Raw genomic sequence first — 225,635 nt, 5'->3', positions numbered from 1 at the left:
TGGGCGCGCAGGCTGCGGATGCGCGACAGCTCGGCGTGCGGGTCGCGCTGGGTCTGGCTGATCAGCGCCATGTAGCCGCGCTTCTCCGTCTCGCGCAGCACGCCTCTGGCGATCTCGCCGAAGTACGGGTCGCCGACGTCGTGGACGATCAGGCCGACGATGGCCGCCTGCCCGCCCGCCAGAGCGCGGGCGTGGCTGTTGGGCACGTAGCCGACCTGGGCGGCGACCGCCTTGACGTGGGCGGCGAGGGTGGCGCTGACCCCCGTGCTGTCGTTCAGCGCCCTGGAGGCGGTGGCGAGGGAGACACCGGCGGCCTCGGCGACGTCGATGAGCCGCGGTGGGGAAGGATGGTCGGACATGCGAGCGCAACCCCCTTGTCGCACCGCTGAAACGGTGCAATCGTGACGCGAAAGCGCTTCCGAAAGCGCTCCCTCTCCACCAAGCACCCGAAGACCGCCGAACGCAAGAAGTCCGAAGCCGAAGTCTCGGAGAGCGTCACTGCCGGCGAAGGGCCGGGACGTGCTCCGTCCAGCAAGGTGACAGGAAGTCCCCGGAGGTCCCTCGAGGTCCCTGGAGGTCGCGAACAATGGTCAGTTTCCGGAACAGTGTGGCAGCGCTGGCGCTCACCAGCTTGGCGATCTCGGCCTGCGGCGGCGCCGCCCAGGAGGCGGCCGCGCCCTCCGCCACCGCCGCAGGCCCCGTGAAGATAGGCATCTCCCTGCCCCTGACAGGCGACTTCTCCGAGCCGGGCAAGGGCATCCAGGAGGGCTACCAGGTCTGGGCCGACATGGTCAACGCCAAGGGCGGGCTGCTCGGCAGGAAGGTCGAGCTGATCTTCCGCGACGACGCCTCCGACCCGAACAAGGTCAGCTCCGACTACGAGTCGCTCATCTCCCAGGACAAGGTGAACCTGGTCTTCGGTCCGTTCTCCTCGCGCCTGGTCATCCCCGCCGCGCAGGTGGCCGAGTCGTACGACATGCTCTTCGTCGAACCGGCGGGCGCCGCGAAGGAGGTCTTCGAGCAGGGCTTCGAGCGACTGTTCTACGCCGCCCCCGCCATCGCGAGCGATCACTACAACTACCTGGCCGAGTACCTGCTCGCGCTGCCCGCCGACAAGAGGCCCAGGACCGCCGCCTACGCCAGCCTCGACGACCCGTTCGCCATGGGCACCGCCTACGGCCTGCGCGACAAGCTCGCCGCGGGCGGGATCAAGACCGTGGTCGACGAGGTCTACCCGCCGGAGACGACCGACTTCGCCCCCATCGCCGCCAAGATCGCGGCGGCGAAACCCGATCTCGTCGTCGGCGGCACCCAGTTCGAGGACTCCGTGGGCCTGGTGCGCGCCCTGCAGGAGCTCGGCTCGCAGCCCAGGATGGCGGCCTTCTCCACGGGGCCGACGCTGGCGGAGTTCCCCGCGGCGGTGAAGGGCGCGGCCGAGCACATCGTCTCCCCCGTGGGCTGGGCGGTCTCCTCCGGCTTCCCCGGCAACGACGCCTTCGTCAAGCGCTACAAGGAGATGTTCAAGAGCGACGCCAACGAGGACGCGGCCAACGGCTTCACCGTCGGCCAGATCGTGGAGGCGGCGGTCAACGCGGTCAAGTGCGTCGAGCAGACGGAGGAGTGCCAGACCAAGCTGGCCGACCACATCCGCCAGGGCAGCTTCGAGACCATCGTCGGCCCGCTCTCCTTCGACGACCAGGGCAGGCCCGAGCAGGCGCACATGATCCAGCAGTACGTCGACGGCAAGGTCGAGATCGTCCTGCCCGAGGGGTCCAAGGCGCAGACCGCCGAGCTCGTCTACCCGAAGAAGGAATGGTGACCCTCCTCCTGCAGGGGCTGGCCCTGGGCGTGCTGACCGGCGGCCTGTACGCGCTGCTCGCCTCGGGCCTGTCGCTGTACTTCGGCGTGATGCGGGTGGTCATGGTGGCCCACCCGGCGTTCCTGTTCCTGGCCGCCTACCTGACCTACACCCTGCACACCGCCTTCGGCCTCGACCCGCTGCTGGCGCTGCCGGTGACGGTGCCGCTGTTCTTCGCGCTCGGGGTGGCCGTGCAGCGCCTGCTCGTGGCCAGGCTGGCGCCGGAGAACCTGGCGATGATGTCGGTGCTGCTCACCTTCGGGCTCGCGCTGGTCATCGAGGGGTTGCTCGGCACGGTCTACACGGGCTCCTACAAGTCGGTCAGCATGGACTACGCCACCAGGTCGCTGACGCTGGGCGCGGTGCGGCTGCCGTACGACAGGATCGTGGCCTTCGCGGTGGCCGCGCTGACGCTGGCGGCGCTGTTCGCGATCCTGCTGAAGAGCAGGTTCGGGCGCGCGCTGCGCGCCACCATCCAGCACAGGGAGGCCGCGCGGCTGGTCGGCATCAGGACCGAGCGGGTCACGGGGTACGGCTTCGGCGTCGGCCTGGCCACGGCGGCGGTGGGCGGCTCGGTGCTGGCGCTGATCACGCCCTTCTTCCCCGCGGCCCACTGGGCGTGGATCGGCAAGCTCATGGCGATCATCGTGGTCGGCGGCCTGGGCAGCGTGCTCGGCGCGGCACTGGCCGCGGTGATGCTGGGAGTGATCGAGAGCCTGGTGCTGGTCACCGTCGACGCGACATGGGCGACGATGATGTTCTACGTCTTCCTCTTCCTGACCCTCATCGCCCGCCCGCAGGGGTTCTTCGGAGGACGGCTTGCGCAACGCTTCTAGGTACGCGCTTCTGGCGGCAGGGGTGGTCCTCGCGCTGGCCTACCCGTGGATCGTGCCCAACCTCTACCTGCTGTACGCGGGCGTGCTGACGCTGATGTACGCAGCGACCGCCACCTCGTGGAACATCCTCGGCGGCTTCACCGGCTACGTCTCGCTCGGCCACTCGGCCTTCTTCGGCCTCGGCGCGTACGGCACAGGCCTGCTCATGACCCGCGCTGGCTGGTCGTGGATCCCCTCGTTGATCGGCTCGGCGCTCGTCGTCGCGCTGTTCGCCGCGCTGGTCGGCGTGGCGGCCGTCAGGGTGCGCGGCGCCTCGTTCGTGATCGTGTCGATCGCGCTGGTGTCGATGATGAACCTGCTGGTGCAGGGCTGGCGCTCGCTCACCGGCGGCTCGACGGGCCTGCGCGTCCCCTCGCCCTTCCCCGACCTCAACAGGGGTCAGAGTCACTTCGCCTTCTTCTACCTGTTCCTGGCCCTGCTCGCGCTGGTGATGCTGACCTGGTGGTTCATCTCCAGGTCCCGCTACGGCGCGGGACTGCGCGCGATCAGGGAGGACGAGGACAAGGCCGAGTCGCTCGGCGTGCCCACCGCCGCCTTCAAGGTCACGGCCTACGCGCTGTCGGCGCTGTTCGTGGCGCTGGCAGGAGGCCTCTACGCGCTGTGGTTCCGCAGCCTCGACCCGATCTTCGTCTTCTCGATCCTCATCGGCTCCTACATGGTTCTGATGAGCCTGCTCGGCGGGGTGCGCCACCTGTTCGGCCCGCTGCTCGGCGCGCTCATCGTGGCGCCCGCGGGGGAGTACTTCCTGGTCGCGCTCGGCGAGACGCAGGTCCACCTGGCGGCGGCGGGGCTGCTGCTGGTGCTGGTCGTGCTCTTCATGCCCGAGGGCATCATCCCCGCCGCAGCCAGGCTCGTCAGCAGACCCCAGCAGGCCTCGATCAGGGAGGAGGCGGCCGGATGAGCTCGCTCAGGACCACGGGGCTGACCAAGTCGTTCGGCGGCGTCAGGGCCGTCGACGACGTCACCGTGGAGATCGCCGAAGGCAGGATCAACGGGCTGATCGGGCCCAACGGCTCGGGCAAGACCACCTTCTTCAACCTCGTCACCGGCCTGATCAGGCCCGACGAGGGAAGGGTGCTCTACCGCGACCGCGACATCACCCGCTACGCGCCGCACCGCATCGCGCACGTGGGGCTGGGCCGTACCTTCCAGCTGTGCAGGGTCTTCCCCCGCATGACGGTGATGGAGAACATGCTGGTGGCGGTGCGCCGTACGCGCCTGCGCGAGCTGCTGGCGGGCACCCACGCCACGGGCGAGGTCGAGCGGGCCCGCCACTGGCTGACCCGCATGGGCATCGAGCACCTCGAACGCGCCGAGGCCCGCAACCTCTCCTACGGCCAGCAGAAGCTGCTCGAACTGGCCGCCGTCTTCATGGGCGACCCCGACCTGGTCCTGCTGGACGAGCCCGCGGGCGGCGTGAACCCCGCGCTGATCGAGCGGATCGTCACCCTGGTGCGCGACCTCAACGCCGAGGGCCGCACCTTCCTGGTCGTCGAGCACAACATGGACATGGTGATGGGCATGTGCGACCACGTGATCGTCTTCGACAGGGGAGCGCCGATCGCCGAGGGCCCGCCCTCGGCGGTGCGCGCCGACCCTCGCGTGCTGGAGGCCTACCTCGGTGTCTGAGATCGTGCTGGCTCTGAACGACCTCGAGGCGGGATACGGCAGGGCCGCCCTCGTCCTGCGGGGACTGTCGGTCACCGTCGAGGCGGGGCAGGTCGTCTGCCTGGTCGGGCCCAACGGCGCGGGCAAGTCCACCGTGCTCAGGGTCGCCAGCGGCCTGCTGGCCCCACGCTCGGGCACCGTGGTGCTGTCGGGCGAGGACGTCACGGGCCTGGCCCCCCAGGACCTGCTGACCAGGGGCCTGGCCCACGTGCTGCAGGGACACAGCGTCTTCCGCGAGATGACCGTCGCCGAGAACGTCCTGCTCGGCGGCTTCACCGTGCGCGACGGCGCGCTGCTGGCCAGGCGCGCCGAGCGGGTCAAGGAGCTGTTCCCCGTCGTCGGCGAGCGGTGGGGGAGCATCGCGGGGCTGCTGTCGGGCGGCCAGCAGAAGCAGGTCGAGTTCGCCCGCGCGCTCATGCTGGAGCCGAGGGTGGTGCTGCTCGACGAGCCGTCCATGGGGCTCGACCCCAGGACCACCCAGACCGTCTTCGACCAGATCGACCTCATGCGCCGCACCGGCGTCGCCGTCCTGCTCGTGGAGCAGAACGCGCGCAGGGCCCTGGAGACGGCCGACGTCGGCTGCGTGCTCGACCTCGGCACCGTCCACATCTCAGGGCCCGCTCGCGACCTACTGACCGATCCCCGTCTGGGCGCCCTGTACCTGGGCGGCGCCGCCAGGGGCTGAGATCCGCTTCCTGAACACCCAGTACGTCCAGCCCTGGTAGCCCAGCACGAACGGCAGGATGGCCAGGCCGATCCAGGTCAGGACGTTGAGCGTGTAGGGGCCCGACGCGGCCTGCTCCAGGGTCAGGCCGGGCATCGGCGCGCCCGCCAGCGTCCCGAACAGCGCGGCCGAGGCCAGCGCGATCGCCCCCGCGGTGGCGGCGAAGGCCCAGCCCTCCCTGCGCCGCCAGATCAGCGAGCCGCCCGCCGCCAGCAGCGCCATCGCACTGCCCGCGGCGATCCACACGGCGCCGGAGCCCTCGCGCGGAATGGACGACAGCGCCACGATCCCCAGGGGGATGACCGCGACGAGCGTGCCCATGGCGGCCGCGCGGGCGCGCCGCCGTACCACGCCCTCGGTCCTGAGCGCGAGGAAGACCGCGCCGTGCAGGAGGCAGACCGCCAGCGAGAACGCGCCGCCCACCAGGGCCGCCACCCCGCTGTCGAGCAGCACGTCGGCGAAGACGGCGCCCCACAGGAAGGCGGGAAGCGCGCTGCCCGCCGCGATGCCGACGTCGGCCCATGCCCTGTCGGAGGAGTGCTCCAGCTTGCCGCGCCACTCGAGGGCCACGCCGCGCACGATCAGCCCGGCCAGCACCAGCGTGAGCGGCAGGTAGAAGGAGCTGAGGAAGCCGGCGTACCAGGCGGGGAAGGCGGCGAACATCGCGCCCACCGCGGTGATCAGCCAGACCTCGTTGCCGTCCCACACCGGGCCGATGGTCTGCAGGACCTGCTTGCGCTGGCCCTCGTTCCTGCCGAGGAAGGGCGACAGCATGCCGACCCCGAAGTCGAAGCCCTCTAGGACGAAGTAGCCGGTCCAGAGAAAGGCGATGATGACGAACCACAGATCGATCACTGCGTTCTCCTCAGTACATCAGCGACGGTTCGCGGACCGGCTCGGCGGCCGGCGTCGGTGGCAGCTCGGGGCCCTTCCTGACGCTCCTGACCAGCAGGACGACCTCGGCCACTGCGAGCACGCCGTACAGGAGGGTGAACAGGGTCAGCGAGGTGGCCACCTCGGCCAGCGAGACCCCCGGCGAGACGCTGGAGGCGGTCAGCAGCTCGCCCGCCACCGTCCACGGCTGGCGTCCGATCTCGCTGAGCAGCCAGCCGCCGATCACCGCGAGCAGCGGCAGCGGAAGGGCCAGCACGAGGGCCTTGGCGTACCAGGGGGGCACCTGCCTGCGCCTGCGGGTCAGCCAGAGGCCCAGCACCGACAGGCCCACCGTCGACAGGCCGAAGCCGAGCATCACCCGGTAGGACCAGAAGACGACCTCCTGGTTGGGCCGGTAGTCGCCGGGGCCGAACTTCTCCTCCAGCCTGCGCTGGATGTCCTCGCTGCCCTGGACGGTGGCCTCGAAGTCGTTGGTGGACAGGAAGCTCAGCAGCTTGGGGATCTCGATGCCGGGCAGCACGTGGAACGGCGCGCCCTTGGTGTCGTGCGTGAGGCCCTCGGCGGCGGCCAGCTTCATCGGCTGCTGCTCGTACATCAGCTTGGCCGACATGTCTCCGCTGCCCGCGACGACGGCCCCCGCGATCGCCGTCATGACCAGGGCGCCGCGCAGCGGGCTCCTGAAGGTGGTGTCGCCCTTGAGCAGCCGGTGGCCGCTGACCGCCAGCACGAACCCGCCCGCCACGATGAAGCTGGCCGCGATCACGTGCGGCACCTGTGCCAGCGCGGTGGAGTTGGTCAGCACCGCCCAGAGGTCGGTCATCCTGGCCCTGCCGTCCACGACCTCGTAGCCCACCGGGTGCTTCATCCAGGCGTTGGCGGCCAGGATGAAGTAGGCCGACAGGTTCGAGCCGATCACCGCCGCCCAGATGGTGGCCAGGTGGACCCTCTTCGGCAGCTTGTCCCAGCCGAAGATCCACAGGCCCAGGAACGTCGACTCCATGAAGAAGGCGAGCAGCGCCTCCAGCGCCAGCGGGGCGCCGAAGACGTCGCCCACGAACACGGAGTACTCGCTCCAGTTCATGCCGAACTGGAACTCCTGCACGATGCCCGTCACCACGCCCATCGCGAAGTTGATCAGAAAGAGTTTCCCGAAGAACTTCGTCAGCCGCAGGTAGTGCTCCTTGCCCGTGCGGTGCCAGGCGGTCTGCAGCCCGGCCACGAAGACGCCGAGACCGATCGTCAGCGGTACGAAGAGGAAGTGGTACACGGTGGTCACACCGAACTGCCACCGTGCAAGGTCTAGTGCTTCCATGATCCCCTCACGGGCTTGGAGCTCTACAGCTTGTAGTTCTACTAAAAGTAGTACTACGAGTTGTAGAGCAATGCGACGAGGAGGGGCTGCGATCTTCGTCACAGGCAAGCTCAAGGGGTGCGAGGCCGCACACCTCGCACCCCTTGAGGGTCCCCCGGTCACCCCCCGGGCTTCCGGCCCTGTCGTCCCCCCGGAGACAACGATGGCGGGCAGGGGACTTCGCGCGCGTCACCCGCGCGGCGGATTCCTCGCTACTTCGCCCGGTGGAGGGCCGCCTTCAGATAGGCGTCGAGGTTGCCGAGCTCGTAGCCTCGGCGCTTGATCTTGTCGACCAGGATCCTGAAGTCCCTGGCGAGGTTGGGCCTGAAGTGCAGCAGCAGGATGTCGCCGGGGCGCAGCTTCTTGTCGGGCACCTGGTAGGCGATCTTGCCGCCCGGCTGGACGGTCGCCGTCCACAGCAGCAGCGCCTGGAGACCGCAGGCCTTGGCGGCGCGCCGGGTGTCGGCGTTGTAGTTGCCGAAGGGCGGCCTGAACAGCGTGGGCCGCACCCCGACCTGCTTGGCGATCAGCCTGGAGGTGCCGCACAGCTCCGCCTTCTGCGCCTCGTAGCCGAGCGTGCGCAGGTTGGGATGGGTCAGCGTGTGGTTCTCGATCGGCACGCCCGCGTCGCGCAGCAGGCGGACGTAGCCCCACTTGCCCCTGCCGACGAAGCGGCCCTGACCGCCCGCGGGGTCCGGCGCGCCGAGCGCCTCCACGGCGTCGCGCATGACGAAGGCGGTGATCGGGATGCGCTGCTCGCGCACCTGGCGGACGAAGCCGGGGTCCTGCTCCCAGCCGTCGTCGATGGTCAGGAACACCACTTTGCGCCTGGTGGGAATGGAGCTGATCACCGGCGGCAGTGAGCCGCTCGACGGGATCCTGCCCACCTCGCCGGCTCTCGGCATCGCGCCGGGCGGGCCAAGCTCCTGGGCGGGGGGCTGCGGCTGCTGCGAGGCGGCCGGTGACGAGGCCGAGCCCGGCGCCTTGGCCTGCTCCGTCGCGCAGGCGGCCAGCAACGCCGCCGCCGTGATACCCGCGCCCGTGCGCGCCAGGCGCGTTCCCCCGAATCGCCCCGTGACCATGAAAGCCCATCCTGCCATGACCAAGGTCGCATTCTCGGCGTGAGTTGACATGAGGAGGGGGCCGGGCGCTGCCTAGAGTGGCCATGTGAAGGTCGCAGGCAGTGCGGTGCTCGGCATCGACAGAGATCGTGTGTGGGACGCGCTCCAGGACCCGGCGGTGCTGGTGCGCACCATCCCGGGCTGCGAGCGCCTGGAGGAGACGGGGCCCGGCACCTACCGGATGACGGTCAGCGCGGGCGTCGCCTCCATCAAGGGCGTCTACCAGGGGGAGGTGGCCCTCTCCGAGCCGCTGCCGCCCGAGCGCTTCGTGCTCAGGGCGCGAGGTCAGGGCGCGCCAGGCACGGTCGAGGCGACCGTGGAGGTACGGCTGGCCGACGTGGACGGCGGCACCAGGATCGACTACGACGCCGAGGCGGTGGTCGGCGGGATGATCGGCGGGGTGGGGCAGCGGATGCTCGGCTCGGTCGCCAAGCGCACGGCGGGCGACTTCTTCTCCGCCGTGGAGAGCCACCTGATCTCGCCGCCCGCGGACGCGACTGCGGCCAGGAGCGGCTCGGCCGCCCCGCCGGGCGTCGCGCTGCCGTCCGGTACGACCGTGCCCGCTCTCGCCGCGCAGGCGACGGCGCCAGGCCCGGGGGGCGGGCAGGTCTTCGAGCGGCCGTCCCAGGACAGGCAGCACACCCAGACCCGCCCGTGGGTCATGCTCGCCGCCTTCGGCATGGGCGCGGGCATCGCCCTCGGCAGCGCCGCGATCGGCTGGGTGCTCGGCAGGGCGGGCCGCCGCTGACGCCTGGCGGACCCTGGCGGGACATGCGAGCTAGCGGCTCTCGATCGTCACCTCGCGCACGGTGGGCCAGGCGCGCTCGAGCTCCCTGGCCAGCGCGGTGGTGAGCTCGGCGACGTCGGCGGCGGCCGTCGCGTGCATCGCCTCGGCCACGATCAGGACCGAGTCCGTCGTGTCCCTGACGGCCGAGTAGCCGCTCTGCCTGTTCGTCCAGCGGCGCGCGTGCGCCCGGCCCTCGGCGTCGGCGAAGATCACCTCGCCGGGGTCGGGCCGTTCCACCTCGCCGCCGAAGGTCAGGTAGGTCTCCTCGCCGCCGGCGTGGCGCACCTCCAGGCCGCGGGCGACATGGGCGAGGTCGAAGACGGCCACAGGGACGGCGTAGGCCAGCGAGACCGCGTTGCACAGGTCGATCAGCGGGTGGATGCGCGGCAGCGACCCCTCCTTCCTGAAGCGCCGCAGCAGCGACTCCGACGCGCACCTGTACTGGGTCGGCTTCAGCCCCATCTTCGAGAAGGCGCGCCGCCAGGCCTGGATCTCGGGCAGGTCCGCCTCGGTGCCCGCCGCCAGCCGCTCCTTCGCCACGACGGTGAAAGGCTCCAGGTCCGGAGCGGCGTCGGGGGTGATGCCCTGCGCGAAGACCACTCCGGCCGCCAACTCGGGGAAGGCGGACCTGATCTGCGGCGAATGGTGGAAGTCCATGAGGCGGCTCCTGAAGATCGGTGAAGGCGAGTCGGACGCCGAGGGCCAGGCCGTCACCCTCGGCGTCGGAGGAAGGCGAAGCTCTCCTGTCCACCCTCTCGCCACAATGGCCTGATGAACAGGTCCAAAGTGGAGCCGTTCGAGAGGTCCAATGCTACGGATTCCGCCTTCCTTCAGCTGAACCCGCGATGACGTCGGGGGCCGCTCGCAGGGCCGCTCCGAGATGTTCGCCGCTGTCGCGGTTGCGCAGGCTAGCAGACGCCGTCGAGGTCGGCGCCCGGCAGTCGGAGGCGGCGCGGGCGGGAGTCGGCGGCGACCTACCCAGGCGAAGGTGAGCTCGGCGACGTCGGGCGGTGCCCCTAGATGATCTCGAGGTTGGCCATCATGGCCATGTCCTCGTGTTCGGCGTTGTGGCAGTGGAACAGGTAACGGCCGCGGTAGCCGTCGAAGCGGGTGATGATCTCCACCCCCTCGCCCGGCCGCAGGGAGACGGTGTCCTTCAGGCCCACGTCGTGGGGCAGCGGCGGGCGGCCGCTGCGCGAGAGCACCCGGAAGCCGACCAGGTGCAGGTGGACGGGATGGTGGACGTCGGCGACCATTCGCCATATCTCGACGTCGCCGAGGTGGGTGGTGACGTCGGCGCGGGCGGGGTCGAACGGCAGCCCGCTGATCAGCCAGCCGTGGCCGCCGTGCATCTGCCCGACGCGGAAGGCGAACTCGCGCACCCTGACCGCGTCCGACCGGCGCCAGGCCGGCAGGTCGGTGGAGAGCGCCAGCGGGATGCGGCTGCCGTCGGAGGCCCTGCGCGCGATGCGGAAGGCCATCACCTCGCGGGTACGGCCGGAGCCCAGCCGGTTGACCATCCTGACCAGGCCGCCGACGGGGACGCCCGAGAAGTCGATGATCACGTCGTAGCGTTCGGCGGGCGCGACCGGCAGGAGCCGGTGGGTGACCGGCGCGGCGAGCAGTCCCTGGTCGGCGCCGATCTGGACGAGATCGAGCCGGCGTCCCTCGTCGCTGACCGCTTCGAGTTCGTAGTGCCGGGCGTTGGAGGCGTTGAGGATGCGCAGCCGGTAGCGGGCCGCGTCCACCTCGTGCACCGGCCACGGCGCGCCGTTGACCAGGATCACATCTCCGAGGACTCCGGCGAGATAGGGCTCGTGAACGCCCGGCCGCTCTCGCAGGGTGGGGTCGAGGGAGGGGTAGTCGAGGCCGCCGTCGGCGGCGAACGCCCGATCGGCGATCATCAGCGGCAGTTCGCGCGGCCCCGCGGGCAGGCCGAGATCGTCCTCGGCGTCGTCGCGCACGATCTGCAGCCCGGCAAGGCCCCGCCAGATCGCGGGGGCGGTGAAGTCCATCCGGTGGTCGTGGTACCACAGCAGCGCCGGCCGCTGGTCCAGCGGGAAGGTGTAGTCCCGCGTCAGCTTGGTCACCACGGCCCGCGGATCGTGCATGCCATGCGCGCCTTGCGCGGAGCCGTGCCCGGTGTGCGGGGCGGCCTCCTGCCAGCCGTCGGGCAGGACAAGGTCGGTCGGGTAGCCGTCGGAGGCCGCAGGGGTCCTACCGCCGTGCAGGTGCACGACGGTCGGCACGGGCAGCTCGTTGCGATGCGTCACGGTGACCGGCCGGCCGCGGCGCGACTCGATCGTCGGCCCTGGGAAGGCGCCCTCATACGTCCACAGCGGCGTCCTGACGCCGGGCAGGATCTCCGCGCTCGCTTCGCGCTGGGTGATCTCGTAACGGTCGGTGCCGCCCGAGGTGCTGACCGGCTTCAGCACGGCGGGGATCGGCAGCGGCACCTGGAAGGGCGGCGGCAGCGGTACGGCGCTGCGCAGCTGGGCACCCGTGGTCGGCGGCCGGCGGGCCAGCGCGGCCGAGGCCGACATCCCGGTGGCCGCCATCAGCCCGAGCGCCCCGCCGATACCCAGCATCCGCCGCCGGCTCATGCCGCGGCCCTCATCGCGCTCGCGCATCGCGGGCCTCCCGCCGAAGGAGGGGTTGGCGCCAGACGGCGATGAACTGCACGACGAGCGCGGCGACGGTCATCACGCCCAGCGGGATGTGCAGCCACAGGGCGCCGTCCAGCCCGGCGAAGTACTGCACCGTCTCGGCCGCCACCACCGCCATCGTGACCAGGAACGGCCAGGCCCTGCGCAGCCGTACCCACACCATGATCGCCGCGATCACCTGCAGATAGCCGACGGACGTGACCACGTCGGCGCCGATCGCGTGCCAGAGCAGGCTGTCGTAGTCGCCGGTCAGATACACCCCGGCGAACACCGGCTGGCCGACGATCGCCACCATGTGCGCGCTGACGACGGCGCGCAGAGCCCACCCCGTGGGTGTCGTCAGCTGTGCGGCATCGATGACCATGAAGGGTCCTCCTGCCGTGTTTCTCGATTCACCAACACACCGCGACACTATGACTCAGCAGTTATCTTGTCGAAGATCAATATTGCTATGCTGTCATGTGTCGGGAGGCATGATGGATCTGAACACGCTCCGGCAGTTCGTGGTGGTGGCGCGACTGGAGCACCTCAGCCGCGCCGCTGAGGAGCTTCGCGTCGCCCAGCCGTCGCTGAGCCGTACCATCGCCCGGCTGGAGGCCGAGCTGGGCACGCCGCTGTTCGATCGGAGCGGCCGGCTCCGGCTGAACGACGCGGGCAAGCTCTTTCTCGATTACGTCGAACGCTCCCTCGGGGAGCTCGACGCGGGACGGCGGGCTGTCGCCGAGGCCGTCAGCGAAGGCGTGGGCACCGTGCGGCTGGCATCGGAGACCTTCCTCACCCTCACAGGGCCGCTGGCGGCCTACAAACGCGCTCATCCCGACATCGAGATCGAACTCCGCTGGATGCCGGCCGAGGACATGGCCCGCCACCTGCGCGCCCAGGAGGTCGACCTGTGTGTCGCCTCCCAGCCCATCTCCGCGGAGGGCCTGGCGGCGGTCCAGCTGCTCGATGACGCGGTCGGGGTGGCCACGCCGCTCGGCCATCCGCTGGCGGGCCGTCCCTCCGTGAGCATCGACGAACTCGCCGGCCAGCCCTTCGTCAGCGCCCGCAAGGGGCATTGGCAGCGCAGGCTGCTCGATCGGCTCTTCGCCGCACGAGACCTCACACCGAAGATCGTCTGCGAGGTCGACGAGCCCAGCGCCATCGCCGACCTGATCAGCGCGGGGCTGGGCATCGGCCTGGTCCCCGCCTTCGCCCGGCGTAGCTCCACGCGGCCCACCGGCGCCTGGATCGCCGTCGACAGCCCCGACTGCCGTCGCACGGTCACCCTCTACTGGGGGGCCGACAGCCACCTGTCGACCGCCGCCCGGCTGATGCGCGCCACGATCACCGGGTGGAACTGGACCACCGGCCAACCGCAGGAGAAGCGCGGTTGATGAGCTCATGGGGCGGGCTCCGCGCTTGAGACGTCGGCCATCGCGGGCGGGTGGTGCGCGTCGGCCTGCCGTCCACGGGCGGAGCTTGTCCGCCCAGACGCCTGCCCGCCTGTCCGCGTGCTCGCCCCTAGGCAGGCAACCAATTGGTTGCCTATTCTGAGGGTGTGGACGCGGTGTTCAAGGCCCTGGCTGACGCGAGCCGTAGGCGGCTGCTCGACCGGCTCAACGCGCGCAACGGCCAGACCCTGCTGGAGCTGACCGAAGGGCTCGGCATGAGCAGGCAGGCGGTCAGCAAGCACCTGGCGGTGCTGGAGGCCGCCAACCTCGTCTCGGCCGTACGGCACGGCAGGGAGAAGCTGCACTACCTCAACCCGGTGCCGATCCACGACATCGCCGACCGCTGGATCGGCCGCTACGAGCGGGGACGGCTGTCCGTGCTCGCCCACCTGAAGCAATCACTGGAGGCAACGCCCATGAGCAAGCCCGAGTTCGTCTACGTGACCTACATCCAGACCACCCCGGACAAGCTCTACCAGGCGCTCACCGACCCCGAGCTCATCAAGATCTACATGGGCGGCACGGGCCCCGAGTCGACCTGGGAGGTCGGCTCGCCGGTACGCTGGAAGTCCTTCCCCGACGGGGAGTTCGAGGAGCTGGGCCAGCGGGTCCTGGAGGCCGAGCCCGGCAAGCGGCTCTCCTTCTCCTGGCACACGCTGCAGCCCATGCACCGCGAGCTGTTCGACTCCGACGAGGCGTTCGCCGAGGCGCTCAAGGAGCGCTCGAGGGTGACCTTCGAGATCGAGCCCGCCGAGGTCGCGGTGCTGGGCGTCAAGCTGACGATCATCCATGACCTCTTCGACAGCCCCGACAGCAAGATGCTGGAGGGCACCAGCGGCGGCTGGATCATGATCCTCTCGGCGCTGAAGACCTTCCTCGAGGGCGGCAAGCTCGTCGCCGACCAGTGACGCGCGCAGACCTCCAATCCGCCTGAGACGTCAACCCGCTGAGGTTCGCTGTCGCGTCAAGGGCCACCCGGGCGTATCTCCCGACCGCACGCATCCTGCGGCCGGCTCCCGCGGGAGCCTCCTTCGGGAGGTCGTCAGGTCAGGCGCGCTCCGCCCGCCACAGCCGCTCGCCGTCGTCGAACCGGTCGGTGGGTGAGAGCCCGGCCTTGGCGGCGACGGTTGCGGAGGCGGCGTGGTCGGGATGGATGTGGGCCACGACCTGCTCGACCCCCCTGTCGAACAGCCAGGCCACCAGGGCGGTGGCGGCCTGGGAGGCATAGCCCCTGCGCTGCCACGCGAGACCGATCACCCAGGCGATCTCGGCCCTGCGGCCCTGCTCGGTGATCGTCGCCTGCACGTAGCCGACCGCCCGCCCGTCGCGACCGCGGCGGACGATCCAGTTGCGCCACTCCTCCAGGCCGTCGGGGGAGCGGCCCGCGACCTGCCTGGTGTAGCGGGCGCGCAGGCCCTCCAGCGTGGGGGCCGAGCCGCCGGTGAAGGTGTAGAGCCGCTCGCCGCTCAGAACGTCCACCATCTCGTCGGCGTCGGCCACGGTCAGCGGGGTGAGGGAGATCCGGTCTTCGCTCATGCCTCCATCATGCTGCCGTGATCGCCTTGTCCGCCGGGCGTCCGCCTCCGGGCTCGTGATAGATGCCTCCGGGCTCGTGATAGATAGGGGGACATGGGCAGACGGGCCGGGCGGCGCAGGCAGGACGTCCTCGAGAGGGCCGCGCGGGTCATCGCCGAGCGCGGCGCGGAGGCGACCAGGTTCGCCGACGTCGCCGAGGCGTCGGGAGTGCCGATCAGCACGCTGCAGTACTACTTCGGCAACCGCGAGGACCTCCTCGTCGCCGCCTTCCGCCACTCCGCCGCCACCGACCTTGCCGTGGTCAGGCAGGGACTGCGGGGCACGCCGTGGGAGCGGCTGCTGCACATCGCCCACCACGTCGCGGGCGAGGAGGGCGGCGGCTGGCGGGTGTGGGTCGAGTCGTGGCGGTGGGCGCTGCGCGACGCGGAGTGGCGGGGGGAGTTCCTGCGCGACTACGCCGCATGGCGCGCCCTGCTCGCCGAGGTGATCGGCGAGGGGATCGCCGACGGGAGTTTCGACGCGGACGGCGACCCCGACCGCCTGGCCAGCCAGGCCCTCGCCCTCCTCGACGGGCTCGGCATGCCGCTGGCACTGGCCGACCCCGCGTTGAAGAACCCCGACGTCCTCACCGACGCCCTGCGCAGGCTCCTGTCCGCACGCTGAGGCGGCAGGGGCGCTCCGCCGCCTCTCGCCGTCAGGGGCAGCCGGGACCGTTCGACGGGTTGGCGCAGAAGTCCACGCCGGTTCCGCCGTTGTTGGTGTTGACGCCGCTGCCGCCGTTCAGGAAGTCGGAGCCGCCGCTCCCGCGCAGGGTGTCGTCGCCGACTCCGCCGGACAGCCCGTCGCTGCCCGATTCTCCGTCGAGGGTGTCGTCGCCGTCGCCGCCTGACAGGGCGTCGTCACCGCTTCCGCCGCACAGCAGGTCGTCGCCGCCCAGGCCGTTGATGACATCGTCGCCGCCCAGGCCGAAGATCACGTCGTTGCCTGGCGTGCCCTCCAGGATCTCGGAGAAGTCGGTACCCGACAGGGTGGGGGTGGCGGTGTCGCACGTCAGCGGCGCCGTCAGGGCCCGAGCCTCGACGTCGTAGCCCCGCACCACGGCTCCCGCGGGCGCCGCGCTCGCGCCCATGGCCACCATCACCGTGGCCGTCGCGAGGACGGCCGCCCTCCTCGCGACGCGACGGCTCCCCGTCACCGATGGCTCCACGATCTGCCCCTTCGTGTCTGGTCACGCGTACGAACGCAGATCTCCCCGAGGTCGTATCTCAATGACCCCAAAGGTTCTCTCTGATCTCACCAACACCGGCGGTGCCACGGGGACATGCGCCTCGCCAGCCGTGTGATCTGCGCAAACGCGTCCTAGGCTGGGAAAGATGACACACAGGCGAAGGCGCGCGGGCTGGGCGGCCACGGGCGCGGCGGCGCTGCTGCTCACCGCGTGCGGCGTGGGCGACGGGCTGATGACGGCAGGCCGGCCCGGAGCGCGGTACGCGGAGACGACTCCCACGCCGGCGCTGTCCGCCGCCCCTCCGGCGCAGGCCCCGCCCTCGCTGACCAGAGCCCGGATCGACGGGGCCGTCGCCGCGCTCGACGGCGTCATCCGCGACGCGATGACAAGGACGGGCGTGCCGGGCCTGTCGGTCGCCGTCGTGCACAACGACCGCACGCTGTATCTGAAGGGGTACGGCGTGCGGCGCGTCGGCGACCCGCGACCCGTCGGCCCCGACACGGTCTTCCAGCTCGCCTCGGTCTCCAAGCCCCTGGCCTCGACCGTGGTCGCGGGGGTCGTGGGCGCCAAGACCGTCACATGGGACGACCCCGTGGCCGAGCACGACCCCGCCTTCGCGCTCAAGGACCCGTGGGTGAGCGGGCACGTCACCCTTGCCGACCTGTTCGCCCACCGCAGCGGACTGCCCGACCACGCCGGCGACCTGCTCGAAGATCTCGGGTACGGCAGGCCGTACATCCTGCGGCACCTGCGCCACGAGCCGCTGACGCCGTTCCGCGCGAGCTACGCCTACACCAACTTCGGCCTCACGGCGGCGGCCGAGGCGGTGGCGAAGGCCCGCGGCGTCACGTGGGAGGAGCTGTCGGCCCAGATGCTGTACCGGCCCCTGGGCATGAAGTCCACCAGCTCGCTCTTCTCCGCCTACGCCAAGGCGCCCGACAGGGCGGTCCTCCACGTCAAGGCGGACGGTCGCTGGGAGGCCAGGTACACCCGCGACCCCCAGGCGCAGTCCCCCGCGGGCGGCGCGAGCTCCACGGCCCGCGACATGGTCGCGTGGATGCGGCTGCAACTCGCCGACGGGAGCTTCGGCGGCAGGACCGTCATCGACCCGGTCGCCCTCTCACAGACGCACCTGCCGAGGATCGTCTCCATCTCACCCCGCGCCCCGTTCGGCGAGGCCGGTTTCTACGGGCTCGGCTGGAACGTCAACTACGACGCGCTCGGGCGGCTGCGGCTCAACCACTCGGGCGGGTTCGACGAGGGCGCGGCCACCACGGTGACGCTGCTGCCGAACGAAGGGCTCGGCATCGTGGTCCTCACCAACGGCGAACCCGTGGGCGTGCCCGAGACCGTGGCCGAGGCCTTCTTCGACATCGCCCAGCACGGCAGGCAGACCGTCGACTGGCTCCCCCTCGTCGGCAAGGTGTTCGCGGCCATGGAGCAGGAGGGGCGATCGAAGATCGACTACTCCAGGCCTCCCTCGGACGGCAGGCGGGCGCACCCCGCCGACGCCTACACAGGAACCTACGACAACCCCTACTACGGGCCGATGCGGGTCACCTCGACCCAGGGCGGGGGACTGGTGATGCGGCTGGGCCCCAAGGACATGGCCTTCCCGCTGCGCCACTACGACGGAGACACGTTCAGCTACGTCACGCGGGGGGAGAACGCGGTGGGGCTGTCCGGTGTGCGGTTCACGGTGCGGGAGGAGGAGCGGGCGTCGGCGGTGACCGTCGAGCACCTCAACGAGAACAGCCTCGGCACCTTCATCCGCCCCCGCTGAGAAGACCGGTCCTCGTCCTGCGGCCTCACGGAAGGCGGAGTTCGGCGAAGACGGCGCGGTGGTCGGTGCGGGGGACGTCGCGCACCTCCACCCTGGCCACCCCCACCCGCCGGTCGGCCAGCACGTGGTCGATGGTGATCAACGGAGGCAGCAGCCGCCCGTGCGGCCACGTCGGCGTCAGCCCCTTGCCCACCGCCTCGGCGGCGTCGATGTACCCCCTGCCGAGCAGGTCCCGCATCGCCCTGTGGTCGAGGCTGGCGTTGAAGTCCCCCGCCAGCACGCGCACCACGTCGGGCGAGGGCGCGGGCAGCGCCGCCAGCGACACGTACCATTCGGCCGCCATCGACCCCAGCGGCGGATTCGGGTGAACGGCCACCACCTGCGCCTTGACGCCCGAGGGCAGCGTCACCGTGGCCGCGGGCATGTTGTGGCCGATCGGCGTGAACAGCCCCTTCAGCTCCGTCAGCGGATGCTTGGCGAACAGGCCGCTGCCCGCCGCGCCCCGCTCCGCCTGCAGGACCCTGTGCGGCATGAGGGTGTCCAGTCCCGCCTCGTCGAGGCGCCTGACGGTCTCGGGCCCCAGCTCGAGCGCGCTGAACACGTCAGGCTCGAACTCCTTCACCAGGGAGACCACCGCCTGCGCGTCCGCCCTGGAGAACAGGTTGATCGACAGGACCTTCAGCGCGGGCCCCCGTACGGTCAGCGGCTCGGCGAAGGCGCGTGGCAGCACGGTCGCGGCCAGCGCCACGCACGCGGCCAGCGCCAGCACGGCGGCGGGCCTCCTGCGGACGGCCAGGACCACGGTCGTGACCACCCCGGCCACCAGCGCGTACGGCGTGAGCGTCATCAACTGGGTCGGGAACGATCCATGTTCGAGGCCGAAGACCCTGACGCAGGCCCAGGCGGCGAACGCGGCCGCCGGCAGCCACGACCTCCACCGCCTGCGCTTGCTGCGCGGCGCGGGCCCGGTCGCCCGCGTGACCTTCTCGGCGGCGATGCTCACACGACCCCCTCGCTACGGCTTGTCCCGCCACAGCTTCGGGGACGGAAATGAGAGGCGGATGAACCGCCGCCCCCGAGGGAAGAACGAGTCCCATGCACATCGATCTCTCGGGCAGGACCGCCCTGGTCACCGGCTCGACCCAGGGCATCGGGGCGGCGATCGCCACGGGCCTGGCCAGGTCGGGCGCGCACGTCGCGGTCAACGGCAGGAGCAGGTCCTCCGTCGAGGCGGCCGCCGACAAGCTACGCGGCGAGGTGGACGGCGCGCGCGTGACCTCCGTCGCCGCGGACCTGTCGACGGAGGAGGGCGCCGCCAGGGTCGTGGATCTGCTGCCCGAGGTGGACATCCTGGTCAACAACCTCGGCATCTTCGGGGCCAGGCCCGCGCTGGAGATCACCGACGAGGAGTGGCGCAGGTACTTCGAGGTGAACGTCCTGGCCGCCGTCAGGCTCACCCGTGCCTACCTGCCGGGCATGACGGCCAGGTCGTGGGGGCGCGTGCAGTACATCGCCAGCGACTCGGCCGTGGTCACGCCCGCCGAGATGATCCATTACGGCGTGTCGAAGACCGCCCTGCTGGCGGTGTCCCGAGGGTTCGCCAAGGAGGCGGCGGGCACGGGTGTCACCGTCAACTCCGTGATCGCCGGACCGACCCACACGGGCGGGGTGGAGGACTTCGTCTACGAGCTGGTCGACAGGGAGCTGCCGTGGGAGGAGGCGCAGCGCGAGTTCATGCGCAGGCACCGCCCCCAGTCGCTGCTGCAGCGGCTGATCGAGCCGGAGGAGATCGCGAACATGGTGGTCTACCTCAGCTCGCCGTACGCGTCGGCGACCACGGGCGGCGCCCTGCGCGTCGACGGCGGCTACGTGGACGCCATCCTGCCCTGAAGGGCATGGGTCCTCCCTCGCGTCGTGGCCTGCTGTGATCATGGTGGAGGATGGGCCTGTGACATGGATCGCCCCGGAGATCGAGCGTGTCGGCGGGTCGAAGACCGGCGACGAGCGGGCCCTGCTGCAGGGCATGCTCGACTGGTATCGCGTGACGCTGCTGCAGAAGTGCGCGGGGCTGACGGGCGAGCAGCTCGCCACGGCCACCGTGCCGCCGTCCAACCTGACCCTGCTCGGGATGGTGCGCCACATGACGAAGGTCGAGCGCACCTGGTTCCGCCGCCGCTTCTCAGGCGAGGCCGTGGAGATGGCCTACTCCACCCCCGAGTGGAAGGACGCCGACTTCGAGGATCTCGACCCGGCCAACGCCGCGGGCGACCACGCCCGCCTGACCGAGGAGTGGAAGCTCGCCGACGCCGCCGTGGCGCGGGCGTCACTCGACGACACCTTCGTCCACGATGACGGCGAGGAGATCTCCCTGAGGTTGATCTACGTCCATCTGATCGCCGAGTACGCACGCCACAGCGGCCACGCCGACCTCGTCCGTGAACGCCTCGACGGCGTCACGGGGGCCTGACCTCTCCAGGCCGCGACCGCCGGCGGCCCGGGCCGCGGCCGTGCGAGAAGGTCATGGCGGCGGCCATCCGAGACCGCCGGCCTGATCACACGCCCGGCGGGCCCCCTTTCGCCCTCGTCGGCAGGGCACCGGCGAGGGCTTCTCGAGAGCTGCCAGGCGATGTATCCCAGCACCAAGGCGGCGATCACCGGGCCCATGTACAGCAGGGGGTAGACGACGGTCGAGTACGAGCGCGCCCGGAGCACGGTGACCACGGCTCCGGCGAAGTACAGCACCAGGCCGATCCCGGCCAAGAGGCCGACGACCGGCACGAACAGGCCGACTAGCAGGCCCACAGCCCCTGCGGCCTTGGCTGCCCAGGTCCACCACGAGCGGAGGACGCCGTAGTCCCTCAGCGGTTTCACGACCCACTCGGCGCGGCGAAGGAGGGAAAAGGCGGAGAAACCCACCCAGAGGGCGGCCAGGACGGTGACGATGGTGGTGGTGGACATGGGGACTCTCCCTAGCTGGGCACCAGCCGGCCACGGCTACCTGCGCGGCCCGTCGCCGCAGGCCGACGTCACGATCGACGCGCGTCGCACGCTGCGTAACCCCCATCCACGTCGCGGCCATGGTGCAGATGACCGGCCTCGACCCCGAGGTCATACTCAGCCGAGTCCGCCGCCTGGGCGCGATATGTCCGCAGGACGACGGCCATGAGCACGAGGCCGGCGCAGACGCTCAGAGCATGCTCCATCACGGCGACCACCGGATACTCCGACGTCGCGAAGTCGCCGGGCCGGACGACGGCCCAGAGAAGCTTCCAGCACCCCCAGGCGAACAGCGAACCCGACGCGAGGAACACCAGCGCCATCGGAACCCGCAGTGGCAACCGGGAAGGCCGGGCTGCGATGAGAGACCAGCCGCACCCGGCGCCGAGGAGCGCCCACGCCCCCCAGTTGCCGCGCATCAGCAGGCTGTCCAGAGCCTCGCGGCCGATGTGCGCGGGGTCCAGTCCCAGCCTCCCGCCCAGTGCCCAATACCCCCAGAGCAGCCCCAGCCCGGCGCTCATCATCAGCCCGATCAGGAGGAACAACCGTGCCCGCAGGCTGGTGCCGGGGAGCTCGCCAAGTCTCCCCAGGAAGGCTTGCGGCCAGCGTTCTCGCAGATAGATCGGCAGAGCGACGGCCAGGCCCACCGCCATCCCCGTGAATCCAACGCCGATGCCGATCGTCTCCCATCCCGGCATCGCCGCGTCATCGCCGGCCTGGGCGCCGTCCGCGCCGAGCAGGGCGCTCACGATCCCGTACGGGATCATCGGAACCAGGAATCCCGCGCCCACCCATGCGAAGAAGAGCAGCGGCGGGCCAGGGATCAGCCGACCCCACCGCTGAGCTAGAGCCAGTCCCAGTGCCACTCCGACCAACGACATCACCACAGTGATCGCGTTGAGCGTCACCCACTCCGTGGTATCCATGCCGCTCTGCGCGGGCACGATACCGAGTAGGGCGGCAGCGACCAAGGCGACCTTGACGATGAGGTACAGGGACAAGGTCGAGGCGGCGCCGTACCCCGCGACTTTCCTGACGGCGCTCCACCGTGGATGGACAGGCATCTGGATTCTCATAAGGGTCACGAGTGTTCCGGCGTGGACCGAGTCCCCACCTCCCCCTGAGGAGCCATAACCCTCCCCCGTCATGGGGAGACGACTCCTTCGCTGTCACAGACGGTGACACTCTCAACGCGCCCGCGATCTCGGTGACAGAGCGTGCAGTCGTCGGAGTCGCGCAGGACCGGTCCGCATCCTCCTCGACATCTAACGGAGCCACGCTCTGTCACCACGATCATCAAGAGTGAGCCGGAGCCAGCTCTTGGCGGCGGCTCGCGACAGCTTCGTCGCGCTCAACAATCCTTATCCCCGGAGACCCGGAGACCCGCGTACCACGCGCACGAGCGCTGCAGAGCCCATGACTCTGTATGTGCAGCTGCCGAACGACACTCGCAAGCTGGAGCACCTCAGCGCTTTGCCGGGCAGTGAGGTCTTGCCCGGTCCGCCACGTGGCCTTGACGACGTTTCCCACGACAAGGCGCTCATCTGCGTGCTGGAAGTCCATGATCCTGGGCGGACACGTCCTGCGGGCGCGCACCCCGGACGGCATCGAGCAGGAGGTCTGGGCCCTGCTCACCGCCTACCCGGTCCTGCGGACCGCGATGACCGACGTCACCGACAGCGTCCCGGGCGCCGACCCGGACCGGGCAGGCTTCCTCACCGCCCTGGCCGCCGCCCGAGATCAGCTCGTCCTGACCGCCGGCGTGGCCAGAGCCCGACAACCGGGCGCGCAACAGTCAGCGAGGCCAGCGTCACCGACTAGGTCAGCCTCAGCCGATGGCCAGAGGCGTCAACGTACGACATGGCACGACAGGGCATGCATCCTGGACATATCTCTAAGATCATTCGCATCGTTACACGAATCTGGGCCGCTGTCGGCCAATACAGCTTCGGGCGCACAGCCATCGTCGTCGTCGCGCTCTACCTTGCCGTCGCGGCCGTCGCCGCGGTGCTCGCCGCCGTGTCCGGCGACCTGTCGGCGCTGTCGGTGGCCGCGACAGCCACCACCTGGGCCCTCCGTTACGCGCGGGGCGACTGGCTGGGGCCTGTGCTCACCGGGATCTGCGGGCTCAACGCGTGGATGCTGTGGCAGGTACTGCGCGGTCCCGCGCTGCCGCGCACCGAAGGGTTGGCGCGCAGTGTGGTCTGGTTGCGGCGCCTGCTGTATGCGGGCGTCGCCGGCGATTTGGTGGGCTGGGAACTCGTCGAAGAGCTGTCCGGCACTGCGGCGAACGTCGCGAGCCTGCTCCTGTGGGCCACCACGGTGATCCTGCTGACGCGGGTCGTCTGCGGGGTCTCGGCGTGGTTCCGGTTGATCGCCCTCGCGCTCGGCCTGACCGGCGCGCTGGCCCCGGCGCTGCTGCTGTTCCTCAGCGATCCCGACCACCAGACGATCAGCCTGCTGGGACTGGCGAGCCTCGGCTGGACGGTGATGATCCTCATCGGGCAGCGCCGCGACGGGCGATGGAGCAACGCCACGATCACCATCGGCAGGATCGCCCTCGTCGTCCCACTGGCCCTGCCCGCGCTCGGCCTCGCCGTCCAGAGCGAGTGGCTGCTGACGGAAGGCCCGGAACTCGTGGTGAACGCGCTCGGCATGTTGACCACGGTGTGGCTGGCGCGCACCGCGCATGAGCTCGCCAGGCCCGCCAGCAGGCCGGCCGCGGAAACCGCCACCCGGCCCGCCGCCGGCCACAGGCCGCTGCTATCCGTCGCCGTCGCGCTCGCGCTGCCGCTCGTCGTGGTCGGCGCCGAGGAAGGCGCCCAGCTCAGCTTCACCGGCGCCGACGAGGACTGCCTCGAGCAGATCGGCTCCTACGCCGATACCCGGCCGCGAGACCGGCAGCAGGCGTTCCTGTGCCTGGCCCGGGACGACACCCCCACCGGGACGGCGATGTTCTCCGAGGACCTGCCGGACCAGCGCATCCTGGCCCACGGCAGAAAACTGTGCGCGGTGCCCGGCGCCGAGGAGCGCCAGGCGCTGCTGCGGCGGGCAGGCGGGCAGGCGAGCACGGGCGAACTCAGCGATGCCCTGGAGTTCCTGTGTCCCGACGTCATCGCCCGGCAGCGGGCTGAGGAGGCACGCGAACAGGCCCGTCAGGAGCGCGAGCGGAAGCGGGAGCTGGCCACGTGGGAGGCCGAGATGAACGCCCGATGCACCGACCCCTGGCCGAAACCGCGGGCCAGGCGACAGGGCACGGCCGCGTACCTGCTCTTCGAAGGGGGTGGCTACGCCGTCTACGACGACCGCGACAGCACCGAAGGCCCGGGCGGCGACATCTTCAAGGCCATCGACGACGGGTTCATCGACGCCGCCGGCAGCAGCGCCGCCATCACGACCGACGGCGAGAACGAGCCGATGTGCATCACGGTCAAGGCGTTCGGCGCCGCCCCGCCGCTGCGGCTCAAGGGCTGGGACCGGGTGGTCGAGGTGGGCGTCGTCAGCCGCAGCGGCCGCCTGGTCGTCCCGCCCTACCCCGAAGGGGGCGACAGCGGAGCGATCCGGCCGCTGCCCAACCTGGCCGTCGACGGCCCCGGCCGCTACCGGATGCGCGTCTACGCCCGCACGTTCGAGTGGGACGAGAACGACCCCGACGCACCCATCGAGGAGCACCTGATCGTCATCTACCCCGGCAGTTCCACGAAAACGATCGTCCACCGCCCGTGGCGGTGACCGCTTCGGGGCTGGGTCCGCGTTCGGAAGAACACCGCTGTAGCAGACGGCGACCGGCTCATGGTGGGAGCAGGTCCGACAGCGTCGAGCTCGGCGGGACTCATCGGTAGGAAGGCTCTCGACGAGGACCGGGAAGACCGGGTTTCACTGACATCAACCGGGCGCATGGCCACTGACAACAACCGGCTCTGGCTCACTCTCGATGTTCTCAGTGACAGAGCGTGGAGTTGGCATGTGCAGCGGCCCGCTCACCAGGCCGGGGTGATCGCCTCATCGCGCTTGTCTGTGCTGACGCCGTCGTGCTCGATGGGTGGCTCTTCGGTTGGGCAGGTGGTGCCCGGCTTGGGCAGCGTCAGGTCGGTCAGGTAGGCAGTGGCGTGCCGGATCGGACATTTCTTGCCCGACAGGTAAGTGACGTGTCCGGGCCCGTCGTAGGCGACGGTCACCGATCCCGGGATCATGCTGGTGAAGCTCTCGGTCAGGGGGTGGCCGCCCCATGTGGTGCCGACCCCCAGCAGGGGCGGCAGGTCGCGGGTGGGCAGTGGGCGGGCCGGGTTGGCCACCGGCAGCGGCCAGCCCGTGCATCCCAGCAAGCTGATCTCCGCTCCTGCGTACTCGGGTGCGATCTTGCGTGCTTTCCGGCGGAAGTCCTCAAGCTGGGCGTAGCTGGTGTACCCGCGCTCATCTCCGCAGCTCATCGCCAGTGCGCCGGGCGTCGCCGAGTACCGTGCGGTGAACAGCGCCGCGTCGGCGAAACCCGACCCGTCTCCGCGCCGGGCCTTGTCGACGGAGGTCGCGAAGGCCGACCAGTCGGCGTTCTGCGGCCCCGGATCGCGGGGGACCAGGGCTCCCAGCAGCCAGCCGGTCAGCTTCCCTGCGCCGTATTGCGGCGAGGTGACCGGAATCGGATGGCGATCGGCCGCCCGCAGAAGCCTGCGCCATACCGCCTCGGCGTCTTGGCCGTGCAGCGCGCAGTCGGGGGTGCCCGCGCACCACTCGGCGAACCTGGTGATCATCCGTTGCGAGACGGGCAGGAGTTGCAGATGGTGAGCGGGCCAGCCCTTGGTCTGATTGCCCACACTGTCGACGTACATGGCCCGGATGCGCTGCGGGAACAGCCGGGCGTACGCGGCCGCCGCCACCCCGCCGAGAGAGTGGGCCGTGAAGCTCAGCCGCTCCTCACCCAGCGCCTGGCGGATCGCCTCCACGTCACGGGCGATCGACAGGGCGTCCAGGTGCGCAAACAGCCCCGTCGCGTCGGCCCGTTGACACGTGGTCAACGCCTTGGCCATCGCCGCGGCCTGCGCGGTGTACTGCTTCTTGCTGCGCGGGTCGCGCAGAATCGCTCCCGGCTGCTTGCATGCCTCGGGCATCCGCGTGATCCACACGGTGGTTCGGGTGTTGAAACCGACGAGATCGAACCTGCGTCGTAGCTCGGTGAGGTTCGCCGCGCTCCGGCTCAGGTCCTCGATCCCGTAACCGCCCGAAATGCCCAGGACACTGCCGAGCCGGCCTGCCGGCTCGGTGGCCGGCAGCCGGGCCAGATCCAGTGTGATCTTCCGCCCGCCCGGTTGTGCCCAGTCCACGGGCACCTCGATCGCGGCACACTGCAGGCCCGCGGGCGTGCCCGCGCCCTCGCACGCTTGCCACGTCAGCCCCCGGTCGTCGCCAGCGGCCGGCGCCGCCGGCGATATCGCCGGCAGCGCCGCCACCACGGCGATGACCAGCCGCCCGCTCCTCGCGTACAGGCCGCCGTGGCGCTTGCCCAGCCTTATTGCGCGAATCGTGATCATGATCCCAGCATGACGGCACGGACAATCTCTCTCCTCCTACCCGGGGACCGTTTCCCACCGAGGCGATCTGGGATCCTGGTCCTACTCTCTGTGGTGGACCAGGGGCCGCTCCGTAGGAGACTGTTACGGTGACAGAGCCTGGCGTTGTCAGGAGTAGAGGAGCACGCGGGCCCGTAGAAGGTCGAAGTTTGCGCGACCGAACATCTGCCTCTTCAGGGATTTGATCTTGTTAACGGTGCCTTCGACGGCGCCGCTGCTGTGGGGCAGGGTGAGCCCCGCTTGTACGGCGTCGTGGTCGCGGCGGAGCCCGGTGGCGAAGGCGTCCAGGTGGGGTGATGCTCCGGCTTCGGCTGCGGTGATCCAGTCGTCGATCAGGTGGCCGTTGCGGTTGGTCATCATGGTGGCGAAGCTGCGGACGTGCCTGGTGGTGTCGGCAAGCCCGGGACAGCGGTCCAGGATGTGCTCCAGCCGGGCCTGGTCGTCGGGGTCCAGGCGGTCGGGGCGAGTCATGATCCAGCCGGTGACGTGGCGGGGCTTGGGCGGCGGACAGGTCTCTTGCCGGACGTTGCGGTCCGCGCAGGGGCTTGAGCCAGCCCTGAACGGCGCGGGGGCTGCCGGTGAAGCCTTGGGCCTTGATCTCTGCGTGGAGTTGGAGGGCGTTGGTGCAGCCCTGGTTCCACCGATCCGTCAGATAGGGCTTGAACTCATCCAGTTTGCTGGCACGGGCAGGGTCGGGGCCGGTAGCTCTTCCACGCTGGTGGCGTTGGCGTACTTGCGGGCGGTGCGGAAGGCCAGGCCGAGTTCGCGGCTGATGGTGTTCAGGGACGCGCCGCCGGGCCTCAACGCCTGCACCTGTGCGTAGAGTTCGCGGGTCCGTGCCACCATCGGCCGCTCGTTGCCGTAGGAGCCCAAGGTTTTGGGACGCTCGACGGGCTTGGCCTCATCGCTGCAGGACTCGCTCTCGATCGCGGTGTCCGGTTCGTGCAGGCGTGAGCGGTGGGCGCGGACTGTCTTCTCCACCGCCTGGGCTGGGCGCATGCCGCCCGGTCAGTCCCTCGACCTGCTCGGCGAAGATCACCCGCTCGCAGGCGGACCCGCCGCAGAAGAACCGGCGCACCTCCAGCTCGATCGTCAATGGTCGCCCGCACACCGCCAGGTCCCGCAAGGTCCGCCGGTAGCGGCTGTGCACCCGAGCCGACGGCACCCCGCACTTCACGCGTGCCGGAGAGATTCGGCGTGGGTGGCCTGGCCCCGAAGAGGGGGTAGGCGGAGGAGTGGACACCCCGGCCGGCCGCGCGTTGTTGAGCGAAAAACGAATGTCAGTGAGACGCGGCTGAATGTCAGGCGCACGCGGGTTGACCGATCTCGTGCTCTCCTGGAGGCTTACGCCCCTCACCTCTTGTGGTCGGCCGGCTAGTCGCGGGGTTCTTCCAGCAGACGTGCTGCCTGTGCGGTCCGCTGGTACAACACGTAGCGCCCCTCTCTGACCTTGGTGACGAGGCGTGCGCGGTGCAGTGCGTTGAGGTGGTAGGAGACGGTGCCCGGGCTGTATCCGATCCGGGTGGCGAGTTCTGCGGTCGACCGGGCGGTTTCGAGGTCCGCCAGCAGGGCTGCTCGGGCGTTGCCGACCACTTGCGCGATCCCTCTGGAGCCGCGGTCCCGGCCGGCTCCGACTCGCTGGGCGGGGTAGTAGAGGACGAACTGCCCGGGGACATCGACCTGGATGATGACGTGGGGCCAGTTGAGCACGCTGGGGGCGAGGACCAGGTCCCGGCCGGTGACATCGATTTCGCCATCCCACCACTTGGCGAGGGTAACCGCGTTGCCGGCCCAATCGATGTCGGGGTGGAGTGCTCCGAGCGTTCGGCCGACGCCATGGGTGGCGATGGCCGTCGCGCGATGGGCGATGTCCTGATCCAGGATGGAGCGCAGTTCGGGCCAGCCGTCGGAGAGGGTATCCCGCCAGAACCGGGCGAGCCCGTTGGCGAGACGTCGCTGCATCCGCCCCGACTCCGCGATCCGGCGGGTCGTGGCCCGTAGTGGCCTGCTCCAGTGGGTCCGGGTGTGGGTGAAGACCTGGGTTTCGAGGTCGTCCTGCGCTGTGGCCTCGATCTGCGCGATCTGCTCGTCGAGCAGGTGACGACGCTGCGCGTCCGTCCCTGGCTGCGGGGTGAGCAGGTCGGGCGTGTAGGTGTCGCCGTTCTGCGGCAACAGGTCGGCGAGCAGGGCGACGTCCGGGTGGGCAAGAGACGCGCGGGCGAGTGGTCCGGGATCTCCGAACACCGGGTGCCGTCTCGACGCGGCGGTGAGCTTCAGCCACGCCATGGACTCCGACGCCGGAGAGGGCGACAACCGTGTCCTGGACACCGTGTCGGCGTCTACACGCAGCGCGAGCACCGTCCCGACGCTAGCAGTCGTCGCGGTGGATTTGAACTGGCTCGAATGCTTTGCGGCACAAGGTCCACGCGGGGTTGAGTGGTGTCGCCGAACAACGGCGGCAACGTTCACTGCCCGATCTGAGGCGGTCGCCTCCGCACCGACGGTGATACGTGGCTTGCGCACCCGTTTACTCGAAGAACCTGGGAGTGGTTGTCATGGTGAGGCTAAAGAAGGCGAAGAGCCGCACGAGGAAGGTCGGCGCAGTCGTGGCCGCGGTGGCGTCGGTTACCGGGATGGTCTTCGCGGCGGCGCCCGCCACCGCCGTCGCCTACCCCACCAGCACCTTTTCGATCCAGGTCGGGGCGAGCTACTACAAAGGCACGGTCACCTGGTACAACCGATCGGTCGGCGTCACCGGAGCATTCAAGGCAGTCGGGTGCCGGCGGGTGTACGCGGACACCCGGATAGCCAACTCCGGGCGGCGGCTGGACTGGCAGAGTTCCAGCACCTGGTGCGACGAATCTGGGCCCGCGACCCTTCCCGTCAACGCGGACGTCGCCGGCGGGGCCACCAAGGTCAATGTCTGGATGACCACCGGAAACCCCAACGAAGGCCTCGAACACTTCTCCTGCTATCGCGACTTCAGCACTTGCTTCGGTCCCTATGTGGGACTGCCGCAATAACCGCGACGATCAGACGGATATAGCTGACCTGCGGTGATGGACGGTTGCGGCACCGTCCGGCCTGAGCCTGCGACCCGCGCAGGGGCGCCGAATCCGCTTGCCCGCCGCATCGCGTGGTCCTTAGGTTAAGCCGGGCAGGGCGCACAGCAGGTCTAGTCCATGGTGCGGTGCGGGCGTTCGATCTTGCCTTTGCGGTGAGCCTGGCGGACGGGCAGCCGGTGCAGGTGGACGCACAGGGCGGCCATCGCGTCGTAGACGGCGGCGGCGAACTCCAGGCCGCGGGTCGATGCGTTTCTGGGCGGGCACGGGCCCAACGGGCTGCGTGCGAGGTCGTAGACCAGTCCCATGTGCAGGGCGGTCAGCACGGTGCCGGCGTGCGGGGTCAAAGACAGCGCCCAGCCGAGAATGGCCCGGGTGCTGTCGTCGACGACGGTGGTCAGCCAGGGCCGTACCGCTGGGCCGCGCGGCGCCAGCACCACGACGGGCAGTTGCTTGTGGTCGCTCTCCCAGGTGTGGTTGCGCGTGGAGGGTGGCCGGGTGAGATATACCGATGCCCGGCGACGCCCTTCCTCGCCGCTGGTCCAGGCCGCGCGCTCGGCCGGGGTGAGCTGGCGGGCGGAGGCCTCTTGCAGGGTGCGCAGGGCCAGCGGCTGGGCACCGTTCCAGCCTCGCGCAGGAAGTTGGGCACCGCCACCGCGGTGGCCACCTCCGGCGAGGCGTCGGTGGCTGCGGTGGTGCTGGCCGCAGTGCGAGCTCGGTGCACGGCGGTGATGTTGCCGCGAACGTAGGTGAAGAGCTCCCGGTCGGCCGCCAACAGCTCATAGGGGCGGCGGCCGGGCACGCCGGGCTGTTGGTGGGCGTTCGCGTCCAGTCAACGCCACACGGTGCGTTCGGTCACGCCCAGCCCGGACGCGGCCAGGCGCACGCAAGCCGAGGTCAGTGCCGCCATCGAGCTCAGTGACCCATGGCTCTACCAAAAGGGCCAGCATCGTGTATCCGCCAGCTTGATCAGGGCGTTCGCGAGACGATCGTGCAAGGGCTGAAACTACTCGATCTCATCACGGGCCAGGCTGAGCTGGACGTTTCGTCCAAGTCGAACGAGATCACGGCGTTCATGCCGCTCCTGGACCAAATCCCCCAGCGCCGACATGATGCATACCCAGCGTGAACATGCCCGGTATCTGCACCAGGGAGGCGCCTACTTCGTTCTGCCCGTGGGCGGCAACCAGCCCGGCCTGTTCGACCAGCTCGACGCCCTCGACTGGCGGCGGACACCGATCAGCTGGATCACCTACGACCGAGGCCACGGACGGCAGGAGATCCTCACCATCCAAGTCCGCCCTGCCCCGACCGGGACCAGGTTTCCCCACGTTCAAAGAGGTCTACCTGATCGAACGCCACGTCCTCGATCTGGCAGGGAAACCCCTGTCAGCCCAGGCCGTTCTCGGCGTCACCAGCCTGTCCGCCCGCCAAGCCGACCCGATGCGCCTCGCCTCACTCATCCGCGGCGAGTGGTCGATCGAGAACCGTGACCACCACGTCAGAGACGTCACCCTGGGTGAAGACCGATGCCGAGTCCGGACCGGCTCCCTCCCCTCGATCCTGGCCGTCATGCGCAGCCATGCCATCGGCACACTACGGCTGCTCGGCTTCGCCAACATCGCTGATGGAACACGCTGGGTCCGCGACGACTTCCACCACCCACTGATCGCCCTCGGTCTCACCAACTGATCATGCGCTTGGCCTTGGTGGGGAGGGTTAGTTGGGGCTCAGTGTCGCGAAGCTCTCGATGCCGGCGGTCTTGAGGACCTCCGTTTGTACGTCGGGGCATTCCTGCTGGAGCTGGGTGTCGATCTGGATACCGCTGGGCACGGCACCACGCTTCTCGTACCAGGAATAGAGATTGACGGTCAGGTTCGCCATGGCGCCCACTTCGGATCCGATCGACTTCAGGTTCGGCAACTGGCCGCGGAGGTAGTCGCACAGATCCTTGGCCGCCACCGCAGCCGAGGCATCAGCCGGGGTTCCTGCAGTTCCGGCCGTTCTCGTGGGCGTAGGGGTGCCGGTTCCGGCGCAGGCAGTCAGGAGTGCCGCGCAGCACAAGGCCGCTGCTGTAGAGAGCCGTACGCCGCTGACCCTCGCCACGGTGTGATCGCCCTGATTCTGCCGAGGGGGTGCACTACTGCCCATGAACGGCCATCGCACCGGTGATGTGGATGATCTCCAGATGTTGCACGGTGGGTTCGCCTTCGGGGCGGTCGCCGCCGAACGCGGCATCGACCGCAGGGTGGATGCGTTCGTCGAAGGCCCGTGCACACGCCTCCTCGGACTCCCAGACATCGATATAGCGCAGTCCGCCGTCGGGGCGGCGGACGCACAGATGCAGCAGGGAGCCGGCCAGTGGTTCGGGGCCGAGCTCGTCGATGATGCGCTTGTAGAGATCAGCATCGATCGGCACCTCCTGGATGTAGGCGTAGACCACGTGCGCTCCAAATTCGTCCGTATGACTATCGGATCAATATTGGTAAGCTTCAGTGCGATGAGCGAAGAAGTCAAGGCCCCAGGCGCCGGTAAGCGCCCCTACGACGGAACCCGCCGCCGCTTGAAGGCAGAGGCCACCCGTAGAGCGGTGCTCGAGGCAGCGCGCGAGTTGTTCGTCCAGCAGGGGTACACCGCAACGACCATCGCGGACATAGCGACTCGAGCCGGGGTGGCCTCAGACACCGTCTATGCTGCGGTCGGCCGCAAACCTGTGCTCCTGCGCGAACTGGTCGAGACCTCACTGTCAGGCTCCGACCATGCCGTCCCCGCCGAGCAGCGCGACTACGTCCAACAGATACGGGCCGCGCCAGAGGCTTACGAAAAGCTGACGACCTACGCCAGGGCGGTCACACAGATCCAGCAGCGCCTCGCACCGGTATTTCTGGCCCTCAGGGACGCCGCGACCACCGATCACGACTGCGCCGCTCTGTGGGTGGAGATCTCCGAGCGCCGCGCCCGCAACATGCGCGACCTGGCCGCCGACCTCCGGACCACCGGACAACTACGAGCAGACCTGTCCGATGACGAGGTCGCCGACATCATCTGGAGCATGAACGCAGCCGAGTATTACGTGCTCCTGGTCCACCAGCGGGGCTGGGAACCCACCAGATTCACCCAATGGCTCACCGACGCATGGTCCCGCACCCTCCTGACCCCTCCCTCGTGAACTCCGAGCAGTCCTCCCTCCCGAGCGCGGCGATGGCCAAGACAGCAGCGGGCACGCCAGAATCCACCGACAACGAGGCTCCAGCGAACGATGATCCTAGACAATCAACCGTTCTATGGGGCCTTGGTGCACGTCAGAGCACAGACACGCACCTCGTGACCACTCCGAGACCCATCCTCGCCGTCTCACCGGCTGAGAATGCGCTCAGCCCTGGGTCACGCCCCGCGCCGCTCTCGAGCACGACGGGCGGCTACCTTCGGCGCGACATAGGCGGTTGGGTAGGAACGTTCCGCGCCATCACGAAGCGTGATCGTCTCAATGTCTCGCCTCATCAGCTTTGCCTCTCTACGTGTGCAGGCGCGCGAGGCACGAAGACGAGACGATCACACACAGTGAAAGGCAAGGATGCAGGGCCGAGGCTGGCAGCGGCAGTCCCGGCCCTGCTCATGGCCTGAGCGGTTAGAGGCGGGTGACCGTCGGGGAGCCGGAGCAGGCGGGGCAGGAGGCGGGCGGTACCGGCGTCCCAGTACACCCATTCGACGTCGCCGCCCTTGGAGCGCAGCGGTGCGCGCCGGTTCTCCAGGTCCAGGTCCTCAACGTTGAGGGAGAGGATCTCGGCGGCGCTGGCGGCGGTCTCGTACAGCAGCCGATAAAGCGTCTTCTCCCGAAGCGGGAGGTCGCGCCGCGACAGCAGCCGATCGATCGTGGTCTTGGAGACGGCCTTGGTGCGGTCGACGTTCTCCCGGCGGCGTTCGCGTCGGCCGGGACGGACGGGGCCACCCAGTTCTTCTTCGCCTGGCACCAGGTGGGCCAAGACGAGACCGCGGCCCGGTTGCGGTTCCACGTCGCTGGCGCGCACCCGCCCCACAAGAGGGTGAGCGCGTCGCCGATCTCGGCGTCGGCGACGTCGGCCTGGCATCGGTGCCGTGGCCCGCTCCGGCTCACCGCCGAGGAGGAGGACCGCGCGAGCCGCGAGCCGCCCTCCCCGCTCGCCCCGCCCAGCGGCTGCCGCTTCCGCACCCGCTGCCCCCACGCCGACGCCCGCTGCTCGGACGAGGAACCCCGGATGCGGTTGCTGACCCCGGACCACTGGATCGCCTGCCACCACCCGCACACCTCCGGGAACGTCACTCCAGCCGGGCCGCGGCCTCCAGTGGCCCGGACGAACGGAGGAAGCGCAGGTCCTCCATGACCAGGGCGACATCGGTGGCGCCGCCGCGGCGGAGGGCCGGGGCCAGCGCGTCCAGGTCGGACCAGCGGGACGGGCGGAGGTGGACGCGGTAGCCGTCTCCGGCGGGCTCCAGGGTGAGGGCTTCGCCGATGGCGAGCCTGCTCTCCGGGAGGTGGGCCGCGGTCGCTCCGGCGGCTCGTTCCAGGGCGGTGACCGAGGTGACCCCGGCGGCGATGGGCAGGGTCGTGTCCGGGCTGGTGACGTGTTCGTGCAGGTCACACAAGCGGGCGGCGGCGGTTGTACGGGCGGGGTGGTCCTTGGGCAGGCGGTCGGCCAGGAGCCTCGCAGCGCGGGCGATGTGACCCAGAGGCGGTACGGACGGACGCTCGCCGAGCAGGGCGATCAGCGCCTCCAGGGCATCCTCGGCGCCGGAGGCGAGGGTGACCCACTGCTCGGTGGTGAGCGGGGTGAGCCGCGGGTGGCGTTCCGTCCAGTACGCGACCGCCCGGTCCAGGTCGGGGCCCGTACGCCAGAGGTCGGCGGGGTCGTCGGGCATGAGCAGCTCGACGACTTCGACGGCCTCGTCGGTGGTGGTGAGCGCCTCCAGGGAGAGCGCGGCGATGCGCAGTTCGATCTCGGTCAGGTCGAGTTCGCGGGCGCGGGCGGCGTCGCCTTTGCGGAAGGCGGCGACGCGGCCCCGCGCCCAGCCGTCCGGCCAGGAGAGCGTGCGGGCCGAGGTGGACAGCAGGATCAGGCACTGGGCCGGTGACAGGCCGGTGGCCTCGGCGAACGCCCGTACGGTCGCCTCCCGGTCCACGGGCGGCGGGCCGTTCTCGGCGATCAGGTCGAGCGCCCGCCGGAGCCGGTTCGGGTCGCCCCAGCCGCGGCAGGTCCGCAGCTCGACGGCGCGGTTGCGGGTGAACAGGAGCGGGTCGGGGCCGTCCGGGGTGTAGAGGAGCGCCGTGACCGCGTACCCGTGCCCCACCTGCTCGTAATCGGCGACGGCGGCGGCCATGACGGGGCCGCGGCCCGAGCGGATCTGCCCGAGGTCGTACTCCGGGCGCAGCCGGGCGACGTGCCAGGTACCGTCGGTACGGAGAAGTTCGGGGACGGCGGCCAGTTCCAGAAGTTGCGCGCGCCCGCCGCCGTTGCCCCACGCAGCCTCCAGGACGGCGGCGCCGAGGCGGCCCAGCGTGTTCTCGACCTCCTTGACGGCGGGGGCGTTGAATATCGCGATCTCCTTGTCGTACGGCACATCGACGGCGGCACGGGTGAAGTGGACGATCCTCTCGTACGCGGACTCAGGCCCCGGATCGTCCGGCTCGGGGGACTTCTCGGACTGGACGGCGGGTGCCGCGGAGGCCGGCGCCGGGCGCAGGTGGGGCGGCGGGGTCAGCGCCAGGCGTTCCAGCAGGGCGAACGCGCGCTCGCGGCATTCGACGGCCGTCCACACCAGGAACGTGACGCCCTTCCAGAGTGACTCGTCGGTGATCTCCGGCAGGAGCAGGTGGAGCCGTCCCGCCAGCTCGTCGCGGGCGGCGTCCTTCTCCGGGTACCCGCTCTCGGGGTCCAGCACCCGCATGAGGTCGGCGGCGAGCGCGGCGTCCGCGACGTCGATCAGGGCCTGCGCCTTCTTCTCGTCGACGGCGCGCAGCGCCCTGGATCCTTCGGGGTCGCGCGGCCGCATCGCCGACCACCAGCCGGGAGGCGCGACCAGGCGGGTCCCGGACGCGTAGCGGTGGTGCTCGACCGTGCTGATGTTCTCGGCACCATCGTGCTCGGGCACCCTGCCCCAGCCGCGGACGTAGCGGCCGATGGTACGCCCGGCCGGGTCCCGCAGCTCGATGATCCGGCCCTGGCCGCGCCACACGGTGGCCTCGGCGCCACCGGGGAAGGCGACCCGTTCGCCGTCGGCCGGTACGACGCGGCGGGCGGCGGGGTGCGCGCTGCCGTGCGGGCAGTGCGGGCCGCCGTGGTCCAGTACGGTCACCCGGCCGTTCACGGCGATCAGGCAGCGGTCGTAGAGGTCGCGCGCCTCGGTCCGTTCGTGGGACCGGCTGGAGACGTACTCGTACGTGCCGAAGCCGTGGGACGGGCCGACTCCATCCGGTGTGACGACGGAGGCGCGGAACTTGTGCTCCCAGAGCCGGCCTGACTCGATCAGGAGCAGGTCGGTGCCGCTCTCTTCCAGGTAGTCGGTGATGGTGTTGACGTGGCCGGGGACGAAGGCGGGCAACTCCAGTTCGTCGAGGACGCCGCCGCTCAGCGTGGTGGCGAGGGCGCGGGCCGGGTCCGTCCCGGTCGCGATCGTCCGGACGCTGTCCAGGAGGGGGCCGGGGACTCCGGCGATGGTGAACCGTTCGGCGTCGCACAGGGCGGCGTGCGCGTCAGGAAGCCCTTGACTTGGGACCCGCTCGGCATGCTCGGCCAGGATGGCGGCGACAATCTGCGCCGTTCCCGGTGTCGCGGTCAGGGCCCGTACGGTCTCGGGGGCGGTCTGCTTCGGGACGGCGGGCTCGGTGACGTTGAGCTGGTTGGTCACGTTGCCCACGATCGCGTCGCGCAGCAGCGGAGCCCAGTCCGGGTCGGCGGCAACGGCGGCCAGGTCGGTGCCCGCTCCGGAGGCGAGCCGGTCGTACAGCTTGAACGTGTGCAGCAGCCGGGGCCGCGCGAGCGGGACGCCGCGGTTCAGGAGGAGATCGAGGAGCGGGAGGTCGGCGGCGGTCTCCTCCCAGCGGTTGACCTCGTCCTCGTCCACTCCCAGTACCGCCTCATGGTCGTCGCAGGTGAGGCCCTCCGCGCGCAGCCGCGTACCGGCGTCGTGCAGGAGGTCGCCGAGACCGGCGACGGGGAGTGCGAGCCCCGCGTACAGCTTCAGGAAGCGGCCGAGCCAGCCCTTCGCCGCCGCCCCCGCCAGCCCGGGGAATGTGGTGAACGGGTCGGTCAGGCCCGCGCCCGCGAGATTGCCGAGGAGGAGCGACACTGCCGCGCTCTTCGCCTTGGGGGTGTCCTTGGCGGGCAGCGGCAGGATGCCGAGGAGCGCGCGGCCGATGCCCGCGTCCGCCCGTGCCATCGGGCCGAGCAACGGAAGGACGAACTTCCACAGGGCCTGCGGTGCCGACTCCATGCAGCCGCTCTCCAGCAAGGCCCGTACGGCGCGTTCGTCCTCGGGCCCGCCGAGCGCGTGCCCGGCGGCCTTCGCCAGCGCCGCCCAGCCGTCGGCCAGGGCCAGCGCGCCGTCCGCGCCGTCCGGGACTTCCTCGCACCACTCGGTGAGCAGGCTGCGGTGCCAGCGGTGCGCGCCGGGGGCGGGATGGCGGGCGGCGAGCCGCTTGCCGTGCTTCTTGAGCGTGGCCGTTCCGGCGGCGTCCGGTCCCGCGGCGAGGTGCGCCGCGACGAGCGCGGCCTCGTCGACCCGCAGCGCGTGCGCGTCCTCGGCGGCGCGGGCCTTCTCGAAGAAGGCGGCGGCGAAGCGGGCGCTGCCCGCGGCGGCCAGGATCCGCGCGCACTCCTCGTAGAACGGCGGCAGCAGCTCGGGCGCGTGCGTCTCCAGGTCGTCGCCGGTACGGGTGAGCGTGGTGCGCGCGAGGCCGGGCTTGCGGGCGGCCAGGCCGCGGGCGGCCCGCAGGTCGGTGTGCGCGGCCAGGATGCGGGCGCGGTGCGCCGGGTACCGGTGCAGGGCGGACGCGAGGAAGCCGGGCGGGCCCGCGTGCACGGTGCCGACGCCGGTCTCAGCCACCGGGTCCAGGTCGTACAGCGACTTCTCGGCCTTGTCGCCGTCGACGGCCGCGCGCCGGACGAGTTCGACGACCGGCTCGTCCAGGCCGGAGTGCTCGTAGCGGACGGCGACGCACGTGTCCTCGTCGGAGCCGGCGGGCGTGCCCGGCAGCACCGCCCCGGCGCGCAGCAGCACGTCGCGCGTCGGGCCTGTGATGCCGGAGGACACCACGGTGCCGGGCTCGCCTTGGTGGGCGTCGCAGTAGTGGGAGTACGCCTCGGCTGCCTCCACCACCGGCTCCGTCTCGTCCACGGTGCGGTCCGCGTACAGAGCCATGAGAATGCGGACGCCCTCGGACCAGGCGATGTCGCCGATCTCCCTGCCGCCCGCGGTGAAGCTCAGCCACGCCATGTAGGCCGGGTTCATCGGCCCGCTCCAGGCCAGGTCGATCTCGATGCCGAGCGGCTCGGGCGCGTGCACGGTGAACCGCGCCCCGTCCCCCTTGATGCGCCCGCCCAGCTCGTGCACGCGGCGCTCGAACGCGGTGCCGCTCTCGTACCGGGCGTCCATGTATCCGCAGGTGTCGACCACGCCGAACGTACGGTCCATGCTCGCGGGACGCGTCCACACCTCGCGGCGTATCTGCTCAACGACCTGCGTGAGGTTCCGTCCCCGCCAGATGGGCAGCTCGTCGCCGAGCAGCAGCGGGTGCGGGATCGCGAAGGCGTCCGCGCCCGTCCACGCGCCCTCGCGCAGGAGCGCGCAGCGGCCGAGGTCGGGCGTGCCGTCGACGATCGGGGCGATGACCAGGTCGGTGAGCGTCTCGCGCCACACCGGGTCGTCCCACACGGCCGCGAACACCGCGGCCGGGACGGGCAGCGACCGCACCATCCAGGACTCGACCCGGTCGTGCACCGCCCGCGCGTGCTCGCCGAGCCGGTCGCAGAGGGCGGCGAGCCGTACCGCGGTCGGATCCTTCCTGACGTTGGCGGGCACCTTGGCCAGCACGCGGCCCGCGGCCGTCCGGCAGGCGAGCACCGGCCGCCGCGTCCCCTCGACGGTGAGCTCGTGGCCCGTTGCGATCCCGATCCATCCCATGGCACGCCATTCTTGATCATCCCTAGGACATTCGGCGGGAAACGGATGATTTGCCCGCAGTGACGGGGGCAGCCGGTAGGGCGGGGGAAATATCGATCTTGTCTTTGTCATCGCGGGCGCCGGCGCGCTGCTCGCGGCGGCCATCCCCAGCGTTCGGCCGGAGTGCAGCGGACATGGACCGCGCCGAGGTCGGACTTCGGAAACTGACAACGACTTTCGGGACGGTAGTTCCTGGGAAACGCGCTTCCTGTGACCTTTACCGGTCGGTGGCCGGGATTCTTCGACGTTATCCGGCAGGTGTGCTGATCCCTGGATCTTCCTCGTGGGCCTGCTTACGCGAGAGGCTGATGCGGCGGCGGTGGACATCGATTTCGAGGATCTTCACGCGGACCTCGTCGCCGACCTGGACGACTTGCTCGGGGGCTTCAATGTGTCGGTCGGCCAGCTCCCTGTTGTGCACCAGTCCCTCGAAGCCGGCCGTGGACGACGCCCATCAGGTTCACCCCGGGGATCCATTCCCAGGCGTCGAGCGTGCTCTCCCAGCTCGGCCTGCTGCCGGTGCGGACGCCCGCGTTGTTGCACAGCACGTCTACGGCGCCGTACTTCTTGAGCGTGGACTCGGCGAGCGAGGTGACGTCCTCCGCTTTCGACACGTCGGTCACGACGGCGTGGACGTCCGCGCCGCTCTCGCGCAGCTCGGCTGTCGTGGCATGGAGCGCGGCCTCCTCCACGTCGCTCAGCACCACGCGCGCATGCCCGCGTCGGCGAACGTCTCGGCCATGCCGCGGCCGACATCGCTCGCCGCGCCGGTGATGACGGCGACCTTGTTCTCCAGGTCGTGCATGTTCCCTCCCCATCGCGCAGGGTCAGGGCCACAGATTAGGGAGTGGCCGCGCGACATCGGCCTGCGGGCCGATGTTTTCCGGCTCCCGCTCGGTTACTGTGAAAATGGCGGAGGACTGATGCGGCAGAAATCGACGCGAGCATGGGCCGACGCGGCACGGGCCGCCCCTCTCCTCGTCTGCGGCGCCATCGCCGGCCCGCTGTTCGTCGTCGTCTTCCTCATCACGGGCGCCACCCGCGCCGGCTACGACCCGTTGCGCCACCCGGTCAGCTCGCTCGCCCTGGGCGACCTCGGCTGGACGCAGGTGGCCACCTTCGTCGTCGCGGGAGTTTTGACGGTGGCCTTCGCCGTCGGGCTCCGGCGCGCGCTCCGGCCCTTCGGCGGGTCGACCTGGGGCCCCGTGCTCGTCGGGATCTGGGGGGCGGGGCTGATCGGCGCGGGCGTCTTCGCCACCGACCCCATCAGCGGATATCCGCCGGGCACACCCGACAGGCTCACCAAGTACGGCAGCGCGCACGCCGCCCTGCATGACGTCGTCTCGATGCTCGCCTTCGTAGCCCTGGTGGCGGCCTGCTTCGTCTTCGCCAGGCGGTTCGCAGGCTGGGGGAGTCCGCTCTGGGCCGCCTACTCCGCGGTGACCGGCATCGTGTTCACAGGGGCGTTCGTGCTCTCCGGCATGGGTTTCGAGCAGACCGAGGGGCTGGTGAACGTGGCCGGGCTGTTCCAGCGCATCTCGATCACCGCGGGCTGGTGCTGGCTGAGCCTGCTCGCCCTCCATCTGCTGCGCGGGCGGGAGATCGGGGACCGGGCAGGCGGGTGACGGCGCGGGGTCCCCGGCACGTTTCCGCCGCCCGAGGAAAGACGGCGGAATCTTCCGGCCATGGACCGCCATGGATCGACGGGACCGCCCGGCCTCCTGCGGGCGACGGGGTAGGCGAGCAGGCATGGAACGTCGCGTGTTCGGCCGTCTGGTCCTCCTCGCGTACCGGCCTGCCGCGATCGGCTCGGCAGCGGCGCGATGTTCCGGCGGCTGAGCGCCTGCGGCCGATGGGCGTGGCGGCACGCGCTCTTCGCGGGGGTGCTGGCGGCCGCGGCCACCCTGCGGATCGTCGCCGCCGCGGGGTATCCCTCGATGCTGTGGACCGGCGACTCGGTCGTGTACGTGCGCGCGGCGCTGACGCTGACGCCTGCGGCGCACCACCCCGGCGGGTATCCGATCCTGCTGTGGCTGCTGCGCCCGCTGCACGGGTTCACCGCCGTGGTGGCCGCCCAGGCCGTCATGGGCCTGTTCACCGGGGTGATGGTGTACGCGCTGGTATGGCGGGCGGCGCGCGCCAGATGGCCGCACCGGCCCTGGCTGCCCCAGGCGCTGGGCTGCGCCACCTCGATCCCGGTGCTGCTCGACGGCGACCGCCTGCAGTTGGAGCACCTGCTGGTCTCCGATGAGCTGTTCGCCTTCCTGGTGATGTCGGCGGTGACCGTCCTGCTGTGGCGAAGCCCCGTGCCCCCATGGTCGGCGGGGGCGGCAGCACTGCTGGCGGGATGCGCGGCGGTGACCAGGATCGTCGGCCTCCCACTGATCCTTGTCATCGCGACGGGCCTCGTCGTGACGGGTCTGAACGGCGCAGGCGCCGGCGGCGGCGCTTCGCGACGACGGGCGTCGGGCCTGACCGTCATCGTGGCGGTGGGGGCGTTCCTGGTACCGGTCACCGCGTACATGGCGTGGTTCCACAGCCACTACGGCGAGTGGGGCTTCAACCGGCACAGCGCGGTCTGGCTGTACGGGCGGACCGCCGCCTTCGCCGACTGCGCACGCATCAAACCCGGCCCCGACCTGGCCGTCCTGTGCCCCAAGAGGCCGCCGAGCGACCCCCGGATCGCCTCGCCGGTCTACGCGGCCATGTTCTCCGAGGAGTCACCGTTCCGCCGGATCGGCGGGATCTACGGGCCGCGCTCCAACGACCTGGCCCGCCGCTTCCTCTGGGCGGCGATCAAGGCCCAGCCTGTCGACTACCTGGGGGTGGTGGCCCGCGACACGCTGCGCGCCTTCGCGCCAGGCCAGCCTCCGTACCCCACCACCTGGACGGAGGCCAAGTACCACTTCCCGAAGAGCGCCCGCACGGCGCTCAACACCGCTGCCGCGGTGCGCCAGACCGAGCTCGCCGCGGCCTACGGCGGCGCCACCGGCGTCACCCGCGTGGTTCAGCCCTACGCCCGGTGGGTCCGCGCCTACCAGGCCCGCCTGTCGCTGCCAGGCCCGGCGCTGGCCGTCCTGATGCTCATCCCCGTGATCGGCTTCGCAGCGAGGCGGCGGCAGCGCCGGCGACACGGGACGGAAGCGGGCGCGCGGGGGCGGGGCGGCGAGGTCCTGACGGCCTGGCTCATGGCAGGGGCCCTGCTGGTGATCCCGGCCGCATCCGCCGACTACGACCCCCGCTACGTCCTGCCCGCGATCCCGCCGGCCTGCCTGGCCGCCGCCCTGACCCTCATCCCCCGCACCCCCGCTCCCGAGCACTCAGGGGCGGACGTGATTCCGGGCTGACCGCAAGACCGTCGCGCGGACCTCCCTCTCGCTCCCCGGGGGCCGCCTGCGCAGGCCTCTGGCCCAGCGCTGCGCGGCCGGCGTCCCAGGGCCACCCTCGACGGCCTGCCCGACTGGGTGGACTGAGAACGGCTTCGGACCGGCGTGATCCTCTCGGACGCCATGCTGCCCGATCCTCCACCCTGGCCAGGCGGACGTTCAGCCGGACGCATCCGGCTGGTGACGCCCTTGCATCAGCCAATCGGCGAGGTGATCGCTCAGTGCATGCAGCGCGGCCATCGCCGCCTTCACCGGCTCCTCCCTGGGAGGATCATCGCCCTCAGCCAACTCCAGTGCCCGTCTCAGATCGCCGATCTCCTGGGAGAAGGCGTTGCCTGTCTTCCGGCCGAAGGAGAACATGGCGATCTCGGTCTTCAGCGCGTTGACCGTCCAATCCCTGCCCTCTGTCATACGCGGCAGTGCGACGCCGCTGTCGAGAGCCTTGGTCAGCTGAATGTCTATGTCGGCCAAGAGGAGAAAGAACTCGATGGCGCTTGTCCGGGCTTCGATCTCGAGCGCGGCTTGTCTCTCGTGCCGCCTTGTCGCTGTGACGACGGCCCATGCGGTCAGCGCCGCCACGACGCCGCCGATGACCGCCGAGAGCGCGCCCTGTAACAGGTTCCCCCACCAGCCTTGCATGCGCCACTCCCTCAGATCCTGTGACGATGGGCGCCGGAACCCATTAACCATGGCGGCGCTTTCGAGATCAACCGGCAGGGTCGAACGAGCATCTCCACTCGGGTGGGCTACGCGTCGCGGCGCTGCATCAGCACGGCGCCCGCGAGCACCGCGGCGGCCACCCAGGCGAGGTAGACCGCGAACCCGCTCCACGGCCCCAACGAGCCGTTGCCCTGGCCGGACACGACCAGCAGGCCGGCGTTCGTGGTGAAGTACGCGGCCACGGTCGCGCCCCACTCTCCAGGAAGCTGGTTCGCCATCGTGGGCAGCACCAGGATCAGCGCGATGGCCGACACGATCGCGCCCGGCGTGTGCCTGATCAGCGTGCCCAGTCCCAGTCCGAACAGCCCGCACGCGGTCAGGTAGAGACCGGACCCGAGCGAGGCGCGCGCCACCTCGCCCACCTCGATCGACGGCGGCTGGGAGATCGCCACGCCGACGCCGATCGCCCCGGCCGACGCGACCGTGCAGACGACCAGCGAGACTGCGACGAACAGCACGATCTTGCCGGTCAGCAGGCTCATGCGCCTGGGCACGGCCATGATCGAGGTACGGATGCCCCCTGTGCGGTACTCGCTGGAGATCGCCAGAACACCCAGGGTGGCCATGGACAGCGAGGCGAGCAACGTACCGGTCAGGCCCATGATGATCGCATGCTCGCCCGGGACAGGCCCGCCGGCCGCGCCCCTGGCGGAGGCGTTGGCGAGGGCGGAGAAGCCCAGCATCAGCACGGCGGTGACGGCCAGGGTCCATACCGTCGAACGGACTGAGCGGATCTTGGTCCATTCGGACCGGAAAATGTCGATCATGATGTGAACTCCAGACTGTTCTTGGTGAGCTCCATGTAGGCCGCCTCCAGCGAGGGCTGCACGAACGTCAGCTCCTCCAGCGGGATGCCGGCGCGCGCGGTGATCGTGCCGATCTCGAGCGTGCTCATCGCGGTCACCCGCAGGTGGTCGCCGTTCGGCTCACCCACCCTGATCAGCTCGGCCACCTCGGCCAGCCGGGGCGAGCGCACCCGCACGTACCCCTGCGAGCTGCGCCCGATGAACTCCTCCACGCTCGTGTCGGCGATGAGCCTGCCTCTGCCGATCACGATCAGGTGGTCGGCGGTCTGGGCCATCTCGCTCATGAGGTGGCTGGAGACGAACACCGTCCGCCCCTCGGCCGCGAGCCTGCGCATGAGCCTGCGGATCCACAGGATGCCGTCGGGGTCGAGGCCGTTGACCGGCTCGTCGAAGATCAGAATCTCGGGGTCGCCGAGCAGCGCCGCGGCGATGCCGAGCCGCTGCGACATGCCCAGCGAGAAGCCGCCGACCCGCCGCCTGGCCACCTCCCGCAGGCCCACGGTCTCCAGCACCTCGTTCACCCTGCTCGCGGGGAGGCCGTTGCTCTGGGCGACGGCCAGCAGGTGGTTGCGCGCGCTGCGCCCACCGTGCACGGCCTTGGCGTCCAGCAGCGCGCCGACCTTGCGCAGCGGGTGCCGCAGCTCGTGGTACGGGCGCCCGTCCACGAGCGCGGTGCCGCCGGACGGCCGGTCGAGCCCGAGGATCATGCGCATGGTCGTGGACTTGCCGGACCCGTTGGGGCCGAGGAAGCCGGTCACCCGGCCAGGCTCGACGGCGAAGGACAGGTCCGCCACCGCGGTGGTGCCGGCGTAGCGTTTGTGCAGGTTCACTGCGCGAATCGCGGTCATGATCCCAGCGTGCCGTCGCGGGCGGCCGGTCTCTTCCTGCCTCGGAACCATCCCCGCAGAGTCGATCCAGGACCCTGCTCCTACTCTCCGGGACGGAGCCGGCCGCGCGGGCGAGCGCAAGAAGGGTGCCCGGTGGCGGTCCTGGCCGGAGAGCCACGCGCCGGCGCGTGCCGATCCCGGTTCGGCGTCATCCGACCAGGTGGACGCCACCGGCGCGGCGCGGCGTGGTGCCCCCTGCGGGGCAGGGGGCACACTGGGAGTGAGGATCCCGTCGCGGAAGGTTCACCTATGGACAGCCAAGCCAACGGGAAGCCGGCCGGTGTCCTGGACAACCCCGTCGCCGGAATGGCCCCGTGGATCATCTTCTCCGTGCTCGTCGGGCCCGGCCGGTTCGAGCTGTCCGTGGTGCTCGCGCTGGCCGTGTCCGTCCTTCTCATCGTGGCCAACCGGATCGTCCGGCAGGGCGGTGCCCCGAAGCTGCTCGAGGTCGCGGAGGTGGTCTTCTTCGCCGCCCTGGCGGCTGTGGGCCTGGTCGCGACCGCGGGCACCCGCCGCTGGCTGGAGACGTACGCGGGTGAGGTGTCGAACATCGCGCTGGTCCTCATCGCCTTCGGTTCCATGGCGGTGCGGATGCCCTTCACCCTCCAGTACGCCCGCGAGCAGGTCGACCGCGCGTACTGGCACTCGCCGGCCTTCCTGCGCACCAACTACGTGATCACCGGCGTCTGGGGGCTGGCGTTCCTGGTCGCGGCGGTCGCCGGCGCCTACGGGGATCTCGTCCTTCGCGACCCTGACAACCTCTGGACCGGCTGGATCATCCAGATCGCCGCGATCGTCGCCGCCGTGCGTTTCACGGCGTGGTACCCCGGCGTCGTGCGGGCCCGCGTCCGGCGGGAGGGGGATACCGGCCAAAGCGCCTGAACCGCGGGCGGGTGCGCGTTCATGCCGGGTAGGCGTGTGTCTCTGTGGCCTTGACCGACGCCCAGACCTGCTGACCCGGGGCGAGGTCGAGGTCGGCGACGGCGGCAGGGGTGATGTCGGCGAAGGCGGCGATCAGGCCGTCGAGGTGGACGCGGACGTTGTCGCCGTGCCGTTCGATGCCCTCGATCGTGGCCTGCCACAGGTTGCGCGGGCTGCCGTCAGGACGGGAGCGGTAGAGGGCGACGGCGGCGGGCGGGAAGGCGACGAACGCCGGCCCTTCAAGATGCTCGGACGTGCTGAACAGCAGCTCGCCCACCGTGACCCGCGCTCCGTCGGCCATGCCGCGGTAGAGGTTGAGCCCGACCAGGCGGGCGACGTAGTCGGTGCGGGGGCGGCGGGCCACCTCGGCTGGGGCGCCCTGCTGGACGACGGCGCCGTGCTCGACGACCACGAGCCGGTCGGCGAGCACCATGGCGTCCAGCGGGTCGTGGGTGACCAGCACGGTGGCTCCGTCGAAGTCGGCGAGGTGGCGGCGCAGCTGGGAGCGGATCTCCAGCCGGGTGTGGGCGTCGAGCGCGGCCAGGGGCTCGTCCAGCAGCAGCAGCCGGGGGTGTACGGCCAGCGCGCGGGCCAGGGCGACGCGCTGGGCCTGGCCGCCGGACAGCCGGCGGGGCTTGGCGGCGGCGTGCTCGGCCAGCCCGACGCGCTCCAGCAGGGCGGCGGCGGTGCGGCGGGCCTCGGCCTTGGAGGCGCCGTGGCAGCGTGGCCCGAAGGCCACGTTGTCGAGCGCGGACAGGTGGGGGAAGAGCAGGTAGTCCTGGAAGACCATGCCGATCGGACGCCGCTCGGCGGCGGTGGTGTGCAGCGGCTCGCCGTCGAGGGTGATCCGGCTGCCGCCGGACAGGGCGGTGAGCCCGGCCAGGGCGCGCAGCGCCGTGGTCTTGCCCGCGCCGTTCGGACCGAGCAGCGCGACCACCTCGCCAGGGGCGGCCTCCAGGGTGACGTCGAGGACGAACGAGGGCCGGGTGACGACCAGCCTGGCACGCAGACCGTCGTGTGTCATGGCGTGTTCACCCACCGGTCGCGAAGGCTGGCCAGGATGATCACCGAGACGGCGAGCAGGACGAGGCTGAGCACGATGGCGGCCTCAGGCTCGGTCTCCAGCGCCAGGTAGACGGCCAGCGGCATGGTCTGGGTGGTGCCGGGGAAGTTGCCGGCGAAGGTGATGGTGGCGCCGAACTCGCCGAGCGCCCGCGCCCAGCACAGCACCGCCCCCGCCACGACGCCCGGCATGATCAGCGGCAGCGTGACCCGGCGGAACACGGTCCAGCGTGAAGCGCCGAGCGTGGCGGCGGCCTCCTCGAAGCGCTGGTCGGCGCCGCGCAGCGCGCCCTCGACGCTGATCACCAGGAACGGCATCGCCACGAACGCCTCGGCGACGACCACGCCCGCGGTGGTGAACGGCAGCGTGAGACCGAAGGTGGACTCCAGCCACTGCCCGAGCAGCCCCCGCCGTCCCAGCAGCAGCAGCAGCGCCACGCCGCCGACCACCGGCGGCAGCACCAGCGGGACGGTGACCAGCGCCCGCACCAACCGCCGCCCGGGGAAGGACACCCTGGCGAGCAGCCAGGCCAGCGGCACCCCGAGCAGCAGGCACACCGCAGTGGCGATGCTGGCGGTCACCAGCGACAACCGCAGCGCCTGCAGCACCTGCGGCTCGGCCAGCCGCTCCAGCAGCGTCGGCCAAGGGGCCCTCACCAGCAGCCCGGCGAGCGGCAGCACCAGGAAGGCCAGCCCGAGCACGGCGGGTACCAGCAGCATCCAGGGCAGGCGGCCGGCGACCCGGCGGGGCGAGTCCCGGCGGCCTGCGGGCCCGCCGCGCGAGGCCGCGCGGTCGGGGCTGGGCGAGGGCGAGGAGGTCATGGGCGTCAGGGGGTCTCGAAGCCGGCCTTGGTCAGCACGTCCTTGCCCTGTCGTGACAGCACCAGGTCGACGAACTGCCGGGCCAGATCACCGGCGGGCGCCTCGGTCAGCGTCGCGATCGGGTAGTCGTTGATCGCCTTGTCCGCCTCGGGGAAGGCGATCCCCTTCACCTTGCCCGCCGCGGCGATCACGTCGGTCCTGTAGACCAGCGCCGCGTCCACCTCACCCAGCTCGACCTTGGTGAGGGTGGCCTTGACGTCCTGCTCCAGGGTGACCGGGGTGACCTTCAGCCCGGCCGCGTCCAGCGCCTTGACCGCCGCCGCGCCGCACGGCACCTGCTGGGCGCACAGCGCGACCTTCACGTTGGCGTCGGCGAGGTCTTCGAGCTCGTCCACCTCGGCCGGGTTGTCCGCGGGGACGGCGATCTGCAGCTTGTTGCGCACGAAGGTGGCCGGCGCGCCGGCCAGTGAGGCGTCGGTGACGGTCTTCATGGTGGCCGGGCTGGCCGCGGCGAACACGTCGGCGGGCGCGCCCTGGACGATCTGCTGGGCCAGCGTCGCGCTGGAGCCGAAGTTGAACCGCACCGACGTGCCCGGATGGGCGGCCTCGAAGGCCTTGCCGAGCTCGGTGAAGGTGCCGGTCAGCGACGCCGCGGCGAAGACCGTCACCTCCTTGGCGCCGCCACCGGCCGACGCCGAGCCCGAGGCGGTGGACGCGGACGGCTGGCCGGAGCCGCACCCGGACAGGACGGCGATCGCGAGCGCGGCGGGAAGGGCGAGGGCCCAACGGGACAGACGCCTGGACACCAAGGGGGCTCCCAACTAGCTGCCGGTCACGCGTTCGTGGTCGGGGATCTCGACGACGACGTTGGTGGACTTGATGACGGCGACGGCCACGACGCCGATCTCCAGGCCGAGTTCGTCGGCGGCCTGCCGGCTCATCAGCGACACCACCCGGTACGGCCCCGCAGCGATCTCCACCTGCGCCATCACCGCGTCTTTGATCACCTCGGTCACGATCCCGCGCAAGCGGTTACGCGCCGAGGAGCGCCCGCCGTCGCCTGCCGTCCCGACCTGGGCGCGAGCGAAGGCGGCCAGGTCGGCGCCGTTGACCTGCCGGTGGCCGTGCTCGTCCCGCTCGGCCGCCAGCCGGCCCGCATCCACCCAGCGGCGGACGGTGTCGGAGCTGACCCCGAGCAGCGCGGCGGCCTCGCTGATCCGAAACGTCGTCACAAGCTCACCCTACCTGCCGCGCATGCGAGCCTGAATACCCGGCTGTCATCGCAACCGCTGGGTGATCGACGGTTCCGCCATGGCATCCACGAGGCCAGGCCTCCGGCGGCCCCGGTGGTGGCCGGATGCGTCAGGGGCGGGAGACGGCCGGTTGCTGCTGGGTGATGCAGTGGATGCCGCCGCCGCCCGCGAAGATCTCCCTGGCGTCCACCAGTTCGACCGTCCGCGACGGGAAGAGCTTGGCGAACAGCGCGGCCGCCTCGGCGTCGCGCGGGTCGTCGAAGGCGCACAGCACGACCGCGTCGTTGGCCAGGTAGTGGTTGATGTAGGAGTAGTCGACGGGCTCGCCGTCCACCTCGGTGACCGTGGGCGCGGGCACCTCGACGACCTCCAGCGCCCGTCCCCTCGCGTCGGTGTACGAGCGCAGCAGGGCGATGTTCTCCCTGCACACCTCGTGGTCGGGGTGGGAGGGGTCGGGCTGGCTGTGCGCGACGACCAGGCCGGGGCGGACGAAGGAGGCGAAGACGTCGATGTGGCCGCGCGTGCCGTACAGGCCGTAGTCGGCGGTGAGCCCGCGCGGCATCCACAGGCACTTCTCCGCGCCGATGAAGGCCCGCAGCTCGGCCTCCACCCGCTCGCGCGTCCATCCGGGGTTGCGGAACGGGTCGAGCTGGACGGTCTCGGTCAGCAGCACCGTCCCCTCGCCGTCCACGTGGATGCCGCCGCCCTCGTTGACCATCGCCGAGCTGTACGGCGCCGCCCCGGCCAGCTCCGAGACGAGCGTGCCCACCCTGGAGTCGTTCTCCCAGCGGGCGAAGCTCTGCTGGCCCCAGCCGTTGAAGACCCAGTTCGCCGTGGCGAGGCCGCCCCTGCCGTCCACCAGGAAGGTGGGCCCGCTGTCGCGCAGCCACGCGTCGTCGAGCGGACGCTCGACCACGGTGACGCCGGGGTCGAGGTAGCAGCGGGCGTCGGCGCTCTCACCGGTGTTGGCGATCATCACGACCGGCTCGTACGTGGCGATCGTGTTGGCCACCTGGCCCCACGTCCTGCGCGCGGCCTCGAGGTCGGTGAAGGTCGGGTTCGGGGTGGGGAAGGCCATCCAGGTGCGGGCGTGCGGCTCCCACTCGGCCGGCATGCGGAAACCGTGGTCTGCGGGTGTCAAGAGGGCTCCTAGCGGGAACCGCGAAGCGCGGGTGTCGTGAAGGTCGGCGGGTCAGAGGAAGTACAGGCGGCTGAGGGGCACCGAGGAGACGGGCTCGGCGCCGATCGGCCGGTCGTCGAGCGTCACCTGGCCCGTGCGCGGGTCCACCCGCACCTGGCCGAGACGGTCGTTGCGCACGAGCGAGGCAGGGCCGATCCCGCGGGTGCCGCGCACGGGCACCTGGCGGCGCCTGGTCGGCAGGGCCTGCGAGACCCGGCTCACGAAGGCGACCGACAGCTCGGCGGGGGTGGCGCCGTGACCGCCGAACTGCGGGCCGTACACCAGGGGCTGGCAGGCGTCGGTGGAGGCGTTCGGGTCGCCGGTGACGCCCCAGGCGGGAAAGCCCGCCTTGAGCACCAGCCACGGCTTGGCGCCGAAGGAGGAGGGCTCCCACAGCACGATGTCGGCCAGCTTGCCGACCTCGATCGAGCCGACCTCGTGCGAGAGGCCGTGCGCGATCGCCGGGTTGATGGTCAGCTTGGCGATGTAGCGCAGCACGCGCTCGTTGTCGGGCCCCTCCGTGGCGAAGCGCGAGGCGAGCTGGAAGGTGCGTCTGAAGGTCTCGCCCGCCCTGCCCATGCCCTGCGCGTCGGAGGAGGTGATGCCGATGACGCCCAGGTCGTGCAGTACGTTCTCGGCGCCCATCGTGCCCGCCCTGATCCGGTCGCGGGCGATCACCTGGTCGCTGGGCAGGTCGGGCTTGAGCCCGTGCGCCGCGACGATCATGTCGTAGTGCTCGCCGAGCGCGTCGCGGCCGAAGGGCAGCGTCGGGTTGGTGGAGGAGCCGATGACGTTGGCGACGCCCGCCATGCGCAGCACGTTCGGGACGTGGCCTCCGCCGCACCCCTCGATGTGGAAGGCGTGGATGGTCCTGCCCTCCAGGACGGCGAGCGTGTCCTCCACCGACAGGCACTCGTTGAGCCCGTCGGTGTGCAGGGCCACCTGGACGTCGTGCTCCTCGGCCACCCGCAGCGCGGTGTCCAGCGCCGTGGTGTGCGCACCCATGTCCTCGTGCACCTTGAACCCGCACGCGCCGCCCTCGACCAGCGCCTCCACCAGCGGATCGGCCACCGACGACGAGCCGCGCGCCAGGAAGCCGATGTTGACGGGCCAGGCGTCGAAGGCGGCGAAGGCGTTGCGCAGCGCCCAGGGGGAGTTCACGCCCACGCCCCACACGGGCCCGAACTCCTGCCCGATGATCGTGGTGACCCCCGAGGCGAGCGACGCCTCCATGATGCGCGGCGACATCAGGTGGACGTGCGTGTCGATCGCGCCCGCCGTGGCGATCAGCCCCTCGCCGGAGACGATCGTGGTGCCGGTGCCGACCACCACGTCCACGCCGTCGAGGGTGTCGGGGTTGCCGGCGCGGCCGATCGCGTGGACGCGCCCCTCGCGCACCCCGATCGACACCTTCCTGACGCCGAGCATCGCGTCGATCACCAGCACGTTGCTGATCACCAGGTCGCAGGTCTCGCGGATGGAGGCGGCCTTCAGGTGCAGCCCGTCACGGGCGGTCTTGGCGAACCCGGCGAGGAACTCCTCGCCCGGCTGCTGCGAGTCGTGCTCCACCTGGACGACCAGGCCGGTGTCGCCGAGCCGTACCAGGTCGCCCTGGCGAGGTCCGTGCACCCCGATGTAGTCGTGCACCCTAAGCCCCCTCGTATCCGCAGGCGCGCGCTCTGCGCAGCGCCTCTTCCTTCGCGCCCGGCGCGTCCAGCGGCCCGTCCACCAGCCCGGCGAAGCCGATCACCGTACGGCCGCCGCCGATCGGCGCCAGCTCGACCTCCACCGTGGCCCCCGGGTCGAAGCGCACCGTGGCCCCCGCGGGGATGTTGAGCCGCATGCCGTAGGCCTCCTCGCGGGCGAAGCGCAGGCGCGGGTTGGCCTCGAAGAAGTGGAAGTGGGAGGTGACCGAGACCGGGACCTGCGCGGTGTTGAGCACCTGCACCCGCGCGGAGGCGGGCGGCTGCATCCAGTCTCCCGCGGACACGACGGCGCCAGGCGCGGCCTCGCCCATGGAGCCGCCGCCGAACGGGTCGGTCACCACCGCGAGCCTGCTGCCGTCGTCGAACACCGCCTCGACCGTCACCTGGGTCACGATGTCGGCCACCCCCGGCAGCACGTCCTGCGGCCCGAGCACCTCGCGGCCCGCCGCGATGGCCTCGGCCAGCCTCGCCCCGTCTCTGGCCGCCTCGCACACCGCGTCGGCGATGAGCGCGGTGGCCTCGGGCACGTTCAGGCGCAGCCCGCGCGCCCGTCTGGCGCGGGCCAGCTCGGCGGCGGTGAAGAGCAGGAGTCTGTCCTGCTCGGTCGGTGTCAAGCGCATGGGTGACCTCCTCAACGGCACCAGTGGAACATCCGCAGGTGGGAACCGCTGACGCGGGTGACCGTATCGTCATACAGGTTCTCCGTACAAGCTGTCGAGAAAGGATCTACGGGCGTAGCGTGGCTGTATGCGCGAGGCACATGCTGAAGACGCGAGGACCGAGGCCAGACGAGTTATCAACAATCTGCTCGGCGAGCAGCGGCCGACGGCCGCCACGCTGATCGCCGACGCGCGCGCCACGCTGGGCGACGAGCGCGCCTCCCAGTGCCTGGAGCTGGCTCTGGGCGCCTCACTGACCAGGAGATCGGCGGAGCTGTCGTCCATCGCCGCGCTCGTGGTCGGGGTGCGGGAGCTGGGCGAGGGCTGGTGGGAGAGCGAACGGGGAGGCAAGCTGCCCGCCCCCATGGAGGTGCTGCGCACCTCGACGGCGGTCGACCCGTGGACCGATCTGACCCTGCTGGAGATGCTGGCGGCGTGGATCGCCGACGACGCGGCCGACGCGTTGTGGGGGCCCGCCGTCGCGGAGGTCGACCTCAACTCCTGGCAGGCGGAGGACCGCATCGAACTGCCCGGCACCGCACAGCCCGGCCAGCGCCTGGTCGTCCACTTCGACGCGGGAGGAAGGCTCGACGCGCTGGTGACCAGGCGTCCCGACGACGATCTCGGCTCCAACCTCGACTTCTCCTCCCTGCGCTACTCCAAGCCCGCCGAGGCGCAGTGGAGCTGGGGAGTGGCGGCGGGGCTAGGCCCCCACCGGCTGCCGGGAGAGGACCCCGACCCCTATGCCAGGACGGTGCCTGGCGACGCGGTGCGCATCCTGAGGGAGTGGGCGCTGCGACACGGCGCGACGCCGGAACAGCTGGGCGAGTCGTGGTCGGATGTCGGCGACGTGGTGGCCGCCATCGAACGGGTCGACTGGATGTGGCGCAGCGGGGAGTGGTTCGGCTGGTGGCGGGGCGCCTCGGCGCTCGTTGACGATTCGGGCTACCTGCCCCACCGCTTGGAAGAACTCGCGGCTGGTTGAGTGTTACAGCACGTCATGAAGGTAGAGATTTTCTCGGACGTGGTCTGTCCTTGGTGTTATATGGGGCACAAGCGCTTCGCCAGGGCGGCCGCGCGTCACACGGGCGAGGTGGAGGTCACCTACCGCCCGTTCGAGCTCAACCCCACGGCCACGGCCGAGGGCGAGCCGCTGCTGGAGGCGCTGCGGCGCAAGTTCGGCGGCGACGTCGCGCAGATGACCTCCAGGGTCGCGGCCGTGGGAGCCGAGGAGGGGCTGGAGCTCCACTTCGACAGGGCGGTCAGCGCGAACTCCTTCGAGGCCCACCGGCTGATCGAGCTGGCCTCCCGCCAGGGGCTGGGCGCCCCGATGACCGAGCGCCTGTTCGCCGCCCACTTCACCGACGGGCTCAACATCGCCGACGCCGAGGTGCTGGCCAAGCTGGCCGCCGAGGTCGGGGTGAGCGACACGGGCGAGGCGGGCGACGAGGTCCGCGAGCAGCTCGGCAGGGCTCGCGAGCTCGGCATCACCGGCGTGCCGTTCTTCCTGTTCGAGGGGGAGTTCGGCGTCTCGGGCGCGCAGCCGGAGGAGACCTTCCTTGCCGCGCTCGAGGAGGTCGCCGAGCGCACCGGCCGGCGTGCCGCGCCGCGGGCGCGCTGATCCTCAGGCGGAGGCGGTCAGGCTCTCCTGCGTCCTGGCCGCCCCGCCCCCGCCAGGCATCGCCCCGTCGGCCGGCGGCGCCGCTCCGTCGGTCGGCGGCGCCGCCGCGCCCTCGGCGGGCGCCGCTTGGTCCGCGGCAGGCATCGCCAGCTGGCCGCTGCGGTGGTGGCGGCGGCAGAGCACCTGGTAGCGGACGGGCGAGGCGTCGGTGTCGCCGATCACGACCTGCTCGCCGCTGCGCGCCATCGCGCCCCCGACGACGCGGGCGTTCAGCAGCCCGGGCCGCCCGCACCAGCACAGCACCTCGACCTGCAGCCTGCACACCTCGTCCGCCAGCTCGAACAGGCGCTGCGCGGCGGGGAACATCCGCGACCTGAAGTCGGAGGCCAGGCCGAAGGCGTAGACGTCCACCCCGTGCCCGTCGACCAGGTCGGCCAGCTGCTCGATCTGCTCCATGGTGTAGAAGCACGCCTCGTCGCAGATGAGGTAGTCGATCCTGTCGTGGCCCCGCACCAGCTCCACCAGGTCGAGGGAGTCGTCCACCTCGATGGCGTCGAGCCCGAGCCCTATCCTGCTGGTGACCTTCGGTCCTCCCGACCTGTCGTGCTTGGTCAGCACCAGCCCGCGCCTGCCCTGCCGTCCGTGGTTGTAGTTCATCTGGAGCGCCAGCGTGGACTTACCGCAGTCCATGGGGCCGAAGTAGAACTTCAGCACGGCGTCGCGGGCGGCGGCTGGCACGGCAGAGAGCGCGGACAATTCGGTCACAGGCCGCTAGCTTACTGGGCATCACCTATGGTCCCATCGCTATCAGGAGGCAACTGTGGCCACGGACAACCCCGCGGCGCTCGACGCGTTGATGACCCCCGACGACCTGACCGCCGCCCAGGCCGACGCCGCACGCTGGCGCTACGGCTTCTTCGTGGTCCTGACCGGCATCATCGTGATCCTCGTCGCGTTCGGGGCCGCGGTGTTCGCCACCAAGGAGTTCGCGACCATGTTCGCGGGGGTGTGCGGCGTGATCGGCACCATCATCGGCGCCTACTTCGGCATCCAGGCCGGCCAGTCGGGCAAGGCACGCGTGGAGATGGAGCTGACCAGGGCCCACGAGCTGGCCGTACGGCTGGCCGCCTACGTCGGCACCGAGCACGCCCCGAAGGTGATCGACGACGTGCTCGGCAGCAGGAGACGATGAAGAAACGCCGGTTGTTCGGCAGGTTTCGCTGATCCCCGCAGGCAGGTCCACGGGTAGAGACTGAACCCATGCGTATCGGAGTGGACACCGGCGGCACGTTCACCGACGTGGTGGCGGTCGACGAGCGGACCGGCGAGATCTTCACCACCAAGACCCCCTCGACGCCCGCCAACCCGGCCGACGGGTTCATGGCGGGCCTCGGGAAGGTCGGCGCCGCGAAGGCGGGAGCGGAGGTCACCGGGCTGGTGCACGGCACCACGGTGGCCACCAACCAGCTGCTCGAGGACAGGATCGAGGACCTCGGGTTCGTGACCACCGAGGGGTTCGAGTTCATCCTGGAGATCGCCAGGCAGAGCGTGCCCGACGGCTACGGCAACTCCTACTTCTGGGTGAAGCCGCCCAGGATCGTGCCCGTGCACAGGGTGAAGACGGTCGGCGGACGCCTCGACCACCTCGGCGCCGAGGTCAGGCCCTTCGACGAGGAGGAGGCGGCGCGGGTCGCGCGGTGGTTCAGGGAGCGGGGGATCACCGCGATCGGGGTGTGCTTCCTGCACTCCTACGCCAATCCCGAGCACGAGGAGCGCATGAGGCGGGTGCTCGAGAGAGAGCACCCTGAGGCCGTGGTCTCGCTCTCGAGCGACGTGCTGAGGGAGTACAGGGAGTACGAGCGCTCGGTCACGACGCTGGTCGACGCGGCGGTCAAGCCGACGATGCGGCGCTACATCGCCAACCTGTCCGAGCGGCTGCGCATGCCGTACTCGGTGATGAAGTCGAACGGCGGCATCCTCAGCGCCGCCGAGGTGGTGCACCAGCCGATCACCACGGTGCTGTCGGGACCGGCGGCAGGGGCGCTGGGGGCGGCGCTGATCGCCTCCACCGCGGGGCACCCCTCGGTCATCACGCTGGACGGCGGCGGCACCTCCACGGACGTGGCGGTGGTCGTGGACGGCGAGCCCTCGCTCACCACCGAGGGGTCGATCGGCCGCTACCCCTGCAAGATCCCGATGATCGACATCGTGACCGTGGGCGCGGGAGGCGGCTCGATCGCGTGGATCTCGCCCGAGGGCACGCTGAAGGTCGGTCCCAGGTCGGCGGGCGCCGATCCCGGGCCACTGTGTTACGGCAAGGGCGGCGGGGACGTCACTGTCACCGACGCGCACGTCTTCCTCGGCAGGATCCCTCCGCACCTGCTCGGCGGGGAGATCCCGCTGGACAGGCAGGCGGCCAGGGAGGGCGTCGAGGCGCTGGCGGCCAAGCTCGGCCTCACCCCCGAGCGCACCGCGACGGGGATCCTGGAGATCAGCGCGTTCAACCAGTGCAACGCGATCAGGCAGATCACCGTCAAACGCGGCCTGGACGTGCGCGACTTCCCGCTGGTGACCTTCGGAGGCTCGGGGCCGCTGCTGGCCTGCCGCCTCATCGACATCCTGGGGCTGCCCGCGGTGATCGTGCCGCCCGACCCGGGCAACGTGTCGGCGTTCGGCCTGCTCACCGTGGACGTCAAGAACGATTACGTCCGCACCCATGTCACGAAAAATCCGGACCTGGGGGTGCTGGCGGGGATCTTCGCCGAGCTGGAGGGGCAGGCGGTCGCCGCGCTCGAGCGCGAAGGCTTCACCTCGCCCGTCTGCCGGCGAAGCGCCGACCTGCGCTACTACGGCCAGGCCTACGAGGTGCGCGTCGCGGCGCCGCCAGGCCCGCTCGGCGAGGAGTGGCGCGCCGAGGTGCTCGCCCGCTTCCACGAGGAGCACGAGCGGCTCTACGGCTACGCCTACCGCGACGATCCCCGCCACGCGGTGGAGTGGGTCAACCTGAGGGTGTCGGGCATCGGCCCCATCACCCGGCCCGCCATCCCCGAGCGCCCGGGACGCGCCGAAGCGGCCCTCACCGCGCAGGGCGGGCGGCCCGTCTGCTTCGACGAGCGCGAGGGCTGGGCCGAGCGCCCCGTCCACCAGCGCGCCGACCTGCGCTGGGGCGACGTGGTCAGCGGCCCTGCCGTGATCGAGGAGTACGGCTCCACCCTGCCGCTGCACCCCGGCTTCACCGCCGAGTGCGACTCGCACGGCAACCTGGTCATCCGCGGGCACGGCGCGAGCGAACCAGGCACGAGCACGACCGAGAAGGGACAGAGCCGGTGACCGCCGTCGACCCGATCCTCGTCGAGATCGTCGAAGGGACGCTCGCCTCCGTGGAGAAGGAGGTCGAGACCGCGATCGCCCGCACCGCCCGCTCCCCGATGATCCGCGACGCCCACGACTTCCGCGCGGGCATCCACGACATCAGGCTGCGCAAGCTGACAGGCCGCTCCTACTCCGCCCTGGTCCAGCCGGTCGTGCGCGACTTCCCGCCGGAGACGATGAACCCCGGCGACGTCTTCTTCCACAACGACGTCTATCTCTCCGAGGGTGGCATCGGCCACCTGCCCGACCTCTGCGTCACCGTGCCCGTCTTCCACCGGGGCGAGGTGGTGGCCTTCGTGCAGGCCTTCGGCCACCACGACGACATCGGAGGGTCGGTGCCGGGCAGCATGCCCTCCCACGCCCGCTCGGTCTTCGAGGAGGGCCTGATGGTCCCCCCGATCAGGCTGTGGGAGCGCGGCGTGCCCAACGAGGCCGCCCTGCGCATCATGACGCGCAACTCCCGCATGCCCGACTCGCTCGCCGGTGACCTCGACGCCGAGTGCTCGGCCTGCCTGATGGGGGCGCGCCGCCTGGCCGAGCTCTTCGACCGCTACGGCAGGGCCGAGGTCGAGCGGTGCTTCGACGCCATCATCGACAAGACCACCGAGACCTTCCGCAGGGAGCTGCTGTCGAAGATCCCCGAGGGCACCTACGTCTGGGAGGACTACGCCGAGCACGACGGTGTGGACGAGCCGCGCCTGCACGCCCAGCGCATCACGCTCACCCGCGTGGAGGACAGGCTCGTCATCGACTTCACCGGCACCTCGCCGCAGGCCAAGGGCCCCATCAACCACGCGGGGGACTACGCCGACGGGGTGTTCCTGAAGAAGTGGCTGGCCCCGATCCTGCGCAACCTGGCCGACACGCCCGAGCGGATGGCCGAGCTGGACGTCAACGAGGGCGTGGTCCCGCTCATCGAGATGCGCTTCCCCGAGAAGGGGACGCTGCTGACGCCGATCTTCCCCGCGCCCACCAACGCCAGGACCTTCGTCATCCTGCGGCTGCTCGGGGTGCTGGCGGGGGTGCTGGCCAAGGCGACGAACGGGCGGATGCCCGCCGACCAGGAGACCATCCGCTACACCGGCGTGTACGGCGAGGACGGCGGCGGCGTGCCGTACCTCATGAGAGAGGTCCTGGGCGGCGGCTCGGGCGGCCGGTGGTACGCCGACGGGGAGGACACGATCCACGTGGTGCCCGACTCCCGCAACATCCCCGTGGAGTTCGCCGAGGCGCGCTGGCCCTTCAGGGTGGAGCGGCTCGGGCTCGCGGTCGACTCGGGGGGTCCTGGGCTGTTCAGGGGCGGGCTCGGCTACGACAAGCACATCAGGATGCTCGGGGACGCCTCGTACATGTCGATCGCCGACCGGTCGATCCTGTCGTGCTGGGGGGTCAACGGGGGCAGGGCCGGGCGTCCCTTCACGGTGTCGGTGGCGGGGCAGGAGATGGAGGGGCTGGTCGACGACCATCCGGTGCGGGCGGGCGAGGTCATCCGCATCCGCACCACGGGAGGCGGCGGCTGGGGCTCGCCGTACGAGCGCGATCCGGAGAGGGTGGCCGCCGACGTGCGCGACGGGAAGGTCTCGGTCGAGGGCGCCAGGACCGACTACGGGGTGGTCTTCGAGGAGGGCGCAGGGCCGGAGGGGTTCAGGGTGGACGTGCCCGCCACGGCCGAGCTGCGCGCCAGGCTGGCCGAGGAGCCCGTCAGCTTCTTCGACAGGGGACCCGGCTATCCGAGGCTCGCCGACGGCAGGACCCACGCCGAGGTGGACGAGCGGTAGCCGCGGGGAGCCGGGGAGACTGGCTCGCCTCGGACGGGGGCGAGGGTGTCATGATGGCGCACATTCCGGATTTGGAGGACGCTGTGCGCATTGCCTTGGCCGGGTTGGCCACCAGTCACCCCTACACCGACGCCCGAACCCTGGCCCGCCACGCCGAGCTCCTCGTATGGGAGCAGGACGCCGAGAGGCTGCGGCGCTTCACCGACGAGCATCCGGGGGCGAAGGTCGCGGCCGGCCTGGCCGAGCTGCTCGCGACCGAGCCCGACGGCGTCGTGCTCACCGTGCCGAACCCCCAGGCGCCCGACGCCCTGCGCGCGGTGCTGGAGACGGGCGCCCCGGTGTTCATGAACAAGCCCGCCGCCGCGACCAGGGCCCAGCTCGACGCCCTCGACCGGCTGGAGATCACCGATCGGGTGCTGTCCAGCTCCGTGCTGAGGTTCGCGCCCGCCTTCACCGCCGCGCGGATCGACCCCGCCGAGGTGCTGTCCGTGCGCGCCACCGTCAGGCACGACGTCGGGCTCTGGGCCACCGGCTACAACCCGTGGCAGGACACGCCTGGCGAGGGCGGCGGCACCATGGTCACGATGGGCATCCACGGGGTGGAGCTGCTCGTGGCGCTGCTCGGCCCCGCCGTACGGCTGGCGGGCGCGGCCGGCTCGGTCCGCCACTACGAGGGCCTGCGCTCGGAGGACACCGGCGTCATGGCGCTGCGGTGGGACAGCGGAGTCACGGGCACGGTCGAGATCATCGGCGTCTCGGACTCCGAGGCGTACACCGTCACCGTGCACACCCGGCAGGGCTCGCGCGACATCGTCATCGACAGCGGCGACGACGTCCTCAAGGGCCTGGGCTACGAGGGGACGGTCGAGGCCTTCCTCGCCATGGTCGGCGGGGCACCGAGCCCCGTGCCGTGGGCCCAGACCAGGGCGATTCTGGGCGTTCTGGTGGATGCCCGCGAGGCCGTTCCGGCTCGATAAAAACGGCGCCCCATTGACAGGAAAACACTCGCGAAGTTACGGTCTGGACCGTAAATGAGAGGAGTTCGGGGTGCGGACGGTAGCAGAGCTCGAGGAACGGCTGGCGAGACCCAGCGACGGTCTCGTCGACGACCTGGCCAGGCTCGACGGCGACATCATGATCCTTGGTGCGGGAGGGAAGCTCGGACCGAGCCTGGTCAGGCTCGCCCTCAACGCGACGAAGGGGAGCAGGCGGGTCGTGGCCGTCTCCAGGTTCTCCGAGCCTGGCCTGGCCGAGGACCTCACGCGTGAGGGCGCCACGGTCGTCAGCGCCGACGTGGCCGACGAGCAGGCCCTGCGCCACCTGCCCGACGTGGAGAACGTGGTCTTCCTGGTCGGCGCCAAGTTCGGCACCCAGGGCGCCGAGCACGCCACCTGGTTCACCAACTCCTACCTGCCGGGACGGGTCGCCGACCGGTTCAGGGACAGCAGGATCGCGGCGCTGTCGACCGGCAACGTCTACCCGCTCGTCCCCGTGACGAGCGGCGGCGCGACCGAGGAGACCCCTGCCGACCCCGTGGGCGAGTACGCGATGAGCTGCCTGGGCAGGGAGCGGGTGATGTCGCACTTCAGCGAGAAGTACGGCACCCGCCTGGCCCTCATCAGGCTCAACTACGCCGTCGAGATGCGCTACGGCGTGCTGGTCGACCTGGCGCAGAAGGTCCACGCCGGCGAGCCCATCGACGTGTCGACGGGCATGGCCAACGTGGTCTGGCAGGGGTACGCCAACGAGGTCACGCTCCGCGCGCTGCTGCACGCGCAGGCTCCGCCGTTCACGCTCAACCTGACAGGACCCGAGCTGATCTCGGTACGGCAGGCCGCGACCGACCTCGGCAGGGCCATGGGCAAGGAGCCCTCCTTCGTGGGCGAGGAGGCGAACACGGCGCTGTTGTCGAACGCCGCCAGGTGTCACAGGCTCTTCGGCTACCCGGAGCTGGCGCCCGCCGAGCTGATCGAGCTCACCGCGCGCTGGGTCGCCGACGGCGGCCCGCTGCTCGGCAAGCCGACCAAGTTCGAGCGCCGCGACGGCCGGTTCTGATCAGCATGCTCATCGATCGAGGGGGAAGCGACGTGCTCAGCACGGCTCCAGAGGCTCAGACGTCCGTCCGCGACCTGTTCAGGCGCGGCCTGGTCATCCCCGCGCACCCGCTGGCGCTCGACGCGGGACGCAGGCTGGACGAGCGCCGCCAGCGGGCGCTGACCCGCTACTACGTCGAGGCCGGCGCGGGCGGCCTGGCGGTTGGTGTCCACACCACGCAGTTCGCCATCCACGGCACCGAGCTGCTGCCGCCGGTGCTCGAGCTGGCGGCGGAGACCGCCCGCGAGGCGGGCCGCGAGATCGTCATGGTGGCAGGCGCGACGGGCCCGACCGCGCAGGCCGTGGCCGAGGCGGAGCTCGCCAGGTCGCTCGGCTACCACATGGTGCTGCTCAGCCCCCACAGGGAGCTGAACGAGGACCAGCTGATCGAGCGGGCGCGCGCGGTCGGCGAGGTGCTGCCGGTCATCGGCTTCTACCTGCAGCCCGCCGTCGGCGGTCGCACGCTGTCCAGGAGCTTCTGGACGAGGCTGGCCTCGATCGAGTCGGTCGTCGGCATCAAGGTGGCGCCGTTCGACCGCTACCGCACGCTCGACGTGCTGCACGGGGTGGTCAGGGCGGGGCGCGCCGACCAGGTGGCGCTCTACACCGGCAACGACGACCACATCCTGGCCGACCTGATCACCACCCACCGGGTGATCGTGGACGGCCGCGAGGTCGAGGTCGAGTTCGTCGGCGGCCTGCTCGGCCAGTGGGCGGTCTGGGTCAAGAAGGCGGTCGAGCTGCTGGAGGAGGCCAAGCTGGCCCGCGCGGGCGACGACGCGGCCGTGCGCAGGCTGCTCGGGCTCGACGGTCACCTCACCGACGCCAACGCCGCCATCTTCGACTCGGCCAACGGCTTCCACGGCTGCATCCCCGGCATCCACGAGATCCTGCGCCGCCAGGGGCTGCTGGCCGGGCGCTGGTGCCTGGACCCCGCAGAGGAGCTGTCTCCAGGACAGCTCGCCGAGATCGACCGCGTGTGGGCCGCCTACCCGTGGCTGCGCGACGACGAGTTCGTCGCCGAGGGCCTCGACCGGTGGCTGGCCTAGCGGGCCAGCAGGATCGGCGGATGGCCCGGCTAGAGGGTCAGCCGGTAGAGGGTCAGCGGGCGGCCACTGGTCCCGCTGGTCAGGTTGCCGGTGCGCTCGGCGAGCCCGGCCAGCTCCAGTCGGTGCAGCATACGGCGGGCCGTGCGCTGCTGCACCGCGAGCCGCTCGGCGATCTCCCTGGTGGTCAGCGGCTCGCCGCCGGCCGCCTCGCGGGCCTCCAGCAGCTTCTCCAGCGTGGGCACCGAGAGGCCGACCCTGCGGGCGATCACCGACAGGTTCTGCTCGCCGGCGGGTGTCGCGCCGACCGAGTCCAGCACGATGTCGGTGTCGGCGCGCAGCGACAGCACCGCGGCGACGTCGCCGATGCGCCTGGCCCTGGCCAGCGCCCTGCGCGCCAGGCTCTCGGCCTCCGCCGCGCTGCGGCCGAGCCCGAAGCCCACCCTGACCACCTGGCTCGTCACGGTCAGCCGCGACAGCATCGGCAGGCAGGAGAAGCCGCCCGTGGCGTCGGCCAGCGGGCCCCTGGTGGTGACCAGCAGATGCGTGCCGCCCCTGAAGGCGGCCAGCGTGCCACCGAGGGCCGCCGCCTCGCGCAGCAGGCCCTCCTCGCTGTCGACCTCGATCAGCCCGAGCGCGATCTGCGCGTCCTCCTGCGCCTGGCCCTCGGCGGTGAGCAGCAGCTGGCGCAGCGCCACCCGCACCGAGTGCACCGAAGGCGCGAGGCGCAGCACGTGCATGTCGTCGCGCAGCGCCTCGTGCACCGAGCTGAGGCAGGTGATCACCGCGTGGTCGCCGCCGCGCCGGTGGAAGGAGACCGCCTTCTTGGAGGTCATCTCGGGCCGGTAGGGCAGCGTGCGCACCTGCTCGGTGGGCAGGCCCGCCTCCTCGAAGGTGGCGTGGACGTCGGCGGCCGAGATCGTGTCGATGGACAGGCGCGTGATGTCCTGGCCCTCGTGCTGCAGCCGTACCAGAGCGGTCAGCAGCGTCGCCCCGGAGTAGTCGACGAACGCCGCAGGGCGGGTGAGCGCCTCGGCGTCACTGGCCAGCATGTACGGCACGATGCCGGTGAACAGCCAGCCCTCCACGGTGGAGGAGTGCGCTTCGACGATCGCGGGTGCCTGCGACTCGTGGTCGTAGTCGAGCCGCAGCGCGGTGACGCCCGGCTGCTCCTCGCAGGTGGCCGCGACGTCGTCGACCAGATCGTGCGGGCCGACGACCCCGATGACGATTCCCACCCACGCCTCCCTCTGCCATATTACGGTCAAGACCGAAAGGGTAACTCGTGACTCCGAACTTTCCAACCATGGCCGATCCCGAGGGCCGCACGCTCGGCGACGAGGAGGTGGCCGCCCTGGAGCGGGTGATCCGCTCGGGCATGCTCAACTCCGTGTGGGGAACCGAGGCCAAGGCGCTCGAAGGCGAGATGGCGCAGCTGTACGGCTCCCGCCACGCGATCGCGTGCAGCTCCGGCACCGCGGCTCTCCATCTGTCGGTCGTGGCGGCTGCGCCGGACCCCGGAGACGAGATCATCACGACGCCGATCACGGACTTCGGGACTGTGGCCCCCATCTTGGCGCAGAACGCCGTTCCTGTCTTCGCGGATGTGGACCCCTCCGACGGCAATCTCGATCCTTCCGCGGTCGAGGCCCTCATCGGGCCGAGGACGCGGGCGATCATGGCGGTCCACCTGTTCGGCGCGGCCGCGCGCATCGACGAGCTCAGGGCGCTGGCCGACAGACACGGGCTGGCGTTGATCGAGGACTGCGCCCAGGCCTGGCTCACCGAGCTCCCCGCCCAGGGGCCGGGGCTCCCCGCCCAGGAGTCGGGGCTCCCTGCCCAGGGGCCGGGGGAGGAGCTCGGGAGCGGTGCGCGGGGCGTGGGGGGAGGCAGGCTCGCGGGCACCGTGGGCGACGTCGGCACCTTCAGCCTCCAGCAGTGGAAGCACATCACCTGCGGCGACGGCGGCGTGGTCATCACCCAGGACGACGAGCTGGCCCGCAGGATGCGCCTGTTCTCCGACAAGGGATGGGACCGCGCCGCCGGACGGTCGCACGCCAGCCTGGGCCTCAACTACCGCATGACCGAGCTCCAAGCCGCCGTCGCCCGCGCCCAGCTGGCCAAGCTGGACGGCGTGCTGGCCGCCAGGCGGCGCACCGCCGCCCACCTGCTGAAGGCCTTGGAAGGGCTGCAGGGGCTGCGGCTGCCGCGCCCCGAGGGGCACGCATGGTGGCTGTTCCCCGTCGTCCTTCCGGACGGCGGCGCCGGCGAGCTGGCCGCCCACCTGGGGGCCGCGGGGATTCCGGCGCGGGCCGGTTACCTCGGGGAGCCGCTGAACAGGGCGCCCGTGTGGCAGGGGCCCGTCTACGGCGCCTCCCGCTACCCGCTGGAGGGCTACACGCCCGCGGCCTGCCCGGAGGCGGAGCGGCTGGTGGCCGAGACGCTGCTGGTCATCGACTGGAACGAGCACTACACCGACGAGCACGTCGAGCTCATCGCGGAGCGAATCAGGAACAGGCCGTAGTTACGTTCGTGTATCGGGCATTGACCGACCATCTCCCCGCTTACTAGGTTTCGGTCAGGACCGGTATTCATGAAAGGAAGCCGCCGATGAGGAAGGTAGCGGCAGCCGGAATCGCGGCCGCCATGAGCGTCGTGATCGCCGGGTGCGGGTCCGGTGGCTCAGGATCCGACAAGAGCACTGTGACCCTCTGGATGTACCCCGTCATCGCCGACCAGGCCAAGAACCAGGCCTTCTGGGGCAAGGTCGAGAAGGACTTCGAGACCGCCAACCCCACGATCGACGTCAAGATCGACCAGCAGCCGTGGGACGGCCGGCAGGAGAAGATCACGACGGCCCTCGCCTCGAGGAAGGGCTTCGACCTCGTCGTCCTCGGGCCCGACCAGATCCCGCAGTACGCCCAGCAGGGCACCCTCGAGCAGCTCGACGACGTGATCGCCAAGGACAAGGCCGCCTACCTGCCCAACGCGCTGACCGCGCTGACGGTCGACGGCAAGCTCTACGGTGTTCCGATCTACCAGACGATCACCGCCCCGATCTTCAACAAGAAGCTGTTCGCCGAGGCGGGCGTCACGGAGGTGCCCGACACCCTGGAGGAGCTGAAGGCGGCGGCGCCGAAGCTGGCCGCGAAGAAGGTGGCGGTGCTCGACTACCCCGGCAAGCCCGAGGTCTCGCTCAACCAGAGCTTCTACCCGATCCTCTGGGCCAACGGCGGCACCGTCTTCGCCCCCGACGGCAAGAGCGTCGCCTTCAACGGCCCCGAGGGCGTGCAGAGCCTGCAGTACCTGCTCGATCTGAAGGCCGCGGGCGGCCTGCCGGAGAACACCGCGAGCAAGGGCAACGACATCGAGGGCGGCCCGCTGGCAGGCGGCAAGTCCGCGATGTACCACGCCGCCACCGCGGGCATGGTCGAGCAGCTCGCCGCCGCGATCGGCGAGGAGAACGTGGGCGTCGGCCTGCCGCTCGAGGGCACGAAGCGGGTCGCGTTCGGCATCCCTGGCGGGCTCGTGCTGGCCAAGCACGCCGCCGACAAGGACGCGGCCAAGAAGTTCGCCGGCTACCTCGCCTCCACCACCGTGGCGGCCGAGCTGGCCAAGGAGTCCGGCTTCTTCTCGGCGAGGACCGACGTCACCATCCCCGGGCAGTCGGCCGCCTCCAAGGAGTTCGCCAAGTCCCTGGAGTTCGCCTTCCCCGGCGACACCCACCCGAAGGCCCGTCAGGTGATGGCGATGATCGCGTCGCACATCCAGGCGGCGCTGCTCGGCAAGGAGGACGCCAAGACCGCCCTCGACGCCGCGGCGAAGGAGGCCAACGAGCTGCTGTCCAGCGGCAGCTGACACGATTGGGGCCTTCCTGAGGGAAGGCCCTGTTTTTCTGGAAAGGTGTGAATGCCGGTGCGTCATCGCCTGCGTGATCCGGTCACTGGACTGCTGTTCGTCCTGCCCGTGCTCGTCCTTTTCCTGATCTTCCGGATCTTCCCCACGCTGGGTGCGGCGGGCATGAGCCTGACCAACTGGAACATCGGCGGGGAGTGGGACGTCGTCGGGGCCGACAACTACGTCCGGCTGTGGAACGACCCGAACTTCTGGGCCAGTCTGCGCGTCACCCTGGTGTACGCGGCGATCTTCGTGCCGCTGACGGTGCTCGTCTCGCTGGGCACCGCGCTGCTGCTCAACGCGGTGATCTTCATGCGGGGGCTGTTCCGCAGCATGCTGTTCCTGCCCTACGTCACGAGCTTCGTCTTCGCCGGCATCATCTGGCGCTGGATCTACGAGTTCGACGGCCTGCTCAACGGCCTGCTCACCAAGGTCGACCTCGGCCCCGTCCAGGTGCTGGAGAGCTCCTCGCTGGTGCTGCCCGCGCTTGCGGTCGTCTCCTGCTGGAAGGGGTTCGGCTACTCGATGCTGATCCTGCTGGCCGGCCTGAAGGCGATCCCCGGCTCGTACATGGAGGCCGCCCGCGTCGACGGCGCAAGCGCCTGGCAGCGCTTCCGCAGCATCACGCTGCCGCTGCTCAAACCCGCGCTCTTCTTCGTGCTGGTGATCGAGACGATCAGCTCGTTCCAGGTCTTCGACACCATCTACGTGATGACCGGCGGCGGCCCCGCCAAGGCCAGCTACACGCTCATCTACGGCATCTACGAGCGCGGCTTCCGCTTCTTCGAGTTCGGCTACGCGGCCACGTGGGGGATGGTGCTGTTCGCCATCGTGCTGGCCATCTCGCTGATTCAGCGCCGCTTCCTCGGGAGGGGGAACACGTGACGCTCACCGCCACCCGCCCCGCGGCCACCAGCGCCCGCGCCACGACCAGGCCCCGCCGTCCGCGCGGCAAGTGGTGGCTGTTCGCGCTGCTGGCGCTGATGTCGCTGCTGACGGTCGCGCCGTTCGCCGCGATGATCATCGTGGCGCTCAGCCCCAGGGGCAAGCCCACGGTGCCCGTCCAGTGGCCGGAGTCGCTGACCCTCGACAACATCACGCAGGTGCTGTCGGCGTCGGGCTTCGCCCAGTGGACGCTCAACTCGCTGATCTACTCGGCGGTGTCCGTCGTCGTCATCCTGATCACGGCCTCCATGGCCGGATACGCCTTCGCCAAGAAGCGCTTCCCCGGACGCGACGCCATGCTCTGGACGTTCCTCGCCACGATGATGGTGCCGTTCCAGGCGACGCTGATCCCCGTCTTCGTGCTCATCTCGAACCTGAACGGGGTCGACACGTTCTGGGGCCTGATCGTCCCGACGCTGGCCAACTCGCAGGCCGTCTTCCTGATGCGCCAGTTCATCCTCGGCCTGCCCGACGAGCTGTTCGACGCCGCGAAGGTCGACGGGGCCTCGGAGCTGCGGGTCTACTGGACGATCGTGGTGCCGCTGACCAAGCCGATCATGGCGACGCTGGGCGTGTTCGTCTTCCTGTGGCACTGGAACGACTTCCTGTGGCCGCTGGTGCTGTCCCAGAGCGACGCGACCAGGACGCTGACGGTCGGCCTCACGATCCTGAGGACCGAGGAGCTCCAGTGGTCCATGGTGATGTCGTCGGCGGCGATCTCGGCGGTGCCGTGCCTGCTGGTCTTCTTCCTGCTGCAGCGCTACCTCGTCAACAGCATCGCGATGACCGGCCTCAAGTGACGGGACTCCCGCGGGCCGGGGGGTGATCGGCCCCGCGTCCCATCGGGAAGGCGGGCGTACCGCTTCGTGACGGGACGTCCTACGCTGGACGCCCCGAAACGTCCGGTGAGGGAGCGATCATGAGCACGGCAATCGACACGCGCGCCGCCCGCCTGCGCGACCGCCTGCGCGGCGCGCTGGTGGCCGCGGCGGCGACCCCGATGACCCGCACCGGCGAGGTGGACCTCGACCTCGCCGAGAGCTACTTCCACCGGCTCGTCGCCTCGGGCGCCGACGCCCTGGCCGTGCTCGCCCACACGGGCCGTGGCCCCTTCCTGCCCGCCGACGTGCGGCGCGGCCTGATCCTGCGCGCCAGGCGCACGGGCGTCCCCGTCATCGTGGGCGTCGGCGGGTCGGGCAGTGCGGCTCCGCACGCCGTCCACACCCGGGGCGCCGCGGCGCCTTCCGGCCGGGCGGCCCCCGACGGGGCGGCCCCCGCCGGGGCGGCGGCCGCCGAGGGAGCGGGGGTGGTCGAGGGAGCGGGGGTGGTCGAGCGGACGGTGGCCGACGCCACGACGGCGGCCGAGCTCGGCGCCGACGGCCTTCTGCTGTTCCCCTCGGCGGGCGACCGCGTCGCGCTGCACGACGCGGTGTGGCGGGCCGCGGGGCTGCCGATGATCGCCTTCGACCTCTACACCTCGCCGTGCCCGCCGGCCGTCATGCGCGAGATCCTCGGCCATCCCGGCGTGGCCGGGCTCAAGACCGCGTTGCTGTCGGACGCCATGGGCTGCCAGGAGACGATCGCCCTGACCCGCGAGGCGGGCAGGCTGGCGATCACGGGGGAGGACCGCATGTTCGGCCCCTCCCTGTTGTGGGGCGCCGAAGCGGCCCTGGTCGGCATCGCCGCGGCCTCGGTGGAGGCGACGGGCGCGGTGATGCGCGCCTTCGCGGGCGACGACCTGCGCGCCTTCGAGAAGGCCTCGGCCAGGCTGGACAGGCTCGCCGCCGCCACGTTCACCGCGCCGATGGAGGGCTATGTCCAGCGCATGCTGTGGCTGGCCGCCGCCGAGGGCCTCATCCCCGAATCCCATGCCCACGACCCCTTCGGTCCGGGCCTTCCCGAGGCCGAGCGCGCCGACGTCCTCGCCGCCTCGTCCTGAGGGCCGCGGAGGGGGATTCGCCGAACCGCTCGTCCTGAGGGCCGCGGGGGGATTCGCCGAACCGCTCGTCCTGAGGGCCGCGGGGGGATTTCGCCGAACCGGGTGGACATCGCGGCGCCGTTGACGAAGGGTTGAGCGCGTCGGCACATCCCTGTGAGAGCGACGAATGGACGGACATGCCCTTGATGATCGCCGCTTCCGTGCTGCTCGCCACGACCTTGACCGGCCTGCCCGCCTCCGCGCCCGTGCCCGGCACGGCGACGGGCGCCGGCACCTCGGCCGTGCGCGCGGCGGCCACGGCTCCCAACCTGCGGGCCTGCCATGACGGCAGGTGCAGGCTCACCCTCAGGAAGTCGGTCTCCTTCAGGGTCAGCTCCAGGTTCGGCATCACCAGGCTGGCCATCTCCTTCACCGGCCACTCCGTCAGGGTGAAGGGCACGGGGCCTGGCGTGACCTCGCAGGCGCTGCTGGGCGAGGGCACGACGGGGTCGGTCAACGGCATCGGCGTGCGCGTGCTCTCGCTGTCGAGCGGCAAGGCCGTCCTCCGCCTGACCCCTGTGCGCTGAACCTCCGTGCGCTGAACCTTCTTCTGGCGCCGGCCCCGCACGACGCGGCAGGGCCGCCCCGCTACGGCGGGACGGCCCTGCGGGAGAGCCCGAGGGGCCGGGCTCGGCGAGTGAGGGTCAGCGGGGAGAGATGGCGATGCGCACGAGGTTGCGGCCCTTGATGCCGTACAGCGCCCGCTCCGACGGGTCGATGTTCAGCTTGGAGCCGCCGCCGAACCAGTCGCTGGCCAGCCCCGTCACGATCTTCTTGGCCGTGAACGGCACCAGGTCGATCCGGTAGACCCCGTCCACGTCGCTGGTGTAGGCCGTGAACCCGGCGATCACCAGGTCGCCGCCCCTGTTGTTGACCTTGAGCGTCCGCGTCACCTTGCGCAGCCGCAGGTCGTACTCGAACAGCACGCCGGTGTTCGTCAGGCCGTACACCGCCGTGGCGGTGTGCTTCACGCCGGTGATGGAGGCGACGCCCTGCAGCGGCTCGATCTCCCACAGCAGCTTGCGCGAGCGCAGGTCGAAGGCGGCCAGCCGGGCCGTGGGCGTCACAGGGGGAGAGCCGAGCCCCTCCTGGGTGCTGGTGCCCAGGTAGGCGATGCCCCGCAGCGCGGTCACCGAGGCGACGGTCTGGCGTTCCACGATCGGGCGGTAGGTGTCGACCTTGCCGCTGCGCGGGTCGTAGACGTCGAGCGCGCCGTTGGGGTGACCAGGCTCGGACTGGGTCGGCATGACGATCAGGCGGGTGCGCCTGTCGTAGGCCAGGTCGCGCGGGCGGTCCTGGTTGTGTCCCGTGCGGAACAGCAGCTTGGCCTCGGGGTCGCCGATGCGGTGGGAGTAGAGCGCCGCCTGGGTGTAGATGCCGAGGTAGGTGGTGTCCCTGACAGTGATCATGGTCTTCGGCTCGCCGGGGATGGAGAGCCTGGTGACCTTGCCTGTGGCCAGTTCGTGCAGGTCGGCGCCGCTCTTGCCGCCGACGTAGACGTACTCGCCGTCGGAGTGCACCGACATGGGCGCCTCGGCGGCGGCGCGGTAGCCGCGCTGCACGTGGCTGAGGTAGTCGAGCTTGCCGGTGGCGGGGTCGTAGACGAAGACGCCGGGGTCCTGGATGCCGTAGATGCGGCCCTCGTGCTCCAGGATCCTGCCGGTCCCCGCCTCGAAGAACGGCACACCGAGGACCTCGAGCTTGTCCGTGGCGATGTGGTAGCGGTACAGGGTGCCGGAGGGTCGCCCGGCGAAGTAGACCCAGCCGTCGTGGATCAGCACCGCGACCACGTACTTCTCGCCCGGCGCGGTCGCCTTGACGATCTTGTAGTTGGCCGGGTCGGCCTTCTCGACCACGACCAGCTCGGCCAGCGACAGCACACCGCCCGCCACGTGCGTGTCGGAGCTCGACATGCTCGAGACCCAGTCGCGGTCGGCCAGCTCGGCGGGCAGCAGGTCGCGCTTCTCGCCGGTCTTCCTGTCGATCGCGATGAGGTGGGCGTTGGTGCCGATGCCGGCGTAGACGTGGGTGGCGTCGGCCTGGATGCTGCGCACGTACGACTCGCCCGCCACGGGCTGGCCGAGGTCGCGGCTGACGCCGGTGGCGGGGTCGTACTCCACGACCCTGCCTGGCTCGGACATGCCCATGTAGATCTTGCCGTCGGGCGAGGAGGCCATGGTCCAGATGAAGTGGTCGGGGTACTCGGCGAGCTTGGTCGTCGTGCCCGTCACCGTGTCGATCTTGTACAGGTCGGACCTGGAGTGGGTGCCGACGTACAGGTCGGTGCCCACCTTGCACATGGCCCAGATGCCCACGCCCGTGGGGATCTCGAAGTGGGTGGTGACCTTGTCGGTGCCGAGGTCCCACGCTCCCACGACGTTGGGCGACAGGCCGCGCGAGCCCATGTAGAGCACGTTGCCGACGAACTCGCCGTTGCCCAGCGGGCTGGCGACGCTGGCGGGGCCGAGGTCGGTGAGCGTGCCTTCGGGCTCGCGGGCGACGGCGAGGGAGGGGGTGGCCGGAAGGGTGACAGCGGCGGCGGACGCGGCGGCTGCTACCTGGAGGAAACGGCGACGCGGGATCATCTGCCGGACGCTATAACGGCCTAGGCCGTAATGTCCAGACCAAAGAGCTGGACGGCATTGCGCCAAGCGATCAGCTCGGCGACGCCGGGGGAGAGGTCGGCCGCCGCGACGGCGCCGAAGGCCGAGGCGGGGTCGATGAGCGTCGAGTCGGTGCCGAACAGCAGCCTTCCTGGATCGACGCCGGCCACCACCTGCGCGATCCTGCCCGCCGGCGCGTGGGAGTAGCAGGGCTCCAGCCAGAGCCTGTCGCAGGCGCGCGCGGCCTCGACGGCGTAGCGGTGGCCGTCCGCGCCCATGTGGCCCGCGATCGCGCGCAGGCCGGGGGTGTCCGCGACGGCCTGGGCCAGGTCGAGCACGGTGGCGCCCCAGGTGTGGACGAGGGCGGGCACGCCGCGCGAGGCCACCAGCGCGAGAGCCTCACGCAGTTGCGGCGAGGTGACGGGCGAGCCCGTGTAGTCGGTGTGGATCTTGACGCCGACGAAGCGCCCCGTCGGCAGGTACTCGTCGAGGTCCCGCTCGGCCTCGGCCAGCCTGCGCGGGTTGACCGTGACGTAGCCGTAGTGGCGCTCGGTGGTGGCCAGCCAGCCGTCGAGCGCCCTGTTGCCCGCGGAGGCGTCGTAGATGACCGCCTCGGTGGCCGACACGATCGACACGCCGATGCCGTAGCGGTCCATGGTGGCCAGGTTGACCTCGGCCACGTCCATGGTGAAGAACCACGGCCCCCAGTGCGCGTGCACGTCGACGATCATCCGAGCAGCCTCCTCGCGTTGCCGCCCGCGACGGCGGTGATCTCTTCGGGCTTCAGCCCGCTGGTCGCCAGCCGCAGCAGCGGGACCAGCGGTTCGTAGTGGGGGGTGCGGGAGCCGTACAGCAGCCGGTCGGCGGGTACGGTCTCCAGCGCGTCGGGCGAGTTGAGCAGCCGCGTCGAGGTGTGGAAGCCGGGCTCGTCGGCGGCGACGACCAGGAAGTCGCCCAGGTGGTAGAAGTGGGTGTCCAGGAAGACGACCTTGGCCTCGAGGCCGGAGAACGGCTGCCAGAAGCGGCGCACGTCCCCGCCGGTGAGCACCACCAGCCCGAGCGCCGCCGCCCTCCTCGCCACGTGCCGCACGGAGGGGAAGCCCGCCTCGACGCCCTGCTCGTCGGGGAAGAGCCTGACCGCCTTCACCCCGCGCGCGGCCAGCCGCTCCATCTCGCGCACCGAGCCGATCGGGTCGCGCAGGTCGAGCGCGCCCACGGGGACGACGCCTGGCAGGGCGAGCACCTCGTCGTTGCCGGAGCGCAGGTCGAACAGGGCGGCCCGCAGCGAGGCCACCGCGCCCCTGCCGATCCTGTTCTCGCCCAGCGCGGCCAGCACCGACGACGGGTCGCCCGGCGGGCCGTCCCTGTCGGCGTAGGCTCCCACCAGCACGTCCACGTCAAGCGTCACCGTGAGCTCGCCGATCAAGCCACGCGCGTCGAACGCCGTCACAACCGCCTCCATTGACTATTCGCGTTCAGCAGATTACGGTCTGGGCCAAAATCGAGCAACCAGGTGGAGGCCCGGCCGTGCCGAGACTGCTCTTAGCCCTTCTGCTGGTCCCGACAGTCTTCCTCGCCACACCCGCGCACGCCGCCACCTGCGACGCACCCGCGATCACCAGGTACGGCCCCGCCTCGCTCACCAGCGCCCTCGTCGGCGCGACCGTCCACGAGGGCAGGGCCTACATCGTCGGCAGGGGACAGAAGCCGACCCTGCTGTCGGAGATCGACCTGGCCACCCGCAAGGTGATCAGGAACGTCAGGCTCCCAGGCGAGTCGGAGGGCGGCTGGGCCACCACCGTCTCCCGAGGCAAGATCTACATCGGCACCTACCCCTCGCCCGACCTCTACAGCTTCGACCCTGCCACCGGCGAGGTGAAGCGCCTGCACACCTTCGGCGCCTACGGCGGCTTCGTCTGGACGCTGGCCACCGCCCCCGACGGCATGATCTACCTCGGCACCTCCCTCGACGGAAGGGCGTGGGAGTACGACCAGGACACCGGCGCGATCAAGAGGTTCGACGTGCTGGCCGAGGGGGAGCGCTACGTCAGGGGCATCTCGGCCGACGCCGAGTACGTCTACGCGGGCCTGCTCGACAAGGCCAAGCTCATGCGCATCACCCGCGCCGACGGCACGATCAAGGAGCTGGCCCAGGGCCCCTCAGGCCTGGTCGAGCTCGCCGACCACGGTGACCGCGTCCTGGCCACCAGCGGGCGCGAGCTCATCGACATCCGCAAGGACGGAACCGACGACAGGCGCACCACCATCCCGGGCGCCTGGCTCGACATGATCTACCCCGCCCCCGACGGCACCGTCTACGCCACCTCGGGCCCCGACGGCACGCTCTACCGCTACCGCACGGGCGACACGGCCTTCACCAAGGTGGCCGACGCGCCCTCGCCTGGCGACGGCACGAGGAAGATGCAGCTGCTCGACGAGCGCACCATGCTCGGCATCACCGGCAGCGGCGGCATGTGGTGGCTCGACCTGCGCACCGGCAAGGCCGAGCTCCTCGACCTGCTCGAGGCCGGCATGGAGGCGAGCCCGGAGAAGCCGCAGACCATGCTGCTGGTGCCGGGTCGCGCGGTCTACATCGCGGGCCACTTCTCGATGACCGTGCGCGACCTGCGCACCGGCGAGCACCGCCGCTTCCGCGTGCCGGGCGAGCCCAAGGGCCTGGTAAGGCGCGGCGACAGGATCTACGCGGCCATCTACCCCAGCGGCGAGATCATCGCCATCGACATCAGGACCGACGAGGTCACGAGCCTCGGCTTCCTCGGCCACGACCAGCAGCGCCCCGCCGACATCGGCTACGACCCCCTCACCGACAAGCTGGTGGTCGTCACCTCCCCGCTCGGCTCCAAGCTCAACGGCGCCGTCTCCGTCGTCGACCCCGACACGGGGGAGAAGGACGTCCACGTCGGCGTCCTGCCCGACCAGAGCGTCATCGGCCTGGCCATCGATCCGAAGAGGGGCATCGCCTACCTCGGCGGCGACGTGGTCGGCCCCGGAGGGGCGCCTCCCACCAGGACCACGGCGCAGGTCGCCGCCTTCGACCTGAGGACCCGCACGGTGCTCTGGCGGGCCGAGCCGGTGGCGGGCAGCCGTACCGTCCAGGACCTCGAACTGCACGACGGCCTGCTGTACACGCTCTACAAGCGGCCCGCGGGCGCGTGGATCGCGCTCGACGTGGCCGGCAGGAGCATCGAGCAGCAGGGCCGGCTCTCCTTCCACGGCACGATGACCGTCCACAGGGGCAGGGTCTTCGCCTCGACCTACAGGGAGGGCGGCAACGCCTACCTGCTCGGTCCCGAGACCAGGCACCTGGCCACCGGGCTGGGCGAGGAGTGGTTCAACGTCCCCGAACTCCACTTCGAACCGGGCTCGTGGAACGCCTGGGCCCTCGTCGGCAGAGACCTCGCCAAGATCAGACTCGACCCCCGCTGCCCGAAAGTGACACCATGAAGACACCATTGGCAGCACTGGCCGCCGTGCTGGGCACCGTTCTCCTGACCACCGCCCCCGCACAGGCGGCCACCTGCGAGCCCCCCGGCGTGGAGAAATTCGGCCCCGCCTCGGTGACCGGCGCCATCGTCGGCGCCTCCGTCCACGAGGGCAAGGCCTACGTGGTGACCAGGGGCCAGAAGCCGCCCGTGCTCGCCGAGTTCGACCTGTCCACGCGCAAGGTCGTCAGGAGCGTCACGCTGCCGGACGCCCCGGCGACGGGCGAGCCGGAGGGCGCGTGGGCGACCGCCGTCTCCGGCGGCAAGGTCTACGCCGGCACCTACCCCGTCCCCGACCTCTACAGCTTCGACCTGGCCACCGGCGAGGTGAAGCACCTGCACTCCTTCGGCAGGAACGGCGGCTTCGTCTGGAGCCTGGCCGCCGCCCCCGACGGCACGCTCTACGCCGGCACCTACCCCGACGGCAGGGTGTGGGAGTACAGGCCCGACACCGGCGCGGTGCGCAACTTCGGCGTGCTGGCCGCGGGGGAGCGCTACGTCAGGGCCGTCGCGGCCGACGCGGGCAACGTCTACGCGGGCCTGCTCGACAAGGGCAGGCTCGTGGCGATCGACCGCGCGAGCGGGGCCGTGCGCGAGCTGGCCCAGGGCCCCGGCGGCATCGGCGTGGTGGCCGAGCACGGCGACAGGGTGCTGGCCGTCAGCGGCACGACCCTGATCGACGTCCGCAAGGACGGCACCGACCTCAGGCGGGTGCCGACGGGCGCGGGCAGCCTCGACGCGATCGTCTCCACCCCCGACGGCACCGTGTACGGCACGACGCGCCCCGACGGCGCCGTCCACCGCTACCGCACCGGCGACGAGGCTCTCACCAGGATCGCCGACGCGCCCTCGCCCGGCGACGAGACCAGGCGCCTCGCGCTCACCGGCGAGGGCGCCCTCGTCGGATTCTCGGGCAGCGGCGGCATGTGGACGCTCGACCTGCCGAGCGCGAAGGCCGAGTTCGTCGACCTGATCGAGGCGGGACTGCCCAGCGGGGCCGAACGCCCGCAGAGCATGCTCCTGGTGCCCAACAGGGCCGTCTACATCGGCGGCCACTTCTCCATGGACGTGCGCGACCTGCGCACCGGCGAGCACCGCCGCTTCCGCGTCCCCGGCGAGCCCAAGGACCTGGTGCGGCGCGGCAACAAGATCTACGCGGCCATCTACCCCAGCGGCCAGATCATCGCCATCGACATGAGGACGGACGAGGTCACCAGCCTCGGCTTCCTCGGCCACGGCCAGCAGCGCCCATGGGACCTGGAATACGACCCCCGCACCGACAAGCTCCTGGTCGCCAGCGCCCCGCTGGGCGCCAAACTCGACGGAGCCCTGTCGGTCGTCGACCCCGACACCGGGAAGACGGACGTTTACGAGGGCGTCATCCCCGACCAGAGCCTGATGAGCCTCTCGCTCGACTCGGGGGCGGGCGTCGTCTACCTCGGCGGCGACGTGCTGGGCGGCGGCGGCACCCCGCCGGTCAGGACCTCCGCCTCGGTGGCCGCCTTCGACCTGAAGACGCGCACCGTGCTCTGGCAGGTGGACCCGGTGCAGGGCAACCGCACCTTCCAGGACATCAAGGTCCACGACGGCCTGCTCTACGGCGTCTACAAGCGCAACTCCGGTGCCTGGATCGCCCTGGACCTGGCCACCAGGACCGTCAGGCACCAGGGCTCCCTGTCGGGCTACGGCGAGCTGACCGTGCACAGGGGCAGGGTCTTCGCCTCGGTCTTCTTCGGCGGCGGCAACGCCTACGAGCTGGGCACCGAGGCCAAGCTGCTGGCCACGGGGCTGGGCGACGAGTGGTACACCAACCCCCAGCTGCACTTCGAGCCGGGCTCGTGGAAGGCCTGGGCGCTGTCGGGCAGGGAACTGGCCAGAATCGGGCTTGACCCCAGGTGCCCACAGAGTTAGGTTTCGGTCTGTGCCGAAATTGATTGACGCGCACCGCCTGATCGGGCCCGTGCCCTTCGACGACCTGCCGGAGGACCCGCGGCCCGAGATGGACCGCCTGGGCGTCGAGCGAGCCTACGTGACCCACACGCTGAGCCTCTACTCCGACGCCCACGCGGGCAACCAGGCGCTCTTCGCGCTCGACGACCCGAGGCTGGTCCCCGTCCCCGTCGTCGTCCCCGAGGCGTTCGCGCCGATCCCCTCGTGGCAGGTCGCGATGGTGCGGCTGTGCCCCGAACGGCACAGGTTCGACCTCACGGGACCGGTCGCCCTGCGCTGGCTGGCCGCCACCGACGCCGTCGTCGCCGTCGACCTGGAGGAGACCTCACCCGCCCAGCTGCTCGCGCTCACCACGCGGCTGCCGGAGCTGAGGGTCCTGCTGCTCAACCCCGGCTACCGCAGGCTGCGCGCGATCGCCGAGCTCATGTCGGAGGCGCCGAACATCTGGCTGGAGATCGGCACCGTCAACACCCAGCGCGCGGTGGAGTGGCTGGCCGAGAGGTTCGGCGCCCGCCGGCTGGTCTGGGGCACCGGCGCGCCCGTCCTCGACGACTGCGGGCCCCGTTTCCTGCTCGACCACCTGGAACTGCCCGAAAAGGACGTCGAGCTCATCGCCACGGGAGGCGACCTGCTGTGATCCTCGACGCGCACGGCCACGTCGGCTCATGGCCCGACTTCCTCATCCCCGACCCGACCGCCGACGGCCTGGTCAGCCTCATGGACAGGCTCGGCATCGACGCCATGGGCATCAGCCACCTGCTCGGCGTCGGCCCCGACGCGCAGGGCGGCAACCGCCTGGCCTTCGAGGCCGCCGAACGGCACCCGGGCAGGTTCGGCGTCTGGCAGGTCTACAACCCCCACCACCGCAACCGGCTCGTCACCGAGGGCGTCTGGGGCGTCAAGATCCACCCCGACGTCCACCAGTGCCCGCTCGACGACCCCCGCTACGACCCGGTGTGGGAGCTCGGCCTGCCGGTCCTGGCCCACGGGCAGACCGACTCGCCGTGGAGCGACCCCGCCCAGTTCGCCGTCGTCGCCGCCCGCCACCCCGGTGTGCCGCTGCTCATGGGCCACACCGGCCTGTGGCCCTACGGCTTCACCCGCGCCGCCCGCCTGGCGGCCGACCACCCGAACCTCTACCTGGAGACCTGCGGCTCGAAGATGACGGGCCGCTGGATCGCCCGCCTGGCCGAGCTGGCGGGCGCCGACCGGGTGCTGTTCGGCTCCGACTCCTGCTTCCTGGACCTGCGCGTCGGCTACGGCCGTATCGCCCTTGCGCCGCTCGACGAGGCCGACAGGGCGCTCATCCAGGGCGGCAACCTGGCCCGAATCCTTGGAGGTCAAGCGTGACCCTCGCCATCCACGGCGGCGCCCCCGTCCGTACCGCCCCCTGGCCCTCCTGGCCGCCGCCCATCGACGACGCCCAGCGCAAGCTCGTCACCGACGTGCTGGAGAGCGGCCTGTGGGGCGCCACCCAGGGCGGCAGCGTCGTCTCCGACCTGACCACCGCCTTCGCGGCGCTGTCCGGCGTGCCGTACGGCGTGGCGGTGGGCAACGCCACGCTCGGCCTCTTCGCCGCCCTGCGCGGCCTCGGCGTGGGCCCCGGCGACGAGGTCGTCATCCCCGCCTACACCTTCGTGGCCTCGGCCACCTCGGTCCTGCTCACCGGCGCCACCCCCGTCATCGTCGACGTCGACCCCGTGGACCTGCACCTGTCCACGGCCGCGGTGGAAGCGGCGATCACCTCGAGGACCACCGCCGTCATGCCCGTCCACCTGGCGGGCAGCCCCGCCGACATGGACCCGATCAACGACCTGGCCGCCGACTACGGCCTGGTCGTCGTCGAGGACGCCGCGCAGGCCCACGGCGCCACCTACCGCGGCCGTCCCATCGGCGGCCTCGGCGACGCGGGCGTCTACAGCTTCCAGGCCAGCAAGGCGATGACCGCGGGGGAGGGCGGCCTCATCGTCTGCCGCGAGGAGTCGGCCTACGAGGCGATCTGGTCGGTCTGCAACCTCGGCCGCAAGCTCGGCGGCCAGTGGTACGGTCACCCGACCGTCGGCTGGAACCTGCGCCTCACCGAGATCCAGGCCGCCCTGCTGCTGCCCTGGCTCGACCGGCTGGAGGCCGAGCTCGACCGGCGCGAGGCCTTCTGCGCCGCGCTGGAGCGCGAGCTGGCAGCGGGCGGGCTGCCGGTCGGTTTGGTCCCGCAGCCGCAGGGCACCACCCGCGACTCCCGCCACCTGCTGATGCTCCGCTTCGACACCCCGATCGACAGGTCCTTCCTGCTGTCGGCCATGGCCGCGGAGGGCGTCCCGCTCGACTCCGGCTACCCGCCCCTCGGCACGATGAGCGCCCTCACCGAGGCGGGCGCCCGCGCCGAGCCGTGCCCCGCCACGCAGGCGGCCTCGGAGAACGTCGTCTGGGTCCGCCAGTCGATGCTCATGGACGACCCCGCCCGCGCGAGCGACATCGCCGAGGCCCTCGCCAAGGTGCTGCAGGAGTGAGACTTACTTTGTAAAGGCGTCCACGCCGCCTGTGTGCACAAGTACGTGGACGACCTCCCGCGCCTGCCGTCATGATCGCCGCGACACCGGTACCGGAGCGCGGGAGCGTCGCAGATGCGGGAGAAGGTCCTGCTGGGAAACAGGCCGCTGTTCGCCAGCGCCGACCTGGACGAGGTGCGCGAGCAGGTGGCGCGGGTGTTCTGCCCGCATCGCCTCGACCTGACGGGCGACTTCGCCCTGCTGAACGCCAGGTTCAACTCGGCGCAGCTGGGCGCGGTGCGGATCAGCTACCTCGACTACGCCGCGGATGTGCGGATCGAGCCGGGCGAGCTGGAGTCGTTCTTCCTGGTCCAGATCCCGCTCGCGGGCCGCAGCCTCATCCGCTGCGGCGGCCAGGAGATCGTCTCCACGCCCGTGCTGGCCTCGCTGCCCTCGCCGACCGAGTACCTGGACATGCGGTGGGCGGCGGGCTGCCCGCAGCTCATCGTCAAGTTCGAGCGGGCCGCGGTGGAAAGGGCGCTGGAGCAGCTGCTCGGCGCGCCGATGGACCGGCCGCTCGTCTTCGACCTCGGCCTCGACCTGACGGCCGGCTGGGCGCGGGCCTGGCGCGGCATGGTGGACCTGATCGTCGCGGAGGCCGAGCACGACGACGGCCTGGCCGCCCAGCCGCTGGCCGTCGCGCACCTCGAGAGCGCCATGCTCACCTCGCTGCTGACCATGCAGCCCTCCACCTACAGGGAACGGCTGCTCGCTCCCTGCCCGCCCGCGCTGCCCAAGGTGGTGGGAAGGGCGGCGCAGTTCATCAGGGAGCACGCCCACGAGCCGCTGACGACCGAGCAGGTGGCGCGCGCCGTGGCCGTCAGCGGGCGCTCGCTGCAGGAAGGCTTCCGCCGCCACCTCGGCCACACCCCCATGTCGTACCTGCGGGAGGTGCGGCTGGTCAGAGTGCACGAGGAACTCCTCGCCTGTGACCCCGCGCACCGTACGGTCACGGCGGTGGCCGCCGGCTGGGGCTTCACCCATCAGGGGCGATTCGCCGCGGCCTACAGGCAGCGCTTCGGACAGCCGCCGTCGGCCACGTTGCGCGGAGATCGTGCGCCAGGCGGACGGGATCCGCGCTGAGCGGATGGCCCGAGCCTCCCCCTCGCCCGTACGGTTTCACCAGGCGCCTGACCGATCCACCCTCATCCACTCCATCCCCTGAAGGGAAGCCTCACCATGCGCGGAATCCTGATCGTCGGCGCCGGGCAGGCCGGCCTCCACCTGGCCGTCGGACTGCTGAAGAACGGCTACGACGTCACCGTCGTCACCGATCGCTCGCCGGAGGAGATCCGCGACGGGCGGGTGACCTCCAGCCAGGCCATGTTCGGAACCGCCCTCGGCCATGAGCGCGACCTCGGCCTCGACCTGTGGGCCGGGTCCTGCCCGCCGATCGAGGGCATCTCCTTCACCGTGCCGGGCCCGGAGGGTCCCGTGATCGACTGGGCCGCCAGGCTGGACGCGGCGGCGCACTCGGTCGACCAGCGGGTGAAGATGCCCGCGTGGATGGCCGAGTTCGAGCGGCTGGGCGGCAAGCTCGTCGTGCACGAGGCGACGGTCGCCGACCTGGAGACCTACGCCGCGCAGTACGACCTGGTCATGGTGGCCGCGGGCAAGGGGGCGATCGCCTCGCTGTTCGAGCGTGACGCGGCGCGCTCGCCGTACGACAGGCCGCAGCGGGCGCTGGCGCTCACCTACGTGCACGGGCTCACGCCGCGGCCCGATCATTCGGCGGTCTGCTTCAACCTCGTCCCGGGGGTGGGGGAGTACTTCGTCTTCCCCGCGCTGACCCTGTCGGGGCCGTGCGAGATCATGGTCTTCGAGGGCGTGCCAGGCGGGCCCATGGACTGCTGGGCCGACGTGCGCACCCCCGCCGAGCACCTGGCCAGGAGCCGGTGGGTGCTGGAGACCTTCCTGCCGTGGGAGGCCGAGCGGTGCGCGGACGTGGAGCTGACCGACGACCTCGGCGTGTTGTCGGGCCGCTTCGCCCCCGTGGTGCGGCGGCCCGTGGCGACCCTGCCCTCCGGCGCGCGGGTGCTCGGCGTGGCCGACGTGGTGGTGCTCAACGACCCGATCACCGGGCAGGGCGCCAACAACGCGGCCAAGTGCGCCGCCTCCTACCTCGACAGCGTGCTGGAGCACGGCGACAGGCCCTTCGACGCGGCCTGGATGACGGCCGCCTTCGAGCGTTACTGGCAGGTCGCCGGTCATGCGACCGCCTGGACCAACGCGCTGCTGGCGCCCCCGCCGCCGCACGTGCTCGAACTGCTGGGCGCGGCGGGCGGTCTGCCGCAGGTGGCCTCCCGTTTCGTCAACGGCTTCGACGATCCCTCCGACTTCGCCGAGTGGTTCATGGACCCGGCCAAGGCCCACGCCTACCTGGCGGCGCTGTCATGAGGTCGCTGAGGGAGGCGCTCGGCATGTACGCCACGGGGGTGGCGGTGGTGACCACCGCGCTGGAGGACGGGCGCAGGGCGGGGGTGACGGTCAACTCCTTCACCTCCGTCTCCCTCGACCCGCCGCTGGTGCTGTGGTGCCTGTCGAGGCGGGCGCCCAGCGCGGGCCTGTTCCTGCGGGCGGGCAGGTTCGTGGTGAACGTGCTGGCCGCGGGCCAGGACGAGCTGTCGCGCCGGTTCGCCACCCCAGCGGAGGACAAGTTCGCGGGGGTGGCGACCAGCTCGGCGGCGGGCGGGCTGCCCGTCCTGGAGGGCACGCTGGCCAGCTTCGCCTGCCGTACGGTGACCGTGCACGAGGGCGGCGACCACCTGATCTTCGTCGGCGCGGTGGAGCAGTTCGACCGCACGGGCGGTGAGCCGCTGGTGTTCCACTCGGGGCGCTACCTGGAGCGGGTGGCGGGGTGACTCAGCAGATCCTGTAGGTGTAGAAGTTCTCGAAGCGCGACAGGTACATGTGCCCGTCGGGCCCCTTGAGCAGGATCGAGATCGGGCGGGCGATGAGGGTCAGCGCCATCGTCGCCCTGTCGATGCGGTAGGCCTTGCCCTGCACCTTGCCGTACAGCCTGCCGTCGGAGCCGAGCTCGATGTTGGTGTCGAGCCAGACCTGGGTGGCGGTGGCCCACGGATAGGTCTGGTGCTTGACCGAGCGCAGGGTCGCGCCGGTGGCGGGGTCGAGCTCGTAGAGGGCGTCGGGGGACAGGCCCCACAGCTTGCCTTCGCCGTCGAAGGTGATCGATCCGAGCGCCAGGTCGCCCGCCACGGGCTTGGTCCGCCACTTCAGGGAGTCGGTGGCGATGTCGTAGGCGAAGGCGACGGCCGCGTCGTCCTGCGGGGTGCTGATGCCGCCGAAGGCGGAGGTCGTGCCGTAGATGACGCCGTCGCGGTAGGCCAGGCCGATGATGCTGTGGCCGGGGATGAGGTTGCGCCTGATGACGCTCCTGCCGGTGGCCGGGTCGTACAGGCCGAGCGCGCCGCCGACCGTGCCCACCTTCGGGACGGTGCCGAACGCCAGCCAGTCGCCTGCCGAGATCATCGCGAAGGGGCGGTCCTGCTCGTGCTCGGCGAGGTTGAGCAGGAGCCTGGGTTCGCTGCCCGTCCACTCGTAGATCCTGGCCCACGGGTAGACGCCGAGGTAGAGCTTGCCCTGGTGGGTGACCATGCCCTCGCTCTGGCCGACGTTGGGCCAGAACTGCGACTCGCCGGTGCGGGGGTCGTAGGCGGCCAGTCCGCCGGTGAAGAAGCCGCCGCCGTAGACGCGGCCGTCGGGGCCGACGGCCATCGATCGGATGCTGACCGGCTGCCCCGTGAGGGTGCCCTCCAGCAGCTCGCCCTTGCCGCTGTTGCGGTCGTAGTGCCAGATCCGCCCGGTGGAGCCCGTGCCCACCAGCGTGTGGCCGATCCAGCCGAGGGGTCTGGCCGCGCCGCCGCCGTAGTCGGTGAACCCGGTCCTGGTGACGACCTGGCCCGACTTGAGGTCGTAGGCGACGAGCTCCTCGTTCTGGAAGAGGTGGACCTGGTGGCCGTGTCTGCCGCCGCCGACGGTGAGGCTGTCGACGTCCTCGACGACATCCTTCCAGGCGCCGGTCTCCAGGTCGTAGACGCCCATCGGGTTGGTGTTGGTGGAGGTGGAGAACCTCACGAGCAGGTGGCGGCCGACGACGTCCACGTCGTAGGCGTAGCCGTGGCCCTCGATGGGCGGGTCGATGACGCGCAGGGTGGTGCCGTCCTGGCCGATGACGGCGACCTTCATGTTCTGCGCGCCGACGCCGGCGTAGACCGTGCCGTCCTCGGCGACGGCCAGGTCTCTGAGGTACTGCTCGCCGGGAACCGGGCTGCCCAGGTCGGTGATCTGGCCCGTCGCGGTGTCGTAGCGGACGAGCTTGCCGTTGGGCGAGGTTCCCGCGTAGACGGACCTGCCGTCGGGGGAGGCCGCGACGGTCCACACGAACGACTCGCCAGGCGCGGCCATGCCGAGCTCCCTGACCTGGTCGGCGGCGGGGTCGTAGCGGAACAGCCGGCCCATCGCGCCCGCGGTGGCGTTGTAGCTGCCGACGTACACGGCGTGGTCGGGGGCGACGGTCACCGCCCATGAGCCGAGGGCGAGGGGAAGGGGGCGTTCGGCGATGAGGCTGCCGTCGCCCGCCTTCCTGATGCCGAGCATCGCGGGGCCCGAGGCGCTGGAGGTCACCGAGTAGACGCGGGGGCCGTCGGGGTGGGTCGCGTCGAGCGCGGTGCCCGCCGTGGTGGCGCCGGTGAGCGGCATCGTGCCGAGGTTCTTGAAACCGCACCCGGTGGGCGGTGCGGCGGCGGTTTCGGCCTGGGCCGGGACTGCGGGGGTGAGGGCGAGTAAGAGGGCCAGAGCCGCTGCCCGCCAAGATACGGTCATGGCCGTAATTCTGTCAGCTCCCTCCTCGCCGGGGAAGCGCCCCGGCCCCCCCGAGGGAACCGGACTGTCGCCGCCCACCTTCGGTGCTCCATGGAGGCGTTGTCGCGTGCGGGAGGTGCTCCGAAGGTGCAAGTGGCCATAGAAGCCGAAAAACTACGATATGTGACTGTCCGAATACTTTTTGTAAGCCGCATGCAAGGGCTCGGCCCTACGGTCGGGGCTGATCCCAGCCGCCGATTCGTCCATAGGAGCACCGGGTGTCCGAGCCGCCCTCTTCCCAGCAACCAGCAGAGCGCCCGAGCCGGTTCCGTCGATGGATCAACGGACTGAGCTCCACGGCGCAGTTCCTGGTCGCCTTCACCGCGGTGGTGGCGGCGGCCCTCGGGCTGTGGGGCGCCCTCGGGTTCCCGCTGCCCGAAGCGCCATCGGCCGCGGGCGGCGCGAGCACCCGGACCGCCGGGCCTCACTCAGCCACGACGTCAGGCTCGCGCCCTACCGGCGTCGAGACCGCTTCTCCCGCGCCGGCCACCGGCGCCTCGCCTCAACCTGAGACTCGCAATGCCACCCAAGAGGGTCGAACGGTCACTCTCGGGCCTGGCTACGGCATCCACCTTGACTCTCTGGAGTTGAACTGGGGCGTTGGCCCGGCATACGGCGACAATCTCAACGTCGATCGGAACAGCGTCGAATGGGAGGGAGATGCCGCCCCCACAAGTGGGGGTCCCGACTACAACGCATGCACCGCGGTCACCGCCTACAGCCACCGAACGGCTCGGTCCACCATGAGCGATGGAGACGAGTTCTGCGCCAGGACCAAAGGGGGTCGGTATTCGTGGGTCAGGTTCGTCAGGATCGAGGCCGACCCCGTCGAGGTGTCTGTCGTCACCTGGGAGTAGGCGCTCTTCGCCCGCGTCTCGGGACGGCCCGAGCGCCGAGGCGTACCGCGGGCCCCGCTTCGCCGTGCGGCTCGTCGGTTCGGCCTGCGGGTGGTCGTCGGCGACGTCGACGGTCACCTGCGCGCTCGACGCCTCGCCGGTCAGCTTCCGTCCAGGGCCGCGCCCAGCGAATTGAACTGCTTTCACCGCTTTTCAGGTGCGCAGGTGCCGGCGGGGGCAGAATGATCATATGACCGGGCCCCGGCGGATCATCGCGGTACGACACGGCCAGAGCGAGGCCAACCTCGCCTTCCAGGAGGCGATCGGCGTCCCGCTCTTCTACGAGCCTGGCGACGACGAGATCGCGCTGACCGCGCTGGGGCGCGCGCAGGCCGCGGCCCTGGGCAGGCACCTGGCAGCGCTTCCTCCGGAGGAGGCGCCCGAGGTCGTGTGGTGCTCGCCGTACCTGCGGGCCAAGGAGACCTGGAGGGTCGCCCAGCGGGCATGGGGCGCCCCTCCGCTTCCCGTGAGCGTCGACGCGCGGCTGCGCGACAGGGAGTGGGGCGAGCTGCGCTACTACAACCTGGCCGCGCTGGAGCAGCGCTTCCCCGACGAGGTGGCGCGGATGCTGGCCCAGGGCGAGTACGGCTACCGCCCGCCTGGCGGCGAGTCGTTCGGCGACGTGGCGGTCAGGCTCAGGGACTTCCTGGCCGACCTGGTCTCGAGCGGCGAGCGGCGGCGCGTGCTGATCGTCGCCCACGACTCGGTGGTGCTGGTCCTGCGCCACGTCATCGAGCAGGCGCACGACGCCGACCTGGCGGCCGTCGACGTCCACGCCCCGATCAGGAACGCCTCCGTCTCGACGTGGGCCGCGCCGGACGGGCGCCTCGAGCTTGTGTCGTTCAACGAGGTCGGCCACCTCGACTGAACAAGGGGTTGACCCCACGAGACACAGCGTTAACACTCGTCTCCAAGTGAGCGTTAACAGTACCAAATGTTAACGCTAACATCAGTTCATCTAGGAGAAGCTCAGTGCTGACCGCGCACCTCACTCTGGATCCCGCCTTCCGGGTGGCCCCCGTGCACCGCCGCACCTTCGGCACCTTCGTCGAGCACCTCGGCCGCTGTGTCTACACAGGGATCTACGAGCCCACGCACCCTACCGCGGACCGGGACGGCTTCCGCCAGGACGTGCTCTACCTGACCAGGCAGCTGGGGGCGACCAGTGTCCGCTACCCCGGTGGCAACTTCGTCTCCGGCTACCGGTGGGAGGACGGCACGGGCCCGCGCGAGCAGCGTCCCACCAGGCTGGACCTCGCCTGGCACTCCACCGAGACCAACGAGTTCGGCCTGGAGGAGTTCATGGCCTGGTGCCGCAAGGCGGGCGTCGAGCCGATGATGGCGGTCAACCTCGGCACCAGGGGCATCGAATCCGCCCTCGACCTCCTGGAGTACTGCAACATCGACGCGGGCACCCACCTGTCGGACCTGCGGGTCGCCAACGGCGCCAAGGAGCCGCACGCCGTCCGCATGTGGTGTCTCGGCAACGAGATGGACGGCCCCTGGCAGATCGGCCACAAGAGCGCCAGGGAGTACGGCAGGCTCGCCGCCGAGACCGGCAGGGCGATGCGCATGCTCGACCCGGGCCTCGAACTGGTGGCCTGCGGCAGCTCGGGCTCCAGCATGCCGACCTTCGGCGCGTGGGAGGCCACCGTGCTGGAGGAGACCTACGACGTCGTCGACTTCATCTCCTGTCACGCCTACTACGAGGAGCACGACGGCGACCTGGCCAGCTTCCTGGCCTCGGCCATGGACATGGACCACTTCATCGACTCCGTGGTGGCCACCGCCGACAGCGTCGGCGCCAGGCTCAAGAGCAAGAAGAAGATCAACATCTCCTTCGACGAGTGGAACGTCTGGTACCTGTCGCGCTACCAGAACGCCGAGCCCATGACCGGATGGCCGGTCGCCCCTCCGCTGCTCGAGGACCACTACCACCTGGCCGACGCCGTGACGCTCGGCGGCCTGCTGATCTCGCTGCTGCGCCACAGCGACCGCGTCACCTCCGCCTGCCTGGCCCAGCTCGTCAACGTGATCGCCCCGATCATGACCGAGCCGGGCGGGCGCGCGTGGAAGCAGACCACCTTCCACCCCTTCGCCCAGGCCGCCGCCTACGCCACGGGCGACGTCCTGCGGGTCGAGACCACCTCCCCTGTCCACGAGACCAGCAGGTTCGGCGAGGTCGCCGCGCTCGACGCCGTCGCCACCCACGACGGGGAGTTCACCACCGTGTTCGCGGTCAACCGCTCGGTGGACCAGCCACTGACCCTCACCGCCGACCTGCGCTCCCTCGGCGCGCTCCGGCTGGAGGAGGTCACCACCCTGTCGGGCCCCGACCCCTACGCCCGCAACAGCGCCGACACCCCTGACGCGGTGGCGCCGCGCGCCAACGCCGATGCCCGCCTGACCGACGGCAAGCTCGAGATCACGCTGCCCGCCGTCTCCTGGAACGTCATCCGCCTCGCCCGCCAGTGATCCCGCGCCATCGGGGGGCGCGGCCGAAGTCCCCTGGCCGGATCCGGCGGTCGCTCTCCCGATGTCGCCACCTTCCACCTCGCCCGCCTGCCGGGGATCGGCCCCGGCCAGATCCTCGACCCGATCAACGTCGACCTGCTGGCCGAGAACGGGCTGAGGCCCGAGGACTTCAGCCCGCCCATCTGGGAACGCGCCCACATCGACGGCGTGCTGTACGCGGTGCCGTTCGACGCCCACCCGATGGTGCAGTACTCCAACACCGACCTGGCCGAGAAGGCGGGGCTGCTGGGCGCCGACGGCAGGCTCGCGCCCACCGAGGGCGAGGAGGGCGTGTGCGACCCGAACACCGACTACGGCGCCTCGGTCGCCGCCTTCCAGAACGGCCAGGCGGCCTTCCTGCGGAACGGCGACTGGGAGACCACGACGTTCAAGCTGGCCAAGACGCCGTTCAGCATGGCGCGCTTCCCCGCCGTGCGGTTCGTGGTCTTCGTGCTGTTCCAGCGTCATATCATCCGCGGCGTCGCGCACACGGGGCTGGCCGGTCAGTGACGCGTGCCGTCGAGGACGGCATCGGCCCCCTCCCTGGTGCCGTCCTCGGCGAACCACCGCTCCTCCGCCTCGAACCACGCCAGCCACCGCCGCTCCAGCTCGGGCCCGTCCCGCTCCAGTACCCTGGCCAGGCGCACCGGCCTCGGCACCTCGACCCACACCCTGAAGGCCACCAGCGGGGTACGGCGGGCGGTCCCGACGCCCTCGATGACGAGCACGGGCGCGACGGGCACGCTCACGAGCTCGGCGTAGGCCCCGCGCACCCAGTCGTAGCGGCGGAAGGCGCCCGCCCTGCCCGAGGCGAGGGGACGCAGCACCTGCTCCTCCAGCGCGGCGAACCAGGGCCCAGGGCCCTCCTCCCACGGCACGGGGAAGTCGTCACTGTGCACGATCTGGGCGCCGAGCGCCCGCCCCAGCCGCGCCGCGAACGTGGTCTTGCCCGAACCCGCGGGCCCGTCGACGGCGACCACCCTGGTCCCGCCGCAGGAGGGCGGCCGGTCCATGACGCGTTTCACCAGGTGGTCCACGCACCAGATCCTGCCACGCCGGAACGGGGACCTGACTGTCGAGTGCGGGCTCTCGCCTGAAAGGCTAGAAAGCCGTAGGCTCGGCGACCATCACAGGAGGTTGATCTTGCGCGGACCCCTCGGCGACATCGTCGTCCTCGACCTGTCCAGGGCCCTGGCCGGGCCGCACGCCGCCCAGATGCTCGGCGACCTGGGCGCCAGAGTGATCAAGGTCGAGCATCCGGGCGGCGGCGACGAGTCACGCGGGTGGGGCCCGCCCTTCGTCGGCCCTGACCACGACATCTCCACCTACTTCCTGGCGGCCAACCGCAACAAGCAGTCCATCGCCGTCGACCTGAAGTCGGACGAGGGCAGACGGCTCGTCGAGCGGCTGGTACGGCAGAGCGACGTCCTGATCGAGAACTTCCGCACCGGCGTGCTCGACCGCCTGGGCTTCCCTGTCGGGCGGCTGCACGAGCTCAACCCGCGCCTGGTGATCCTGTCGATCACCGGCTTCGGCCACGACGGCCCCGAGGGCGGCAGGCCGGGCTACGACCAGATCGCCCAGGGCGAGGCCGGGCTCATGTCGCTCACGGGGCCGTCCAAGGACGAGCCGTACCGGGTGGGTGCCTCCATCGCCGACCTGCTGGCCGGCATCCACGGCGCCTACGGCGTGGTCGCCGCCCTCTACGCGCGCGAGCGCACCGGCAGGGGAGAGGTCGTGCGCACCTCCCTGCTGGCCGCCGTGGCGGGCGTGCACTCCTACCACGGCACGGCCTGGACGGTCGGCGGCACGGTCCCGGTCGCGGGCGGCAACCACCACGCCTCCATCGCCCCCTACGGCGCATTCCGCTGCGCCGACGGCATGCTGCAGATCGCCGCCGCCAACGACGGCCAGTGGCGCAAGGTGGCCACCTTGCTGGACATCGACCCCGATGACGCGAAGTATGCGACGAACAGGCAGAGACTCGCGCACAGGGACGAGTTGATCGCACAGATGGAGAAGTCGCTCGCCCGTCGCGACAGGGACGACTGGCTGACCGCGCTGGCCGACCTGGGCGTGCCCGCGGGCGCCATCCGCACGCTGGATGAGGTGTACACATGGGAGCAGACCCGTTCCCAGGGGCTGGTCGTGGAGGTGGAGCACCCCGTGCTCGGCACGATCGAGCTGCCGGGACCGCCCCTGCGCTTCGACGGCGCCCCGCAGGCGCGGCACACCGCCCCTCCGGCCCTCGGGCAGGACGGCGAGGCCGTGCTTTCGTGGTTGGCGGAACGGGAACGGTGATCCGCGCGTCAACATTGCAGCACTCGTCGACAGCAGGGGAGCAGTGGTGAGCCGGCCGGATGCGCGCACTCTCATCGAGACGGTCCTCGACAAGGGGTCGTGGAAGTCATGGGACACGCCGCCCGCCGACCCCGCCGTGTCCGGCTCCTCCTACGCCGACGAGCTGGCCGCCGCGCGGGCCAAGACCGGGTTCGACGAGTCGGTGATCACCGGTGAGGGCTTCCTCGGCGGTCACAGGGTGGCCATCGTGGCCTGCGAGTTCGCCTTCATGGCCGGCTCCATCGGCGTCGCCGCGGCCGAGCGGCTGGTGCTGGCGGTCGAGCGCGCCACCCGCGAGAGGCTGCCGCTGCTGGCCTCGCCCGCCTCGGGAGGCACGCGCATGCAGGAGGGCGCGCTCGCCTTCGCGCAGATGGTCAAGATCACGGTGGCGGTGCAGCGGCACCGCGACGCGGGCCTGCCGTACATCGTCTACCTGCGCCATCCCACGACCGGCGGTGTCTTCGCCAGCTGGGGCTCGCTGGGTCATGTGACCGCGGCCGAGCCTGGCGCGCTGATCGGCTTCCTCGGGCCCAGGGTGTTCGAGTCGCTGCACGGCTACGCCTTCCCCGAGGGCGTCCAGGTGGCGGAGAACCTGTTCGCGCACGGTCTGGTCGACGCCGTCGTCTCGGCCGAGGACGCCCGCGAGGTGGCGATCAGGGCGCTGACCGTCCTCGCGGCCGAGAAGGAGGGCCTGGTCGCGGGGCAGGCGCCGGAGGAGGCACTGCGCCCCGTCGAGGCGTGGGACGCCATCACCCGCTCGCGCCGCGACGACAGGCCGGGCATCAGGACCCTGCTCAAGCTCGCCGCCACGGACGTCACCCCGCTGAACGGCACCGGCGAGGGCGAGGCCGATCCAGGGCTGCTGCTCGCCCTGGCCAGGTTCGGCGCCGCGCCCGCCGTCGTGCTCGGCCAGGACCGGCGCAGGCAGCGCGCGATAGCGCCGCTCGGCCCCGCCGGGCTCCGGGTGGCCAGGCGCGGCATGCGGCTGGCCGCCGAGCTGGGCCTCCCGCTCGTCACCGTGATCGACACGGCAGGGGCCGCGATGTCGAAGGCCGCGGAGGAGGGCGGGCTGGCCGCCGAGATCGCCCGCTCCCTCGCCGACCTCGTCATGCTCGACGCCCCGACCGTCTGCCTGCTGCTCGGCGAGGGCGCGGGCGGAGGGGCGCTGGCCCTGCTGCCGGCCGACAGGGTGCTGGCCGCCCAGCACGCCTGGCTGTCGCCGCTCCCGCCGGAGGGCGCCTCGGCGATCCTCTACCGCAGCGTGGACTTCGCCCCCGAGATCGCTCAGGCGCAGGGGGTGCGCGCCACCGACCTGCGGCGTGACGGCATCGTGGACAGGATCATCCCCGAGGAGCCCGACGCCGCCTACGAGCCGAGGGCCTTCTGCGAGCGGGTGGCCAGGGCGCTGGAGTTCGAGATCGCACGACTGCTGGAGACGCCGAAGGCGGACAGGTTGCCTGCCCGCCTCGCGCGCTACCGCTCTCTCGGGATCTAGTCCAGTCGCCAGAACTCCTTGCCTGCGGCGTCGTAGCCGATGACGAGAGCTCCCCCCTCGGCCTTCTTCGACGGCGTGGAGAACAGCACGAGGCCGAGGCCCCACGGGTCGGGCGTGGTCGCCGCCGCGACCAGACGGGATCCGTCCTGGTAGACCATCTCGACCCGGGCCGTGCCCTTGATCGCGATGCCGGCGAAGATCTCGTCGCCGTGAGTGTAGGTGGCGTCCTCGAAGTCCCGCATCTCGACGGTGGTCTGCTGTCCTTCCCGCCACATGATCAGGCAGCCGTCCTGGTGGGTGACGGTGACCCCGCCTGCCAGCGTGGCGGCCCTGCCGACCGGAGGGGAGGCCGAGCAGCCGGAGGGCGCCACGCCGCCGATCGAGATGCCGAGATCACCGGCGGGGTCGCGCAGGTTGAACGACTCCATCCCGCCCTGGTAGGGGACCGCCCAGATCTTCAGCGGCGCGCCCGCGGGGGCGTGGATGGTCCCCTTGGTGCCGGACTTCTCCGCCGTCACCTGGGTGATGCCGGTTCCTGCCACGCCGATCGCGATCGTGCCGAGGTCGGGCAGGCGGTGGGCGTAGTGGGTGGCGATCGGCTGGAAGGCGTCGCAGGTGGTCGCCTTGCCGGGCACCGAGCGGCACAGGCCGTCCCAGGTCCTGCCGTCGGCGAGCGTCACCTTGCTGAACCACACCTTGGCGGCGCCGATCGTGACCACCTCGCCGATCGGCGGGTGCGGGTCCCACTTGGGCCGGTCGGCGGGATGGTCCTCCCGCCAGAGCACCTTGCCGGAGGAGTCGCTGCCAACCAGCTCGAAGCCCTCGAGGTAGGGGTCGCCGGAGCCTGGCAGCTCGCCGGCGAACAGGCTGACGCCCACCTTCCACGGGTCGGTCCTGACCGTGGCCTCCAGGGAAGCGCCGCCCTTGCGGGCCAGCGTGACCTTCGCCGTGCCCTTACGGGCGATGCCGAACCAGCGGTCGCCGTTGACCCTCAGCTCCACCGGGTAGCGCTTGCCGCCCATGTCGGTCATCAGGTCCTTGGCCCTGACGAAATTGAGTCCGACCTCGCGGCCGCCCCTGGTCCAGATGAGTGTCCTGTCGGGCGTGAGGTAGGGCCGCACGCTCATCCCCTTCATCTCCACCGCGGGACCGGCGGGTTTGCCCTGGGCGGACTCGGGCAGCATGGCGGCCTGCGACTCCACCCGCGCCAGGACGGAGCCGTCGGCGCCGGCGAACTCGTAGTGGCCGATCCGCTGGGTGGAGGGATGGGTGACGGTCCAGGCCTGAAGCGGCGCTCCCGAGGGCCGGTACAGCGCGCCGTCGAGCCGCTTGCCGTCCTTGGTCACCGCCGTCACCTTCGCGACGTTCTCGCGGGCCGCGCCGTAGACGAGGACGTTCTCGCGCGGCGGCACCGACTCCGTGCTGCCCTCCCGCCAGGCGGCGTCACCCTCATGGCGGGCCAGGTCGTCGCCGCACCCGCTCGTGCCCGCGCCGCCGGCGTACTGGATGTCGCGGCAGAAGACGAGCGCGCCCTCATGGTTCCTGGCGAACCACAGGCGCATCGGCCGGTTCTCGGCCGGGTTGTCGATGACCAGCGCCTGGCCGACGGGGGTCGGCTTGGGCGGAGGTCCCATCGTCACCTGACGGTCCTGGAACCCGCCGAGCAGGACGGGCACGAGCAGGGCGACCAGCGCGACGGGCAGCGCGACCAGCACCACCCCCCACCGGCGCAGCGGCCCGCGCCTGCGCTCCTGCACGCGCAGCCAGGCGGTCGGGCTGGTCTCGTAGGTCTGGGCCCTGGCGTCGAGGGCGGCGCGCAGGCGCTCTTCGAGGTCGTTCACAGCTTCCCCCTGAGGGCGGCGAGGCCGCGGCTGGCGTGCGTCTTCACCGAGCCGGGCGTCACGCCCATGGCCTCGGCGATCTCTCGTTCGGACAGGTCGAGCCAGTAGCGCAGGATCAGCGCCTCGCGCTGACGGCGCGGCAGCGCGTCGAGGGCGGTCAGCAGCTCGCGGTGCTCCTCCGCCACCAGGACGGCATGCTCGCTGCTGCGGGCGTGCTCGGGCGGCTCGGGACGGCGCAGGCGCATGATGCGCAGGTGCCGCAGCCGGTTGCGGGTCAGGTTGCAGACGGTCGAACGCAGGTAGCCGAGTGCGGCGCCCTCGTCACGCAGGCGGCGGGAGTGCAGCCTGGCGAACGCCTCCTGGGCGATGTCCTCGGGGTCGTCCGCGCCCAGCAGACCCGCCAGCCGTACGAGCGACTGGTAGTGCGCGGCGAACAGCTCCGCGTGCCCCGGGGGCGCGGGCGCCATGGTGGGTGTTTCCATCACGTCTGAGAGACCCCTGAGGGGACGGCCGGTTGACGGCGGCGCCGAGATTTCTTCTACGTGACGGGCAGGCGCTCGACCCTGATCGAGAAGACCTCTTCGCGTGGCACGACGACCTCGTAGGCGCCGTGGTCGACCATCCAGTAGCCGAGGGCCTCGGCCTTCATGCCGCTGTGGCCGGTGTAGGCGATGTGCAGGCCGTCGTCGTCCTCGTCGAGGATGACGCACGGCTCGCCGCCGAAGGCGCCGACCGTGCGCACCAGCACGAGCCACTCCAGGTCGGAGCGGTCCACGGTACGCCGCCAGTAGCCGGAGGCGGCCTCGAAGCCCTCGAGCTCCTCCTCGCTGAACAGCACGACCTCGTCGCTGTCGGGGCCGATCGCCGCCGGATGGGTGTGTCCCCTGTGGCGGGCGACGAAACCCGAGGCCACGGGAACGATCTCGTCGCTCATGCGGAGGGCCGCCAGGTGAGCCCGTCGTAGAGGGCGAAGGGCCGCTCGCCCCCGTCGCTCACGTGCACGATCTCGGCCCCCGCGGGGATCGGCATCGGCGCGGTGTGGAACTGGGGGACCACGTGCTCGCGCGAGGTGGTGAACCCGTTCCCCGCGAACGGCGGCGCGTCGCTCCAGTCGCCGCCCATGTGCGGCCCGTACGGCACCGCGTAGGTGTCGACGTCTCGCGCGTACCACCGCATGACGTACAGCTCGGGCACCTCCGCGCTCAGCTCCGATCCTTCGAACGACAGGTCGAGCCCCAGGAACAGGGTGCGCGGCGTGGTCAGCCGCGCGCAGTCCTGCACTCTGTAGACGTAGCCGGAGATGACCGTGCGCTTGCCCGACAGGTAGGGCACGAGCAGCCGAGGCGGCACCACCTTCTGCATCTGCGTCCTACGCTCGTTCACGACACCACTTTACGATCTCTTGGCCTACAGCACTCTGTGTTCGAGGCAGGGCAGGGCCGCGCGAGCCGAAGCGGTCGCCTCGGGATCGACCTCGACCACCTGCACGGCGGGTCCGCTACCCAGGTCGGCGCGGACCACGCCCAGCGGGTCGACCAGCATGCTGCGCCCGATGCCGAATCCGTCGCCCGACTCGGAGGGGTTGGGCGCCTGGCCGACGGCGGCGGTCCACATCGTGTTCTCCAGAGCCCTGGCGCGCACCAGCGTGATCCAGTGGTCCTCCTTGAGCGGGCCCGAACCCCAGGCGGCGATCACCGCGAACAGGTCGGCCCCCCTGTCGACCAGCGCCCTGGCCAGCTCGGGGAAGCGGATGTCGTAGCAGGTGAGCAGGCCGATCCTGAGCCCGGCCAGCTCGACCACGGTCGGCTCGGAGCCAGGGGCGACCAGCTCCGACTCGCGGAAGCCGAAGGAGTCGAACAGATGGATCTTCCTGTAGGCGGCCACGACCGCGCCCGAGGCGTCGATCGCGACGGCGGTGTTGTGGACCCTGCCCTCGGCGGGCTCGAACACTCCTGCGATCACCGCGACGCCGTGCTCGCGGGCCGCGGCGGCCAGACCGGTGACGAAGGGCCCCTCGAGCGGCTCGGCCAGGTCGCTGACGCTCCTGCCGAACCTGGTCAGGGTGGCCTCGGGGAAGATCGCCAGGTCGGCGCCCTGCGCCCTGGCCAGGGCCTCCGTGGCCCGCTTGAGGTTGGCGGCGGGATCGGGGGAGACCGGCAGCTGGCACAGGGCGATTCTCGTCACGCCTCCGAGACTATGCCCGCATGGAACCGGGCGGCCAGATCACCCGTACGGGCTTGCCCGCCCGCCTGGCCATGGCCACCACGTCGGCCGTGCCGCCGGGCCCCGCGGGCGGCCCGCCGTCCCAGACGGCCACCAGCTCGTCGGCGGCCTCCAGCATCGCCTTGGCGGCGGCGAGGTAGGCGGGCACACCCGCGTCGTCGAAGGGCAGCAGGACGACCTGGCCTGCCTTGCCGAGCAGCAGGTCGTAGGTGCGGCGGGCCGCCGCGGGCAGGCTGTCCCTGTAGCGGCGGGCGGGCAGGACGGCGCGCAGCTCGCCCCCGGCCGCGATGGTCTCGGCCGCGAAGATCTGGTCGGCGCCCTCGGCCAGGCAGGACAGTCCCACCAGCCCCGGCCCCGCGCCGGCCAGCTCCTCGCGCAGCGCCCTGCCGACCAGCTCCACGGTGTGCGGGGTCAGCGCCCTGTGGCCCGTCACGGCGAGCTTCGTCATCGGGTGCGCACCACCTGGAAGCCCGCGATGGCCAGGATGTCGGGCAGGTTCCTGATCGTCTCGCGGTCCTTCTCCTTCGCCGAGATCGACAAGGTGGCCCAATCTTCTATGTCGGGATGCGTCCGCTTCGCATCGTCCCTCAGCGGTCCGTGCCTCCAGCCGCGTGACAGCATCATCCGCATCCAGCGCACGTGCTCCATCTCGGCGAGAACCTCGATCTCCTCCTTGGTGAAGGCGAAGTCCAGCTCGGGATCGACCCGGGGGCCGAGAGCGCAGCCGACCTCCCTGAGCTTCCTGCCGATGTCCTCGGCCAGCAGCCTGTTGGACTCCTTCTTGTCCTCCTCCAGCTCCTCCCATGGCACCAGCGAGGAGTTGAGCGACGGGCTGCCGCCCCTGCTCGCCTGGTCGGCGAGGTAGTGGTGGTGCGCCGTCGTGGCCAGGGTCTCCACCAGATCCTCGGCGATCAGCCCTGGATCGGCGGCGGCGTCGGTGAAGGGGAAGACCCTGAGCGCGCCGTCGAGCCCCTCCAGCAGGCCCGCGTCGAAGGCCGCGGCGTGCTCGACCCGGACGACCAGTGACCCTGGGCCGCCTCCCCACAGCCGCAGCGAGGTCAGCGCGGTCTTCAGCGCGAGGTCCTGGTCGGGGTAGCAGACGTAGACCCTGCGCGGCGGCGGCCCCTCGGGCAGCGCGTCGGGCCGGCTCACCTGTTCGGGCTCCAGGTCGAGCGCGGTCAGCTCGCAGGACTTCAGCAGCAGGTCGTGCCTGACGGACAGGGCCGCCACGACGCCGGACGCCTCCGCGTCGACGACCGTGACGGGCAGCGGGCCCGCCGCCGGCGAGCGTGGACGCCACTGCCTGGCCAGCTCCAGCAGCAGTGTCCTGCCGAACGTGCCGAGACCGATGATCATGACGGGCGCCGGTTGGCCGATCGGGTCGCTCTTCAGCAGCGCCCTGGCCGCCAGCGCGTCGGGGTTGAAGAAGTCGAGGTGCAGACCGGTGGGGCGGGTCAGGCCGAGGCGTCTGGCGCGTAGCGCCGCGCACAGGTCGGGATCGGAGATGAGCCCGTAGGCGGCGAGGGGGCGGCCGCCTGGCCTGCGCAGGGCGTGCGCGGCCAGCGCGATCGCGGTGTTGGTCGCGCTGTCGCTCTCGCAGGCGTACAGGACCGAGGCGCGCTCGACGCCCGCGGCGCGCAGCACGGCGGGATCCCTGGGGTCGCCTGCGACGTGCATGACGGCCCTGTCGGCGCTGGGGGAGGCGGCGATCCGCACGACGGGGCGGCGCGCCGTACGCAGGCGCCGGGTCAGCGCCTGCGCGATCGGGCCGGTGCCGCAGATCACCGCGTGCCCGCGCGAACGGCGGGCGCGCAGCCGCCTGATCTCGGTGGAGAACAGCAGCAGCAGGCCGGCCACCAGGGCGTAGACGGTCGCGGCCGGCGCGGTGAAGCGGGCCACCTCGAGCGCCCATCCCAGGGGCGCGTGGCCGACGTCGAAAGGCGCGGGATCGAGGACGAACAGCTGCAGCGAGTAGTAGACGAGGTCGAACACGGACGAGTCTGGCCCCAGGAAGGCGGCGAAGCCGGTGATCCCGAGAACGAATGAGGCGAGCACGAGCACGGCGAACGACAGCCGTAGCGTCACAGTGTCTCCCGACCTTGGACAGTCCTTCCGCTTCTCGTGTATCCGGGGGCGGGGGCGCCGTCAACGGTCAGAAGCGACGAGCCTGTTGCCCACCGGCTTCCATCGGGTGAGCGCCCGCCACGCCCATTCGAGCGGGCCGTACCTGAACCTGGACAGCCACCACCAGCTGAACAGCAGTTGTGCCAGCAGCGTCACCCCCGTCACCGCCAGCACCGGCCAGCGTGCAGGGCCGGTCAGCACGATGACCACGGTGCCGGTGACGTAGTTGGTCAACGCCATCCTGCCCAGCGGCTCCAGCCATCGAGGCCGCAGGTAGAAGATCGCGGTGGAATAGGCCGCCGCCCCCGCCACCCCGGCGACCACGTAGATCCACCACTGCCCGGTGATCGGATAGAGCCACGTGGACACCGCCGAGACGGCCGCGGACACCACGAAGCCCGGCAGCAGCCAGCGACGGCCGGGCCGCAGTTCCATCAGCGTCATGCCGATCAGGAAGAGCCCCGGGATGATCAGGATGCCGCCGCCCATCCACGTGCCCCACCCGAGCGCCGCGACGCCGAGCACCAGGATCGGCCATCCGGCCGACAGGAACGAGGCGGGCAGCAGCACACCGAGCCCGAACAGCGCGTAGTCGGTCAGCACCTCGCCCGGGTACCAGGTGTGCTGGACCAGACCGAACAGCAGCAGCCACAGCAGCCTGCGCAGCAGGACCCACCGGGAGGCGCCGCGCAGCACCAGCACGAAGCTGATGCCGAACAGCAGCGAGAAGATCGGGTAGAAGCGGCCCTGGAAGAAGGTCTCGACCCACCACTCGCCCTTGGGCCCCTCGTGGTGCTGCCAGGTGTTGACCAGCATGATCCCGCACACCGCGAAGCCGCGGAGCGCGTCGAGCTCTCTGATGCGTGTCAAAGGAACCAGGACCACCACCATACGAGGAACCCCGCCGCGACGGTCGCGGCCAGGCTGTTGGGGATTGTACGGGCGCGAGCCAGCGCCACCACGGTAAGCACCGCCGAACCCGCCGCGATCCATCCGTACAACTCCAGCATGCGCGGCACGCCCACGGCCAGCGCCGTCTCGTTCGACTTCATCAGACCCCACACCGCGTCGGCGGCGAGGCCGGTGAACGCCAGGCCCGTGAGGCCCGCGAAGGCGGTCAGCGCCCTGCCCCTGATCGCGCCCATGACCAGCTGGGCCAGGCTGGCCAGCACGAACAGCGCCGGCGGCGCGGCCAGCCACGGAGCGGTCATCGCCTGGTAGGGGGCGCCTGTGACGTGCAGGTCGCCGGGCCGCACGGCGGGAAGGCCGCGCAGGGAGGGGTCGCAGGGCTGCTTCCAGCCCTCGGGATCGGCCAGGAAGGCGGCGATGGTGCGTGCGCCGCACCGGTCGGAGAGGAACACCGCGTGTCCCACCCCCGCGAACTCGACGAAGCGGGCGTGGGGCAGCCGCTCGGCGGCGGGTCTGGCGGTCCTGGTGGGCGTGGTGGGGTCGTACTGTCCTCCGAGCACCAGGACGGGCGCCTTCGTGGTGGCCTTCGTCGGCTTCGAGGCCGGCAGCCGCCACTCCGCGCACACCACCCTGTCCACGTTCACGGTGAACAGGCGCGATCTGTCGGGGAAGGTGGCTTCGTCCTGGCACTGGACGGCGTGGTAGAGCCCGAACTCGTGGGAGGCCAGGCCGGGGCCCGTCTGGTCGGCCAGCGGGCGCAGCAGTTCGTCGTGCCCCTCGGCGAGCGCGCCGACCAGCGCGGGGGCCGCGGCGATCACACTCGTGTCGTGCAGCCCCTCGGCCAGCACGGTCGCCACGTCGTCGCCCGTCAGCCTGGCGGTGAACGCCCTGCCGGTCAGCGGGTCGGTGGTCGGCACCAGGGCGGGGGCGTCGTTGAGCCGCCCGGTCATCACCTCGAAATCCTCGTCGATGCCGAGCGCGGCCACCGTGTCGTCCAGGTTGCGGTCGGCGTCGCCGTACCAGGAGACCTCCTGCGGCAGGAAGGAGTCGAGCACGACGGCGGCGGTCCCGCCGGGGTCGGCGGCGGCCGCGTCCACCATCACCCTGGTGGAGTAGCTGACGCCGAACAGGTTCCACTTCTCGTAGCCGAGCGCCTTGCGCAGGTCCACGACGTCGGCGGCGATCTCCTTGGTGTTGTACCCGCGCAGGTCGACGCCCGCCTCCTCGTGGCGCCTGCGGCAGTCGCGCGCGCCCTTGGCCACGTCGGCGCCGGAGGCGCGCAGCCGGTCGAGCATCGCCGCCACGGTCTCGGGGCAGCCGAGAGTGGGCTTGGAGAACCTGCTGCCGCGCTGTTCGACGGTCACGACGTCGCGGTCGGGAAAGAGCGCCGCCAGGTAGCCGGTGAGCTGGATGGAGGCCGAGCCGGGGCCTCCGCTCATGTAGACCACCGGATCGCCCGACGGATCGTCGGACCGGTGGACGGCGTAGCCCACCCTGATCGTCGTGCCGGGGGCGTCGCGGCGCTCGGGCACCACCAGGAAGCCGCACCGGGTTCCCTCGGGCATCGCGACGGGACACGCCCTGGCCTCCAAGGGGGCAGGAGCGGCGGTCAGAGGGCCGGACACGAGGACGAGGGCGAGGGCGACCCGGGTGATCACCCCTCGAGACTAATAGTCTGGCCCTGTGAGCGATCCCCTTGTTTCCCGCATGCGACGGTTCGGGACCACCATCTTCGCCGAGATGAGCGCGCTGGCCGTAAGGACCGGGTCGATCAATCTGGGGCAGGGCTTCCCCGACACCGACGGCCCCGCCTCGATGCTCGACCGCGCGGTGGAGGCCATCAGGTCGGGCGTCAACCAGTACCCGCCGGGGCCGGGTCTGCCGCAGCTGCGGCAGGCGGTGTCGGAGCACAGGAGGCTGCACTACGGGCTCGACTACGACCCCGACGGCGAGGTGCTGGTCACCGTGGGGGCGACCGAGGCGATCGCGGCGACGGTGCTGGCCCTGTGCGAGCAGGGCGACGAGGTGATCGCCTTCGAGCCTTACTACGACTCCTATGCCGCCTCCATCGCGCTGGCGGGCGCGAGGCTGGCCGCGGTCACGCTGCGCCCGAAGGAGGGCCGCTTCACCTTCGACCCCGACGAGCTGCGCGCCGCCGTCACACCGCGCACCAGAGCGATCCTCGTCAACTCGCCGCACAACCCGACGGGCACCGTCTTCACACCCGAGGAACTGGCCGTCATCGCCGAGGTGTGCCAGGAGCGCGACCTGATCGCGATCACCGACGAGGTCTACGAGCACCTCACCTTCGACGGCGTCGCGCACGTCCCGCTCGCCACGCTGCCCGGCATGCGTGAGAGGACCGTGATGATCTCCTCGGCGGGCAAGACGTTCTCCGTCACGGGGTGGAAGACCGGCTGGGTGTGCGCGCCGCCCGAGCTGACGCGGGCGGCGCAGACGGTCAAGCAGTTCCTCACCTTCACCGTGGGCGGGCCCTGGCAGCTGGCCGTGGCGCACGGCCTGCGCGAGGAGCTGGGCTGGGTGGCCGAGCTGCGGGCGGCGCTGCAGAGCAAGCGCGACAGGCTCATGAGCGGGTTGTCGGGCGCGGGCTTCGAGGTGCTGAAGCCGTCGGGCACCTACTTCGTGCAGACCGACATCAGGCCGCTGGGCTTCACCGACGGGCTCGAGCTGACCAGGCGCCTGCCCGAGCTGGCGGGCGTGGTGGCGATCCCGACGCAGGTCTTCTACGACCACCCCGAGCGCGGAAGGCACTTCGTCAGGTTCGCCTTCTGCAAGAAGGACGAGGTCATCGACGAGGCCGTGACCAGGCTCAAGCGGCTCGGCTAATACTGGTATACCGTTACGCGGCATGGAGATCCTGGTGGTCAACCCCAACCGCGTCGACGGCTGCACCCGCCTGATCCACGCGGCGGCCCGCGCCGCCGCCGCGCAGGGCACGACCGTCACCACGCTCGCGCCGGGGCGCGGCCCCGTCGAGCTGACGGGGCAGTCGGAGGTGCTGTTCAGCGCGGTCGGCGTGCTGGAGGTCATCGCGCGAACGCCCGCCGACGCCGTGGTCATGGCGGGCTTCGGCGAGCCTGGCAAGGAGGCCGCGCAGGAGCTGACCTCCGCGCCCGTGCTCGACATCACCGAGTGCGGCCCGCTGCTGGCCCGCGCGCTCGGGGCCTCCTACACGATCGTCACCTCCACCGCCGCGGCGGTGCCGATCGTCGAGGACCGCCTCAGGGCGCTGCGCCTCGACGCGGCCTGCGCCGCCGTACTGGCCTCGGGGCAGAGCGTGCCCGACCTGGTCGAGCGGCGGGAGCGGGCCCTGGAAGCGGTGGCCGGCGTCGCCGCGCTGGCCGCGACCGAAGTCGTCGTGCTGGGCTGCGGCGGCATGGCGGGCATGGCCGCCGACGTCGCGGCGGCCACGGGGCGCGTCGTCGTGGACGGCGTGGGCGCAGCGGTCAAGCTGGCCGAGTCGCTGGGCGCGCTGGGCCTGGCCCCCGCCAGGGCGCCTCGCCCGCCGGTCACCGGCTGGCCGTTCGACGACTGACCCGGAGGGAGGCGAGCGCGCGGGACGCCTCAGGCGATCACCTTCACCGGCAGCTTCCGCTGCCTGACCGCCCCGCGCACCGCCTTGGCCAGCTGCGCGTACTCCGCCGCCCGCGCCGAGCTCGCCCGGTAGGCCAGGCCGATCGTCCGCCCCGGCGCGGGATGGGCGAAGCGGCGCAGCGCCAGCCGTACCCTCTTGCCCGTCTCCACCGGCACCGCCGACTCCGGCAGCAGGGTCACCCCGAGCCCGCCCGCGACCAGTTGCACCAGCGTCGGCAGGCTGGTGGCGTAGGTGGTCGCGGTGGCCCGCGCCCCCACCTCCCTGCACACGTCTATCGCCTGCTCGCGCAGGCAGTGGCCCTGGTTGAGCAGCACGATGTCGAGGCCCTTCAGCGCCGACCTGCTCAGCGGCGCGTCCTCGGCGGCCAGGGGATGCCCCTCGGGCAGCGCCAGCAGGAAGTCCTCGTCGTAGAGCGGCTCCTCCACCAGCCCGCTCGTCTCGGTCGGCAGCGCCAGCAGCACCAGGTCGAGCCTGCCCTCGCGCACCTCCTCCACGATCGTCTCGGTCTTGGCCTCGTGCACCGTCAGCTTCAGGTGCGGGAAGCGTCTGGCGAACATCGGCAGCAGCGCGGGCAGCACGTACGGCGCGACGGTCGGGATCACCCCGAGGTGCGCGGGCCCGCTGAACGGCTCGCGGTTCCTGTCGACCTCGCCGATGAGGTCGTCGACCGCGGCGAGCACCCTGGTCGCGTGCACGGCCACCCGCTCGCCCGCAGGGGTGAGCAGCACCCTGCGGGTGGTCCGCTCCAGCAGCTGGGTGTCGAGGATCTCCTCCAGCGCGGAGACCGACGCCGACAGCGCCGGCTGGCTCATCCGCAGCGCCGTGGCCGCCTCCCTGAAGTGGAGATGGTCGGCTACAGCGAGGAATGCCCGCAGCTGAGCCAGGGTGGGCGAGGGTTCACTGATAGGAATCACCTCTCAGATTCGTCCGACTGCTCGATTTCTCGGATCAATGCTAGATGAGGCACCCTGAAGCCCTGACAACGACGTCTTCCTCAAGGAGATATTCACGTGCTCACCGTTGGTGACAAGTTCCCCGAGTACGAACTCACCGCCTGTGTCGACCTCGACCCCGACAAGGCGTTCGCGGAGATCAACCACAAGTCCTACGAGGGCAAGTGGCGCGTGGTGTTCTTCTGGCCGAAGGACTTCACCTTCGTGTGTCCGACCGAGATCGCCGAGTTCGGCCGGCTCAACGAGGACTTCGCCGACCGCGACGCCCAGGTGCTCGGTGTCTCCGTCGACTCGGAGTACGTCCACCACGCCTGGCGCAAGGACCACGAGGACCTGCGCGACCTGCCCTTCCCGATGCTGAGCGACATCAAGCGCGAGCTGTCGTCGGCGCTCGGCGTCCTCGGCGAGGACGGCGTCGCCCAGCGCGCCACCTTCATCGTGGACCCCAACAACGAGATCCAGTTCGCCATGGTCACCGCCGGCTCGGTCGGCCGCAACGTCAAGGAGGTCCTGCGGGTCCTCGACGCGCTGCAGTCCGACGAGCTGTGCCCGTGCAACTGGAACAAGGGCGAGAAGGGCCTCGACGCGAAGGCGCTGCTGGGCGCATGAGTATCAACAACCTGAAGGCCGCTCTGCCCGACTACGCCAAGGACACCAAGCTCAACCTGGGCTCGGTCACGACGACGTCGTCGCTGACCGACCAGCAGCTGTGGGGCGCGGCGCTGGCGTGCGCGATGGCCACCAGGTCGGCGCAGGTCATCGCCGAGGTCGCGGGCGAGGCCGCCGACAACCTGTCGGCCGAGGCGTTCAAGGCCGCCAAGGCCGCCGCCTCGATCATGGCGATGAACAACGTCTACTACCGGGCCACGCACCTCATCGGCGACGAGCAGTACAGCACGATGCCGGCCAAGCTCCGCATGACCGTCATCGGCAACCCCGGCGTCGACAAGGTCGACTTCGAGCTGTGGTGCCTCGCGGTCTCGGCGGTCAACGGCTGCGGCCGCTGCCTGGAGTCGCACGAGCAGGTGCTGCGCGGCGCGGGCATGCCGCGCGAGCAGATCCAGGAGGCGCTGAGGATCGCCGCGGTGATCAACGCGACGGCCGCGACCCTGGAGGCCGAGGCCGCCCTCGTCACGGTCTGACCTCCACGAGAAGCACGGCGGGCGCTCCCTTGCGGGAGGGAGCGCCCTTTCGCGTCTCCGCACGGGCTCCCAGGTGGGAGGATCCAGGTGTGGAAGAGGTACGGCTGCGCGACAGGCACGCCACCAGGCTGCGCATCATGGAGGCGGCCAGAGAGCTGTTCGCCGAACACGGCTACGACCAGGTGACGATGCGCCTCATCGCGGCGAGGGCGGAGGCGAACCTCTCGCTGATCAACCGCTACTTCGGCAGCAAGCGTGACCTGTTCGCCGAAGTGATCGCCGAGCAGGGCCGCTTCCCCGGCGTGCTCGACGAGGCGGGCGGCGACCTGCCGAGGGCGCTGGCCGAGTACGTCGCCGACCGGCTGACGTCGCCGGGCGACAGCGTGCTGGTGGCCACGCTGGCGCGTTCCACGCCCACCTCGGAGATCCAGGAGATCATCCGCGAGCGCATCCGCACCGCGATACTCGAGCCGCTGAGCGACCGCCTGCCGGGCGACGACGCCGAGATGCGCGCCTCCCTCGCCACCGCCCTCATCATGGGCAGCGCCCAGTTGCGCAGGGTCTTCGGCCCGGCCGACGAGTGGCGGCGTGAGGCGGTCGTCGACCGTCTCACGCGGGTCTTCCGCGCCTGCCTCGGCTGAGCTACCAGAATGCGGGCCAGTGCTCCCGCCTCCAGGCCGGGGGTGAAGGCCCGCGCGGCAAGGCTTGCTGGGGTCTGAGCGTGCCCTAACCGGGACGGTTGTGCTGCTCGATGTACTGGCGCAGGACGCTGATCGGTGCGCCACCCACCGACCCGGCGAAGGAGGAGCCCGACCACAGCTTGTTCGCCCGGTAGTAGTGGTGGGCCAGTTCGGGGAGCTCGGTGCGCCTCCTGCGTGAGGAGATGCCCTTGAGGGAGTTGACGAGTTTGGACAGGGCGATCTTGGGTGGGAAGTTCACCAGCAGGTGGACGTGATTGTTCTCGCCGTTGAAGTCGCGAAGCTCGGTCTCGAAGTCGGCGCACACGTCCCGCATGATCTCCTCCATCCGGTTCAGGTGGGTGTCGGTGAACGCCTTGTGCCGGAACTTGGTCACGAAGACCACATGCGCGTACAGGGCAAAAACACCGTGCCTGCCGGTTCTGATGCCTTCATATTCGGCCATAGACCAATGGCATGATCAGTGGGTGCGGCTTCGTTACAACTACCGGGTGTATCCCGACGCCGACCAGCGTGCCGCGCTGGCCAATGCGTTCGGGTGCGCCCGCGTGGTGTTCAACGACGGACTGCGAGCGCGGCAGGACGCTCGCGAGCAGGGCTTGCCGTACATCTGTGATGGGGACCTGTTCAAGCGGGTCATCACACAAGCCAAGGCGACGCCGGAGCGGGCATGGCTGGGCGAGGTCTCAGCGGTGCTGCTCCAGCAGGCGCTCGCGGACCTGAACGCGGCCTACCGCAACTTCTTCTCCTCTCTGTCCGGGAAGCGGAAAGGCCGCAAGGTCGCCCCGCCCCGGTTTCGGTCACGGAAGGACACGCGGCAGGCGGTCCGGTTCACGAAGAACGCCCGATTCACGGTCACCGCGTCGGGCCACCTGCGGTTGCCGAAGATCGGAGACGTGTCGGTCCGCTGGTCGCGGTCGCTGCCGTCCGAGCCGTCATCGGTGACGGTGATCAAGGACAGCGCAGGCCGATACTTCGCGTCGTTCGCGGTCGAGACTTCGGACGAGCCGTTGCCCGAGACGGATTGCGAGGTCGGGATCGACCTTGGGCTGACCCACTTCGCGGTGACGTCGGACGGCGAGAAGGTGGACAACCCGCGCATCCTGCGGCGCGCGGCCAAGAAACTACGTCGGGCGCAGAAGGCGCTGAGTCGCAAGGAGAAGGGCTCAGCCAACCGGGCCAAGGCCAAGCTGAAGGTCGCCAAAGCTCACGCCAAGGTGACCGACACGCGCAAGGACTGGGCGCACAAGCTCTCCACCACGATCATCCGCGACAACCAAGCGGTATACGTGGAAGACCTTGCCGTGTCCGGGCTGGCGCGCACGAAGCTGGCCCAGTCGGTGCACGACGCGGGCTGGTCGCAGTTGGTGAATATGCTGGAGTACAAGGCCGCCCGGTATGGCAGGTACTTCGCCAAGATCGACCGCTGGTTCCCGTCGTCGAAACTTTGCTCGGTGTGCGGCGCCATCGCCGAGTCGATGCCGCTCGACGTCCGGTCGTGGATCTGCCCGTGTGGGGCGACCCATGACCGGGACGTCAACGCTGCGATCAACATCCTCGCCGCCGGGCAGGCGGAGAGACTAAACGACTGTGGAGCGCGGGTAAGACCGGGACTTGTTCCGGCGCCGCGCTAAGAAGCAGTAACCCGCCGGGAGCCGCACGCGCGGCAGACCGGAATCTCCATCCTTTAGGGGCGGAGTGGATGTCAATCCAGGAACTGCCCGACGGCCGCCCAGAACTCCTCGGGCGCGTCGGCGTGGATCAGGTGCCCCACGCCGATGGTGACCAGCTTCGCGCCGGGGATGAGGTCGGCCAGCGGCTCGGCGATGACATGGCTGGCGGGTCCGCCTGCCAGCACCAGCGTGGGAGCCTTGACGCGCTTCAGCCCCTCGGCCCACGCGGGGTCGGGGGAGACGATCTGGCGCTCGGTCTCGACCATCATGGGGGAGTCGTCCTCCAGCGCAGGCCGCTCGTGCGGCACCGGCGCGGGCGGGTCCTCCAGCACCAGCAGCGAGACCCGCTCGGGGTGGTTCATGGCCAGGTGGTAGGCGACCACGCCGCCGAGGGAGTGGCCGACCAGGATGGCCTGGTCCACGCCGAGCGCGCCGAGCAGGGCCACGACGTCCTCGGCCATGTCGGGTAGTTCGTAGCGGTCGGGGCGCTCGCTGGCGCCGTGTCCCCGCAGGTCGGGCGCGACCACGTGGAAGCGCTCGGCGAAGCGGCGGATGAACGGGTTCCAGTTGTTGTGGTCGGCGGTGCGCCCATGCAGCAGGACCAGCGTGGGGGCCGCGGGGTCGCCCTCCTCCCTGTAGGAGAGGTCGATGCCGTTGACGTGTGCGGTGCGAATCACGTCCGTGAGGCTACCTTCGTCCAGAGATGACCGTCAGACGGTGTCCGCCCAGTTTGTCGGCCAGCGTCGCGAGGAAATCGCCGGTCAACGGAGGCCAGTTCCAGAATCGCAGCGCCAGGTGCGGGAAGGCCCACGGCTGGTCGAGCACCCAGTCGCGCAGCGACGCCTCAGCGTTGCAGGACTCGCAGGAGCGGGTCAGGCGGTCGACGGAGAACCAGTTGTAGATGGGGGTGACGAAGCCATCCCAGTCGGCGGTGGCCACGCCGTCACGCCGCAGGATCGTCACATGACCGCAGCCGGGACAGGCGGCCGATTCGGCCTTCATCGGGTAGCAGATCACTCTTCCCCAGTGAAAGGAGACGCCCGAAGGTCTGCGGACCTGCTCGCCGGTCCTGGCGTGCAGCCCGTAGGCGTCCAGCGGGAACGGCCGGACCTCCGCGGCGATCAGGCCCGACGCCGTCATCCACTCCCTGGCCGTGCGGGCCAGCGTGCGTCCCTCCCGCTCGGTGGCGTCCAGGTCGGCCACCCACTGGTAGTCGTGCCCCGCCAGGAAGGCGATCCCGCAGGTCATGAAGCGTTCGAGGGCGAAGGAGTCGTCGTGGGGCTCAAGTTCGATGGCCCTGGTGAAGTCCGACAGCGCCTCCTCTCGCCGCCCGAGCTCGCGCAGGGCGACGGCCCTGTGACCCAGGGACCACGCGTCGTCCGGCCCCAGGTCCAGCGCGCGGGTGAAATCGTCCACGGCCTCATCGAGCCTGCCCAGAAGCCGCAAGGACAGCGCTCTGTTGGCGATCGTGTCGGCTTCGTCGGGGTCGCGGGCGAGCGCGCGATCGAAGTCGGCCAGCGCCTCCTCGTGACGACCGAGGACGGCGTGGGCGCGCGCCCGTTCGTTGTAGACGGATCCGAGGTGCGGTCGTAGCCGGACGGCCTCGTCGAGCACCGCCATCGCCTCGTCAAGCCTTCCGCGGTTCCTGAGGATCCGGCCCTGGTTGAGCTGAGCCCACCAGTAGTCGGGGTCGATCTCCATGACACGGCCGAGGTCGTCGAGTGCCTCCTCGAGCCGTCCCATTGCCTCGTAGGTCAGCCCCCGGTAGAGGCGGTTCCACGCGTCGTCGGGGGCCAGCTCGACGGCGCGGTCGAAGTCGGCCAGCGCCTCGTCGTATCGTCCCTTCTGGCGGTGAAGGTCGCCTCGGATCGCCAGCGCCCACTCGTATCCGGGGTCGAGCTCGATCGCCTGCGACAGGTCGTCGACCGACTTGAACAGCATGCCGCGCTGGGCGAGGTACCAAGGGTCGTGCGGCCGGAGCTCGACCGCCCGGGTCAGGTCGGCCAGGGCCTCGTCGCGGCGGCCCATGGCGTTCAGTGTCCACCCGCGGTGCAGGTGGTTCCACGCGTCGTCGGGGGCCAGCTCGACGGCGCGGTCGAAGTCGGCCAGCGCCTCCTCGTGCCGCCCCGCCAGCCGGTAGGTCTCGCCCCTTCCCGCCACCGCCTTCTCGAAGTCGGGATCCATGGTTGTCGCCCTGGTGAAACACGCCAGAGCCGAGTCGTAGCGCTTCTCGTCCCTGTCGAGGACGCCGCGCTGGCGGCACGCCTCCTTCAGCGCGTTCTCCGGCAGGTCGCGACGCTGGATGAGCAGGTCGAGATAGGCGCCGGCGGGCCGCTCGCCCAGCAGCGCGTCCTGCAGGCTCTCCCCGAGCGCCCGCAGGCTCGATGCCGCCGCGTCGTTGCCCGCGCTCGTGAACACCTCAGCCCATCGGCGCGCCGAGAAGAGGCCGCCCTCCACCACGTGTGACAGCACTTCGGGCAGCGACCCCACCGGGTCGGCGCACAGGCGGTGATAGCACTCCTCCAGCAGGCAGCTGTCGCCGCCCTCCTCCGACAGGCCAGGGCGCTCGCGCCGCTCACGATAGGCCTCTGCCAGCTTGAGGTGGATCTCCTCCCAGCGTCGCGGCGACCTGGTGCGGTTCAGCCTGATCATGGGTTCGCGCACCACGTCGTGGTAGCGGCAGACGCCGCCCTCCCTGGAGACGAAGCTCTGCGCGTGCAGCCAGCCGTACAGCTCCGCGACTTCGCCTTCCGCCAGCACCGCGACCAGGTCCTGGTCGATCTTCCGCGGCAGCGCCGCCACCTGGGCGAGATCGCGGCGGACGGGGTCGCTCTCCCATTGCAGGAAGCGGTCGACGAGGCCGCCCGAGAGGTCCTTCACCGCGCCGGGTCGGCTCGGGCGCTGCTCGGCCAGCGTGGCCACCGCGAGCGGCAGCCCGCCCGCGACCGCGGTGATGACCTCGATCACCGCCTCGTCGTCGATCGCTTTCGTCCGCAGCAGCTGCCTGACCTCCACCTCGGTGAAGGCCGCCAGCGGCAGGTCGGCCAGCACGCCGAGGTAGGGCGCCCAGCGCAGCGGATCGAGTGGCTGGCGCCCGGCCACGGTGACGACCAGGTCGGCGGGCGCCTCGCCGTAGCGGCCCTCGAAGATCGCCCTGAGCCAGTCGTCCAGGTACGCGCCAGTGCGCTCGTAGGTGTCGAAGAACAGCGCCAGCGGCCGGTCCGCCTCGCGCAGTCCCTCCACGAAGGCAGGACTCAGCTCGTCGACGGGCGCGGCGGCCAGACGCTGGTCGTCGCGCCTGAGCAGGCCGTCCATCGCCGCCTCGCGCAGCTGGTTGACCTGATCAGGGTCGATCGACTTGGTGACGATGCTCGCGCCGGGCACCAGTGTGTTGACCGCGCCCGTCGTCAGCTTGGTGGCGGCCCTGGTGACCAGGCCGGCCACGTCGGACCCGCCCGCCTCGCGCTTGCGGTAGGCGGTGTGCAGGTGGGCGAAGCGCTTGAGCTTCACCCCCTGACCCTCGAGCTGCTCGGCGAGGGTGGCCATGGCCTCCACCACCCCGTAGACGGACTCGTTGGTGCCCGCGGTGAGCAGGCCGTGCTGCTCGGCCGCCTCTCGCAGACGGCCGAGCAGGAACGTCTTGCCCATACCGCCGGCGCCGTGGACGGAGAACAGGAGCCTGCGCCGCTCGTCATCGACGTCAAGCCCCAGGTTGTTGCGGAAGAAGGCCAGCTCGCCTTCCCTTCCGACGAAACCCGCCTGTTGCCGGCGGCGTACGAGGTCTTGGAGGGATCGGGGGGTGTCCGCCATGCCGCCCATCTCATCATGGGCAAAGGTTGCCAATGAACGCCTTCTCCAGCCTGGGTAGCGTCGCGAGGGTGGGTGAACGGGTACTCGTCGCGCTGGGCGGCAACGCCATGACAGGTCCTGACGGCAGCGCCTCGCCGCAGGCCCAGCAGAACGCGGTCGAGGCGGCGATGCGGCAGGTCAGGGCGCTGATAGACGCCGGGCACCAGGTGGTGCTCACCCACGGCAACGGGCCGCAGGTGGGCAACCTGCTGCTGAAGAACCAGCTCGCGGCCGCCGTGGTGCCGCCCGTGCCGCTCGACTGGTGCGGCGCGCAGACACAGGCCACGATCGGCACGCTGATCCTCAACGCGCTCGGCCGCCCCGCCGCCACGGTCGTCACCCGCACGCTGGTCGACGCGGGCGACCCCGCCTTCGCGGATCCGGTCAAGCCGATCGGACGCTACTTCACCGAGGCGGAGGCGCGCAGGTTCGAAAAGCTCGGCCAGAGCTGGCGGCGCTTCGAACGCGGCTGGCGGCGCGTGGTCGCCTCACCCGAGCCGCTGGAGATCCTCGACGCGCCCGCCGCGACCACGCTGATGGCCGCGGGCTTCACGGTGGTGGCCGCAGGCGGCGGCGGGGTCCCCGTGGTGCGGCAGCGGGACGGCTCTCTGACGGGCGTGGAGGCGGTCGTCGACAAGGACCTCGCGGCGGCGCTGCTGGCGCGGGCCGTCGGGGCGCGGATCCTGGTCATCGCGACCGACGTGCCGCAGGCCGTCGTCGGCTACGGCGGGCGGGACCCGAGGCCGATCGGTCAGATCTCCGCCGGTGAGCTGCGTGTCCTGCACGCCGCTGGGCACTTCGCCGGGGGGAGCATGGGACCGAAGGTGGAGGCGGTCCTGCGGTTCGTCGCGGCAGGCGGCGAGCGGGCCGTGATCACCTCGCTGGAGCACATCGCCGATCCAGGCGCAGGCACGAGAGTGGAGAGATAGATGCCCGAACCGATCGAAGTGCGCAAGGTCGCCATCGAGAGCGTGACCGACGCCTCAGGGCTCGAGAAGCTCATCGACGACGGGGTGATCGAGGCGCACCGGGTGCTCGCGGTGGTCGGCAAGACCGAGGGCAACGGCGGCGTCAACGACTACACCCGCATCCTGGCCGACACCGCCTTCCGCGGGGTGCTGGCCAGGAAGGGCCACCCCGCGCCCGAGAGCGTGCCGCTGGTGTGGTCGGGCGGCACCGACGGCGTGCTGAGCCCGCACGCCACGATCTTCGCCACCACCGCCGACGCCCCGGCCTCGGACGAGCCCAGGGTCTCGGTCGGCGTGGCCATGAGCGAGGTGATCCTGCCCGAGGACATCGGCCGCCCCGCCATGGTGGAGAAGGTCGCCGCGGGCGTGCGAGAGGCGATGAAGGTCGCCGGCATCGACGACCCGCGCGACGTCCACTACGTGCAGACCAAGACGCCGCTGCTCACCCTGGCCACCATCACCGACGCCAAGAGCAGGGGCAAGGACACCGCCATCGAGGAGACCGGCCCCTCCATGGACCTGTCGAACTCCACCACCGCCCTCGGCATCGCCGTCGCCCTCGGCGAGATCGAGACGCCCTCGGCCGACCAGATCCACCGCGACCTGTCGCTCTACAGCAGCGTCGCCTCCTGCTCCAGCGGCGTCGAGCTGGACCGCGCCCAGATCGTCGTCGTCGGCAACGTCAGAGGAATCGGCGGGCGCTACCGCATCGGGCACAGCGTCATGAAGGACGCCCTCGACGCCGACGGCATCTGGGAGGCCATCCGCGACTCGGGCCTGGAGCTTCCCGAGCGCCCGCACCACTCCGACCTCGGCGGACGCCTGGTCAACGTCTTCATGAAGTGCGAGGCCGACCCCTCGGGGCGGGTGCGGGGACGGCGCAACATCATGCTCGACGACTCCGACGTGCACTGGCACCGTCAGATCAAGGCCACCGTCGGCGGCGTCGCCGCTTCCGTCACGGGCGATCCTGCCGTGTTCGTCTCCGTGGCCGCCGTCCACCAGGGACCCTCGGGCGGTGGTCCTGTGGCCGCCATCGCCGACCTGTCCTGACCCTTCAGGCCAGGTCTCACGGCAGGGACGGGCCAGGCCACCGCGCTCACCGGTGGCCGCCCGTCCTGCACGCCACCCCGGCGGGACCGCGGCCGGGCGCCGTCACGTCTCGAGGTGCTCCACGTTGGCCACGTCGGCGGGGTCCGTGCTGGCCGTGCCCGCGAACCACGCGTCGAGGATCTCCTTCAGCAGCGGCTCGGAGACCACCCGCAGGCTCAGCGCCAGCACGTTCGCGTCGTTCCACCTGCGCGCGCCGTCGGCGGTGTAGCCGTCGGCGCACAGCGCGGCGCGCACGCCCCGCACCTTGTTGGCCGCGATGGAGGCGCCCGTGCCCGTCCAGCAGCACACGACCGCCTGCTCGGCCCTGCCCTCGGCCACGTCGCGCGCCGCCGCCTCGCAGGCCCAGGCCCAGTCATCGCGCTCGGCCTCGTTCAGCGCGCCGTGCGTCACCACCTCGTGCCCTCGCTCGCTCAGCTCGCCGACGATCCGCGCGGCCACGCCGTCGAGGCTGTCGGCCGCCACCGCGATCCGCATGGCTCAGTCGACCTCCGCGCTCCCGTTGACCCTCAGCTTGCGGCGGGCGCGCTCGTAGAAGGTCGTCGTGCCCAGCCGTACGACCCAGGAGGCGCCCAGCACGGCGGTCACGTTCAGACGGTCGCCGGGGGCCAGCGTGCCCATCACCGCGCCGTCCACCTCGACGGCCAGCGTGCCGCTGGTCGGCAGCAGCTCCAGCGTGACCTCCTCGTCGGCCGACAGCATGACCGCCCTGTTGAACGACGAGTGCGCCGCGGCGGGCACCACCAGGAACCCCTCGACCAGCGGCGAGACGATCGGGCCTCCCGCGGAGAAGCTGTAGGCCGTCGAGCCCGTCGAGGTCGCCATGATGACCGCGTCGGCCGCGTAACGCACGAACGGATGGCCCTGCACGGCCACCGACACCGCCGCGATGCCGTCGCCGGGCACCCGCACCAGCGCGATGTCGTTGAACGCGGTCACCTCCTGGCCGTCGCCCAGCGCCGCGCGCACCGCCATGCGCGGCTCCACGGTGTAGCGGTGCTCGTCGATCGCCGACAGCGCCTCGGGCAACTCGTCGACGTCGATCTCGGCGAGGAAGCCGAGCTTGCCCAGGTTCACGCCGAGAATGGGCGTCTTGAGCCCCGCGATGAGCCGCATGGTGCGCAGCATCGTGCCGTCGCCGCCGAGGCTGACGAGCAGGTCGGCGCGCTCGCACAGGATCTCGGGCTCCACCGCGACGGCGCTGCAGTGGATGCGGTCCACCTCGTCGGGCAGGCCCAGCACCGTGACGCCTCTGGCGGTGGCCCACGAGACGATCGTCTCGATCGCCGTCTCGGAGTCACGCCGAGGATGCAACACCAGCCCAACGGTACCGATCATGCCCATACCGACCACTCTACTGAGACGGGAGAACCTGACGTCGCTCAGAGGGTCAGGGGCCCCCATGGAGCTGCGCCAGGAGCCGTGGGGGAGAAGCTGCTCCAGCTCACCGACCCCAACGGCGTCGTGGTCCAGCTCGTGGAGTGGGTGGCACCCACGGGGACGTGAGGCCGGCTGAGGCCGGTTCAGGACGTCGCGGACCGGCCCGCCGGGACCGGTAGTCTCGGACGTTGTGCCGAGCATTCCGCAGCCCCTTGTCCCAGGTGACGACGGGAGCGCCGACGACGCCGTCGCCGCCGCGCTGACCGCCTTCTCCTCCGGTACGGCCGACGCCACCGCCGTCCTGTCGGCGCTGAGCACGTCCAGGCTGCTGGTGCCCGTCGTGGCGCTGCTGACCGAGTCCGAGGTGGGCGAGCACGGGCTCAGGCAGGAGAAGGAGAGCGAGATGGCTCTCCCCAAGCTCGTCGGCAAGGACGGCAGGCAGGCGGTGATCGCCTTCACCGGCGTCGAGGCGCTCACCCGATGGCGTCAGGACGCCCGGCCCATCCAGGCGACCACGCTCCAGGTGTGCCAGGCGGCCGTGCACGAGGGCGCGGCGGCCGTGGTGGTGGACGTGGCGGGTCCTGTGCCCTTCGTCATCGAGGGCGGCGTGCTCGAGGCGATGGCCGCGGTGGAGTCGGGCACGCTCGACCAGGTCGGACCCTCGGTCACCGTGGCGCGATTCGCGGAGAGCACCGAGCCGAGGCGGCGCCGCTTCCCCTGGTCGCGCCGCCGCTGACCACCCGATCGCTCGAGGAACCCGGCGTAACGGCGGGCCGCCCGCGCCGCCGGAGCGGCGTGATGGAGGCAGGCCCGCCGGTGACCGCGGTGGCCGTTCCGTGCGGGAGCCGTACGGAAAGTCCTGACAGAGCCCCCGGAGCACGGGGAGGATGGCGGGATGGTCTGGGCTGCGGCGCTGGCGGGGTTCGTCGTGGGTGTCCTGGTGCGCGCGCTGGCCGACGGGTTCGAGCCCGACCCCGTCGACCCCCGGGCCGAGGCCAGGCGGGCGTTCGCCGGCCTGCTGGGCAGGGTGCGCCTGGCCAAGCCGGTGATCGAGCCGGCGACCGCGGCCGTGTTCGCGCTGCTGGCCTGGCGGATGGAGCCGGTCTACCTGCCCGCGCTCCTGTACGCCGCAGCCGTCGGGAGCGCCCTCGCCGTGATCGACTGGCGCACCCAGCGGCTGCCCGACGTCATCACGCTGCCTTCCTGTCCGATCCTCGCCCTCCTGCTGCTCCCCACGGGCCGCCTCACCGACGCGCTGCTGGGCGGCGCCGCGCTGCTGCTGCTGTACGGCGTGCTGTGGTTCGTCAGGCCCACGGCCATGGGCCTTGGCGACGTCAAGCTGGCCGGGCTGATCGGCATGGCCGCGGGCGCGGTCGGCTGGAACGCCTGGGTCGCCGCGGCGCTGGCGGGACAGCTGCTCGGCGCCCTCTACGCCATCACCCTCCTGGTCCTGAGAAAGGCCGACAGATCGGCGGAGTTCCCCTTCGGGCCTTTCATGCTGGCCGGCGCCCTCTGTCTCGCCTGGTGAGCGGTGTCCATCTCACCGCTCCGCACATGGAAGACTTGTGAGCATGTTGCGTTGGTTGACCGCCGGAGAGTCCCACGGCCCCGAACTCGTCGCCATCCTGGAAGGCCTGCCCGCGGGGGTGGAGGTGACCACGGCCGCGATCGACGAGGCGCTGCGCCGTCGCCGTCTCGGCTACGGCCGCGGCGCCCGGATGAAGTTCGAGGAGGACAAGGTCTCCATCGTCGGTGGCCTGCGCCACGGCCGCACGCTGGGCAGCCCCGTCGCCATCCGCGTCGGCAACACCGAGTGGCCCAAGTGGGAGAAGGTCATGGCGGCCGACCCCGTCGACCCCGCCGAGCTCGAGGGCATGGCGCGCAACGCCCCCCGCTCGCGCCCCCGCCCCGGCCACGCCGACCTGGCGGGCATGCAGAAGTACGGCTTCGACGACGCCAGGCCCGTCCTCGACAGGGCCTCCGCCCGCGAGACCGCCGCCCGCGTCGCGCTCGGCGAGGTCGCCAAGCGCTTCCTCAAGCAGGCCCTCGGCGTCGAGCTGTTCAGCCACGTGGTGTCGATCGGCGCCGCGCAGTCGCCGGGCAACGTCTTCCCTGTCCCCGCCGACCTCGAGGCGATCGACACCGACCCCGTCCGCTGCGCCGACCCCGAGGGCAGCGCCGCGATGGTGGCCGAGATCGACAGGGCGCACAAGGACGGCGACACCCTCGGCGGCGTCGTCGAGGTCCTGGCCTACGGCCTGCCGCCCGGGCTCGGCAGCTACACCCACTGGGACCGCCGCCTCGACGCCCGCCTGGCCGGAGCCCTCATGGGCATCCAGGCCATCAAGGGCGTCGCGGTCGGCGACGGCTTCGAGACCGCGCGCAGGCCCGGCTCGCGGGCGCACGACGAGATCGAGTACACCACCGAGGACGGCGTCAGGCGCGTCACCAACCGCGCGGGCGGCGTCGAGGGCGGCATGACCAACGGCGAGGTGCTGCGCGTCAGCGCCGCGATGAAGCCGATCTCGACCGTCCCGAGGGCCCTGGCCACGATCGATGTCAAGACCGGCGAGGCGGCCAAGGCCCACCACGAGCGCTCCGACGTCTGCGCGGTCCCCGCGGCGGGCATCGTCGCCGAGGCGATGGTCGCCCTGGTGCTGGCCGACGCGGCCCTCGAGAAGTTCGGCGGCGACTCCGTGGAGGAAGTCGCCCGCAACCTGTCCGGCTACCTCTCCTCGATGGTGATCAAATGACCAAGGTCGTGCTCATCGGCCCGCCAGGGTCGGGCAAGACGACACTGGGCCGCCTGCTGGCGCAGCGGCTCGACCTCACCTTCCGCGACACCGACTCCGACGTCGAGGCGGTCGCGGGCAAGGCCGTGAGCGAGATCTTCATCGAGGACGGCGAGGAGCGCTTCCGCGAGCTGGAGCACGAGGCGGTCCGCGCGGCGCTGGCCGAGCACGACGGCGTCCTGTCCCTCGGCGGCGGCGCGATCCTGCACGAGAAGACCCAGGAGCTGCTCGGCGGCCACCCCGTCGTCTATCTCGAGGTCGGCCTGGCCGACGCCGTCCAGCGGGTCGGCCTCGGCTCGGCCCGTCCGCTGCTGGTGCTCAACCCGCGCAGCCAGCTGAAGAAGCTCATGGACGAGCGCCGCCCGATCTACGAGCGCCTGGCCGTCCTCAGAGTGGTCACCGACAAGCGCGACCCCGAGGAACTGGTGGAGGAGATCGTGAAGGGGCTGCCCGCATGAGCGCCACCCGCATCACGGTACGCGGCGAGAGCCCCTACGACGTGGTCATCGGCACCGGCGTGCTCGCCGAGCTGCCCGGCCTGCTGGGCGAGGGCGTCCGCACGGTCGCCGTCGTCCATCCCGCCACGCTGCCCGAGATCTCCCGCCCGGTGTGCGGGGCGCTGGAGGAGGCCGGCTACGACGTCGTCTCCCTGCCGGTCCCCGACGGCGAGGCGGCCAAGTCCGTCGAGGTGGCCGCCCAGCTGTGGTCGGCCTTCGGCCGGTACGGCATCAGCCGCTCCGACGCCGTCGTCGGCGTGGGCGGTGGCGCGACGACCGACCTGGCGGGCTTCGTCGCCGGCACCTGGCTGCGCGGCGTCAAGGTCGTTCTGGTGCCGACCACGCTGCTGGCGATGGTCGACGCCGCGGTGGGCGGCAAGAACGGCATCGACACCCCCGAGGGCAAGAACCTCGTCGGCACCTTCCTGCCTCCGGCGGGCGTGCTCTGCGACCTGGCCACGCTGCCCTCGATGCCGCGCGACGACTACGTCGCGGGGCTCGCCGAGATCATCAAGGGCGGCTTCATCGCCGACCCGACCATCCTCATGCTGGTCGAGGACGACCCCGTCGCCGCCACCACGCCGGAGGGCGAGCACACCCGCGCGCTCATCGAGCGCAAGATCCAGGTCAAGGCCGACGTGGTCGGCGCCGACCTGCGCGAGGCGGGCCTGCGCGAGATCCTCAACTACGGTCACACGCTCGCCCACGCCATCGAGCGCGCCGAGCACTACCAGATCAGGCACGGCGAGGCCGTCGCGATCGGCATGGTCTACGCCGCCGAGCTGTCGAAGCTGGCGGGCAGGGCCGACCTGGTCGAGCGCACCCGCACCATCCTGACGTCGGTGGGCCTGCCCACCGCCTACCGCAAGGACGCCTGGCCCGAGCTGCGCGACCACATGCGGCTCGACAAGAAGAACCGCGGCGCCAAGCAGCGCTTCGTCGTCCTCGACGGCCTGGCCAAACCCGGCCGCCTCGAGGATCCCCCTGAGGAGCTGCTGGAGGCCGCCTACCGCGAGGTGGCGCGATGATCTACGTGCTGAACGGGCCCAACCTGGGGCGCCTGGGCACTCGCGAGCCCGAGATCTATGGGGCCGACACCTACGCCGACCTCGTCGAGCTGTGCGTGTCCACAGGCAAGGAGCTGGGCCTCGAGGTCGAGGTCAGGCAGAGTGACTTCGAGGGCGAACTCCTCGCCTGGCTGCACGAGGCCGCCGACCGGCGCATCCCCGTCGTGCTCAACCCCGCCGCCTTCACCCACTACTCCTACGCCGTGCGCGACGCCGTCGCCATGCGGACGGCGCCGCTGATCGAGGTGCACATCTCCAACCCGGCCGCTCGCGAGGAGTTCCGCCACACCTCCGTCGTGGCGGGCGTGGCCACGGGCACGATCGCGGGCTTCGGCCTGCAGTCCTACGTCCTTGCCCTGCGAGCGATGGCCGACCTGATCAAATGACGCACTACCGTTCGTTCGTCGCCCTCGGCGACAGCTTCACCGAAGGACTCAACGACCCCGGTGTCGACGGCCACTTCCGCGGCTGGGCCGACAGGGTCGCCGAGGTGCTGGCCGCCAAGGAGCCCTCCTTCCAGTACGCGAACCTGGCCGTGCGGGGCAAGCTCATCGACCAGATCGTGGCCGAGCAGGTCCCCATGGCGGTCGCGATGAAGCCCGACCTGGTCAGCTTCTGCGCGGGCGGCAACGACCTGCTCAGGCCGGGCAGCGATCCCGACCAGATGGCCAAGAAGCTGGCCGGAGCCGTACGGCAGCTGCGGGCCACCGGCGCCGAGGTGCTGCTGTTCACCGGCGTCGACCCGCGCGACACGCCGCTCATGCGGCGCATGCGCGGCAAGTTCGCCATCTTCTACCTGCACCTGCGCTCCATCGCCGACCTGTACGGCTGCCGCGTCGTCGACCAGTGGTCGATGCAGGCCATCCGCGACTGGAGGGCGTGGAGCGACGACCGCCTGCACATGAACGAGGAGGGGCACCGCCTGGTCGCCGCCCGCGTGCTCGACGTGCTGGAGGTCCCCTGCGACGACACCTGGCGCAAGGACTGGCCCTCGCGCTCCGTCGATCCCAGGGTGAAGCGGCGCGAGGACGCCCGATGGGTCAAGGAGTTCCTGGTGCCGTGGGTCAACCGGCGCCTGCGCGGCACCTCCTCGGGCGACGGTCTCGACCCCAAGCGGCCCGACCTCAGGCCGTGGGAACTCCGCTAGATCCGATCTAGCGACGATCTAGCGCCTCCTTGGTGAGAGGAGGTGCGAGATGACGCCCAAGGGCCCGCTGCGGATGGCGGTGATCATCGGCAGCACACGCGAGGGCAGGGTCGGCGAGAGCATCGGCCGATGGTTCGCCGCCCGTGCCGAGCTGCGCGACGATCTCGCGGTCTCTGTGCTCGACCTGGCCGACTACGCCTTCCCCTGCTGTTTCCCCGCCGTGGCCACACCCGCGATGCGCGCCTTCTCCCGCGCGGTCGCGGGGGCCGAGGCCTTCGCCGTGGTCACTCCCGAGTACAACCGCAGCTTTCCCGCCTCGCTCAAGCAGGCGATCGACTTCGCCTACGACGAGTGGCAGGCCAAACCGGTCGGCTTCGTGTCCTACGGCTCGGGCTCCGACGGCTTCTACGCGATCGAGCAGCTGCGCACGGTCTTCGCCGGACTGCACACCGTCACCGTGCGTGACGGCGTGGGCATCGACCTGCTCGGCGGGGGAGTGGACGACGGCGGCACGCCGTACGACACCGACGAACGCTCGCTGGCCGTGACCACCATGCTCGACCAGCTCCTGTGGTGGGGCCTCGCGCTGCGCGCCGCCCGCTCCACCCGGCCCTTCGCCTCCTGACACCAAGGAAGAGGAAGAAATCTCATGACAGAACTGGCAATCGAGACAAGAGGTCTGATCAAAACCTTCGGCGACACCCGCGCCGTCGACGGCCTCGACCTGGCAGTCCCCGCCGGCATGGTCTACGGCGTGCTCGGCCCCAACGGGGCGGGCAAGACCACCGCGGTCAGGATGCTGGCCACCCTTCTGCGTCCCGACGGCGGCGAGGGCAGGGTGTTCGGCCACGACATCGCCCGCGAGGCCGACGCCGTGCGCAACAGGGTGAGCCTGACCGGTCAGTACGCCTCGGTCGACGAGGACCTCACCGGCATGGAGAACCTCGTCCTGCTCTCGCGGCTGCTCGGTCACCGCAAGCAGGCCGCGAAGGAGCGGGCCGCGCAGCTGCTGGAGGCGTTCGGCCTCACCGCCGCGGGCGGACGGCTGGTCAAGACCTACTCCGGCGGCATGCGGCGCAGGATCGACATCGCCGCCAGCATCCTCAACACCCCCGACCTGCTCTTCCTCGACGAGCCCACCACCGGGCTCGACCCCCGCAGCCGCAACCAGGTCTGGGACATCATCCGCATCGTCGTCGCCCACGGCACCACGGTGCTGCTGACCACCCAGTACCTCGAGGAGGCCGACCGCCTGGCGGGCCGCATCGCCGTCATCGACAGGGGCAAGGTCATCGCCGAAGGAACTCCGGGCGAGCTCAAGTCCTCCGTCGGCGCGGGCGCCGTCCACGTACGGCTGCGCGACCCCGGCCAGCGGCCAGAGGCCGAGCGGCTGCTGGCCAAGGCGCTCGACGCGCCCGTCTACCTGGAGGCCGACCCCGTGGCGCTGACCGCCCGCGTCTCCGCCGACGGCGCCGCCGCCGCCGAGCAGGCCGCCCTCGCCCTGTCGGAGCTGGCTGGGGCGGGGATCGTCGTCGACGACTTCTCCCTCGGCCAGCCCAGCCTCGACGAGGTCTTCCTCGCCCTCACCGACCACCCCGCAACCGAGAAGGAGATCGCGGCATGAGCACGGACACCTCAGCATCCACCACCGCCTACGTGCCGGTGGCAGAGACCCTCGGCACCGTCCTCGCCCCGTCCTCCCGCCCGCCGCGCCCGAGCGCGCTGTCGGCGTCGGTCACCTTCGGCTGGCGGGCGATGCTCAAGATCAAGCACGTGCCCGAGCAGCTCTTCGACGTCACCGCTTTCCCGATCATGATGACGTTGATGTTCACCTTCCTGTTCGGCGGGGCGCTGGCCGGCTCGCCTGGGCAGTACCTCCAGTTCGTCCTGCCCGGCATCATGGTCCAGAGCGTCGTGATGATCACCATGTACACCGGCATCGAGGTCAACAAGGACATCGAGCGGGGCGTCTTCGACCGCTTCCGCACGCTGCCCATCTGGCGGCCCTCGCCCATGGTCGGCTACCTGCTGGGGGACATGCTCCGCTACGTGATGGCCTCGGTCGTGATCCTCATCGTCGGACTGATCCTCGGCTTCCGCCCCGCGGGCGGCATCGCGGGGGCGGCGGCGGGCATCGCGGTGCTGGTCGGCTTCTCCTTCGCCTTCTCCTGGCTGTGGACCATGCTCGGCCTGCTCCTGCGCAGCGAGAAGTCGGTGATGGGGTGGAGCATGATGGTGCTGTTCCCGCTGACCTTCCTCAGCAACGTCTTCGTCGACCCGAGCACGATGCCGGGCTGGCTGCAGGTCTTCGTGGTGCACATCAACCCGATCAGCCACCTGGTGGCCTCGGTCCGCTCGCTGATGTCGGGCCAGCCGAACGTCGCCGAGCTCGGCTGGGTCCTGGTCGCCGGCGTCGCACTGATCGCGATCTTCGGCTCCCTGACCATGCGCCTGTACAACCGCAAGTAGCCCCCACCCGGAAACCCGAACCCTCGGGCTCCCGCCCGGAGGATCTGACGGTTCTGAGCATCTGGACCACCAGTTCCACCGCCCGAGGGATCCGGGCCACCAGTTCCACCGCCCGAGGGATCCGGGCCACCGGCCTCACGGCTTTGAGGGTCTCGACTACCAGTCCCCCTGCCTATCCGGCCGAGACAGGATCGGTGCGCAGCATCCCGATCAGGCTGGGCGTGTCGGCTCCTCCACGCTGTGCGGCGATGGCCCGGTTGAGCAGGGCCTGCATGGGTTCCAGCAGTTCGGTGCTGATGCCTTGCTCCCTGCTCGCACTGAGGATGTTGGCGAAGCTCACCGCTTGCATCTGCAGGTTCGAGTCGTCGTCAGCGCCGGCGCCTGTGTCCATGGCCTCGGCCACGGTGGGAAGGGCCACGGTCATGGCGTTGAGCCACGAGACCACCATCGGGGCGAACTCCGCTGCCGGGACCTTCTCCGAGCCGACCATGGCGGCAGCCTGATAGAAGCCGCCGAACATGCCGTACATGGCGGCCAGCAGCGCCAGGTCGTACAGTGAGGCGTGACCGGCGTCCGCGTTCAGGTACGTGGCCGTGCCCAGCGCACCGAGGGTGCGCTCGTGGAGGCCGAAGGCACCTGGCGATCCGCTGTAGAGGATGAGCGCCTCGGGCCGCCCGATCATCACGGGCACGGCCATGATGCCGCCATCCAGGTAGTCCGCCCCGTACCCGGTGGCCCATTCGGCCGTCTCGCGCGCCTGCTTCGGTGTGCCATTGGTGAGGTTGACCAAGGTACGGCCCGCAAGCGAACCGGACAGCGGCCCGAGGATCTCGCGCACGACGGCGTAGTCGAGCACGCAGACCACCACGACCGGACTGGCGGCGATCGCCTCCTCCACGGTGTTGGCCACGGTCGCGCCCCGCACGGCCAGTCTTTTCGCCTTGTCGATCGAGCGGTTCCAGACGGTCGTGGGGTGACCGTTGTCCAGGAGCGCACCCGCCAGCGCTCTTCCCATCGCCCCGAGTCCGATGACCGTCACCGGTGTGCGGTTGTCGTCTGCCATGTCTTACTCCAGTCCAAGGTCGGTTCATCTGGTGCCCATACGTGCACGCCCCGGTCCCGGATGCGGGGTGCTTCGGGGCACGTTCGATGCTGGCTGTCCGCTGGACTTTGCTCAAGTACCTACTATTTTCTCAGGTACTGGTCTTTTCGTAAGTATGGAGTCGGTGTTGAAGAAGCAGGGTTACACGTGCGGGCTCGACGCCGCCGTCGACGTCGTGGGCGGCAAGTGGAAAGCGCTGATCCTGTGGGCGCTCCACTACGGACCCCTGCGGTTCGGGGAGCTGAAGCGGTCGGTGCCAGGAATCAGCGAGAAGATGCTGATCCAGCAGTTGCGAGAAATGGAGATCTGCGGTCTGGTCCATCGCGAGGTCTACCACCAGGTCCCGCCGAAAGTGGAGTACTCCTTGACCGAGTTCGGCCACTCGCTCAACACCGCCCTCATACCGCTGGGCGATTGGGGCGAGAAGCACATGCGAACCATCGAGGCCATTCCCCGTGGCTGACGTCGGCCTGCTGCGGTAGGGGGTCCAGCGCCCACAAGCGCTCACCCGCCAAAGCGGGCGAAGCGAGCGCTTGAGAGGGCATCACGGCAGTAAGCCGGCACGGGCCGCGCCCCAAAGGGACTTTGCGGGAATGCCTTCTCAGCGGGGGTTCAAGATCTCAGTGATCCGGAGGAACCCGTCGGTGCCGTGGCCGCGCCCGATGGCGCGGCGAGCCAAGCCTTCAGCCGCACGCATCACGCCCGCGTCGATGCCGTGGGACTCGGAGGTGTGGACGATATGGGCCATGGACGACACCGCCGAGGTGATCGGGTTGCCCTCACCGGAAAACCGCCCGCTGTCCACATCGTTCCCGCCCATCTCGAAGAGCGGCGGAAGGATCGCGCCGATGCCCTTGGCGAACGGTGCCAGCTCCCGCGCGCTGACCCCCTCGGCTCTGGCCACCGCCAGCGCGTGCGCATAACCAGCCATCGCGGTCCAGAAGATGTCGAGCAAGGCGATGTCGTACGCAGCAGCCCGGCCGATGTCCTCACCGAGGTGGGTGTGGTTGCCGCCCAGGGCGTCCAGCACTGGCCGGTGCTCGCGGTAAAGCGCCTCGGGGCCGCTGTGGAGGAAAACCCCGGCCGGTGTGCCGATGGTCGTGGTCGGCGTCATGATCGCACCGTCCAGGTACCCGATACCGTGCTCGGCCGCCCAGGCCGCGGTGTCCCGGGCCCGATCGGGGGTGTCGGCGGTCAGGTTCACGACCGTGCGCCCCTTGAGCGCGTCGGTCACCGCACCGCGCCGTACGACGGCGTCCGCCGCGTCGTAGTTCACCACGCAGACCACGGTCAACCTGCTTGCGGCGACCGCCTCTTCGGGCGATCGGGCGCCGAACGCGCCCCGCTCGACCAACTCCCGGTCCTTGCCCGGCGTCCGATTCCAGACCGTGGTCCGCAGCCCGGCATCCAGAAAGGCGCTGGCCAGTGCCCGGCCCATCGGCCCCAGGCCGAGCACGGTGACGGCAGACTGTTCAATGTGCGAGGTCATGCCTTAACTCCTCGAAAATGAGCAAACGGTTACGAATGGGGATGAAGATGACGCGCAGCCGTGCCCAGGACCCGAGCGTCTGCGGAGTGACCGCCGCGATCGCCGTGATCGACGGCAAGTGGAAGACGACTCTGCTGTGGGTTCTGGAGTCCAGTCCGCACCGCCCCGGCGAGCTGCGCCGGCGGCTGCCGGGCCTCACCGAGAAGGTGCTGACTCAGACGCTGCGGGAGATGGAGTCCGACGGACTGATCCACAGGGAGGTACACGATGTACGGCCGCTGAAGACCGTGTACTCCCTGACCGCGTTCGGTCGCGAGCTCTCCGAAGCGCTGGCACCGCTTTCCGATTGGGGCCATCGCCGTCTGGAGAAGCTGGCCGAGTCCCAACCGGTCTCCTGAGACACCGCCAACCTCCCCGTCTCATCTGGATCTAAGGCCGTTTCCGGCCCGCACGACCAAGCTTCAGGCCGTCCTGGCCCGGTCGACAAGTACCCACAAAAAGGTGGCTACCGCAGGTAGCGCGGGGCACCGGTATGACGACGGTTGCCAGACGAATCGAACGTGGTCCCTCCGGCGGCGCTGACCCTGACTCTGCGAAAGCCAGGAGTGAGTCACCTGGTTGGCCGGGACCAGACGTCACGACGGACCACGTTCTCTTCTGAGCCGCTTGCCTCCGCGCGACCCGGCCACCAGACGCGGCCGTTCGCCTTGTTCCGCGTGATCGTCAGCCGATGTCCGCACAGCCACGCAGACATGCAGTCGCCGGAAGAAGGCGTCAAGACCCCGTGCGGGCCGCGCTGCGAGCTCACGGTCCAGGCCTCCTGAACCCAGCGATCGTTACCTCACATTCGCAACAACGTGCCAGTCCCCCTACCCGAGGGACCTGGGCTGCCAGCCCGACGGTTCTGAGGGTCTGGACTGCCAGACCCACCGCCCGAGGGATCTGAACTACAGACCCACCGCCTGGAGGACGTGGGCTGCCGGACCGACGGTTCTGAGGGTCTGGACCGCCAGACCCACCGCCCGAGGGATCTGAACTACAGACCCACCGCTTGGAGGACGTGGGCTGCCAGCCCGACGGTTCTGAGGGTCTGGACTGCCAGACCCACCGCCCGAGGGATCTGAAATACAGACCCACCGCTTGGAGGACGTGGGCTGCCAGACCCACCGTTCGGAGGACGTGGACTGTCAGACCCACCGCCCGGAGGACCTGGTCGCCCAGGGCCTCCGGGCGTTTCGGTGTTTCCTGGTGAAATCGGTGGTTTACGTCAGAGGTGCCAGTTGGTGGTCGGGTTGGGGTCGTAGCGGCAGGTGGAGCCTGTGGAGACGGTGGTGCGGAGGTGGGCGGCGAGTGCGGGGTGGAGGCTGTCGAGTTTGCGCAACACATCGCGGATGCGTGCGGTGACCGTCTTGCGAGCGCGCTCCGCCTCGTCGCCGAGTCGGCGTGCCCTCCCGCCGAGGCCCGCTGCCAGGCGCAGCTCCGACAGCAGCGCCTCGCGCTCCCTGTCGAGCTCCGCCGCCCGCCTGTCGTCGCCCAGCTCCAGCGCCCGTTCGGTCTCCTCGTCCAGCCGGGCCAGGTGGCTGCGGTAGCGGGCCTTGGCCTCGTCGTCGAGCACGGGGTCGCCGCCCATCCGCCGGGCGGCCACCACCACCTCGCCCCCTTCAGGAGCGAGCAGCTGTACGGCAGGCAGCTCCGCGCCCGGCCTGCTCAGCAGCGTGTGAAGGTCGCGAAGGCCCTTGGCGTCGGGCATGTGCACGGTCCGCCCATCGAAGGAGAGCGACCACACGGACCCCTCCCTCCTGAACGCGTTCCCCCCGGACCCATGCCCACCTGAACCCGACAAGCCCTCCGCACCTGGAGCGAACGGGCCGCCCGTGCTTGCCGGTCTGCCCGAATAACCTGACGAGCCGTCCGCGCTCGGTGCAGGCGAGTCGCCTGGGCCTGTCGGTCTGCCGGAAGCTGATACGCCCTCCGGATCGAGGGCCGACGAGTGGTCTGAAGCTGCGGGTCTGTCTGAACCTGACGGGCCGCCCGTACTCGGTGCAGGCGAGTCGTCTGAGCCTGCCGGTCTGTCTGTGCCTGAAGCCGATACGCCCTCCGCACGGAAAGCCGACGGGCCGTCTGAAGCTGCCGGTCTGCCCGTGCCCGAAGTCGGCGAGCCCTCCGAAGCCCATGAGCTACCTGAGCCTCCGGGTGGGGCGACGGCAGGTGGTCCCGTCGTGAACGAGCCGGTCGGGGAAGGGGAGCCCGAGGGCGTGTCAGCGGGTGGCGGGTCAGCCGGGAAGGAGGTGCCCGTGGGAGGCGAACCCTCGGGCATGCCCCCTGGAGACGACGACTCCGGGATCGGGGGAAGCGCGGCACCGGGTGGGTCCCAGGACGGGCCCCGTGGGCGCCCTGCGTCCGTGCCGCTTTCCTTCAGGTCATCTGCGCGATCGTCGTGCCCCACCCTGTCACGCTCGATCGCCTGCTCCGAGGCACGCGTCGCGTTCGCCTGCCGTACTCGATCAAGGCGGTCGGGGACGTCGCGTACGCCGAGGTCGGCGGCCTCGGCCGCCACCTGCGCCCAGAGGCGCTCGCCGGTCTCCGCGTCGCCGGGCCTCCCACGGGCCGTCAGCGCCGCGCCCAGCCGCAGCCTCGCCTCCACCGACCACGGGCGCGCCCGCAGGAGGTCGGCCGAGCGCACGGCGGCGGTGAACGAGGCGATCGCCTCGTCCCACCGTTCCTCGGCCGCCTCCACGGCGCCCATCCAGAGGATGACGGGCCCGCTGACGTCCCAGCCGTAGAGGGAGACAGCCCACTCGTCGAGATGGGGCTCCAGGGCCTCGCGCGCCCGAGCGCACAGGTCGGGGTCACGGGTGAACGCCGCCGCCTCGGCCAGGAACCGCAGCCACAGGGGGCGCACGCCGTCGTCGGCGGGCTCGGGCACAGCGCGCAGCAGCGCGGGATCGCCCCTGCCCTGCCTGAACTCCGACAGCGCCTCGAGCAGCCCAGGACACGGATGGCGGCTCGCGCGCAGGCGCTCGTGGACCTCCTCCAGCTCGGAGAAGCGCCCCTGCGCCAGCAGCGTGGCCCACCGGTGGTGCTCGAGCATGTGGCCGAAGTGGGCGTGGCCGTGGCCGGAGCCCAGCTCCGACACCTCGCGCGTGAGCGACTCGGCCCTGGCGAAGTTGCCCGTGAGGGTGTCGATGATGCTCTGGTCGATCGAGGTGGACAGGCCGATGTTGAGCTGGTCGCTGGCCTTGCCCATCGCGACGTAGAGGCGGAACTGGTCGTGGAAGCGAGGGTCGCCGAGCTCGAGCAGCGCCACCCAGTGCAGCGCGGAGGTGAAGTGCTCCATCTCGACGTCGCCCCTGCGCCGGGCGAGCCCGCGCAGCTCCTCGGTCAGCTCGACCCGCTGCCTGGCCGTGCCCGGGCCCCAGATGGTGTCGTGCACCGCCCACAGGGCGAAGGTCAGCGCCTCGTCGTCTGAGCTGTTCCTGGCCAGAACGCTCACCCGCAGGGCGAGGTCCTGCGCGAGCCGGTCGGGCGAAGGGGTGACGGTGGGCAGCTCGCCGACGAGGTTGCGGTGGGCCTCGCGCAGGAGCGCGACGCTGCCGCGGCCGCTCTCCTCGGCCCCGCAGGTCTGGAAGAGGGTGAGTGCGACTCTGGCCAGCAGTTCGGGATCGTCGAGCTCGCGCACGACGGCGATCGCCCTGTCGAAGACCCGCGCCGACTCGTCGGACTCGCCCGCGTGGTGGAGGAGCCGGCCGAACTCCAGGGCGATCTTGACCAGCCGCCTGGGGTCGCCCGCGCCCGCCAGCTCCATCGCCCTGCGCCAGTGGAGCCACGACTCCTCCCCGGCCAGCCGCTGGTTGGCCTGTCTGGCCGCGGTCACCAGCAGCTCGGTCGCGAGGTCGGGATCGACGTCGTCGCCCGCCAGATAGGCGTGGCGGGCCAGCTCTCCCGGCATCGCTGCGGGCAGGTCGCGCAGGGCATGGACGGCGGCCGCGTGCCGTGCGCGCAGCTCGGCCTGGTCGAGGGAGTCGTAGAGCGTCTCGCGGACCAGATCGTGGGCGAAGGCGAACACCCCGCCGCCCTGCGACCCGACGAGCCTGGCCGCCGCCGCCTGGGCGAGGAGCCTGTCGACATGGGCGGCGGGCTCGGCGGCGACGGAGGCCAGCACCTGGCGGTGGAACTCACGCCCGAGCACGGCCGCGTCGGTGAGCAGTCTGACCACGGGAGCGGGCAGCAGCGACAGCCGCCGCCACAGTGTGTCGCGCACACCCGGAGGGATGGCCGCCACCGAACCGCCGCTGCGCCACAGCCTGGCGGTCTGCTCGACGAAGAACGGGTTGCCCCCTGTGCGGCGATGGATCTCCTGGACCACGTCGTCGTCGGGCTGGTGGCCGATCGTGCGGGTGACCAGCGCGGCCACCTGCGCGCGGTCGAGGCCGGTGAGCGTGATCACCGTGGCCCGCGCGGCCAGGGGGGACAGCAGCGGACCCAGCGGATGCTCGCCCTGCTCGACCTCCACGTCGCGATAGGTGCCGATCAGCAGCAGCCGCTCGAACCAGGTGTGCTGCGCGGCGAACTCGAGCAGCTTCAGCGACGCGCCGTCGGCCCAGTGGAGGTCGTCGAGGACCACGACCACAGGACGCGACTGCGACAGCGTCACCAGCGCGGTCGTCACCGCGTCGTAGACCTCGAAGGCGTCGGCCGCCTCCGCTCGCGCGCCGTCGCCCAGCAGCGCCGACAGGCTCCCGCCCGCCGCCTCCTCCATCGCGGGCCACTCGCCGCTGCGCCGCAGCGCCCTGATGACCTGCACCCACGGCCAGTAGCCAGGGGCGGCGTCGGAGTGCCAGCACGAGCCGCTCAGCACGAGCGCGCCCTGCCGTCTGGCCTGCTCGGCGGCGCTGGTCACGAGCGTGGTCTTGCCGATGCCCGCCTCACCTGTGACGAGCACCAGGCCGCCGTGGCTGCCGGTCACCCTGCTGATCTCGGCACGCAGCAGCTCGGCAGGGTGCTCCCTGCCGATGAGTTCCGGCCCCGCGTCGTGAGTTCGCATCCTGCTCAGAAGGTAGCGGCTGGTGCCGACAAAAACCCGTGCCGCGGCCCAGAGTACGGTGCCGCGCTCCTTGAGAGAGCGCTCTCTCGGAAGCTACAGTAAAGGGCGTGATTCTCTCGGAGATCCGTATCTACCCGATCAAATCGGTGACCGGATGGGCGGTCGACCGTGCCCACGTCCACCCGTGGGGCCTCGAAGGCGATCGCCGCTGGGCCGTGGTCGGCCCCGACGGCGACAACCTCTGGCTCGGCGAGCACCCCCGCCTGCTCGCCGTCACGGCCACCGAGCTCCCTGCGGGCGGCCTGCTGCTGTCCGCGCGGGGCCTGCCCGATCTCAAGGTGCCGCCCGCGGACGGCCCGAGCGTGCCCGTGGGTTTCACCGGCCTCGACCACGCCATGCTGGCCGCGCCCGAGGCGCATGCGTGGTTAACCGAGCTGCTCGGCGTCCCCGCCAGGCTGGTGTGGCTCGACGACCCCGCCCGCCGCTCCATCGACCCCGCTCACGGCGGACTGCCCGGCGAGGTGGTGAGCTTCGCGTGGGACGCCCCCCTGCTGCTCACCACCACGGCCTCCTCGCGCACGCTCGACGAATGGATCGAGCAGGACGCCGCCGAACGCGGTGAGGTCTCGGACGGCCCGCTCTCGCCGCTGCGCTTCAGGCCCAGCGTGATGGTCGAGGGCGCCGAGCCGTTCGAGGAGGACACCTGGCGCGAGGTCCGCATCGGCACGGTCTCCTTCCGCGTCTCCGAGCTGTGCGACCGGTGCGCGGTGACCACCATCGACCCCTTCACCTACCGCAAGGGCAAGGAGCCTCTCCGTACGCTCGCCGCGCACCGCAGGTGGGACGGCAAGACCTGGTTCGGCATCCGCCTCGTTCCGCGGGACGTGGGCGAGATCCGGGTGGGAGATCCCGTGATCGCGGGATAGAAGGAAGTCCGGAGCGAGGGGCGGGAGCTCTCAGCTCGTCAGGCGCTTCAGAGCGGTGCGGACCACCGCCGGGTCGCTCGTCCTCCAGAACGGCGGCAGCGAGTTCAACAGGAACCCGCTGTAACGCGCCGTGGCCAGCCGGGGGTCGAGCACCGCCACGACCCCCTTGTCGTCCTGCGCCCGCAGCAGCCGCCCCGCCCCCTGCGCCAGCAGCAGCGCCGCGTGGTTGGCCGCCACCGCCATGAACCCGTTGCCGCCCTTGGCCACCACGTGCCGCTGCCTGGCGGAGGTGAGCGGATCGTCGGGCCTGGGGAACGGCACCCTGTCGATGATCACCAGCCGCAGCGACGGCCCGGGCACGTCCACGCCCTGCCACAGCGACAGCGTGCCGAACAGGCACGTCGGCTCGTCCTCGGCGAACTGCTTGACCAGCAGCATCGTCGAGTCGTCGCCCTGGCACAGCAGCGGGACGTCGAGCCTGTCGCGCAGCGCCTCGGTGGCGGCCTTCGCCGCCCGCATGGAGGAGAACAGCCCCAGCGTGCGCCCGCCCGCCGCCTCGATCAGCTCGGCGATCTCGTCGAGGTAGGCCTGCGGCAGCCCGTCGCGCCCTGGCTGGGGCAGGTGCTTGGCGACGTAGAGGATGCCCGCGCGAGGGTGGTCGAAGGGCGAGCCGACGTCGATGCCCGTCCACCCGCGCTTACGGCTGTCGCTCTCTCCTCCCGAGCCCGAGCCCCTTCCCTCCGGGTCGCCGAGCCCCCACTGCTTGGCCAGGCCGTCGAAGGTGCCGCCCAGCGCGAGCGTGGCGGAGGTGAGCACCACGGTGCGCTCGCCGAACAGCTTGTCGCGCAGCATGCCGCCCACGCTCAGCGGCGCCACGCGCAGCGTCGCAGGACGCCGGTCGGTGCTGCCGTCGAGCCACACCACCTCCGCCCTGTCGACCTCGGTGGCGTGGCCGTAGGCCTCGAGCATGCGCACGGCCGTGTCGTGCACCTCGTCGAGCGCGGTGAAGGCCGCCTTGCGCTGGCCGGCCTTGTCAGGATCGTCCTTGTCGGCGCCGCGCGAGCCCATCGCCGTGAGACATCTGGCGGCGCTGTCGCGCACGAGGGCCAGGGTGAGCCCGAGCACCTCGGGAAGCTCGTCGATGCGGCCCGGCGGCGCCGCCTCCAGCAGCGCCTTGAGGTCTTCGCCGGCCTCGAGGAGCTGGTCGGCGATCGGCTGCTCGATGAGCCTGCCGACCCGCCGTACGGCCAGCGTGATCGCCGCCTCCGACAGCTCGTCGGTCACCACCGAGGTGACCCTGTCGGCCAGCTCGTGCGCCTCGTCGACGACCACCACCTCGTGCTCGGGCAGGATCGCCATGCCCTCCATGGCGTCGATCGCCAGCAGCGCGTGGTTGGTGACCACCACGTCGACCTCGCCCGCGCGCGCCTTGGCGAGCTCGGCGAAGCACTCGGCGCCGCTCGGGCAGCGCTGGGCGCCCAGGCACTCCTTGGCGCTCACCGAGAACTGCCGCCAGGCCTGCTCGTTGACGCCGGGGACCAGCTCGTCGCGGTCGCCCGTGGTCGTCTCCTCGGCCCACTCCTGGATGCGCTGGACCATCCGGCCCGTCGCGCTCACCTCGCGCGGATCGAAGAGCTGGTCCTGCTCCTCCTCGGGCCACCCCGCCGTCGCCTTGTAGCGGCACAGGTAGTTGCGCCGCCCCTTGAGGATGGCGAAGGTCGGCTCGTGCGGCAGCTCCTTGCCCAGGGTCTCGGCCAGGCGCGGCAGGTCGCGGTCGACGAGCTGGCGCTGCAGCGCGATCGTGGCGGTGGAGACCACCACGGGGGAGTCGGACTCCATCGCGTGCCTGATCGACGGCACCAGGTAGGCCAGCGACTTGCCGGTGCCCGTGCCGGCCTGGACGGCGAGGTGTTCCTCGTCGTCGATGGCCTTCTGGACGGCCTTGACCATGGTGATCTGCCCAGGCCGGTCGCTCCCTCCCAGGGCGCCCACGGCGATGGATAGCAGCTCTTCGACTGGAGGGAGAGTGGAGTCCGGCACGGCAGAAACCGTACCCGCTCGCGGTGACAGAACGCGCAGTCATCGGGCGGACGCATCCTGGCGTTCCAGGCCCCGTCGGCCGTTACCCGTGGCACACTTGCGGAGATAACCCGCCAGGTCAAAGAAGATCTTCCTGCTGTGGCGTGTGGGGCCCGAGGTGGGGGCGTAAGGCCCGTTTCGCTAGGGTTTCTGAAGGTTGAGTGGACGAATAAAGGCTGGTTAAAGCAGTATGTCTGCCATGTCGGAAGTTGTCCCGTTGCCGTCGTTCGGCGAAGTGTTCTTCGATGCACGAGGTCAGGAGCGGTGTCTCCGGGTCACGTGGCACGAGGGCACCCTGGTGCTCAGCCTGTGGCGAGGGGAGATGTGCACCGGCAGTTTCCGGATGCCGATGGAAGACGTCGGGCGGCTGCTCGACACCCTCGATGACGGCTACGCGGAGGCCACCGGCGAGCAGCCGCCCGTCGTGGTCGAGCCCCCCGTGGAGGTGGGTGAGTATCCGGGCACGGGCCAGTACCACCGGCCGCCGCCCTTCGAGCACGACCCGCAGCGCCCCCAGCACGACGACAGGCCCACGGCCACGCTCGCGCCCAGCGACGTCCTCGTCGCCAGGGGGGCGCCGCCGCAGCCGGACAAGCTCGTCGCCACGGCCTACCAGGACCAGCGCGAGCCCCTGATCGGCGCCGACGGCAGGCCGCGCGCCGCCGAGCCGCAGGCGGCCAGGGCCGCCGACCCGCTGGGCGGGCCCGGCTACCAGATGCCCGACTACCAGCTGCCCGCCGAGCGCTCGCCCCAGTCGACCGACCCGTTCGGCTTCCCCGGGCAGGGCGGCGCCCACCAGCAGATCCCCTCCGACCCGTTCGCCGCGCAGCAGCCCCTTCACCAGGCGGCCACGCAGCAGCTTCCTGTCCACCAGGACCCCTACACTCAGGCGCCGCAGCAGGCCGCCCCCGCGCCGTACACCGACCCCTTCTCGCCGCCGCCCCAGCGCGCGCAGAGCGCCCCGGCGGCCCCGGGCGCGGCGGGTCTCGGCACGCCCATGCACGGCATCCCCGGAGCGGGCCGCAGGCCCGTCGCCGAGGCCTACCCGCAGCCCGAGCCGTACGGCCAGCAGGACCAGTACATCCAGCAGGACCAGTACGCCCAGCCCGAGCGGTACGCCCAGTCCGACCAGTACGGTCAGGCAGCTGATCAGTACGGTCAACCCGACCAGTACGGCCAGCCCGACCAGTACGGCCAGCCCGACCAGTACGGCCAGCCCGACCAGTACGGCCAGCCTGGCCAGTACCCACAACCCGACCAGTACGGCCAGCAGCCCGGCTACCAGCAGTCGCCGCTGAACCCCGCCGACCCGCTCGGCCTCGGTCCTGGCGCCTACCAGACGCAGCCGCCGCACCAGCAGCCCGACCCGAGCATGCACCGCCCCTACGTCAACGACCAGATGTTCGTCACCGGCGAGCGCCTGCGCCCCGAGCAGCAGCACCAGGAAGACAGGACCGACCGCCGCGAGTGGTGATCGGCACGCCCCTGTCTAAGATGTCCCCGTGCCGAGTGAGTATCGTGCCGCGGGCCTGACCTGGTCCGCTGCCTAGCAGGGGGAGCGCGTGGAAGCGTCGACCGGCCTCTACTGGCTGCTCGTGGCGGGCGGGGCGATCGCCGTCGCCTGGGTGGCCAGGCGGAGGGGCTGGCCCGCTCCGCTGCTGCTGGTGCTGGCAGGGCTGGTGGTCTCGCCGCTCGTGCCCTCCATCAAGCTGGAGCCCGAGCTCATCCTCTACGTGTTCCTGCCGCCGCTGCTCTACTCGGCGGCGTTGGAGAGCTCCTACCTCAGCCTGCGCGAGAACAAGCGGGCGATCGGCATGCTCTCGATCGGCCTGGTGCTGTTCACCACGCTGGTCGTCGGCGGCGTGGTGCATCTGCTGCTGCCCGACCTGCCCCTGGCCGCCGCGTTCGCGCTGGGCGCGATCATCGCCCCTCCCGACGCCGTCGCCGCCGTCGCGGTCGGGCGCAGGCTCGGCCTGCCGCGCAGGCCGCTGACCATCCTCATCGGCGAGAGCCTGTTCAACGACGCCACGGCGCTGACCGTCTACCGCGTCGCCATCGGCGCGGTCGTGGGCCACGGCATCAGCCTGATCGAGGGGGCAGGCGAGTTCCTCTACACCGCCGTCGGCGGCGTGCTGATCGGCCTCGCCGTCGCGCTGGCGTCCGGCTGGCTGCTGGGGCGGACGCGCGACGCGCTGGTCGAGAACACCGTGATGCTGCTGATCCCGTTCGCCACCTATCTGGGCGCCGAGTCGGTGCACGCCTCAGGCGTGATCGCGGTGGTGATCGTCGGGCTCTACCTCGGCTACCGGATGCACCGCACCGGCGCGGGCACCCGGGTGCTGCTGTCGTCGGTGTGGAAGGTCGTCGACTTCATACTGGAGTCGATCGTCTTCGCGCTGATCGGCCTGCAGCTGGTGCCGGTGCTCAGCGGCCTGGCGGGCCGCAGCCCATGGGAGGTGGCGGGCTACGTGCTGGCCATCTTCGCCGTCACCGTGCTGGCCAGGTTCGTGTGGGTCTTCCCCTCGGCCTACCTGCCGCTGCTGTGGCTGAAGAGCGCGCCGAGGCCGCCGTGGCAGCACGTGGTCATCGTCGGCTGGGCGGGCATGCGCGGCGTGGTCTCCCTGGCGGCCGCCTTCGCCATCCCAGAGGGCTTCCCCGAGCGCGACCTGCTGCTCTTCCTGACCTTCAGCACCGTCATCCTCACCCTGCTGGTGCAGGGCCTGACCTTCCCCACGCTGATCAGGAAGCTGCGCGTCTCGAGCGAGCGCGAGGAGTACGAGGACAACCTGTCGGAGGCCGCCGCCCAGCAGGCCGCCGTCGAGGCGGGCCTGGCCAGGCTGGAGGAGGTGCTGCGCGAGGAGCCCGCCGACCAGATCCACGGCGAGGTCCTCGACATGCTGCGGCAGAAGTCGGAGCGGCGCGCCCTCACCGCCTGGGAGCGCCTGGGCGGCGGCACCGGTCAGGGCGGCGCGGAGACGCCCAGCCGCCTCTACCGGCGCCTGCGCAGGGAGATGCTCGCCGCCGAGCGCGAGGTGCTCGTCAGGCTGCGCGACGAGCGAAGGCTGGACGACGAGGTGCTCCGCCGGGTGACGGCGGAGCTCGACTTCGAAGAGGCGATCCTCGAGCGCTAGCCCATGGTGTTGTCGGTGAAGCACCACCGCCAGTCCTCGCCGGGCTCGAACGACTGCATGACCGGATGACCCACCATGCGGAAGTGGCTGGAGGCGTGCTTGCCGGGCGAGGAGTCGCAGCAGCCGATGTGCCCGCAGTCGAGGCAGCGCCGCAGATGCACCCAGCGGCCCCCCGTGGCCAGACACTCCTCGCAGCCCTCCGGTGTACGCGGGGGAGGGTCTCCTGCCTTGGAAAGATGCTCGCAAATTGCCATGACAGGAAGCTTAGAACCAGAACAGGGTTCCAATTTGGTCGCACCCCTTGATCGAGCGCTTGGTGAAGGCGACTCTTTCTCTCATCGGGGGGTCGCCACCTAGGAGGCCCGCTTGCTTGAGGTTCGCAATCTCGAGGTCGTGTACGACGATGTGATGCTCGTGCTGCGCGGAGTCAGTCTCACCGTGCCGCCCGGCTCGATCGTCGCGCTGCTCGGCGCCAACGGCGCGGGCAAGACCACTCTCCTGCGCGCCCTGTCGGGCCTGCTCGACGTGCACGACGGAGAGATCACCAAAGGCTCGGTCACCCTGGACGGCCGGCCGCTCCACACCCTGAGACCCGCCCAGATCGTCAGGCGGGGTGTCAGCCAGGTCATGGAGGGCCGCCGCATCCTGGCCGAGCTCACCGTCGAGGAGAACCTCAAGGTCGGCGGACACACCGCCGCCGAGTCGCACCTGGACCGCGTCTACGGCCTGTTCCCCGTGCTCAAGCAGCGGCGCAGGAGCGTGTCGGGCTACCTGTCGGGCGGCGAGCAGCAGATGCTCGCGGTCGGCAGGGCGCTCATGGCGGGCCCCCGCTACCTGCTGATGGACGAGCCGAGCCTCGGCCTCGCACCCGCGCTGGTCGCGCAGATCCGCGACCTCATCATCGAGATCAACAAGCAGGGCACGACCGTCCTGCTGGTCGAGCAGAACGCCACCATGGCGCTGTCGATCGCCGCCCACGGCTACGTGATGGAGACCGGCAAGATCGTCATGGACAAGCCCGCGGCCGAGTTGCTGGCCGACGAGGACATCAAGGAGTTCTACCTGGGCCTGGGCGCCGAGGGAGCCGCCAAGTCCTTCAGGGACGTCAAGCACTACAAGAGAAGGAAGCGGTGGCTCTCATGACCGCCCCCGAACCCCCCGGCGCGCCCGACGTCCTGGACGTGCGGGACGTGCGGCTCTCGTTCGCCGGCGTGAAGGCGATCGACGGCGTCTCCTTCACCGTCGGCCCCACCGAGCTGTTCGCCGTGATCGGCCCCAACGGCGCGGGCAAGACCTCCATCTTCAACGTGCTGTCCGGCGTCTACCGCCCGCAGCAGGGCAGTGTCACCTTCCTCGGCGCCGACCTGCTCGGCAGGCGCCCGCACGAGATCGCCGCCATGGGCCTGGCCCGCACCTTCCAGAACGTCGAGCTGTTCCACAACCTGACCGTCCTGGACAACCTGATGCTCGGCCGTCACTGCCACTTCCGCTACGGCGCGCTGCCCGCCGTCCTCTGGTACGGCAGGGCGCGCAGGGAGGAGCTCGAGGCGAGGGCCAGGGTCGAGGACATCGTCGACTTCCTCGAACTGGAGGCCTGGCGCAGGCACCCGGTGCGGCTGCTGCCGTACGGGGTGCAGAAGAGGGTGGAGCTCGGCCGCGCGCTGGCGATGGAGCCCAAGCTGCTGCTGCTCGACGAGCCCGTCGCCGGGATGAACCTGGAGGAGACCGAGGACATGGCCAGGTTCGTCCTGGACATCCGCGACGAGCTCGGCATCCCCATCGTGCTCGTCGACCACGACATGGGCCTGGTCATGGACCTGGCCGACCGGGTGCTCGTGCTCGACTTCGGCCGTCAGGTCGCGCTCGGCACGCCCGCGCGGGTGCAGCAGGACCCCAAGGTCATCGAGGCGTACCTGGGAGGCGCCGCATGACAATGACGGCAACGAGAACACAGACCATCGCCACCAGAGTGCGCCGCAGGGCAGAGGAGAGCCCCGGCGCGGTCGCGATGCGCTACAAGGACTTCGGCATCTGGAAGGAGGTCGGCTGGCGCACCTACTGGACGCACGTCGAGCTGGTCGCGCACGCCCTGATGGCGCTGGGGGTGGAGCCCGGCGACAGGGTGGCCGTCCACTCGGAGAACAGGCCCGAGTGGCTCTATGCCGACCTGGCCACCGTCGCGATCAGGGGCATCACGGTCGGCCTCTACCCGACCAACCCGCCCGCCGAGGTGGCCTACCTGCTGTCGAACTCGGGCGCGAAGATCCTCATCGCCGAGGACCAGGAGCAGGTCGACAAGGCCTTGGCGGTCATCGACGACTGCCCCGACCTCGAACGCATCGTCTACCTGGAGCCTCGCGGCATCAGAGGGCGCTACGACGACCCGCGGCTGATGTCGTGGGAGGAGCTGCTGGCCATGGGCGCCGAGCGGGCGGGTCCCCTGGAGGAGCGGATGGCGGGCGCCGAACCGGGCGACGTCATGACGCTCATCTACACCTCGGGGACCACGGGCCCGCCCAAGGGGGTCATGCTGACCGTGGCGAACGTGGAGTTCGCGGTGCGGACCCTGGTCGAGAACGGCGGTTTCACCTCGCCTCCGCCCTCGGAGCGCGACCTGATCGTCTCCTACCTGCCGCTGTGCCACGTCGCCGAGCGCGCCTTCACGGTCTGGTTCAACTCGGCCGCCGGCGTGCAGGTGAACTTCGCCGAGTCCATCGACACCGTGCAGGCCAACCTGCGAGAGGTGCAGCCGACCATCCTGTTCGGCGTGCCGCGCATCTGGGAGAAGATCCTCGCGCAGGTCAACATCAAGATCGACTCGGCCTCCCCGCTGAAGCGGCTCACCACCCGCCTCTGGCTGCGCGTGGCCGACCGCATCGGCGACACCCTCGTGCGCACGGGTGGCAGGCACACCATGGGCACCAGGGCGCTCTACGGCCTGGGCTGGCTGATGTGCTACCGCTCGCTGCGCGAGCGCCTCGGCATGCGCCGCGTCCGCTACGCGGCCTCGGGCGCCGCGCCCATCGCGCCCGACGTGCTCAAGTTCTACATGGGCATCGGCGTGGCCATGCACGAGGTGTACGGCATGAGCGAGAACACCGCGATCGCCACCGGCAACCGTCCGGGCAGGATCAGGCTCGGCACGGTCGGCGAGCCCCAGGAGGGCGTCGAGCTCAGGATCGACGAGCTGACGGGGGAGATCCTCACCAGGCACCCCGGCACCTTCGCCGGATACTGGCGCAATCCCCGCGCCACCGCCGACGTGCTGGACGAGGACGGCTGGCTGCACACCGGCGACGTCGGCGAATGGGTCGAGGGCACGCACGTGCGCATCACCGACAGGATGAAGGACATCCTCATCACCGCAGGCGGCAAGAACGTCGCGCCCAGCGAGATGGAGAACGCGCTGAAGGCCTCGCCGTACATCAAGGAGGCGGTGGTGATCGGCGACCAGCGGCCCTACCTGGTGGCGCTGATCGGCATCGAGCTCGACACCGTGGGGGAGTGGGCGCGCAGGCGCGGCCTGTCCTACACCACCTACAGGGACCTGTCGGAGAAGAGCGAGGTGCGTGAGCTGGTGCAGGGCATCGTCGACGAGGTCAACCAGAGGTTCGCCAGGGTCGAGCAGGTCAGGCGCTTCGCCTTTCTGCCCAAGGAGCTCGACCACGAGGACGGCGAGCTCACCGCCACCCAGAAGGTCAAGCGCTCGGCCATCGCCAAGCTGTTCGAGGAGCTCGTCGAAGGGATGTACCGCCGGTGACGGACGTGGTGGAGTCGGTCATCAGGGGCCTGGGCAACGGCTCGGTCTACGCGTTGCTCGCCCTCGGTTTCGTGATCATCTACAAGGCGACCAGGGTGATCAGCTTCGCCCAGCCGTCGCTGATGCTGGCGGGGGCCGTCGCGGTCAGCTACCTGGCCGAGGTCACCGGGTTCTACCTGGCGGTGCTCCTGGCGGGGCTGCTGATCGCGGGCGTCGCGCTGGTGATCGAGCGCGTCGCGATCAGGCCCATGGTGGGCCGTCCCTTCTTCGTGGTCGCGATCATCACGCTCGGCGTCGACGTGGTGGTGCGGGTGGTCGTGAACGCCTTCATCGGGCGCGACGTGCGGCAGATGGGCGACCCGTGGGGCTTCACGCAGGTCTCCTTCGGCCCGTTCGTGGTGCAGACCAGGTGGCTGGCCATGCTCGTGGTCACGGCCGTGCTCGTCGGCCTGCTGTTCGCCTTCTTCCGCTACACCAGGTACGGCCTGGCCATGCGGGCGGCCGCCTTCGACCAGGAGACCGCGCTCGCCCAGGGGGTCTCGGTCGGCATGGTGTTCGCGCTGTCGTGGGGGCTGGCCGGCTTCCTCGCGGCGATCGCAGGCATGTTCGTCGGCACGGGCCAGGGCGTGGAGCAGCTGACCTGGATCATCGCGCTCAAGGCGCTGCCGGCGATCATCGTCGGCGGGCTCGACTCGCTCGGCGGAGCGGTGGTCGGCGGCCTCGCGATCGGCGTGGTCGAGTCGCTGTTCCAGAGCTACCAGGGTCAGCTCGCGCCGTGGCTGGGACAGAACTTCGCGGTGGTCACGCCGTACGTGGTGATGCTGGTGGTGCTGCTCATCAGACCCTACGGCCTGTGGGGCACCAAAGAGGTGGAGCGGGTATGAGCGAGAGGGAATCGCCGACGAAGGAACGGCGCCCGTGGAAGCAGGGGCGCCCGCCCATGGCCTGGGCCGCCGACATACCGACCGGACGGTCTCGCAGACCCCGTGGGCGCCCGCTGCTCTACACCTCCTACAGCCAGGACTTGGCGCTGCTCGACACCGGGGCCAAGAAGGTCTGGACCGGGCTGCTGGTGCTGGTGGCGTTCGGGCTGTCGGTCGTGCTGGCCGACCGCTCGCTGGAGGTGCTGGCCGGCGCGTACGTGCTGGCGATCGGGGCGATCGGGCTCAACATCGTCACCGGCTACGCGGGTCAGGTCTCGCTCGGCCACGCCTTCTTCGTCGCGATCGGCGCCTACACGGGCGCGGCGCTGTCGGGGCCGCCCGGCGGCAGGACGCTCGGGTTCGGCGTCGCGGAGATCTGGATCTGGCTGCCGGCCGCGGGGCTGATGGCCGCCGTGGCAGGCGTGCTGGTGGCGCCGCTGGCCTCCAGGTTGCGCGGGCTCTACCTCGCCGTCGTCACGCTCGGCCTGGTCTTCCTCGGCGAGCACGTCTTCAAGGAGTGGGACGCCCTGACGGGCGGGCCAGGCGTCGGCCGCTCGGCCGCGGTGCCGCAGTTGTTCGGCGTGCGTCTCGACCAGGACGGGCCGCTGGGCACCCGCGAGCAGCTGCTCTACCTGCTGATGCTGGTCCTGCTCGTCGTCTTCGCCGTCGCCGCGCGCAACCTGGCGCGCTCGCGCATCGGCAGGGCGTTCATGGCCGTCCGTGACCGCGACATCGCCGCCGAGGTCATGGGGGTGCCGCTGACCAGGTACAAGGTGCTGGCCTTCGGCATCTCCTCCTTCTACGCCGGCTGCGCGGGCGCGCTGCTCTACAGCATCAGCGGCTACGTGGAGCCCGGCTCCTTCAGCCTGCTGCTGTCGGTGCAGTTCATCGCGATGGTGCTGATCGGCGGGGTGGCCACCGTGTCGGGCGCGATCGCGGGCGCGCTGTTCATCTCGCTGCTGCAGCCGCTGACCAGGTCGCTGCCCGCGCTGGTGCCGTTCGTCAGCGCCGACACGACGGTCACGCCCAACGTCTTCCAGGTCGAGACCGTGCTGTACGGCCTGCTGATCATCCTCTTCCTGGTCTTCGAGCCGCGTGGTCTGTTCGGCGTCTGGATCCGCGTCCGCAACTACTGGAAGAGCTGGCCCTTCTCCTACTAAGAGAGGAAATTTCGTGAAGAGTCGCTATGTCGTGACCGGAGTCGCGGTAGTGGCCCTTCTGTCCGCATGTGGCGTCATCCGGGGGGACGACGAGGGCAGCAAGGGCGGCGCCGTGGCAACGGGCGTCACCGACGAACCATGTCCCAAGGCCATCGACAAGAACAAGGGGTGCATCTACCTCGGCACCGTCTCCGACCTCACCCAGGGGCCCTTCGCGGCGCTGGCCGTCCCCATCACCGACGCGCAGAAGGCCTTCTGGAAGCGGGTCAACACCGCCGGCGGCATCGGCGGCAAGTACGAGGTGGACGTCGAGAGCTACGTCAGGGACAACAAGTACAACCCCGAGACCCACCGGCAGGTCTACAACGAGATCAAGGACAAGGTGCTCGGCCTGGCCCAGACGCTCGGCTCGCCGACGACCGCGGCGATCATCGACGACCTCAAGGCCAACAGCGTGGTCGCCGCGCCCGCCTCCTGGACCTCGGCGTGGGAGTTCGAGGACGTCATCATCGAGACCGGCTCCAACTACTGCATCGAGGCCATGAACTCGGTGGACTACGCGATGGAGGCCTACAAGCCCAAGACCGTGATGGCCGTCCACCTGGCCGGTGACTACGGCGCCGACGCGGCGGCGGGCGCGAAGATCGCCGCGGAGAAGAACGGGCTGGAGTTCACCGCGGTGGAGACCCCCTCGGGCGCCACCGAGCAGGGCAGGGCGATCACCGAGATCACCAAGAACAAGCCCGACCTGGTCATCCTCACCACGGGCCCCGCCGACGCGGCCGCCATCATCGGGCAGTCCGCCGCCGCGGGGTACAAGGGGCGCTTCATCGGCACGGGCCCGACGTGGAACCCCGCCCTGCTCAAGTCGCCTGCCGCGCCCGCGCTGAAGGCGCTGTACGAGCAGTCGTCGCCCGGCAAGCCGTACGGAGCCGACACGCCGGGCCACCAGGCCATGCGTGACGCGCTGCCAGGCGTGACGCCCAACGACGGCTACACCTCGGGCTGGGCGTGGTCCTACCCGCTGAAGGCGGCGCTGGAGAAGATGGTCGCCGGGGGCGACGTCAGCCGCAAGGGCCTGCTGGCGGCGGTCAAGACACTGGCGACCGTCGACTATGAGGGCATGCTGCCCCCGGAGGCGGGCAACTTCGCCGGCGACGCGAACGCGGCCACGTTCCGGCAGACGCTGATCAACAAGGTGGACGAGTCGGCGCCGACCGGGGTCACGGAGGTGAAGGACTTCTTCACAGGGCCCACCGCGCAGGCTCACACGATGGACGGACCCTGTTTCAGCAAGCTGTCCTGATCATCGCGGGGGGCGCGGCCGTTGGATAGGGTCGTCGGTATGCGACTCGTTTCCAGCAGGTTCGTGCCCCTCGCCGCATTCGCCGTGGCCGTCTTCGCCACCGGGTGCAGCGAGATCAACGCGACGGTCGACAAGGCGCAGGCCTGCCTGGAGGCCCCCAGGATCATCACCGAGACCGTCACCAAGATCGGCACTCTGGTCAACGACCCCGCGGCGATGGAGAAGGAGCTCGACTCCGCCTCGCAGAAGCTCGGCGAGGTGGCCGACAAGGCCTCCAACACCACGCTCAAGGAGGCGACGGACGACCTGGCCACCAGCCTCGGCAAGCTCGACGTCACCAGCGCCAACGAGGCGGTCGACGCGGTCCAGAAGGTCGGCACCGACACCACCGCCTACCTGACCAAGCTCAAGGAAGCCTGCAGCTAGGACAGGCCCAGCTCGCCGGTCAGGTGCGCGGGCAGGATCGCCGCGCCGAAGTCGGCGCCGGGACGCCTGATGACCGTGTGCGCGTGGTCGGCGGCGTCGGCCGTGTTGTCGTACTCGATCAGCAGGCCCTGCCCCTGGATGCGGTAGTAGTGCCCGGCCCCGGGCGTGGCGGGGCCCGCCCACGCGAACGACAGCCGCGCCGCGTCGTGGCTGCCGCGCAGTTCGGGAGCCAGCCGGTCCAGGTAGACGGCCGTCAGCCCGGCCAGCAGGTCGCGCTCGGCCGAGCCCATGGAGGCGCCGCGCACGCCCAGCGGCTCCAGCGCCGAGGTCACCTCCGAGGTGCCGGTCAGGATGTCGGGCGGCGCCTCGTCTGCGACGATCGCCCGGCCGCGCAGGGCGGGTGACAGCTCGGCCAGCAGCGCCCTGGCCAGCTCCTCCTCCAGCGGCAGCGGGCGCACGACCGCGGCTGAGCCGTACCAGACGCCCGCCGGATGGGCGCCGAGGAACAGCGGCGCCACCTCCACCCGCCCGCCGCTGACCGTCGCCGTGACCGACACGTGGTGACCCTCGAAGCGCCAGCCCCACTCGTCGTCGCCAGGCGTGCCGAAAACGGCCAGGTGGTAGTCGTCGCTGTGGCGGCCCCTGGCGCCTCCCTCGTCGAGGTCGAGCACCTCCTCCAGCGCCATGATCGTGACCACCTGGGCGAACGCGTGCCGCGACAGCGCGGTGGCCAGCAGCCTGTGGGCCCCCTTGCGGGACTGCCTGTCCAGCCCGAGCAGCGACACCCCCGGCCTGGGTGTGGGCACGTACGTCCAGCGCAGCCGCCGCGGGTCGTGGAAGGGATAGGCGGCGGCCTGCCGCTGGGTGTCGGTGAGGCCGCCGAGGAACTGTGCCGCGATCTCCGCCATGCGCATGGTCCCAGGATCTCCTATCCCAGCTTCTCTAGGGGAAATGGGGTCGAACTAGCGTGGAGGCATGAACGGCACCGAGCCCGACCCCCGGTTCACCCTCGCCAACGAGAGGACGTTCCTGACCTGGTTGAGCACCTCGCTGGCGCTGTGCGCGGGCGGCGTCGCCATGGCGGCCGTGGCCGACGACGTCTTCGTCCCGTGGGCGCGCACAGTCCTGTCGGTGATGCTCGTCGCGCTCGCCGCGCTGGCCGCGGGCATGGCCTACCCGCGCTGGCGAAACATCCAGCGCGCGCTGCGCAACCAGGCCCCGCTGCCGCCCCCCGCGCTGGCCGCCGTCTTCGGCTACGGCGTGGCCGCGGTGGCGGTCGTCGCCCTCGTGCTCATCCTGATGACCGTCTGACCATGTCGAGCGAGATCTGGGACCCCGGACTGCAGAGTGAGCGCACCCGCCTGGCCTGGGTGCGCACCGCGGTCGCGCTGTCCACGGGCGGCCTCGCCGCGGCCGGCCTGTCGGCGCGCACCGGTCTCGGCCCGGTGTTCGTGGCCGGGTTCGCGCTGGCCGCCCTGTGCGGAGGGATCCTGCTCGTGCGCACCTCGGCCCGCTTCCGCGCCGTTCAGCTCGCCCTGCATCGCGGTGACCCGCTCGACGGCCGCCTGGACGCCCTGCTGGCCTGGATCGGCACGCTCTGCGTGGTCGTGGGCGCGGCCTGCTTCGTGGTCGTCTCCACCTTCTAGCGGCCGCCGCCCGCCCGCCCGGACGGCCGCACCGCCTCCAGCGCGGACGGCCGCACCGTCTTCGGCTCGGGCGGCTCCACCGTCTGCAGTTCAGGTGGCTCCACCGAGCAGCCCCTACACCGCGAGCAGCCCCGCGCTCACCACAGCCCGCCCGAACGGCTGGGCGAGCTCGGCCAGGCGCGCGCATCCCTGCTCGCCGAGCGCGGCGTAGGCGGGAAGGGCCAGCTCGTCGGTCCTCGCCTCGATGTGGGCGCGCAGCCGCCTGCCCTCCTCGGTCAGGCCCGCCGTGGTCCAGTCGCCTCCGGAGGGCGGGTCGTCGGCGGCCTGCCCGTCGGCGGCTCCGGCCAGCAGGCCCTTCGCGCGCAGCGAGGCGACCGCCGCCGCCCAGGCCTCCTCGGGCCAGCCGCGCGACGCCCGCAGGAAGATCTCGGGCACGTCGCCGCCCGCCGCGTGCATCGCGAGCGCCTCCACGGGCGACAGGCCCTCCGACGTCAGCACCGCCACATGGCCGTCGCCCCTGAACTCCCTCAGCAGGGTCTGGGCGTGGAACAGGTCGCGCAGCGGCTCGCCGGGCCACGGCAGCGTGGCGTGCGCCGCGAACAGCGGCCTGCCGTGCAGGTGCTCGGCCGCCGCCTCCGCCGCCCTTCTGGCCAGCGCGAGCGTCTCCCCGAGCGCGCCCGCCGTGTCGATGCCGCCCCTGCGCAGCGCCGCCTCGGCCGCCTCCATCCTGGCGTCGAGCACCTTGGCGGGCGTGGTCACCTCCCATGCGGAGGGCAGCGCCCGCCGTACGAGGGCGGGGTTGAAGTTGAAGAAGGCCGCGATGACCACCTCGGCGCTCGCCTCGCCGAAGGCGGCGCCCCTGGAGGCGAAGTAGCCCGTCATCTGGCCGGTGAGGCCGAGCGCGGCGTAGCGCTCGCTCGCCTCGGGGACGAAGTAGATCATGCCGTGCACCGGCTCGAGGCGTCGCCATGCCCGCCTCGCGACGTGGGGATCGATCATCGACGCTCTCCTCGCTCTTGAACCAACCGGTCGGTATGGGAACCTACGGGCCGTTTTATCCCTCGTCAATGGCTTGCGAGCGCCGGGCATGGAGGCGGACACTCGGAAGAGAGGCGGAGGTGATCCTCGTGCGAGAAGGCTATGACGCGAGGGAGACGTGGCCGTTCGAGTGCCAGTGCTGCTGGCATGTCTGGGAAGAGGAGTACCTCGTCAGACGTCTCACCGACGACCACGGCAACGAGGTGGAGGTCTGGCTGAGGTCCGGCGTGTCGGTCCAGCCGCCCAACTCCGACAGGAGCTGCCCGAAGTGCGGGGCGGTCCAGATCACCACGTTCCCCTCGGGCTACCTGGCCAAGAGGGCCGAGCCCGTGGTGCCGGCGCCCAGGGAGGTCGCGCAGGAGACGGCGCTGAAGTTCACCTGGCGGGCGCCGATCATGTAGTGGCGAGCGCAACGGCGCGGCCCCGCCGTGGCGGGGCCGCGCCCTGTCGTGTCGCTCAGGCGAGGCTGTCGAGCCAGGCCTGGTGCAGGCCGGCGAAGCGGCCTGAGGAGGCGACGAGCTGCTCGGGCGAGCCGTCCTCGACGATCACGCCCTTGTCCATCACCAGCACCCTGTCGGCGATCTCCACCGTCGACAGGCGGTGCGCGATGATCAGCGCGGTCCGGTCGGCCAGGATCGTGCGCAGCGCCCGCTGGACCAGCCGCTCGCTCGGCACGTCGAGCGAGGAGGTGGCCTCGTCCAGGATGAGCACCGAGGGGTCGGCGAGGAAGGCGCGCGCGAAGGCGACCAACTGGCGCTGACCGGCCGACATGCGGCCGCCTCGCTTGCCGACCTCGGTGTCGTAGCCGTCGGGCAGCGCCGAGATGAACTCGTGCGCGCCGATCGCCTTGGCCGCCTCGACGATCTCCTTGCGGGCGGCGCCCGGACGGCCGAAGCCGATGTTCTCCGCGACCGTGCCCGAGAACAGGAAGTTCTCCTGCGTCACCATCACCACGGCTCCGCGCAGCGTCGTCTCGTCGAGGTCGCGCAGGTCCACGCCGTCCAGCAGCACCCTGCCCTCGGTGGGGTCGTAGAAGCGGGCGATGAGCTTGGCCAGCGTGGTCTTGCCCGCGCCCGTCGCCCCGACCAGCGCCACGCTCTGACCCGCGGGGACGGTCAGGTCGAGGCGGGGCAGGATCGGCATCTCCGGCACGTAGGAGAACGCGGTGCCCTCGAAGCGGACCTCGCCGCGCGCCCTGGCGAGCTCCGCGCCGCGCGGCGGCTCGGGGACCGAGGGCTCCTCCTCCAGCACGCCCGACAGCTTCTCCAGCGCCGCGCCCGCCGACTGCAGGGTGTTGTAGAACTGGCTGATCTCCTGCATCGGCTCGTAGAACTGGCGCAGGTAGAGCAGGAAGGCCGCCAGCACGCCGACCGTGACCTCGTCGTGGAAGGCCAGCCAGCCGCCGTAGATCAGCACCCCGGCGATCGTGAGGTTGCCGATGAGCTTGATACCGGGCATGAACACCGCGATCAGCTGCATGGCGCGGGCGTTGGCGTCGCGGTAGTCGGTGTTGAGCTGGCCGAAGATCTCCTGGTTGCGCGGCTCGCGGCGGAAGGCCTGCACGGCCCTGATGCCGGTCATCGACTCCACGAAGTGGACGATGACCAGCGCGACCGTCTCCCTGGTCCGCCGGTAGGTGAGAGCCGACTGGCGGCGGAACCACCGGGTGAACAGCAGCAGGATCGGCAGCGGCACCAGCGCCACCAGGCCCAGGTGCACGTCGAGGATCAGCAGCAGCGCCGCGGTGCCGAACATCGTCAGCACCGCGGTGACCAGCCCGTCGAACCCCGACTGCAGGAGCTCGGCGATCGCCTCGATGTCGGAGGTCAGCCGCGAGATGACCCTGCCCGAGGTGTACTTCTCGTGGAAGGACAGCGAGAGCCGCTGGAAGTGGTCGAAGACCCTGCGGCGCAGTTCGAGCAGGATGTCCTGGCCGATACGGCCCGACATCTTCAGGAAGGCCTGCCTGGTCAGCGCCTGGGTGACGGCGGCGGCCAGGATGACCGCGATCACGGTCAGCAGCGTGCCTGAGCCCTCGCCCCTGGCCATCGGCGGGATGCCCGAGTCGATGCCGACCTTCACCAGGTAGGGGATGGCGAGCCCGGCGCCGCTCGAGCAGACGATAACCGCGCTGAGCAGCGCGATCGCCTTGCGGTGCGGGCTGAGCAGGTCGGTCAGCAGCTTGCGCGAGCGGGTACGCAGCAGCAGGGAGACCTTCTCTGGAAGGTCGTCCTTGTTCTCCGAGGCGACGCCGCGCCAGTCGGTGGTGGCCGTCATCGCAGGGCCCCTTCCTCGGACAGGTCGGCGTCCTGGGCCAGCAGCTCGCGGTACTCGGGCACGTCGGCGAGCAGCTCCTGGTGGGTGCCGACATGGGTGATCGTGCCGCCGCGCAGCAGCGCCACCTTGTCGGCGAGCAGCACGGTCGAGGCACGGTGGGCGACCACGATGCCCGTCGCCTCGCGCAGCACGTGCCGCAGCGCCTCCTCCACCAGCGCCTCCGTCTCCACGTCCAGCGCCGACAGCGTGTCGTCGAGGACGAGGATCTTCGGCTTGGACAGCACCGCGCGCGCCAGCGCCAGGCGCTGACGCTGACCGCCCGACAGCGACATGCCCTGCTCGCCGATGCGGGTGTCGAGGCCCCACGGCAGGTCGTAGACGAAGGTCGCCTGCGCCACCTCCAGGGCCTCGCGCACCTCCTCGTCGGTGGCCTCGCGATGGCCCAGCGTGAGGTTCTCGCGCACGCTCATCGAGAACAGCGTGGGCTCCTCGAAGGCGGTGGCGACGACGTCGCGCAGCACGCTCAGCTTGAGGTCGCGCACGTCGTGGCCGTCGATGGTGACCCGGCCCGAGGTCACGTCGACCAGGCGGGGCACCAGCGCGGTGAGCGTCGTCTTGCCCGAGCCCGTGGCGCCGACGACCGCGACCGTCTCGCCCGGCCGCACGTCGAGCCAGACGTCGTGCAGAACAGGGCGCTCGGCTCCGGGGAAGCGGAAGCCCACGCCCTCGAGGCGCAGGTGGCCCCTGGGGTCCTCGATCGTCTCCGAGCCGTCCTCGATCGAGGGCGCGGTGTCCATGACCTCCATGACGCGGTCGGCCGAGGTCATCGACTCCTGTGCCATCGCCAGGATGTAGCCGAGGCTCGCGATCGGCCACACCAGTTGCAGCATCAGCGTGGTGAAGGCGACCAGGGTGCCCAGCGTCAGCCCCCCTGTGCCCACGGCCAGCGCGCCCAGCAGGAGCACGAGGGCGAGGGTGAAGTTCGGGATCACCTCGAGGAAGGTGAAGAATCTGGCCGAGAGCCCGACCTTGTCGATCGAGGTGGCGTAGACCTTGCGCGCGGACTCGTCGAAGCTGTCGTAGACGTGGTGGCGGCGGCCGAAGGCCTTGATCGTGCGGATCCCGATCGCGGACTCCTCGACGAGTGTGGCGAGGTCGCCCTGCTCGTCCTGGACCTGGCGCGAGATCTTGATGTACTTCTTCTCGAAGCGCAGCGACACCCAGATGATGGGCACGGCGGAGGCCGCCACCAGCAGGCCCAGCGGCCAGTACATGTTGAGCAGCACGATCGTCACCGTGGTGAGCTGGATGACGTTCATGACCAGGAACAGCATGCCGAAGCCGAGGAAGCGGCGGATGGTCGACAGGTCGGTCGTCGCGCGAGAGAGCAGCTGGCCCGACTGCCAGTCGCTGTGGAAGGCCATCGGCAGGCGCTGCAGGTGCTCGTAGAGGTCGTCGCGGATCTCGGTCTCGAGGCCGAGGACCGGCTTGGTCTGCACCCACCGCCTGAGGAAGATCATCAAGGCTTCCGCGACGCCGACGCCCACCGCCAGGAGCCCGAGGGGGAGCAGGTCGGCGGTCTGCTCGGCGTCGATCACCTCCTTGCCCACGAGGGGGAAGGCGATGCTGGCGGCTATGCCGAGGATGGCGACGAGCCAGATGAAGACCAGCTTGCCGAGGTGGGGGCGCAGATAGGAGCGCATGCGCCACAGGGAGTTGGAAGCGAGCAGGGGACGTCTGGGGGAGTTCGTATCGGGAGGCATCCCTTCTAGATTAATAGTGGGATCAACCCATTTTTGGTGACGAAAGCCCTCAGAGTGCTCCCCCTGAAGCCCCTGTCGCGTGGCGGTCAGGCGAGGTCGAACTCGCCCGTCCGGGGCCGGGCCGCTCGCGACCGTACCAGGCCGCACCGCCATTCCCTCGCTTGACCGTCCGCAGACCCGCTCCATGCCGCGAACGGGCCGAATCGCCACGCGCACCGGTTCGTGAGAGGTTCTATAGCCGCTCGTGAGCCCTGTTTGCACCGGCCGTGATGGGTCGTCAGTGACCGTGGAAAGGTGCAGTTCAGCAGATTTCGCCCACGCTCCATCAGGGCCCGCATGACGGTCGCCACGGTGGCGCTGTTCGGCGTCGTCCTCCTGGTCGGCGTCGTGACACTCTGCCTGACCTTGCCCTCGTGGGCGCGCGCCCAGCTCGTCGACCGCGCGGACGAGGCCAGCCGCATGGTCACGACCCTCATCGACACCCGGCCGATCCAGGGCCCGATCCCGCCCCAGCACGAGGTCCTCCTGCTCCAGGTGGTGAACGCGAGGGGAGAGGTGGTCGCCGCCAGCGCCGCCCTGGAGGGGCAGCCACCCCTCACCAGCGCCGTGCCTGGCGGCGGCGACTCCAGGGTGCTGGACAGGGTCTGCCGCCCCGGCGAGACCTGCCTGGTCGTCGTGGGCACCAGCAACAGGTCCACCGCGTACGGCCCCGCCGTGGCCTACGCGGCGGTCATGGAGTCGGCGGTGCTGAACGTCCCGCTCCTGGCCACGGTCCTGGGGGTCGCCGCGCTGGCCCTGCTCGCGCTGATGGGGTGGGCGGCGTGGATCGGTGTCGGCCGCGTCCTCGCCCCCGTGGAACGCATCAGGTCGGGCCTGGAGCAGATCAGCGCCACCGACCTCGGCGACAGGATGCCGGTGCCCGACACCGGCGACGAGGTGGCCCGGCTGGCCGTCACCGTCAACGACACACTGGGCAGGCTGGAGGAGGCCGTCGAGCGGCAGCGCCGCTTCGTCTCCGACGCTTCGCACGAGCTGCGCACCCCGCTGACGGCGATGCTGGTGCGGCTGGAGGCGTGCGCCGCCAGGCCCGATCCCGAGGAGTGCACCCAGACGCTGGAGGAGGCGCTCGGCGACGCCAGGCGGCTGTCGGCCATCGTCCAGGACCTGCTGCTCATGGCGAGGCTCGACGCGGGGACACGTCCCAAGGAGGAACTGCTCGATCTCGGCAAGCTGGTGGCCGACGAGATGGACCGCCGTTCCTTCCGCCTTCCCTTCTCCACCTGCGTCGAGCCACGCCTGATGGTGCGCGGCAACCGCCTGCGACTCGACAGGCTGGTGACGAACCTGCTGTCCAACGCCGACAGACACGGCGGCGAAGCCTTCCACGTCACGGTCTCGCGCTGCGGTGACGAGGGGGTGGTGGAGGTGCACGACGACGGGCCCGGCATCCCCGAAGACCAGCGGGAGGCGGTCTTCCAGCGGTTCACCAGGCTCGACACGGCCCGCTCTCGCGACCACGGCGGCACGGGCCTCGGCCTGGCCATCGCCCGCGACATCGCCACCGCCCACGGTGGCACCCTCCGCGTCGGGGACTCGGCGAAGGGCACCCGCCTGGTGCTGCGTCTCCCGCTCGCTTCCCCCGCTGAGGAGGCACAATCCGGAAATGAGTGATCCACTGTCCGAGCGGGAGCAGGCCCCCGCCGCGCTGAACCTCGTCGCCGCGGCCGCCGAGCCGTACCTCGGCTCGCTGGGCGAGCGCCCTGTCCACGACCACTCCGCCGACCACCTGCTCGACCTGCTGGAAGGCCCCCTCTCCGAGGAGGGGGAGGGCACGATGGCCGCCGTCGAGCAGCTGCTCGCGGTCGGGACCGAGGCCTCCACCCAGACCTCGGGCCCGCGCTTCTTCCACTTCGTCGTCGGCGGCGCCACGCCCGCCGCGCAGGCCGCCGACTGGGTGACCTCGCTGCTCGACCAGTCGAGCGGCCTGCACCTGACCTCGCCGCTGGCCGCCAGGGCCGAGCGGATCGCGCTCGACTGGCTCAAGGACCTGTTCGGCCTGCCCCCGGCGTACGGCGGGGTGCTGACGCCGAGCGCCACGTTCGCGAACCTGACGGGCCTGGCGTGCGCGAGGCAGTGGTGGGGCGAGCGGCACGGCGCCGACGTCACCTCGCAGGGCCTGGCGGGCCTGCCCAGGATGCCGGTGCTGGCAAGCGGCTACATCCACCCCAGCAGCCGCAAGGCGCTCCAGATGCTCGGCGTCGGCCGCGACGGCGTGACCGTGTGCGCGCGCGACGAAGCCGGCAGGGTCGACCTGGAGGCGATGGAGAGGGAGCTGGCGGCGCTGGAGGGACCCGCGGTGATCGTCGGCAACGCCGGCGAGGTCAACACGGGAGACTTCGACCCGATCGCCGACCTGGCCGACCTGGCCGGGCGGTACGGCGCCTGGCTGCACGTGGACGGCGCCTTCGGCCTGTTCGCCGCCGCCTCGCCGCGCCTGCGGCACCTGGTGGAGGGCGTGGAGCGGGCCGACTCGATCACCGCCGACGGGCACAAGTGGCTCAACGTCCCCTACGAGAGCGGCTTCGCCTTCGTCCGCGACCAGGACCTGATGTTCAGGTCGTTCGGCGCGTGGGGCGCCCACTACCTGCCCTCCGACGTCAACTACAACAACCTCGGCCCCGAGTCGTCGCGCAGGGCGCGGGCGCTGCCGATCTGGGCGACGCTCAGGGCGTACGGCAGGCAGGGCTACGCGCGGCTGGTCGAGCGCCACCACGACCTCGCCCTGCGCCTGGCCGAGGCCGTGGAGAAGGCGCCCGACATGGAGCTGCTCGCCCCTGTGCCGTTGTGCGTGGTGTGCTTCAGGTACCGCCCGGAGGGGACGCCGGAGGAGGAGCTCGACGACCTCAACCGCCGGCTCGGCGCGGCGTTGCTGGCCGACGGCCGCGTCTACGCGGGGACGACCACCTACCGGGGCATGACCGCGCTGCGCCCGGCCATCGTCAACTGGCGCACCACCGAGGCGGACATCGACTACTTCTGGGAGGTGCTCAGAGAACTGGCCGACCGGCTCTGACCGGCGGCCCTGTGCCGGGGGATCGCGCCTTCGGCGAGATCCCCCACCCACTCGCCCGGGACCGTCAGGAGGTCGCGCCCATCGCGATGGTCTCCGACACCTCCGCGTGGCGTTCGGCCTCCTCGGCGGTGAACCGCTCCGCGTCGAGCTTGTCGGCGATGTCCTCGTCCTGCTTCATCAGCGCCTCGAGCGACTGGCCCGCCATCTCGAGCACGCCCATGTCCGCGTAGGCCTGCTGCAGGCGCGGCGACCACAGGCCGATGTCCTTCACGCACGGCACGATCCTGCTGAACAGCAGCGACCTGAAGATGCGCAGGTACTCCGACTGGTCGACCGAGGTCATCGCCTCGTCCACCTCGGCGCGCGAGAGGCCGAGCGTCTCCCAGGTCTCCCTGCCGCGCAGGCGGTCGCGCATCAGGTAGCAGCCCTCGATGACGAAGTCCTCGCGCTCGCGCAGCTCCGCCTCCGACAGGTTCTTGTAGTAGTCGCGCAGCGCCATCCGGCCGAACGCGACGTGCCGAGCCTCGTCCTGCATGACGTAGGCGAGGATCTGCTTGGGCAGCGGCTTGGTGGTGATGTCGCGCATGACGCCGAAGGCCGCCAGCGCCAGGCCCTCGATCAGCACCTGCATGCCCAGGTACGGCATGTCCCACCTGGAGTCGGACAGCGTCGAGTCGAGCAGCGCCTTGAGGTGCTCGTTGATCGGGTAGGCCAGGCCCACCTTCTCCTGCAGGAAGCGCGCGTAGGTCTCGGCGTGCCTTGCCTCGTCCATGGTCTGGGTGGCGGCGTAGAACTTGGAGTCGAGGTCGGGCACCGACTCGACGATCCTCGCCGAGCAGATCATCGCGCCCTGCTCCCCGTGCAGGAACTGGGAGAACTGCCAGGCGGCGCCATGCCTGCGGACCTCGGCCCGCGTCCTGTCGTCCATGCGCTCCCACAGCGGCGTGCCGTAGATGGCGATGGTGTTGTCGGGCATGCCGAGGACGTTGTAGGGATCGACCTCGAGCTCCCAGTCGATCCGTTTCACGGAGTCCCACTGCTTGTCCTTGCCCTTTTGGTAAAGGGCCAGCATGCGGTCACGGCCGTCGTCGTACTCCCAGGTGAAACGGCTGGACCCGGCCATGTCCACATTCCACGTGGAGAGCTCGGCGGGGATCGTGTAGAGATCGTGCGTCGACATGCGGCCTCCAGGGGACGTACACCGTACGTATGCCTTCGAGACTTGCACGTACGGTGTACGTGCGTCAATAGAATGAGCTATGCCCTCTGAGCCGCTGTCCCGCGCGCGCATCGTCGCCGCCGCGATCGACCTCATCGAGCGGGAGGGCGCCGACGCGGTGTCCATGCGCAGGATCGCCGCCGACCTCGGCGTGGGGGTGATGTCGCTCTACAACCACGTGCCGAACAAGGCCTCGCTGCTCGACGGCGTCGCCGAGGCCGTGCTGTCGAAGATCCAGTTCACCGACGATCCCGAGGCGCACTGGACCGACAGGGTGCGCCTGCAGGCCAGGGCCTTCCGTCAGATCGCCCACCACCACCCGCGCTCCACCATGCTGGTCGTCAGCCGCCAGTTGCACTCGAACGCGGGCCTGCTGCCCGTCGAGCGGGCGCTGTCCACGCTGCGCGAGGCGGGCTTCGACGGAGCCGACGCGGTGCGGATGCTGCGCCTGTTCATCGCCTACATCATCGGCTCGCTGCTGCGCGAGGTGGGCGTCACGCCGACGTTCGCGCCCGTTCAGGGGGTCACCAGGGTCGGGAAGGTCGACCCCGAGCTGTTTCCCGAGGTGAGCGCGCTGGCCCCGCTCCTCGGCGCGTGCGACCACGAGGAGGAGTTCGACTTCGGCCTCGAACTGCTCATCCAGGCGATCGCGGTCCACCTGGACAGGAAGGGCACCCGGGGCTGAGCCCAGGGCGCCCTTCCACGGCAGCCGCCACTTCCCCTTGGCGGCTTCCTAGTACCAGTTGTGCGATCTGAAGTGGCCCCAGGCGCCGCACGGCCTGCCGTACCTGCCCTGGATGTACTTCAACCCCCAGCGGATCTGGGTGGTCGGGTTGTGCCGCCAGTCCTGTCCGACGCCCGACATCTTGACCGCCGGCAGCGCCTGCGGGATGCCGTACGCCCCGGACGAGGGGTTCTCGGCTCGGTGGTTCCAGTTGCTCTCCCTGGTCCAGAGGCTGTCCAGGCACTGGAACTCGCGTAGCGACCATGACCTCTGACTCACGAGGTCGAGGGCGATCTGCTTGTTGGTGCCCTTGCCCGGTGTGATGGGTCTCGCCTTCGGCAGCGCCTCGGTGTCCCAGGTGGCCTGATGGCTCACCGTGGGCCGCGCCGTCACCCTGTAGGTCTGGTGATGGAACACCCGAGGCTCCGCGTCCAGCGACCAGGTCCGCTGGTGGACCTTCCTGGCCGATTCCATATCGGCCAGGGCGGTCGAGGCTGTCCCGCCGGTGAACGCGACAGAGGCGATCATCACGGCGAGCACGCGATTGCTGTCCAACTCGATCCTTGCTGTCCGGTCGCGTGCGGGCGGGCCTCCACGTGATGGAGCACCCTGCCGGACCGCGCCCGTGGCTCGGGCGAGGAGGGCCCGCGTGGCCTTGCGGGGATCTTTTTCCGCCCGATCGTGCTGGACGGCCCCGAAGACGCCGCGACGTGTCTCTAGGCGGTTTCTAGTACGCCATGTCGCCACTGGTCAGGCAGCCGAAGCAGGGAAAGGAAAGGACTTTGCGAGGTGGCGAACCCGCGTTGGCGCGCCCCGGAGCCCTGGTGACCATGACTATTCGAACAGCGGACGCGAGAGTGGGAAAGTGATCAGTACCAGCCGCGCGACAGGAAGTGCGACCAGGCTGCGCACGGCGAGCCGTACCGCTTCTTGATGTAGGAAAGGCCCCATTCGATCTGTGTCCTGGGGTTGGTGCGCCAGTCTCTGCCCGCGCTGGCCATCTTGTGGCCGGGCAGCGCCTGGGGGATGCCGTAGGCGCCCGAGCCGTTGCCCGCGCGGTGGTTCCAGCCGCTCTCCCTGGTCCAGAGCCGCTCGAGGCAGCCGAACTGGGCCCTGCCCCAGCCCTTGTCCGCCACCATCGGCCTGGCGATGGACTTGTTCCTGCTGCTGCCGCTCTCCGCGTAGGCGGCCGTCGCTGTGCCCGCTCCCGACGCCACGAACGTGGCGGCGAGGAGCAGGGCTCTGGTACGGCGTGACATGCGGTATTCCCTTTCGAAGGGGATCGGGGGACTGCGTCACCCTGCCGCAAAGGGAGCATTTGTCGCTAATTGACCATGAAAAGGTAGATCGTTAGTAAAGATCCGATCTTGTGGTTATTCAGGGCTTATAGCCGCCAAATGTGGACCCTGTCACATTTTGGCGAAGGGTAGGGTCGGATCATGAGTCTCCGAGACATCCCCGTCCGCACGATCGCGGACGCCCCGACCACCCTGACCGAGCTCGCCGGCGACAGCGCGCTGCTCATCGTGAACGTCGCCTCCAGGTGCGGACTGACCCCGCAGTACTCCGGTCTGGTCGAGCTTCAGAAGGAGTACGGGCAGCGCGGCTTCAGCGTGGTCGGCGTGCCGTGCAACCAGTTCATGGGCCAGGAGCCTGGCTCGGCCGAGGAGATCCAGGAGTTCTGCTCCACCACCTACGGCGTCGACTTCCCGCTGCTGGAGAAGGCCGAGGTCAACGGCGAGGGCAGGCACCCGCTCTACGCCGAGCTGACCGGCACGCCCGACGCCGAGGGCCAGGCCGGCGACGTCCAGTGGAACTTCGAGAAGTTCCTGGTCGACCGTGAAGGCTCGGTCGTGGCCAGGTTCAGGCCCGGCACCGAGCCCACCGACCCCGCCGTCGTCTCCGCGATCGAGAAGCTCCTGTGAGTTCGTGCCCGTGCGGGCTGCCCGCGCCCTACGACGAGTGCTGCGGGCGCCTGCACAGGGGCGAGGCGGCGGCCGAGACCGCCGAGCAGCTCATGCGCTCGCGCTTCAGCGCCTTCGCGGTGGGCGACGCGGACTACCTGCTCAGGAGCTGGCACCCCTCCACCAGGCCCGCCGATCTCGCCTTCGAGTCGCACCTGCGGTGGAAGCGCCTGTCCGTCGTCGCCACCGGCGCGGGCGGACCCGCCGACGAGGAGGGGACGGTGGAGTTCCGCGCCCGCTTCAGCCGGCGCGGCAGGGCGGGGGAACTGCGCGAGGTCAGCAGGTTCGCCAGGCACGAGGGCGCATGGGTCTACGTCAACGGCGAGGTCCGCAGCTCCCCCTGACGATGAGCTCGGTGGGCAGCAGCACGCTGCGCGGGCGGCGGGTGCCCGCCCGCAGCACCAGTTCGGCCGCGCGGTAGCCGAGGTCCTGCGCGGGCTGGGCGATGACGGTCAGCGGCGGCGAGCACAGCTCGGCCCACGGCACGTCGTCGTACATCACGAGCGACAGGTCCCGGGGGATGCGCAGGTCGAGCTCCCTGGCGGCCAGCACGGCCGCCTCGCCCAGCTGGTTGCCGCCCGCGAGGACGGCCGTCAGGTCGGGACGGCTCTGGAGCAGCCCCGAGGCCGCCGCGTAGGCCGCGTCGCGGGAGCCGCCCGCGAAGACCACCAGTTCGTCGTCCACGAGCGGCCCCAGCGCCTCCCTGAAGGCCGAGACGCGCCGGGCGTGGCCGGGACCGCCCAGATAGGCGATGCGGCGGTGACCGAGGCCCTTGAGGTACTGCACCGCCGTGCGGACGCCCGAGCGGTCGTCGGCGAGCACGGTCGGGATGCCGCCCTCCACCCTGGGCCTGCCCCTCAATCCGTCGAGCAGCAGCAGGTCGTCGACCGGCTCCTCGGTGGGCTCGTCGGGCCGCTCACCCGCGAAGACCACCGTCATGCCGGTCCTGAGAGCCGGGCCCCAGGTGTCGGCGTCGCCTGAGGGGACGGCGACCACCTTGTCGACGCTCTGCTCGAGCAGCATGCCGATCAGCTCGGACTCCTGCTCGGGATCGCCCCCAGTCGAGCCCACCAGCACGGGCTCGCCCGCCGAGCGGGCGCACGCCAGCACGCCCTCGGCCAGCCTGCCGTACAGCGGGTCCGTCAGATCGGGCAGCAGCAGGCCGATGCCGCCGGTACGTTGCTGACGGAGGTTGCGCCCCAGCGCGCTGGGGCGGTAGTCGAGATGAGCGGCCACCGCGAGCACGCGCTCGCGGGTCTCGGGGCTGGCCGATCCGCCCGACAGCACCCTGGAGACGGTGGCCACGCCCACCCCGGCCGCCTCGGCCACGTCCTTGATGGTGGTGCGCTTCATGGAAACGATTCCATCATGGGTTCCACGAGGTTTCCAGCTCTAATCAATAACAGGGGCTGGTCTCTTGACAGCGATGTCCCTTTCGGGTGAGATGCATGAAAACGTATCCACAGTGCGTGGTGACCCCCACGACCATCCGGGCCCCCGCCCGTTGCGCGAAGGAATGTCATGGCATCCATCGTCCTGTCAAATGTCGACAAGATCTACGCCGGTGGCGTGAAGGCAGTGAACGGGCTGAACCTTGAGATCAAGGACGGCGAGTTCATGGTCCTGGTCGGCCCCTCCGGTTGCGGCAAGTCGACCGCCCTGCGGATGATCGCCGGCCTGGAGGACATCAGCGGCGGCGAGATCTCCATCGGCGAAAAGGTGGTCAACCACCTGCCTCCGAAGGACCGCGACATCGCGATGGTCTTCCAGAACTACGCGCTGTACCCCCACATGACCGTCGAGGAGAACCTCGCCTTCGGTCTGAAGCTCCGCAAGATGCCCAAGCCGGAGATCCAGAAGCGCGTCAACGAGGCCGCCAAGATGCTCGGCCTCGAGACCTACCTCAAGCGCAAGCCGGCCGCCCTCTCCGGTGGTCAGCGCCAGCGTGTCGCCATGGGCCGCGCCATCGTCCGCGAGCCGCAGGCCTTCCTCATGGACGAGCCGCTGTCCAACCTGGACGCCAAGCTCCGCGTCTCCATGCGCGCCTCGCTGAACCAGATGCACGAGCGCCTCGGCGTCACCACCGTCTACGTCACCCACGACCAGGTCGAGGCCATGACCCTCGGCGACAGGGTGTGCGTCCTTCGCGACGGTCTGCTCCAGCAGGTCGACACGCCGCAGAACCTGTTCGACAAGCCGGTCAACCTGTTCGTCGCCGGCTTCATGGGCTCGCCGTCCATGAACTTCGTCACCGCCCAGGTGGTCCGCGACGGCGACGGCGCGGCCGTGACCTTCGCCGACGTCAAGCTGCAGATCCCGGCCTCGACCTTCACCGAGAAGCCCGGCCTCGACCAGTACATCGGCAAGTCGCTCATCCTCGGCATCCGCCCCTCCGACTTCGAGGACGCCAGCGCCGCCGGCAGCCACGCCAACGGCTGGGCCACCCTGCCCGCCAAGGCCGAGGTCACCGAGGAGCTCGGCTCCGAGATCAACGTCCTGTTCCTGATCGACGCCCCGCCGGTCGAGCACAAGGACACCGTCGCCGCCCAGGACACGGGTGACGACGAGGAGGCGGCGCTCCCGCTGATCGGCGACAAGTCGCTGTGGACCGCCCGCGTCAACGCCCGCAGCCACGTGCGTCCCGGTCAGACGATCGACCTGGTCGTCGACACGCACAACCTGCACTTCTTCGACTCCGAGAGCGGCCTGGCCATCGGCCACGAGGCCAACCGCTGACCCAGCGAAGGAGACGTCCCCCCGCCGCGACCCCCTCCCGCGGCGGGGGGATCCTTTTTTGTCCCCGCCGCCGACCGGCCGGGGACCCGTTCGTCGCGCTCAGGTCGCGGCCAGGTCGGCGCGCAGCCGCGCGTTCTCGCGCTCCAGTGCCGTGATGCGGTCGCGGGCCGACCCCAGCGCCCGCTCCACGAGGTCGCGAGGGTAGAGCTCCGGGATGTGCTGCGAGCAGTTCCAGTCGAAGCCCTCGACGTCGATCAGCACGGCCCGCTCCACCTTCCCCTGGTAGCCCTCGACGGCCAGCCGTCCGATCAGCTCGGGGTCGTCCTCCACCGCGCGGGCCCTGCCGAGCACCTTCAGCCTGCCCCTGTTCGCGTAGTCCATCAGGAACAGCGAGACCCTGTCGTCGTGGTCCAGGTTGCCGCGGGTGATGTACTGCCGGTTGCCGCGGAAGTCGGCGAAGCCGAGGGTGTGCTCGTCGAGCACCCGCAGGAAGCCGCGCGGCCCGCCTCGGTGCTGGATGTAGGGCCAGCCGCTCTCGCCGACGCTGGCCAGGTAGAAGCTGTCGCGCTCGCCGATGAACAGCCGCTCGGCGTCGCCGAGCCGGTCGGCGCCGCCCGCGCCCTCCATCAGCCTTCGATAGGCGCGATGGCTGCCGTGCTCCAGCTGGTGCCGCTGGACGCCGGGGGTGAACGCGATCTGCGCGAACCGACTGCTCATGACGCCTCCAAACTAACGGTTACACCCAGGTGTAAGCGTTAGAAGCGTCGATCAATTCCCTCGTGCGCCCCGCATCAGAAGTCCTTCGAACGGCGCAGCCTCGGCGGCCTTCCGTCGGGGTCGACGACCATCCGGTAGAGCGGCATGGCCAGCGTCCTGCGCAGGCGGCCGAGCTCGGGCTGCGGATGGGGACGCAGGCGGCCGGGCGGGCGCGGCCCCCTGCGGCCGCTCCTGTGCCAGGACTCCAGCCGCGCGGCCGACTCGGCGAAGGCCTCGAAGGCGGTCACGGGGTCGCACAGCTCGTCCACGTCGCCGGGGTCGCGATCGAGGTGCTCGGCCGCCAGAGTGAGCCTCAGGCGCCTGGCGTACCTGCTCGCGCCCGAGGGAGGGCGCGGATCGGGCTCCTCGTCGAGCACCGCGCAGCTGAGCTCGGAGTCGAACGTCCACGACCGCAGGTTGACGTTGTCGGAGCCGACGCTCGCCCAGACGTCGTCCACCACGCAGACCTTGGCGTGCACGTACACCGGCGTGCCGAGGTGGTTCTCCAGGTCGTAGATCGCGACCCGGCCCTCGCCCGCGCGCGTCAGCCTGGCCAGCGCCTCGGACCTGCCGATCAGGCTGGCAGGCCCGGCCAGCCAGCCGTCCTGGTCCGGGTACCGGGGCACCACGATGATCATGCGCAGGTCCCGCTCCCGCTCCAGCGCCTCGGCGAACGGCTCGATCACCTCGGTGGACCACAGGTACTGGTCCTCCAGGTAGACCAGGGAGCGCGCCCTGCCCAGCACCTTGTGGTAGGCCCTGGCCACGCTCCGCTCGCCCTCGGGCGCGAAGGGGTAGGCGCGCCGCAGGTGCGGATAGGTCCTGAGCAGCTGGACGGCGTGCGTCCCCACGGGGTCGGGCGGCGGCCCCGGCTTCGGCAGCGGCGGCACGTCGTCCATCCGCTGCAGGTGGTCGCGCAGCCGCCTGATCGGCTGGCGGGTCTCGGGTGCGGGGTCCTCCCATCGCTCGCAGAAGACCTTCTCCACCTCGCCCACGGCCGGGCCGTGGATGGCCACCTGCACGTCGTGCCAGGGCGGACGCTCGCCGTAGGACTTCGGCATGGGGGCGGCCTGCGGATCGCCGAAATGGGCGGCGTCGTCACGGCGGCTGTGGCACAGGTCGATGCCGCCGACGAAGGCCACGTCCCTTTCGGCGTCGCGGTCGTGGCGCAGAATGACGAACTTCTGGTGGTGGGAGCCGCCGTGCCGTACCCGGGTGTCGAGCAGGGCCTGGCCGCCCGCCGCCTCGATGTCCTCGCCCAGGTGCCTGTTCTCGGCGGAGCTGAAGCGCAGGAAGTCGAGGTGGGAGCGCCAGATGAGCCCCCTGACCAGCGCGCCCCTGCGGGCGGCCTCCGCCATGACCTCGGCCACCGGCTGCCCGCCGCCGGTGAGCAGCTCGTCGGGGTCGCCGCGCCAGTCGGCGAACAGCAGCAGGTCGTCCTTGCCCAGCCCGTCGATGCGCTCGGCCAGTTCGGCGAAGTAGGTCGCGCCGTGGATGAGCGGGCGCACCAGGTTTCCCGTCGTCCAGTCCTCGAGCTTGGTCGAGGGGTTGCCGCGCTCCTCCTCCGTGAGGAACCAGTCCTCGAGCCGCACCGCACGCACCTCCCCGAGGGTCGCCTGAACCCTCAAGGTGCCCCCGATCGCGCCGTCTAGACGTTCACTTGCGGCCGATGCGCGCGGAGACCCGCTCCGTCAGGGCGCGCGGAATGAGCCTGCCGACCCCGACGATCGCCTTGTAGCGCAGGTCGGGGATGGAGACCCGCCTGCCGAGGGCGAGGTCGCGCATCGCCTCGTTCACCACGTCGTCGGCCTTGAGCCAGAGGAAGCCGGGGATGCCGGAGACGTCCATGGCAGCCCGCTGGTGGAACTCGGTGCGCACGAACCCAGGGCACAGCGCCATGACGCGGATGCGAGGGCTGCCGACCTCGGCGGCCGTGGACTCGCTGAAGTTGACCACCCAGGCCTTGGAGGCGCTGTAGGTTCCGCGGGTGAAGAACGCCGCCACCGACGCCACGTTCACCACCGCGCCCCTGCCGCGGGCGCGCATCCCGGGCAGGACGGCCAGCGTCAGCCTCAGCACGGCCTCGCAGTGCAGCTTGAGCATGCGCAGCTCGTCCTCGACGGGAACGTCGAGGAAGTGGCCCTGATGGCCGAAGCCGGCGTTGTTGACCAGCAGGTCGACGCCGTCGCGCAGGCGAGACTCCACGACCTCGAGGCCGTCGTCGGTGGCCAGGTCGGCGGGGAGGGTCTCGACGGCGACGCCGTACCTCAGCTTGAGTCGGCCCGCCGTCTCGGCGAGCCTGGATTCGTCGCGTGAGACGAGGACCAGCGAGAAGCCGTCGGCGGCCAGGCGGCGGGCGAACGCCGCGCCGATGCCGGCGGTCGCGCCCGTGATCATTGCGGTAGGCATGCCGCCAGCGTAATGCCAGCAGGCCGCGGGGAACCTCCGCCGGTCGCAAGGGGTAGGACCCTGGAAAGAGCCCACATGAGAGGATCGACAGCGTGCGCCTCGCGCTTCCCTTCGCCGTACTGGTCGCGGCGCTGACCGCCTGTTCGGCCACCCCGACCGCGGACACGACGCCCGCGGCCCCCTCGCTCCCGGTGAGCCCGACCTCCGGCCCGAGCGTGAGCGCGGGCCAGGGGCTGCAGGACAAGCTGAGGTTCACCCAGATCGCCCGGCTCGACAAGCCCGTCGCCATCGCCGTGCGCGACGGCGACGACGCGCTCTACATCGCCGAGCAGGGCGGCAGGCTGCACGCGGTGAAGGGCGGCGCCACGACCCAGATCATCGACCTGTCGGCGGAGGTCAGCAAGGGCAACGAGCAAGGTCTGCTCGGCGTCGCCTTCCACCCGTCGGGCAGGTGGCTCTACCTCGACTGGACCGACGCCGAGGGCGACACCCACGTCACCGAATGGGCCTTCGACGGCACGAAGGCCACAGCTCGCCGCGACGTGCTCACCCAGGACCAGCCGTACGCCAACCACAACGGAGGGCAGCTCGCCTTCGGCCCCGACGGCCACCTCTACATCGCGCTGGGCGACGGGGGCAGCGGCGGCGACCCCGAGGGCAACGGCCAGGACCTCGGCACGTGGCTGGGCAAGATCCTGCGCATCGACCCTCGCGGCGAGCCCTACAAGGTGCCCGAGGACAACCCGTTCGTCGGCAGGCGCGGCGCCGAACCCGAGATCTGGGCGTACGGCCTGCGCAACCCCTGGCGCTTCAGCTTCGACAGGCGGACAGGCGACCTCTGGATCGGCGACGTCGGGCAGAACGCCCGGGAGGAGGTCGACCACGAGCCCAAGGGGCGGGGCGGCAACAACTACGGGTGGAACGCCTTCGAGGGCGACAGGCCCTTCCATGAGAGCGTCGACATCGGCAAGGCCGTCGCGCCCGTCATCACCTATCCCCTGGGTGAGGGCGGCAACTGCTCGGTGATCGCCGGATACGTCTACAGGGGCACGAAGATCCCCGGCCTGCGCGGGCACTTCCTCTACGGCGACTTCTGCGCGGGCTGGATCAGGGCGGCCCCCGCCGACGACCCCGCCAAGGGCGTCGAGGTGGGCAAGGTCGAGCAGCTGTCGTCCTTCGGCCAGGACCACGACGGCGAGCTCTACGCGCTCAGCCTCCAGGGGCCTGTCTACCGGGTGGACGGGCCGTGAGCAGGGTGCTGATCGTGCACCACACCGCCTCACCGGCCACCCACGAGCTGCTGGAGAAGACCCGCGAGGGCGCGGGCACCGACGAGCTCGACGGCGTCGAGGTGGTGACCAGGGCCGCGCTCCAGGCCACCGCCTCCGATGTGTTCGCCGCCGACGCGATCATCCTCGGCACCCCGGCCAACATCGGCTACATGAGCGGGGCGCTCAAGCACTTCTTCGACACGATCTACTACCCGTGCCTGGAGGAGACGCGGCGCCTGCCGTACGGGCTGTACGTGCACGGCAACAACGACGCCACGGGCGCGGTGCGCGCGGTCGAGTCGATCGCGGGCGGGCTCGGCTGGAGCCCGGTGGCGGCGCCGGTCGTGGTGATCGGCGCCGTCACCAAGACGGACCTCGAGGCGTGCTGGGAGCTGGGAGCGACGGTGGCGGCGACGATCAGTTCATGATCACCCGGTCGATCAGGTCCTCCGCAAGGGCGTTGAGCCTGGCTCCGCGTGCCCAGCCGGCGTAATGGGTGAGGAAGACGACGGTCTCCCTCAGCTCCTCCGCGGTCAGGTCGCCGGTGCGCAGCGCGGTCTCCAGTTGCACCTCGACCGCCTCGTCGAGTCCTTGGCCGACCAGCAGGCCGACGAGCAGCAGGCGCCGGTCACGGTCGCTGATCGCCTCACGTGACCACACCTCGGCGAACAGGTGCTCCACGGTCATGGCGAAGTTGAGAGGTTCCTTCATGGCGCGCTCCGAGCGAGGCGGGAGGGGATTCCGAAGCTCCCTATCCTTAGCCAGTTCGGCGGCAAGAGATAGGCCCTTCGAAAAGACATCATCACCAGGTCTCGGTTGCGCAAACGTTGCGGCCGGGTAGAGACGGGGAGAGGAAGCCATCATGCGGATGAATGGCCCTCACTTCGGCGATCTGTAACAAATGGAGCCAAGGGTCGGCCAAGATTTGGTGAAGACTTCTAGCGGCAAAGAGGAGATTAGACGGCAAAAACGGGCACAACCAAGGCGTTGGCGGGTAACGCGGAGGTAAGCCCTGGTGAAAGAGACACGGGCTTGGACGAGATGGGCCGCGATCACGGTCGCGGCCTTCTTGATGGCCGGAACCGCCGCCTGCGGTCAGGCGGAATACACCTACGTGCGCGACAGGGAAGGGACCACCTACTTCAGGGTGCCCTCCTCCTTCTCGAAGATCGACTCCACGCAGATCGATCTCCTGCTCAGCGGTGACCATCCCAACTCCGAGACGGCGAAGCTGCGCAAGCAGCTGGTCTGGTCGACGGCCTTCGACCAGTCCGCCGAACCGGCGGTCGACCACCTGCTGGGCTCCCAGGACCCGTTCGTCTACTCGACCGTTCACCTGCTCACCGAGCCCCAGCGCAACATGATCTCCCTCAACACGATGCGCGACTTCGTGCTGCCCGTGACAGAGGAGATGCGGCAGGCCTACGCCCAGCGCCTGATGGAGGCGGGCCAGCAGCCCACGCTCACCGGCTTCGAACTGCTCAACGACCAGCAGCTCGCGCTCGGCGACGGCGCGCGCGGCGTGCGGGTGCGCTTCAACTACCAGATCGGCGACACGGTCCAGACCTTCGACCAGACGGCTTATCTGGACAAGTCGGGCGGAACCGTGTCGGTGCTGCTGATCCGCTGCACGGCCGAGTGCTTCGGCAAGAGGGCCGCGGAGTTCGACAAGATCGCCGAATCCTTCAAGCTGCTCAAGTTGCCGGGATGAGGGTGCCACAGTGACCACGACCTACCAAGAGGGCGGCCTGCGCGCTCCCGGCAGCGGCCCCGTCGATCCCGACACCGTGACCCGCAAGAGGATGGTCTTCTGGGACCGCATCAAGATCCTGCTGGTGCTGTCGATCGTCTTCCTCGTGCTGGCGTGGAAGGAGATGGCCGACTACGCGGGCATCATGCCCTTCGACGACGCCCTGCGCAGGATCGGGGAGAACCATCCCTGGATCTTCTACCTGCTCGGGGCCGAGTTCGTCAGGCAGGTCCACTTCTTCGTCAGCGAGCGCTCCTCCGGCTACCACCGCTTCTGGAGCAGGGGCGTCTTCGGCGGGTTCGAGCGCTGGACGCACCGCACGTTCAGCGACTGGACGAGGTTCCGCCTCGCCAGGCTCATCAAGATCGTGTTCTGGGTCACGCTGCTCGCCCTCGTGCTCGGCGCCGTCCTCGACACCAGCCCCTTCCTGGCCCTCTTCCAGGCGCCCGCGCTGGCCTTCCAGGCGCTGCCGTACGTCGCCCAGCTGGCCTTCGCGTTCTTCTTCATCATCTTCCAGTTCGTCGGACTGTTCTGGTTCCTGTCGCGCGGCGGCGTGGAGACCTACTATCCCGACGACATCAAGACCCGCTTCCGTGACGTGTGGGGCCAGGACCACGTCGTCGAGCGCGTCAAGGAGAACATCGTCTTCCTCGAGCAGCCCGACGCCATCGAGGCCAGGGGCGGGTACGTGCCCAGCGGCCTGCTGCTGTGGGGCCCGCCGGGAACGGGCAAGACGCTGATGGCCGAGGCCGTGGCGGGGGAGACGGGCAAGCCGTACGTCTTCGTCGACCCCGGCGCCTTCGTCAACATGTTCATGGGCATCGGCATCCTGAAGGTGAAGGCCCTTTTCAGGAAGTTGCGCAAGCTGGCGCTCCGCTACGGCGGCGTCATCGTCTTCTTCGACGAGGCCGACTCCCTCGGCCGCAGGGGCAGGCTCGCCGGACAGGCGCCCCCTGGGCAGGGCTTCACCGCCGACGGCTGCCACGGCCTGAACTACCTGTCCGAGCACTCCCGCTCGGTCCTGCTCACCAGACCCGCGGCCGGCGCCGAGGACAACCGCTTCTTCATGGGCGGCGGCATGAACGGCGGCAGCGGCGACATGGGCACACTGCAGGCGCTGCTCACCGAGCTGTCGGGGCTGAAGAAGCCGCGCGGCCTGTTCAACAGGCTCGTACGACGCGCGCTCGGCATGCGGCCCAAGCCGCCGCCGAAGTACCGCATCCTCGTCATGATGGCGACCAACATGCCCGACGCCCTCGACGAGGCGCTGCTGCGGCCAGGGCGCATCGACCGCATCTACAAGGTCGGCTACCCGTCCAAGGCCGGAAGGGTGCGCACCTACCAGGGCTACTTCGCCAAGGTCCAGCACGAGCTGACCGACGAGCAGATGGACAAGCTCGCCACCATCACCCCCTACGCCACCGGCGCCACGATCAAGGACCTGGTGAACGAGGCGCTGATCACCACCATCCGCGACGGGCGCGAGGTCATCACCTGGTCCGACGTGCTGCGCGCCAAGCGGCTCAAGCAGCTCGGCCCGCCCGAGGACGTCGAGTACATCGAGCGCGAACGGCACGCGGTCGCCGTCCACGAGGCCTGCCACGCGGTCGTCGCCTACCGCACCCGCTACCACCTCGAGATCGACATCGCCACGATCGAGAAGGGTGCCGACTACCTCGGCATGGTCGCCTCCATCAAGCCCGAGGACCAGTTCACCCGGTGGAAGTCCGAGCACGAGGCCGACATCATGGTCTCGCTCGCCTCGCTGGCGGGGGAGCGGATGTTCTTCGGCGACGACAACTCCTCCGGCGTCTCGGGCGACCTGATGTCGGCGACCTACCTCGTCGGGCTCATGGAGTCGCACTGGGGCATGGGCACGGGCATCGCCTCGCTGCCCGCGCTGCAGGAGCTGGGCATCCACGCGGGCAAGGCGATGCGCGGGCAGCAGGGCGCCGCCCAGGATCCCGCGCCGCGCGAGGCCTCCGTCCCCGAGCACCTCAGCGAGCGGGTCGAGTTCAACCTGGTCAGGCTGCTGGAGCAGACCGAGGAGCTGCTGCGTGAGCACCGGCGCGAGGTGCTGTGCCTCGCGCACGCGCTGGAGACCCACAAGACGCTCAACGGCGAGGACGTGGTCGCCGTCCTCGAGGGCAGGCAGGGCCCGCTGGTGGACGGCGCGATCTACCGCTCGCAGGAGCTTCTCGAGGAGCTCGAGGAGTACCACCGCGACGCGGCCAGGGCGCACCGCGAGCACAACAGGGTCGAGCGCAACCTGCCGGGACCTGTGACCGTGGAGGCCGAGGTCGTCGAGGCCGACGTGGTCTACGCCCCCGCAGGGGCCGCGCCCGTCCCGATCCGGCCGGCGGTGGTTCAGCCGGCGACGCAGGGCTCCGCCCAGGTGCAGCCGACGGCCCACGGGGAGGAACGGCGCCCCGAGTTCGTCCCCTGGTCGCCGGAGACCATGACCGCGAGCGCGCCGGCCTCGTCGGGTCTCGCGGGCGGCGCCCCCCAAGCCTTCGGTACGGCTGAGCCGCCGGCTTCCCGCAGGTCGCCCGCGACGGTGTGGGTCGTGGCGGGCAGCGTCATCGTGCTGGTGGGTCTGGCGCTGTTCGGCGCGCTGGCCGCGACCGGCGCGATAGGCAGCGTGGCAGGGGCGCTGTCGCCCGGGTTGCTGCTGGTGCTGTTCATCATCGTCGTCGCGATCGTCGTGGGCGTCGCGGTGGCGCTCATCGCGGTGAAGGCGGTGCGCACCGCCCAGAGAAGGGCCGAACAGGAACGCGACAGGGCCAACGCCAGGGCCCAGCTGCTGGCCGCGGCGATGGACCCGGAAACGGCGATGCGCCTGCTCGGCTACGACGGCCAGCGCCCCGACGACCGTCCATGAACCCGCTCACGCCGTGCCCCGAAGACCCCCGGGGCACGGCACGGACTCCTCCCCGCGCCTAGCGGGGCAGGGAGTCGACCAGATCGGGGGTCAGCTCGTCCAGGGTCTTGGCCGTGCAGGCGGCCAGGGCCAGGGCGTCGGGGGCGGGCGGGTAGAGCGGGTGCGGCACCGCGACCACCCGCATCCCCGCCGCGTGCGCCGACCGCAGCCCGTTGCTGGAGTCCTCGACCGCCACGCAGTCCGAGGGGTCCACGCCGAGCCGTGAGGCCGCCTCCAGGTAGCCGTCGGGGGCGGGCTTGCCGTACGCCACCTCCTCTGTCGAGACCGTCGCGCCGAAGAACGCGCCCAGCCCTGTGGCCTCCAGCACCACGTCGATCAGCGCGCGGGGGGAGGAGCTGGCCAGGCCGAGCGGACGGCCGGCCGCCAGCCGCTCGACCGCCTCCTTCGCGCCGGGCAGGAGCGGCACGCCGTGCCGATAGCGCTCGGCCATCTGCCCGACCACCCCGCGCGCGATCTCCTCGGGCGGCAGCCGTACGCCGAGCTCGGCCAGGTAGGCCGACCACTCGCCGGTGCTCATGCCCATCAGCCTCGACTGCGTCTCCTCACGCCACGTGCCGCCGTGCTCGGCGACGAAGGCCCTGCGGACCTCCTCCCAGACCGGCTCGGAGTCGACGAGCACGCCGTCGAGGTCGAAGACGACCGGTGATCTCATGCTGGCTGCTCCATCCAGTACTCGGTGAACTCGGCGCAGCGGCCCTCGCCGTCCAGCCTGAGCACCCACAGGTTGCTGAAGACCCGGTCGGGATAGGTCGTCACGCCCTTGACGACGGCCGTCTCGCCCTCGACGGCGACGGGCTCGTACTCGAACGCCGAGGGGCCGCCCTCGTCCTCGCGCTCCAGCCATCCGCGCACGATCGCGTCGCGCCCTCGCCACGGCCGGGCGTAGGGCTCGGTGAAGTAGGCGGCGTCGTCGGTGAACAGAGCGCCGATGTCGGCGGGCTCGTTGGTATGCCACGCCCTGACGTAGGCGTCCATCCATGTGACGGGATCGGTCATGATCTCCTTTCTACCCTCTGTGGTAGAGAACAAGGTCGCAGGTGGTGGCGATGACCAGGGTCCTGCCGCTGGGGGAGAAGCCGAAGGCACGCAGCTCGCAGCCCTCCTCCCGATGGATGTGCCACCAGTTCGAGCCGCGGTCGGGCTCGTCGTCCTTCGACAGGAGCACGCTCTCGGCAGGCCAGTCGGGGGCGACGAGGTGGACCGCCCAGCCGTCGTCCGTCGTGGTGCGCAGACCGCCGCCCCACAGCCCCGCCATCGTGACCTGGACGCCCTCCAGCGGGCCGATGCCCTCGCGCACCAGCGGGTCGTCGGGGTAGGTTTCCTCGTGGTCGCGGGACACCCGCTGACCGCTCGCGCAGTCGAAGACGCCTCTGCCGGTGCTCGAGGCGACGAGCAGGAGATCGGGCGCGGTGAGCCCTTCCGCCCGTGAGGGCCTCCCGAAGCCGACGTCCGTGAGGCCGCCCGTCTTCTGCACCTGCACGTACCGCCAGGGGGCCGGTGGAGGGCGTAGGGGAGCGCGGCGGAAACGGTCGCGAAGGGCAGTCCAGTCCATGAGTCCCCATTCTTCGGGAAGAATGGGTCGCCACACCTCGATCGAAGGGTTGTTCCATGACCGACTGGGTCTCCCAACTCGCGGACGACGTCATCGCCGAGGCCGAGCGCCGCGCCCCCGGCAAAACGATCGTCTGCGCCTCGGGGCTCAGCCCTTCCGGCCCGATCCACCTGGGCAACCTGCGCGAGGTGATGACCCCGCACCTGGTGGCCGACGAGATCAGGCGGCGCGGCCTCGACTGCGTGCACCTGCTCTCGTGGGACGACTACGACCGCTTCAGGAAGGTGCCCGTGGGCATCCCCGAGGAGTGGGCCGAGCACATCGGCAAGCCACTCACCTCGGTCCCCGCCCCGCCCGGCAGCGCCTACCCGAACTGGGCCGAGCACTTCAAGACCCCGATGATCTCCGCGCTGGCGCGGCTGGGCGTGACCTACCGCGGCATCAGCCAGACCAAGCAGTACACCTCGGGCGTCTACCGCGAGCAGATCCTGCACGCGATGCGCGAGCGCGACCGCATCGACGAGGTGCTGTCCCGCTTCCGCACCAAGGCCAAGCCGAAGGCGAAGGACGCCGACGAGGCCGCCGCGCTCGAAGGCTCAGGCGCGGCCGAGGAGGAGGCGGGCTACTACCCGTACAAGCCCTACTGCGCGCTGTGCGGGCGCGACCTCACCACCGTCACCGGCTACGACGACGAGACGACCGAGCTGGCCTACACCTGCGCGTGCGGGTACGGCGAGACCGTACGGCTGGCCACCCACGACCGTGGCAAGCTCGTCTGGAAGGTCGACTGGCCGATGCGCTGGGCCTACGAGGGCGTCGTCTTCGAGCCCTCGGGCGTCGACCACACCTCGCCGGGCTCCTCCTTCGAGGTCGGCGGCCATCTGGTCGGCGAGGTGTTCGGCGGGCAGCAGCCGATCGGACCCCGCTACGCCTTCGTCGGCATCAGCGGCATGGCGAAGATGAGCAGCTCCAAGGGCGGCGTCCCGACCGCGGCGGACGCCCTGGAGATCATGGAGGCGCCGCTGCTGCGCTGGATGTACGCGCGCCGCAAGCCGGCGCAGTCGTTCAAGGTCGCCTTCGACCAGGAGATCCAGCGCCTCTACGACGAGTGGGACGCGCTGGAGCGCAAGGTCGCCGACGGCACGGCGCTGCCCGCGGACCTGACCGTCCACGCCAGGTCGGTGCGCACGGCGGAGGGGCCGCTCGAGTCGACGCGGCGGCGGGTGCCGTACCGGATGCTCGCCTCGATCGCGGACGTCACCACCGGCGACGAGGAGCAGACGCTGCGGATCCTGCGTGAGCTCGACCCCGCCGACCCGGTCACCGACCTGGAGTCGGTGCGTCCGCGCCTCGACAGGGCGCAGCGGTGGGTGAGCACGCAGGTGCCCGCCGAGCAGCGCACCAGTGTCCTGGCCGAGCCCGACGCCGACCTGCTGGCCGGGCTCGGCGACGAGCAGCGCGAGTCACTGCGGCTGCTGCTCGAGGGGCTCGACGAGCACTGGTCGCTGGAGGGGCTGACCGCCCTGGTGTACGGCGTGCCGAAGCTCCAGGCGGGCCTGCCCGCCGAGGCGAAGGCGACACCGGAGCTGAAGGCGGCGCAGCGCGAGTTCTTCGTCCTGCTCTACACGCTGCTCGTCGGCCGCGACACCGGCCCGAGGCTGCCCACGCTGCTGCTGGCCGTCGGGGCCGACCGCGTCCGCAAGCTCCTCGGGGCGTAGAGTCGGATCATGAGACCTGTGCTCGTCTTCGACGGCGACTGCGGCTTCTGCACCACGTGCGTGCGTTTCGTCGAACGTTACCTGCGCCCCGACGCGACGATCATCGCCTGGCAGTTCGCCGACCTGGGCGAGCTGGGGGTGACCAGGGAGCGGGCCGAGTACGAGCTGCTGTGGGTCGACGAGCGCGGCAGGGCCTTCGGCGGCGCGCAGGCCGTGGCCAAGCTGCTGATCCGCGCAGGGCTGCCGTGGAGCGCGCCGGGCCTGCTGTTGCGGGTGCCGCCGGTGCGCTGGCTAGCTCACTGGCTCTACCGCGCCGTCGCCGACAACCGCGGCAGGCTGCCCGGCGGTACTCCTGCGTGCGCGCTTCCTGCCGATCGCCGCCCGCTCCAGCGGTAGGAAGGCCAGCAGGCAGATCACGTGCGGCAGGAAGTGGATCGTGATCGCCGCCCACGTCATCAGGTGGAACAGCGCGAAGAAGCCGACCCCCGCGTACAGCACGCGCCCGCGCGTGAACAGCAGCACGGGCGCGGCCGTCTCGGCCAGCAGCACGATCCACTGCCCGATCAGCAGCGCGCCGGGCACCGAGGCGACGAACTCGCCGAAGAACGTGCCGCGCCTGCTGACCGCCCACTGGAAGGTGGCGCCGTTCGGCCACTCCCAGCCGCCGTGCCTGATCTTGGCGTAGGCCGACAGGAAGTAGGCGGCGACGACCGCGATCTGGACGCACCTGATCGCCCACCCCGCCGCCTGCTCTCCGGCGCGGACGGCGGTGGGCAGCACGAACAGGGCCACGACCAGCGCAAGGTGGTCGTGGTCGACCTTGCCGTACGACATCGCCAGCAGCGCCCAGTAGAGGTAGCCGGCCGCGACGGTGTAGCCGGCCGCGCGCGGCAGCCTGCCCCACGCGGCGATCAGGGCTGCGCCGACCACCACCGCGAACAGCGCGTAGACCAGCGCAGGGTTGGCGCCGGGCAGGTGCAGCAGGCGGGCCACCAGCACGGGCCGGTAGCCGGAGGGGTTGCCCGCGTTGCCCCAGACGCCGCCGGTGAACAGGATCATGTCCAGCGGGAGGAAGAGGTAGACGACCACCGACAGGATCCGCACGCGTCGCGGCGGGACGGGCGCGAACCACCAGCGATCTAGCGCACCACCCATGAGAGCCTCTCCACGTTCGTCGTCCAGGCGGGACGGCGGTCCCTGAGCGTGATCACCTTGGTGACCACGATGAGCTTGGTGAGCCTCGGGTCGCCGGGCCTGATCCTGGCGTGGGCGTCGGCCAGGCCCTGGAGCAGCTCGGGACGGGCGAGGTAGCGGCTGAGCTGTCCTTCGAGCTCCGCCCTGCGGATGCCGACGTAGTAGGGCTCGATCGGGATCTCGACCCTGGTGCCCGCGGCGGTCTCGGCGTGCAGGTGCAGCGACTTGATCTCGCCGTCAGGCGGGATGCTGAAGGCGTACTGCACCATGGGTCCGAAGGGGAACAAATCGTCGTCCCCCAGCACCGTGCCGTACCCGAGTGCGACGATCACGGCCCCCGCCGCTGCCAGCCGCCATGCCTTGCCCCGCCTGGATAAAGCCCCCCGCATGCCTGAAAACTAGCAGATCATTTACTGATTGATCATGATATTTCGGGCATTCGTGTGGCGGTGGGAAGCGGTTCGGCGCGGGTGCGGGAAGCGGCCTGGGCGCGGCGGCGGAAGGGCGGCGGGCCCGTGGCCACGACCGTGAAAGCGTGGAGCTAGGGGAGTTCGGCGAAGCGTTCGACGTCCTCGGTCCTGCCCGAGACCAGGATGACGTCGCCGTAGGTGAGCTCGGTCTCGGCCGTGGCGTAGGTGAACTCCTCGCCAGGGCTCTTGACCGCGACCACGGTCACCCCGAACTTCTTGCGCATCCCCGACGTGCCCAGCCGCACCCCGACGTAGTCCTTGGGCGGCCTGGTCTTGGCCAGCGCGAAGCCGGCGTCGACCTGCATGTAGTCGAGCATCCTGCCGCTCACCAGGTGGGCCACACGCTCGCCCATGTCGTGCTCGGGCAGGACGACGTGGTGGGCGCCGATCCTGCTGAGGATCTGCCCGTGCTGCCTGCTGACCGCCTTGGCCCAGATGTCGTCGATCTCCATGTCCACCAGGAGGGAGGTGGTCAGGATGCTGGCCTCGAGGTCGCTGCCGATCGCGACGACGGCCCGGTAGAAGTCGGGCACGCCGAGCTGGTTGAGCGACTCGAGGTCGGTGGAGTCGGCGGCGGCGATCTGGGTGATCTGACCGGAGAGCGCCTGGACGACCTTGGGGCGGTTGTCGATGGCCAGGACCTCGGTGCCGCGTCTGGTCAGCTCAAGTGCGAGCGCGGTGCCGAACCGGCCGAGACCGATCACGACGACCGGGTCGTTCCTCATGTCAACCAACTATGACCCGTCCCTCAGGTAGTGCGTGGTTCAAATCAGGTATCTCACCCAGAAGTAGGGCACGCTCGCGAGAACCGTCACGAACGTCACGACCAGACCGTACCGGGTGAACTCCCAGAAGCTGATGGGGGTCCTGTTCCGCGCGGCGATGCCGAGGACCACCACGTTCGCCGCCGCACCCACGGCCGTGGCGTTGCCGCCGAGGTCCGCGCCCACGGCCAGGGCCCACCACAGCACCTGAGAGGTGCCGTCGCCGCCGGTGGCGTTGACCAGGTCGGAGACGATCGGGCTCATCGTGGCCACGTAGGGGATGTTGTCGACGATCGCCGAGATGACCGCCGACCCCCACAGCAGCAGCATCGTGGTGAGCCTGAGGTCGCCGTCGGTCAGGTTGACGACCCTGTCGGAGACCGTGCCGATGACGCCCGTCTCCACCAGCGCGCCGACCATGACGAACAGCCCTGCGAAGAAGACCAGGGTCGGCCACTCGACCTCGGCGATGGCCTGCTCGGTGGTGACCTTGGTGGCCGCCACCAGCACGCCCGCGCCCAGCAGCGCCACCACCGAGGGCTCGTAGTGCAGCAGGGGGTGGAGCACGAAGGCGACCATGACGAGGGTCAGCACGCCGAGCGACTGCCACAGCAGCCTCCGGTCGCGGATGGCCTCGCGCTCGTTGAGCGCCATGATCTCGGCCGCGCGCTCGGGGTGGTAGACGAAGGACCCGCGGAAGAGGAACCTGCACAGCCCGATGAAGATCACGAGCAGCACCACGACCAGCGGCGCGAGGTGGATGAGGAAGTCGTTGAACGACAGCCCGCCCCTGCTGGCGATGATGATGTTGGGCGGGTCGCCGACCAGCGTCGCGGTGCCGCCGATGTTGGCGGCCATCGCCTCGGCGATCAGGTACGGCGCGACGGGCAGCGCCAGCCGTTCGCAGACCAGGAACGTCACGGGCACGATCAGCAGCACGGTGGTGACGTTGTCGAGCAGCGCCGAGGCGCAGGCGGTGATGAGGATCAGCAGCACCATCAACCGGAAGGGCCTGCCCCTGGCCCGTTTGGCCGCCCAGATGGCCAGGTACTCGAAGACGCCGGTCTCCTTGAGCACGCCCACGATGATCATCATGCCGAGCAGCAGGAGGATGACGTTCCAGTCGATGCCGGTGTGCTCGGTGAAGAAGGCGGCCCTGGCGTCGGTGGCGTGGATGAGCAGCATGATCCCCGCGCCGCCCAGCGCCGCCGCCACGCGGTGGATCCGCTCGGTGGCGATCAGGGCGTAGGAGCACAGGAAGACCGTGAGGGAGATCCAGGCCAGAACGGTCACAGGACCCTGTCCAGCAGCGCCTGGAGCGTGACCGCACCGAGCAGCCTCCCTCCCTCCACGACCGCCACCAGCGGGCTTCGGGTCCGGGCCATCAGCGCCGCCAGTTCGAGCACCGTCGCCTCAGGCCTGGCGACCGGCAGCTCGCGATGCTCCTTCGGCAGGCACTGGCGCACCGACAGGCCGTCGAGCCCGCGCAGGAACCGGTCGGCGTGCGCCTCGTCCACCACGCGCGCCAGCGCGGGATCGTCCTGGCAGTAGGCGGGGACGGCCAGCCTCAGCACCTGGGTGCCCGGCAGGATCGTGAAGGGCGACCCCGCGTCGTCGACGACGATCAGCCCGGGCAGGTCCTGCTCGGCCAGCAGCCGCGCCGCCTCGATCGCTGAGGAGTCGAGCGCGACGACGGGGAAGTCGGCGAGCAGATCACGGGCGCGCACAGCCCGAGGCTATCAAGAGTGAACCTGCCGGGAACGTCTCACGTCTGTGGAGGTGTGACAGGTCGGCTGATGATGCTCTCCGCGCTGAGCGTGATGCTCGCGCTGCCCGGCTGCGCCCCCGAGAGGGCCTGCACGCTCATCGGCGCCCCCGCGGGGGTCTCGCTGGCGATCGCCCCGCCGCTGGCGGCCAGGGTGTCGGAGGCGGAGCTGACGGCCTGCTGGGGTGGCTCCTGCACGACGGCGCGGCCGCTGCTGGGCCCTGCCGATCGGGTGGCGACGCAGACCTGCGACGCGGACAGTTGCGGGGCGGCGCTCACCCGGACGGGCGGCAAGCGCGGCTTCGGCGACGTCGCGGGCCTGCCGAAGGCCTCCGTGGAGGTGCGGGTGAAGCTGAAGGGGGCGGACGGCGGCACGGTGCTGGACAGGACGCTGACGGTCACGCCGCGGGGCAGCTTCCCCAACGGTCCCGACTGCGGTGAGGGCGGCCCTCAGGCCGCGATCACGGTCTCGGGCGACGGCGGGCTCAGCGAGGCGACCTGAGCGCCGGGCGCGTGGGGCTCATGCGCGCCCGCCGTTCAGCGCGCCGTACAGGAAGATCTCGACCAGGGCGGCCGTGCCGGGATCGCCGGTCCTGCCGCGGGTGAACAGCAGGCCGAGGAAGACGGCGGCGGCCTGGTCGGCGGGCACCCGCAGCGTGCCGGGCTCGAACAGCTCGGCGACCGCGGCCTTGATCGCCTCCATGGACCCTTCGCGGTCGCCGGGGCGGGCGGCGCTCTCGCGCCTGACGTGTCCCGAGGCCATCAGCGCGCCCGCGACCGTGCCGATGCGGGCCAGGTGGGCCTGGAGGGCGTCGGCGGCCTCCGTCAGGCGGTCGGCCAGCGGCTGGTCCATGGAGATGGCGGCGATCTCGGCGACGGCGTGGTCGGGGCGCAGCGCCTCGGCCATGCAGGCGTTGAGCACCTCGTCCTTGTCGGCGAACACGCGGAAGACGGTCGCCTCGCCGATGCCGGCGGCGCGGGCGATCTGGCTGGTCGTCACGGCGGTGCCGGACTCCGCGACCAGCGGCAGCGCCGCGGCGACGATCATGGCGCGGCGCTGGTCAGGGCTCATGCCCGGCGCCCGGCGCCGGGGAGAGGGGGTCGTCATGCCGAACACGCTAAGGAGTGAGTACTCACTCCGTCAAGCGGATTCGATAGGGTGATCACATGATGCGTTGGACCCTTATCGTGCCCATCGTCGCTTTCCTGGTGCTCGTGCTCACGTGGGGCCGCTCGCCCGGCGGCCTGCTCGTGGCGGTGGTCGCCCTGGCTCTGATCGGGGCGGTGATAGCCGCCGTGCACCACGCCGAGATCGTCGCCCATCGGGTGGGCGAGCCGTTCGGCACCCTGATCCTGGCCATCGCCGTGACCGTCATCGAGGTCGGCCTGATCGTCATGCTGATGAGCGCGGGCGGCGAAGGGTCGGAGTCGCTGGCGCGCGACACGGTGTTCTCCGCATTCATGATCGTGTGCAACGGCGTGATGGGACTGTGCCTGCTCGTCGGCGCGCTCAAGCACCGGGTGCTGGAGTTCAGGGTGGAGGGCGTGACCGCGGCGCTCGCCACGCTGAGCGCGGTCGCCACGCTCGCGCTGGTGCTGCCCTCCTTCACGGTGACCACGTCGGGTCCGACGTACTCCACCGCGCAGCTGGCCTTCGCCGGTGTCGCCTCGCTGATCCTCTACGGCGTGTTCGTCTTCATGCAGACCGTGCGTCACCGCGACTACTTCCTGCCCGTCCAGGCGAGAGGCGAGGACGACCATGCCGACCCGCCGCCGGCGCGGACCGCCCTGATCAGCCTCGGCCTGCTCGTGTTCTGCCTGGTCGCCGTGGTCGGGCTGGCCAAGACGGCCTCGCCCGCCATCGAGGCGAGCATCGCGGCGGTGGGCGCGCCGCGCACCACGGTCGGCGTCGCCATCGCGATGCTGGTGCTGCTGCCCGAGACGGCCGCCGCCGTGCGCGCCGCGGCCCGCGACAGGGTGCAGAACAGCTTCAACCTCGCGCTCGGCTCGGCTCTGGCGAGCATCGGCCTCACCATCCCGACGATCGCGGTCGTCTCGATCATCACCGGCAGCAGCCTCGCGCTCGGCCTTGGACCGCTCCAGATAGTGCTGCTGGCGCTGACCGTGGTGGTGACAACGCTGACAGTCGCTCCGGGAAGGGCGACACTCATGCAGGGAACCGTCCATCTGGTGCTTTTCGGTGCTTTCCTGTTCCTTGCAGTGAGCCCCTGATCTCCCCTTTAATCGGACTCTGCGCATTCGGACGGAGAGCATTGACCCGGCTTCCTGGCGCTCAGGTCGTCATCCAGACCTTCCTGCGCCGCACCAACCTCCTCATGGCGGGCAGACGCGTGGCGATCGTGGGCGATGTGCCAGGGCTCGCCTCGCGCCTGCGCGCGATGGGTGCCCACCCCGGCGCCGCGCCGGCCGACGCCGACCTCGTGATCGGGGACGGCGTGGACCTCGGCACGCTCAGACCCGGCGCGATCCTGGCCACCACGCGGCCGGTCGAGGGGGAGCGGATGCGAGAGGGAGTGGTGGCGAGCGGTCACGTGTTCGTGGTGGACCTGACGTGCTGACCGACATCCGCCACCCCGACCGCTGGCGGGAGGGGCTGGAGAAGATCGCCTGGGCGCGCCGGTTCATGCCGGTCCTGGGCGCCCTGCGCTCGGAGCTCTCGCTGGAGGGCGCCAGGGTGGGGCTGGTGCTGGTCCTCGAGCCGAAGACGGCCAACCTCGCGCTCGCGCTCAGGGACGCGGGGGCCGAGGTGACCGTCACCTGTCCCGGCAGGGAGACCATGGACGACGTGGCCGCCGCGCTCGTCCACGAGGGCGTCGCGGTCCTGGCCCGCTCCGACTCGGGCAGGGACCAGGACGACGAACTGGCCAGGCGCATGCTCGACGCCGGTCTCGACGTCCTGGTCGACGACGGCTCGCGCGTCATCAGGCTGGCCCACGCCGAGGACCGCCTCGGCGATTTGCGCGGCGCGGCCGAGGAGACCACGAGCGGGCTGCGCCCGCTGCGCGAGATGACGCTGCGGGTGCCCGTCATGGCGGTCAACGACGCCCGCTCGAAGTACCTCTTCGACAACGTCCACGGCACGGGGCAGTCGTGCGTCATGGCCGCCCTCGACCTGTCGGGCCTGGACCTGGAGGGTGCCACCGTCGCCGTGGCCGGTTACGGCCATGTCGGCCAGGGCGTCTCCCGCTACGCCGCCGCGCTCGGCGCCAGGGTGATCGTCAGCGAGGTCGACCCGCTGGCCGCCCTGCGCGCCCACCACGACGGACACGAGGTCAGGCGGCTGGCCGACGCCTGCCCCGAGGCCGACCTGGTCTTCTCCGCGACCGGTGTACGGCATACGATCACCCGCGAGCACCTGCGGGCGCTCAGGCCCGGCGCCTTCGTGGCCGTCGCAGGAGGGGTGCTGGACGAGGTCGAGCCGGGCGTGGAGGGCGCGTACCGGCTGCTGGCCGACGGCGAGTGCGTCAACTGCGCCGCCGCCGAGGGAAACCCGATCGAGATCATGGACCTGTCCCTGTCGCTGCAGGCGCTCGCGGTCGGGCACCTGCTCACCCACGACCTCCCGCCGGGGCTGCACCTGCTGCCCGACCACCTCGACGAACGGGTGGCCAGGCTCAAGCTCGACGCGCTCGGACTGGAGCTCGACCAGTGATCATCGACATCCGTGACGCGTCCGTCCGCTACCGCAGCACCGGGCAGCAGGTGCTGAGCGGGGTCTCCCTCGCCGTCGCGGCAGGAGACTTCGCGCTCGTCAGCGGCCCCTCGGGGTGCGGCAAGAGCACGCTGCTCAGGATGATCAACGGCCTGGTGCCCCACTCCTACAGGTCCGAGGTCCAGGGCACGGTGAACGTCGGCGGCAGGCCCGTCGCCGAGCAGACGATCAGGCAGCTCTCCACCGTCGTCGGCACCCTGCTCCAGGACCCGCACAAGCAGATCGTCGGCGCCACCGTCTTCAGCGAGCTCGCCTTCGGCCCCGAGAACCTCGCCCTCCCCAGGGCCGACATCCTCGCCCGCATCGAGGAGGTCGCCGCCAGGGTCGGCATCACCCACCTGCTCCAGCGCGCCACGCACGAGCTGAGCGGCGGCGAGCTGCAGATGGTCGCCTTCGCGGGTGTCCTGGTCATGCGCCCCCGGGTGGTGGTGGTCGACGAGCCGCTGGCCAACCTCGACCCCGCCGCCAGCCGACGCCTGATGGGCGAGCTGCGCCGCTTCGTGGACGACGGCGGCGCGGCGGTCGTCGTCGAGCACAGGGTCGAGGAACTGCTGGAGTTCGGCCCCACCCAGGTGCTCTACCTGGAGGAGGGGCGAGCCCGCTACACCGGTGACGTGCCCGGCTTCCTGCGCGAGGCGCCCGTCGCGCACGTCAAGCTGCCCTTCGAGACGCTGGTGGCCAGGGCGGGCGAGCTGCCCGAGACGCCGGCCGTACCGAGGGCGCAGGCCGTCACCGAGGCGACCCGCCTGGAGTACAGAGGGGTCAGCCTGGGGTACGGCGAGCGGCCCGTCCTGCGCGAGGTCGATCTCGCGCTCGGAGCGACCGAACGGGTCGCCGTGCTGGGCCGCAACGGCGCGGGCAAGTCCACGCTGCTGCGGGCGGCGGTGCGGCTGATCGAGCCGTCGAAGGGCGAGGTGCTCGTGGACGGCGCCCCCATCGGCGACCGCTCGGTGCTGAGCCTGGCCACGACCTTCGGCTACGTCTTCCAGAACCCCAGCCAGGCGCTGTTCTCCGCGACGGTGAAGGAGGAGCTGGCCTTCGGCCCCCGCAACCTCGGCTGGACGGCCGAGCAGATCGCCGAGGTGTCGAGCGAGGCCCTGGCCACGATGCTGCTGCACCACGAGCCCGACATCATGAACCGCTCGCCGCACACGCTCTCGCACGGCCAGCAGCGCCGTCTCACCGTGGCGCTCGCCCTGGCCATGCGCCCCGAGACGCTCATCCTCGACGAGCCGACCGCGGGACAGGACCTCCACACGACCACGACGTTCATGGAGCGCGTGCTCGGCGGGTTGCGCAGCGTCTACTTCATCACCCACGACGTCGACCTGGCGATCACCTCCGCCGACCGCATCGTGATCGTCGACGGGGGACGGATCGTCGCGGACGCCTCCCCCTCCGAGCTGGCCCACCGCGAGCAGCTGTGGACCGACTCCGGCCTGCGCGCCACCAGCCTGGTGCGGGCCGTCCGCGACCGTCTTCAGGGAGCGGGGACCGTCCCGCACCCCTTCGAGTTGGCGCGATTAACCCACCCATGAGGAAGGACTCACCCCCCATGAAGTCCGAGACAGTCCGGCCCCCACTCTGGGAGATCAACTCCAGAGTGGTGGTGTTCGCCGCCGTCGGCGCCGCCCTCTACGCGGTGCTCGGCCTCATCAGCTTCACCATCCCCGGCACCCAGAACGTCGACATCCGCCCCGCCTTCGCCCTCGTACCGTTCTTCGGCATGAGGTTCGGGCCCATCGCAGGGTTCTTCACCGGCCTGGTCGGCAACATCGTCATCGACCAGATCAAGGGCTACGGCGCGCTCACCTACTGGAACTGGAGCCTGGCCAACGCCCTCACGGGACTGATCGCCGGCCTCCTGTTCGCCCTGGTCGTCTCCCGCATCAACAAGGAGGCCGTGCGCCTGGTCGCGGTGGGCGTGCTGACCTGGGTGGCGATGCTGATCGCCTTCGCCACCACGATCACCGACATGTGGCTGCAGGACCTGACCCTGGGGGCATGGGCAGGTGTCGCCTTCGGCCCGCTGCTGCTCAGCAACACCCTCGTCGCGCTCATCCTCACGCCCGCGCTGGACGCGGTCTGGGAGCCGATCTCCAAGCGCATCGGCAGGTAGCCGATGGACGTCACGCCACGTTACCTGGGAGGGGACTCCTTCCTCGGTCGCCGTGATCCGCGCGTGCTCCTGCTGGTCCCGGTGTTCTACCTCGTGGCCGTGGCGCGGCTCAGCGACCTGCGGGTGATCCTGCTGTGCGGCCTGGTGGCCCTGGCCTACTACCTGTCGGCGGGAATTCCGTGGCGGGCGGTCAGGGCCAACTGGGCGTTCGTGCTCACGCTGATGACGATCACCGTGGTGGTCAACAGCGTCTTCACCGACGCCCTGCAGATTGAGGCGGCCGCCGAGGCGCCGACGCTGTTCTCCATGCCCATCACCGGCAACGCGGTCAGCACCGCGACGCTGTCGTACTCGGCGACGCTGCTCGTGCGGTTCGTGTCGCTGGCGATGATGGGCTTTCCCGTCGCCTTCTGCATCGCGCCGGGCGACCTGGGTGTCACCTTCGCCAGGCTCAAGGTGTCGCAGCGGCTGGCGTTCGGGGTGGATCTCACCTTCCGCTTCCTGCCGTCGACCGCCGCGCGCATGCAGGAGATCGTCGACGCCCAGCGCGTACGCGGCTACAACCACCCCCGCACCAGCAACCCTGTCAGGCGGCTGACGTCGCTCAAGCCCATCGTCATCCCGCTCACCGTCAACTCCCTGATCGACGCCGAGGACACCTCCAACGCCATGGACCTGCGCGGGTTCGGCGCCAAGCACCGCACCTGGATGCGCGAGCTGGCCTTCGACCGCACCGACTACCTTGTGCTGTCCGGCTTCGCCGCTCTCGCGGCGGCCCTGCTCGCCTTCAAGATCTTCGGGAGCGACGTCGTATGGGTCCCGTGAGCTTCAGCGCCCCGCTGGTCCTGCCCATCGCGGGGCCGCCCGTGCGCGACGGCAGGATCGTCGTGCGCGAGGGCAGGATCGAGGAGATCGGCACGGGACGAGGTCAGGTCCACTACGAGGGCATCCTCGTCGCGGGGCTGGTCAACGCGCACACCCACCTGCAGTACACGGCCATGGCCGAAATCGGCAGCCGGGTCTACGCCTCCTTCGAGGACTGGGCGCGCGCCTTCGACCTGGCCTACTTCGGCGGTCAGGACGGCAGCTGGAACTCCGCCCACCGCGAGGGCGTGTGGGACTGGGCCGCGGGCGCCATGGACGGCGCCTGGCAGTGCCTGCGCACCGGCACCACCGCCGCCGCCGACATCGTCACCGACCCCGAGGCGCTCGTCGACACCCCGCTCGGCGGCCTGCGCTACCTGGAGGCGATCGGCGACAGCGACGCAAGCTGGCGTGACGGCGGGCGCGGCCGCTTCCTCGACCTGCTGGCCAAGGCCGACGGCATCTCCCCGCACGCCCCCTACTCCCTCGACACCGGCGTGCTGGCCGACCTGGCCCGCCTGGCGGCCGAGCGGGGCATGCGCACCCACATCCACCTCTCGGAGTCGGTCCACGAGCGCGAGTTCACGATGCGCGGCTCGGGTCCGCTGGAACAGTACGTCACCAAGCTCGGCCTCGACTTCGCCATCCTGCGCGAGCACGGCTCTGGCCTGCCGCCCACCGCCTACATCGACTCGACGGGCCTGCTCGGGCCCGGCTGCCACATCGCGCACGGCGTCGACCTCACCGCCGAGGACCGCGCGCTGCTGCGCGAGCGGCGCACCGCCGTCGCGCTCTGCCCCCGCTCCAACCACGTGCTCGGGCTGCCGGGGCCCGACGTCGCGGCGCTGCTGCGCGAGGGCAACCCCATCGCCGTCGGCACCGACTCGCTGTCGTCCTCGCCCTCACTCGACCTGCTCGCCGACGTCGCCGCGCTCAGAGAGCTGGCCGTACGGCAGGGCTACCACGAGCCCGACCTCGACCAGCGCCTCATCGAGGCGGCGACGCTCGGGGGAGCGCGCGCCATGGGCCTGGAGCACGAGATCGGCAGCCTCACTCCAGGACACCGCGCCGACTTCGCGGTGTTCGACCTCGACCCCTTCTCCGAGAACCCCTACAGGTCGCTGGCCGAGCACGGCGCGGGCCGCTGCGCGGCGACCGTGGTGGGCGGTTCACCCCTGACCGAAATGACCTAGGACACATGGCCTCCCAGAGTCTCCGTTTCAAGCTGTACTCGCTGCTCAGCCTGCCGATCGTGGCGCTCATCGGGCTGTGGACGTTCGTGGCGGGGCACACGCTCGGCGACTTCTTCGAGCTGTCCACCGCCACGGCGGTCTTCGAGGAGATCGGCTCGCCCGCCACGGGTTTGGTCGGCGCGCTCCAGCAGGAACGCAGGGACTCCGCCCTGTTCCTCAGCTCCGATCGGCCCGACGCGCTGCGGCTGGCCGACGCGCGCCGCCGTACGGACCAGGCGGTCGCGCTGTTCAGGACCATGGCGACCGGCGAGCGGGCCTCGACCGTGACCACCGAGGAGGTCCGCGTGGCCGTCGAGGCGGTGCTCGACGGCGCGCAGGGCCTGACCAGGCTCAGGGAGAAGGTGGACGAGCGGCTGACGAACAGGCTGGAGGCCGTCCAGGCCTACGGCGGCGTCACCGACACGGTCTACCGGCTCTTCGACCAGCTCATCACCGTGCCGCAGGTGCGGCTGTTCCAGCAGGCGGTCGGCCTGCGGCGCATCGCCCACGCCCAGGATCTGCTCTCCCGCGAGGACGCCCTGGTCTCGGGCGCGGTGATGTCCGGCAAGCTCACGCACGACGAGTACGAGGCCATGGAGGTGCTCTCGCCCAACCGGCAGCTCCTGCTGGCCGAGGGCGTCGCCACGCTCGACGCCGAACTGCGCGCCCCCTTCGAGCGGATGGTCGACTCACCCGACCACAAGCAGCTCATCAGCCTCGAGCACGAGATCATCGAGGAGGCCGAACTGCCCGCCGACCGCGCCGCGTGGCAGTCCGTCACCGCCAGGCTCGACCCCGCCCTCGACCAGCTGCTGGCCTCACGCATCGGCCTGCTCACCGGGAGGGCCGACGACTCGGCGGGCGGCATCATCGCCACGATCGTCATCGTCGGCGGTCTCGGGCTCGCGGCCATCCTGGCCGCCGTCATCTGGTCGGTACGGCTGGGCCGCGGCCTGGTCGAGGAGCTGGACGGCCTGCGCGGCGCCGCCACCGACCTGGCCGAGGTGCGCCTGCCCGAGCTCGTCAGGCGGCTCAGCCTCGGCCAGCCCGTCGAGGCGGGAACCCCGCGCATCGCCGCCACCGCCGCCACCCAGGAGGTACGCGACCTGGCCAACGCCTTCGACAGCGTGCAGCGCACCGCCGTCCAGGCCGCCGTCGGCCAGGCTGAGCTGCGCCAGGGACTCAACAGGGTCTTCCGCAACCTCGCCAGGCGCAACCAGTCGCTCGTCCACCGCCAGCTCGGCCAGCTCGACGCGATGCAGCGCAAGACCGCCGAGCCCGACCAGCTCAGCGACCTGTTCAGGCTCGACCACCTCACCACCCGCATGCGGCGGCAGGCCGAGGGCCTGGTCATCCTGTCCGGCGCGCCCGCCGGCCGGCACTGGCGCCGCCCCGTCGCCATGATCGACGTCGTGCGCGGCGCGGTCGCCGAGGTCGAGGACTACCTGCGCGTCAACGTGCAGCCCATGCCGCACTCCACGCTCACCGGCGGCGCCGCGGCCGACGTCATCCACCTGCTGGCCGAGCTGGTCGAGAACGCGACCGTCTTCTCCCCGCCCAACACCCACGTCAACGTGAGCGGCGAGCTGGTCGCCCGCGGCTTCGCGGTCGAGATCGAGGACCGCGGCCTGGGCCTGGCCGACGCCGAGCGCGACGAGCACAACCGCCGCCTGGCCGAGCCGCCCGAGTTCGACCTGGCCGACAGCGACAGGCTCGGCCTGTTCGTCGTCGGGCGGCTGGCCGTCCGGCACGGCATCAAGGTCACCCTGCAACGCTCGCCCTACGGGGGCACGACCGCGGTGGTGCTCATCCCCATGTCGCTGATGACCGACCCGACGAGTGACCTTGCTCACAACCGCACCGATTAACACGGCGTTCACATATGGGCAAAGACCTCGAAACGGCGCAATGCGAATCTCGGCGTGGCTGAGAAACACCCCGAAAGGACCGCCGTGAGCATCAAGGCTGAGTACATCTGGATCGACGGCACCGAGCCCACGGCTCTGCTCCGCTCGAAGACCAAGATCCTGGCCGACGGCGCCACGCCGCCGGTGTGGGGCTTCGACGGCTCGAGCACGAACCAGGCCGAGGGTCACTCCTCCGACCGCGTGCTCCGCCCTGTCTTCACCTGCCCCGACCCCATTCGCGGTGGCGAGCACATTCTCGTCCTGTGCGAGGTGGAGGAGATCGACGGCCAGTCGCACAGCAGCAACACGCGTGCGCTGCTGCGTCCCATCGCCGAGCGCTACGCCGACCAGGAGTCGTGGTTCGGCATCGAGCAGGAGTACACCTTCTTCAAGGGCTCGCGCCCGCTCGGCTTCCCCGAGGGCGGCTTCCCCGCCCCGCAGGGCCCGTACTACTGCGGTGTCGGCGCCGACGCCATCTTCGGCCGCGAGATCGTCGAGCTGCACCTCGACCGCTGCCTCGCCGCCGGTCTGGCCATCTCCGGCATCAACGCCGAGGTCATGCCGGGCCAGTGGGAGTTCCAGGTAGGCCCCGCCGGCCCCCTCGAGGTCTCCGACCACCTGTGGATCGCGCGCTGGCTGCTCTACCGCACCGCCGAGGAGTTCGGCGTGGAGGCCACCCTCGACGCCAAGCCCGCCCGCGGCGACTGGAACGGCGCAGGCGCGCACACCAACTTCTCCACCAAGGCCATGCGCGAGGGCTACGACGCCATCATCACCGCCTGCGAGGCGCTGGGCGAGGGCGACAAGCCGATGGAGCACGTCACCCAGTACGGCTCGGGCATCGAGTCGCGCCTGACCGGCGCCCACGAGACCGCCCCGTGGAACAAGTACAGCTACGGCGTCTCCCACCGCGGCGCTTCGGTGCGTATCCCGTGGCAGGTCGAGGTGGACAAGAAGGGCTACATCGAGGACCGCCGCCCGAACGCCAACGTCGACCCCTACGTGGTGACCCGCCTCCTGGTCGACACCTGCTGCGCCGCCCTGGAGAAGGCCGGCCAGGTCTGACCGCAGGCTTACCCGCGTCCGGCGGGTTGAGAGAGACATCGAGAGAGCCCGTCGCTGCGTCGCAGCGGCGGGCTCTCTCCTGTCCGGCTGCCATCACCTGTCGCTCCGTGCGGCCCTTCGCAAGGGCATCCGCGAACCACGGTCTCCCGTTCAGGTCAGGCGGGCGCGGTAGACCCTGCGGGCCTCGTCGAAGACCGACAGGTAGTCGTCGAGCTGACGCCGGTGCTCCAGCCTGGCCGTCGTACGCACCAGCTCCTCCAGCAGGTCGATCCACCGCAGGCAGAACGTCACGTCGTCCTCCCTCGCCACCCTGCGGTGGTCGACGTCCAGGTACACCGGGCTGGTGTGGGCGTAGACGTGGGTGAACAGCGAGCGCGGATGGGCCCCTCCGTCGGCCACCGCCACCACGTACGTCGGCCACTGCACGGTCAGCTCGGCGCTCACCTCCGAGCCTGAGGAGGAGGCCAGCTCGCCGTCGGCCGTCAGCAGCGTCAGGCGTTCGACCTCGGGCCCCACCACCTTGGCCGTCACCCGCACGCGCTCGCCCTGCGTCAGGTCGAGCGTCTCTCCTGGGCCTCTGCCCTCCACCGACAGCTCCAGGAACGGCCCCGTGGTGGCGAACGTGCGGCCCCGCCGTACGGCGTCGGCATAGGCGGCCGCGGTCAGCGGCCCCTCCACACGGGCGTAGGTGCGCTCCCAGCCGATGGGGCTGGCCACCATCTCCATCCGCTGCCTGGTGAAGGTGAGCATCGAGTCGGTGCCCGCCACCGCCGCCAGCCTGTTGCCCGCGCCGATCAGCCGCCGGTAGGCCCGCGCCGAGCCCGTCGCGCTGGAGAAGTGCAGCAGCTCGAAGCCGTCGACGAGGCCGAGCGCCGCGTCGACGACGACCATCCTGGCCGTGCACCCCGGCGTGCCGACCAGCTGCTCGGGTGTCTCGGTCGGGCCGCGGAAGGCGTGGGCGTAGCCTACCAGCGCGCCCAGCTCTCTCAGCTCCTTCAACGCCTGCGTCGTCGGTGGCCAGTCGGGCGAGCCCGCGAACCCCGTGGAGTAGAGCGAGGGAGGGCCGTCGGGCGCGAAGGCGTGCAGGTGGCCGAACAGGTCGTTGCGGTGCTCGACGCCCATCCTGGCCACGTGGGTCGCGTCGGACCACGGCAGGTCCTGGCCCGCCCAGTGCTCCAGCGCCTCCTTGTCGAGCACCCGCTCGCCCGAGACGTTGGCCGCCAGCAGGCTCAGCACGTGGAGGTCCTCGCCGTGCTGGGAGTCGGCCGCCCACTTCGGCGGCGCGACCAGATCGCCGACGTAGTTGAGATGGACGTGCAGGTCGCCGCCGTACCAGCCCCTGGCCGCCGCGTCGTAGATGCGCTTGGGCGCCAGCTCCACCAGCGTCTCGATGTGCTCGGGCGGGGTGAGGGAGGTTTCGGCGCAGCCGTACTCCATGCCCCTGGTGACGCGCACGGTCAGCGGTTCGGCGGGCACGGGCAGGATCAGGTCGTCGCCGTGGAAGTACGGCACGCCGTTGTAGTCGCGCTTGGGCGGCACGCCCGGCGGATACCAGCCCTGGCCGTCGGCGCTCCACACGCTCCACCGGCACGGGAAGCCCGCGCGCAGCCGGAGGGCGGCCCTCGGGGCGGTGCGGGTCAGGCCGGACAGGTCGATGACGCGCCCGTCGACGCGCACCTCGGCGGAGGTGTCGAGCTCCACCAGGCGGGCGCCCTTCACGCCGACCTCGTGCTCCTGCCCGCCCACCGTCACGTAGGCGGCGTGGTCGCAGACACTGTCGATCAACAGTGTGAGCGGCAGCGGCGCGCCGCTCAGCACCGCTCTGGCCCGGCCGCGCAGATCGTGGCCGTCGGGGGTGAGGCGCAGCACCGCCAGCCCCTCGGGCGGGATGGGGCCGAGCGCGCCGCGCAGCACCTCGTCGTAGTCGAGCTCGCACTCCAGCCGCTGCAGCTCGGCCGGCGCCGCGCCGGGGGACTGCTCTCTGGCCAGGCGCCTGGCCTCCCGCCAGAACGGGCCGACCTCCACGAACCGTGACTGGCTCATGACCCTGACGTAGGCGATGGGGGGTTCGCCCCAGGTCATCCCGTGATCGGCGAGAAGCTGTCGGTACTCCTCCAGCATCCGGGCGACGGGCTCTGGAAGCATCGGATCGTCACGCATCGGTCTCTCCCCGTAATCGCAGGCGCCGTCATCGTGACACATACCGGCGTTTGCCTGCGGAGGGGCGGATATGGTTTTCCCCCACCCGGGGTGAGCCAGCTACGACCCGGATCAACGTCAGAGGCGGAACTCCAGGTCCGGGACGATGTCGGCCACGTCCATCTGGGCCTTCTGCAGCCTGCCCGAGTGGTCCCAGTTCATCGCCTGCCAGCGGGTGAACTGGTCGAGCACCCACATGCCCGACTGGCGGCTGCCGTTGCCGGACTTGCCGTTGCCGCCGAAGGGCAGGTGCGCCTCGGCGCCGCTGGTGGAGTTATTGACGCTGACCATGCCCGCCGAGACGCCCTCGCGGAAGCGGAAGGCGTGGCGCGGGTCGGTGGTGTAGATCGACGACGACAGGCCGTAGCCGGGCAGGTTCGCCAGCTCGATCGCCTCGTCGAGGGTCCTGAAGGTGGTCACGCCGACGATCGGGCCGAAGGTCTCCTCAAGGAACAGCCGGTCCTCGGGGGTGACGCCGTCGACGACCGTCGGGTGGTAGTAGATGCCGCCCTCGCCGGTGAAGCCGCCGTGCGGCTCACTTGTCGTGATTTTTCCGACCTTTCCAAGGACGGTGTGGTGGTCGGCGATCCAGCCGATGAACTCCTCGAACCGGTCGGCGAACTTCTGGTCCAGCAGCGGCCCCATCAGCACCTGCCCGGCCGGGTCGCCCACGACGGCCTCCTCGACGGCCGAGGCGAGGCGCTCGACGAAGGCGTCGTGGATCGACTCGTGCACGATCACCGTGCCGAGGCTGGTGCACCGCTGGCCCGCCGTGCCGAACCCGGCGAACAGCGCGCCCTCCACGGCCAGGTCGAGGTCGGCGTCGGGCATGACGACCATCGGGTTCTTGCCGCCGAGCTCCAGGCACGGCGACTGCAGGTGCCGTCCGCACAGCTCGCCGATCTTCCTGCCCACCTCGGAGGAGCCGGTGAAGCCGACCTTCTGCACGGTGCCCTCCTCCAGGGCCGTGTCGAGCCCCTCGAAGGTCTGCACGCCGTCGGCGAAGACCACGTTGAGCACGCCCTCGGGCAGCCCCGAGGCGGCGAACAGGCGGTACATCGCGTGCGCCGAGGCCGCGGCGTACTCGGCGGGCTTCCACACCACCGCGTTGCCGCACAGCAGCGCGGGCACGAGGTACCAGCTCGGCACCGCCACGGGGAAGTTGCCCGCCGTGATCACCGCGGCGACCCCCACAGGGTTGCGGAAGGTGAACAGGTTCTTGTCGGGCATCTCCGACGGCACCGTCTGGCCGTAGAGCCTGCGGCCCTCGCCGAGGAAGAAGTCGCAGGTGTCGACGATCTCGCGGACCTCTCCCAGCGCCTCGGCGTACGGCTTGCCGATCTCCTCGGTGACCAGCGCGGCCAGCGACTCGGCGTTCGCCTCGACCAGGCGGCCGATCGAGGCGATCACCCTGCCGCGCACCGGCGCGGGCGTGCGCGCCCACTCCCGCTGCGCCTCCTTGGCGGTACGGCACGCGGCGGCGAAGGTGCCCGCGTCGGCCAGCCCCACGCGCGCCACGATTTCGGAGGTTTTCGCGGGGTTGGTGGAGTCGTAGGTCGTGAAGGAGGCGGCATCCTTGCCGCCGACGACGGAGACGATCTGACGGGTCACCGGTGACCTCCTCGTGGATTTTCCTGGGGCCAGCCAATCATTCCGCACGTCTTGCGGGGAAGCTCCGTCAGCAGACCGGACCTCGCGTGGCGGCCGTCGCCCTCAGCATGGATCGGACGAGGTCGGCGTCCAGCCGGTCGGGACGGCGGAAGCGCAGGCAGCTCTTGCCCATGTCATGCCCCACCAGGCGGTCGGCGTGCGCGTCGCGGACGTCGGTGCGCACGAGATAGATGGAGATGTACTGCTTCTGGCTGGCGAAGGCCACCTCGCCGACGCCGTCGCGGGTGTAGGTGGGCATGCCGTACATGATGGTCTCGGTGAAGCCGGTCAGCTCCTCCAGACACATCCGCCTGATCAGCGCCATGGCCTCGGCGCGCTCGGGCGGCACCGCTGCGAGGTAGTCGTCGACGGTCATGGTCTCAGGCCGTGAAGTCGGCGAACTCGAAGCCGGGTGAGACCACGCAGCTGACCAGCACGGCCTCCTCACCCGCAGGGCGGGCGGCCTGCCAGACCCCTGCGGGCACCCTGGCCTGCGGCACCTGACCCTCCTCGACGAGGGGGCCGAGCGTGAGGCGCTCGTCGCCGATGGTGAGGGTGAGAGGGCCGCCCCTGTGCCAGAGCCAGACCTCGTCGGACTTGACCATGTGGGGGACGGACTCCTCGCCGGGCTGGAGGAGGAAGTAGATGCCGGTGGCGGTGGCTCTGGGGCCGTCGTAGCCGTCGGGCTCGAAGGTGAGCGCGCTCTTCCACGTCTGCCTGAACCAGCCGCCCTCGGGGTGGGGGAGCAGGTCGAGGGCCTCGGCGATGGGCGGACGCTCGACGAAGGCGACCGCCCTGCCGGTGACGTCGCGGCGCAGGAAGCGGGTGCCGTCGAGGACGAGCTGACCCGGCAGGTCGCTGGCCAGCGCCTCCGCCTCGTCGGCGACGTCGACGCTGGGACCGTCGGGGTGGACCTTCAGCTTCATCCCGCCGATTCTAGGCGCGGGCGGGCTCCGTCAGCGCCGGTCGGCTCATCGCGTCATTTCCGGGTGGCCTCCTTCACGATCCTGTCCAGCCGTTCGACGCCCGAGGTGTCCACGATGAGGATCCGCTCCTTGGGCAGGTACCACTCCCGCTGGACGAAGGTCCTGGTCTTCTCGTCGGTCTTCATGCTGTAGCACTCGCCCCGCCAGGCCCGGTACTGCGCCGTGTGGCCGGCCCCGACCTCGCGGGTCCCCGCGACGACGGGCTTGCGGTCGGGGAAGCGCTCGCCGTCCTTCGTGCCGGTGGTGAGACGGCAGGTCGACACGCCGGTTCCCGGGGCGAAGGGGTGGCTGGTCTTGTACGTCTCCAGGAAGTCCTCGGGGCCGGGCTTGAGCACCTTGGGGCCGACCAGTTGGACGTGCGCGCAGGTACTGCCGCAGCCCGCGGGCTTCACGGTGATCCAGTCCCCGCCGTGACCGGCGGCCTTCACGACCTTCCAGCCTGAGGGGAACGTCAGGGTCATGGAGCGGAAGTGGACGTTCTTCCCAGCGCCGGCCGTGACGGCGGCGGTGTCAGCGGTCGCGGTGTCAGCGGTCGCGGTGAGCGCGGACGCGGGCGCCGCGATGATCGTCATGGCGAGCAGGGCGGTCGCGGTGAGCGTCAGGGGCCTGAGAGCTGATGTGATCATGGTGGGTTGGATGGCTGATCGCCCGGAGAAGTTCTCGCCTGGCGGCATTCCAGCGGTTCATGGCGCATGTGCGCGGTGTCGCGGGCGCGCTCAGGCTTTCCTGGGGATTTGTCGCCTGGCCTTGAATTGTCGGTGCGGGCCGTTAGTGTGCCGCGAGTGATCGAACGGTGGTCTGCCTCGGCGCCGGACGCCGTCTCCCGTGCGGCCGGTCCTTCTGGCGCGACCGTCTCCTCCGCCGGGGTCGCGGCCTTGGGGGTGACCGGCTCGAAGGACGTCCGCGGTGGCGCGCGGGGCGGTGCGGGCAGGCGGGCGCGGGTGGAGGCGGGGCTGGCAGAGCTGGAGAGGTGGCTGGCCGACCAGGTGCGAAAGGGTCTCGCCGCGGCGAGCGAGAGCGAGTGGCAGCACCTGGCCAGGCGGCTCGTCGACGCCCAGGCGCCCGGCGTGGCGGCCATGGTGGGCGGGCTGGCCGAGGCGCGCTCGGCCGCCGACTGGCCCGAGCGCCTGCTCGCCCAGATCGCGATGCTCCACCTGCTTGCGGCGGGCCACCGCGGGCTCGACGAGCTGCCCGACGAACTCGCCCAGACGGTGCGCACCAGGGTGGGTTACCTCATCACGCGAGAGAAGGTGCTGGCAGGGCCCGCGGTCCGCGATCTCTGGCACGTCCTGGGGCGGCGGGAAGAGACCCACGACCGGCTGGTCGCGCGCAGGGTGTGGCTGCTGGGGCGACGCACGGGGCGGGCCGCCCTCGTGCTGTCCTTCGCGCCAGTCGGCCAGCCGCTCGACGACTCGCTGGTCACGGGGGAGCTCCTCGACGCCTCGCTCGCCTTCTACCCAGGAGCCTCTCCCCTGCGAGCCCTCGTCGCCGCCCGCCACGACGAGCCCTCCGCCGTGACGGGGATCGAACAGCTCCAGGGGCCCGAGCAAGGCCGGCGCGCCGACGCGCCGGTGCCGCCAGGCGGGTCGGCGAGCGTGGCCCTCGACACGGTGGCGAAGGCCCTCGCGGGAGACCCGTGGACCGACTCGTGGCCCCTGGTCCTGGCGGGGGCGCTCCCCACCGCGGGCTCGCTCGCGGGCCTCCCTCTCCACCCCGGGGTCGCCACCCCCTGGCGGCTGATCGCGCTGTCCGGAGGGCGTCCGCTGACGGTGGCGGCCGAATGGACACCGCGCGGCCTGGTGCCGCTCACCGCGTGGGACGAGCACGGCCTGGCGGTGATCCTGTGAGCGGCAGGTGGGAGGAGCTGGTGTCGGCGGCGCTGGTCGGCACGGACCGCAGGCCGTACGGCGGAGACCTGCTGGGTGACGCGGCGGTCGAGGTGGTGCGCCTGCGGGCGGGGCAGAGCGCGCCCGAGCAGGAGCGGCGGGCCCTCGCGCCCGCCCCCGAGGAGGAGCGCGAGGTGGTCGGGGCCGCGGCGGCCGCGAGGCTGGCGCGCATCCTCGGCGGCGAGCACCCTCGCGTGCTGCCCGAATGGCTGGCCGCGGCGGCCGCGGCCGGGCGGAGGGTGCCGCCGCAGGCGCTGCCCGAGCTGCTCGACAAGGGGGCGAGAGACCGTTCGATCAGGGCGCACCTCGGCGTGCTGGCGGGGCGGCGGGGCAGGTGGCTGGCCGGGCTCAACCCCTCGTGGGCCTACCTGCTGGAGGAGCCGACCGGCGAGATCTGGGAGCTGGGCAGCCAGGGAGATCGCAGGGCCTACCTCGGCGAGCTGAGAAGCAAGGATCCCGAGGCGGCCAGGGTGCTGCTGGAGGAGGCGTGGGAGAAGGAGACGCCCGACGACAGGGCGCGCTTCCTCCCGCTGCTGGATGAAGGGCTGTCGATGGCCGACGAGCCGTTCCTCGAGAGCGCGCTCGACGACCGCCGCAGGGAGGTGCGCCAGGTGGCGGCCGACCTGCTGACCAGGCTGCCCGACTCCCGCCTGGCCGCCAGGATGGCGGACAGGGCCGCGCGCTGCCTCAGGGTCGAGGGCGCGACGCTCGTGGTCGAGCCGCCCGCCGCCTGCGACAGGGCCATGGAGCGCGACGGCATCAGGGCCAGGCCGCCGAGGGGCACTGGGGAGCGCGCCTGGTGGCTGCAGCAGGTGGTCTCGCGGGCGCCGCTACGTGGGTGGAGCACCGCGCTGCTCAGCTCGAAGATCCCCGAGTGGGCTCGTGAGGTGCGTTCGGGGTGGGTGCGGGCCGCGGTGCTGCAGCGCGATCCCGAGTGGGCCAGGGCGCTGTTCGCCTGGGACCCGCTGGCCGACCTGCTGGCCGTCCTCCCGCTGGTCGACCAGGACGAGGTGGCCGCCGACTTCGTGCGCAGGCACGGCGTCGACGGTCAGATGATCATGGTTTTGGGCGGGGCGGCGACCCCGTGGCGGCAGGGACTCGCCCAGGCCGTGCTGAGCAAGATCAGGCAGGTGGCGGTGACCCAGCCGTGGAACCTGAGTGAGCTGTCGGCGATGGCGGGCGAGCGGATCGACCCCGCCCTGCACTTCCTCGCCGAGGGCGTCGGGGCGGTCCCCGGCCTGCTGCGCTTTCGCGCCGACATGATGAAGGAGCTGCGTTGACCACCGTGCTGCGGCCGCACGCCGAAGACGACCACGCCGAGGAGCTGGCCCTGCTCGCCAAGGAGGACGACAGGGTCAGGCCACCGGGCTGGAAGCTGTCGCCGTGGGCGGTCACGACCTACCTGCTGGGCGACGGCGACCGGATCAGCCCGAAGTACGTCGGCGCCAGGCGCATCGTCGAGGTCGCCGTCGCCACTCTGGCCACCGACCGCGCGCTGCTGCTGCTCGGCGTGCCTGGCACCGCCAAGACCTGGCTGTCGGAGCACCTTGCCGCCGCCATCAGCGGCGACTCCACCCTCCTGGTGCAGGGCACGGCGGGCACCGCAGAGGAGGCGATCCGCTACGGCTGGAACTACGCCAGGCTCCTGGCCGAAGGGCCCTCGCGGGCGGCGCTGACGCCCTCGCCCGTCATGAGGGCCATGGCCGAGGGCCGGATCGCGCGGGTGGAGGAGCTGACCCGTATGCCGTCCGACGTGCAGGACGCGCTGATCACCGCGCTGTCGGAGAAGACGCTGCCGATCCCCGAGCTCAACGAGGAGGTGCAGGCGCGGCGCGGTTTCAACATCATCGCCACCGCCAACGACCGCGACAGGGGCGTCAACGAGCTGTCCAGCGCGCTGCGGCGGCGCTTCAACACCGTCGTGCTCCCCGTGCCGGCCACCGCAGAGGAGGAGGTCGACATCGTCACGCGGCGCGTCGCCCAGCTCGGCAGGTCGCTCGAGCTGCCGGAGACGACGACAGGGATGGCCGAGATCCGCAGGGTCGTCACCGTCTTCCGCGAGCTGCGCGGCGGCGTCACCGAGGACGGGCGCACCAAGGTCAAGTCGCCGAGCGGCCCCCTGTCCACCGCCGAGGCCATCTCCGTGCTGACCAACGGCCTGGCCCTGGCCGCCCACTTCGGCGACGGGGTGCTCAGGGCGGCCGACGTGGCGGCGGGCATCGTCGGCGCGGTCGTGCAGGAGCCGGTCTCCGACCAGGTGGTGTGGCGCGAGTACCTCGAGACCGTCGTGCGCGAGCGCGAAGACTGGCGCGACTTCTACCGCGCCTGCAGGGAGGTCTCCTGATGCCGCGAGGCGGCTCCTCGGAGGTGTCGTGAGCGTCACTGTCCTCGGGGTCAGGCACCACGGGCCGGGCTCGGCGCGGGCCGTCCGTGCCGAGCTCGCGCGCCTGCGCCCCGACGCGATCCTCATCGAGGGCCCGCCTGAGGCCGACGCGCTGATCGCGCTCGCGCCCGAGATGGAGCCGCCGGTCGCGCTGCTCGCCCACGTGCCGGGCTCGACGCGCTCGGCGTTCTGGCCGTTCGCGCTCTTCTCGCCCGAATGGCAGGCCATCCTGTACGGCACGGCCGAAGGCGTCCCCGTGCGCTTCGTCGACCTGCCCGCCGTGCACACACTGGCCACGGACGGCGGCGGCACCGCGCACGCCGACCCCCTCGGGGAGCTGGCGGCCGCCGCCGGATACGACGACCCAGAGCGCTGGTGGGAGGACGTCGTCGAGCACAGGGGCGACACCCCCTTCCAGACGATCGCCGAGGCCATGGCGGCCGTGCGGGAGGGCCACGAGCCTGGCCCGCACGAGGCGCGCCGCGAGGCCCACATGCGCCGCTGTCTGCGGGCGGCGGTGAAGGAGGGCTTCGAGCGCGTCGCGGTGGTGTGCGGGGCCTGGCACGTCCCCGCGCTCACCGGGGCGCTGCCGTCCGCGACCGCCGACAACGCGCTGCTGCGGGGGCTGCCCAAGGTCAAGGCCGAGCTGACCTGGGTGCCGTGGACGTACGGCAGGCTCGCCTCCCACAGCGGCTACGGCGCGGGCGTCACCTCGCCCGGCTGGTACCACCACCTGTTCACCGCGCCCGACCGGCCCGTCGAACGCTGGCTCACCTCCGCGGCTGCGGCCCTCAGGGAGGAGGGCACGGCCGTCTCTCCCGCCCACGTCATCGAGGCCGTACGGCTGGCCGAGACCCTCGCGGCGCTGCGCGGGCGGCCCCTCGCGGGGCTGGGCGAGGTCACCGAGGCGGTGCGCGCCGTGCTGTGCGACGGCGACGAGCTCCTCGTGCGGCTGGTCCAGCGGCGGCTGGTGGTGGGCGACAGGCTCGGCTCGGTCAGCGCGCGCACCCCGATGGTGCCGCTGCAACGCGACCTGCGCGAGCAGCAGCGGAGGGCGAAGCTCGGGGTGGAGGCGCTGGAGCGGGAGCTCGACCTCGACCTGCGCAAGCCGCTCGACCTGGCGCGCAGCCGGCTGCTGCACCGGCTGCGGCTGCTCGGGGTCGAGTGGGGCAGGCCGGGCGAGGCGCGGGGGAGGGGGACGTTCAGGGAGGTGTGGCATCTGGCGTGGCGTCCCGAGTACGACCTCGTGCTGATCGAGTCGGCCGCCCTCGGCACCACCGTGGAGTCCGCCGCCACCCAGCGCGCCCGCGCCCTGGCCTGCGGCACCTCCACCCCTTCCGGCCCCGGCAGCGCGGCTGCCCACGGGTCTCCAGGATCGGCCGCCCGAGGGTTTCCCCGGCCGGGGCGTGCGGCTCGCCCGAGTGCGCACGGGGTTCCCGGTGCAACCCCCGGTGGTACGGCGCCGGAGCCGGCGGTGTCGCTGGCGGAGCTGGCCGGGCTGGTGGAGCGGTGCCTGCTGGCCGATCTGGGCGGGGCGCTGCCGCAGGTGCTGGCGGCGCTGTCGGACAGAGCCGCCCTCGACACCGACGTCACCCACCTCATGGCGGCCCTTCCCTCGATGGTGCGCGCCCAGCGCTACGGGGACGTGCGAGGAACCCCGGCGGACGGGCTCGAGGCGATCGCGGAGTCGATGCTCGACCGCATCCGCGCCGGGCTGCCGGCGGCGGTCACGGGGATCTCCGACGAGGCCGCGGCGGGCCTGGTCGAACAGCTCGAGGCCGTCCACGCGGCCGTCGCCCTCCTGACCCCACCCCCCGAGAACCCGGCGTCCTCAGACCCTGCGGGGGAGTCGCCGGCTGATGGCGGGGACAGGCCGCAGGGATCGCCCCCTCGCCAGGACGCGCCGGGCGCGGAGGCCCCCGCGGGGCGCGGGCGGGTGGCGGCGCGCGAGCGGTGGCTCGCCACGCTGCGGACCGTGTGCGACCGCCCACGCCTGCACGCCCTCATCGAAGGCCGCCTGGTCCGCCTCCTGCTCGACGCCGGCGAGCTCACCCCCTCGGGCGCGGGCGAGCGCATGGCGAGGTCGATGTCCAGGGGCAGTCCCCCCGCCAGGGCCGCCGCATGGGTGGAGGGGTTCATGGCGGGCAAGGGCCTGCTGCTCGTGCACGACTCCCGCCTGCTCACCCTGGTCGACGACTGGCTGACCGGCCTGACGTCCGAGGAGTTCACCGGCGTGCTCCCGCTGCTGCGCCGTACCTTCAGCAGGTTCGAGGCCCCGGAGAGGCGCGCGATCGGCCAGCGGGTGCGGGCCTCCGGCGGCGAGGAGGAGGGCAGGCGGCGGCAGGTGGACGAGGGCAGGGCCGCGCCCGCCGTCCGAACGGTCGAGATGATACTGGGGGTCGCTCGTGGATGAACGGCTGCGCAGGTGGCGGATGGTGCTGGGCGGCGGCGAGGCCGACGGCACCGGGTACGTCCCGCAGGGGAGCGACGTGCGCATGGACGAGGTGCTCGACGCCGTCTACGACCTGCGGCCCGAGAGGGCGGGCGGGCTCGGGGCGTCGGCGCCGAGGGTGGCGCGCTGGCTCGGCGACATCAGGTCGTACTTCCCCTCGACGGTGGTCCAGGTCATGCAGCAGGACGCGATCGAGCGGCTCGACCTCACGAGCCTGCTGCTCGAACCGGAGATGCTGGAGGCGGTCGAGCCGGACGTGCACCTGGTCGGCACGCTGCTCGCGCTCAACAACGTCATGCCTGACAGGGCGCGCGAGTCGGCGAGGGCGGTGGTGCGCAAGGTCGTCTCCGAGCTCGAACGCGAGATGGCGCAGCGGGTCAGGTCGGCCGTCGACGGCGCGCTGAACAGGGCGGCCAGGACCAACAGGCCGAGGCGCGCGGCCGACATCGACTGGGACCGCACGATCAGGGTCAACCTCAGGCACTACCTGCCCGACAGGCGCACGGTCGTGCCGTCGAGGCTGGTCGGTTACGCGCGCAGGCGGCGCGGCGTGCAGCGCGAGGTCGTGCTGTGCGTCGACCAGAGCGGCTCGATGGCCTCCTCGGTCGTCCATGCCGGGGTGTTCGGGGCGGTGCTGGCCTCGATGGGGTCGTTGAAGACGTCGCTGGTGGTGTTCGACACCGCCGTGGCCGACCTCACCGAGTATCTGCACGATCCGGTGGAGGTGCTGTTCGGCACCCAGCTCGGCGGCGGCACCGACATCAACAGGGCGGTCGCCTACGCCGAGGGGCTGATCTCCCGACCGGCCGATTCGATCTTCGTGCTGGTCAGCGATCTGTTCGAGGGTGGTGTGCGGCAGGAGATGTTGCGCAGGATCGCGGCGATGACCAGGGCCGGCGTGCAGGTGATCGTGCTGCTCGCGCTCTCCGACGACGGCGCGCCCTTCTACGACCACGACAACGCGGCCGCGCTGGCGGCCATGGGGGTGCCGGCGTTCGCGTGCACGCCCGACGCCTTCCCCGCCCTGATGGCCGCCGCCATCGAAAGGCGCGACCTGGCGGGGTGGGCGGAGCGCGCCCCGTCCTGACCGCCGATGGCCGAGACCCCGGCCCGCGGGCCGGGGGCGCCTGCCGTACGGGGGTCAGTGGGAGGGCTCCTCCCTCGCGTGGCGGGGCAGGAGGAAGGACAGGGCGCAGGTGACGAGCAGCAGCCCGATCTCCACCGCCACCATCGCCTGCATGGCCTCGCCGAAGCTCCACCGGCTGGTGAGCAGGTGGAAGAAGAGGGTGCCGAGCAGGGCCGCGCCGAGCGCGCCGCCCAGCTGCTGGATGGCGGTGAGCGTGCCGGAGGCCGAGCCCGACTCGTGCGGCTCGACGCCCGCCAGGACGATGTCGAAGAACGGCGCCATGGTCAGGCCCATCCCGATGCCGACCAGGGCGAGCCCCGGAGCCAGCTGCCAGGCGTCGACGTCGAGCCCGGCCAGGTGGATGGTCAGGCCGAGCACGCCCGCGCCCGCCGCCATGACGACGGTGCCGAGCTGCAGAAGGGTACGGCCGAGCTTGGCGACCAGCGCCATGGCGATGCCGAACCCGACCACGCCGCCGACCGCCTGGGGGAGGCTGGCCAGTCCTGCCTTGAGAGGGCTGAAGTGCAGGCCCTCCTGGACGTAGAGCGTGAAGACCAGCGACAGCCCGATCATGCCGGTGAAGAAGGACAGCCCCGCGACGAGACCGCCGGTGAAGGCCCGCTTGCGGAACAGGCCGGGAGTGACGAGCGGGTCCTTGCCGGAACGCTGGCGGTGCGCCTCGTAGGCGCCGAACAGCGCGAACATCACGACAGAGCCCGCCATGCAGGCGAAGGTCCAGGCCGGCCAGCCTGCCTCCTGGCCCTGGATGAGCGGGAAGATCAGCAGGAACGCGGCGGCGGAGACCAGGAACATGCCGCCGAGGTCGAGCCTGGTGGCGTTCGAGAGGCGGAACTCCGGCAGGAACCTCAGCGCGGCGAGCACGGCGGCGACGCCGATCGGCAAATTGATCAGGAAGATCATGCGCCAGCCGGTGCCGAACAGGTCGGCGTCGACCAGCCAGCCCGCCAGCACGGGGCCGCCGACGGAGGAGATGGTCATGACAGGCCCGAACAGGCCGAACGCCTTGCCGATCTCCTCAGGAGGGAACATCTCCTTGATCAGGCCGAGGCCCTGGGGGATCATGACGGCGCCGAACAGGCCCTGAAGCACCCGTGAGCCGATCAGCATCTCGGGGCTCACGGACAGGCCGCACAGCAGCGAGGCGACGGTGAAGCCGAGCGCGCCGATCACGAACATGCGCTTGCGGCCGTAGAGGTCGCCGAGGCGGCCTCCGGTGATCAGGCCGACCGCCATCGCGAGCGTGTAGCCGGAGACGAGCCACTGGATCAGGCCGGCCGAGCCTCCGATCTCCCTCTGGATGGTGGGTGCGGCGATCTGGGTGATCATCGCGTCGATCAGGTCCATCACCTCGGCCGCGAGGATGACGAAGAGGGCGGGCCAGCGCCACCGGTAGGCGGTGGGACGCTCCAGCGTGGTGGTCATGGGGAACTCCTCGGGGGAACGTTGTTCTTGCGACGAACGCTGTTCGTCAGCAGACACTGTTCTATGCACGAACAGCGTTCGTGTCAAGTACATTGTTCGTATGGATCCAGTGCCCGCGCCTCCGTGGCGAAAGACCCGTCGTGCCAGGCCGGTGAAGCCGCAGCTCACCCAGGAGCTCATCGTGGAGACCGGTCTGCGGATCGTGGATCAGGAGGGCCTCGACGCGCTGAGCATGCGCAGGGTCGCCCAGGAGCTCGACACGGGCCCCGCCTCCCTCTACGCGCACGTCGCCAACAAGGACGAGCTGCTGGAGCTGATCTACGAGCGGGTTCTCGAGGAGATCGAGCTGCCCGCGCCTGAGCCGGAACGCTGGGCCGAGCAGCTGCGCGAGGCGGTGTTCGCGCAGCACGCGGTGTTCAGCCGCCACGCCGACGTCGCCAGGGTCGCGCTGGCCAACATCCCGACGGGCCCGAACGCCCTGCGCCTGGCCGAAGGGATGATGGCCATCATGGTCGAGGGAGGGGTGCCGCCGAGGGCCGCCGCCATCGCCATCGACCGCATCGGCCAGCTGGTCGCGGCCGACGCGCACGAGGGATCGCTCTACCGCGGCATGCAGCGCGCCAGCGGCATGGAGTCAGAGGAGTTCGTCGCCGAGCACTTCAGGCAGATCGAGGAGTACATGCGCAGCCTGCCCGCCGACCGCTTTCCCTACCTGGCGCGCTACGCCGACGAGATGGTGAAGCCGAGCGGGGATGAGAGGTTCGCGTTCGGTCTCGACCTGATGATCGCGGGGCTGGCGGCGCAGGTGCCGTCCGCCGAATGACCTAGGACCGTCGCCCGATGTGCTGACCTGGGGTTCGGCCGTACGTTTCCCTGCATGACCGCGACTGTTGAGACCGCACCCCCTGTCAGTGTGATATCCGCCAAGTACCGCTCGCTCAGCTCGGGCCTGGTCGCCCTCGTCATGCTGGTGGCTTTCGAGGCGATGGCGGTGGCCACGGCCATGCCGGTCGTCGCCAGAGAGCTCGACGGCATGCACCTGTACAACCTGGCCTTCAGCGCCACCCTGGCCGCCAGCGTGATCGCCACCGTGCTCGGTGGCAGGTGGAGCGACGTCAAGGGGCCCCTGCCGCCCATCGCCGTCGGAGTGGTCACCTTCGTCGCGGGACTGCTGCTCGCCGGCTTCGCCCCCACGATGGAGGTCTTCGTCGGCGGCCGCTTCGTCCAGGGGCTCGGCGCGGGCCTGATCCAGGTCTCCCTGTACGTCCTGGTCGCCAGGGCCTACCCGCAGGCGATGCACCCGAAGGTCTTCGCGCTGTTCTCGGCGGCCTGGGTGGTCCCTTCCATGGTGGGCCCCGCGATCGCCGGCCTGGTCGTGGAGAACATCGACTGGCGCTGGGTCTTCCTCGGCGTGGCCCTGATCGTCGTCCCCTCCGCCCTGCTGCTCTGGCGCGGTACGGCCGGCCAGCGGCTCGACACCGGCAGCGCCCAGCCCGCTCCCGGCCTGGGCGGCAAGCTGGTGTGGGCCACCCTCACCGCCGTGGCCGCCGCCCTGATCCAGTACGGCAGCGCGCTGGCCCTGGCCGGGATCCCGCTGCTGGTCGCCGGCCTCGTGCTGCTGGCCGTGGCGCTGCCCAAGCTGCTGATGCCAGGCTCCTTGAGGGCCGCCCGCGGCCTGCCGTCCGCTCCTGTGCTGCGTGGCCTGGCCTTCGGCTCGCTGACCGCCTCCCAGGTGCTGATCCCGCTCATGCTGATCAGCGAGCGCGGCCTGTCGCCGACAGGGGCGGGCATCGTGCTGACCGTCGGAGCGCTCGGCTGGTCCACAGGCTCGTGGTTCAAGGGCAGGGGCACGATCGGCAACCTGACCGCCATGCGCGGCGGCGCCTTCCTCATCGCCCTGGGTACCGCGCTCATCGCGCTCGTGCTGATCGACGCGGTTCCCATCGCTCTGGCCTACATCGCCATGGCGATCTCCGGCTTCGGCATCGGCGCCCTGCACCCCACGGTCTCCGTGCTGGTGCTGGAGATGTCCAAGCAGGGCGAGGAGGGGCAGAACAGCGCCGCCGTCGGCGTGGGCGAGTCCGTCTTCACCGTCGGCGCCGTCGCCGGCACCGGAGCGCTTTTCACCGCCTCGGGCGAAATGTATCTCGTTGGGTTCGGATTCACTTTTGTCCTGGCCGTCCTGGCCGCGCTGATCGCGCCCCGTTTTGCGCACTCCGCTCCTACGGGCACCATGGAGGGAGTCCGTTCTTAGGGGGGAACATGCCGCGAGTGCGGGAGCTCGAGGTCTTCCGGCTGGTCCTGCCGTACGGCAGGCGGCCGGAGACCCTGCTCGTCCGGCTCACCGACCACGGCGGAATGAGCGGATGGGGCGAGCTCGTCTCGCCCGAACCGAAGCTGTGGAGCGCGCTGGAGGAAGGGCTGGCTGCCCAGCTGATCGGCGTCGACTGGGAGCACCCCGACCAGGTGCCTGGTGGGGGCAGCGCGGTCGACATGGCCCTCTGGGACCTGTGGACCAGGATGCGCGGCGTCCCCCTCGCCCACGCGCTGGGCGGCGCAGGCACCTCGCTGATGGCCACCGTCAGGCTGGGGCTCGACCCCTCGACCGAGAGCATGGTCGCCAGGGTCAACCAGCAGGTCTGCGGGGGCTACGCGCACGTCACGCTGGACGTGCGGCCCGGCTGGGACGTCGAGCCCGTGCGCGCCGTACGGCAGGCCTACCCGGCGCTGAGCCTCGCGGTCGACTGCGGCGGCGCCTACACCTCGCCCGAGCAGCTGGTGGCGCTCGACGAGTACGGCCTCGAGGTGATCGAGCGCCCGTTCGGCATCGACGACGCCTACGCCCACGCCGACCTCCAGGACAGGGTGCGCGCCTCGATCGCCGTGGAGCCCCGCTCGACCGCCGAGCTCGACGACTACCTCACCCTGCGCGCGGCGAAGGTGCTGCTCCTGCGGCCCGCCGCGCTGCCGTCCCTGAGCGACGCCAGGCGCGCGCACGACAGAGCGGTGGCAGCAGGCTGGGACATCCAGTGCGCGGGCGGGCAGGGCGCGGGGCTGTCCAGGGCGGCGGCGGTCGCGGTGGCCAGCCTGCCGGGCTGCACGCTGCCGTGCGACGTGACGCAGCCGCCCCGCAACGCGCAGATCGTGACCCCAGCCGTGGGCGCCTCGGGCGGGGTGGTGGCCGTTCCGCTCACCCAGCCAGGCCTCGGTCACACGATCGACGAGGAGCGCGTGCGCAGGATGGCGAAGGACACCTTCCGCGCCTGACCCGCCGGCTACAGCCGGACGATCATCTTCCCCGTGTTCTCGCCGCGCAGCAGTCCGAGGAAGGCCTCGGGCGCGTTCTCCAGGCCGTCCACGATCGTCTCCTCGTACGACAGCCTGCCCTCACGCAGCCATCCGCCGACCTCGTCCACCATGGCGGGCATCCGGTCGGCGTGGTCGCTGGCGATGAACCCGCGCATCGTCAGCCGCTTGCCGATCGCGAGCGCGAGGTTGCGCGGCGCGGGCGTCGGCTCGGTGCTGTTGTAGACGGCGATCGCCCCGCACATCGCCACCCTGCCGAAATTGCGCAGCGATCCGATGGCCGCCTCGAGGTGGTCGGCGCCGACGTTGTCGAAGTACACGTCGATCCCGTCGGGAGCGGCCTTCTTCAGCTGCTCGGCCACGGGCGCGTCCTTGTAGTTGAACGCCGCGTCGTAGCCGATCCCGCGCAGGTACTCCACCTTCTCCGCCGAGCCCGCGCTGCCGACGACCAGCGAGGCGCCCTTCAGCTTGGCGATCTGGCCCGCGATGCTCCCGACCGCCCCCGCGGCTCCGGAGACGAAGACGGCGTCGCCCTCCTTGAAGGAGGCCACGTCCAGCAGGCCCGCGTACGCGGTGAGCGAGGTCATGCCGAGCACGGCCAGGAAGGCCGAGTTGGACAGGCCCTCGACGGGGGTGAGCCTGCGCGTCCGCGCGGCGTCGAGCACGGCCTCGTCACGCCAGCCGAGGCCGTGCAGGACCAGGTCTCCCTCGGCCAGGTCTCCTGAGCGCGACTCCACGACCACGCCGACCGCGCCGCCGTCGAGGGGGCGGCCCAGCTGGAAGGGCGGGATGTAGGACGGCACGTCGTTCATCCGCCCCCGCATGTAGGGGTCGACGGACATGAACTGGTTGCGGACCCTGACCTGGCCCTCCTCCAGCGGCTGCGAGCCGACCTCGACCAGGTCGAAGTTGTCGGCGGTCGGCCACCCCGAGGGCCTGGAGGCGAGGTTGATCTGACGCGGCATAGTTGACTCCCCTAAAAGGTTGATGCACATCAACTATACTCGAAGGCATGAGCGAGACACGGGAGGTCGTGGCCCTGTTCGCCGAGGTGGCGGCCAGGTACAACGAGGGCTACGAGGCGGCGGCGGCCGCCAGGCGGCTGACCGCCCTGCAGGCCAAGGCTCTCGTGCTCCTGGCGCGCGAGCCGCTGCCGATGCGGCGCATGGCCGAGGTGTTCTGCTGCGATCCCTCCAACGTCACCGGCATCGTCGACAGGCTGGAGCGGCGCGGCCTGGTCAGTCGCGAACCCGGCGCGGCCGACCGGCGGGTGAAGAACGTCACGCTGACCCCGGCGGGTCGGGGCGTGGCGGAGGAGCTGAGGGGCGTGCTCGGGTTCGCGGGCGAGCCGCTGGCCGCGCTGAGCGAGGCCGAGCGGGAGCAGCTCAGGGACCTGCTGCTGCGGATGCTCGGCCGCTAGCGCCGGCCCGCGCGGGTTCGCGGGCCGGGACGTCACCCGGCCGGGTGCCGGGTGAGGTCCCGGACCGATAGGAGGGGCTAGCGGGAGAGGCGAAGGTCGGCGACCACGGCGGCGTGGTCGGAGTAGAACGTGCCGGGGCCATGGCGGCGCATCCGCTGGTCGACGACCTGGGCGCCCTCGACGGTGACCGGGCCCCTGGCGAAGATCATGTCGATGCGCTGCGGGGTGATGAGTCGCTCGGTCGGCAGCGGCGACCAGGTCCTGCCCTCCACCGCGCCCGCGTCGGGGTGCGCCGCGCGGAAGGTGTCGACGAATCCGGCGTCGGTGACGACCTTCGTCGCGGTGAGCGGGTAGCTCATGCCGAGATGGTTGGGGGCCGCGGCCCAGGTGGCGCTCCAGTCCTCGGCGGGCACGGTGTTGAGGTCGCCGCCGATCACGAGGGGGTCGGTGTTGCCCGCGAGCATGGCGGGCAGGTGCCGGTCGACGACCTCCCTGAGCTGAGCGGTCTGGCGCTGGTCGGCGGCCACGACCTGCTCGGCGGTGTGCCGGGGGGTGAGCCCCGCCCTGACGCCCGCGGCGTTCTCGTCGATGAGGTAGCCGACCCACGGGTCGGTGTAGTTGATCCAGGTGACGAAGGCGTTCAGCTGCTGCCCGTCGGCCAGCCGTACGCGGATGCCGCCGAGGTTGAAGTCGGTGATGTGCGTGCCACCCGCGGGCTTGGGATAGACGTGGGCGATGGGCAGATGGGTGAAGACCCACAGGTTGTCCTTGCCCGCGGGCCTGTCGGTGATCTGCACGCCGGTGTACCTGCCGTGGCCGGCGCCGCGCGACAGCGCCTCGCGGATCGCCTCGCCCGAGCCGTAGGTCTCGACCGCGAGGTAGATGTCCGGCCGCAGCTCCACGAGCTGGTCGAGCACGTGCGGCAGGTTGCCCGCGCCGATGCCGTGGCCGCCCTTGTAGATGTTCCACGTCACCACCCGCACCGATGCGGCCGGGCGGGCGGCCGCGGCGGCGGCGGAGGTGGCGGGCAGCAGGCCGGCGCCGGCGGCCACCGTGGCGGCGGCCGCACTGGTGCGGAACAGGTCGCGACGTGAGAAGGGGGACATGGCTTTCTCCTTCAGGGGGTGGTGCGGCCTCGCCAGTGAGGGCCGCCGCGACCATATAGTGCTCATTTCTGCTCAGTCAATCGGACATATGAACATCTGTGCTCACTTGTCGGGCCTGTCGCCGGGCGCGCGTTTGAATCCTCCGGGGTGGGCGATGCTGACCATGGGGGAGATGTCCAGGGGTGACAGCACTGACGCAGGAGACGGTCGCCGCGCTGTCCGAGACCGTGGCGGTGCCGTCCTATGACCGCTCCCGGCTCACGGCCGGCATCGTGCACATCGGCGTGGGCGGGTTCCACCGCGCCCACCAGGCGATGTACCTCGACCGGCTGATGAACGAGGGCAAGGCGCACGACTGGGCGGTCTGCGGTGTCGGCCTCCTGCCCGGAGACGCGCGGATGCGAGACGCGCTGATCGCTCAGGACGGCCTCTACACCCTCGTGCTGAAGCACCCCGACGGAACCCGTGAGGCCCGCGTCATCGGGTCGATCATCGACTACCTCTTCGCCCCCGACGACCCCGAAGCGGTCATCGAGAAGATGGCCGATCCCTCGGTGCGCATCGTCTCTCTGACCGTCACCGAGGGCGGCTACAACATCCACCCGGTCACGGGGGCCTTCGACGCAGGGTCCCCGGCGATCCGCGCCGACCTGGAGCCCGACGCGATCCCTGCCACGGTGTTCGGGCTGGTGACCGAGGCCCTGCGGCGCCGCAGAGCCCGCGGACTCGTCCCGTTCACCGTGATGTCCTGCGACAACATCCAGGGGAACGGGGAGGTCGCGCGCCACTCCTTCACGGCGTTCGCCCGGCTGGCAGACGCCGGGCTCGCCGACTGGATCGAGGCCGCCGTCGCCTTCCCCAACTGCATGGTCGACCGCATCACCCCCGTCACCACCGACGAGGACCGCGAAGCGGTGGCCGAGCTGTTCGGCGTCCTGGACGCGTGGCCCGTCACCTGTGAGCCCTTCACCCAGTGGGTGCTGGAAAACGACTTCTCCCGCGGGCGCCCCCCGTTCGAGGAGGCCGGGGTCCAGGTCGTCGGGGACGTGGAGCCGTACGAGCTGATGAAGCTGCGCCTGCTCAACGCCGGACACCAGGCGCTGTGCTACTTCGGGTACCTCGGCGGCCACCGGTACGTCCATGAGGCGGCCACCGACCCCGCGATCGCGAAGTTCCTGCTCGACTACATGGACCTCGAGGCCACCCCGACGCTCCGCCCTGTGCCGGGGGTGGACCTGGACGGCTACAAGCGGACCCTCGTCGAGAGGTTCTCGAACGCGGAGGTGCGCGACACGCTGGCGCGGCTGTGCGCCGAGTCGTCGGACCGGATCCCGAAGTGGCTGCTTCCCGTGGTGCGCGAGCAACTGGCGCTCGGCGGCCCGGTGACCCGCGCGGCCGCCGTGGTGGCCAGCTGGGCCAGGTACGCCGAAGGGGCCGACGAGTCGGGCGAGCCGATCGTGGTCGTCGACAGGCTGGGGGACCGGCTCATGGCGGCGGCGAAGGCGCAGCGCCAACGGCCCACGGCCTTCATCGAGGACAGGGAGCTGTTCGGCGACCTCGCCGACGACGAGCGGTTCGTCGCGCCGTACCTGCGCGCGCTCGAATCGCTGCACGCCGAGGGCGCCCGCGCTACGGTGCGGTGGCTGGCGGGCTGAGCCGGTCGGCGGTCGCGTAGCGGGCGTACTGCCGCCTGATGACCGGCTGGTGGTCGGGCGCGGGTTCGGCGGCGATGGACACCGGCCAGAGCGGCCGATCGCCGGTGAGCGCCCATGCCGCCTGGACCGCGGCCCCGTCGGCGACGTACTCGCCGGGTTCGGGAACGACGACGGGCGGCTCGAACGTCTGCGCCGCGATCCGCTGCACGGCGGTGTTCTGGGCGGCCCCGCCGATCAGCAGCACGCGCTCGCTCGCGACCCCCTGGCCGCGGACGGCTTCGAGGCCGTCGGCCAGGCCGCACAGCATTCCCTCGATCGCGGCGCGCGCCAGCGCCGGCCGGGTGGTGGCGGCGAGCGTCATCCCGAAGAGCGTGGCCGTGGCGTCGGGCAGGTTGGGCGTGCGCTCCCCTTCGAAGTACGGCTGCAGCACCAGGCCGTGCGCGCCTGGAGGGGCTTCGAGCGCGAGCCCGCCGAGCCCGTCGTGATCGACGTCGAGCAGGCCCGCCACCGCGTCGAGCACGCGGGCCGCGTTCAAGGTCGCGATGAGCGGCAGGAACGATCCGCTCGCGTCGGCGAATCCGGCGACGGTGCCGCTCTCGTCGCACGTCGGACGGTCGGCCACGGCGAAGACGGTGCCGCTGGTGCCGATGGAGACGACGACGTCGCCGCCGGAGGCGCCGAGGCCGAGCGCTCCCGCCGCGTTGTCGCCCGCCCCGGGGCCGAGGACGGTCGAGGCGCCGGCGACGGCGCCCGCGCGCTCGGCGGGCCCGAGCACCCTGGGCACGATCGCCAGGTGTCCCAGGGCCAGCTCGAGCAGCTCGAGATCGTAGTCGCCGGTGAACGGGTTCCAGTAGGCCGTGCCGCTCGCCTCGGACCTGTCGGTCACGAGCGCGTCGAGATCGGGCCCGAGCGGGGCCGAGCCGGCAGGGCCGTACCCGCGCAGCCGCCAGGTCAGCCAGTCGTGCGGCAGCGCGACGGCGGCGACCCTCGCGGCGTTGCCCGGCTCGTGATCGCGCAGCCAGCGCAGCTTGCCGGCGGTGAAGGAGGCCACGGGAACGGTGCCGGTCCTCCGGGCGTAGGCGCCGGCGCCCACTTCGGCGGCCAGGTCGCGGGCGGCGGCGGCCGACCGCGTGTCGTTCCAGAGCAGGGCGGGCCTGATGACGTGGCCGTCGCGGTCGAGGGCGATGAGGCCGTGCTGCTGCCCCGCGACCGCGAGCGCCGCGACGTCGCCGATGCCTCCCGCGTCGGCGATCGCCGCCCGCATGGCTTCCCACCAGAGCGCGGGGTCCACCTCGGTGCCCTGAGGATGGCCCGCCCTGCCCGATCGGACGAGTTTGCCGGTGGCGACTTCCCGAATCACGACCTTGCAGTTCTGGGTCGATGAATCGACGCCGGCGACCAGTGTCATCACGCGCTCGAGTGTACGGCGGCGGTCATGAGAGCGCCGCTGACCAGCAAGGACAAAATTATCATATTGAATTCGAGAAAATATCACATATGCGTTTACATTGATATTTAAAAGAGAAAGCCTGTTTTCATTGCTATTACCCGCTGCAGTAGCCGGGGGGTGCAGTGGACAGTGGACCAGCCCAGTAGACGCGACGTCCTCAGAGGCGCCCTGGCCACGGGGGCCGCGCTGACGCTGGGCGGCGGCGTGACCGCCTGCGGGGCCCGCGGCGACGCGCCGCGAACCGCCGGCGGCGACCAGTGGCGCCAGTACCAGGGCACCACCTTGAACTTCATCTCGGAGAACACCGCGCCCACCGCGGCCATCGCCGCCGACATCCGCCCGTTCACCGATCTGACCGGGATCGACGTCAGGATCGTGACGCTCGAGCTGACCGCGCTGGTCCAGCGGGTCGCACTCGATCTGGCCTCGGGCCGGGCCCAGTACCAGGTGATCTACGCCGACCCCTACCAGGTGCTCGCGCCGTACCAGCGCGGGCTGGTGGACCTGCGGACGCTGCAGGCCGACCCGAACCTGCCCGACCTGCCGGGCGGCGTCGAGGACTTCATCCCCGCCCAGCTGGACGCCGCGGGCCGGTTCGTCGACGCGGGACCGGTCTACGCCCTGCCATACGACGCGCCGACGATGATCTGGCAGTACCGGCGCGACCTGTTCGACAAGTACCGCGGCCGCATGGCCGCAGACCTCGGCTTCGAACCGACCCCCGGCGGTGACAGGACCTGGGAGGAGTACTTCCGCATGGCCGAGTGGTTCAACAAGAACGCCACCTCGGACGTCAGGTACGGCACCGGCCACCAGGCCCGTCAGCACGACTCCCTGATGAACGACTTCAGCAACGTGCTGTGGTCCTACGGCGGGACCTACTTCGACAACGGCAAGGAGGTCGGGCGGCTGGGGGCGCGCGACCCCGGCCCGTGCCGCCTCGACGCCGACGCCGCGATCGCGGGCGCGGCGTTCTACCAACGTCTGCTCGGCATCGCCGACCCCGCCTCGAAGACGTGGGACTGGGACGGCGTCGGCGCCGCCTTCCGCGCGGGACGGCTCGCGATGTGCCCCAACTGGCACGAGTTCGCGGCCAGCAACGAGCAGGTGCTGCCGGGAAAGGTCGGCTACGCGGCGCTGCCGAAGGGCCCCGCGGGCACGGCGAACATGTACGGCGGCACGGGCGTGGCGATCAGCGCGAACACGCTGCCCAACGAACGCGGCGCGGCCTGGCTGTTCCTGGCGTGGGCCACCTCGCCGCAGACCCAGCTCGCCAATCTCAAGAGCAAGGCCGGCGGGGGCACCCCGACGCGCACCTCCGTCTACGAACTGCCCGAGGTGCGCGCGGCCGAGCAGCGGCCCTCGCAGATGCCCAACATGCTCACGGCCGCAGCCGTACGGCAGGCCTGGCAGGCCGACCGCATCGGCCTGCGACCCAAGATCCCGATGTGGAACGAGTGCAACACCGCCATCTTCACCCAGCTGTCCCGCATGCTCACCGGCGGTGCGTCGCCGGAGGAGGCGATGCGGTCGATCAAGTCGCGGGTGGACCAGATCGTGGCGCGAGGGTGGGTGGCCTAGATGGCGCACCGAGCGGCCTCCTCACCGGTGCTCGGCCAGGCCGCCAGGCCCGCGACGCGCGCCCCCAGGCAGCCGCGGATCGGCTTCGAGGGCAGGATGATGACGCCTGGCCTGATCCTGCTGGCCGCGCTGTCCATCGTGCCCTTCCTCGCGCTGATCGCGATGAGCTTCTCCCGCGTCAGGCTGCTGGGCGGTGTGGCGCTCGACGTGGTGGGCCTCACCAACTGGGTGCGCTTCTTCACCGACGCCGACATGTGGATGTCGTGGCTTCGCACGATCGTCTACTTCGTGCTCACCGTGGGGCTCGAGATGGTCCTGGGCATCGGGATCGCGCTGTGCCTGTACCGGGTGCTGCGCGGCCGCAACATCCTGCTCGGCCTGCTGTTGCTGCCGATGTTCGCCGCACCCTCGATCGTGGGTCTGCTGGGCCGCTACCTCACCGACTCGACCTTCGGCCTGTACGCCTGGGTGCTGCGCTCGCTCGGCTACGGCGGCGACATCCTCGGCAGCCCGGCCAGCGCCTTCGCGGCGGTCGTGCTGATGGACGTGTGGGAGTGGACGCCGCTGATCGCGCTGATCACGCTCGCGGGCCTGTCGAGCGTGCCGCAGTCGGTGCGGGAGGCGGCCGCCGTCGACGGGGCCGGCGGGTGGATGGCGCTGCGCTACATCATCTTCCCCGCGATCTCGAACGTGCTGCTCGTCGCGCTGCTCATCCGGTCGATGGACGCCATCCGCTACTTCGACATCATCTGGGTCACCACCGGCGGCGGGCCCGCCGACGCGACCAAGATCGTCCCTGTCCGGCTGTACGAGACGGCGTTCCGCTTCTTCGACCTCGGCTACGCCGCGGCGATCGGCCTGGCGATGCTGGCCTTCTCGATCATCATCGCCCGCACCTTCGTCCGGCTGCTGGACGTGAGGGGGCTGACCCGATGAGCACCGTCACCGCCGCGCGGAAGGCGCCACAGTCCCCGCTCGAGGCCACCAGCCGCCGCTCGCGCTGGCTGGTGGTGCTCCTGCTCGCCCTGGCGATGCTCTGGACGCTGGTCCCGCTGCTCTGGATGCTGCTGTCGTCGTTCAAGAACCGCACGGACGTGACCGCCGCCACGCCCCAGATCCTGTTCGCGCCGACCCTGGACAACTACCGCAACCTGTTCTCGGGACCGAACAACCTCGGCCCCTACATCTGGCACAGCGTGCTCGCCGCCGGGATCTCCGCACTGCTCGCGGTCTGCCTGGGCGCGCTGGCAGGCTACGGCCTGGCGCGGACCCAGATGCGAGGCAAGCGGCACCTGGCCTTCTGGATCATCTCGACCCGCATGGCGCCGATCGCGGCGGTCGTCGTCCCGCTGTTCCTCATCTTCCGCGGGCTCGGCCTGATCGACTCCATTCCAGGGCTGGTACTCGCCTACCTCACCTTCAACCTGCCGTTCGCCATCTGGCTGATGAGCGCGTTCTTCGCCGAGGTGCCGGCCTCGCTGGAGGAGTCGGCGCTGGTCGCCGGCTGCACCCGCTGGCAGGCCTTCTGGACGGTCGTCCTGCCTCTGACCAAGTCGGGGCTGGTCACCACCTTCATCCTGTGCCTCGTCTTCGCCTGGAACGACTACGCGTTCGCCGTGGTCTTCTCCGGGCCCAACTCCCAGACGCTGCCGATCGCCGCCTCCCAGCTGGTGACCCAGACGGGCGTGGACTGGGGCCAGCTCACGGCCATCGGCACGATCGTGGTCGTGCCGATGATGCTCGCCGGCCTGGCCGTACGCCGGTGGCTGGTCACCGGGCTCACCCTCGGCGCTGTCACCGGAGAGTAGGAAGCCATGCGCGCAGCCGTACTTCATGGCGTCGGCGAGATCCAGCTGGAGGAGCGGCCGCGACCCGAGCCAGGCCACCGCGAGGTGCTCGTACGGGTCGACTCTGTCGGCACGTGCGGCTCGGACGTGCACTACTACGAGCACGGCAGGATCGGTGACTTCGTGGTGGAGGCCCCGCTCGTGCTCGGCCACGAGCCGTCGGGGACGGTGGTCGCCACCGGAGCCGGGGCCACCCGTCACCGCCAGGGGCAGAGGGTCTCGCTGGAACCGGGCGTGCCCGACTTCACCTGCCCGCAGTGCCTGGCGGGCCGCTACAACCTCTGCCCGCGGATGCGCTTCTTCGGCACCCCTCCGATCGACGGCGCCTTCAGCGAGTACGTCGTCGTCAGGGAGGAATTCGCCTACGCCGTTCCCGACGATCTGTCGGACGACGCGGCCGCCCTGATCGAGCCGCTGTCCGTGGGCGTGTGGGCCTGCGCGAAGGCGCGGGTCGGGCCGGGCACCCGCGTGCTCGTCACCGGCGCGGGCCCGGTCGGGCTGCTGTGCATGCAGGCCGCGCTCGCCTTCGGCGCCGTCGAGGTGATGATCACCGACGTCAACCCCGCCCGGCTTCGGCTGGCCCGCGAGCTGGGGGCGAGCGCGACCCTCGACGTGCGGGGCGGCCGCCTGTCCGAGGCCGGGTTCGACCCCGACGTGCTGCTGGAATGCTCGGGTCATCCGGCCGCCATCGGGGAGGCCGTCAGGGCGGTCGCCAGGGCGGGGCGCGTGGTCCTCGTCGGCATGGGCGGCGACGAGATCCCGCTGCCGCTGGCCCACGTGCAGACCCGCGAGCTCGAGGTGACGGGCACCTTCCGCTACGCCAACACCTGGCCGCGCGCCATAGCGCTCGCCGCCTCGGGACGCGTCCAGCTGGACGCGCTGGTCACCGGCCACTACGGCCTGGCCGAGGTGGAGCAGGCGCTCAAGGCAGGCGGCCGCGATCCCGAGGTGGTCAAGGCGGTTGTCCGGCCACAGGAGTGATGGAGAGATCGATGGCTACAGTCATTTACGACGAGGCGACCCGCGTCTATCCCGGATCCGACAGGCCCGCGGTGGACGCGCTCGACCTCGACATCAAGGACGGCGAATTCCTGGTCCTCGTGGGGCCGTCGGGCTGCGGGAAGTCCACCTCCCTTCGCATGCTGGCCGGGCTCGAACGGGTCGACGGCGGCCGTATCAGCATCGGCGACCGCGACGTCACCCACCTGGCGCCGCGCGACAGGGACATCGCGATGGTGTTCCAGAACTACGCGCTGTACCCGCACATGTCGGTGGCCGACAACATGGGCTTCGCGCTACGGGTGATGAAGGCGCCCAAGGAGGAGCGCGACCGCAGGGTTCGCGAGGCCGCCCGCCTGCTGGACCTTGAGGAGTACCTCGACCGCAAGCCCAAGGAGCTGTCCGGCGGGCAGCGGCAGCGCGTGGCCATGGGCAGGGCGATCGTGCGCGAGCCGAAGGTGTTCCTCATGGACGAGCCGCTGTCGAACCTGGACGCCAAGCTGCGCGTGCAGACCCGCACCCAGGTCGCCGCGCTGCAGCGCAGGCTCGGGGTGACGACGGTCTACGTGACCCACGACCAGGTCGAGGCCATGACGATGGGCGACAGGGTGGCCGTGCTGAAGGACGGGGTGCTCCAGCAGGTCGACACGCCGCTGCGGCTCTACCAGCATCCCGCCAACGTCTTCGTGGCCGGCTTCATCGGCTCGCCCGCGATGAACCTCGCCGAGTACCGGGTCGAGGGCGAGGAGGCCGTCCTCGGCCAGATGCGGGTACGGCTGAGCCGCGAGACGCTCAAGGCGATCGAGGACGAGGGCGGCGACCGCGTCGTCCTGGGCTTCAGGCCCGAGGCCGTCGGCGTGGTCGGCGACGACGACGACCAGCCCGCCTTCCCCGTCACCGTGACCGTCGTCGAGGAGCTCGGCTCGGACGCCTTCCTGTACGGCCAGCACGCCGACACGAAGGACCCCGCGCTCGTCGACCAGACCGTCATCGCGCGGGTCGACCCCAACGCGCCGCCCCCCAAGGGCGCCACGGTGCGGCTGCGGATCCTGCCGGGCAAGGAACGGCTCTTCTCCGCGGTCACCGGCCTGCGGCTGCCCGCCGCGGAGTCCAGCGGATGATCGTGTCCTGCGGCGAGGCACTGATCGACCTGGTGCCCAGGCAGGACGGCGCCTACCTGCCCCGCCCAGGAGGCAGCCCGGCCAACGTCGCCGTCGGTCTCGGCCGCCTCGGCGCCGAGGCGGCCCTGCTGGCCCGGCTGGCCGACGACGGGTTCGGCGGCCTGCTGCGCGCGCACCTGACCCGGTCGCACGTCGACCTCGGCCTCGCCGTACCCGCTGAGGAGCCCACCACGCTGGCCGTCGTCACCCTCGACGCCAGGGGCGGGGCCGAGTACGCCTTCTACGTCGAAGGCAGCGCAGACGGCGCCTGGCGCCCCGACCGGCTGCCGCCCGCGCTGCCCGAACGCGCCCGCTGCCTGCACGTCAGCGGGTCGTTCGCGCTCGCCGTACCCGGCATGGGCGACACGCTGGAGCTGCTGCTCCAGCGGGAGCGGCCCGTGCGCCCCGTCACCTTCGACCCGAATCTGAGACCACGGCTGGCCCGCGACCCCGCGCGCCTGCGCGAGAGGCTGGAGCGCTGGATCGCCCTGGCGGACCTGATCAAGGTCAGCTCCGACGACGTCGCATGGCTCGCTCCCGACGAGCCTGTCGAGGCCGTCGCGGCCCGCTGGAGGAGCCGCGGGCCGAGCATCGTCGTGGTGACGCGCGGGGCGGACGGCGTCCACGCGGCAGGACCGGCCGGAACCGTCGACCTGCCCGCCGAACGGGTGCGGGTCACCGACACGGTCGGCGCGGGGGACGCCTTCATGTCAGGCCTGCTGGCCGCCCTCGACACGACAGAGAGCCTGTCCAGGCAGCGACTGGCCACGATCTCCGCCGACACGCTGACCGTCGCGCTCACCTACGCCCAGCGCGTCGCGGCCATCACCTGCACCCGCGTGGGAGCCGACCCACCCTGGCGGTCGGAGCTGGACCCGCTGATCACCGAGCCGAGCGCTACAACGTGCCACAGCCGTCGGTGAGGCCCTTCGGAGCCGCCACGTCGCTGGGCTTCGGCTTGGGCGTCGCCTTGGCGGAGGCCGACGGGGAGGCCGACGGTGAGGGCGCGGCGGAGGCGACGCTGGGCTTCGGCGTGACCGAGTCCTTGAGCGCCTTGGCGGTGACGGTGCGGATCTTCGCCCAGTCCGGGTAGCCGGTGTTGATCAGCGGGGGCACGAACTGCACGCTGGTGACCTTCGCGTTCTTCACCTTCAGCGCCAGCGGAACCAGGTGCTCCAGCATCGGGCGGGGGATGTCGGTCCGCACCAGCTCCTTGGTGGCCAGCGCGATCCCGTTGAACCTGGTCAGCACCGTGGTGGGGTCGGCCTCCCTGAGCAGCGCGCCCATGACGCAGCGCTGCCTGCGCATGCGGGTGAAGTCGTCGCTGAAGGTGCGCGAGCGGGCGTACCACATCGCGTCGGCCCCCTTCAGCTTGCGCGTGCCCGCCTTGACCAGGCCCTCGTTGTACTTGCCGAACACGACGTCCTGCTCGACGTGGATCGTGACGCCCCCGATCGCGTCGATGAGCCTGGCGAAGCCCCACATGTTGACCAGCGCGTACCAGTCGATCTCGAGACCGAGCGTGTAACCGATGGCGTCCATCAGCGCCTGCGGGCCCTGTCCCTTCCTGCCGCCGAAGATCTCGGGGTGGGCGTCGGCGTACTCCCACACGCTGTTGAGCAGGTCACTGCGGCCGCCTGCGGCGTCGGTGGGGAGCCTGAAGCCGTCGGGGAAGCGCTTGGCCATCGGGCTGCCAGGAGGGAAGCGCACGTTCTCGAGGTTGCGCGGCAGGCTGAAGAGCACGGTGTTGCCGGTCTTCACATCGATGCTCGCGACGTTCATGCTGTCGGTCCGCACGCCGCTCCTGTTGTCGTCGGCGTCGCCGCCGAGCAGCAGGAGGTTCACCCTCGTGCGCGTGGCCCACGGGTCGGCCCGCTCGCGCTCGCCGGCCTGCGGCTCGGTGGGCTGGTTGAAGACGCTGTCGATGGTCCTGTCCGAGACCCACAGGAGCTGCGCGGTCGCGGCGAACGGCACGACGACGGCGACCGACAGGAGTCCGGCGGCGACTCCGGTGAGGAGCTGTCCCCGCTGGGGCAGCCGGCCTGGCAGGAGCACCAGGAAGGAGTGGACGACCAGGGCGAACCATCCGAGGCCGAGCACCGCGGCGGCGACCATGACCGCGCTCAGCCAGGCGCTGGAGTGGATCAGCCAGCCTGCCAGGTCCCCGTCGGCCGCCAGCACCAGCCACAACACGCCCAGCAGGAGGAGGGCGTAGCCGCCCAGCAGCGCGAGACCCGTCCTGCGCCATCCCGCGCGCAGATGCGCCGCGCCGGGAGCCACGGCGGACAGCAGCGTCCAGCCCAGCACCGCGCCCGATCCGGCGGGTCTCGTCCTGTCCGTCACGCGTAACCTGCTTCCCCATCCGGTCCGTCCTAGGCCGACGGGAGCTTACGGACCCATCACGAAATATCCGCCTATAGCCGGATGAACATCCAGCAAATCCTGCCGACCGACCGAATAACATTCGGTTCATGTCCTTCACTCAGATCGAGTACGGCGTGACCGACGGCATCGCCACCCTCACATTGAATCGCCCCGAACGGCTGAATGCGTTCACGTTCACCATGCGCAGCGAGCTCATCGACGCCTTCGATCTGGCCGACGCCGACGACTCCGTAAGGGCCGTGGTGGTCACGGGGGCGGGCAGGGCCTTCTGCGCCGGCGCGGACCTCGGCGGGGGAGGGGAGACCTTCAGCCGCGCCGACGACGGGCGGCGCGAGAGCGTCGACGGCGCACCCCGCGACGGCGGGGGCACGGTCGCGCTGCGCATCGCCGCCTCGCTCAAGCCGGTCATCGGCGCGATCAACGGCGCCGCCGTCGGCGTCGGCGTCACGATGACGCTGCCCATGGACATCAGGATCGCCGCCGACGGAGCCAGGTTCGGCTTCGTCTTCGCCCGCCGCGGCATCGTCACCGAGGCCGCCTCCAGCTGGTTCCTGCCGAGGATCGTGGGCATCTCGCAGGCCATGGAGTGGGCGGCGACAGGACGCCTCTTCCCCGCCGCCGAGGCGCTGCAGGGGCGGCTGGTCTCCAGGGTCTGTCCTGCGGACGAGCTGCTGCCCACCGCCTACGCGCTGGCCCGCGAGATCGCCGACAACACCTCGGGTGTCTCCGTCGCGGCGATCAGGCGGCTGATGTGGTCAGGGCTGTCGGCCGCCTCCCCCTGGGAGGCGCACGCCGCGGACTCCAGGCTCATGGCCGAGCTGGGCGGGGCCGCCGACGCGGTCGAGGGCGTGACCTCCTTCCTGGAGAAGCGGCCCGCCCGCTTCACGATGAAGGTCAGCGAAGCCGATGTGCCGTTCTGGCCGGCCGATCCCTATGGTGATTGACGTGTACGAGACAACGGTCCTGCGCCTGCCGTCCGACTTCGAGGGCGAGGTGGTCGCCACCCTGCTCGCCAGGACGGCCGGCTCCCGCCGCGCGGTCCTCTACCTGCACGGCTTCACCGACTACTTCTTCCAGGATCACCTGGCCGACTTCTACCTGGAGCGGGGCGTCGACTTCTACGCCCTCGACCTGCGCAAGTACGGCAGGTCACTGCTGCCCCACCAGACCAGGGGCCTGATCAGGAGCGTCACCGACTACTTCCCCGAGATCGACGAGGCCGTCCGCCTCATCAGGCAGGACCACGACGAGCTCACGCTGAACGCCCACTCCACCGGCGGCCTGGTCGCCGCCCTCTGGGCCGACAGGGCGCGCGGCAAGGGCCTGGTCCAGGGGCTCGTGCTCAACAGCCCGTTCCTCGACCTCAACGTGCCCTACCCGCTGCGGCTGGCCGCCGACCTGCTCAAGACGCCGCTGTCCTACACGACCAGGCCGCTCCCGCTGGGCGTCAGCACCGCGTACGGCCGGAGCATCCACCGCGACCACGGCGGCGAGTGGGACTTCGACCTGGAGCTCAAGCCTCTGGGCGGCTTCGACGTGCACGCCACCTGGCTGGCCGCCATCCGCAGGGCGCAGCGCCGCCTGCACAGGGGACTCGCCGTCGACGTGCCCGTGCTGGTGCTGGCGGCCGCGGCGGGGCTGAGGGTGCGCGACTTCAGCCCGGAGGCGCGCTCGGCCGACATCGTGCTCGACCCGCGTCAGATCGCCAGATGGTCCACCTCGATCGGGCCGCACGTCACCTGCGTGCGGGTGCGCGACGGCATCCACGACCTCGTGCTGTCGGCCGAACCCGTGCGCAAGCAGGTCTTCGACGAGATCGACCGCTGGACACGCGCCTACGTCCAGGGGTGATCACCAGGGGATGGCGAACAGGCCGTAGTAGGCGGCGGCCACCAGCAGCAGCCCGGTGCCGCCGAGCACGCCTGCCATCGCCACGTGCTGCCACCTGCTCGGCCGCATGCCCTCGCGCAGCCCCGACACCACCGCCGCCACGGCCGTCACCTCCTGCAGCAGCATGAGGACGGCCAGCGCCCTGACCACCAGCCACCCGGCCAGCACGGCGGGCCACGCGCCCGCCTGGTTGATCGAGAACATCACCAGCAGCATGATGAAGGCGAGCACCGCGGCCAGCAGGCCGAGGCCCGTCCACACCATCCTGTGCAGCCTGCGCCTGATCGGCGGCCACAGCCTGGCGTTGGTCTCCTCCAGCGTCGTGTGGCGGCCGCGCAGCCTGACGAACATCACGGCCACGGGCCCCGCGACGTAGCCGACCGCGGCCAGGCAGATCGTCAGGCCCAGCATGGCGCCCCCCGCGTACCAGGGGGCGGCCGGCACGTCGCTGGCCGCGAAGCGCTGCACGGGGGTGGCCCCCGCCAGGTGCAGCGCGGGCTTGGCGGTGTCGGGCAGGCCGAGGATCCAGTTGCCGAGCGTGTCGAGGTAGCCGGGGGTGAAGGGGCCGCCGCTGATGCGCATCGCGTGGTCGGCGCTGTCGAGATAGCGGATGGTGTAGTCGTCGTTGCCCGCCGCCGTCAGGCCCTTGATCAGGGCCTCGGTGCTCTCGACGAAGGGGATCGAGGGGTCGGCGGTGCCGTACAGTGCGAGGACGGGCTGCCTGACGCCCTGCAGCGCGGGCAGCGCGTCGTAGCGCAGGAAGTTGAAGCCCACGCCGCCCATGGCCCTGGTCAGCAGGTCGCGCGCGCCGATCGGCGCGCGCAGGCGCAGCAACTGCTCGTTCAGCGCCCACGCGACCTGGCGCAGCGGCGAGACGTTCGGGGAGGAGACCAGCACGACGAAGCCGACGGCCGAGCTCTTGGCCGCGGCGATCGGCACCACCCAGCCGCCCTCGCTGACCCCCCACACGCCGGTGCGGGCAGGGTCGACGTCGGGCCTGGCGCGCAGGTGGCCGACCATCCGCAGCACGTCGTCGGCGAGCAGGCCGAAGTCCCTGCTGCGGAAGTCGTAGCCGATCTCCCTCTTGTCGTAGGCGAGCGTGACCACGCCCGCCCTGGCCAGGAACTCCGCCTGCGGCGCGAACTCCTCGCGCGAGCCGTTGCCCGAGCCCGACACGAACACCATCGCAGGGTGCCTGCCGGGCCTCAGCGGCACCCTGATCGTGCCGTGCAGCCACTGGCGCTCGGCGCGGATGGAGAAGCGCTCGGTGCGGAAGGAGCCGGTCGCCGCCACGGGACGCCGCTCACCCGCGGGCTGAGGGGGCAGCGACTGGAAGACCGGATCGGCCGTGAGCGGAGGGGGGTCGAAGGCCGGAGGCAGGGCGTAGCCCACCGTCGCGAGAGCCATCAGCACCAAGCCGACGGCCACGCTCAATGTGCCTCGGCCGGTGGGCATCGGCCTCCCCATGTGAGTTGGTTTGCCCGCTGATCTTCTAGCCTACTCCCGGCGGCCTCACCGGCGCCCATGATAAATGTCGGTGGAAGCTGTTAGCTTCCTGCCTCATGCGCCTCTTGCACACCTCCGACTGGCACCTCGGCCGGTCCTTCCACCGCGAGAGCCTCATCGAGGGCCAGGCGGCCTTCGTCGACCACCTGGTCGAGACGGTCAGGGCCGAGAAGGTGGAGGTGGTGGCGGTCTCCGGCGACGTCTACGACAGAGCGCTGCCCTCCGTCGACGCGGTCGCGCTGTGCAACGAGGCGCTGCGGCGGCTGGCGGGCGCCGGGGCGCGCGTCGTCCTGATCAGCGGCAACCACGACTCCGCGCGCCGCCTCGGCTTCGGCGCCGACCTGATCGACTCGGCGGGCGTCCACCTGCGCACCGACCCCTCGCGCGCGTGGGAGCCCGTGCTCATCGGCGACGTCGCCTTCTACGGCATCCCCTACCTGGAGCCCGAGCTGGTGCGCGGCCCCTGGGAGCTGGCCGAGCGCAGCCACACCGCGGCCCTGTCCCATGCGATGGCGCGCGTCAGGTCCTCTCTCGTACGGCAGCGCCGCTCGGTCGTGCTCGCCCACGCCTTCGTCGCAGGCGGCGCCGCCAGCGACAGCGAACGCGACATCAGCGTCGGCGGCGTGGCCCAGGTGCCCCTCTCCCTCTTCGACGGCATCGACTACGTCGCCCTCGGCCACCTGCACGGCCGCCAGCGCATGTCGCCTTCGGCGCGCTATTCGGGCTCACCGCTCGCCTACTCCTTCTCAGAGGCCGACCACGTGAAGGGCTCGTGGCTGGTGACGGTCGGCTCTCCCGAGGCCGACTTCGTCCCCGCCCCCGTGCCCCGTCCTGTCGGGCGGCTGCGCGGCCGGCTGGAGTCGCTGCTGACCGACCCGTCGCTGGCCGACCGCGAGGACCACTGGCTGCAGGTCACGCTCACCGACCCCGTACGCCCCAAGGCCGCGATGGACCGGCTGAGGGCCCGTTTCCCGCACACGCTGGCGCTCGCCTTCGACCCGCAGGGCGCCGTGCCCGGCGCTCCCGCCGCCCCGCTGAGCGGGCGGCCCGAGGCGGAGGTGGCGCTCGACTTCGTCCGCGAGGTGCGCGGCGAGCCCGCCGACCCGATGGAGGAGCGGCTGCTGCGCGAGGCCGTCGAGGCGTCGAGGATCAAGGAGGTCCTGGTCTAGATGCGGCCGCACCGGCTGACGCTGACGGCGTTCGGGTCCTTCCCCGGCACCGAGACTGTCGACTTCGACGCTCTCGCCGAGGCGGGGCTCTTCCTCGTCCACGGGCCCACGGGCGCGGGCAAGACGACCCTGCTCGACGCGCTCTGCTTCGCCCTCTACGGCGTGGTGCCCGGCCAGCGCAACAGCGCGCGCAGCCTGCGCTGCGACCACGCCGCGCCGTCCGTGGGGCCGTCGGTCGAGCTGGAGGTGACGCTGAGAGGCCGCACGCTGCGGATCCAGCGCTCGCCCTCGTGGACCCGTCCGAAGCTGCGCGGCACCGGGTTCACCGAGGAGAAGGCCAAGGTCATCGTCTCCGAACAGGTGCGCGGCCAGGAGTGGCAGGGGCTGACCACCCGGCACGACGAGGCGGGCGACCTGATCGGCCAGCTGCTCGGCATGAACGCCGACCAGTTCTGCCAGGTCGCGATGTTGCCTCAGGGCGACTTCGCGCGCTTCCTGCGAGCCGACGGCGACGAGCGGCGGCGGCTGCTGGAGCGGCTCTTCACGGTGAAGGTGTTCACGGCGGCCGAGGCGTGGCTGGCCGAGCACCGCAAGCGGACGTGGAGGGAGTCGCAGGAGGGCCGGCAGGAGGTCGAGTTCACGGTCAAACGACTGGAGGAGGCCGCGGGAGAGACCCTGCTGCACGCGGTCTCTCCCGCGGCTTCGTCCTTCGCCGTGTCCGCGTCCGTGCCCGTGGCCGGGGTGGTCCCCGCGCCCAGGCCCGAGGCGGACGGCGAGGCGGCGCCCACGCAGGAGAGCGACCCGCTCCGCTGGTCGGGCCTGCTGCTCGAGGCGGCCAGGACACTCGCGGGCCAGACCACCACGGCCTGGTCCGCGGCGGCGGCCACGCTCAGGGAGCATCGCGACAGGGTCGAGCAGGCGACCGCGCTCGCCGACAGGCAACGCCGTCACGCGGAGGCGAGCAGGCTGCGGCGGGCGCTCGACGAGCGCGCGGAGGAGCGCTCCGACCTCCTCACGATCCTCGACGAGGCCACCAGGGCCGACAGGGTGCTCCCGCTCATCACCGCCGCCAGGCAGCGCGCCGAGGCGGCGGGCAAGGCCCGCGGTCTGGCCGCCGACGCCCTGGCCCGCGCCCGTCCCCTCCTCGGCCGGCCTGCCGGGTTCGAAGGTTTCTCCCGGCCTCTGCCCGGCCGGCAGTCGGGCCCCTTCGGCTCATCCGGCTCCTTGGGTTCTTGGGGTCCTGAGGGGGCCGACCTCGGGATGCTCGCGGAGATGGAGCGTGAGAGGCTCAGCGAGATCTCCAAGATCGCCGAACTCCTCGTCGACGAGACCAGACTCGCCCAGCTCCACCGCGACCGCCGGACCGTCGAGCACGAGATCGCCACCCTGTCCACCAGAGAACGAGCGATCGCCTCCAGGCTGGAGGTGCTGCCCGGCCTGGCGAGGTCGGCCGACGAGGCCGCGGCACAGGCGAGGCTCGACGCCGCGCGCATCCCCGCCGCCGAGGCCGCTCTCGCGTCCGCCACGGCCCGCCTCGAAGCGATCGAACGCCGCGACCGGCTGACGGCCGAGCTCGCCACGGCTCACACCGAGATGGTGCGCCGCCTCCGCGCGTCCGCCCCCCTCTCACCGGCCCTGGCCGCTCTGGTACCACCTCTCACCCCGCCCCCGTCCCCACCGGCACCCGCCACATCCATCCCTCCGTCCTCCGCCGCCTCGCCCTTCACGGAGTCGGCGCGTCCTACGTCTGAGGCTTCGGCGGCGTCCTCTTCCGTGCCGGGATTGGATCCCGGCTCGCTCTCTCCCGGCGCGCTCCCTCCCGGGTCGCTCCTTTCCACGTCGGGTTCAGCTGTGTCTGGGTTGCTCGAAGGGGGATCCGTGGCGGGAGGGCTCCTCGAGCGGCACCTGGGCGATGGCTATCTGGGCGGGGCGCATGGGGCCGATCCAGTCGGTGATATCCGGGCGGGCCGGCTCTGGCGGGCCGTCAAAGAGGAGGCACGGAGAGCCGAGCGCACTCTCGGCGACCAGCTCGCCACCCTCGAAGGTCTACGCGCTGACGAATCGCGACTGGCCGAGCTCGACGAGCGGCTGGCCGTACTCGATGCCGAACTGTCCGTGCTCGCCGAACGCGAGCTGGCCGCCCGCGCCGCAGCGGACGATCTGCCCGCGGCGCTCCACGAGGTCGCGGGACAGCTGGCCGCGGCGCGGGCAGCGGCGGGGCGGCTGCCGTCCGCGACCGCGGCGTGCGACGCGGCCGCCTCCGGGCTGGCGACGGCAGGCCGCAGGCAGGAGCTGGAAGAGGAGGCGGAGGCGGCCCGCGACGCGTACGGCGCGGCCGTCGAGACGGCGCAGGCGCTTCGCGACCACCTGCAGGAGATCCGCCAGGCCCGCATCGAGGGCATGGCCGCGGAGCTGGCCGCCCAGCTGTCCGACGGTGCCCCGTGCGCGGTGTGCGGCTCGCCCGACCACCCCGAACCCGCCGCCCCCGCCCCGATCGCGTACGTCGCCGACGACGAGAGCGAGGCGCAGGCGGCCTACGACGCGGCGCTGGCCGAGCGTCAGTCGGCCGACAGCGTCCTGTCCTCGCTCAGCTCGCGACTCGACGAGCTCGCGGGCGCGCCGACCGTGGCAGAGGCGGAGGCCGAACTGGCCGCGCTC

Annotated in this window: 214 protein-coding genes and 1 pseudogene (2 of these 215 cut by a window edge); 122 read left to right on the top strand and 93 right to left on the bottom strand. The window is 71.0% G+C overall.

Annotated elements, in window-relative coordinates:
- Positions 1-359: the beginning of a LacI family DNA-binding transcriptional regulator gene (locus ABFX55_RS07545; RefSeq protein WP_346118953.1), read on the bottom strand. 694 nt of this gene lie to the left of the window's left edge; only the first 359 of its 1,053 coding nucleotides appear in the window; its start codon is at positions 357-359; the stop codon falls past the left edge of the window.
- Positions 360-586: 227 nt separating this feature from the next.
- Between ABFX55_RS07545 and ABFX55_RS07540 the strand changes: the two genes are divergently transcribed.
- Genes ABFX55_RS07540 through ABFX55_RS07520 form a run of 5 tightly spaced genes read left to right on the top strand, consistent with a single transcriptional unit; the run spans position 587 to position 5,107 of the window.
- Entirely contained in the window at positions 587-1,819 is a 1,233-nt protein-coding gene (locus tag ABFX55_RS07540; RefSeq protein ID WP_346118951.1) for an amino acid ABC transporter substrate-binding protein, read from the top strand.
- A complete protein-coding gene (locus tag ABFX55_RS07535; protein ID WP_346118949.1) occupies positions 1,813-2,694 on the top strand; it encodes a branched-chain amino acid ABC transporter permease in 882 nt (293 codons plus the stop codon). Before ABFX55_RS07540 ends, ABFX55_RS07535 begins: the two co-directional genes overlap by 7 nt.
- Entirely contained in the window at positions 2,678-3,655 is a 978-nt protein-coding gene (locus tag ABFX55_RS07530; protein ID WP_346118947.1) for a branched-chain amino acid ABC transporter permease, read from the top strand. Before ABFX55_RS07535 ends, ABFX55_RS07530 begins: the two co-directional genes overlap by 17 nt.
- A complete protein-coding gene (locus ABFX55_RS07525; RefSeq protein ID WP_346118945.1) occupies positions 3,652-4,383 on the top strand; it encodes an ABC transporter ATP-binding protein in 732 nt (243 codons plus the stop codon). Before ABFX55_RS07530 ends, ABFX55_RS07525 begins: the two co-directional genes overlap by 4 nt.
- Positions 4,376-5,107: an ABC transporter ATP-binding protein gene (locus ABFX55_RS07520; RefSeq protein ID WP_346118943.1), complete on the top strand. Its 732-nt coding sequence runs from the start codon at positions 4,376-4,378 to the stop codon at positions 5,105-5,107. Before ABFX55_RS07525 ends, ABFX55_RS07520 begins: the two co-directional genes overlap by 8 nt.
- Here ABFX55_RS07520 and cydB read toward each other — a convergent pair.
- The 3 genes from cydB to ABFX55_RS07505 all read right to left on the bottom strand — a co-directional run bounded on the left by cydB (position 5,051) and on the right by ABFX55_RS07505 (position 8,473).
- Positions 5,051-6,001 (bottom strand): cytochrome d ubiquinol oxidase subunit II, encoded by a 951-nt coding sequence (cydB, locus tag ABFX55_RS07515; RefSeq protein WP_346118942.1) that lies wholly within the window; start codon positions 5,999-6,001, stop codon positions 5,051-5,053. The two genes, ABFX55_RS07520 and cydB, sit on opposite strands and share 57 nt — an antisense overlap.
- A 10-nt stretch (positions 6,002-6,011) precedes the next feature.
- Positions 6,012-7,352 carry a cytochrome ubiquinol oxidase subunit I gene (locus ABFX55_RS07510; protein ID WP_346118940.1) on the bottom strand — a complete coding sequence of 447 codons (1,341 nt, stop codon included), beginning with the start codon at positions 7,350-7,352 and terminating at the stop codon, positions 6,012-6,014.
- 251 nt (positions 7,353-7,603) lie between these two features.
- A complete protein-coding gene (locus ABFX55_RS07505; RefSeq protein ID WP_346118938.1) occupies positions 7,604-8,473 on the bottom strand; it encodes a polysaccharide deacetylase family protein in 870 nt (289 codons plus the stop codon).
- An 85-nt stretch (positions 8,474-8,558) separates the two neighbouring features.
- Here ABFX55_RS07505 and ABFX55_RS07500 point away from each other — a divergent pair, with 85 nt between their 5' ends.
- The gene (locus ABFX55_RS07500) at positions 8,559-9,260 is read left to right on the top strand and encodes an SRPBCC family protein (RefSeq protein ID WP_346118936.1); all 702 of its coding nucleotides are present in this window, start codon (positions 8,559-8,561) and stop codon (positions 9,258-9,260) included.
- A 30-nt stretch (positions 9,261-9,290) separates the two neighbouring features.
- Here the strand turns inward: ABFX55_RS07500 and ABFX55_RS07495 are convergent, their stop codons facing one another.
- From ABFX55_RS07495 to ABFX55_RS07485, 3 genes are all read right to left on the bottom strand, one after another.
- Entirely contained in the window at positions 9,291-9,956 is a 666-nt protein-coding gene (locus tag ABFX55_RS07495; protein WP_346118934.1) for a B3/B4 domain-containing protein, read from the bottom strand.
- Positions 9,957-10,315: 359 nt separating this feature from the next.
- Complete coding sequence (locus ABFX55_RS07490) at positions 10,316-11,929, bottom strand: multicopper oxidase family protein (RefSeq protein ID WP_346118932.1); 1,614 nt, start codon at positions 11,927-11,929, stop codon at positions 10,316-10,318.
- Positions 11,913-12,329, bottom strand: coding sequence for a hypothetical protein (locus tag ABFX55_RS07485; protein WP_346118930.1), 417 nt, complete (start codon positions 12,327-12,329; stop codon positions 11,913-11,915). Before ABFX55_RS07485 ends, ABFX55_RS07490 begins: the two co-directional genes overlap by 17 nt.
- 109 nt (positions 12,330-12,438) lie before the next feature.
- Here ABFX55_RS07485 and ABFX55_RS07480 point away from each other — a divergent pair, with 109 nt between their 5' ends.
- Together ABFX55_RS07480 and ABFX55_RS07475 are read left to right on the top strand one after the other, a co-directional pair.
- Complete coding sequence (locus ABFX55_RS07480) at positions 12,439-13,341, top strand: LysR family transcriptional regulator (RefSeq protein ID WP_346118928.1); 903 nt, start codon at positions 12,439-12,441, stop codon at positions 13,339-13,341.
- A 164-nt stretch (positions 13,342-13,505) separates the two neighbouring features.
- Complete coding sequence (locus tag ABFX55_RS07475) at positions 13,506-14,306, top strand: ArsR/SmtB family transcription factor (protein ID WP_346118926.1); 801 nt, start codon at positions 13,506-13,508, stop codon at positions 14,304-14,306.
- A gap of 139 nt (positions 14,307-14,445) precedes the next feature.
- Here ABFX55_RS07475 and ABFX55_RS07470 read toward each other — a convergent pair whose 3' ends face one another.
- A complete protein-coding gene (locus ABFX55_RS07470; protein WP_346118924.1) occupies positions 14,446-14,934 on the bottom strand; it encodes a GNAT family N-acetyltransferase in 489 nt (162 codons plus the stop codon).
- Positions 14,935-15,027: 93 nt separating this feature from the next.
- Between ABFX55_RS07470 and ABFX55_RS07465 the strand changes: the two genes are divergently transcribed.
- Positions 15,028-15,597, top strand: a complete 570-nt coding sequence (locus ABFX55_RS07465) for a TetR/AcrR family transcriptional regulator (protein WP_346118922.1) — start codon at positions 15,028-15,030, stop codon at positions 15,595-15,597.
- A 31-nt stretch (positions 15,598-15,628) separates the two neighbouring features.
- On the opposite strand, the gene ABFX55_RS07460 is transcribed toward ABFX55_RS07465, so the two are convergent.
- Positions 15,629-16,129: a calcium-binding protein gene (locus ABFX55_RS07460; RefSeq protein WP_346118920.1), complete on the bottom strand. Its 501-nt coding sequence runs from the start codon at positions 16,127-16,129 to the stop codon at positions 15,629-15,631.
- Positions 16,130-16,307: 178 nt separating this feature from the next.
- Between ABFX55_RS07460 and ABFX55_RS07455 the strand changes: the two genes are divergently transcribed.
- The gene (locus ABFX55_RS07455; protein ID WP_346118918.1) at positions 16,308-17,945 is read left to right on the top strand and encodes a serine hydrolase; all 1,638 of its coding nucleotides are present in this window, start codon (positions 16,308-16,310) and stop codon (positions 17,943-17,945) included.
- Positions 17,946-17,970: 25 nt separating this feature from the next.
- Here the strand turns inward: ABFX55_RS07455 and ABFX55_RS07450 are convergent, their stop codons facing one another.
- Positions 17,971-18,948 carry an endonuclease/exonuclease/phosphatase family protein gene (locus tag ABFX55_RS07450; protein ID WP_346118916.1) on the bottom strand — a complete coding sequence of 326 codons (978 nt, stop codon included), beginning with the start codon at positions 18,946-18,948 and terminating at the stop codon, positions 17,971-17,973.
- Between the two features lie 92 nt (positions 18,949-19,040).
- On the opposite strand from ABFX55_RS07450, the gene ABFX55_RS07445 reads away from it, so the two are divergent.
- Complete coding sequence (locus ABFX55_RS07445; protein WP_346118914.1) at positions 19,041-19,835, top strand: SDR family NAD(P)-dependent oxidoreductase; 795 nt, start codon at positions 19,041-19,043, stop codon at positions 19,833-19,835.
- A 58-nt stretch (positions 19,836-19,893) separates the two neighbouring features.
- The gene (locus ABFX55_RS07440; RefSeq protein WP_346118912.1) at positions 19,894-20,412 is read left to right on the top strand and encodes a DinB family protein; all 519 of its coding nucleotides are present in this window, start codon (positions 19,894-19,896) and stop codon (positions 20,410-20,412) included.
- Here the strand turns inward: ABFX55_RS07440 and ABFX55_RS07435 are convergent.
- The gene (locus ABFX55_RS07435) at positions 20,325-20,903 is read right to left on the bottom strand and encodes a DoxX family protein (protein ID WP_346118910.1); all 579 of its coding nucleotides are present in this window, start codon (positions 20,901-20,903) and stop codon (positions 20,325-20,327) included. The genes ABFX55_RS07440 and ABFX55_RS07435 overlap by 88 nt on opposite strands.
- A 68-nt stretch (positions 20,904-20,971) precedes the next feature.
- On the bottom strand, positions 20,972-22,018 hold the full coding sequence (locus tag ABFX55_RS07430; protein WP_346118908.1) for a hypothetical protein: 1,047 nt from the start codon (positions 22,016-22,018) through the stop codon (positions 20,972-20,974).
- Between the two features lie 799 nt (positions 22,019-22,817).
- Here ABFX55_RS07430 and ABFX55_RS07425 point away from each other — a divergent pair.
- Positions 22,818-24,674, top strand: coding sequence for a hypothetical protein (locus tag ABFX55_RS07425; RefSeq protein WP_346118907.1), 1,857 nt, complete (start codon positions 22,818-22,820; stop codon positions 24,672-24,674).
- A gap of 248 nt (positions 24,675-24,922) precedes the next feature.
- On the opposite strand, the gene ABFX55_RS07420 is transcribed toward ABFX55_RS07425, so the two are convergent.
- The 5 genes from ABFX55_RS07420 to ABFX55_RS07405 all read right to left on the bottom strand — a co-directional run bounded on the left by ABFX55_RS07420 (position 24,923) and on the right by ABFX55_RS07405 (position 28,864).
- On the bottom strand, positions 24,923-26,467 hold the full coding sequence (locus ABFX55_RS07420) for an alpha/beta fold hydrolase (RefSeq protein ID WP_346118905.1): 1,545 nt from the start codon (positions 26,465-26,467) through the stop codon (positions 24,923-24,925).
- 147 nt (positions 26,468-26,614) lie between these two features.
- Entirely contained in the window at positions 26,615-26,977 is a 363-nt protein-coding gene (locus ABFX55_RS07415) for a transposase (protein WP_346118903.1), read from the bottom strand.
- Positions 26,978-27,154: 177 nt separating this feature from the next.
- Positions 27,155-27,487 carry a hypothetical protein gene (locus tag ABFX55_RS07410; protein ID WP_346118901.1) on the bottom strand — a complete coding sequence of 111 codons (333 nt, stop codon included), beginning with the start codon at positions 27,485-27,487 and terminating at the stop codon, positions 27,155-27,157.
- On the bottom strand, positions 27,408-27,671 hold the full coding sequence (locus ABFX55_RS49705; protein ID WP_379478997.1) for a transposase family protein: 264 nt from the start codon (positions 27,669-27,671) through the stop codon (positions 27,408-27,410). The genes ABFX55_RS07410 and ABFX55_RS49705 overlap by 80 nt, the downstream gene beginning before the upstream one ends.
- Before the next feature lie 209 nt (positions 27,672-27,880).
- Positions 27,881-28,864 carry a DUF5937 family protein gene (locus ABFX55_RS07405; RefSeq protein ID WP_346118900.1) on the bottom strand — a complete coding sequence of 328 codons (984 nt, stop codon included), beginning with the start codon at positions 28,862-28,864 and terminating at the stop codon, positions 27,881-27,883.
- A gap of 197 nt (positions 28,865-29,061) precedes the next feature.
- Between ABFX55_RS07405 and ABFX55_RS07400 the strand changes: the two genes are divergently transcribed.
- Positions 29,062-29,529, top strand: a complete 468-nt coding sequence (locus tag ABFX55_RS07400; RefSeq protein ID WP_346118898.1) for a hypothetical protein — start codon at positions 29,062-29,064, stop codon at positions 29,527-29,529.
- Between the two features lie 152 nt (positions 29,530-29,681).
- Here the strand turns inward: ABFX55_RS07400 and ABFX55_RS07395 are convergent, their stop codons facing one another.
- Positions 29,682-30,008: a hypothetical protein gene (locus ABFX55_RS07395; protein ID WP_346118896.1), complete on the bottom strand. Its 327-nt coding sequence runs from the start codon at positions 30,006-30,008 to the stop codon at positions 29,682-29,684.
- A 1,003-nt stretch (positions 30,009-31,011) separates the two neighbouring features.
- On the opposite strand from ABFX55_RS07395, the gene ABFX55_RS07390 reads away from it, so the two are divergent.
- Complete coding sequence (locus tag ABFX55_RS07390; RefSeq protein ID WP_346118894.1) at positions 31,012-31,260, top strand: hypothetical protein; 249 nt, start codon at positions 31,012-31,014, stop codon at positions 31,258-31,260.
- Positions 31,261-31,287: 27 nt separating this feature from the next.
- Here the strand turns inward: ABFX55_RS07390 and ABFX55_RS07385 are convergent, their stop codons facing one another.
- Both ABFX55_RS07385 and ABFX55_RS07380 read right to left on the bottom strand, forming a co-directional pair.
- The gene (locus ABFX55_RS07385) at positions 31,288-31,530 is read right to left on the bottom strand and encodes a hypothetical protein (protein WP_346118893.1); all 243 of its coding nucleotides are present in this window, start codon (positions 31,528-31,530) and stop codon (positions 31,288-31,290) included.
- Positions 31,531-31,708: 178 nt separating this feature from the next.
- Complete coding sequence (locus ABFX55_RS07380; protein WP_346118891.1) at positions 31,709-32,011, bottom strand: hypothetical protein; 303 nt, start codon at positions 32,009-32,011, stop codon at positions 31,709-31,711.
- 57 nt (positions 32,012-32,068) lie between these two features.
- Between ABFX55_RS07380 and ABFX55_RS07375 the strand changes: the two genes are divergently transcribed.
- A complete protein-coding gene (locus ABFX55_RS07375; protein WP_346118889.1) occupies positions 32,069-32,737 on the top strand; it encodes a TetR/AcrR family transcriptional regulator in 669 nt (222 codons plus the stop codon).
- Between the two features lie 331 nt (positions 32,738-33,068).
- On the opposite strand, the gene ABFX55_RS07370 is transcribed toward ABFX55_RS07375, so the two are convergent.
- On the bottom strand, positions 33,069-33,596 hold the full coding sequence (locus ABFX55_RS07370; RefSeq protein WP_346119237.1) for a hypothetical protein: 528 nt from the start codon (positions 33,594-33,596) through the stop codon (positions 33,069-33,071).
- Between ABFX55_RS07370 and ABFX55_RS07365 the strand changes: the two genes are divergently transcribed.
- On the top strand, positions 33,543-33,929 hold the full coding sequence (locus ABFX55_RS07365; protein WP_346118887.1) for an oligopeptide/dipeptide ABC transporter ATP-binding protein: 387 nt from the start codon (positions 33,543-33,545) through the stop codon (positions 33,927-33,929). The two genes, ABFX55_RS07370 and ABFX55_RS07365, sit on opposite strands and share 54 nt — an antisense overlap.
- On the opposite strand, the gene ABFX55_RS07360 is transcribed toward ABFX55_RS07365, so the two are convergent.
- From ABFX55_RS07360 to ABFX55_RS07350, 3 genes and pseudogenes are all read right to left on the bottom strand, one after another.
- Positions 33,865-38,724, bottom strand: a complete 4,860-nt coding sequence (locus ABFX55_RS07360) for a DUF4132 domain-containing protein (RefSeq protein WP_346118885.1) — start codon at positions 38,722-38,724, stop codon at positions 33,865-33,867. The two genes, ABFX55_RS07365 and ABFX55_RS07360, sit on opposite strands and share 65 nt — an antisense overlap.
- A 319-nt stretch (positions 38,725-39,043) precedes the next feature.
- Positions 39,044-39,199: pseudogene (locus tag ABFX55_RS07355) on the bottom strand (S1 RNA-binding domain-containing protein); the annotation flags it as partial.
- A complete protein-coding gene (locus ABFX55_RS07350) occupies positions 39,150-39,455 on the bottom strand; it encodes an SDR family NAD(P)-dependent oxidoreductase (protein ID WP_346119221.1) in 306 nt (101 codons plus the stop codon). The gene ABFX55_RS07350 and the pseudogene ABFX55_RS07355, both read right to left, overlap by 50 nt.
- 231 nt (positions 39,456-39,686) lie before the next feature.
- On the opposite strand from ABFX55_RS07350, the gene ABFX55_RS07345 reads away from it, so the two are divergent.
- Together ABFX55_RS07345 and ABFX55_RS07340 are read left to right on the top strand one after the other, a co-directional pair.
- Positions 39,687-40,388, top strand: coding sequence for a DUF998 domain-containing protein (locus tag ABFX55_RS07345; protein WP_346118883.1), 702 nt, complete (start codon positions 39,687-39,689; stop codon positions 40,386-40,388).
- Positions 40,389-40,586: 198 nt separating this feature from the next.
- Entirely contained in the window at positions 40,587-42,110 is a 1,524-nt protein-coding gene (locus ABFX55_RS07340) for a hypothetical protein (RefSeq protein ID WP_346118882.1), read from the top strand.
- Between the two features lie 198 nt (positions 42,111-42,308).
- On the opposite strand, the gene ABFX55_RS07335 is transcribed toward ABFX55_RS07340, so the two are convergent.
- The 3 genes from ABFX55_RS07335 to ABFX55_RS07325 form a co-directional block, all read right to left on the bottom strand.
- Positions 42,309-42,788, bottom strand: a complete 480-nt coding sequence (locus ABFX55_RS07335) for a hypothetical protein (RefSeq protein ID WP_346118880.1) — start codon at positions 42,786-42,788, stop codon at positions 42,309-42,311.
- Positions 42,789-42,895: 107 nt separating this feature from the next.
- Positions 42,896-43,636: an ABC transporter permease gene (locus tag ABFX55_RS07330; protein WP_346118878.1), complete on the bottom strand. Its 741-nt coding sequence runs from the start codon at positions 43,634-43,636 to the stop codon at positions 42,896-42,898.
- Positions 43,633-44,523, bottom strand: a complete 891-nt coding sequence (locus ABFX55_RS07325) for an ABC transporter ATP-binding protein (protein ID WP_346118876.1) — start codon at positions 44,521-44,523, stop codon at positions 43,633-43,635. The genes ABFX55_RS07330 and ABFX55_RS07325 overlap by 4 nt, the downstream gene beginning before the upstream one ends.
- A gap of 288 nt (positions 44,524-44,811) precedes the next feature.
- Here ABFX55_RS07325 and ABFX55_RS07320 point away from each other — a divergent pair, with 288 nt between their 5' ends.
- The gene (locus ABFX55_RS07320) at positions 44,812-45,444 is read left to right on the top strand and encodes a hypothetical protein (protein ID WP_346118875.1); all 633 of its coding nucleotides are present in this window, start codon (positions 44,812-44,814) and stop codon (positions 45,442-45,444) included.
- Between the two features lie 19 nt (positions 45,445-45,463).
- Here ABFX55_RS07320 and ABFX55_RS07315 read toward each other — a convergent pair whose 3' ends face one another.
- The 7 genes from ABFX55_RS07315 to ureA all read right to left on the bottom strand — a co-directional run bounded on the left by ABFX55_RS07315 (position 45,464) and on the right by ureA (position 52,126).
- The gene (locus ABFX55_RS07315) at positions 45,464-46,507 is read right to left on the bottom strand and encodes an ABC transporter ATP-binding protein (RefSeq protein ID WP_346118874.1); all 1,044 of its coding nucleotides are present in this window, start codon (positions 46,505-46,507) and stop codon (positions 45,464-45,466) included.
- Positions 46,504-47,367: an ABC transporter permease gene (locus ABFX55_RS07310; protein ID WP_379478996.1), complete on the bottom strand. Its 864-nt coding sequence runs from the start codon at positions 47,365-47,367 to the stop codon at positions 46,504-46,506. The genes ABFX55_RS07315 and ABFX55_RS07310 overlap by 4 nt, the downstream gene beginning before the upstream one ends.
- A 5-nt stretch (positions 47,368-47,372) precedes the next feature.
- Complete coding sequence (gene modA, locus ABFX55_RS07305) at positions 47,373-48,173, bottom strand: molybdate ABC transporter substrate-binding protein (RefSeq protein ID WP_379478995.1); 801 nt, start codon at positions 48,171-48,173, stop codon at positions 47,373-47,375.
- Positions 48,174-48,188: 15 nt separating this feature from the next.
- Complete coding sequence (locus ABFX55_RS07300) at positions 48,189-48,599, bottom strand: TOBE domain-containing protein (RefSeq protein ID WP_346118870.1); 411 nt, start codon at positions 48,597-48,599, stop codon at positions 48,189-48,191.
- A gap of 130 nt (positions 48,600-48,729) precedes the next feature.
- Entirely contained in the window at positions 48,730-49,761 is a 1,032-nt protein-coding gene (locus ABFX55_RS07295; RefSeq protein ID WP_346118868.1) for an agmatine deiminase family protein, read from the bottom strand.
- Positions 49,762-49,812: 51 nt separating this feature from the next.
- A complete protein-coding gene (locus ABFX55_RS07290; RefSeq protein ID WP_346118867.1) occupies positions 49,813-51,447 on the bottom strand; it encodes an urease subunit alpha in 1,635 nt (544 codons plus the stop codon).
- A 1-nt stretch (position 51,448) separates the two neighbouring features.
- Complete coding sequence (gene ureA / locus ABFX55_RS07285) at positions 51,449-52,126, bottom strand: urease subunit gamma (RefSeq protein ID WP_346118866.1); 678 nt, start codon at positions 52,124-52,126, stop codon at positions 51,449-51,451.
- A 127-nt stretch (positions 52,127-52,253) separates the two neighbouring features.
- Here ureA and ABFX55_RS07280 point away from each other — a divergent pair, with 127 nt between their 5' ends.
- Both ABFX55_RS07280 and ABFX55_RS07275 read left to right on the top strand, forming a co-directional pair.
- Positions 52,254-53,150, top strand: coding sequence for a hypothetical protein (locus ABFX55_RS07280; RefSeq protein ID WP_346118865.1), 897 nt, complete (start codon positions 52,254-52,256; stop codon positions 53,148-53,150).
- Positions 53,151-53,165: 15 nt separating this feature from the next.
- The gene (locus tag ABFX55_RS07275; RefSeq protein ID WP_346118863.1) at positions 53,166-53,786 is read left to right on the top strand and encodes a DsbA family oxidoreductase; all 621 of its coding nucleotides are present in this window, start codon (positions 53,166-53,168) and stop codon (positions 53,784-53,786) included.
- Between the two features lie 3 nt (positions 53,787-53,789).
- Here ABFX55_RS07275 and ABFX55_RS07270 read toward each other — a convergent pair whose 3' ends face one another.
- A complete protein-coding gene (locus ABFX55_RS07270; protein WP_346118861.1) occupies positions 53,790-54,551 on the bottom strand; it encodes a thymidine kinase in 762 nt (253 codons plus the stop codon).
- A 55-nt stretch (positions 54,552-54,606) separates the two neighbouring features.
- Between ABFX55_RS07270 and ABFX55_RS07265 the strand changes: the two genes are divergently transcribed.
- The 6 genes from ABFX55_RS07265 (at position 54,607) to ABFX55_RS07240 (ending at position 62,079) form a co-directional block, all read left to right on the top strand.
- Positions 54,607-54,978: a hypothetical protein gene (locus ABFX55_RS07265; protein WP_346118859.1), complete on the top strand. Its 372-nt coding sequence runs from the start codon at positions 54,607-54,609 to the stop codon at positions 54,976-54,978.
- Between the two features lie 68 nt (positions 54,979-55,046).
- The gene (locus tag ABFX55_RS07260; RefSeq protein ID WP_346118857.1) at positions 55,047-57,116 is read left to right on the top strand and encodes a hydantoinase/oxoprolinase family protein; all 2,070 of its coding nucleotides are present in this window, start codon (positions 55,047-55,049) and stop codon (positions 57,114-57,116) included.
- The gene (locus ABFX55_RS07255) at positions 57,113-58,936 is read left to right on the top strand and encodes a hydantoinase B/oxoprolinase family protein (RefSeq protein WP_346118855.1); all 1,824 of its coding nucleotides are present in this window, start codon (positions 57,113-57,115) and stop codon (positions 58,934-58,936) included. Before ABFX55_RS07260 ends, ABFX55_RS07255 begins: the two co-directional genes overlap by 4 nt.
- Before the next feature lie 83 nt (positions 58,937-59,019).
- Positions 59,020-59,913 carry a Gfo/Idh/MocA family protein gene (locus ABFX55_RS07250; protein ID WP_346118853.1) on the top strand — a complete coding sequence of 298 codons (894 nt, stop codon included), beginning with the start codon at positions 59,020-59,022 and terminating at the stop codon, positions 59,911-59,913.
- Between the two features lie 70 nt (positions 59,914-59,983).
- Positions 59,984-60,991, top strand: coding sequence for an NAD-dependent epimerase/dehydratase family protein (locus ABFX55_RS07245; protein ID WP_346118851.1), 1,008 nt, complete (start codon positions 59,984-59,986; stop codon positions 60,989-60,991).
- A 5-nt stretch (positions 60,992-60,996) separates the two neighbouring features.
- On the top strand, positions 60,997-62,079 hold the full coding sequence (locus ABFX55_RS07240; protein WP_346118849.1) for a dihydrodipicolinate synthase family protein: 1,083 nt from the start codon (positions 60,997-60,999) through the stop codon (positions 62,077-62,079).
- Positions 62,080-62,108: 29 nt separating this feature from the next.
- On the opposite strand, the gene ABFX55_RS07235 is transcribed toward ABFX55_RS07240, so the two are convergent.
- Positions 62,109-63,314 carry a helix-turn-helix domain-containing protein gene (locus ABFX55_RS07235; protein ID WP_346118847.1) on the bottom strand — a complete coding sequence of 402 codons (1,206 nt, stop codon included), beginning with the start codon at positions 63,312-63,314 and terminating at the stop codon, positions 62,109-62,111.
- Between the two features lie 68 nt (positions 63,315-63,382).
- On the opposite strand from ABFX55_RS07235, the gene ABFX55_RS07230 reads away from it, so the two are divergent.
- From ABFX55_RS07230 to ABFX55_RS07205, 6 genes are all read left to right on the top strand, one after another.
- Entirely contained in the window at positions 63,383-64,600 is a 1,218-nt protein-coding gene (locus tag ABFX55_RS07230) for a DegT/DnrJ/EryC1/StrS family aminotransferase (protein WP_346118845.1), read from the top strand.
- Positions 64,601-64,686: 86 nt separating this feature from the next.
- Positions 64,687-65,934 (top strand): extracellular solute-binding protein, encoded by a 1,248-nt coding sequence (locus tag ABFX55_RS07225; RefSeq protein WP_346118843.1) that lies wholly within the window; start codon positions 64,687-64,689, stop codon positions 65,932-65,934.
- Between the two features lie 51 nt (positions 65,935-65,985).
- Positions 65,986-66,858, top strand: a complete 873-nt coding sequence (locus ABFX55_RS07220) for a carbohydrate ABC transporter permease (protein ID WP_346118842.1) — start codon at positions 65,986-65,988, stop codon at positions 66,856-66,858.
- On the top strand, positions 66,855-67,718 hold the full coding sequence (locus ABFX55_RS07215; RefSeq protein ID WP_346118840.1) for a carbohydrate ABC transporter permease: 864 nt from the start codon (positions 66,855-66,857) through the stop codon (positions 67,716-67,718). Before ABFX55_RS07220 ends, ABFX55_RS07215 begins: the two co-directional genes overlap by 4 nt.
- Positions 67,719-67,837: 119 nt before the next feature.
- A complete protein-coding gene (locus ABFX55_RS07210; protein WP_346118838.1) occupies positions 67,838-68,857 on the top strand; it encodes a dihydrodipicolinate synthase family protein in 1,020 nt (339 codons plus the stop codon).
- A gap of 176 nt (positions 68,858-69,033) precedes the next feature.
- Positions 69,034-69,423, top strand: a complete 390-nt coding sequence (locus tag ABFX55_RS07205; protein WP_346118836.1) for a hypothetical protein — start codon at positions 69,034-69,036, stop codon at positions 69,421-69,423.
- Between the two features lie 117 nt (positions 69,424-69,540).
- Here the strand turns inward: ABFX55_RS07205 and ABFX55_RS07200 are convergent, their stop codons facing one another.
- From ABFX55_RS07200 to ABFX55_RS07190, 3 genes are read right to left on the bottom strand one after another with little or no spacing between them, the layout of a single operon-like run.
- Complete coding sequence (locus ABFX55_RS07200; RefSeq protein ID WP_346118834.1) at positions 69,541-71,481, bottom strand: ligand-binding sensor domain-containing protein; 1,941 nt, start codon at positions 71,479-71,481, stop codon at positions 69,541-69,543.
- A 20-nt stretch (positions 71,482-71,501) separates the two neighbouring features.
- Positions 71,502-72,230, bottom strand: coding sequence for an amidohydrolase family protein (locus ABFX55_RS07195; RefSeq protein ID WP_346118832.1), 729 nt, complete (start codon positions 72,228-72,230; stop codon positions 71,502-71,504).
- Complete coding sequence (locus ABFX55_RS07190; RefSeq protein ID WP_346118830.1) at positions 72,227-72,949, bottom strand: amidohydrolase family protein; 723 nt, start codon at positions 72,947-72,949, stop codon at positions 72,227-72,229. The genes ABFX55_RS07195 and ABFX55_RS07190 overlap by 4 nt, the downstream gene beginning before the upstream one ends.
- A gap of 77 nt (positions 72,950-73,026) precedes the next feature.
- Between ABFX55_RS07190 and ABFX55_RS07185 the strand changes: the two genes are divergently transcribed.
- The 8 genes from ABFX55_RS07185 (at position 73,027) to ABFX55_RS07150 (ending at position 82,359) form a co-directional block, all read left to right on the top strand.
- Positions 73,027-74,964 carry a hypothetical protein gene (locus ABFX55_RS07185; protein ID WP_346118828.1) on the top strand — a complete coding sequence of 646 codons (1,938 nt, stop codon included), beginning with the start codon at positions 73,027-73,029 and terminating at the stop codon, positions 74,962-74,964.
- Positions 74,961-76,913, top strand: a complete 1,953-nt coding sequence (locus tag ABFX55_RS07180) for an outer membrane protein assembly factor BamB family protein (protein WP_346118826.1) — start codon at positions 74,961-74,963, stop codon at positions 76,911-76,913. Before ABFX55_RS07185 ends, ABFX55_RS07180 begins: the two co-directional genes overlap by 4 nt.
- A 10-nt stretch (positions 76,914-76,923) precedes the next feature.
- The gene (locus ABFX55_RS07175) at positions 76,924-77,589 is read left to right on the top strand and encodes an amidohydrolase family protein (RefSeq protein WP_346118824.1); all 666 of its coding nucleotides are present in this window, start codon (positions 76,924-76,926) and stop codon (positions 77,587-77,589) included.
- On the top strand, positions 77,586-78,302 hold the full coding sequence (locus ABFX55_RS07170) for an amidohydrolase family protein (protein WP_346118823.1): 717 nt from the start codon (positions 77,586-77,588) through the stop codon (positions 78,300-78,302). The genes ABFX55_RS07175 and ABFX55_RS07170 overlap by 4 nt, the downstream gene beginning before the upstream one ends.
- The gene (locus ABFX55_RS07165; RefSeq protein ID WP_346118821.1) at positions 78,299-79,459 is read left to right on the top strand and encodes a DegT/DnrJ/EryC1/StrS family aminotransferase; all 1,161 of its coding nucleotides are present in this window, start codon (positions 78,299-78,301) and stop codon (positions 79,457-79,459) included. Before ABFX55_RS07170 ends, ABFX55_RS07165 begins: the two co-directional genes overlap by 4 nt.
- Before the next feature lie 114 nt (positions 79,460-79,573).
- Positions 79,574-80,581 carry an AraC family transcriptional regulator gene (locus tag ABFX55_RS07160; protein ID WP_346118819.1) on the top strand — a complete coding sequence of 336 codons (1,008 nt, stop codon included), beginning with the start codon at positions 79,574-79,576 and terminating at the stop codon, positions 80,579-80,581.
- Between the two features lie 96 nt (positions 80,582-80,677).
- On the top strand, positions 80,678-81,895 hold the full coding sequence (locus ABFX55_RS07155; protein WP_346118817.1) for a styrene monooxygenase/indole monooxygenase family protein: 1,218 nt from the start codon (positions 80,678-80,680) through the stop codon (positions 81,893-81,895).
- On the top strand, positions 81,892-82,359 hold the full coding sequence (locus ABFX55_RS07150; protein WP_346118815.1) for a flavin reductase family protein: 468 nt from the start codon (positions 81,892-81,894) through the stop codon (positions 82,357-82,359). Before ABFX55_RS07155 ends, ABFX55_RS07150 begins: the two co-directional genes overlap by 4 nt.
- 1 nt (position 82,360) lies before the next feature.
- Here ABFX55_RS07150 and ABFX55_RS07145 read toward each other — a convergent pair whose 3' ends face one another.
- The gene (locus ABFX55_RS07145; protein WP_346118813.1) at positions 82,361-84,340 is read right to left on the bottom strand and encodes a hypothetical protein; all 1,980 of its coding nucleotides are present in this window, start codon (positions 84,338-84,340) and stop codon (positions 82,361-82,363) included.
- A gap of 1,125 nt (positions 84,341-85,465) precedes the next feature.
- On the opposite strand from ABFX55_RS07145, the gene ABFX55_RS07140 reads away from it, so the two are divergent.
- The 3 genes from ABFX55_RS07140 to ABFX55_RS07130 all read left to right on the top strand — a co-directional run bounded on the left by ABFX55_RS07140 (position 85,466) and on the right by ABFX55_RS07130 (position 88,299).
- Entirely contained in the window at positions 85,466-86,143 is a 678-nt protein-coding gene (locus ABFX55_RS07140; RefSeq protein ID WP_346118811.1) for a histidine phosphatase family protein, read from the top strand.
- Between the two features lie 104 nt (positions 86,144-86,247).
- Entirely contained in the window at positions 86,248-87,750 is a 1,503-nt protein-coding gene (gene arfA / locus ABFX55_RS07135; protein ID WP_346118810.1) for an arabinosylfuranosidase ArfA, read from the top strand.
- A gap of 207 nt (positions 87,751-87,957) precedes the next feature.
- On the top strand, positions 87,958-88,299 hold the full coding sequence (locus ABFX55_RS07130) for a hypothetical protein (protein ID WP_346118808.1): 342 nt from the start codon (positions 87,958-87,960) through the stop codon (positions 88,297-88,299).
- Here the strand turns inward: ABFX55_RS07130 and ABFX55_RS07125 are convergent.
- Positions 88,293-88,826 carry a uridine kinase family protein gene (locus ABFX55_RS07125; protein ID WP_346118807.1) on the bottom strand — a complete coding sequence of 178 codons (534 nt, stop codon included), beginning with the start codon at positions 88,824-88,826 and terminating at the stop codon, positions 88,293-88,295. The genes ABFX55_RS07130 and ABFX55_RS07125 overlap by 7 nt on opposite strands.
- A gap of 106 nt (positions 88,827-88,932) precedes the next feature.
- Between ABFX55_RS07125 and ABFX55_RS07120 the strand changes: the two genes are divergently transcribed.
- Positions 88,933-90,090, top strand: a complete 1,158-nt coding sequence (locus ABFX55_RS07120; RefSeq protein ID WP_346118805.1) for a CaiB/BaiF CoA transferase family protein — start codon at positions 88,933-88,935, stop codon at positions 90,088-90,090.
- A gap of 43 nt (positions 90,091-90,133) precedes the next feature.
- Positions 90,134-91,624, top strand: a complete 1,491-nt coding sequence (locus ABFX55_RS07115) for a carboxyl transferase domain-containing protein (protein ID WP_346118803.1) — start codon at positions 90,134-90,136, stop codon at positions 91,622-91,624.
- Here ABFX55_RS07115 and ABFX55_RS07110 read toward each other — a convergent pair.
- The 9 genes from ABFX55_RS07110 to ABFX55_RS07070 form a co-directional block, all read right to left on the bottom strand.
- Entirely contained in the window at positions 91,621-93,465 is a 1,845-nt protein-coding gene (locus ABFX55_RS07110) for a hypothetical protein (RefSeq protein WP_346118801.1), read from the bottom strand. The two genes, ABFX55_RS07115 and ABFX55_RS07110, sit on opposite strands and share 4 nt — an antisense overlap.
- Entirely contained in the window at positions 93,462-93,932 is a 471-nt protein-coding gene (locus ABFX55_RS07105; RefSeq protein WP_346118799.1) for a sigma-70 family RNA polymerase sigma factor, read from the bottom strand. The genes ABFX55_RS07110 and ABFX55_RS07105 overlap by 4 nt, the downstream gene beginning before the upstream one ends.
- Before the next feature lie 71 nt (positions 93,933-94,003).
- On the bottom strand, positions 94,004-94,399 hold the full coding sequence (locus ABFX55_RS07100) for a hypothetical protein (RefSeq protein WP_183645986.1): 396 nt from the start codon (positions 94,397-94,399) through the stop codon (positions 94,004-94,006).
- On the bottom strand, positions 94,396-94,848 hold the full coding sequence (locus ABFX55_RS07095) for a hypothetical protein (RefSeq protein WP_346118797.1): 453 nt from the start codon (positions 94,846-94,848) through the stop codon (positions 94,396-94,398). Before ABFX55_RS07095 ends, ABFX55_RS07100 begins: the two co-directional genes overlap by 4 nt.
- A gap of 24 nt (positions 94,849-94,872) precedes the next feature.
- Positions 94,873-95,649, bottom strand: a complete 777-nt coding sequence (locus ABFX55_RS07090; protein ID WP_346118796.1) for a carbon-nitrogen hydrolase family protein — start codon at positions 95,647-95,649, stop codon at positions 94,873-94,875.
- A gap of 10 nt (positions 95,650-95,659) precedes the next feature.
- On the bottom strand, positions 95,660-96,136 hold the full coding sequence (locus ABFX55_RS07085) for a hypothetical protein (RefSeq protein ID WP_346118794.1): 477 nt from the start codon (positions 96,134-96,136) through the stop codon (positions 95,660-95,662).
- Positions 96,133-97,773: a RyR domain-containing protein gene (locus ABFX55_RS07080; RefSeq protein ID WP_346118792.1), complete on the bottom strand. Its 1,641-nt coding sequence runs from the start codon at positions 97,771-97,773 to the stop codon at positions 96,133-96,135. Before ABFX55_RS07080 ends, ABFX55_RS07085 begins: the two co-directional genes overlap by 4 nt.
- 60 nt (positions 97,774-97,833) lie before the next feature.
- Positions 97,834-98,682: a DUF418 domain-containing protein gene (locus ABFX55_RS07075; RefSeq protein WP_346118790.1), complete on the bottom strand. Its 849-nt coding sequence runs from the start codon at positions 98,680-98,682 to the stop codon at positions 97,834-97,836.
- Complete coding sequence (locus tag ABFX55_RS07070; RefSeq protein ID WP_346118789.1) at positions 98,679-100,379, bottom strand: alpha/beta fold hydrolase; 1,701 nt, start codon at positions 100,377-100,379, stop codon at positions 98,679-98,681. Before ABFX55_RS07070 ends, ABFX55_RS07075 begins: the two co-directional genes overlap by 4 nt.
- Before the next feature lie 25 nt (positions 100,380-100,404).
- Between ABFX55_RS07070 and ABFX55_RS07065 the strand changes: the two genes are divergently transcribed.
- Positions 100,405-101,568 (top strand): pyridoxal phosphate-dependent aminotransferase, encoded by a 1,164-nt coding sequence (locus tag ABFX55_RS07065; protein ID WP_346118787.1) that lies wholly within the window; start codon positions 100,405-100,407, stop codon positions 101,566-101,568.
- 22 nt (positions 101,569-101,590) lie between these two features.
- The gene (locus tag ABFX55_RS07060) at positions 101,591-102,277 is read left to right on the top strand and encodes an aspartate/glutamate racemase family protein (RefSeq protein ID WP_346118785.1); all 687 of its coding nucleotides are present in this window, start codon (positions 101,591-101,593) and stop codon (positions 102,275-102,277) included.
- Positions 102,278-102,306: 29 nt separating this feature from the next.
- On the opposite strand, the gene ABFX55_RS07055 is transcribed toward ABFX55_RS07060, so the two are convergent.
- Entirely contained in the window at positions 102,307-103,251 is a 945-nt protein-coding gene (locus ABFX55_RS07055) for a LysR substrate-binding domain-containing protein (RefSeq protein WP_346118783.1), read from the bottom strand.
- Between the two features lie 96 nt (positions 103,252-103,347).
- On the opposite strand from ABFX55_RS07055, the gene ABFX55_RS07050 reads away from it, so the two are divergent.
- From ABFX55_RS07050 to ABFX55_RS07040, 3 genes are all read left to right on the top strand, one after another.
- Complete coding sequence (locus ABFX55_RS07050) at positions 103,348-103,899, top strand: peroxiredoxin (RefSeq protein ID WP_312895475.1); 552 nt, start codon at positions 103,348-103,350, stop codon at positions 103,897-103,899.
- On the top strand, positions 103,896-104,432 hold the full coding sequence (ahpD, locus tag ABFX55_RS07045; RefSeq protein WP_346118781.1) for an alkylhydroperoxidase, AhpD family: 537 nt from the start codon (positions 103,896-103,898) through the stop codon (positions 104,430-104,432). Before ABFX55_RS07050 ends, ahpD begins: the two co-directional genes overlap by 4 nt.
- A gap of 89 nt (positions 104,433-104,521) precedes the next feature.
- Positions 104,522-105,073 carry a TetR/AcrR family transcriptional regulator gene (locus ABFX55_RS07040; RefSeq protein ID WP_346118779.1) on the top strand — a complete coding sequence of 184 codons (552 nt, stop codon included), beginning with the start codon at positions 104,522-104,524 and terminating at the stop codon, positions 105,071-105,073.
- 85 nt (positions 105,074-105,158) lie between these two features.
- On the opposite strand, the gene tnpA is transcribed toward ABFX55_RS07040, so the two are convergent.
- Positions 105,159-105,575: an IS200/IS605 family transposase gene (gene tnpA / locus ABFX55_RS07035; protein WP_346118777.1), complete on the bottom strand. Its 417-nt coding sequence runs from the start codon at positions 105,573-105,575 to the stop codon at positions 105,159-105,161.
- A gap of 22 nt (positions 105,576-105,597) precedes the next feature.
- Here tnpA and ABFX55_RS07030 point away from each other — a divergent pair, with 22 nt between their 5' ends.
- Positions 105,598-106,764 (top strand): RNA-guided endonuclease InsQ/TnpB family protein, encoded by a 1,167-nt coding sequence (locus tag ABFX55_RS07030; protein ID WP_346118775.1) that lies wholly within the window; start codon positions 105,598-105,600, stop codon positions 106,762-106,764.
- Between the two features lie 71 nt (positions 106,765-106,835).
- On the opposite strand, the gene ABFX55_RS07025 is transcribed toward ABFX55_RS07030, so the two are convergent.
- Positions 106,836-107,480: an alpha/beta fold hydrolase gene (locus ABFX55_RS07025; protein WP_346118773.1), complete on the bottom strand. Its 645-nt coding sequence runs from the start codon at positions 107,478-107,480 to the stop codon at positions 106,836-106,838.
- A gap of 10 nt (positions 107,481-107,490) precedes the next feature.
- Positions 107,491-110,613: a tetratricopeptide repeat protein gene (locus ABFX55_RS07020; RefSeq protein WP_346118772.1), complete on the bottom strand. Its 3,123-nt coding sequence runs from the start codon at positions 110,611-110,613 to the stop codon at positions 107,491-107,493.
- Between the two features lie 68 nt (positions 110,614-110,681).
- Between ABFX55_RS07020 and ABFX55_RS07015 the strand changes: the two genes are divergently transcribed.
- Together ABFX55_RS07015 and bar are read left to right on the top strand one after the other, a co-directional pair.
- Positions 110,682-111,581 carry a carbamate kinase gene (locus tag ABFX55_RS07015; protein ID WP_346118770.1) on the top strand — a complete coding sequence of 300 codons (900 nt, stop codon included), beginning with the start codon at positions 110,682-110,684 and terminating at the stop codon, positions 111,579-111,581.
- A complete protein-coding gene (gene bar / locus ABFX55_RS07010) occupies positions 111,582-112,673 on the top strand; it encodes a barbiturase (RefSeq protein WP_346118768.1) in 1,092 nt (363 codons plus the stop codon). It abuts the gene before it with no gap.
- 102 nt (positions 112,674-112,775) lie between these two features.
- On the opposite strand, the gene ABFX55_RS07005 is transcribed toward bar, so the two are convergent.
- Together ABFX55_RS07005 and ABFX55_RS07000 are read right to left on the bottom strand one after the other, a co-directional pair.
- Complete coding sequence (locus ABFX55_RS07005) at positions 112,776-113,207, bottom strand: RpiB/LacA/LacB family sugar-phosphate isomerase (RefSeq protein WP_346118766.1); 432 nt, start codon at positions 113,205-113,207, stop codon at positions 112,776-112,778.
- A gap of 3 nt (positions 113,208-113,210) precedes the next feature.
- Positions 113,211-114,047, bottom strand: coding sequence for an NAD(+)/NADH kinase (locus tag ABFX55_RS07000; RefSeq protein ID WP_346118764.1), 837 nt, complete (start codon positions 114,045-114,047; stop codon positions 113,211-113,213).
- 253 nt (positions 114,048-114,300) lie between these two features.
- Here ABFX55_RS07000 and ABFX55_RS06995 point away from each other — a divergent pair, with 253 nt between their 5' ends.
- The 10 genes from ABFX55_RS06995 (at position 114,301) to ABFX55_RS06950 (ending at position 122,082) form a co-directional block, all read left to right on the top strand.
- Positions 114,301-114,846 carry an SseB family protein gene (locus ABFX55_RS06995; protein WP_346118763.1) on the top strand — a complete coding sequence of 182 codons (546 nt, stop codon included), beginning with the start codon at positions 114,301-114,303 and terminating at the stop codon, positions 114,844-114,846.
- Positions 114,847-115,005: 159 nt separating this feature from the next.
- A complete protein-coding gene (locus ABFX55_RS06990; RefSeq protein WP_346118761.1) occupies positions 115,006-115,638 on the top strand; it encodes a prepilin peptidase in 633 nt (210 codons plus the stop codon).
- A gap of 43 nt (positions 115,639-115,681) precedes the next feature.
- A complete protein-coding gene (aroC, locus tag ABFX55_RS06985) occupies positions 115,682-116,863 on the top strand; it encodes a chorismate synthase (protein ID WP_346118759.1) in 1,182 nt (393 codons plus the stop codon).
- Positions 116,860-117,360 (top strand): shikimate kinase, encoded by a 501-nt coding sequence (locus ABFX55_RS06980; protein WP_346118757.1) that lies wholly within the window; start codon positions 116,860-116,862, stop codon positions 117,358-117,360. The genes aroC and ABFX55_RS06980 overlap by 4 nt, the downstream gene beginning before the upstream one ends.
- Entirely contained in the window at positions 117,357-118,427 is a 1,071-nt protein-coding gene (aroB, locus tag ABFX55_RS06975; protein ID WP_346118755.1) for a 3-dehydroquinate synthase, read from the top strand. The genes ABFX55_RS06980 and aroB overlap by 4 nt, the downstream gene beginning before the upstream one ends.
- A complete protein-coding gene (aroQ, locus tag ABFX55_RS06970) occupies positions 118,424-118,852 on the top strand; it encodes a type II 3-dehydroquinate dehydratase (protein WP_346118753.1) in 429 nt (142 codons plus the stop codon). Before aroB ends, aroQ begins: the two co-directional genes overlap by 4 nt.
- Positions 118,849-119,613 carry an SGNH/GDSL hydrolase family protein gene (locus tag ABFX55_RS06965; RefSeq protein WP_346118751.1) on the top strand — a complete coding sequence of 255 codons (765 nt, stop codon included), beginning with the start codon at positions 118,849-118,851 and terminating at the stop codon, positions 119,611-119,613. Before aroQ ends, ABFX55_RS06965 begins: the two co-directional genes overlap by 4 nt.
- A 49-nt stretch (positions 119,614-119,662) precedes the next feature.
- Positions 119,663-120,238: an NADPH-dependent FMN reductase gene (locus ABFX55_RS06960; protein WP_346118749.1), complete on the top strand. Its 576-nt coding sequence runs from the start codon at positions 119,663-119,665 to the stop codon at positions 120,236-120,238.
- Positions 120,239-120,262: 24 nt separating this feature from the next.
- A complete protein-coding gene (locus ABFX55_RS06955) occupies positions 120,263-121,237 on the top strand; it encodes an ATP-binding cassette domain-containing protein (protein WP_346118747.1) in 975 nt (324 codons plus the stop codon).
- Positions 121,234-122,082, top strand: a complete 849-nt coding sequence (locus ABFX55_RS06950; RefSeq protein ID WP_346118745.1) for an ABC transporter permease — start codon at positions 121,234-121,236, stop codon at positions 122,080-122,082. Before ABFX55_RS06955 ends, ABFX55_RS06950 begins: the two co-directional genes overlap by 4 nt.
- A 172-nt stretch (positions 122,083-122,254) precedes the next feature.
- Here ABFX55_RS06950 and ABFX55_RS06945 read toward each other — a convergent pair whose 3' ends face one another.
- Positions 122,255-123,145 carry an NAD(P)-dependent oxidoreductase gene (locus tag ABFX55_RS06945; RefSeq protein WP_346118743.1) on the bottom strand — a complete coding sequence of 297 codons (891 nt, stop codon included), beginning with the start codon at positions 123,143-123,145 and terminating at the stop codon, positions 122,255-122,257.
- Between the two features lie 166 nt (positions 123,146-123,311).
- Between ABFX55_RS06945 and ABFX55_RS06940 the strand changes: the two genes are divergently transcribed.
- Complete coding sequence (locus ABFX55_RS06940; protein ID WP_379478994.1) at positions 123,312-123,647, top strand: winged helix-turn-helix transcriptional regulator; 336 nt, start codon at positions 123,312-123,314, stop codon at positions 123,645-123,647.
- A 138-nt stretch (positions 123,648-123,785) separates the two neighbouring features.
- Here ABFX55_RS06940 and ABFX55_RS06935 read toward each other — a convergent pair whose 3' ends face one another.
- Positions 123,786-124,673, bottom strand: a complete 888-nt coding sequence (locus ABFX55_RS06935) for an NAD(P)-dependent oxidoreductase (protein WP_346118739.1) — start codon at positions 124,671-124,673, stop codon at positions 123,786-123,788.
- 86 nt (positions 124,674-124,759) lie between these two features.
- Here ABFX55_RS06935 and ABFX55_RS06930 point away from each other — a divergent pair, with 86 nt between their 5' ends.
- A complete protein-coding gene (locus ABFX55_RS06930) occupies positions 124,760-125,071 on the top strand; it encodes a winged helix-turn-helix transcriptional regulator (RefSeq protein WP_379478993.1) in 312 nt (103 codons plus the stop codon).
- 869 nt (positions 125,072-125,940) lie between these two features.
- On the opposite strand, the gene ABFX55_RS06925 is transcribed toward ABFX55_RS06930, so the two are convergent.
- On the bottom strand, positions 125,941-129,717 hold the full coding sequence (locus ABFX55_RS06925; protein WP_346118735.1) for an AAA family ATPase: 3,777 nt from the start codon (positions 129,715-129,717) through the stop codon (positions 125,941-125,943).
- A 107-nt stretch (positions 129,718-129,824) separates the two neighbouring features.
- Between ABFX55_RS06925 and ABFX55_RS06920 the strand changes: the two genes are divergently transcribed.
- Complete coding sequence (locus tag ABFX55_RS06920; protein ID WP_346118733.1) at positions 129,825-130,643, top strand: MOSC domain-containing protein; 819 nt, start codon at positions 129,825-129,827, stop codon at positions 130,641-130,643.
- A 30-nt stretch (positions 130,644-130,673) separates the two neighbouring features.
- Here the strand turns inward: ABFX55_RS06920 and ABFX55_RS06915 are convergent, their stop codons facing one another.
- On the bottom strand, positions 130,674-132,683 hold the full coding sequence (locus ABFX55_RS06915) for an ATP-dependent DNA helicase (RefSeq protein WP_346118731.1): 2,010 nt from the start codon (positions 132,681-132,683) through the stop codon (positions 130,674-130,676).
- A 238-nt stretch (positions 132,684-132,921) separates the two neighbouring features.
- Between ABFX55_RS06915 and ABFX55_RS06910 the strand changes: the two genes are divergently transcribed.
- Complete coding sequence (locus tag ABFX55_RS06910) at positions 132,922-134,196, top strand: hypothetical protein (protein WP_346118729.1); 1,275 nt, start codon at positions 132,922-132,924, stop codon at positions 134,194-134,196.
- Positions 134,197-134,284: 88 nt separating this feature from the next.
- On the top strand, positions 134,285-135,853 hold the full coding sequence (locus tag ABFX55_RS06905) for a Na+/H+ antiporter (protein ID WP_346118727.1): 1,569 nt from the start codon (positions 134,285-134,287) through the stop codon (positions 135,851-135,853).
- Here the strand turns inward: ABFX55_RS06905 and ABFX55_RS06900 are convergent.
- Complete coding sequence (locus ABFX55_RS06900; protein ID WP_346118725.1) at positions 135,850-136,107, bottom strand: ubiquitin carboxyl-terminal hydrolase 14; 258 nt, start codon at positions 136,105-136,107, stop codon at positions 135,850-135,852. The genes ABFX55_RS06905 and ABFX55_RS06900 overlap by 4 nt on opposite strands.
- 112 nt (positions 136,108-136,219) lie before the next feature.
- On the opposite strand from ABFX55_RS06900, the gene ABFX55_RS06895 reads away from it, so the two are divergent.
- Genes ABFX55_RS06895 through ABFX55_RS06865 form a run of 7 tightly spaced genes read left to right on the top strand, consistent with a single transcriptional unit; the run spans position 136,220 to position 143,428 of the window.
- Entirely contained in the window at positions 136,220-136,996 is a 777-nt protein-coding gene (locus ABFX55_RS06895; protein WP_346118723.1) for an ABC transporter ATP-binding protein, read from the top strand.
- Positions 136,993-137,784, top strand: coding sequence for an ABC transporter ATP-binding protein (locus ABFX55_RS06890; RefSeq protein WP_346119218.1), 792 nt, complete (start codon positions 136,993-136,995; stop codon positions 137,782-137,784). The genes ABFX55_RS06895 and ABFX55_RS06890 overlap by 4 nt, the downstream gene beginning before the upstream one ends.
- The gene (locus tag ABFX55_RS06885; protein ID WP_346118721.1) at positions 137,781-139,613 is read left to right on the top strand and encodes an AMP-dependent synthetase/ligase; all 1,833 of its coding nucleotides are present in this window, start codon (positions 137,781-137,783) and stop codon (positions 139,611-139,613) included. Before ABFX55_RS06890 ends, ABFX55_RS06885 begins: the two co-directional genes overlap by 4 nt.
- The gene (locus tag ABFX55_RS06880; protein WP_346118720.1) at positions 139,610-140,497 is read left to right on the top strand and encodes a branched-chain amino acid ABC transporter permease; all 888 of its coding nucleotides are present in this window, start codon (positions 139,610-139,612) and stop codon (positions 140,495-140,497) included. The genes ABFX55_RS06885 and ABFX55_RS06880 overlap by 4 nt, the downstream gene beginning before the upstream one ends.
- Positions 140,494-141,696, top strand: coding sequence for a branched-chain amino acid ABC transporter permease (locus ABFX55_RS06875; RefSeq protein WP_346118718.1), 1,203 nt, complete (start codon positions 140,494-140,496; stop codon positions 141,694-141,696). Before ABFX55_RS06880 ends, ABFX55_RS06875 begins: the two co-directional genes overlap by 4 nt.
- Positions 141,697-141,709: 13 nt before the next feature.
- Positions 141,710-143,002, top strand: coding sequence for an ABC transporter substrate-binding protein (locus tag ABFX55_RS06870; protein ID WP_346118716.1), 1,293 nt, complete (start codon positions 141,710-141,712; stop codon positions 143,000-143,002).
- Between the two features lie 39 nt (positions 143,003-143,041).
- Positions 143,042-143,428: a hypothetical protein gene (locus tag ABFX55_RS06865; protein WP_346118714.1), complete on the top strand. Its 387-nt coding sequence runs from the start codon at positions 143,042-143,044 to the stop codon at positions 143,426-143,428.
- Here the strand turns inward: ABFX55_RS06865 and ABFX55_RS06860 are convergent.
- A complete protein-coding gene (locus ABFX55_RS06860) occupies positions 143,425-144,342 on the bottom strand; it encodes a DUF3500 domain-containing protein (protein ID WP_346118712.1) in 918 nt (305 codons plus the stop codon). The two genes, ABFX55_RS06865 and ABFX55_RS06860, sit on opposite strands and share 4 nt — an antisense overlap.
- Before the next feature lie 61 nt (positions 144,343-144,403).
- Between ABFX55_RS06860 and ABFX55_RS06855 the strand changes: the two genes are divergently transcribed.
- Positions 144,404-144,739: a DUF202 domain-containing protein gene (locus ABFX55_RS06855; protein WP_183645914.1), complete on the top strand. Its 336-nt coding sequence runs from the start codon at positions 144,404-144,406 to the stop codon at positions 144,737-144,739.
- 2 nt (positions 144,740-144,741) lie between these two features.
- Complete coding sequence (locus ABFX55_RS06850) at positions 144,742-145,074, top strand: DUF202 domain-containing protein (protein WP_346118710.1); 333 nt, start codon at positions 144,742-144,744, stop codon at positions 145,072-145,074.
- A gap of 114 nt (positions 145,075-145,188) precedes the next feature.
- Here ABFX55_RS06850 and ABFX55_RS06845 read toward each other — a convergent pair whose 3' ends face one another.
- Positions 145,189-146,073 (bottom strand): SCO6745 family protein, encoded by an 885-nt coding sequence (locus tag ABFX55_RS06845; RefSeq protein WP_346118708.1) that lies wholly within the window; start codon positions 146,071-146,073, stop codon positions 145,189-145,191.
- A 128-nt stretch (positions 146,074-146,201) separates the two neighbouring features.
- Between ABFX55_RS06845 and ABFX55_RS06840 the strand changes: the two genes are divergently transcribed.
- Positions 146,202-146,513, top strand: coding sequence for a hypothetical protein (locus ABFX55_RS06840; RefSeq protein ID WP_346118706.1), 312 nt, complete (start codon positions 146,202-146,204; stop codon positions 146,511-146,513).
- Between the two features lie 55 nt (positions 146,514-146,568).
- Here the strand turns inward: ABFX55_RS06840 and ABFX55_RS06835 are convergent, their stop codons facing one another.
- Together ABFX55_RS06835 and ABFX55_RS06830 are read right to left on the bottom strand one after the other, a co-directional pair.
- On the bottom strand, positions 146,569-148,389 hold the full coding sequence (locus ABFX55_RS06835; RefSeq protein ID WP_346118704.1) for an ABC transporter ATP-binding protein: 1,821 nt from the start codon (positions 148,387-148,389) through the stop codon (positions 146,569-146,571).
- Complete coding sequence (locus tag ABFX55_RS06830) at positions 148,386-150,152, bottom strand: ABC transporter ATP-binding protein (RefSeq protein ID WP_346118702.1); 1,767 nt, start codon at positions 150,150-150,152, stop codon at positions 148,386-148,388. Before ABFX55_RS06830 ends, ABFX55_RS06835 begins: the two co-directional genes overlap by 4 nt.
- A 336-nt stretch (positions 150,153-150,488) precedes the next feature.
- On the opposite strand from ABFX55_RS06830, the gene ABFX55_RS06825 reads away from it, so the two are divergent.
- The gene (locus ABFX55_RS06825; RefSeq protein WP_346118700.1) at positions 150,489-151,823 is read left to right on the top strand and encodes a sensor histidine kinase; all 1,335 of its coding nucleotides are present in this window, start codon (positions 150,489-150,491) and stop codon (positions 151,821-151,823) included.
- Complete coding sequence (locus ABFX55_RS06820) at positions 151,816-153,225, top strand: pyridoxal phosphate-dependent decarboxylase family protein (protein ID WP_346118698.1); 1,410 nt, start codon at positions 151,816-151,818, stop codon at positions 153,223-153,225. Before ABFX55_RS06825 ends, ABFX55_RS06820 begins: the two co-directional genes overlap by 8 nt.
- Positions 153,226-153,289: 64 nt before the next feature.
- Here the strand turns inward: ABFX55_RS06820 and ABFX55_RS06815 are convergent, their stop codons facing one another.
- On the bottom strand, positions 153,290-154,405 hold the full coding sequence (locus ABFX55_RS06815) for a ferritin-like domain-containing protein (protein ID WP_346118696.1): 1,116 nt from the start codon (positions 154,403-154,405) through the stop codon (positions 153,290-153,292).
- Positions 154,406-154,484: 79 nt separating this feature from the next.
- Between ABFX55_RS06815 and ABFX55_RS06810 the strand changes: the two genes are divergently transcribed.
- Positions 154,485-155,129, top strand: coding sequence for a TetR/AcrR family transcriptional regulator (locus ABFX55_RS06810; protein WP_346118694.1), 645 nt, complete (start codon positions 154,485-154,487; stop codon positions 155,127-155,129).
- 48 nt (positions 155,130-155,177) lie between these two features.
- On the opposite strand, the gene ABFX55_RS06805 is transcribed toward ABFX55_RS06810, so the two are convergent.
- Positions 155,178-155,723, bottom strand: a complete 546-nt coding sequence (locus ABFX55_RS06805; protein WP_346118692.1) for an aggregation-promoting factor C-terminal-like domain-containing protein — start codon at positions 155,721-155,723, stop codon at positions 155,178-155,180.
- A gap of 314 nt (positions 155,724-156,037) precedes the next feature.
- Positions 156,038-156,427 (bottom strand): aggregation-promoting factor C-terminal-like domain-containing protein, encoded by a 390-nt coding sequence (locus tag ABFX55_RS06800; RefSeq protein WP_183645901.1) that lies wholly within the window; start codon positions 156,425-156,427, stop codon positions 156,038-156,040.
- 180 nt (positions 156,428-156,607) lie between these two features.
- Here ABFX55_RS06800 and ABFX55_RS06795 point away from each other — a divergent pair, with 180 nt between their 5' ends.
- Together ABFX55_RS06795 and ABFX55_RS06790 are read left to right on the top strand one after the other, a co-directional pair.
- The gene (locus ABFX55_RS06795; RefSeq protein ID WP_346118690.1) at positions 156,608-157,093 is read left to right on the top strand and encodes a glutathione peroxidase; all 486 of its coding nucleotides are present in this window, start codon (positions 156,608-156,610) and stop codon (positions 157,091-157,093) included.
- Entirely contained in the window at positions 157,090-157,476 is a 387-nt protein-coding gene (locus tag ABFX55_RS06790; protein WP_346118688.1) for a YchJ family protein, read from the top strand. Before ABFX55_RS06795 ends, ABFX55_RS06790 begins: the two co-directional genes overlap by 4 nt.
- Here the strand turns inward: ABFX55_RS06790 and ABFX55_RS06785 are convergent.
- On the bottom strand, positions 157,448-158,485 hold the full coding sequence (locus ABFX55_RS06785; RefSeq protein ID WP_346118686.1) for a LacI family DNA-binding transcriptional regulator: 1,038 nt from the start codon (positions 158,483-158,485) through the stop codon (positions 157,448-157,450). The genes ABFX55_RS06790 and ABFX55_RS06785 overlap by 29 nt on opposite strands.
- 168 nt (positions 158,486-158,653) lie before the next feature.
- Here ABFX55_RS06785 and ABFX55_RS06780 point away from each other — a divergent pair, with 168 nt between their 5' ends.
- Positions 158,654-159,868 (top strand): ABC transporter ATP-binding protein, encoded by a 1,215-nt coding sequence (locus ABFX55_RS06780; protein ID WP_183645897.1) that lies wholly within the window; start codon positions 158,654-158,656, stop codon positions 159,866-159,868.
- A gap of 99 nt (positions 159,869-159,967) precedes the next feature.
- On the opposite strand, the gene ABFX55_RS06775 is transcribed toward ABFX55_RS06780, so the two are convergent.
- From ABFX55_RS06775 to ABFX55_RS06765, 3 genes are all read right to left on the bottom strand, one after another.
- The gene (locus ABFX55_RS06775) at positions 159,968-160,585 is read right to left on the bottom strand and encodes a pyridoxamine 5'-phosphate oxidase family protein (RefSeq protein WP_346118684.1); all 618 of its coding nucleotides are present in this window, start codon (positions 160,583-160,585) and stop codon (positions 159,968-159,970) included.
- 74 nt (positions 160,586-160,659) lie between these two features.
- Complete coding sequence (locus ABFX55_RS06770) at positions 160,660-162,216, bottom strand: phospholipase D family protein (RefSeq protein WP_346118682.1); 1,557 nt, start codon at positions 162,214-162,216, stop codon at positions 160,660-160,662.
- A 64-nt stretch (positions 162,217-162,280) separates the two neighbouring features.
- The gene (locus ABFX55_RS06765; RefSeq protein ID WP_346118680.1) at positions 162,281-163,033 is read right to left on the bottom strand and encodes an SDR family NAD(P)-dependent oxidoreductase; all 753 of its coding nucleotides are present in this window, start codon (positions 163,031-163,033) and stop codon (positions 162,281-162,283) included.
- 92 nt (positions 163,034-163,125) lie between these two features.
- Here ABFX55_RS06765 and ABFX55_RS06760 point away from each other — a divergent pair, with 92 nt between their 5' ends.
- Both ABFX55_RS06760 and ABFX55_RS06755 read left to right on the top strand, forming a co-directional pair.
- Complete coding sequence (locus ABFX55_RS06760) at positions 163,126-164,283, top strand: PQQ-dependent sugar dehydrogenase (protein ID WP_346118678.1); 1,158 nt, start codon at positions 163,126-163,128, stop codon at positions 164,281-164,283.
- Complete coding sequence (locus ABFX55_RS06755) at positions 164,280-164,732, top strand: flavodoxin family protein (protein WP_346118676.1); 453 nt, start codon at positions 164,280-164,282, stop codon at positions 164,730-164,732. The genes ABFX55_RS06760 and ABFX55_RS06755 overlap by 4 nt, the downstream gene beginning before the upstream one ends.
- Here ABFX55_RS06755 and ABFX55_RS06750 read toward each other — a convergent pair.
- A complete protein-coding gene (locus ABFX55_RS06750) occupies positions 164,722-165,015 on the bottom strand; it encodes a carboxymuconolactone decarboxylase family protein (RefSeq protein ID WP_346118674.1) in 294 nt (97 codons plus the stop codon). The two genes, ABFX55_RS06755 and ABFX55_RS06750, sit on opposite strands and share 11 nt — an antisense overlap.
- A 304-nt stretch (positions 165,016-165,319) precedes the next feature.
- On the opposite strand from ABFX55_RS06750, the gene ABFX55_RS06745 reads away from it, so the two are divergent.
- Both ABFX55_RS06745 and ABFX55_RS06740 read left to right on the top strand, forming a co-directional pair.
- Positions 165,320-166,015, top strand: coding sequence for a hypothetical protein (locus ABFX55_RS06745; RefSeq protein ID WP_346118672.1), 696 nt, complete (start codon positions 165,320-165,322; stop codon positions 166,013-166,015).
- Between the two features lie 10 nt (positions 166,016-166,025).
- A complete protein-coding gene (locus ABFX55_RS06740) occupies positions 166,026-168,935 on the top strand; it encodes an AAA family ATPase (RefSeq protein ID WP_346118670.1) in 2,910 nt (969 codons plus the stop codon).
- A 58-nt stretch (positions 168,936-168,993) separates the two neighbouring features.
- On the opposite strand, the gene ABFX55_RS06735 is transcribed toward ABFX55_RS06740, so the two are convergent.
- Genes ABFX55_RS06735 through ABFX55_RS06725 form a run of 3 tightly spaced genes read right to left on the bottom strand, consistent with a single transcriptional unit; the run spans position 168,994 to position 170,547 of the window.
- Positions 168,994-169,647, bottom strand: a complete 654-nt coding sequence (locus tag ABFX55_RS06735; RefSeq protein ID WP_346118668.1) for an HAD family hydrolase — start codon at positions 169,645-169,647, stop codon at positions 168,994-168,996.
- Positions 169,644-169,991, bottom strand: coding sequence for a YybH family protein (locus ABFX55_RS06730; RefSeq protein ID WP_346118666.1), 348 nt, complete (start codon positions 169,989-169,991; stop codon positions 169,644-169,646). The genes ABFX55_RS06735 and ABFX55_RS06730 overlap by 4 nt, the downstream gene beginning before the upstream one ends.
- Positions 169,992-170,001: 10 nt before the next feature.
- Positions 170,002-170,547 carry a hypothetical protein gene (locus ABFX55_RS06725; RefSeq protein WP_346118664.1) on the bottom strand — a complete coding sequence of 182 codons (546 nt, stop codon included), beginning with the start codon at positions 170,545-170,547 and terminating at the stop codon, positions 170,002-170,004.
- A 56-nt stretch (positions 170,548-170,603) separates the two neighbouring features.
- Between ABFX55_RS06725 and lysS the strand changes: the two genes are divergently transcribed.
- Both lysS and ABFX55_RS06715 read left to right on the top strand, forming a co-directional pair.
- Complete coding sequence (gene lysS / locus ABFX55_RS06720) at positions 170,604-172,265, top strand: lysine--tRNA ligase (RefSeq protein WP_346118662.1); 1,662 nt, start codon at positions 170,604-170,606, stop codon at positions 172,263-172,265.
- Between the two features lie 9 nt (positions 172,266-172,274).
- The gene (locus ABFX55_RS06715) at positions 172,275-172,661 is read left to right on the top strand and encodes a thiol-disulfide oxidoreductase DCC family protein (protein ID WP_346118661.1); all 387 of its coding nucleotides are present in this window, start codon (positions 172,275-172,277) and stop codon (positions 172,659-172,661) included.
- Here the strand turns inward: ABFX55_RS06715 and ABFX55_RS06710 are convergent.
- From ABFX55_RS06710 to ABFX55_RS06690, 5 genes are all read right to left on the bottom strand, one after another.
- Positions 172,557-173,420 carry a hypothetical protein gene (locus ABFX55_RS06710; protein WP_346118659.1) on the bottom strand — a complete coding sequence of 288 codons (864 nt, stop codon included), beginning with the start codon at positions 173,418-173,420 and terminating at the stop codon, positions 172,557-172,559. The genes ABFX55_RS06715 and ABFX55_RS06710 overlap by 105 nt on opposite strands.
- Positions 173,405-173,848, bottom strand: coding sequence for a hypothetical protein (locus ABFX55_RS06705; protein ID WP_346118657.1), 444 nt, complete (start codon positions 173,846-173,848; stop codon positions 173,405-173,407). Before ABFX55_RS06705 ends, ABFX55_RS06710 begins: the two co-directional genes overlap by 16 nt.
- 152 nt (positions 173,849-174,000) lie before the next feature.
- Entirely contained in the window at positions 174,001-174,654 is a 654-nt protein-coding gene (locus tag ABFX55_RS06700; protein WP_346118655.1) for a potassium channel family protein, read from the bottom strand.
- A gap of 39 nt (positions 174,655-174,693) precedes the next feature.
- On the bottom strand, positions 174,694-175,986 hold the full coding sequence (locus tag ABFX55_RS06695; protein ID WP_346118653.1) for an ArsB/NhaD family transporter: 1,293 nt from the start codon (positions 175,984-175,986) through the stop codon (positions 174,694-174,696).
- Positions 175,983-176,420 (bottom strand): CBS domain-containing protein, encoded by a 438-nt coding sequence (locus tag ABFX55_RS06690; protein WP_346118651.1) that lies wholly within the window; start codon positions 176,418-176,420, stop codon positions 175,983-175,985. The genes ABFX55_RS06695 and ABFX55_RS06690 overlap by 4 nt, the downstream gene beginning before the upstream one ends.
- Before the next feature lie 54 nt (positions 176,421-176,474).
- Between ABFX55_RS06690 and ABFX55_RS06685 the strand changes: the two genes are divergently transcribed.
- On the top strand, positions 176,475-176,960 hold the full coding sequence (locus ABFX55_RS06685; protein ID WP_346118649.1) for a hypothetical protein: 486 nt from the start codon (positions 176,475-176,477) through the stop codon (positions 176,958-176,960).
- An 18-nt stretch (positions 176,961-176,978) separates the two neighbouring features.
- On the opposite strand, the gene ABFX55_RS06680 is transcribed toward ABFX55_RS06685, so the two are convergent.
- Entirely contained in the window at positions 176,979-177,566 is a 588-nt protein-coding gene (locus ABFX55_RS06680) for a TetR/AcrR family transcriptional regulator (RefSeq protein WP_346118647.1), read from the bottom strand.
- Between the two features lie 59 nt (positions 177,567-177,625).
- On the opposite strand from ABFX55_RS06680, the gene ABFX55_RS06675 reads away from it, so the two are divergent.
- The 9 genes from ABFX55_RS06675 (at position 177,626) to glnII (ending at position 187,378) form a co-directional block, all read left to right on the top strand.
- The gene (locus tag ABFX55_RS06675; RefSeq protein ID WP_346118645.1) at positions 177,626-178,690 is read left to right on the top strand and encodes a calcium:cation antiporter; all 1,065 of its coding nucleotides are present in this window, start codon (positions 177,626-177,628) and stop codon (positions 178,688-178,690) included.
- 41 nt (positions 178,691-178,731) lie between these two features.
- Complete coding sequence (locus ABFX55_RS06670; protein WP_346118643.1) at positions 178,732-179,037, top strand: hypothetical protein; 306 nt, start codon at positions 178,732-178,734, stop codon at positions 179,035-179,037.
- Positions 179,031-180,131: an adenosylhomocysteinase gene (locus tag ABFX55_RS06665; protein WP_346118641.1), complete on the top strand. Its 1,101-nt coding sequence runs from the start codon at positions 179,031-179,033 to the stop codon at positions 180,129-180,131. Before ABFX55_RS06670 ends, ABFX55_RS06665 begins: the two co-directional genes overlap by 7 nt.
- Positions 180,128-181,729: an ABC transporter ATP-binding protein gene (locus ABFX55_RS06660; protein ID WP_346118639.1), complete on the top strand. Its 1,602-nt coding sequence runs from the start codon at positions 180,128-180,130 to the stop codon at positions 181,727-181,729. The genes ABFX55_RS06665 and ABFX55_RS06660 overlap by 4 nt, the downstream gene beginning before the upstream one ends.
- Before the next feature lie 17 nt (positions 181,730-181,746).
- Positions 181,747-182,310, top strand: a complete 564-nt coding sequence (locus tag ABFX55_RS06655) for an ECF transporter S component (protein WP_183645877.1) — start codon at positions 181,747-181,749, stop codon at positions 182,308-182,310.
- Between the two features lie 3 nt (positions 182,311-182,313).
- Complete coding sequence (locus ABFX55_RS06650) at positions 182,314-183,135, top strand: energy-coupling factor transporter transmembrane component T family protein (protein ID WP_346118637.1); 822 nt, start codon at positions 182,314-182,316, stop codon at positions 183,133-183,135.
- On the top strand, positions 183,132-184,367 hold the full coding sequence (locus ABFX55_RS06645; RefSeq protein WP_346118635.1) for an amidohydrolase family protein: 1,236 nt from the start codon (positions 183,132-183,134) through the stop codon (positions 184,365-184,367). Before ABFX55_RS06650 ends, ABFX55_RS06645 begins: the two co-directional genes overlap by 4 nt.
- Positions 184,368-184,372: 5 nt before the next feature.
- Entirely contained in the window at positions 184,373-186,274 is a 1,902-nt protein-coding gene (locus tag ABFX55_RS06640; RefSeq protein WP_346118633.1) for a sensor histidine kinase, read from the top strand.
- A gap of 84 nt (positions 186,275-186,358) precedes the next feature.
- The gene (glnII, locus tag ABFX55_RS06635; RefSeq protein WP_346118631.1) at positions 186,359-187,378 is read left to right on the top strand and encodes a glutamine synthetase; all 1,020 of its coding nucleotides are present in this window, start codon (positions 186,359-186,361) and stop codon (positions 187,376-187,378) included.
- 150 nt (positions 187,379-187,528) lie between these two features.
- On the opposite strand, the gene ABFX55_RS06630 is transcribed toward glnII, so the two are convergent.
- The 5 genes from ABFX55_RS06630 to ABFX55_RS06610 form a co-directional block, all read right to left on the bottom strand.
- Complete coding sequence (locus ABFX55_RS06630) at positions 187,529-189,538, bottom strand: CehA/McbA family metallohydrolase (protein ID WP_346118629.1); 2,010 nt, start codon at positions 189,536-189,538, stop codon at positions 187,529-187,531.
- A 117-nt stretch (positions 189,539-189,655) separates the two neighbouring features.
- Complete coding sequence (locus ABFX55_RS06625) at positions 189,656-191,188, bottom strand: aldehyde dehydrogenase family protein (protein WP_346118627.1); 1,533 nt, start codon at positions 191,186-191,188, stop codon at positions 189,656-189,658.
- A gap of 67 nt (positions 191,189-191,255) precedes the next feature.
- Entirely contained in the window at positions 191,256-191,603 is a 348-nt protein-coding gene (locus ABFX55_RS06620; protein ID WP_346118625.1) for an iron chaperone, read from the bottom strand.
- A 4-nt stretch (positions 191,604-191,607) separates the two neighbouring features.
- Positions 191,608-192,153 carry a cupin domain-containing protein gene (locus tag ABFX55_RS06615; RefSeq protein ID WP_346118623.1) on the bottom strand — a complete coding sequence of 182 codons (546 nt, stop codon included), beginning with the start codon at positions 192,151-192,153 and terminating at the stop codon, positions 191,608-191,610.
- 53 nt (positions 192,154-192,206) lie between these two features.
- Positions 192,207-192,839, bottom strand: a complete 633-nt coding sequence (locus ABFX55_RS06610) for a hypothetical protein (RefSeq protein ID WP_346118621.1) — start codon at positions 192,837-192,839, stop codon at positions 192,207-192,209.
- Positions 192,840-192,995: 156 nt separating this feature from the next.
- Between ABFX55_RS06610 and ABFX55_RS06605 the strand changes: the two genes are divergently transcribed.
- From ABFX55_RS06605 to ABFX55_RS06585, 5 genes are read left to right on the top strand one after another with little or no spacing between them, the layout of a single operon-like run.
- Positions 192,996-194,060 (top strand): SWIM zinc finger family protein, encoded by a 1,065-nt coding sequence (locus ABFX55_RS06605; protein WP_346118619.1) that lies wholly within the window; start codon positions 192,996-192,998, stop codon positions 194,058-194,060.
- Positions 194,057-195,379 (top strand): DUF5691 domain-containing protein, encoded by a 1,323-nt coding sequence (locus tag ABFX55_RS06600; RefSeq protein ID WP_346118617.1) that lies wholly within the window; start codon positions 194,057-194,059, stop codon positions 195,377-195,379. The genes ABFX55_RS06605 and ABFX55_RS06600 overlap by 4 nt, the downstream gene beginning before the upstream one ends.
- Positions 195,376-196,443: an ATP-binding protein gene (locus tag ABFX55_RS06595; protein WP_346118615.1), complete on the top strand. Its 1,068-nt coding sequence runs from the start codon at positions 195,376-195,378 to the stop codon at positions 196,441-196,443. The genes ABFX55_RS06600 and ABFX55_RS06595 overlap by 4 nt, the downstream gene beginning before the upstream one ends.
- Positions 196,444-196,471: 28 nt before the next feature.
- The gene (locus ABFX55_RS06590; protein ID WP_346118613.1) at positions 196,472-198,895 is read left to right on the top strand and encodes a DUF5682 family protein; all 2,424 of its coding nucleotides are present in this window, start codon (positions 196,472-196,474) and stop codon (positions 198,893-198,895) included.
- Positions 198,896-198,914: 19 nt separating this feature from the next.
- A complete protein-coding gene (locus tag ABFX55_RS06585) occupies positions 198,915-200,021 on the top strand; it encodes a VWA domain-containing protein (protein WP_346119216.1) in 1,107 nt (368 codons plus the stop codon).
- A gap of 54 nt (positions 200,022-200,075) precedes the next feature.
- On the opposite strand, the gene ABFX55_RS06580 is transcribed toward ABFX55_RS06585, so the two are convergent.
- Positions 200,076-201,503 carry an MFS transporter gene (locus tag ABFX55_RS06580; protein ID WP_346118611.1) on the bottom strand — a complete coding sequence of 476 codons (1,428 nt, stop codon included), beginning with the start codon at positions 201,501-201,503 and terminating at the stop codon, positions 200,076-200,078.
- Positions 201,504-201,603: 100 nt separating this feature from the next.
- Between ABFX55_RS06580 and ABFX55_RS06575 the strand changes: the two genes are divergently transcribed.
- From ABFX55_RS06575 to ABFX55_RS06565, 3 genes are read left to right on the top strand one after another with little or no spacing between them, the layout of a single operon-like run.
- Positions 201,604-202,326, top strand: a complete 723-nt coding sequence (locus ABFX55_RS06575) for a TetR/AcrR family transcriptional regulator C-terminal domain-containing protein (RefSeq protein ID WP_346118609.1) — start codon at positions 201,604-201,606, stop codon at positions 202,324-202,326.
- Between the two features lie 54 nt (positions 202,327-202,380).
- Positions 202,381-203,757 (top strand): MFS transporter, encoded by a 1,377-nt coding sequence (locus tag ABFX55_RS06570; RefSeq protein ID WP_346118607.1) that lies wholly within the window; start codon positions 202,381-202,383, stop codon positions 203,755-203,757.
- Positions 203,758-203,765: 8 nt separating this feature from the next.
- A complete protein-coding gene (locus ABFX55_RS06565; RefSeq protein WP_346118605.1) occupies positions 203,766-204,770 on the top strand; it encodes an enolase C-terminal domain-like protein in 1,005 nt (334 codons plus the stop codon).
- An 8-nt stretch (positions 204,771-204,778) separates the two neighbouring features.
- Here ABFX55_RS06565 and ABFX55_RS06560 read toward each other — a convergent pair whose 3' ends face one another.
- The gene (locus ABFX55_RS06560; RefSeq protein ID WP_346118603.1) at positions 204,779-205,774 is read right to left on the bottom strand and encodes an NADP-dependent oxidoreductase; all 996 of its coding nucleotides are present in this window, start codon (positions 205,772-205,774) and stop codon (positions 204,779-204,781) included.
- 47 nt (positions 205,775-205,821) lie between these two features.
- On the opposite strand from ABFX55_RS06560, the gene ABFX55_RS06555 reads away from it, so the two are divergent.
- Positions 205,822-206,229, top strand: a complete 408-nt coding sequence (locus ABFX55_RS06555) for a MarR family winged helix-turn-helix transcriptional regulator (RefSeq protein WP_346118601.1) — start codon at positions 205,822-205,824, stop codon at positions 206,227-206,229.
- A 77-nt stretch (positions 206,230-206,306) separates the two neighbouring features.
- Here ABFX55_RS06555 and ABFX55_RS06550 read toward each other — a convergent pair whose 3' ends face one another.
- On the bottom strand, positions 206,307-207,335 hold the full coding sequence (locus ABFX55_RS06550) for an endonuclease/exonuclease/phosphatase family protein (protein ID WP_346118599.1): 1,029 nt from the start codon (positions 207,333-207,335) through the stop codon (positions 206,307-206,309).
- A 182-nt stretch (positions 207,336-207,517) separates the two neighbouring features.
- On the opposite strand from ABFX55_RS06550, the gene ABFX55_RS06545 reads away from it, so the two are divergent.
- Positions 207,518-208,990, top strand: coding sequence for a mannitol dehydrogenase family protein (locus tag ABFX55_RS06545; protein ID WP_346118597.1), 1,473 nt, complete (start codon positions 207,518-207,520; stop codon positions 208,988-208,990).
- Here ABFX55_RS06545 and ABFX55_RS06540 read toward each other — a convergent pair.
- Positions 208,965-210,398, bottom strand: coding sequence for a xylulokinase (locus tag ABFX55_RS06540; protein ID WP_346119214.1), 1,434 nt, complete (start codon positions 210,396-210,398; stop codon positions 208,965-208,967). The two genes, ABFX55_RS06545 and ABFX55_RS06540, sit on opposite strands and share 26 nt — an antisense overlap.
- Before the next feature lie 171 nt (positions 210,399-210,569).
- On the opposite strand from ABFX55_RS06540, the gene ABFX55_RS06535 reads away from it, so the two are divergent.
- The 6 genes from ABFX55_RS06535 to ABFX55_RS06510 are packed head-to-tail and all read left to right on the top strand — an operon-like array spanning position 210,570 to position 216,950.
- On the top strand, positions 210,570-212,021 hold the full coding sequence (locus tag ABFX55_RS06535) for an extracellular solute-binding protein (protein WP_346118595.1): 1,452 nt from the start codon (positions 210,570-210,572) through the stop codon (positions 212,019-212,021).
- Positions 212,022-212,957, top strand: a complete 936-nt coding sequence (locus tag ABFX55_RS06530; protein ID WP_346118593.1) for a carbohydrate ABC transporter permease — start codon at positions 212,022-212,024, stop codon at positions 212,955-212,957.
- Entirely contained in the window at positions 212,954-213,829 is an 876-nt protein-coding gene (locus ABFX55_RS06525) for a carbohydrate ABC transporter permease (RefSeq protein ID WP_346118591.1), read from the top strand. The genes ABFX55_RS06530 and ABFX55_RS06525 overlap by 4 nt, the downstream gene beginning before the upstream one ends.
- A 6-nt stretch (positions 213,830-213,835) precedes the next feature.
- A complete protein-coding gene (locus tag ABFX55_RS06520) occupies positions 213,836-214,849 on the top strand; it encodes an NAD(P)-dependent alcohol dehydrogenase (RefSeq protein WP_346118590.1) in 1,014 nt (337 codons plus the stop codon).
- A gap of 11 nt (positions 214,850-214,860) precedes the next feature.
- Entirely contained in the window at positions 214,861-215,988 is a 1,128-nt protein-coding gene (locus ABFX55_RS06515; RefSeq protein ID WP_346118588.1) for an ABC transporter ATP-binding protein, read from the top strand.
- Positions 215,985-216,950, top strand: a complete 966-nt coding sequence (locus tag ABFX55_RS06510; protein WP_346118586.1) for a carbohydrate kinase family protein — start codon at positions 215,985-215,987, stop codon at positions 216,948-216,950. Before ABFX55_RS06515 ends, ABFX55_RS06510 begins: the two co-directional genes overlap by 4 nt.
- On the opposite strand, the gene ABFX55_RS06505 is transcribed toward ABFX55_RS06510, so the two are convergent.
- Complete coding sequence (locus ABFX55_RS06505; RefSeq protein ID WP_346118584.1) at positions 216,925-218,370, bottom strand: LCP family protein; 1,446 nt, start codon at positions 218,368-218,370, stop codon at positions 216,925-216,927. The two genes, ABFX55_RS06510 and ABFX55_RS06505, sit on opposite strands and share 26 nt — an antisense overlap.
- Positions 218,371-218,498: 128 nt before the next feature.
- On the opposite strand from ABFX55_RS06505, the gene ABFX55_RS06500 reads away from it, so the two are divergent.
- Entirely contained in the window at positions 218,499-219,356 is an 858-nt protein-coding gene (locus ABFX55_RS06500) for an enoyl-CoA hydratase-related protein (RefSeq protein ID WP_346118582.1), read from the top strand.
- 1 nt (position 219,357) lies between these two features.
- The gene (locus ABFX55_RS06495; protein ID WP_346118581.1) at positions 219,358-220,263 is read left to right on the top strand and encodes an alpha/beta hydrolase; all 906 of its coding nucleotides are present in this window, start codon (positions 219,358-219,360) and stop codon (positions 220,261-220,263) included.
- Here ABFX55_RS06495 and ABFX55_RS06490 read toward each other — a convergent pair whose 3' ends face one another.
- Positions 220,264-221,757, bottom strand: a complete 1,494-nt coding sequence (locus ABFX55_RS06490) for an alpha/beta hydrolase family protein (RefSeq protein WP_346118580.1) — start codon at positions 221,755-221,757, stop codon at positions 220,264-220,266.
- Positions 221,758-221,864: 107 nt separating this feature from the next.
- Here ABFX55_RS06490 and ABFX55_RS06485 point away from each other — a divergent pair, with 107 nt between their 5' ends.
- Complete coding sequence (locus ABFX55_RS06485; protein WP_346118579.1) at positions 221,865-222,977, top strand: exonuclease SbcCD subunit D; 1,113 nt, start codon at positions 221,865-221,867, stop codon at positions 222,975-222,977.
- On the top strand, positions 222,978-225,635 hold the 5' portion of the coding sequence (locus tag ABFX55_RS06480; RefSeq protein ID WP_346118577.1) for an AAA family ATPase. 1,803 nt of this gene lie beyond the right edge of the window; 2,658 of the gene's 4,461 nt are visible here — the first part of the coding sequence; its start codon is at positions 222,978-222,980; its stop codon lies off the right edge, out of view.

Source organism: Nonomuraea roseola (assembly GCF_039535395.1).
Classification (GTDB): domain Bacteria; phylum Actinomycetota; class Actinomycetes; order Streptosporangiales; family Streptosporangiaceae; genus Nonomuraea; species Nonomuraea roseola.
This window is presented reverse-complemented; position numbering and strand designations above follow the sequence as displayed.

What these genes read in the sequence shown, in the direction of transcription:
- ABFX55_RS07540 (WP_346118951.1), top strand. Translation starts at nt 587, where the DNA reads ATGGTCAGTTTCCGGAACAGTGTGGCAGCGCTGGCGCTCACCAGCTTG.
- ABFX55_RS07535 (WP_346118949.1), top strand. Translation starts at nt 1,813, where the DNA reads ATGGTGACCCTCCTCCTGCAGGGGCTGGCCCTGGGCGTGCTGACCGGC.
- ABFX55_RS07525 (WP_346118945.1), top strand. Translation starts at nt 3,652, where the DNA reads ATGAGCTCGCTCAGGACCACGGGGCTGACCAAGTCGTTCGGCGGCGTC.
- ABFX55_RS07510 (WP_346118940.1), bottom strand. Translation starts at nt 7,352, where the DNA reads ATGGAAGCACTAGACCTTGCACGGTGGCAGTTCGGTGTGACCACCGTG.
- ABFX55_RS07505 (WP_346118938.1), bottom strand. Translation starts at nt 8,473, where the DNA reads ATGGTCACGGGGCGATTCGGGGGAACGCGCCTGGCGCGCACGGGCGCG.
- ABFX55_RS07495 (WP_346118934.1), bottom strand. Translation starts at nt 9,956, where the DNA reads ATGGACTTCCACCATTCGCCGCAGATCAGGTCCGCCTTCCCCGAGTTG.
- ABFX55_RS07490 (WP_346118932.1), bottom strand. Translation starts at nt 11,929, where the DNA reads ATGCGCGAGCGCGATGAGGGCCGCGGCATGAGCCGGCGGCGGATGCTG.
- ABFX55_RS07485 (WP_346118930.1), bottom strand. Translation starts at nt 12,329, where the DNA reads ATGGTCATCGATGCCGCACAGCTGACGACACCCACGGGGTGGGCTCTG.
- ABFX55_RS07480 (WP_346118928.1), top strand. Translation starts at nt 12,439, where the DNA reads ATGATGGATCTGAACACGCTCCGGCAGTTCGTGGTGGTGGCGCGACTG.
- ABFX55_RS07470 (WP_346118924.1), bottom strand. Translation starts at nt 14,934, where the DNA reads ATGAGCGAAGACCGGATCTCCCTCACCCCGCTGACCGTGGCCGACGCC.
- ABFX55_RS07465 (WP_346118922.1), top strand. Translation starts at nt 15,028, where the DNA reads ATGGGCAGACGGGCCGGGCGGCGCAGGCAGGACGTCCTCGAGAGGGCC.
- ABFX55_RS07455 (WP_346118918.1), top strand. Translation starts at nt 16,308, where the DNA reads ATGACACACAGGCGAAGGCGCGCGGGCTGGGCGGCCACGGGCGCGGCG.
- ABFX55_RS07445 (WP_346118914.1), top strand. Translation starts at nt 19,041, where the DNA reads ATGCACATCGATCTCTCGGGCAGGACCGCCCTGGTCACCGGCTCGACC.
- ABFX55_RS07435 (WP_346118910.1), bottom strand. Translation starts at nt 20,903, where the DNA reads ATGTCCACCACCACCATCGTCACCGTCCTGGCCGCCCTCTGGGTGGGT.
- ABFX55_RS07430 (WP_346118908.1), bottom strand. Translation starts at nt 22,018, where the DNA reads ATGAGAATCCAGATGCCTGTCCATCCACGGTGGAGCGCCGTCAGGAAA.
- ABFX55_RS07425 (WP_346118907.1), top strand. Translation starts at nt 22,818, where the DNA reads ATGCATCCTGGACATATCTCTAAGATCATTCGCATCGTTACACGAATC.
- ABFX55_RS07420 (WP_346118905.1), bottom strand. Translation starts at nt 26,467, where the DNA reads ATGATCACGATTCGCGCAATAAGGCTGGGCAAGCGCCACGGCGGCCTG.
- ABFX55_RS07415 (WP_346118903.1), bottom strand. Translation starts at nt 26,977, where the DNA reads ATGACTCGCCCCGACCGCCTGGACCCCGACGACCAGGCCCGGCTGGAG.
- ABFX55_RS07400 (WP_346118898.1), top strand. Translation starts at nt 29,062, where the DNA reads ATGGTGAGGCTAAAGAAGGCGAAGAGCCGCACGAGGAAGGTCGGCGCA.
- ABFX55_RS07390 (WP_346118894.1), top strand. Translation starts at nt 31,012, where the DNA reads ATGCGCCTCGCCTCACTCATCCGCGGCGAGTGGTCGATCGAGAACCGT.
- ABFX55_RS07375 (WP_346118889.1), top strand. Translation starts at nt 32,069, where the DNA reads ATGAGCGAAGAAGTCAAGGCCCCAGGCGCCGGTAAGCGCCCCTACGAC.
- ABFX55_RS07360 (WP_346118885.1), bottom strand. Translation starts at nt 38,724, where the DNA reads ATGGGATGGATCGGGATCGCAACGGGCCACGAGCTCACCGTCGAGGGG.
- ABFX55_RS07345 (WP_346118883.1), top strand. Translation starts at nt 39,687, where the DNA reads ATGCGGCAGAAATCGACGCGAGCATGGGCCGACGCGGCACGGGCCGCC.
- ABFX55_RS07340 (WP_346118882.1), top strand. Translation starts at nt 40,587, where the DNA reads ATGTTCCGGCGGCTGAGCGCCTGCGGCCGATGGGCGTGGCGGCACGCG.
- ABFX55_RS07335 (WP_346118880.1), bottom strand. Translation starts at nt 42,788, where the DNA reads ATGCAAGGCTGGTGGGGGAACCTGTTACAGGGCGCGCTCTCGGCGGTC.
- ABFX55_RS07330 (WP_346118878.1), bottom strand. Translation starts at nt 43,636, where the DNA reads ATGATCGACATTTTCCGGTCCGAATGGACCAAGATCCGCTCAGTCCGT.
- ABFX55_RS07325 (WP_346118876.1), bottom strand. Translation starts at nt 44,523, where the DNA reads ATGACCGCGATTCGCGCAGTGAACCTGCACAAACGCTACGCCGGCACC.
- ABFX55_RS07320 (WP_346118875.1), top strand. Translation starts at nt 44,812, where the DNA reads ATGGACAGCCAAGCCAACGGGAAGCCGGCCGGTGTCCTGGACAACCCC.
- ABFX55_RS07315 (WP_346118874.1), bottom strand. Translation starts at nt 46,507, where the DNA reads ATGACACACGACGGTCTGCGTGCCAGGCTGGTCGTCACCCGGCCCTCG.
- ABFX55_RS07310 (WP_379478996.1), bottom strand. Translation starts at nt 47,367, where the DNA reads ATGACCTCCTCGCCCTCGCCCAGCCCCGACCGCGCGGCCTCGCGCGGC.
- ureA (WP_346118866.1), bottom strand. Translation starts at nt 52,126, where the DNA reads ATGCGCTTGACACCGACCGAGCAGGACAGACTCCTGCTCTTCACCGCC.
- ABFX55_RS07280 (WP_346118865.1), top strand. Translation starts at nt 52,254, where the DNA reads ATGCGCGAGGCACATGCTGAAGACGCGAGGACCGAGGCCAGACGAGTT.
- ABFX55_RS07275 (WP_346118863.1), top strand. Translation starts at nt 53,166, where the DNA reads ATGAAGGTAGAGATTTTCTCGGACGTGGTCTGTCCTTGGTGTTATATG.
- ABFX55_RS07260 (WP_346118857.1), top strand. Translation starts at nt 55,047, where the DNA reads ATGCGTATCGGAGTGGACACCGGCGGCACGTTCACCGACGTGGTGGCG.
- ABFX55_RS07240 (WP_346118849.1), top strand. Translation starts at nt 60,997, where the DNA reads ATGCTCATCGATCGAGGGGGAAGCGACGTGCTCAGCACGGCTCCAGAG.
- ABFX55_RS07230 (WP_346118845.1), top strand. Translation starts at nt 63,383, where the DNA reads ATGGCCGATCCCGAGGGCCGCACGCTCGGCGACGAGGAGGTGGCCGCC.
- ABFX55_RS07225 (WP_346118843.1), top strand. Translation starts at nt 64,687, where the DNA reads ATGAGGAAGGTAGCGGCAGCCGGAATCGCGGCCGCCATGAGCGTCGTG.
- ABFX55_RS07220 (WP_346118842.1), top strand. Translation starts at nt 65,986, where the DNA reads ATGCCGGTGCGTCATCGCCTGCGTGATCCGGTCACTGGACTGCTGTTC.
- ABFX55_RS07210 (WP_346118838.1), top strand. Translation starts at nt 67,838, where the DNA reads ATGAGCACGGCAATCGACACGCGCGCCGCCCGCCTGCGCGACCGCCTG.
- ABFX55_RS07205 (WP_346118836.1), top strand. Translation starts at nt 69,034, where the DNA reads ATGCCCTTGATGATCGCCGCTTCCGTGCTGCTCGCCACGACCTTGACC.
- ABFX55_RS07200 (WP_346118834.1), bottom strand. Translation starts at nt 71,481, where the DNA reads ATGATCCCGCGTCGCCGTTTCCTCCAGGTAGCAGCCGCCGCGTCCGCC.
- ABFX55_RS07195 (WP_346118832.1), bottom strand. Translation starts at nt 72,230, where the DNA reads ATGATCGTCGACGTGCACGCGCACTGGGGGCCGTGGTTCTTCACCATG.
- ABFX55_RS07180 (WP_346118826.1), top strand. Translation starts at nt 74,961, where the DNA reads ATGAAGACACCATTGGCAGCACTGGCCGCCGTGCTGGGCACCGTTCTC.
- ABFX55_RS07160 (WP_346118819.1), top strand. Translation starts at nt 79,574, where the DNA reads ATGCGGGAGAAGGTCCTGCTGGGAAACAGGCCGCTGTTCGCCAGCGCC.
- ABFX55_RS07155 (WP_346118817.1), top strand. Translation starts at nt 80,678, where the DNA reads ATGCGCGGAATCCTGATCGTCGGCGCCGGGCAGGCCGGCCTCCACCTG.
- ABFX55_RS07150 (WP_346118815.1), top strand. Translation starts at nt 81,892, where the DNA reads ATGAGGTCGCTGAGGGAGGCGCTCGGCATGTACGCCACGGGGGTGGCG.
- ABFX55_RS07145 (WP_346118813.1), bottom strand. Translation starts at nt 84,340, where the DNA reads ATGACCGTATCTTGGCGGGCAGCGGCTCTGGCCCTCTTACTCGCCCTC.
- ABFX55_RS07140 (WP_346118811.1), top strand. Translation starts at nt 85,466, where the DNA reads ATGACCGGGCCCCGGCGGATCATCGCGGTACGACACGGCCAGAGCGAG.
- ABFX55_RS07105 (WP_346118799.1), bottom strand. Translation starts at nt 93,932, where the DNA reads ATGGCGCCCGCGCCCCCGGGGCACGCGGAGCTGTTCGCCGCGCACTAC.
- ABFX55_RS07100 (WP_183645986.1), bottom strand. Translation starts at nt 94,399, where the DNA reads ATGAGCGACGAGATCGTTCCCGTGGCCTCGGGTTTCGTCGCCCGCCAC.
- ABFX55_RS07085 (WP_346118794.1), bottom strand. Translation starts at nt 96,136, where the DNA reads ATGACGAAGCTCGCCGTGACGGGCCACAGGGCGCTGACCCCGCACACC.
- ABFX55_RS07060 (WP_346118785.1), top strand. Translation starts at nt 101,591, where the DNA reads ATGGAGATCCTGGTGGTCAACCCCAACCGCGTCGACGGCTGCACCCGC.
- ahpD (WP_346118781.1), top strand. Translation starts at nt 103,896, where the DNA reads ATGAGTATCAACAACCTGAAGGCCGCTCTGCCCGACTACGCCAAGGAC.
- tnpA (WP_346118777.1), bottom strand. Translation starts at nt 105,575, where the DNA reads ATGGCCGAATATGAAGGCATCAGAACCGGCAGGCACGGTGTTTTTGCC.
- ABFX55_RS07020 (WP_346118772.1), bottom strand. Translation starts at nt 110,613, where the DNA reads ATGGCGGACACCCCCCGATCCCTCCAAGACCTCGTACGCCGCCGGCAA.
- bar (WP_346118768.1), top strand. Translation starts at nt 111,582, where the DNA reads ATGCCCGAACCGATCGAAGTGCGCAAGGTCGCCATCGAGAGCGTGACC.
- ABFX55_RS07005 (WP_346118766.1), bottom strand. Translation starts at nt 113,207, where the DNA reads ATGCGGATCGCGGTGGCGGCCGACAGCCTCGACGGCGTGGCCGCGCGG.
- ABFX55_RS06990 (WP_346118761.1), top strand. Translation starts at nt 115,006, where the DNA reads ATGGTCTGGGCTGCGGCGCTGGCGGGGTTCGTCGTGGGTGTCCTGGTG.
- aroC (WP_346118759.1), top strand. Translation starts at nt 115,682, where the DNA reads ATGTTGCGTTGGTTGACCGCCGGAGAGTCCCACGGCCCCGAACTCGTC.
- ABFX55_RS06980 (WP_346118757.1), top strand. Translation starts at nt 116,860, where the DNA reads ATGACCAAGGTCGTGCTCATCGGCCCGCCAGGGTCGGGCAAGACGACA.
- aroB (WP_346118755.1), top strand. Translation starts at nt 117,357, where the DNA reads ATGAGCGCCACCCGCATCACGGTACGCGGCGAGAGCCCCTACGACGTG.
- aroQ (WP_346118753.1), top strand. Translation starts at nt 118,424, where the DNA reads ATGATCTACGTGCTGAACGGGCCCAACCTGGGGCGCCTGGGCACTCGC.
- ABFX55_RS06965 (WP_346118751.1), top strand. Translation starts at nt 118,849, where the DNA reads ATGACGCACTACCGTTCGTTCGTCGCCCTCGGCGACAGCTTCACCGAA.
- ABFX55_RS06960 (WP_346118749.1), top strand. Translation starts at nt 119,663, where the DNA reads ATGACGCCCAAGGGCCCGCTGCGGATGGCGGTGATCATCGGCAGCACA.
- ABFX55_RS06955 (WP_346118747.1), top strand. Translation starts at nt 120,263, where the DNA reads ATGACAGAACTGGCAATCGAGACAAGAGGTCTGATCAAAACCTTCGGC.
- ABFX55_RS06950 (WP_346118745.1), top strand. Translation starts at nt 121,234, where the DNA reads ATGAGCACGGACACCTCAGCATCCACCACCGCCTACGTGCCGGTGGCA.
- ABFX55_RS06945 (WP_346118743.1), bottom strand. Translation starts at nt 123,145, where the DNA reads ATGGCAGACGACAACCGCACACCGGTGACGGTCATCGGACTCGGGGCG.
- ABFX55_RS06935 (WP_346118739.1), bottom strand. Translation starts at nt 124,673, where the DNA reads ATGACCTCGCACATTGAACAGTCTGCCGTCACCGTGCTCGGCCTGGGG.
- ABFX55_RS06925 (WP_346118735.1), bottom strand. Translation starts at nt 129,717, where the DNA reads ATGCGAACTCACGACGCGGGGCCGGAACTCATCGGCAGGGAGCACCCT.
- ABFX55_RS06910 (WP_346118729.1), top strand. Translation starts at nt 132,922, where the DNA reads ATGTCGGAAGTTGTCCCGTTGCCGTCGTTCGGCGAAGTGTTCTTCGAT.
- ABFX55_RS06900 (WP_346118725.1), bottom strand. Translation starts at nt 136,107, where the DNA reads ATGGCAATTTGCGAGCATCTTTCCAAGGCAGGAGACCCTCCCCCGCGT.
- ABFX55_RS06890 (WP_346119218.1), top strand. Translation starts at nt 136,993, where the DNA reads ATGACCGCCCCCGAACCCCCCGGCGCGCCCGACGTCCTGGACGTGCGG.
- ABFX55_RS06885 (WP_346118721.1), top strand. Translation starts at nt 137,781, where the DNA reads ATGACAATGACGGCAACGAGAACACAGACCATCGCCACCAGAGTGCGC.
- ABFX55_RS06875 (WP_346118718.1), top strand. Translation starts at nt 140,494, where the DNA reads ATGAGCGAGAGGGAATCGCCGACGAAGGAACGGCGCCCGTGGAAGCAG.
- ABFX55_RS06865 (WP_346118714.1), top strand. Translation starts at nt 143,042, where the DNA reads ATGCGACTCGTTTCCAGCAGGTTCGTGCCCCTCGCCGCATTCGCCGTG.
- ABFX55_RS06860 (WP_346118712.1), bottom strand. Translation starts at nt 144,342, where the DNA reads ATGCGCATGGCGGAGATCGCGGCACAGTTCCTCGGCGGCCTCACCGAC.
- ABFX55_RS06855 (WP_183645914.1), top strand. Translation starts at nt 144,404, where the DNA reads ATGAACGGCACCGAGCCCGACCCCCGGTTCACCCTCGCCAACGAGAGG.
- ABFX55_RS06850 (WP_346118710.1), top strand. Translation starts at nt 144,742, where the DNA reads ATGTCGAGCGAGATCTGGGACCCCGGACTGCAGAGTGAGCGCACCCGC.
- ABFX55_RS06845 (WP_346118708.1), bottom strand. Translation starts at nt 146,073, where the DNA reads ATGATCGATCCCCACGTCGCGAGGCGGGCATGGCGACGCCTCGAGCCG.
- ABFX55_RS06835 (WP_346118704.1), bottom strand. Translation starts at nt 148,389, where the DNA reads ATGACGGCCACCACCGACTGGCGCGGCGTCGCCTCGGAGAACAAGGAC.
- ABFX55_RS06830 (WP_346118702.1), bottom strand. Translation starts at nt 150,152, where the DNA reads ATGCCTCCCGATACGAACTCCCCCAGACGTCCCCTGCTCGCTTCCAAC.
- ABFX55_RS06825 (WP_346118700.1), top strand. Translation starts at nt 150,489, where the DNA reads ATGACGGTCGCCACGGTGGCGCTGTTCGGCGTCGTCCTCCTGGTCGGC.
- ABFX55_RS06820 (WP_346118698.1), top strand. Translation starts at nt 151,816, where the DNA reads ATGAGTGATCCACTGTCCGAGCGGGAGCAGGCCCCCGCCGCGCTGAAC.
- ABFX55_RS06815 (WP_346118696.1), bottom strand. Translation starts at nt 154,405, where the DNA reads ATGTCGACGCACGATCTCTACACGATCCCCGCCGAGCTCTCCACGTGG.
- ABFX55_RS06810 (WP_346118694.1), top strand. Translation starts at nt 154,485, where the DNA reads ATGCCCTCTGAGCCGCTGTCCCGCGCGCGCATCGTCGCCGCCGCGATC.
- ABFX55_RS06800 (WP_183645901.1), bottom strand. Translation starts at nt 156,427, where the DNA reads ATGTCACGCCGTACCAGAGCCCTGCTCCTCGCCGCCACGTTCGTGGCG.
- ABFX55_RS06795 (WP_346118690.1), top strand. Translation starts at nt 156,608, where the DNA reads ATGAGTCTCCGAGACATCCCCGTCCGCACGATCGCGGACGCCCCGACC.
- ABFX55_RS06785 (WP_346118686.1), bottom strand. Translation starts at nt 158,485, where the DNA reads ATGAAGCGCACCACCATCAAGGACGTGGCCGAGGCGGCCGGGGTGGGC.
- ABFX55_RS06780 (WP_183645897.1), top strand. Translation starts at nt 158,654, where the DNA reads ATGGCATCCATCGTCCTGTCAAATGTCGACAAGATCTACGCCGGTGGC.
- ABFX55_RS06775 (WP_346118684.1), bottom strand. Translation starts at nt 160,585, where the DNA reads ATGAGCAGTCGGTTCGCGCAGATCGCGTTCACCCCCGGCGTCCAGCGG.
- ABFX55_RS06765 (WP_346118680.1), bottom strand. Translation starts at nt 163,033, where the DNA reads ATGCCTACCGCAATGATCACGGGCGCGACCGCCGGCATCGGCGCGGCG.
- ABFX55_RS06750 (WP_346118674.1), bottom strand. Translation starts at nt 165,015, where the DNA reads ATGAAGGAACCTCTCAACTTCGCCATGACCGTGGAGCACCTGTTCGCC.
- ABFX55_RS06735 (WP_346118668.1), bottom strand. Translation starts at nt 169,647, where the DNA reads ATGAGATCACCGGTCGTCTTCGACCTCGACGGCGTGCTCGTCGACTCC.
- ABFX55_RS06730 (WP_346118666.1), bottom strand. Translation starts at nt 169,991, where the DNA reads ATGACCGATCCCGTCACATGGATGGACGCCTACGTCAGGGCGTGGCAT.
- ABFX55_RS06725 (WP_346118664.1), bottom strand. Translation starts at nt 170,547, where the DNA reads ATGGACTGGACTGCCCTTCGCGACCGTTTCCGCCGCGCTCCCCTACGC.
- lysS (WP_346118662.1), top strand. Translation starts at nt 170,604, where the DNA reads ATGACCGACTGGGTCTCCCAACTCGCGGACGACGTCATCGCCGAGGCC.
- ABFX55_RS06715 (WP_346118661.1), top strand. Translation starts at nt 172,275, where the DNA reads ATGAGACCTGTGCTCGTCTTCGACGGCGACTGCGGCTTCTGCACCACG.
- ABFX55_RS06710 (WP_346118659.1), bottom strand. Translation starts at nt 173,420, where the DNA reads ATGGGTGGTGCGCTAGATCGCTGGTGGTTCGCGCCCGTCCCGCCGCGA.
- ABFX55_RS06705 (WP_346118657.1), bottom strand. Translation starts at nt 173,848, where the DNA reads ATGCGGGGGGCTTTATCCAGGCGGGGCAAGGCATGGCGGCTGGCAGCG.
- ABFX55_RS06700 (WP_346118655.1), bottom strand. Translation starts at nt 174,654, where the DNA reads ATGAGGAACGACCCGGTCGTCGTGATCGGTCTCGGCCGGTTCGGCACC.
- ABFX55_RS06680 (WP_346118647.1), bottom strand. Translation starts at nt 177,566, where the DNA reads ATGACGACCCCCTCTCCCCGGCGCCGGGCGCCGGGCATGAGCCCTGAC.
- ABFX55_RS06675 (WP_346118645.1), top strand. Translation starts at nt 177,626, where the DNA reads ATGATGCGTTGGACCCTTATCGTGCCCATCGTCGCTTTCCTGGTGCTC.
- ABFX55_RS06655 (WP_183645877.1), top strand. Translation starts at nt 181,747, where the DNA reads ATGAAGTCCGAGACAGTCCGGCCCCCACTCTGGGAGATCAACTCCAGA.
- ABFX55_RS06650 (WP_346118637.1), top strand. Translation starts at nt 182,314, where the DNA reads ATGGACGTCACGCCACGTTACCTGGGAGGGGACTCCTTCCTCGGTCGC.
- ABFX55_RS06640 (WP_346118633.1), top strand. Translation starts at nt 184,373, where the DNA reads ATGGCCTCCCAGAGTCTCCGTTTCAAGCTGTACTCGCTGCTCAGCCTG.
- ABFX55_RS06630 (WP_346118629.1), bottom strand. Translation starts at nt 189,538, where the DNA reads ATGCGTGACGATCCGATGCTTCCAGAGCCCGTCGCCCGGATGCTGGAG.
- ABFX55_RS06620 (WP_346118625.1), bottom strand. Translation starts at nt 191,603, where the DNA reads ATGACCGTCGACGACTACCTCGCAGCGGTGCCGCCCGAGCGCGCCGAG.
- ABFX55_RS06615 (WP_346118623.1), bottom strand. Translation starts at nt 192,153, where the DNA reads ATGAAGCTGAAGGTCCACCCCGACGGTCCCAGCGTCGACGTCGCCGAC.
- ABFX55_RS06610 (WP_346118621.1), bottom strand. Translation starts at nt 192,839, where the DNA reads ATGATCACATCAGCTCTCAGGCCCCTGACGCTCACCGCGACCGCCCTG.
- ABFX55_RS06585 (WP_346119216.1), top strand. Translation starts at nt 198,915, where the DNA reads ATGGTGCTGGGCGGCGGCGAGGCCGACGGCACCGGGTACGTCCCGCAG.
- ABFX55_RS06580 (WP_346118611.1), bottom strand. Translation starts at nt 201,503, where the DNA reads ATGACCACCACGCTGGAGCGTCCCACCGCCTACCGGTGGCGCTGGCCC.
- ABFX55_RS06575 (WP_346118609.1), top strand. Translation starts at nt 201,604, where the DNA reads ATGGATCCAGTGCCCGCGCCTCCGTGGCGAAAGACCCGTCGTGCCAGG.
- ABFX55_RS06570 (WP_346118607.1), top strand. Translation starts at nt 202,381, where the DNA reads ATGACCGCGACTGTTGAGACCGCACCCCCTGTCAGTGTGATATCCGCC.
- ABFX55_RS06565 (WP_346118605.1), top strand. Translation starts at nt 203,766, where the DNA reads ATGCCGCGAGTGCGGGAGCTCGAGGTCTTCCGGCTGGTCCTGCCGTAC.
- ABFX55_RS06560 (WP_346118603.1), bottom strand. Translation starts at nt 205,774, where the DNA reads ATGCCGCGTCAGATCAACCTCGCCTCCAGGCCCTCGGGGTGGCCGACC.
- ABFX55_RS06555 (WP_346118601.1), top strand. Translation starts at nt 205,822, where the DNA reads ATGAGCGAGACACGGGAGGTCGTGGCCCTGTTCGCCGAGGTGGCGGCC.
- ABFX55_RS06550 (WP_346118599.1), bottom strand. Translation starts at nt 207,335, where the DNA reads ATGTCCCCCTTCTCACGTCGCGACCTGTTCCGCACCAGTGCGGCCGCC.
- ABFX55_RS06540 (WP_346119214.1), bottom strand. Translation starts at nt 210,398, where the DNA reads ATGACACTGGTCGCCGGCGTCGATTCATCGACCCAGAACTGCAAGGTC.
- ABFX55_RS06530 (WP_346118593.1), top strand. Translation starts at nt 212,022, where the DNA reads ATGGCGCACCGAGCGGCCTCCTCACCGGTGCTCGGCCAGGCCGCCAGG.
- ABFX55_RS06525 (WP_346118591.1), top strand. Translation starts at nt 212,954, where the DNA reads ATGAGCACCGTCACCGCCGCGCGGAAGGCGCCACAGTCCCCGCTCGAG.
- ABFX55_RS06520 (WP_346118590.1), top strand. Translation starts at nt 213,836, where the DNA reads ATGCGCGCAGCCGTACTTCATGGCGTCGGCGAGATCCAGCTGGAGGAG.
- ABFX55_RS06515 (WP_346118588.1), top strand. Translation starts at nt 214,861, where the DNA reads ATGGCTACAGTCATTTACGACGAGGCGACCCGCGTCTATCCCGGATCC.
- ABFX55_RS06510 (WP_346118586.1), top strand. Translation starts at nt 215,985, where the DNA reads ATGATCGTGTCCTGCGGCGAGGCACTGATCGACCTGGTGCCCAGGCAG.
- ABFX55_RS06500 (WP_346118582.1), top strand. Translation starts at nt 218,499, where the DNA reads ATGTCCTTCACTCAGATCGAGTACGGCGTGACCGACGGCATCGCCACC.
- ABFX55_RS06490 (WP_346118580.1), bottom strand. Translation starts at nt 221,757, where the DNA reads ATGCCCACCGGCCGAGGCACATTGAGCGTGGCCGTCGGCTTGGTGCTG.
- ABFX55_RS06485 (WP_346118579.1), top strand. Translation starts at nt 221,865, where the DNA reads ATGCGCCTCTTGCACACCTCCGACTGGCACCTCGGCCGGTCCTTCCAC.